Annotated in this window: 166 protein-coding genes, 4 tRNA genes and 2 pseudogenes (1 of these 172 cut by a window edge); 91 read left to right on the top strand and 81 right to left on the bottom strand. The window is 68.0% G+C overall.

Annotated elements, in window-relative coordinates:
- Nucleotides 1-1131, top strand: a 1131-nt coding sequence (locus tag SBI67_RS05415) for a mannosyltransferase YkcB-related protein (protein WP_489685548.1), incomplete at its 5' end; no start/stop codon positions are given.
- 194 nt (nucleotides 1132-1325) lie between these two features.
- Here SBI67_RS05415 and SBI67_RS05410 read toward each other — a convergent pair.
- On the bottom strand, nucleotides 1326-2936 hold the full coding sequence (locus SBI67_RS05410; protein ID WP_318979523.1) for a cysteine peptidase family C39 domain-containing protein: 1611 nt from the start codon (nucleotides 2934-2936) through the stop codon (nucleotides 1326-1328).
- On the opposite strand from SBI67_RS05410, the gene SBI67_RS05405 reads away from it, so the two are divergent.
- Entirely contained in the window at nucleotides 2926-3528 is a 603-nt protein-coding gene (locus SBI67_RS05405) for a hypothetical protein (RefSeq protein WP_318979522.1), read from the top strand. The genes SBI67_RS05410 and SBI67_RS05405 overlap by 11 nt on opposite strands.
- A gap of 503 nt (nucleotides 3529-4031) precedes the next feature.
- On the opposite strand, the gene SBI67_RS05400 is transcribed toward SBI67_RS05405, so the two are convergent.
- The 4 genes from SBI67_RS05400 to SBI67_RS05385 all read right to left on the bottom strand — a co-directional run bounded on the left by SBI67_RS05400 (nucleotide 4032) and on the right by SBI67_RS05385 (nucleotide 6503).
- Complete coding sequence (locus SBI67_RS05400; protein WP_318979521.1) at nucleotides 4032-4355, bottom strand: SDR family oxidoreductase; 324 nt, start codon at nucleotides 4353-4355, stop codon at nucleotides 4032-4034.
- A gap of 81 nt (nucleotides 4356-4436) precedes the next feature.
- Nucleotides 4437-5249: an ABC transporter permease gene (locus SBI67_RS05395; RefSeq protein ID WP_318979520.1), complete on the bottom strand. Its 813-nt coding sequence runs from the start codon at nucleotides 5247-5249 to the stop codon at nucleotides 4437-4439.
- Nucleotides 5239-6051 (bottom strand): ATP-binding cassette domain-containing protein, encoded by an 813-nt coding sequence (locus SBI67_RS05390; RefSeq protein WP_318979519.1) that lies wholly within the window; start codon nucleotides 6049-6051, stop codon nucleotides 5239-5241. Before SBI67_RS05390 ends, SBI67_RS05395 begins: the two co-directional genes overlap by 11 nt.
- Entirely contained in the window at nucleotides 6048-6503 is a 456-nt protein-coding gene (locus SBI67_RS05385) for a MarR family winged helix-turn-helix transcriptional regulator (RefSeq protein WP_318979518.1), read from the bottom strand. Before SBI67_RS05385 ends, SBI67_RS05390 begins: the two co-directional genes overlap by 4 nt.
- Before the next feature lie 65 nt (nucleotides 6504-6568).
- Here SBI67_RS05385 and SBI67_RS05380 point away from each other — a divergent pair, with 65 nt between their 5' ends.
- Nucleotides 6569-7420, top strand: a complete 852-nt coding sequence (locus SBI67_RS05380; RefSeq protein WP_318979517.1) for an enoyl-CoA hydratase/isomerase family protein — start codon at nucleotides 6569-6571, stop codon at nucleotides 7418-7420.
- A gap of 115 nt (nucleotides 7421-7535) precedes the next feature.
- On the opposite strand, the gene SBI67_RS05375 is transcribed toward SBI67_RS05380, so the two are convergent.
- The 5 genes from SBI67_RS05375 to SBI67_RS05355 are packed head-to-tail and all read right to left on the bottom strand — an operon-like array spanning nucleotide 7536 to nucleotide 11780.
- Nucleotides 7536-8084 (bottom strand): isochorismatase family protein, encoded by a 549-nt coding sequence (locus SBI67_RS05375; protein ID WP_318979516.1) that lies wholly within the window; start codon nucleotides 8082-8084, stop codon nucleotides 7536-7538.
- Nucleotides 8085-8093: 9 nt separating this feature from the next.
- A complete protein-coding gene (locus SBI67_RS05370) occupies nucleotides 8094-9368 on the bottom strand; it encodes a hypothetical protein (RefSeq protein WP_318979515.1) in 1275 nt (424 codons plus the stop codon).
- Nucleotides 9365-9778 (bottom strand): hypothetical protein, encoded by a 414-nt coding sequence (locus SBI67_RS05365; RefSeq protein ID WP_318979514.1) that lies wholly within the window; start codon nucleotides 9776-9778, stop codon nucleotides 9365-9367. The genes SBI67_RS05370 and SBI67_RS05365 overlap by 4 nt, the downstream gene beginning before the upstream one ends.
- The gene (locus SBI67_RS05360; protein ID WP_318979513.1) at nucleotides 9775-9945 is read right to left on the bottom strand and encodes a hypothetical protein; all 171 of its coding nucleotides are present in this window, start codon (nucleotides 9943-9945) and stop codon (nucleotides 9775-9777) included. Before SBI67_RS05360 ends, SBI67_RS05365 begins: the two co-directional genes overlap by 4 nt.
- Entirely contained in the window at nucleotides 9942-11780 is a 1839-nt protein-coding gene (locus SBI67_RS05355) for a hypothetical protein (RefSeq protein ID WP_318979512.1), read from the bottom strand. The genes SBI67_RS05360 and SBI67_RS05355 overlap by 4 nt, the downstream gene beginning before the upstream one ends.
- A 147-nt stretch (nucleotides 11781-11927) precedes the next feature.
- Between SBI67_RS05355 and SBI67_RS05350 the strand changes: the two genes are divergently transcribed.
- The 4 genes from SBI67_RS05350 (at nucleotide 11928) to mmpH (ending at nucleotide 15543) form a co-directional block, all read left to right on the top strand.
- Nucleotides 11928-12464 carry a hypothetical protein gene (locus SBI67_RS05350; protein WP_318979511.1) on the top strand — a complete coding sequence of 179 codons (537 nt, stop codon included), beginning with the start codon at nucleotides 11928-11930 and terminating at the stop codon, nucleotides 12462-12464.
- A gap of 67 nt (nucleotides 12465-12531) precedes the next feature.
- Nucleotides 12532-13764 (top strand): MMP alpha-(1->4)-mannosyltransferase, encoded by a 1233-nt coding sequence (gene manT / locus SBI67_RS05345; RefSeq protein WP_318979510.1) that lies wholly within the window; start codon nucleotides 12532-12534, stop codon nucleotides 13762-13764.
- The gene (locus tag SBI67_RS05340) at nucleotides 13758-14471 is read left to right on the top strand and encodes a class I SAM-dependent methyltransferase (protein WP_318979509.1); all 714 of its coding nucleotides are present in this window, start codon (nucleotides 13758-13760) and stop codon (nucleotides 14469-14471) included. Before manT ends, SBI67_RS05340 begins: the two co-directional genes overlap by 7 nt.
- A 1-nt stretch (nucleotide 14472) precedes the next feature.
- Nucleotides 14473-15543, top strand: coding sequence for an MMP endo-(1,4)-3-O-methyl-alpha-D-mannosidase (mmpH, locus tag SBI67_RS05335; RefSeq protein ID WP_318979508.1), 1071 nt, complete (start codon nucleotides 14473-14475; stop codon nucleotides 15541-15543).
- On the opposite strand, the gene SBI67_RS05330 is transcribed toward mmpH, so the two are convergent.
- The gene (locus SBI67_RS05330; protein ID WP_318979507.1) at nucleotides 15540-16184 is read right to left on the bottom strand and encodes a class I SAM-dependent methyltransferase; all 645 of its coding nucleotides are present in this window, start codon (nucleotides 16182-16184) and stop codon (nucleotides 15540-15542) included. The genes mmpH and SBI67_RS05330 overlap by 4 nt on opposite strands.
- Before the next feature lie 53 nt (nucleotides 16185-16237).
- Here SBI67_RS05330 and SBI67_RS05325 point away from each other — a divergent pair, with 53 nt between their 5' ends.
- The gene (locus tag SBI67_RS05325; RefSeq protein WP_318979506.1) at nucleotides 16238-16807 is read left to right on the top strand and encodes a TetR/AcrR family transcriptional regulator; all 570 of its coding nucleotides are present in this window, start codon (nucleotides 16238-16240) and stop codon (nucleotides 16805-16807) included.
- Here the strand turns inward: SBI67_RS05325 and SBI67_RS05320 are convergent.
- Complete coding sequence (locus SBI67_RS05320) at nucleotides 16784-17389, bottom strand: TetR/AcrR family transcriptional regulator (protein ID WP_318979505.1); 606 nt, start codon at nucleotides 17387-17389, stop codon at nucleotides 16784-16786. The two genes, SBI67_RS05325 and SBI67_RS05320, sit on opposite strands and share 24 nt — an antisense overlap.
- A gap of 132 nt (nucleotides 17390-17521) precedes the next feature.
- Between SBI67_RS05320 and SBI67_RS05315 the strand changes: the two genes are divergently transcribed.
- Nucleotides 17522-18847, top strand: a complete 1326-nt coding sequence (locus tag SBI67_RS05315; RefSeq protein ID WP_318979587.1) for a cytochrome P450 — start codon at nucleotides 17522-17524, stop codon at nucleotides 18845-18847.
- Here the strand turns inward: SBI67_RS05315 and msrA are convergent.
- A complete protein-coding gene (gene msrA / locus SBI67_RS05310) occupies nucleotides 18837-19352 on the bottom strand; it encodes a peptide-methionine (S)-S-oxide reductase MsrA (protein ID WP_318979504.1) in 516 nt (171 codons plus the stop codon). The genes SBI67_RS05315 and msrA overlap by 11 nt on opposite strands.
- Complete coding sequence (gene msrB, locus SBI67_RS05305; RefSeq protein ID WP_036397872.1) at nucleotides 19349-19801, bottom strand: peptide-methionine (R)-S-oxide reductase MsrB; 453 nt, start codon at nucleotides 19799-19801, stop codon at nucleotides 19349-19351. The genes msrA and msrB overlap by 4 nt, the downstream gene beginning before the upstream one ends.
- 115 nt (nucleotides 19802-19916) lie before the next feature.
- Between msrB and SBI67_RS05300 the strand changes: the two genes are divergently transcribed.
- Nucleotides 19917-21311 (top strand): sensor histidine kinase, encoded by a 1395-nt coding sequence (locus tag SBI67_RS05300; RefSeq protein WP_318979503.1) that lies wholly within the window; start codon nucleotides 19917-19919, stop codon nucleotides 21309-21311.
- Here SBI67_RS05300 and SBI67_RS05295 read toward each other — a convergent pair.
- Nucleotides 21295-21723, bottom strand: coding sequence for a VOC family protein (locus SBI67_RS05295; RefSeq protein WP_318979502.1), 429 nt, complete (start codon nucleotides 21721-21723; stop codon nucleotides 21295-21297). The genes SBI67_RS05300 and SBI67_RS05295 overlap by 17 nt on opposite strands.
- Nucleotides 21724-21837: 114 nt before the next feature.
- On the opposite strand from SBI67_RS05295, the gene SBI67_RS05290 reads away from it, so the two are divergent.
- The 5 genes from SBI67_RS05290 (at nucleotide 21838) to SBI67_RS05270 (ending at nucleotide 26109) form a co-directional block, all read left to right on the top strand.
- Nucleotides 21838-22650 (top strand): DUF4349 domain-containing protein, encoded by an 813-nt coding sequence (locus tag SBI67_RS05290; RefSeq protein ID WP_413232406.1) that lies wholly within the window; start codon nucleotides 21838-21840, stop codon nucleotides 22648-22650.
- A 42-nt stretch (nucleotides 22651-22692) separates the two neighbouring features.
- Entirely contained in the window at nucleotides 22693-23202 is a 510-nt protein-coding gene (locus SBI67_RS05285; RefSeq protein WP_318979500.1) for a nuclear transport factor 2 family protein, read from the top strand.
- Between the two features lies 1 nt (nucleotide 23203).
- Entirely contained in the window at nucleotides 23204-24220 is a 1017-nt protein-coding gene (locus tag SBI67_RS05280) for an NAD-dependent epimerase/dehydratase family protein (protein ID WP_318979499.1), read from the top strand.
- A 108-nt stretch (nucleotides 24221-24328) separates the two neighbouring features.
- Nucleotides 24329-25207: a class I SAM-dependent methyltransferase gene (locus SBI67_RS05275; RefSeq protein ID WP_318979586.1), complete on the top strand. Its 879-nt coding sequence runs from the start codon at nucleotides 24329-24331 to the stop codon at nucleotides 25205-25207.
- Between the two features lie 179 nt (nucleotides 25208-25386).
- Complete coding sequence (locus SBI67_RS05270) at nucleotides 25387-26109, top strand: glycosyltransferase (protein WP_318979498.1); 723 nt, start codon at nucleotides 25387-25389, stop codon at nucleotides 26107-26109.
- Nucleotides 26110-26116: 7 nt separating this feature from the next.
- Here the strand turns inward: SBI67_RS05270 and SBI67_RS05265 are convergent, their stop codons facing one another.
- Nucleotides 26117-26593, bottom strand: coding sequence for an SRPBCC family protein (locus SBI67_RS05265; RefSeq protein ID WP_318979497.1), 477 nt, complete (start codon nucleotides 26591-26593; stop codon nucleotides 26117-26119).
- Between the two features lie 65 nt (nucleotides 26594-26658).
- Between SBI67_RS05265 and SBI67_RS05260 the strand changes: the two genes are divergently transcribed.
- Both SBI67_RS05260 and SBI67_RS05255 read left to right on the top strand, forming a co-directional pair.
- Nucleotides 26659-27018, top strand: coding sequence for a DUF427 domain-containing protein (locus SBI67_RS05260; RefSeq protein WP_318979496.1), 360 nt, complete (start codon nucleotides 26659-26661; stop codon nucleotides 27016-27018).
- Nucleotides 27019-27043: 25 nt separating this feature from the next.
- Nucleotides 27044-27928, top strand: coding sequence for a DNA-3-methyladenine glycosylase family protein (locus tag SBI67_RS05255; RefSeq protein WP_318979495.1), 885 nt, complete (start codon nucleotides 27044-27046; stop codon nucleotides 27926-27928).
- On the opposite strand, the gene aqpZ is transcribed toward SBI67_RS05255, so the two are convergent.
- Both aqpZ and SBI67_RS05245 read right to left on the bottom strand, forming a co-directional pair.
- Nucleotides 27929-28699: an aquaporin Z gene (aqpZ, locus tag SBI67_RS05250; RefSeq protein WP_318979494.1), complete on the bottom strand. Its 771-nt coding sequence runs from the start codon at nucleotides 28697-28699 to the stop codon at nucleotides 27929-27931.
- Between the two features lie 224 nt (nucleotides 28700-28923).
- A complete protein-coding gene (locus SBI67_RS05245; protein WP_318979493.1) occupies nucleotides 28924-29736 on the bottom strand; it encodes a PaaI family thioesterase in 813 nt (270 codons plus the stop codon).
- A gap of 581 nt (nucleotides 29737-30317) precedes the next feature.
- On the opposite strand from SBI67_RS05245, the gene gltB reads away from it, so the two are divergent.
- The 6 genes from gltB (at nucleotide 30318) to SBI67_RS05215 (ending at nucleotide 39771) form a co-directional block, all read left to right on the top strand.
- Nucleotides 30318-34940, top strand: a complete 4623-nt coding sequence (gene gltB, locus SBI67_RS05240) for a glutamate synthase large subunit (protein WP_318979492.1) — start codon at nucleotides 30318-30320, stop codon at nucleotides 34938-34940.
- Nucleotides 34933-36399 carry a glutamate synthase subunit beta gene (locus SBI67_RS05235; protein WP_318979491.1) on the top strand — a complete coding sequence of 489 codons (1467 nt, stop codon included), beginning with the start codon at nucleotides 34933-34935 and terminating at the stop codon, nucleotides 36397-36399. Before gltB ends, SBI67_RS05235 begins: the two co-directional genes overlap by 8 nt.
- Nucleotides 36400-37075: 676 nt before the next feature.
- On the top strand, nucleotides 37076-37549 hold the full coding sequence (locus SBI67_RS05230; RefSeq protein WP_266047214.1) for a MaoC family dehydratase: 474 nt from the start codon (nucleotides 37076-37078) through the stop codon (nucleotides 37547-37549).
- 35 nt (nucleotides 37550-37584) lie between these two features.
- Entirely contained in the window at nucleotides 37585-38301 is a 717-nt protein-coding gene (locus tag SBI67_RS05225; RefSeq protein WP_318979490.1) for an alpha/beta hydrolase, read from the top strand.
- On the top strand, nucleotides 38301-38969 hold the full coding sequence (locus tag SBI67_RS05220) for a flavin reductase family protein (RefSeq protein ID WP_318979489.1): 669 nt from the start codon (nucleotides 38301-38303) through the stop codon (nucleotides 38967-38969). Before SBI67_RS05225 ends, SBI67_RS05220 begins: the two co-directional genes overlap by 1 nt.
- The gene (locus SBI67_RS05215; RefSeq protein ID WP_318979488.1) at nucleotides 38947-39771 is read left to right on the top strand and encodes an alpha/beta fold hydrolase; all 825 of its coding nucleotides are present in this window, start codon (nucleotides 38947-38949) and stop codon (nucleotides 39769-39771) included. Before SBI67_RS05220 ends, SBI67_RS05215 begins: the two co-directional genes overlap by 23 nt.
- 210 nt (nucleotides 39772-39981) lie before the next feature.
- Here the strand turns inward: SBI67_RS05215 and SBI67_RS05210 are convergent, their stop codons facing one another.
- Both SBI67_RS05210 and SBI67_RS29195 read right to left on the bottom strand, forming a co-directional pair.
- Nucleotides 39982-40824: an LLM class F420-dependent oxidoreductase gene (locus SBI67_RS05210; protein ID WP_266047210.1), complete on the bottom strand. Its 843-nt coding sequence runs from the start codon at nucleotides 40822-40824 to the stop codon at nucleotides 39982-39984.
- Nucleotides 40825-40902: 78 nt separating this feature from the next.
- Nucleotides 40903-41142, bottom strand: coding sequence for a 9-bladed beta-propeller domain-containing protein (locus tag SBI67_RS29195; protein ID WP_489685547.1), 240 nt, complete (start codon nucleotides 41140-41142; stop codon nucleotides 40903-40905).
- A 131-nt stretch (nucleotides 41143-41273) separates the two neighbouring features.
- On the opposite strand from SBI67_RS29195, the gene SBI67_RS05205 reads away from it, so the two are divergent.
- The gene (locus SBI67_RS05205; RefSeq protein ID WP_318979487.1) at nucleotides 41274-42278 is read left to right on the top strand and encodes a PHP domain-containing protein; all 1005 of its coding nucleotides are present in this window, start codon (nucleotides 41274-41276) and stop codon (nucleotides 42276-42278) included.
- Between the two features lie 22 nt (nucleotides 42279-42300).
- Nucleotides 42301-42720 (top strand): hypothetical protein, encoded by a 420-nt coding sequence (locus tag SBI67_RS05200; protein ID WP_318979585.1) that lies wholly within the window; start codon nucleotides 42301-42303, stop codon nucleotides 42718-42720.
- Here SBI67_RS05200 and dinB read toward each other — a convergent pair.
- Both dinB and SBI67_RS05190 read right to left on the bottom strand, forming a co-directional pair.
- Entirely contained in the window at nucleotides 42717-43919 is a 1203-nt protein-coding gene (gene dinB / locus SBI67_RS05195; RefSeq protein WP_318979486.1) for a DNA polymerase IV, read from the bottom strand. The two genes, SBI67_RS05200 and dinB, sit on opposite strands and share 4 nt — an antisense overlap.
- 36 nt (nucleotides 43920-43955) lie before the next feature.
- Nucleotides 43956-44597, bottom strand: coding sequence for a TetR/AcrR family transcriptional regulator (locus SBI67_RS05190; RefSeq protein ID WP_318979485.1), 642 nt, complete (start codon nucleotides 44595-44597; stop codon nucleotides 43956-43958).
- A 77-nt stretch (nucleotides 44598-44674) separates the two neighbouring features.
- Between SBI67_RS05190 and SBI67_RS05185 the strand changes: the two genes are divergently transcribed.
- On the top strand, nucleotides 44675-46144 hold the full coding sequence (locus SBI67_RS05185) for a flavin-containing monooxygenase (protein WP_318979484.1): 1470 nt from the start codon (nucleotides 44675-44677) through the stop codon (nucleotides 46142-46144).
- Between the two features lie 37 nt (nucleotides 46145-46181).
- Here SBI67_RS05185 and rraA read toward each other — a convergent pair whose 3' ends face one another.
- The 7 genes from rraA to SBI67_RS05150 form a co-directional block, all read right to left on the bottom strand.
- A complete protein-coding gene (gene rraA, locus SBI67_RS05180; protein WP_318979483.1) occupies nucleotides 46182-46664 on the bottom strand; it encodes a ribonuclease E activity regulator RraA in 483 nt (160 codons plus the stop codon).
- 23 nt (nucleotides 46665-46687) lie between these two features.
- Nucleotides 46688-47101 carry a hypothetical protein gene (locus SBI67_RS05175; RefSeq protein WP_318979482.1) on the bottom strand — a complete coding sequence of 138 codons (414 nt, stop codon included), beginning with the start codon at nucleotides 47099-47101 and terminating at the stop codon, nucleotides 46688-46690.
- Between the two features lie 61 nt (nucleotides 47102-47162).
- Nucleotides 47163-48074 (bottom strand): CopD family protein, encoded by a 912-nt coding sequence (locus SBI67_RS05170; protein ID WP_318979481.1) that lies wholly within the window; start codon nucleotides 48072-48074, stop codon nucleotides 47163-47165.
- Nucleotides 48071-48574, bottom strand: a complete 504-nt coding sequence (locus SBI67_RS05165; RefSeq protein WP_318979480.1) for a copper resistance CopC family protein — start codon at nucleotides 48572-48574, stop codon at nucleotides 48071-48073. Before SBI67_RS05165 ends, SBI67_RS05170 begins: the two co-directional genes overlap by 4 nt.
- Nucleotides 48571-49242, bottom strand: coding sequence for a YcnI family copper-binding membrane protein (locus SBI67_RS05160; RefSeq protein WP_318979479.1), 672 nt, complete (start codon nucleotides 49240-49242; stop codon nucleotides 48571-48573). The genes SBI67_RS05165 and SBI67_RS05160 overlap by 4 nt, the downstream gene beginning before the upstream one ends.
- A 40-nt stretch (nucleotides 49243-49282) precedes the next feature.
- The gene (locus tag SBI67_RS05155; protein WP_318979478.1) at nucleotides 49283-49792 is read right to left on the bottom strand and encodes a hypothetical protein; all 510 of its coding nucleotides are present in this window, start codon (nucleotides 49790-49792) and stop codon (nucleotides 49283-49285) included.
- Between the two features lie 11 nt (nucleotides 49793-49803).
- Complete coding sequence (locus SBI67_RS05150) at nucleotides 49804-50472, bottom strand: DUF6474 family protein (RefSeq protein WP_318979477.1); 669 nt, start codon at nucleotides 50470-50472, stop codon at nucleotides 49804-49806.
- Between the two features lie 208 nt (nucleotides 50473-50680).
- On the opposite strand from SBI67_RS05150, the gene SBI67_RS05145 reads away from it, so the two are divergent.
- From SBI67_RS05145 to SBI67_RS05135, 3 genes are all read left to right on the top strand, one after another.
- Nucleotides 50681-51724: a hypothetical protein gene (locus SBI67_RS05145; RefSeq protein WP_318979476.1), complete on the top strand. Its 1044-nt coding sequence runs from the start codon at nucleotides 50681-50683 to the stop codon at nucleotides 51722-51724.
- A gap of 62 nt (nucleotides 51725-51786) precedes the next feature.
- Nucleotides 51787-52278 (top strand): ImmA/IrrE family metallo-endopeptidase, encoded by a 492-nt coding sequence (locus SBI67_RS05140; protein WP_318979475.1) that lies wholly within the window; start codon nucleotides 51787-51789, stop codon nucleotides 52276-52278.
- A complete protein-coding gene (locus tag SBI67_RS05135) occupies nucleotides 52275-53483 on the top strand; it encodes a hypothetical protein (protein WP_318979474.1) in 1209 nt (402 codons plus the stop codon). The genes SBI67_RS05140 and SBI67_RS05135 overlap by 4 nt, the downstream gene beginning before the upstream one ends.
- Nucleotides 53484-53524: 41 nt before the next feature.
- Here the strand turns inward: SBI67_RS05135 and SBI67_RS05130 are convergent, their stop codons facing one another.
- The 5 genes from SBI67_RS05130 to SBI67_RS05110 form a co-directional block, all read right to left on the bottom strand.
- Nucleotides 53525-53923 carry a helix-turn-helix domain-containing protein gene (locus SBI67_RS05130; protein ID WP_024455859.1) on the bottom strand — a complete coding sequence of 133 codons (399 nt, stop codon included), beginning with the start codon at nucleotides 53921-53923 and terminating at the stop codon, nucleotides 53525-53527.
- 437 nt (nucleotides 53924-54360) lie between these two features.
- Complete coding sequence (locus SBI67_RS05125; RefSeq protein ID WP_318979473.1) at nucleotides 54361-55074, bottom strand: TMEM165/GDT1 family protein; 714 nt, start codon at nucleotides 55072-55074, stop codon at nucleotides 54361-54363.
- 270 nt (nucleotides 55075-55344) lie between these two features.
- On the bottom strand, nucleotides 55345-55878 hold the full coding sequence (locus SBI67_RS05120; RefSeq protein ID WP_318979472.1) for a peptidase: 534 nt from the start codon (nucleotides 55876-55878) through the stop codon (nucleotides 55345-55347).
- Nucleotides 55879-56049: 171 nt separating this feature from the next.
- Complete coding sequence (locus SBI67_RS05115) at nucleotides 56050-56673, bottom strand: superoxide dismutase (protein WP_318979471.1); 624 nt, start codon at nucleotides 56671-56673, stop codon at nucleotides 56050-56052.
- A gap of 187 nt (nucleotides 56674-56860) precedes the next feature.
- Nucleotides 56861-57016, bottom strand: coding sequence for a hypothetical protein (locus tag SBI67_RS05110; protein WP_318979470.1), 156 nt, complete (start codon nucleotides 57014-57016; stop codon nucleotides 56861-56863).
- 485 nt (nucleotides 57017-57501) lie between these two features.
- Here SBI67_RS05110 and SBI67_RS05105 point away from each other — a divergent pair, with 485 nt between their 5' ends.
- Genes SBI67_RS05105 through SBI67_RS05095 form a run of 3 tightly spaced genes read left to right on the top strand, consistent with a single transcriptional unit; the run spans nucleotide 57502 to nucleotide 59799 of the window.
- The gene (locus SBI67_RS05105; RefSeq protein WP_266047186.1) at nucleotides 57502-57843 is read left to right on the top strand and encodes a rhodanese-like domain-containing protein; all 342 of its coding nucleotides are present in this window, start codon (nucleotides 57502-57504) and stop codon (nucleotides 57841-57843) included.
- 20 nt (nucleotides 57844-57863) lie between these two features.
- Complete coding sequence (locus SBI67_RS05100; RefSeq protein WP_318979469.1) at nucleotides 57864-58928, top strand: DUF4328 domain-containing protein; 1065 nt, start codon at nucleotides 57864-57866, stop codon at nucleotides 58926-58928.
- Nucleotides 58929-58932: 4 nt separating this feature from the next.
- The gene (locus SBI67_RS05095; RefSeq protein WP_318979468.1) at nucleotides 58933-59799 is read left to right on the top strand and encodes a glycerophosphodiester phosphodiesterase; all 867 of its coding nucleotides are present in this window, start codon (nucleotides 58933-58935) and stop codon (nucleotides 59797-59799) included.
- On the opposite strand, the gene SBI67_RS05090 is transcribed toward SBI67_RS05095, so the two are convergent.
- From SBI67_RS05090 to SBI67_RS05075, 4 genes are all read right to left on the bottom strand, one after another.
- Nucleotides 59796-60341 carry a ferritin gene (locus tag SBI67_RS05090; protein WP_318979467.1) on the bottom strand — a complete coding sequence of 182 codons (546 nt, stop codon included), beginning with the start codon at nucleotides 60339-60341 and terminating at the stop codon, nucleotides 59796-59798. The two genes, SBI67_RS05095 and SBI67_RS05090, sit on opposite strands and share 4 nt — an antisense overlap.
- Nucleotides 60342-60467: 126 nt before the next feature.
- Complete coding sequence (locus SBI67_RS05085) at nucleotides 60468-61694, bottom strand: LCP family protein (RefSeq protein WP_318979466.1); 1227 nt, start codon at nucleotides 61692-61694, stop codon at nucleotides 60468-60470.
- A 31-nt stretch (nucleotides 61695-61725) separates the two neighbouring features.
- Complete coding sequence (locus SBI67_RS05080; protein WP_318979465.1) at nucleotides 61726-62481, bottom strand: CPBP family intramembrane glutamic endopeptidase; 756 nt, start codon at nucleotides 62479-62481, stop codon at nucleotides 61726-61728.
- A 32-nt stretch (nucleotides 62482-62513) separates the two neighbouring features.
- Nucleotides 62514-63305, bottom strand: a complete 792-nt coding sequence (locus SBI67_RS05075; RefSeq protein ID WP_318979464.1) for a DUF2470 domain-containing protein — start codon at nucleotides 63303-63305, stop codon at nucleotides 62514-62516.
- Between the two features lie 115 nt (nucleotides 63306-63420).
- Between SBI67_RS05075 and pheA the strand changes: the two genes are divergently transcribed.
- Together pheA and SBI67_RS05065 are read left to right on the top strand one after the other, a co-directional pair.
- On the top strand, nucleotides 63421-64362 hold the full coding sequence (gene pheA / locus SBI67_RS05070; RefSeq protein ID WP_318979463.1) for a prephenate dehydratase: 942 nt from the start codon (nucleotides 63421-63423) through the stop codon (nucleotides 64360-64362).
- The gene (locus SBI67_RS05065; protein WP_318979462.1) at nucleotides 64359-65030 is read left to right on the top strand and encodes a histidine phosphatase family protein; all 672 of its coding nucleotides are present in this window, start codon (nucleotides 64359-64361) and stop codon (nucleotides 65028-65030) included. The genes pheA and SBI67_RS05065 overlap by 4 nt, the downstream gene beginning before the upstream one ends.
- Here SBI67_RS05065 and SBI67_RS05060 read toward each other — a convergent pair.
- The 3 genes from SBI67_RS05060 to SBI67_RS05050 all read right to left on the bottom strand — a co-directional run bounded on the left by SBI67_RS05060 (nucleotide 64982) and on the right by SBI67_RS05050 (nucleotide 67139).
- Nucleotides 64982-65221 (bottom strand): hypothetical protein, encoded by a 240-nt coding sequence (locus tag SBI67_RS05060; protein WP_318979461.1) that lies wholly within the window; start codon nucleotides 65219-65221, stop codon nucleotides 64982-64984. The two genes, SBI67_RS05065 and SBI67_RS05060, sit on opposite strands and share 49 nt — an antisense overlap.
- A gap of 119 nt (nucleotides 65222-65340) precedes the next feature.
- The gene (locus tag SBI67_RS05055) at nucleotides 65341-65691 is read right to left on the bottom strand and encodes a metallopeptidase family protein (RefSeq protein ID WP_318979584.1); all 351 of its coding nucleotides are present in this window, start codon (nucleotides 65689-65691) and stop codon (nucleotides 65341-65343) included.
- 8 nt (nucleotides 65692-65699) lie between these two features.
- A complete protein-coding gene (locus SBI67_RS05050) occupies nucleotides 65700-67139 on the bottom strand; it encodes a septum formation family protein (RefSeq protein WP_318979460.1) in 1440 nt (479 codons plus the stop codon).
- A 114-nt stretch (nucleotides 67140-67253) separates the two neighbouring features.
- Here SBI67_RS05050 and serS point away from each other — a divergent pair, with 114 nt between their 5' ends.
- The 5 genes from serS to SBI67_RS05025 all read left to right on the top strand — a co-directional run bounded on the left by serS (nucleotide 67254) and on the right by SBI67_RS05025 (nucleotide 71300).
- Nucleotides 67254-68507 carry a serine--tRNA ligase gene (gene serS / locus SBI67_RS05045; RefSeq protein ID WP_318979459.1) on the top strand — a complete coding sequence of 418 codons (1254 nt, stop codon included), beginning with the start codon at nucleotides 67254-67256 and terminating at the stop codon, nucleotides 68505-68507.
- Complete coding sequence (locus SBI67_RS05040) at nucleotides 68504-69304, top strand: DUF5718 family protein (RefSeq protein ID WP_318979458.1); 801 nt, start codon at nucleotides 68504-68506, stop codon at nucleotides 69302-69304. The genes serS and SBI67_RS05040 overlap by 4 nt, the downstream gene beginning before the upstream one ends.
- A gap of 108 nt (nucleotides 69305-69412) precedes the next feature.
- Nucleotides 69413-70252 (top strand): SH3-like domain-containing protein, encoded by an 840-nt coding sequence (locus SBI67_RS05035; RefSeq protein ID WP_318979457.1) that lies wholly within the window; start codon nucleotides 69413-69415, stop codon nucleotides 70250-70252.
- Nucleotides 70252-70959: a thiocyanate hydrolase subunit gamma gene (gene scnC / locus SBI67_RS05030; RefSeq protein WP_318979456.1), complete on the top strand. Its 708-nt coding sequence runs from the start codon at nucleotides 70252-70254 to the stop codon at nucleotides 70957-70959. The genes SBI67_RS05035 and scnC overlap by 1 nt, the downstream gene beginning before the upstream one ends.
- Nucleotides 70956-71300, top strand: coding sequence for a thiocyanate hydrolase (locus SBI67_RS05025; protein ID WP_318979455.1), 345 nt, complete (start codon nucleotides 70956-70958; stop codon nucleotides 71298-71300). Before scnC ends, SBI67_RS05025 begins: the two co-directional genes overlap by 4 nt.
- A gap of 3 nt (nucleotides 71301-71303) precedes the next feature.
- Here SBI67_RS05025 and SBI67_RS05020 read toward each other — a convergent pair whose 3' ends face one another.
- A complete protein-coding gene (locus SBI67_RS05020) occupies nucleotides 71304-71642 on the bottom strand; it encodes a hypothetical protein (protein ID WP_318979454.1) in 339 nt (112 codons plus the stop codon).
- On the bottom strand, nucleotides 71639-73198 hold the full coding sequence (locus SBI67_RS05015) for a Rieske 2Fe-2S domain-containing protein (RefSeq protein WP_318979453.1): 1560 nt from the start codon (nucleotides 73196-73198) through the stop codon (nucleotides 71639-71641). Before SBI67_RS05015 ends, SBI67_RS05020 begins: the two co-directional genes overlap by 4 nt.
- Before the next feature lie 85 nt (nucleotides 73199-73283).
- Between SBI67_RS05015 and SBI67_RS05010 the strand changes: the two genes are divergently transcribed.
- From SBI67_RS05010 to SBI67_RS05000, 3 genes are read left to right on the top strand one after another with little or no spacing between them, the layout of a single operon-like run.
- On the top strand, nucleotides 73284-74054 hold the full coding sequence (locus SBI67_RS05010; protein WP_266047168.1) for a lysophospholipid acyltransferase family protein: 771 nt from the start codon (nucleotides 73284-73286) through the stop codon (nucleotides 74052-74054).
- 5 nt (nucleotides 74055-74059) lie between these two features.
- Nucleotides 74060-74806, top strand: coding sequence for a lysophospholipid acyltransferase family protein (locus tag SBI67_RS05005; RefSeq protein ID WP_318979452.1), 747 nt, complete (start codon nucleotides 74060-74062; stop codon nucleotides 74804-74806).
- A 17-nt stretch (nucleotides 74807-74823) separates the two neighbouring features.
- On the top strand, nucleotides 74824-75636 hold the full coding sequence (locus SBI67_RS05000; protein ID WP_318979451.1) for an HAD family hydrolase: 813 nt from the start codon (nucleotides 74824-74826) through the stop codon (nucleotides 75634-75636).
- Nucleotides 75637-75660: 24 nt separating this feature from the next.
- Here the strand turns inward: SBI67_RS05000 and SBI67_RS04995 are convergent, their stop codons facing one another.
- Both SBI67_RS04995 and SBI67_RS04990 read right to left on the bottom strand, forming a co-directional pair.
- Complete coding sequence (locus SBI67_RS04995; RefSeq protein WP_318979450.1) at nucleotides 75661-77253, bottom strand: N-acetylmuramoyl-L-alanine amidase; 1593 nt, start codon at nucleotides 77251-77253, stop codon at nucleotides 75661-75663.
- 151 nt (nucleotides 77254-77404) lie between these two features.
- Nucleotides 77405-78394, bottom strand: coding sequence for a hypothetical protein (locus SBI67_RS04990; RefSeq protein WP_318979449.1), 990 nt, complete (start codon nucleotides 78392-78394; stop codon nucleotides 77405-77407).
- Nucleotides 78395-78629: 235 nt separating this feature from the next.
- Between SBI67_RS04990 and glf the strand changes: the two genes are divergently transcribed.
- The 20 genes and pseudogenes from glf (at nucleotide 78630) to SBI67_RS04890 (ending at nucleotide 106591) form a co-directional block, all read left to right on the top strand.
- The gene (gene glf / locus SBI67_RS04985) at nucleotides 78630-79868 is read left to right on the top strand and encodes a UDP-galactopyranose mutase (RefSeq protein ID WP_318979448.1); all 1239 of its coding nucleotides are present in this window, start codon (nucleotides 78630-78632) and stop codon (nucleotides 79866-79868) included.
- The gene (locus SBI67_RS04980; protein ID WP_318979447.1) at nucleotides 79865-81802 is read left to right on the top strand and encodes a glycosyltransferase; all 1938 of its coding nucleotides are present in this window, start codon (nucleotides 79865-79867) and stop codon (nucleotides 81800-81802) included. Before glf ends, SBI67_RS04980 begins: the two co-directional genes overlap by 4 nt.
- Nucleotide 81803: 1 nt before the next feature.
- Nucleotides 81804-82325, top strand: a complete 522-nt coding sequence (locus SBI67_RS04975) for a phosphatase PAP2 family protein (protein WP_318979446.1) — start codon at nucleotides 81804-81806, stop codon at nucleotides 82323-82325.
- Entirely contained in the window at nucleotides 82325-83242 is a 918-nt protein-coding gene (locus tag SBI67_RS04970) for a decaprenyl-phosphate phosphoribosyltransferase (RefSeq protein ID WP_318979445.1), read from the top strand. The genes SBI67_RS04975 and SBI67_RS04970 overlap by 1 nt, the downstream gene beginning before the upstream one ends.
- Before the next feature lie 16 nt (nucleotides 83243-83258).
- Nucleotides 83259-85211, top strand: a complete 1953-nt coding sequence (gene aftB / locus SBI67_RS04965) for a terminal beta-(1->2)-arabinofuranosyltransferase (protein ID WP_318979444.1) — start codon at nucleotides 83259-83261, stop codon at nucleotides 85209-85211.
- A gap of 237 nt (nucleotides 85212-85448) precedes the next feature.
- Entirely contained in the window at nucleotides 85449-86396 is a 948-nt protein-coding gene (locus SBI67_RS04960) for an esterase family protein (protein WP_318979583.1), read from the top strand.
- Between the two features lie 121 nt (nucleotides 86397-86517).
- A complete protein-coding gene (locus SBI67_RS04955; protein WP_024452570.1) occupies nucleotides 86518-87522 on the top strand; it encodes an esterase family protein in 1005 nt (334 codons plus the stop codon).
- A gap of 162 nt (nucleotides 87523-87684) precedes the next feature.
- Nucleotides 87685-88620, top strand: a complete 936-nt coding sequence (locus tag SBI67_RS04950; RefSeq protein WP_318979443.1) for an alpha/beta hydrolase-fold protein — start codon at nucleotides 87685-87687, stop codon at nucleotides 88618-88620.
- Nucleotides 88621-88669: 49 nt separating this feature from the next.
- Nucleotides 88670-89167 carry a DUF732 domain-containing protein gene (locus SBI67_RS04945; protein ID WP_318979442.1) on the top strand — a complete coding sequence of 166 codons (498 nt, stop codon included), beginning with the start codon at nucleotides 88670-88672 and terminating at the stop codon, nucleotides 89165-89167.
- 66 nt (nucleotides 89168-89233) lie between these two features.
- Nucleotides 89234-90247 carry a carboxylesterase Culp6 gene (gene culp6, locus SBI67_RS04940; protein WP_318979441.1) on the top strand — a complete coding sequence of 338 codons (1014 nt, stop codon included), beginning with the start codon at nucleotides 89234-89236 and terminating at the stop codon, nucleotides 90245-90247.
- 171 nt (nucleotides 90248-90418) lie between these two features.
- A complete protein-coding gene (gene fadD32, locus SBI67_RS04935; protein ID WP_318979440.1) occupies nucleotides 90419-92311 on the top strand; it encodes a long-chain-fatty-acid--AMP ligase FadD32 in 1893 nt (630 codons plus the stop codon).
- A gap of 56 nt (nucleotides 92312-92367) precedes the next feature.
- A complete protein-coding gene (gene pks13, locus SBI67_RS04930; RefSeq protein ID WP_413232398.1) occupies nucleotides 92368-97716 on the top strand; it encodes a polyketide synthase Pks13 in 5349 nt (1782 codons plus the stop codon).
- A complete protein-coding gene (locus SBI67_RS04925; RefSeq protein WP_266047153.1) occupies nucleotides 97713-99287 on the top strand; it encodes an acyl-CoA carboxylase subunit beta in 1575 nt (524 codons plus the stop codon). Before pks13 ends, SBI67_RS04925 begins: the two co-directional genes overlap by 4 nt.
- A 2-nt stretch (nucleotides 99288-99289) precedes the next feature.
- The gene (locus tag SBI67_RS04920) at nucleotides 99290-100705 is read left to right on the top strand and encodes a phytoene desaturase family protein (protein WP_318979438.1); all 1416 of its coding nucleotides are present in this window, start codon (nucleotides 99290-99292) and stop codon (nucleotides 100703-100705) included.
- Between the two features lie 84 nt (nucleotides 100706-100789).
- Nucleotides 100790-102157, top strand: a complete 1368-nt coding sequence (locus tag SBI67_RS04915; RefSeq protein ID WP_318979437.1) for a serine/threonine-protein kinase — start codon at nucleotides 100790-100792, stop codon at nucleotides 102155-102157.
- On the top strand, nucleotides 102157-102594 hold the full coding sequence (locus SBI67_RS04910) for a hypothetical protein (RefSeq protein WP_318979436.1): 438 nt from the start codon (nucleotides 102157-102159) through the stop codon (nucleotides 102592-102594). Before SBI67_RS04915 ends, SBI67_RS04910 begins: the two co-directional genes overlap by 1 nt.
- Entirely contained in the window at nucleotides 102587-103012 is a 426-nt protein-coding gene (locus SBI67_RS04905; RefSeq protein WP_318979435.1) for an RDD family protein, read from the top strand. The genes SBI67_RS04910 and SBI67_RS04905 overlap by 8 nt, the downstream gene beginning before the upstream one ends.
- Before the next feature lie 44 nt (nucleotides 103013-103056).
- Nucleotides 103057-104057: pseudogene (locus SBI67_RS04900) on the top strand (DUF4331 family protein).
- Nucleotides 104058-104130: 73 nt separating this feature from the next.
- Complete coding sequence (locus SBI67_RS04895) at nucleotides 104131-104409, top strand: DUF1490 family protein (RefSeq protein WP_318979434.1); 279 nt, start codon at nucleotides 104131-104133, stop codon at nucleotides 104407-104409.
- 10 nt (nucleotides 104410-104419) lie between these two features.
- Nucleotides 104420-106591, top strand: coding sequence for a heavy metal translocating P-type ATPase (locus tag SBI67_RS04890; protein WP_318979433.1), 2172 nt, complete (start codon nucleotides 104420-104422; stop codon nucleotides 106589-106591).
- Here SBI67_RS04890 and SBI67_RS04885 read toward each other — a convergent pair.
- The gene (locus tag SBI67_RS04885; RefSeq protein WP_318979582.1) at nucleotides 106554-107381 is read right to left on the bottom strand and encodes an MBL fold metallo-hydrolase; all 828 of its coding nucleotides are present in this window, start codon (nucleotides 107379-107381) and stop codon (nucleotides 106554-106556) included. The genes SBI67_RS04890 and SBI67_RS04885 overlap by 38 nt on opposite strands.
- Nucleotides 107382-107682: 301 nt before the next feature.
- On the opposite strand from SBI67_RS04885, the gene SBI67_RS04880 reads away from it, so the two are divergent.
- Nucleotides 107683-108885: an ankyrin repeat domain-containing protein gene (locus tag SBI67_RS04880; protein ID WP_318979432.1), complete on the top strand. Its 1203-nt coding sequence runs from the start codon at nucleotides 107683-107685 to the stop codon at nucleotides 108883-108885.
- A 75-nt stretch (nucleotides 108886-108960) separates the two neighbouring features.
- On the opposite strand, the gene SBI67_RS04875 is transcribed toward SBI67_RS04880, so the two are convergent.
- The 3 genes from SBI67_RS04875 to SBI67_RS04865 all read right to left on the bottom strand — a co-directional run bounded on the left by SBI67_RS04875 (nucleotide 108961) and on the right by SBI67_RS04865 (nucleotide 116650).
- Nucleotides 108961-112146 carry an arabinosyltransferase domain-containing protein gene (locus tag SBI67_RS04875; protein ID WP_318979431.1) on the bottom strand — a complete coding sequence of 1062 codons (3186 nt, stop codon included), beginning with the start codon at nucleotides 112144-112146 and terminating at the stop codon, nucleotides 108961-108963.
- A gap of 8 nt (nucleotides 112147-112154) precedes the next feature.
- Entirely contained in the window at nucleotides 112155-115397 is a 3243-nt protein-coding gene (locus tag SBI67_RS04870; RefSeq protein ID WP_318979430.1) for an arabinosyltransferase domain-containing protein, read from the bottom strand.
- An 89-nt stretch (nucleotides 115398-115486) separates the two neighbouring features.
- Nucleotides 115487-116650 (bottom strand): alkane 1-monooxygenase, encoded by a 1164-nt coding sequence (locus tag SBI67_RS04865; RefSeq protein ID WP_318979429.1) that lies wholly within the window; start codon nucleotides 116648-116650, stop codon nucleotides 115487-115489.
- Between the two features lie 118 nt (nucleotides 116651-116768).
- On the opposite strand from SBI67_RS04865, the gene SBI67_RS04860 reads away from it, so the two are divergent.
- Nucleotides 116769-118382, top strand: coding sequence for a GMC oxidoreductase (locus SBI67_RS04860; RefSeq protein ID WP_318979428.1), 1614 nt, complete (start codon nucleotides 116769-116771; stop codon nucleotides 118380-118382).
- Here the strand turns inward: SBI67_RS04860 and SBI67_RS04855 are convergent.
- From SBI67_RS04855 to SBI67_RS04830, 6 genes are all read right to left on the bottom strand, one after another.
- Complete coding sequence (locus SBI67_RS04855) at nucleotides 118379-120007, bottom strand: DUF7159 family protein (RefSeq protein WP_489685549.1); 1629 nt, start codon at nucleotides 120005-120007, stop codon at nucleotides 118379-118381. The two genes, SBI67_RS04860 and SBI67_RS04855, sit on opposite strands and share 4 nt — an antisense overlap.
- Nucleotides 120008-120180: 173 nt before the next feature.
- Nucleotides 120181-123399 (bottom strand): arabinosyltransferase domain-containing protein, encoded by a 3219-nt coding sequence (locus SBI67_RS04850; protein ID WP_318979581.1) that lies wholly within the window; start codon nucleotides 123397-123399, stop codon nucleotides 120181-120183.
- Nucleotides 123399-125261, bottom strand: coding sequence for a galactan 5-O-arabinofuranosyltransferase (locus SBI67_RS04845; protein ID WP_318979426.1), 1863 nt, complete (start codon nucleotides 125259-125261; stop codon nucleotides 123399-123401). The genes SBI67_RS04850 and SBI67_RS04845 overlap by 1 nt, the downstream gene beginning before the upstream one ends.
- A 34-nt stretch (nucleotides 125262-125295) precedes the next feature.
- Nucleotides 125296-126075, bottom strand: coding sequence for a decaprenylphospho-beta-D-erythro-pentofuranosid-2-ulose 2-reductase (gene dprE2, locus SBI67_RS04840; protein WP_266047137.1), 780 nt, complete (start codon nucleotides 126073-126075; stop codon nucleotides 125296-125298).
- A 19-nt stretch (nucleotides 126076-126094) separates the two neighbouring features.
- Complete coding sequence (dprE1, locus tag SBI67_RS04835; RefSeq protein WP_318979425.1) at nucleotides 126095-127495, bottom strand: decaprenylphosphoryl-beta-D-ribose oxidase; 1401 nt, start codon at nucleotides 127493-127495, stop codon at nucleotides 126095-126097.
- A 40-nt stretch (nucleotides 127496-127535) separates the two neighbouring features.
- A complete protein-coding gene (locus tag SBI67_RS04830; RefSeq protein ID WP_266047135.1) occupies nucleotides 127536-127937 on the bottom strand; it encodes a GtrA family protein in 402 nt (133 codons plus the stop codon).
- 43 nt (nucleotides 127938-127980) lie between these two features.
- On the opposite strand from SBI67_RS04830, the gene SBI67_RS04825 reads away from it, so the two are divergent.
- A complete protein-coding gene (locus SBI67_RS04825; RefSeq protein WP_318979424.1) occupies nucleotides 127981-128622 on the top strand; it encodes an HD domain-containing protein in 642 nt (213 codons plus the stop codon).
- Here the strand turns inward: SBI67_RS04825 and pdxR are convergent.
- On the bottom strand, nucleotides 128612-130018 hold the full coding sequence (gene pdxR / locus SBI67_RS04820; RefSeq protein ID WP_413232397.1) for a MocR-like pyridoxine biosynthesis transcription factor PdxR: 1407 nt from the start codon (nucleotides 130016-130018) through the stop codon (nucleotides 128612-128614). The two genes, SBI67_RS04825 and pdxR, sit on opposite strands and share 11 nt — an antisense overlap.
- 46 nt (nucleotides 130019-130064) lie before the next feature.
- Here pdxR and SBI67_RS04815 point away from each other — a divergent pair, with 46 nt between their 5' ends.
- Nucleotides 130065-130535, top strand: coding sequence for a carboxymuconolactone decarboxylase family protein (locus tag SBI67_RS04815; protein ID WP_318979423.1), 471 nt, complete (start codon nucleotides 130065-130067; stop codon nucleotides 130533-130535).
- A gap of 78 nt (nucleotides 130536-130613) precedes the next feature.
- On the opposite strand, the gene SBI67_RS04810 is transcribed toward SBI67_RS04815, so the two are convergent.
- The 6 genes from SBI67_RS04810 to SBI67_RS04785 form a co-directional block, all read right to left on the bottom strand.
- A complete protein-coding gene (locus SBI67_RS04810; protein WP_318979422.1) occupies nucleotides 130614-131219 on the bottom strand; it encodes a hypothetical protein in 606 nt (201 codons plus the stop codon).
- 95 nt (nucleotides 131220-131314) lie between these two features.
- On the bottom strand, nucleotides 131315-132145 hold the full coding sequence (wzm, locus tag SBI67_RS04805; RefSeq protein WP_318979421.1) for a galactan export ABC transporter permease subunit Wzm/RfbD: 831 nt from the start codon (nucleotides 132143-132145) through the stop codon (nucleotides 131315-131317).
- Nucleotides 132142-133104 (bottom strand): galactofuranosyltransferase GlfT1, encoded by a 963-nt coding sequence (gene glfT1 / locus SBI67_RS04800; RefSeq protein WP_318979420.1) that lies wholly within the window; start codon nucleotides 133102-133104, stop codon nucleotides 132142-132144. Before glfT1 ends, wzm begins: the two co-directional genes overlap by 4 nt.
- Entirely contained in the window at nucleotides 133097-133906 is an 810-nt protein-coding gene (gene wzt / locus SBI67_RS04795; RefSeq protein WP_318979419.1) for a galactan export ABC transporter ATP-binding subunit Wzt/RfbE, read from the bottom strand. Before wzt ends, glfT1 begins: the two co-directional genes overlap by 8 nt.
- Before the next feature lie 9 nt (nucleotides 133907-133915).
- The gene (locus SBI67_RS04790) at nucleotides 133916-134410 is read right to left on the bottom strand and encodes a bacterial proteasome activator family protein (protein ID WP_266047128.1); all 495 of its coding nucleotides are present in this window, start codon (nucleotides 134408-134410) and stop codon (nucleotides 133916-133918) included.
- A 21-nt stretch (nucleotides 134411-134431) separates the two neighbouring features.
- Nucleotides 134432-136399, bottom strand: a complete 1968-nt coding sequence (locus SBI67_RS04785; protein WP_318979418.1) for a DUF6541 family protein — start codon at nucleotides 136397-136399, stop codon at nucleotides 134432-134434.
- A 111-nt stretch (nucleotides 136400-136510) separates the two neighbouring features.
- On the opposite strand from SBI67_RS04785, the gene SBI67_RS04780 reads away from it, so the two are divergent.
- A complete protein-coding gene (locus tag SBI67_RS04780; RefSeq protein ID WP_318979417.1) occupies nucleotides 136511-137707 on the top strand; it encodes a cysteine desulfurase-like protein in 1197 nt (398 codons plus the stop codon).
- Between the two features lie 3 nt (nucleotides 137708-137710).
- Here SBI67_RS04780 and SBI67_RS04775 read toward each other — a convergent pair whose 3' ends face one another.
- Entirely contained in the window at nucleotides 137711-138682 is a 972-nt protein-coding gene (locus tag SBI67_RS04775) for an NAD(P)H-quinone oxidoreductase (protein WP_318979416.1), read from the bottom strand.
- A gap of 41 nt (nucleotides 138683-138723) precedes the next feature.
- Between SBI67_RS04775 and SBI67_RS04770 the strand changes: the two genes are divergently transcribed.
- Nucleotides 138724-139236 (top strand): MarR family winged helix-turn-helix transcriptional regulator, encoded by a 513-nt coding sequence (locus SBI67_RS04770; RefSeq protein ID WP_318979415.1) that lies wholly within the window; start codon nucleotides 138724-138726, stop codon nucleotides 139234-139236.
- A 19-nt stretch (nucleotides 139237-139255) separates the two neighbouring features.
- Nucleotides 139256-139345, top strand: a tRNA-Ser gene (locus tag SBI67_RS04765).
- Nucleotides 139346-139464: 119 nt separating this feature from the next.
- Here the strand turns inward: SBI67_RS04765 and SBI67_RS04760 are convergent.
- A complete protein-coding gene (locus SBI67_RS04760; RefSeq protein WP_318979414.1) occupies nucleotides 139465-140130 on the bottom strand; it encodes a class II aldolase/adducin family protein in 666 nt (221 codons plus the stop codon).
- 103 nt (nucleotides 140131-140233) lie between these two features.
- Between SBI67_RS04760 and SBI67_RS04755 the strand changes: the two genes are divergently transcribed.
- A complete protein-coding gene (locus SBI67_RS04755) occupies nucleotides 140234-140608 on the top strand; it encodes a MerR family transcriptional regulator (RefSeq protein ID WP_318979413.1) in 375 nt (124 codons plus the stop codon).
- Between the two features lie 84 nt (nucleotides 140609-140692).
- Here the strand turns inward: SBI67_RS04755 and SBI67_RS04750 are convergent, their stop codons facing one another.
- Nucleotides 140693-141061 carry a VOC family protein gene (locus tag SBI67_RS04750; RefSeq protein WP_318979412.1) on the bottom strand — a complete coding sequence of 123 codons (369 nt, stop codon included), beginning with the start codon at nucleotides 141059-141061 and terminating at the stop codon, nucleotides 140693-140695.
- Between the two features lie 59 nt (nucleotides 141062-141120).
- Here SBI67_RS04750 and SBI67_RS04745 point away from each other — a divergent pair, with 59 nt between their 5' ends.
- Nucleotides 141121-141573, top strand: coding sequence for a MarR family winged helix-turn-helix transcriptional regulator (locus SBI67_RS04745; protein ID WP_318979411.1), 453 nt, complete (start codon nucleotides 141121-141123; stop codon nucleotides 141571-141573).
- A gap of 279 nt (nucleotides 141574-141852) precedes the next feature.
- Nucleotides 141853-143760 carry a potassium transporter Kup gene (locus tag SBI67_RS04740; protein ID WP_318979410.1) on the top strand — a complete coding sequence of 636 codons (1908 nt, stop codon included), beginning with the start codon at nucleotides 141853-141855 and terminating at the stop codon, nucleotides 143758-143760.
- 7 nt (nucleotides 143761-143767) lie between these two features.
- Here the strand turns inward: SBI67_RS04740 and SBI67_RS04735 are convergent, their stop codons facing one another.
- From SBI67_RS04735 to hisC, 5 genes are all read right to left on the bottom strand, one after another.
- On the bottom strand, nucleotides 143768-145153 hold the full coding sequence (locus SBI67_RS04735) for a glycoside hydrolase family 183 protein (RefSeq protein WP_318979409.1): 1386 nt from the start codon (nucleotides 145151-145153) through the stop codon (nucleotides 143768-143770).
- 152 nt (nucleotides 145154-145305) lie between these two features.
- Nucleotides 145306-146115 (bottom strand): crotonase/enoyl-CoA hydratase family protein, encoded by an 810-nt coding sequence (locus tag SBI67_RS04730; RefSeq protein ID WP_318979408.1) that lies wholly within the window; start codon nucleotides 146113-146115, stop codon nucleotides 145306-145308.
- 18 nt (nucleotides 146116-146133) lie between these two features.
- Nucleotides 146134-146544 (bottom strand): hypothetical protein, encoded by a 411-nt coding sequence (locus SBI67_RS04725; RefSeq protein ID WP_318979407.1) that lies wholly within the window; start codon nucleotides 146542-146544, stop codon nucleotides 146134-146136.
- Between the two features lie 2 nt (nucleotides 146545-146546).
- Nucleotides 146547-147005, bottom strand: coding sequence for a DUF4334 domain-containing protein (locus SBI67_RS04720; protein ID WP_318979406.1), 459 nt, complete (start codon nucleotides 147003-147005; stop codon nucleotides 146547-146549).
- Nucleotides 147002-148069 carry a histidinol-phosphate transaminase gene (hisC, locus tag SBI67_RS04715; protein WP_318979405.1) on the bottom strand — a complete coding sequence of 356 codons (1068 nt, stop codon included), beginning with the start codon at nucleotides 148067-148069 and terminating at the stop codon, nucleotides 147002-147004. Before hisC ends, SBI67_RS04720 begins: the two co-directional genes overlap by 4 nt.
- Nucleotides 148070-148187: 118 nt before the next feature.
- On the opposite strand from hisC, the gene SBI67_RS04710 reads away from it, so the two are divergent.
- From SBI67_RS04710 to SBI67_RS04700, 3 genes are all read left to right on the top strand, one after another.
- Nucleotides 148188-148276: transfer RNA gene (locus tag SBI67_RS04710), tRNA-Ser, on the top strand.
- Nucleotides 148277-148313: 37 nt separating this feature from the next.
- A tRNA-Arg gene (locus SBI67_RS04705) sits at nucleotides 148314-148386 on the top strand.
- A 37-nt stretch (nucleotides 148387-148423) separates the two neighbouring features.
- The gene (locus SBI67_RS04700) at nucleotides 148424-148915 is read left to right on the top strand and encodes a metallophosphoesterase family protein (protein WP_318979404.1); all 492 of its coding nucleotides are present in this window, start codon (nucleotides 148424-148426) and stop codon (nucleotides 148913-148915) included.
- 3 nt (nucleotides 148916-148918) lie between these two features.
- Here SBI67_RS04700 and SBI67_RS04695 read toward each other — a convergent pair whose 3' ends face one another.
- Complete coding sequence (locus SBI67_RS04695; protein WP_318979403.1) at nucleotides 148919-149254, bottom strand: winged helix-turn-helix transcriptional regulator; 336 nt, start codon at nucleotides 149252-149254, stop codon at nucleotides 148919-148921.
- A 196-nt stretch (nucleotides 149255-149450) separates the two neighbouring features.
- Between SBI67_RS04695 and SBI67_RS04690 the strand changes: the two genes are divergently transcribed.
- Entirely contained in the window at nucleotides 149451-149945 is a 495-nt protein-coding gene (locus SBI67_RS04690; RefSeq protein ID WP_318979402.1) for an imine reductase family protein, read from the top strand.
- Between the two features lie 41 nt (nucleotides 149946-149986).
- Complete coding sequence (locus tag SBI67_RS04685) at nucleotides 149987-151894, top strand: alkyl/aryl-sulfatase (protein ID WP_318979401.1); 1908 nt, start codon at nucleotides 149987-149989, stop codon at nucleotides 151892-151894.
- On the opposite strand, the gene SBI67_RS04680 is transcribed toward SBI67_RS04685, so the two are convergent.
- Nucleotides 151895-152653, bottom strand: a complete 759-nt coding sequence (locus SBI67_RS04680) for an SDR family NAD(P)-dependent oxidoreductase (protein WP_318979400.1) — start codon at nucleotides 152651-152653, stop codon at nucleotides 151895-151897.
- Between the two features lie 38 nt (nucleotides 152654-152691).
- On the opposite strand from SBI67_RS04680, the gene SBI67_RS04675 reads away from it, so the two are divergent.
- Complete coding sequence (locus SBI67_RS04675) at nucleotides 152692-153300, top strand: histidine phosphatase family protein (protein ID WP_318979399.1); 609 nt, start codon at nucleotides 152692-152694, stop codon at nucleotides 153298-153300.
- A gap of 9 nt (nucleotides 153301-153309) precedes the next feature.
- On the top strand, nucleotides 153310-154320 hold the full coding sequence (locus tag SBI67_RS04670) for a phosphotransferase family protein (RefSeq protein WP_318979398.1): 1011 nt from the start codon (nucleotides 153310-153312) through the stop codon (nucleotides 154318-154320).
- A gap of 10 nt (nucleotides 154321-154330) precedes the next feature.
- Here the strand turns inward: SBI67_RS04670 and SBI67_RS04665 are convergent, their stop codons facing one another.
- Nucleotides 154331-154678, bottom strand: a complete 348-nt coding sequence (locus tag SBI67_RS04665) for a LapA family protein (RefSeq protein WP_318979397.1) — start codon at nucleotides 154676-154678, stop codon at nucleotides 154331-154333.
- 132 nt (nucleotides 154679-154810) lie between these two features.
- On the opposite strand from SBI67_RS04665, the gene SBI67_RS04660 reads away from it, so the two are divergent.
- The 5 genes from SBI67_RS04660 to SBI67_RS04640 are packed head-to-tail and all read left to right on the top strand — an operon-like array spanning nucleotide 154811 to nucleotide 158915.
- Nucleotides 154811-155761: an ABC transporter substrate-binding protein gene (locus SBI67_RS04660; protein WP_266047111.1), complete on the top strand. Its 951-nt coding sequence runs from the start codon at nucleotides 154811-154813 to the stop codon at nucleotides 155759-155761.
- Nucleotides 155762-155768: 7 nt separating this feature from the next.
- Nucleotides 155769-156878, top strand: a complete 1110-nt coding sequence (locus SBI67_RS04655; protein ID WP_318979396.1) for an ABC transporter ATP-binding protein — start codon at nucleotides 155769-155771, stop codon at nucleotides 156876-156878.
- On the top strand, nucleotides 156878-157525 hold the full coding sequence (locus SBI67_RS04650; protein WP_318979395.1) for an ABC transporter permease: 648 nt from the start codon (nucleotides 156878-156880) through the stop codon (nucleotides 157523-157525). Before SBI67_RS04655 ends, SBI67_RS04650 begins: the two co-directional genes overlap by 1 nt.
- Entirely contained in the window at nucleotides 157522-158307 is a 786-nt protein-coding gene (locus tag SBI67_RS04645; protein ID WP_318979394.1) for an ABC transporter permease, read from the top strand. Before SBI67_RS04650 ends, SBI67_RS04645 begins: the two co-directional genes overlap by 4 nt.
- On the top strand, nucleotides 158304-158915 hold the full coding sequence (locus SBI67_RS04640; RefSeq protein WP_318979393.1) for a putative glycolipid-binding domain-containing protein: 612 nt from the start codon (nucleotides 158304-158306) through the stop codon (nucleotides 158913-158915). Before SBI67_RS04645 ends, SBI67_RS04640 begins: the two co-directional genes overlap by 4 nt.
- Here SBI67_RS04640 and SBI67_RS04635 read toward each other — a convergent pair.
- Nucleotides 158878-159822 (bottom strand): prephenate dehydrogenase, encoded by a 945-nt coding sequence (locus SBI67_RS04635; RefSeq protein ID WP_318979579.1) that lies wholly within the window; start codon nucleotides 159820-159822, stop codon nucleotides 158878-158880. The two genes, SBI67_RS04640 and SBI67_RS04635, sit on opposite strands and share 38 nt — an antisense overlap.
- Nucleotides 159823-159915: 93 nt before the next feature.
- On the opposite strand from SBI67_RS04635, the gene SBI67_RS04630 reads away from it, so the two are divergent.
- The 3 genes from SBI67_RS04630 (at nucleotide 159916) to SBI67_RS04620 (ending at nucleotide 161076) form a co-directional block, all read left to right on the top strand.
- A complete protein-coding gene (locus SBI67_RS04630; protein WP_318979392.1) occupies nucleotides 159916-160434 on the top strand; it encodes a tRNA adenosine deaminase-associated protein in 519 nt (172 codons plus the stop codon).
- Complete coding sequence (locus SBI67_RS04625) at nucleotides 160431-160880, top strand: nucleoside deaminase (RefSeq protein ID WP_318979391.1); 450 nt, start codon at nucleotides 160431-160433, stop codon at nucleotides 160878-160880. The genes SBI67_RS04630 and SBI67_RS04625 overlap by 4 nt, the downstream gene beginning before the upstream one ends.
- A gap of 105 nt (nucleotides 160881-160985) precedes the next feature.
- A tRNA-Ser gene (locus tag SBI67_RS04620) sits at nucleotides 160986-161076 on the top strand.
- Nucleotides 161077-161122: 46 nt separating this feature from the next.
- Here the strand turns inward: SBI67_RS04620 and SBI67_RS04615 are convergent.
- Together SBI67_RS04615 and SBI67_RS04610 are read right to left on the bottom strand one after the other, a co-directional pair.
- Nucleotides 161123-161527, bottom strand: a pseudogene (locus SBI67_RS04615) (RDD family protein); the annotation flags it as partial.
- 136 nt (nucleotides 161528-161663) lie between these two features.
- Nucleotides 161664-163208: an alpha/beta hydrolase family protein gene (locus SBI67_RS04610; protein WP_318979390.1), complete on the bottom strand. Its 1545-nt coding sequence runs from the start codon at nucleotides 163206-163208 to the stop codon at nucleotides 161664-161666.
- A gap of 310 nt (nucleotides 163209-163518) precedes the next feature.
- Here SBI67_RS04610 and SBI67_RS04605 point away from each other — a divergent pair, with 310 nt between their 5' ends.
- Both SBI67_RS04605 and SBI67_RS04600 read left to right on the top strand, forming a co-directional pair.
- On the top strand, nucleotides 163519-163662 hold the full coding sequence (locus SBI67_RS04605; protein WP_318979389.1) for a hypothetical protein: 144 nt from the start codon (nucleotides 163519-163521) through the stop codon (nucleotides 163660-163662).
- Between the two features lie 58 nt (nucleotides 163663-163720).
- Nucleotides 163721-164062 carry a DUF732 domain-containing protein gene (locus SBI67_RS04600; RefSeq protein ID WP_318979578.1) on the top strand — a complete coding sequence of 114 codons (342 nt, stop codon included), beginning with the start codon at nucleotides 163721-163723 and terminating at the stop codon, nucleotides 164060-164062.
- 65 nt (nucleotides 164063-164127) lie between these two features.
- Here SBI67_RS04600 and SBI67_RS04595 read toward each other — a convergent pair whose 3' ends face one another.
- On the bottom strand, nucleotides 164128-164640 hold the full coding sequence (locus SBI67_RS04595) for a lipoprotein LpqH (RefSeq protein WP_318979388.1): 513 nt from the start codon (nucleotides 164638-164640) through the stop codon (nucleotides 164128-164130).
- Between the two features lie 135 nt (nucleotides 164641-164775).
- Nucleotides 164776-165219 carry a lipoprotein LpqH gene (locus tag SBI67_RS04590; RefSeq protein ID WP_318979387.1) on the bottom strand — a complete coding sequence of 148 codons (444 nt, stop codon included), beginning with the start codon at nucleotides 165217-165219 and terminating at the stop codon, nucleotides 164776-164778.
- A gap of 62 nt (nucleotides 165220-165281) precedes the next feature.
- Here SBI67_RS04590 and tgt point away from each other — a divergent pair, with 62 nt between their 5' ends.
- Nucleotides 165282-166532, top strand: coding sequence for a tRNA guanosine(34) transglycosylase Tgt (gene tgt, locus SBI67_RS04585; RefSeq protein WP_318979386.1), 1251 nt, complete (start codon nucleotides 165282-165284; stop codon nucleotides 166530-166532).
- Nucleotides 166533-166551: 19 nt separating this feature from the next.
- Entirely contained in the window at nucleotides 166552-167781 is a 1230-nt protein-coding gene (locus SBI67_RS04580; RefSeq protein ID WP_318979385.1) for a cytochrome P450, read from the top strand.
- Here the strand turns inward: SBI67_RS04580 and SBI67_RS04575 are convergent.
- The 3 genes from SBI67_RS04575 to SBI67_RS04565 all read right to left on the bottom strand — a co-directional run.
- Nucleotides 167778-168014, bottom strand: coding sequence for a hypothetical protein (locus SBI67_RS04575; RefSeq protein WP_318979384.1), 237 nt, complete (start codon nucleotides 168012-168014; stop codon nucleotides 167778-167780). The genes SBI67_RS04580 and SBI67_RS04575 overlap by 4 nt on opposite strands.
- Nucleotides 168015-168131: 117 nt before the next feature.
- Entirely contained in the window at nucleotides 168132-168404 is a 273-nt protein-coding gene (locus tag SBI67_RS04570) for a WhiB family transcriptional regulator (protein WP_318979383.1), read from the bottom strand.
- A 182-nt stretch (nucleotides 168405-168586) separates the two neighbouring features.
- Nucleotides 168587-168987: the 3' portion of an amino acid ABC transporter ATP-binding protein gene (locus SBI67_RS04565; RefSeq protein WP_413232405.1), read on the bottom strand. 355 nt of this gene lie beyond the right edge of the window; 401 of the gene's 756 nt are visible here — the last part of the coding sequence; its start codon lies off the right edge, out of view; it ends in the stop codon at nucleotides 168587-168589.

The following is a 168987-nucleotide window of genomic DNA, read 5'->3' as shown; positions in this document are numbered from 1 at the left end:
GTGGTGCTGACGTTGGTGTGGCCGGCCTCGTCGCGGCCGTATCTGGCCGGTTCCACCGACAACAACTTCATGAACCTGGTCCTGGGCTACAACGGAATTGCCCGAATCCTGGGCCGGCACAACACCACGACGTTCGGGTCGATGAGTGGCCTAGGCGGTGACCTCGGCGGTTGGGGCGGGCAATCGCAGGGTCTGACCCGATTGTTCAACGGTGAGTTCGGCTACGAGATCGGCTGGCTGCTGCCCGGAGCGTTGCTGGCCATCGTGCTCGTCCTGGTGGAACGCGGCCGGGCTCCGCGCACCGACCGGGTGCGGGCGGCCACCATCCTGTTCGGCGGCTGGGTGGTGGTCGACGGTGTGGTGCTCAGCCTGATGCACGGCACCGTGCACGCTTACTATTGCCTGTCCCTGGCACCCGCCGTCGCCGCCATGTACGCCATCGGTGTCGGTGAGATGTGGGTGCGCCGCGACGGCTGGTTCGGGCGCTTGGGCTTCACGGCGCTGCTGGCCGGAACCGCGGGCTGGGGGTGGTGGCTGCTGCACCGAAACCCGCACTGGGAGCAGTGGATCCGAGTGACGGTCGGGGTTCTTGCGGTGGCGGTTCTGGCATGCTGGATCGGCCGGCCCGTCGCCGTGCGGGTGGCGCTGGTGCTCGGTGTGTGCGCGGCCCTGCTCGGTCCGGCGGCCTACGCGGTGGCCACCGCCGCCAGCGCACATCAAGGTGGTGGGCCGACGGTGGGCCCGCACCGGGCCGGGAAGGACGCCGGCGGCGGGTGGGGCCGCGAGGCGGACACCCCGGCGCTGGATGCGTTGTTGTCGGCCAGCCACGCCCGGTGGTCGGCGGCCGTCGAACGATCCAACACCGCAGCGGGTTTGGAGCTGTCCAGCCACACCGCGGTGATGGCGATCGGTGGGTTCTCCGGCACCGATCCCGCGCCGACCCTTGGCCAGTTCCAGGACGACGTGGCTCGCCACCAGATCGGCTACTACCTGGTGGAAAAGGCGTCTGGGCACGGGCCGTCACTGAACACCCGCGCCCACGGGGATATCACGCAGTGGGTGGCCGCCCATTTCCCGGCCACGGTGATCGGGTCGACGACGGTGTACGACCTGGCGTCCCCGTCACGCTGACATCGGCAGCACTCACCGAAGGACCTGTCAGCGGTTCGCGAATCCATGACCGAGAACAACTTCGACCTCGCCGCCGGCGCGGCGCAGCGGCAGATGCACTGGTGGACAACAGGTTCCGATGGCCACGCGGCGCCGGCAGTGATAGCCGCGGTGGGATGCCGAGTTGACCATCCCACCGCGAGCGTCGTCGCGTCTCAGCCCAGTGGACGCTCGGCCGTCACCGTCGCGAATCCGCCTGTCTTCCAGGCCTTCATGAACTCGTCAATGGGTACGGCCAGTCCCTGTCCGTGCGGCGGTGCGCTGTCGTTCAGGTAGACCACTCCCTTGGTCAGGTTGACGCTGAGTACGACGACCGCGTGATTGAGTTGTGGATTGGCATCTTCGGGGTACCAGGTTTGCTCCTGACCGAAGTACTGGCGGGTGTACGCGTTGTAGACCACGGCGTTGTTCACGCCGACGATGACGCCCTGCTGCTGGTTGAGCGCCGCGATGAGGTTCGCCTTGGCCAATTCGTCTTCACCCTTGAGATAGGTGGTGTAGTCGGCGTTCAACCCGTTCATGTTCAACAGGCCGACAACGTCTTCCAGCGCAGTGCCACCCTTACCGTCGACGTACATGGCCCCTTGCTTGACACCGCTGGCGGTCGACTCGGCCATGTCGATGATCTGCTGGCCGAGCGCCACCATATCGGCAGGGTCGGGATTGGTGAACTGACCGATGACCGCCGCGGTGGCCATCAGGGCGCAGGTGCCGTAATTGCCTTGGTAGACCCAATACGGGAGGTTGGCGCTGTAATTGCCGTACTCGAGGTCACCGGGCGACGGCGCGGCGATCACGTGCGAATCGGCGACACCCAATGTGCGCGCCACATCGAAGCCCAGGGTCGACAGGTTGTCCTGGGCGCCGTCGATCTGGTGCACGACCGCTTGAGCGAGCGCGGTTGCGGCGTGTTGCAGCGCCTGGCCGATCCTGTCCGGCGCGGGCAACGACCACGCCAACCTGGTCGTACCGGGCGTCGGCGGCGGTGTCAGCGGCGCGCTCGCCAGCTGCGTCGTCACCAGTTGGTACCGCTGCTTACCCCAGGCATCCATGAAGTCGTCGACACTCATCGTGAGGCCTTGGCCGTCGGACCTGGTGGGATCGTTGAGTGTGACGGTGCCGTTGACATTGTCCACGCCGATCACGGTGGCCGTCTTCAAGCCGGTGCCCTGGTAGCCGGTGACCGGACCGGTGATGGTCACGATCATGGCCTTGCTCGCATCCTGCAGACCGTTGGCGAGATCGTTGAAGGCCTTGCCGCCCTGGTAGATCCCGTAGCTACGCGAGATGATGCGGACACCCTTGTCCTGCAACAGCTCATAGCTGTCCGAAGGGGTGACGAACTGTGTGGAACCGGGCCCGAGGTAGATCTTGTGGTTGGTATAGAAGAGGCTGTCGACGGTCTGGGCGCGGTCGATGAAATCCTGGAGGTCGGGCGTGGTGCCGGTCAATTGCCCGTACGCCATCGCCACGGTCGCCAGCGCCGACGAGAAATAGTCCTGCGCGCGGACGAAATACTGCGAGTTCAACGCGGGGTTGCCGTACGGCAGCGCCTTTGTGATGACGTTGCGGGTGATGCCCAGGACATTGCCCAGGTCGTCGCGCAGGGTCTCCAGGTTGCGCCGGACCCCGTAGATCTGGTTCGTCACCGTCAGATAGACGTTGCGGCCGAAGTCCTGCAGTCCCTTCAGAAGCTTGTTCGGGATAGGCAGGGCAATCGGCGACCGTGCCGTCGCGGCCGTCGACACCGTCGGGTTGGCGGTCACCGCGGCGACCGCCGCCGTCGTGGCGGACGCCGAGGCGGTGGGTGTGGCCGCAGCGGTCGCACGCGGCTGGGCTGTGGCCGCGGACGCACCGTCCACCCCGGTGCCGGACTCGGCGGCAGAGTTGTTCTTGAGTGTCGTGACCGGCTTGGTCGTCGACGCGGTCTTGGCACCCCTCTTGTGCCCCTTCGTCGCTGCCGACGAGGTACTCGTCGCGGGAGCCGTTTCAGCGGACTGGGATTCCGAACCAGCCGACTCGGAACCTGCGGCAGGTTCGGATACGTTCGTGGTGGTCGATGAGGCGCTGTCGGTCGAAGACGTGGCCGGTGTGGGGCGAGGTTTGGTCGGTGTGGCGGACTTCGTGGCGTTGACCGCACCCCTGTTTTTCTTCTTCGGTGCGCCCGTGGAGGTGGTGCCGTGCGCAGGGGCCGACGAGCTTGCGGCGGAATCACCGGCGCCGGCACTGGTCGAGGATCCGTCGCCTGCTCCGGTATCGGCCGCTGCGACGCCGGCGGCACCGACCATGGCGGCGCCCACACCCAGAGTCATGGCCCCGGCCCCCAGCCACTTCCGCGCATGGTGCGCTCGCCGATGATCGACTCCGTCCGATCGCGGACGCCCGTTGTCTTGGCTCATCCCCACCTGCCTCCCTTTAATTGACGCCTCCGCAAACAATGACGAATCGGATGCTAGCGGGTGGTCGGCGAAGGGACGGGGCGAATCGGTGACATGCCAACGATGTTGTCTCAGCGGGTAATCGGCGCCGGCGGAGCCGAAGGCGCGCACACCGTCGCATCATTCTTCGCTGAGAATGCAGCACGGCGTAATGTTTCGGGTATCGGCCGACCCGCACGCCGGATGGTCCGGCGGCGTTATCGCCCAGCTCTGCGTACGCATCCCGGCGCAAGAGTGCGCAGATCCCCTGCGGTGACTCGGCCAACGGATCACGACCGGCCACCGGACTCCGGGAAGGGGCTTCCGACAGGTATCGGTGAGGCGGTCATCTGCTCCAGCGCCGTTGCCTGCCGAGGCCGCGCTGTGGAACGGAAAAGGGTTCTTTTGGTTCAAGGAGTTTCAAGAAGCGAGGCCTCTCGAAGCTCACGCGCTGAGCGGAACATGGCTTGCTCGACGACATACGGCGTCGGGTTGTGCAGCAGAGACCAGCCCGGTTCGCGGCCACGCTGACATCGGTAGCGCGGCGGAGCCGAATCGCGTTGTCGCCCGCTCCAACACGCGGTTCCACTGGTCAGGATCGGTGGTATCGGCGGCCAGCAGCAACAGCCGGTCGGCGTCGGAATCGGGCAACAGCCGCACCAGCGCGGTGGCGTGCCGGTCGGTGGCCACGACGCGATGCCCGGCGGCCAGTAGCGCGCGCACGGCGCGGTACCCGTCGGTTGTGCCGGCGTTCGGCACGATGACCACGAATTCTGTTCTACTCCTGTCGGTTTCCATGCCTCGAGTCAACGCCGGCAAGCTGGGTGCCCGATATGGCGAGGATATGTCTTAGCGCACCAGGCGGCGCAGCAGCGCCGACGCGCTGGCGACGCCGAGCACCGCCGCGGCGACCAGTACCGCGATATCGACCCAGCCGTTGACGGGTGTCCCGATCAGCAGGCCGCGCAGCGCGTTCACCTCGTAACTCAGCGGATTCACCGCCGAGAGCCAGCGCAACCAGTGCGGCATCACGTCAACCGGGTAGAGCGCGTTGGAGGCGAAGAACAGCGGCATGGTGATGGCCTGACCGATACCCATCAGGCGATCCCGATGCTGCACCAGACCGGCCAACGTCATGGACAGGCAGGCGAAGAATGCCGACCCGAGCACCACCACGACCATGGCGCCGAGGATGCGCAGCGGATTGACGGTCATGTGTACGCCCAGCAGGTAGGCCAGGGCCACCACGCCGATGACTTGGACCACCGAGCGCACACCGGCGGCGAACGCCTTACCGGTCACCAAGGCCGAGGCGGGCGCCGGGGTGACCATCAGTTTGGCCAGGATGCCGGCGTCCCGGTCCCAGATGATCTGGATGCCGTAGAAGATCGAGATGAACAGCGCCGACTGGGCGATGATGCCAGGGGCCAGGAAGGCCAGGTAGTCGACGTGGCCGGTGTCGATGACGTGCAGCCGACTGAACGTCTGGCCGAAGATGAGCAGCCACAGTGCCGGCTGGACCATGCGGGTGAACAACTCGGTGCGGTCGTGCCGCAGCTTCTGCAGTTCGACGAGGGCGAAGGCGCCGATGCGCACGGCCAGCCCGCGCACCCGCCGCCAGCCACGCGGAGCGCGAACCAGGGTGAGGGATTCAGCCGACACGGCGGGCCGTCCTCCTGGCCGCCTGCACCTCGCGCAGACCCGACTGGCTGGGCTCCTCGAGATCCGAACCCGCGTAGTGCCGGAAGACGTCCTCCAAGGTGGCGGTGTCGCCGACGGTGGCCTTCAGCTCGGCCGGAGTGCCGACGGCCTGCAGCCGACCGTGGTGCATCAGTGCCACCCGGTCGCAGAGCGCATCCGCCTCACCCATGTAGTGCGTGGTGAGCAGCACGGTCATGCCGAAGTCGGCTTTCATCCGGCTCACCTGTTCCCACACGCTGTCCCGCGCGATGGGATCAAGCCCCACCGTCGGTTCGTCCAGCAACAGCAGCGACGGCCGATTCACCAGCGCCTGCGCGAGTTCCAGCCGGCGCACCATACCGCCGGAATAGGTCCCGGCCACGTTGTCGGCGACATCGGAGAGCTGCATGGCGGCCAGTGCGTCGGCAACGCGCTCGGTCCGTTCACGGCGGGGCACATCGTAGAGCCGAGCGAACAGCTCGACGTTTTGTCGGCCGGTCAGTGCCGCTTCGATGGAAAGCTGTTGCGGCACATAGCCGATATTGAACCGAATGTCCATGGTGTCGCGGCGGGAGTCCATGCCGAAGATCTCGACCGTGCCGTCCTGTACCGGGGTGAGGGTGGTGAGAACCCGGATGACGGTGGTCTTGCCTGCGCCGTTGGGGCCGAGCAGCCCCATGGTCTCGCCGGTGCGCACCTGCAGATCCAGGTTGTCCACGGCGGTGAACTGGCCGTAACGGTGGGTGAGCCGACGGCATACGACGGCCGGGGGTGGCGAAGTCATGGCTGTCTCTCCTGCAGTATCCGGGTGAGTTCGGCGATGGCCCGCAAACCTTTTGCCAGGTCGTCGATTTGAGCGGGTGCGAGTTCGTCGAGCGCGCCGGCCAGCGCGGCGCGCCGGGCCTGCCGGGATTCGTCGGCGATGCGCTGCGCGGATGCCGCCAATCGCAGTCGCCCGACCCGGCGATCGGTATCGTCCACCCGCCGGATGAGCAGGCCGTCGGCGGCCAGCTTGGACACCAGGGTGGAGGCGGTGTTGGGGGCCAGGCTCAGTTCGGCAGCGGCCTCCCGCACCGAGATGTCGGGGTTGCGGCCGACCAGGCGCAACAGTTCGGCCTGGGATTGGCTGAGCCCGGTGCGGTCGAAGCCGCGGCCCCCGGTTGAACGGCGGAGCTGGCGGCGCAACCGGCCCACCACGCCGAACAGTTCGGTGACCAGGTCGGTGTGCACATCCACCCCGCCATATTACCTCTGTTACAGAGGTATTTGAATGCGGTGCGGAACCGGTACCTCATGATGAGGTGGTGGACCCGTACCGCACCCTGCTGTTCGACGTCGACGGCGGCGTCGCCGTCATCACCCTCAACCGGCCCGAGCGCCGCAATGCCATCGGTGACGGCATGCGCGACGAGCTGGCCGACGCCTACCGCCGCTGCGCCGCCGATGACGACATCCGGGCGGTGGTGCTCACCGGGACTCCGCCGGCGTTCTGCGCGGGCGCCGACCTGAGCGCCGGGGAGCGCACCTTCACCGAACCGGGCGCGGGGTTCAGCGCCGCCGGGATCGAGGTACCGGCCTGGACGCTCGACAAGCCGGTGATCGCCGCGGTGAACGGGCCCGCCATCGGCCTCGGGCTGACCTTGGCGCTGCAGTGCGATATCCGGATCTTCGCCGCGGACGCACGCTGCGGCGTGGTGCAGGTGCGTCGCGGTGTGGTCGGGGACGCGTACTCGCACTGGGTGCTACCGCGCTTGGTGGGGCTGTCGGTGGCCGCTGAAATCCTGCTGACAGGAAGGACTTTCGACGGCCGGCGGGCGGTCGAGCTGGGACTGGGCAGCCAAGCGCTGGACACGGCGCAGGTGCTGCCCGCCGCACTCGAGATCGCCCGCGATATCGCGGAGAACACCGCGCCGATGTCGGTGGCCGCCAGCAAGCGGCTGTTATGGGATTCGTTCGGGCTGACCCGGGAGCAGGTCGGTGCCCGCGAGACCGAAATCCACCTGCAGCTGATGGCCCACGACGATGCCCGCGAGGGGGTGCGTGCCCACCTGGACCGGCGTCCGCCGCGGTGGACCGGGCGGCCGGTGGATCCGACGCGGGAGCGCGAATCACCTCAGCGCGAATCACCTCAGAAGGGTGGGGGTTCGGCGTAGCCGTCGTGGTTGAGGCGGCGGATGGCGACGAAGCGCGCGGTGCGGGTTTCTTCGACCGTTGTCGATGAAAAGTCGCTCAGAGGCGGGCAATCACCACCGCACCACCACCCTCCGGCTAGACGACCTCCACGCCGGCCGAACGCAAGGTGTCGACCGCCTCGGCCGTACTCGTCGGCGCCACGCCTGCCGTGAGATCGAGGAGCACACGGGTGCGGAAACCCTCGGCCGCCGCGTCGGCTGCCGTCGCTTTCACGCAGTAATCGGTGGCGATGCCCACCACGTCCACCTCGTCCACCCCGCGTGAGCGCAGCCACGCCGCCAACGTGGTGCCCGCTGCGTCGGCGCCCTCGAATCCGCTGTAGGCGGCCGCGTACTCACCCTTGGTGAACACCGCCTCGACGGCCGACGGGTCGAAGTCCGGATGGAACTGCGCCCCGGGTGTGCCCGCCACGCAGTGGCGCGGCCACGACGCCTGGTAATCCGGTTCGTCGGAGAAATGCGAACCGGGGTCGATGTGGTGATCCATGGTGGCCACCACATGGTCGTAGTCGTGCGAGCCCAGCAGTCCGGTCAGCGCGCGGGCAACCTCGGCGCCACCGGCGACGGCCAGTGAGCCACCCTCGCAGAAGTCGCGTTGTACGTCGACGACGATCAAGGCTCGCATGCCCAAAGCCTAGCCGCCGAACAGCAGGTACAGCCCGGTGAAGGTGTAGCCGACCATCACCAGCATCATGGCCAGCTGCCCGGTCAGCTGATGTCGTCTGGGCAGCACCCGTAACGCGCAGTCGTGTGCGGCGATCACTCCGGCGATGTGCCCGAGCACCACGAACAGCACTTTCGAGGTGGCCAGCACCGACGGATGCAGGGACAGCACGTAATACACCTGAGCGTCGTGCATGCCCAGCAGTGCGTACACCGTCTGCTGCCCCTTCTCGACGAGGTAGGTCAGATAGTGTGCGAAGACGTAACCGATGACGATCGGGATCAGCGAGTGCGCCATCAGTCCGGGCAGCCGTCGGCGTAGGTCCCGGTCGACCCCGCCGGTCGCCCGGGCGGCCGCGCTGAACGTCAGTGCCACCGTCGCCACGAAGACCACCAACCCGACCGTCTTGAAAGCCGTTGCCTGCCAGGCACTGGAGGTGTGCGCGTCGACGAATCCGCGCCAGGCCGGTGTGGCGGAGAAACTGTCGAAAGCAGTGGATCCGAGCAGTACCGCCAGCACGATCACCGACGCCGGCCGAATCGGCAGGGTGGGCAGATGGTTGAACGGATTGCCCAGGGCGATCCGGCCGTCGGGGTTACGGCGCACCGGCGCGCACCGCGAGGCCACCACGCTGTACACCTCGAACGGGTCGGCATGCGAGCACCAGCGTGTACCGAACGCAACCACCCCGCCCAGGGTGACACCGAGGTAGACGACCAGCCAGATCTTCACGGCGGCAAGCGAACCGGGGTCGGGGCTGGCCAGCTCGAGCCAGACGAAGGCGAACAGGCCCCATGCCGCGGGCCAGTAACCCAGCCGCTCGGGATAGGAGTTCGCCCGGATCCTGAACAGCCGGGCCACCGTACGCACCGGGGACAGTGCTCGCCACACCGGACCGAAAAGCACTGAGAGCGCCACGGTTCCGACCCACAGCAGCACGTAGAACACGCCAGGAAGTGCGTTCGCCGAAGTCTGCGGCCCCAGCACGGCAGCCGCCGCCACCCACACCGCGAACCCCAGTCCCAGCAGACCGACGGCCCATCTGGTGATCGGCGAGTCCACCGATGCGGTCACCCAACCCGGCAGCGGCCGTCCCGGCGCCGCGGGATCGAACCGCGGCTTGCGCCACGCCAGGGCCACCACCGCGAAGGTGAAGGTCAGCGCCCACGCCGCGCCGATCAACGCGTAGGTCAGCGGGATCGGCAGATCGGTCGAACCACCGAGCCCGTGCGCCAGTACGGTCACTGCACCGTCAGGGTCGCGACCGTCTTGTCCAGGTGGTGCAGTTCGACGTCCACTTTGCCGGGCACGTCCACGGTGAACTGGAACGCCTGCCCGTTCTCCGGCTTGATGTCGAAGGTGTGCTCCGGGTTGGAGTGCACGTGCAGTTGATCGGCGGCGTCACTGTTGACCCGCACGATGATCGGCTCTTTGACCTTCGCCTGGACCTGCTGATTGGTCGGGGTGACGTTGCCCCCGGCGATGGTGACGTCGATGACCACCCGCTCCGGCGGCGACTGCTGGTCGGTCATCCCCGGGGCCGCCGAGCCGGTGCCGGGGGAGGTGTCGGTCTTCTCCGATGACTGCCCACCGCCGCAGCCGGCGACCAGCAGGGCGACCGCTCCCACGGCGGTCAGTGTCTTCACGAGTTTCACGCTGAGTCATCCTTTCCGGTCGAACCTGGGTTCTCGCTGTCAGGCGCATCATCGGGGCCGGCGCGGCGGTCGCGCATGGCCACCCAGGCGACCACGCCGGCAACCACGACGGCCGGTGCGAATGCCGGCAGCGCCAGCCAGAGTGAGTGGTCGGCGAGAACCGTCACGACTGTCCGACGGGTTCCCGGGCCTCCGTGGTGCTGTGCTGCTCTCGCGAATTGATCCGTCCCGCACCCCAACTCAGCAAGGCCACCAGGATCAGCGAGCACACCAGGACCACCAGCGAGGCGGCGCTGTACAGCCAGGACGGCACGTCGAGATTGCGCTCGCGTTGCAACACCTTGATCTCCTCGGTGAAGTCGCGCGTCGTCGAGGCCAGGGCCGGGGTCTCCTCGGCGCCGATTCCGGGGTCGGCGGGGAGGAAGACCGGCACGGCCGCCATGGTCCGGCCGTCCTGTACCCGCAGCACCGTCTTCCACGTGCCCCAGACCGGGATGGGCCGCGTCGAACGGTAGTGACCGGGGCCCACCTTCTCCAGGTGATCGACGACCAACCCGCGTTCGTGGTCGAGTTTGCCCTGCCACGCCAGGATCGACACCCACTCCGGGTCGTCCCCGATCAGATTCGCCGGGGTGATCCGGACGTCGGCGTTGGCCAGCCGCTGGCCGTCGGGGCTGGGTGCGTCGGTGAGCGTGATCTGCGCGCTGGCGTTCTCGGGCACGGTGACATGCAGCCCGTTGGCGACGGCGCCGCCGATGACCAACACCGTGGCCACCACGATGCCGATCCCGACGGGCCGGCGCGGCAGCCGCTGTCCGGTCAGCACGATGGCCAGCAGGGCGCCGCACATGCCCATCCCGATGGCGACGGGCACCGACATCGCCAGCGCCTCACCCCACATGCTCTGCGGCCACGGGTTGCGGAAGACGGCGTCGATCCAGAACGACTCCAGCCACATCCCGACGGATCCGATGCCCAGACCCGCGACGGCACCGAACAACAGCGGGCGGTTGACCAGCGGGGTCAGCGCGAGCAATTCCACCACGACGGCTGAACCGAGATAGAGCGCGAACCAGCTGGACGGCCCACCGAGCACCCCGCTGACCGCGAAGGCCACCACACCGCGGATGAGGAGCGCGAAAGCGATCGCGCCGAACGTCGCGAACCGGCCGAGCAGGAGCCGGGTGGTGACCAGTGCCATGGCGGCCGCGGCCGCGATCAGCATGGGATGCAGCACCAGCCGGAACTGCTCGACGCCGAAGTCGTACTCGACGGGGAACACCGACAGGCCGATGACCAGGCCGCCGCAGGCCAGATACGCCAGGATGCTGCGCCGCTGCTCGGGTGCGTCGGCGCCCATCGCGATATCGCCCTCCCGCGTCAGCAGCAGCGTGGCCACCAGCGACAGTCCCGCGCCGCCGATGAGCATCAGGTGGGTCGGCCCCCAGAGCGTGACGTCCTGACCGAAGATCCGGTGCCAGATGTCGTCGAGCGGAAAACCGATCAGGGCATACAGGCCGCAACCGGCCATCAGGATGCCGCCCACCGGCGCATACCAGGTCCGGGTGATCTTCACGGCGGCCGGTCCCGGCTTGTCGTAGGGCAGGATGATCGCCAGCGACCCCGCGATGAAGAGCAGGAACAGGCCGATCAGGATGAAGTAGTGGGCCGGGTTCGCCAGCGGGCCGGCGTCGCGACCCTTACCGATGTGCAGGCTGACATCCCAGATGAAGCCGAACATCGCGCAGATGATGGTCGAGGTGAACAGCAGCGCGGGCAGCGCCACCCAGGGCGGCCGGTTCATCTTGCGGCCGACCTTCTCGGCCAGGTTCTGCAGCCAGGTGATGCGCCGCTGCCGGTGCAGATAGCCGATCCAGAGCAGCCCTGCGGTGATGATGGCGGTGGCCACCGACATGCCGATCACCTGGTCGAGCGCGGCACCCCCGCCCTCGGTTCCGGCTGCCGCCGAAATCGAGACACCGTCTGCGATGTGCTGCGTCATTTCCCACCCCGCTACGTCGAAGAGCCGTACTTACTCGTCGGTAATATTGACAGAAAGCTGTACTCGAAACCAGGGGTACCGGTTGTTTGGCTGAGCCTAGGCACTTTGCTGGCGCCTGGGTAGCCCTTCCCCACTAGCCTGGATGCGATGAACCTTGCCGGGTTGCGCCAGCGCGACGGCGTCACCTGCGGCCCCACCGTGGCGGTGGTGGCCGGCGCGGTGCTGGACCCGGCCTACCGCGCGATGCTGCAGGAGCCGCACTTCCACGACGAGCAGGCCCGGGTACACCGGCTGGTCAACCGGCTCTGGCCACGGCCCCTGGGCGCGACACCGGCGGGTGTGGCCCGGGCCATCACGGTGCACAGCCCGGTCCGGTACCGGTGGCGGTTGTTCCGCGGGTTGCTGCCCGGCGGCCGCGACGAACTTGCCGATGTGCTGGCGGCGCTCGGGTGTGGGCGGCCGGTGGCGATGCTCATCGGCCGGTTCGTCCCGCGGCATTGGGTGCTCGTCGTCGACGCCGGAGACGGCCGGCTGCACTGCTATGAGCCGAGTTCCGGACAGGTGCGTGCCGTCGCGATCGATACCGTCCGGCGGGGCGGATTGACCGGCCTTGGCTTCCCCACCCCGTTCGCCTTCGTGCTGCCGCGCCCCGGAGGAGCCTGCCGCGCGCGTTGCGTCTGCTAGCTCGTCAAACTATAGTCTGGACACATGTCCAGTGTGGCCCCGCCGCGGTTCAGCGGATCGAGCTGACGTGCGCATCGCCCTTCTCTCCTACCGGAGCAAGACGCATTGCGGCGGCCAGGGTGTGTACGTGCGGCACCTGTCCCGTGGGCTGGTCGAGCTCGGCCACCAGGTAGAGGTGTTCTCCGGTCAGCCCTATCCGGAAGGTCTCGACCCGCGCGTCACGCTGACCAAGGTGCCCAGCCTGGACCTCTACCGCGAACCCGATCCGTTCCGCGTGCCGCAGCTCAGCGAGATCCGCGACCACATCGACGTGCTGGAGCTGGCGACCATGTGGTCGGCCGGCTTCCCCGAGCCGCGCACCTTCTGCATGCGGGCCGCGCGCATCCTCGCCGCGCGGCGTGCCGACTTCGACGTGGTGCACGACAACCAGAGCCTGGGCGCGGCACTGCTGGGCGTCGCCGAGGACATCCCACTGGTCGCCACCGTGCATCACCCCATCACGCGGGACCGGGTACTCGAGGTGGCCGCCGCGCCGTGGTGGCGCAAGCCATTGGTGCGTCGCTGGTACGGATTCGCCGAGATGCAGAAGCGGGTGGCCCGCCGCATCCCGGAACTGTTGACCGTCTCCAGCACGTCGGCCGCCGATATCGCCGAGGACTTCGGAGTGTCCGACGACCAGCTGCACGTGGTGCCGCTGGGGGTGGACACCGACCTGTTCCGGCCGGCCGAGCACCGCGTGCCCGGGCGCATCATCGCGATCGCCAGCGCCGACGTGCCCCTCAAGGGAGTCAGCAATCTGCTGCACGCCGTCGCCCGGCTACGCGCCCGGCACAACCTGGACGTGCAGCTGGTGTCCAAGCTCGAACCCAACGGCCCCACCGAGAAGCTGATCGCCGAGCTCGGAATCTCCGATATCGTGCACGCCTCCAGCGGGCTGCCGGACGACGAACTGGCCGGACTGTTGGCTTCAGCCGAGATCGCTTGCATCCCTTCGCTTTACGAGGGCTTCTCGCTGCCTGCGGTGGAGGCGATGGCCAGCGGTACCCCCATCGTGGCCAGCCGGGCCGGGGCCCTGCCGGAGGTGCTTGGCGCCGAGGGGGAGTGTGCGCGACTGGTGCCGCCCGGCGATATCGACCGGCTCACCACGGTGCTCGGCGAACTGCTGGACTCGCCGGCGCAGCGTCGCACGCTGGGTGCGGCCGGCCGCCGGCGGGCATTGGCCGTTTTCAGTTGGGAATCCGTCGCCGCCCAGACGGTTGCGGTGTACGAGAAGGCGATCGAGAGGATGACGTCGTGCTGACCGTCGACTATGACCGGCTGGGTATCGGCCCCGGTACCTCGGTGATCGACGTCGGTTGCGGTGCCGGCCGGCACTCGTTCGAGGCCTACCGGCGCGGCGCCGATGTGATCGCCTTCGACCAGAGCGTCGAGGACCTCAACGATGTGGACGCCATCCTGACCGCGATGAGGGAGCAGGGCGAGGCCCCGGCCGGGGCGCGTGCGGAGGCGGTCAAGGGTGACGCCCTGGACCTGCCCTACGCCGACGGCACCTTCGACGTGGTGATCGCCTCGGAGATCCTGGAGCACGTACCCGCCGACGATCGGGCGATCGCCGAACTGGTCCGGGTGCTCAAACCCGGTGGCACATTGGCGGTGACGGTGCCGCGCTGGCTGCCGGAGAAGGTGTGTTGGCTGCTGTCCGACGAATACCACGCCAACGAAGGTGGTCACATCCGGATCTATCACGCCGACGAACTGCGCGACAAGATCACCTCGCGCGGCGTGACGTTCGCCCATGCCCACCATGCGCACGCGCTGCACGCACCGTTTTGGTGGCTGAAATGCGCTGTGGGGGTTGACAAGCCGAAACACCCGGCGGTCACGACCTACCACAAACTGCTGGTCTGGGACATGATGAGCCGGCCGTGGCTGACCCGCACCGCAGAGGACCTGCTCAATCCGCTGATCGGCAAGAGCGTGGCGCTGTACTTCACCAAACCGGCCTGATATGCCGCACCACGAGATTCCCGGTGTGCCAGGTGTGTTGACGCCTCGCCAGTGTCGGCAGACGGCCGAGTCGATCGCTGCCACCCAGGAGTCCGATGGTGCCGTGCCGTGGTCGGTGGGCGGACACACCGACCCATGGGATCACGTGGAAAATCTGATGGCGCTCACGGCCGCCGGGCTCTTGGAGCCGGCCCGTGCCGGCTTCGAGTGGTGTCGCAAGACCCAGCGGGCCGACGGCTCCTGGCCGATCCAGCTGCGCAACGGCGTGGTCGAGGACGGCAACACCGACAGCAACTTCTGCGCCTATATCGCCACCGGGGTGTGGCATCACGTGCTGGTCACCGGGGATCGGCGCTTTGCCGTACACATGTGGCCCACGGTCAGCCGGGCCATCGACCTCGTGTTGAGCATGCAGCTGCCGGGCGGGCAGATCAGTTGGGCCAGAAGCGAAGCCGGCATGATGGACGAGGCGCTGCTGACCGGGTGTGCCAGCATCTACCACAGCATCCGGTGTGCGCTGGCGCTGGCCAACTATCTCGGTGAAGCGCAGCCGGAATGGGAGGTGGCCGTCGGTGCGCTCGGCCATGCCATTGCCGATCATCCAGAGGCTTTTGCCGCCAAGGATTCTCACGCGATGGAGTGGTACTACCCGGTGCTGGGCGGAGCGGTGCGCGGTGCCGCGGCGCATGCCAGGATCGCCGGACGTTGGAACGACTTCGTGGTCGACGGCCTCGGGATCCGGTGCGTGGATCACCGGCCATGGGTCACCGGTGCCGAGACCTGCGAATTGGTGATGGCGTTGGATGCGCTCGGTGCCCGCGTCAAGGCGCGCGAGCAATTTGCCGCCATGCAGCATCTGCGCGAAGAGGACGGCTCGTACTGGACCGGGCTGGTGTTCGCCGACGGGAAGCGCTGGCCCGAGGAACGCACCACCTGGACCGGTGCGGCGATGATCCTGGCCGCCGACGCCCTGTCCTGCAGCACACCGGCCAGCGGTATCTTCCGCGGAGCCGGGCTCCCCCGCGGACTCGAAGGCGAATTCGACTGCGCCTGCGCGGCTTCCGGCCGTTAGCCGACCCGTTCCAACAGCCGAAGTGAGCGCGTGACCGACACCTCGCGGAACTCCCCGGAGTCGATGGCCCGGCGGTAGATGTGGTACGGCGCCTGGCCACCGTCGTCCGGGTCGGGGAACACGTCGTGAATCACCAACGCGCCGCCCGGCGTCACCCAGCGGGCCCAGCCGTCGTAATCGCGCTGGGCGTGCTCTTCGGTATGGCCGCCGTCGATGAACAAGAACTGCAACGGCATTCCCCACACCCGCGCCACCACCGGGGACCTGCCGACGATCGGTACCACCTGATCCTCCAGGCCGGCCAGGTCCAGGGTGCGCCGCAGCGACGGCAACGTGTCGAAGCGGCCGGTCACCGGGTCGACCAGCGAGGTGTCGTGATACTCCCAGCCGGGCTGGTGTTCCTCGGAACCGTGATGGTGGTCGACGGTGTAGATGGTGCCGCCGACCTGACGGGCCGCCGCCCCGAGCAGGACCGTGGACTTGCCGCAGTAGGTCCCGATCTCGACGCCGACGCCGCCGGCCAGATACTGCACGGCCGCGTCGTAGAGCGCGCGGCCCTCGTCGGCGGGCATGAAACCGGTGACCGTCTCGGCGAACTCGAAGAGCCGCGCGGCGTCGGGCGGCAGGGCGGTTGCAGTCATGGCTGTCAACCTACCGTTGCTGGTCCCGGGTTGTTGTAGTAGCGTCCAGACACGTGTCCGACGCGGCTGTGGAGTCGACTCGGCGTCGCCTGAGCGCCAAACAGGCCGATACCGTCGAGCGACTCGGCAATGCCGCAATCGACCTGCTCAATCGTGAGGGCTTCGGTGCGCTGACCGTGCGCCGGGTGGCCGCCGACGCCGGCGTCGGCGCGGCCACCGCGTATACCTACTTCTCCTCCAAGGAACACCTTGTCGCCGAGGTGTTCTGGCGTCGGCTGGCGGCCTCGCCGCCCACCGAACACGGCGACGGCGACGCAGTGGGCCGGGCCAGCGAGGTGTTGCGGCACATCGCGCTGTTGGTGGCCGACGAACCGGAATTCGCCGGCGCGGTGACCAGCGCCCTGTTGGCCCGCGATCCCGACGTCGAAGTCTTGCGCCAGCGCATCGGCCGCGATATCCGTGAGCGGCTGCTGACCGCGCTCGGTCCGGACACGGATATGGACGTCATCGAATCGCTGGAACTGCTGTATTCCGGCGCGCTGGTTCGGGCCGGCATGGGGTATGTGTCCTACGCCGATATCGCGCCCCGGCTGGAGCGGTCAGCCCGGCTGATCCTGGGCTGAGGCCTGCACCCCCAGCACGGCGACAGAGGCGGTGATCGCCGGCTCCAGGATGTCCTGCACCGGTCGGCCGTCCTCGACGGTGAGGGCGGTGAGTTCGCGCAGCCCGCCGAGCAGGATGACCGCCAGTGACCGGGACACCGGTGCCAGCCCGGCCCGGCGGAACCCGTCGCCGGCGGACAGATCGACGAGCATCTCGGTCAGTGCGCTCATCGCCGAGCGCTGGATGGTGCGCACCGAGGAGCCGAGCGCCGGCAGTTCGCGGATCCAGCTGAGGGTGATCTCGGGTCGCGCCGCGATGTGCTCGACATAGGAGTGGGCGGCCTGGTGGATCTGCTCGCGCCAGGGGGCCTGCGCATCGACGGCAGCCCGGATGCCCGCGATGAGTTCGTCGTTGTTGGCGCGCAACAGCTCGACGAAGCACTGCTCTTTGTCGGTGAACTCGCCGTAGAAGGTGCGCTTGGATGTCCGGGCGTGCCGCACGATATCGGCGACCGTGGTGGCGCGATACCCGCGTTCGGCGATGGATGCGGCCAGGCCGTCGAGTAGGCGGGTGCGAAACGTCGGAGCAGTGGGTGCGGCCATGTCCTACTCCAGACTCTTGCGCCGGTTCGGTACCAGGGAGTACCGTAGCGCACACGCCTGTGGTACAGGGTAGTACCACCGTAGGGGTCTGGAGCGTGCATGACTGAGACAGCCAGCCGAACGAGCACCGAGATGAGCGCCGAGGCGCCTGCCCTGCAGCCCGCTGTCGGCCGGGCCGGGCACCTACCGCCCGGTCCGCGGGTCGCCCGCCCGCTGCAGGGATTCGCCTTCGCACTGTTCCGCAGGCAGATGACCGACCACCTGGTGCGCCGCTACGGGCCGGCGGTCACGGTCGATCTGCCGGTGTACGGGCCGACCGTCGTCATCGCCGATCCGCAGTTGGCCAAGCAGTTGTTCGCGGCCAACACCGACGACGTCGGCAACATCCAGCCGAACCTGTCCCGGGTGCTTGGTCCGGGCTCGGTGTTCGCGCTGGACCGCGCCGAGCACCGCCGCAGGCGTAAGTTGCTGACGCCGCCGTTCCACGGCAAGAGCATCAAGAACTACGAGCGCATCTTCGAAGAGGAGACGCTGCGCGAAGCGGCGAATTGGCCTGTCGGTCAAGAGTTTCCGACACTGGAACCGATGATGCGGATCACCTTGAACGCGATCCTGCGGGCGGTGTTCGGCGCCGATGGCGCGCATCTGGACGACTTGCGCCGCATCATCCCGCCCTGGGTGACGCTGGGTTCGCGGGTGGCCACCCTGCCCGCCCCGCGACGCAACCTCGGCCGCTGGACCCCGTGGGGGCGGCTGGCCGAATATCGGCGGCAGTACGACACGGTGGTCGGCCGGTTGATCGACGACGTGCGCGCCGACCCGGGGTTGGCCGAGCGCGACGATGTGCTGGCGCTCTTGTTGCGCACCAGCTACGAGGACGGCACGGCCATGTCGCGTCAGGACATCGCCGACGAACTGCTGACCCTGCTCGCGGCCGGGCACGAGACGACGGCCTCCACCCTGGCCTGGGTGTTCGAGAGGGTCAGCAGGCATCCGCAGGTGTTGGCCCGGCTCGTCGAGGAGGCCGACACGGGCACCGACAACGAGTACCGTCAGGCGGTCATCCTGGAAACCCAACGGGTGCGTACCGTCATCGACTTCGCCGGGCGGCACGTCTACGCGCCGAGCTTCCAGCTGGGTGAATGGGTTGTGCCGCAGAGGCATTCGATCATGGTGAGCCTGGCCCAGCTGCACAAGCTGGAGTTCGCCGACGCGGCCCGGTTCGACCCGGAGCGGTTCGTCGGCACGCGCCCGCCGCTGGCCTGGGTGCCCTACGGCGGCGGCACCCGGCGTTGCGTGGGCGCGGTGTTCGCCAACGTCGAGATGGATGTCGTGTTGCGAACTGTCTTGCGGCACTTCACCGTTGCCACCACCACCGCGCCCGGTGAGGCGGTGCACTCCAGGGGAGTGGCCTACACACCGAAGCGCGGTGGCCGGGTGACGCTGGCTAGGCGCTAGCGTCGGCCCGCTTGGGCAGCTTCCAGCCGGGCCGCGGGAAGTGGCAGGTGTAGCCCGACGGGTAGCGCACCAGGTAATCCTGATGCTCGGGCTCGGCCTCCCAGAAGTCGACCTCGGGCACCACCTCGGTTACCACCTTGCCGGGCCACAGACCGGACGCGTCCACGTCGGCGATGGTGTCCAGCGCGACGCGCTTCTGATCGTCGTCGACGTAGAAGATCGCCGAACGGTAGCTGCTGCCGACGTCGTTGCCCTGCCGGTCCTTGGTGGACGGGTCGTGGATCTGGAAGAAGAACTCCAGCAGGGCGCGGTAGTCGGTCTGCGCCGGGTCATAGATGATCTCCACCGCCTCGGCGTGGCCGGGATGGTTGCGGTAGGTCGGGTGGTCGTTGCGTCCGCCGGTGTAGCCGACCCGGGTCGACACGACACCGGGCTGCTTGCGGATCAGGTCCTGCATGCCCCAGAAGCACCCGCCGGCCAGAACCGCCTTCTGGTAGTCGCTCACTTGTCCTCCTTGGTCGTGAAAAGCGTCCGGTACTCGCCGTAGCCCTGCTCCTCGAGATCGTCGAGGTGGATGAATCTCAGCGAAGCCGAGTTGATGCAGTAGCGCAAGCCGCCCCGGTCGCGGGGTCCGTCGGTGAACAGATGGCCAAGGTGGCTGTCGGCACCGGCCGAACGCACCTCGGTTCTGATCATCAGGTGCGAGAAGTCGCGCTTCTCCACCACGTTGGTCTTCTCGATCGGCTTGGTGAAGCTGGGCCACCCGCTGCCGCTGTCGAACTTGTCGACGGAGGCGAACAACGGCTCACCCGACACCACGTCGACGTAGATACCCGGTTCGTGGTTGTCCCAATACTCACCGGTGAAAGGCCGTTCGGTGCCGTCGCGCTGGGTCACCCGGTACTGCTCGGGGGTCAGCGCCTGCACCGCCGCCGGGTTCTTGTTGTACGTCATATCTAGATAACCGCGCTGACGTGGGGTTAGTTCCCTTCGCCCTCGGCGAGAACGGCGAGCGGTCTCGGCCGGATCCACATGCGATCACCCGAAGTCACCGTTAATCTCGGCGGTGATGGTCGAACAATGCCGGCCCGACGAACTGCGGACCTTGTTCCTCTTCGAGCACCTGTCGCAGGCGCAACTGGAGGTGCTCTGCGCCGACGGCCACATCGAGACGTTCCCGGCCGGGCAGCTGTTGCGCGAGGGCGAACCCGCGCGCTTCTTCTACGTGATGATCGAGGGTGAGCTGGTCATGTCGGGCCGAATGGGCGGTGTCGACGTCCAGACGCGCCGGACCACCCAACGCGGCGCCTACTGCGGGGCGTGGGTGGCCTATGTTCCCAGTGCCGCGCAGGTGTACGACGTCTCCATCCGGCTCGTCCGCCCGTCGCGCTTCTTCGTCCTCGACGCCGAGCGGTTCGCCGACTTCATGCACACCCAGTTCCCGATGGCGGTCCACCTGCTGGCCGGTCACACCTTGGGGACCCTGCGTCAGCAGCAGCTGCTGGGCCAGCGTGCCCGGTTGGTCGCGCTCGGCACCATCACGGCGGGGCTGACCCATCACCTGAACAATCCGGCCGCCGCGATCGCGCGCGCCGCCACCGACCTGGGTGCCGTCCTGCGCCGGCTGCAGCTGCGAGTCGCCAAGGAGTTCGGCGGGTCGCCGCTGCCCGAGCTGCTGGGGGCGCCGGCCGGTACCGGAGGACTGGAACTGTCCGACCGGGAGGAGCGGATCGGCGAGTGGCTCGAGCGGCACGGTGTCGCAGGCAGCTGGGACTACGCCCCGACCTTCGCCGAGGCCGGACTCGATGTCGCCTGGCTGGACCGGATGAGTGGCGCGGACGGGAAACCGGTGAGTCCGCAGGTGTTACAGACCGCTGTCGAAGGGTTGGCGGACTCCATGGAAGGAGAGCTACGCCTGCGCGACATCCGCGACGCAAACAAGCGGATGTCGGCGCTGCTGGAGGCGGCCAAGCACTATTCGCAGATGGACCGCGGTGATTTCCAGCAGGTCGACCTCCATGAGCTGCTGGACAGCACGCTGTCGATGTTCGACGGCCGCGTCGGACCGGGCAGCGATATCGAGCTGATCACCCAGTGGGATCCTTCTGTGCCCGAAATAGGTTGTCATGCAGGCGATCTCAACCAGGTGTGGACCAACCTCATCGAAAATGCGCTGGAGGCGATGGGCGGCCGGGGCACGCTGACCGTTCGGACCACCAGGGAGAGCGACGCCATAGTGTGCGTCGAGGTCTGCGACGACGGACCGGGTATCGACCCGGACATCATCGATCACATCTTCACGGCCTTCTTCACCACCAAGCCGACGGGGGAGGGTAGCGGGCTCGGGCTTGATCTGGCATGGCGGATCGCCGAGCGGCACGGAGGTCACCTCTCGGTATCCTCGGTGCCCGGCAACACGTGTTTCGCCGTGCGCCTGCCGGTCGATGTCACTCCATCGCAATGAGTTCCAGCTGGATGTTGTCCGGATCGCGGAACACCACCGTCGAGTAGGTGAGCGGTTCGGTCTCGTCCACGATGCCGGTGTGTTCCACGCCGAGTTCGTCAAGCCAGCCGGTCCAGGCCTCGAGCTCCGCCCGTCCGGCCACCCCGAAGGACACGTGGTCGAGTCCGGTCCTGGCCTCGTCGAACGGTTGACCGTCGTTGCCGGTGTTGGTGTGCAGCCCGAAGATCAACCCGCTGCGAGGTTCCGGGAGCAGTACGGCGTATCCCGTCGACTCCCGGCCGTAGTGCGGAATCGTGAGGTCGAGGCGTTGCGTCCGGAACACCCGCTGGTACCACGCGATGCTGGCCTCGAGGTCGGTGACGGTCAACGACACATGGTGGACGCCCTGGATGGCAGGCTCGCCGGAAGTCATAGGGTGATTCTGCGGCATGTGCGCGCACGACGTAGCCGACATCTGCAAAGGAAGTTCACAGCTGGTCGGTACATTCGGTGCATGGCAAAGGCCCTGGCCCTGGTTCTTGTCCTGCTGGCACTGACCGCCTGTGCCGGTGGCTCGCCGGCGCTGGATCGGGCCGCGCCCGCCGCCCCGGCCCCGCAGGCTCCGGAGTCCAAACTCGCCGGGTCCGGCGGCGGCCCGCCGCTGGCACCACCACAGGTGCCGGACGCCAAGCGCGACATCGTCAAGACCGCGATGGTGACCATCACCGCCGCCGACCCGCCCGGCACCGCCGACCGAGCCGCCGAGATCGCGACGACGGCGGGCGGCCGGGTGGACAACCGGTCCGAGGACGCCGGCTCGGGCACCGGCCGCGCGCACGTCTCGTTGACGCTGCGGGTGCCCGCCGCGAAACTCGATGCCGCACTGGCCGATCTCAAGAAGCTGGGCACCGTGGAGAGTGTGCAGATCACCTCCGACGATGTGACCGCGCAGCGCGTGGACCTCGACGCGCGCATCACCGCGCTGCAGACATCGGTGGACCGGCTGTTGGCCATCATGCGCGACGCCAAGGACCCCGAGGCGCTGATCAAGGCCGAGGAGGCGCTGTCGCAGCGGCAGTCGGACCTGGACAGTCTGCGAGCACAGCGCGCGGCGCTGGGCGCTCAGATCGACTACAGCACCCTGAACGTGGAGATCAACGCCGAGCGGGTGGGCGGACCTGCGCCCGAGCGCTACCACGGTTTCTTCGGACAGGTGGAGCGTGGCTGGGACTTACTGGTGTCGGCGGTGTCGAACGTGGTGCTGGCGTTCGGGCTGCTGCTGCCGTGGCTGGCCGCGGTGGCCCTCGCCGGCGGCCTCGGTTACCTGATCGTGCGACTGGTGCGGTCACGCCGTTCGTGAAAATCTCGACAACAGCCGCTAGAACATGTTCTAGTTTGTGGTGTGACGAGCAGGTTGTTCACCCGCGATGAGCTGACCGAGGCGTTCGCGATCTTCGAGCACACCGTGGACCGCGCCGCGCAGACCCGCAACTGGGATCCCTGGGTCGACCAATACACCGAGGACGTCGAATACGTCGAGCATGCCGCCGGCACCATGCGCGGCCGTGAGCAGGTGCGCCCGTGGATCTGGAAGACCATGGAGTCTTTTCCCGGCAACCACATGACGGCCTTCCCGTCCCTGTGGACGGTGATCGACGAGGCCGCCGGCCGGGTGATCTGCGAATTGGACAACCCGATGCGCGATCCCGGCGACGGCACCATCATCAGCGCCACCAACATCTCGATCGTCACCTACGCCGGTGACGGCCTGTGGCGCCGCCAGGAGGACATCTACAACCCGCTGCGGTTTGTGTCGGCCGCCATGAAGTGGTGCAACAAGGCAAAGGAACTGGGCACGTTGCCCGACGAGGCGGCGGCCTGGATGCAGCAGATGGGCAGAGGGGGCAGATGACATGACGTCCTTGGTGATCGGCGGTAACGGGTACCTGGGTTCCCATGTGGTGCGCTGTCTGGTCGAAGACGGCGAAGACGTCCGGGTGACGGTGCGCCAGGGCGCCAACACCGTGGGCATCGACGATCTGCAGGTGCAGCGTTTCGTCGGCGATATCTGGGACGACGACGTGCTCCGCGCGGCGATGACCGGAGTCGACGTCGTTTACTACTGCGTCGTCGACACCCGCGGGTGGTTGCGCGATCCGTCCCCGTTGTTCCGTACCAACGTCGACGGCACGCGCAACGTCCTGGACATCGCCATGGAACCCGAAATCGCTTCGCGCTTGCAGAAATTCGTGTTCACCAGCAGTTACGCCACGGTGGGTCGGCGGCGTGGCCGGGTGGCCACCGAGGACGATGTCATCTCGGAACGGGGCGTGACGCCGTACGTGCGCTCACGCGTGCAAGCCGAGAATCTGGTGCTGCAGTACGCGCGTGAGCGCGGGCTGCCCGCGGTGGCCATGTGCGTATCCACCACCTACGGCGGCAAGGACTGGGGCCGCACCCCACACGGTGAGATCATCGCCGGCGCCGCCTTCGGCAAATTGCCCTTCGTGATGAGCGGAATCGAGTTGGAGGCGGTCGGCGTCAACGATGCCGCCCGCGCCCTGATCAAGGCTGCCGCGTTGGGCCGGGTCGGGGAGCGCTACCTGATCTCGGACAAGATGATCAGCAATGCCGAGGTGGCACGGATCGCCGCCGAGGCCGCCGGTGTGCCCGCGCCGGCGAAGTCGATCCCGCTGCCGCTGACCTATCTGCTGGCGGCGATCGGCACCCTCAAAGGCAAGCTGAAGGGTACCGACGAAAAGCTGTCGTTGGCCTCGGTGCGCCTCATGCGCGCCGAAGCCCCGGTGGACTGCACCAAGGCCAGGCGCGAACTCGGTTGGGAGCCAACGCCGGTGGAGAACGCCATCCGCGAAGCGGCCCGGTTCTGGGTGGGTCTGCGGCAGGCGCGGCGCACGAGCAAGACCGGCTGAACACCACGCCGGCGGGTGTTCAGCGCGGCCGATGTGCGGTCCCGGCGGCGTTAGCCTCGGCTGGTGACCGACAATGTCAAGGTCGACCTGCGCGGTGCGCCGCAGACCATGCTCGCCACCTTCTACGCCAAAGCGATCGACGCCGACCTGCCGAATTCGATCCTGCACGATCGCTGGGCCAGGCAGATCGTCGATCGCATCGACTACGACTGGACCCGCACGACGATGACCGCCGGCCGGTCACCGGCCGTGACGACCCGCTCTGCTCACTTCGACGACTGGACCCGCCAGTTTCTGGCCGTCCACCCCGAGGCGGTCGTGCTGCACCTGGGTTGCGGGTTGGACAGCCGGTTCTTCCGGGTGAGCCCGGGACCGGGGGTGTGGTGGTACGACATCGACTATCCCGAGGTCGTCGCCCTGCGTGAGCGGCTCTACTCAAGTGAACCCGGGGCGAGCGCAGCGACGGGGGAAAGGCCCGGGGCGAGCGCAGCGACGGGGGAAAGGCCAGGGGCGAGCGCAGCGACGGGGGAAATTCCAGGGGCGAGCGCAGCGCGGTATCGGGTGATCCCGGCTTCGGTCACCGATCCGGCTTGGCTGGCCGACATTCCGACGGATCGCCCGGTCCTGATGCTCGGGGAGGGACTGACCATGTACCTCACCGAGGCCGACGGTACGGCGCTGCTCCGGCGCATCGTCGCCCGGTTCCCCTCCGGAGAACTGCAATTCGATGCCTTCAGCCGATTCGGTATCAAGGCGCAGTGGACCAACGCGGTGGTGCGCAACGCCGGGGCGACGCTGTACTGGGGGATCGACAGACCCCAGGAGATCATCGCGGCAGTCCCCGGAGTGCGACTGCTGGCCTGGCAATCCCCCTTCGAGACGGCCAGTTTCCGGCAGGTGTCCCTGCCGCTGCGACTGATGGCCCGGGTGATGTCGGCTCTGCCGGCCACCAAGTACATGGCGCAGTATCACCGCTACGCGTTCTAGACTTTGCCACGGTCTCGGGCAGTCGGCGTTCCGGGATGGAAGCCGCACCGAAAAATGTTGCGATAGCTAATGATCTGGGTCACATGCCGATGGCATGCGTGACTCACAGTCCGGTTCCCGCTTTGCCACAGCCAATCGGCAGCAATTCCCTGTTTGATCGGTGCCGACAGGGAGGAGGCGTGGTGATCTCGTTCGTCATACCGACGCTGAATGAAGAGAAGACGCTGGAGCGGACGCTACGCAACGTGACCTCGTTCTCCGGGGAGCACGAGGTCATCGTGTCCGACGGCAACAGCGCCGATGCCACCATCGCGATCGGTCAGCGGTACGCCGACCGGGTCGTGGTGCACGACCTGCCGGCCCGTCAGACCATCGGGCAGGCCAGAAACATGGGCGCCGCGGCGGCCCGGGGTGACTTCTACGTGTTCCTCGATGCCGACGTGGTGATCCCCGATATCGACGAGTTCTTCGGGATGGCGCTGGAGCAGTTCAAGCGGCGCTCGAAGCTCGTGGCGTTGACCGTCAAGTACCGCGTGCTGCCCGAGGCCAGTACGTGGTTCGACCGGTGGGTTTTCACGATGCTCGGGCTGCAATTCCGATTCCAGAACAACATCCTGGGTGTCGGCGGGTCCGGCGGGGAGTTCCAGATGATCACCGCGGAGGCCTTCCACGCCGTCGACGGCTTCGACGAATCACTGGTCGCCGCCGAGGACATGGATCTGTTCCGCCGGCTGTCCCGGATCGGGCGGACCCGCTTCGACGGTCGGCTGGCCGTGTTCCACACCGGGCGGCGGGCCCACGAGATCGGGTGGCCCAGCCTGCTGTGGCAATGGTTCACCAACTCGTTCACGGTGTTCTTCTTCCAGCGTTCGGTCAGCCGGGAGTGGGAAGTGGTCCGTTGAGTCGGCCCTAACCGGTGGACTCGGCCCTGGCCTTCAGCCGCGCCAGGGTGGCCACGATGTGCTCGGCGTTGGCCGTATCCCGATCCGAGACACCGGTGGCCAACCCGGCCAGCGGTTTGAACCAGCCGGGCCTGCGATCCCAGGTTCGCTCGGTCACGGTGCACCCGCCGCCGTCGGCGGCCGTGATGTCGTAACGCCAGTGCGCGATCGGCATACCGGTGGACTTGACGTCGAAGGCGAAGGTCCGGCCCGGCTCGGCCGCGGTGACCGTGCACTTGGTGGTCCACTTCTTGGCGCCATTGCGGTTGTGCCCCTTGAACACCGCCCCGGCGGTCACCGCGTGGCCGCTGACCCACTCCATCGCGTGCGTCTCCTCGGCCAGTTCGGCCAGCGTGGGCAGGTCGGTGATCAGGGCGTAGACCGCCTCGGGGGAGGCGGCGATACTGACCTCGGCGCCTGCGGTGGCCGGTCCGGTGGTAACCATGGCGATGATGCTAAACCCGGCCGGTGGCGGGAATCACACACCCGAGGCGATGCGTTGTTGACCCTATGAGTGAACGTCCCGTGCTGCAGCCCGGTCCGCAACACCCCATCACCATCACACCCACCGGCCTGCGCGTCACGGTCCGGGTGGACGGCGTCGTCGTCGCCGATACCCGCAACGCCGTGACCTTGCAGGAGGCGAGTTATCCGGCGGTTCAGTACCTGCCCATGGCTGACGTCGACGCCACCGTGCTGACCCGCAGCGACACCGCGACCTACTGTCCCTACAAGGGCGAGGCCGCCTATTACGACGTGGCCGGAGTGCCCGACGCGCTCTGGGTCTACGAGGACCCGTATCCGGCGGTGGCCGCGATCGCCGGTCGGGTCGCGTTCTACCCGGACAAGGCCGACATCGTCGTGGGCTGACCGGCCACACCCGTAATCTGGTGCGGTGCCCACCGGCAGTGTGGCCTTCCCAGGACCCGTCAGCCCCCTGCTGACGTTGTCGCCGCTGCGTCGTGGCTACGGGGACCCGTGCTTCCGCGTCGTGGACGGCGTCATCTGGCGGACCAGCCTGATGCGCAGCGGACCCGTGACGGCCCGGATCAGCAGCAGCCGCACCGTCGCCGAATGCGAGGCATGGGGGCCCGGCGCCGACGAGTTCCTCGACGGGTTGCCCGCGCTGCTCGGCGCCGACGACGATGCCTCGGATTTCCACCCCGTCGAGCCGACGATCGCCAAGGCCCACGAGCGGGTGCCGCACCTCCGGCTGGGTCGCACCGGCCGGGTACTGGAGGCGCTGATCCCGGCGATCATCGAGCAGCGGGTGGCCGGTAAGGATGCGTTCCGCGGCTGGCGCCTGCTGGTGACGAAGTACGGTGCGCCCGCGCCGGGGCCGGCGCCGGCCGGCATGCGGGTTCCGCCTGCGGCCGAGGCATGGCGGCGTATCCCGTCCTGGGAGTTCCACCGTGCCAACATCGATCCGGGCCGGGCCCGCACCATCGTCGGCTGTGCGCAGCGGGCCGACGCCCTGGAGCGGTGCCGCACCGCGGCGGGCTTCCGGTCGATGCCAGGGGTGGGCGAGTGGACCGCGGCCGAGACCATGCAGCGCGCGTTCGGGGACGCCGACGTCATCTCGGTGGGGGACTATCACCTGTCCAACATGGTGGGAATGACGTTATTGGGCTATCGGATCGACGATGCCGCCATGGTCGCGCTGCTGGAACCCCTGCGCCCGCACCGCCAGCGTGCGATCCGGCTACTCGAGGCCAGCGGCCTGGCGCGCAACCCGAGATTCGGTGCACGCCAGGCCATTCCGGACCTGAAGGCCTTGTAACTAGCGGGCCTGCTCCAGGGCGTCGTCGCGGTCCGGTCGGTCGGCGAGCTGTTCGGCCACACCGAACAGGAACGGATAGGCCACGCCGGCAATCGCCGCCCCGACCAGTGGAGCCACCCAGAACGCCCACAGCTGGGCCGGCGCACCGTCGCCGTTGAAGAACGCCACCGCCGTCGATCGCGCCGGGTTCACCGACGTGTTCGAGATGGGGATGGAGATCAGGTGGATGAGGGTGAGCGTGAGGCCGATGGAAAGGCCGGCAAAGCCCTTGGGCGCCCGGTCGTCGGTGGACCCGAGAATCACCAACAGGAAGACCGCCGTCAAGACGATCTCGGTGACGAGCACGGCCACCAACGAGAACCCGCCGGGCGAGTGTGCGCCGTAACCGTTGGCGGCCATGTTGCCCGTGGCGCTCCAGCCGCTCTGGCCGCTGGCCACGAAGTAGATGACACCTCCGGCCACCAGGCCGCCGAGCACCTGAGCCACCCAATACAGCGGCAGTGCCGACCATTCCACCCGCCGGGCCAGTGCCGCCCCCAGCGTCACGGCCGGGTTGAAATGGCCTCCGGAGATGGTGCCGAAAGCGTACACGCCGGTGAGTACCGTGAGACCGAATGCCAAGGCGACTCCGAGGAATCCGATGCCCAAGGAGGTTCCGTCGCCGGCGATGAATTTGGCGGCGAACACCGCACTTCCGCAGCCACCGAGGACCAGCCAGAACGTGCCGATGAATTCCGCAGCCAGCCTGTGTTGCATGGTCGGTCTTGACATGACGAGCTCCTTTGCTGGATATGCCGTACCGCGAGAGTCGCACGCCCAGTGGCGCGCTGGACCCAGCAAGGAACAATGTGTCCGAAACTTGGCTGATTAGAGACGGTTTCTAGACTCGGGGCCGCTGCCGCGATCGAAACGCTGCGCCGCATAGGGAGTCTGGCTCATCAGAAGATACGCCATGCCGATGGTGATCATCGCCATGGGGAGCACCGGGCAAGCCGTCACAGATACGCGGTGACCCTGCCTACCAACGCCGGCCGGCCATCGGTGTCGAACGCCTGGGCGTCGGCCACGCCGCTGCTGCGTCCGCTGTGCAACGCCGTCGCCGTGTAATGCGCGCGGCCACCGGACACGAGCGGGCGCAGATAGTTCACCCGCAGCGACGCGGTGTGCAGCGGACGGTCGGCCCGGTCGGCGTTGAGCGCGGCGGCGGCCACCAGTTCCAGCCCGGCGGCGGCCACGCCGCCGTGCACCGCGCCCAAGCTGTTGTTCACCGCCGGCTCGGCGTGCTGGACCAGCAGCGGGCCGGGGCCGCCGGCCTCGCCCACCTCGACGGCCATCAACTCGTCGAGGGCGGTGGGGACCGCCGCCGGCGCGCCGGGGCGGTCGTCGTCCGGCAGTGCTGACGCCGAGGTGGTGATGTAGAACGTCCGGACCGTTCCCACCCCGATGGCGATGCCGCGGTGGCTGAGGTCGCAGATCGACAACGAGGTGGCCGCCGCGGCGCCGACGGCCCGGCTCTCGGCCAGCACCGGGGTGGTCGGGTCGGCGGCCAGGACGGCGTGCGCGTCGGGGGTGAACTCCACGGTCAGCTCGCTGGACACCGTCCAGTGCCCGTCCGGGCGGCGCAGATGGTTGGCGAAGCCGGCGATGTGGTCCACGAGCACCGCCAGCGCTGCCACACTCGCGGCGCCGGTGAACGGATTACGCATCCCGGCCACGGGCATGGTCGCAGCGCAGCGCTGCGCGGTGGCGGCCAGGTTGACGATGCCGAACCGGCCCGGGGCGGTGTGCGGCGGGAACGGGCCCGTCATGGGGCTAGCTGCTGAACCAGACGCTGAACGAGACATTGCCGTCAGCTTGGCACGGCGCGTGGGCAGGCGCTCGAGGCGGGCGGAGCGGGCGCGAACCAGTGTGCCTGGTGTTGCGGGTGGGGTCAGTGATCGGCGCGGGTGTACCGATGCCTAAGAATCTGAACAGTCTTTGAGCAAATGAACCAGCAATTGTTCGCGCTGCTTGGTGGCATGGATGGCAGATATTAGCAAACAGCGATGCGGGTCGACGGCCAGTCGCCGTGTCCCTGAGGGTATCCCTCAGGGGGGTGAAAGGGTAAGGGCCACAAGAGCTTACGGGCCCGCGCCGGTGGCGGCGCATCCCCGGGCGTGAGGTTACCGACCAGCTTAGTTAGGTCTGACTAAGTTGGCATGTCAGGCGGTGCTTGTCATATCGTTTTCCCAACTCAAGGCGAGCGGGACTGGCCGTCGTTCAATGCTGCACGAAAGGCACCGCGATCGCCTGGCCGGAACGCCGGCGGATGCCGCTGGTCACAGCAGGCAGCAACACACCCGGCTTCACGCAAGCCGGGTAAGAGAGTAAAGGGTCAGGTGGTATCCGGATGGGACCAGTGCCCGGGAGTTTTCAGGGCTCCTCACGTCCTCGGGGTATGTACAACCCCGCTTACGAGCACGATTCATGCGGTGTGGCCATGGTCGCCGACATGCATGGCCGACGCAGCCGCGACATCGTCGACAAGGCCATCACGGCCCTGCTGAACCTGGAACACCGCGGTGCCGCCGGGGCCGAACCCAACACCGGCGACGGTGCGGGCATCCTGCTGCAGGTGCCCGACGCGTTCCTGCGGGCCGTCCTGAAAGAGCAAGGGGACTTCGAGCTGCCCGAGGAGGGCAGCTACGTCACCGGCATCGCCTTCCTGCCGCAGTCCGCCCGTGACGCCAAACTGGCCTGCGAGGCCGTCGAGAAGATCGTCGAGGCCGAGGGCCTGACGATGCTCGGCTGGCGCGATGTCCCCACCGACGATTCCTCGCTGGGCGCGTTGGCCCGCGACGCCATGCCGACGCTGCGTCAGGTCTTCATCGGCGGGGCCTCCGGGATGGACCTGGAGCGCCGCGCCTACGTGATCCGCAAGCGCTCCGAGCACGAGCTGGGCACCAAGGGCCCCGGCCAGGATGGTCCGGGTCGCGAAACCGTCTACTTCCCAAGTCTTTCCGGGCAGACCCTGGTCTACAAGGGCATGCTCACCACTCCGCAGCTGCGGGCGTTCTACCTGGATCTGCAGGACGAGCGGCTGACCAGCGCGTTGGGCATCGTGCACTCGCGGTTCTCCACGAACACGTTCCCGTCCTGGCCGTTGGCCCATCCGTTCCGCCGGGTGGCGCACAACGGTGAGATCAACACCGTCACCGGTAACGAGAACTGGATGCGGGCGCGCGAAGCCCTGATCCACACCGACGTGTTCGGGTACCACAACGACCTGAACAAGATCTTCCCGGTCTGTACCCCGGGGGCCTCGGACACCGCGCGCTTCGACGAGGTCCTGGAGCTGCTGCACCTGGGCGGGCGCAGCATCGCGCACGCGGTGCTGATGATGATTCCCGAGGCGTGGGAGCGCAACCAGGACATGGACCCGGCCCGCCGGGCGTTCTACCGCTACCACGGCTCGCTGATGGAGCCGTGGGACGGTCCGGCCTCGGTGTGCTTCACCGACGGCACCGTCGTCGGCGCGGTGCTGGACCGCAACGGTCTGCGGCCGTCGCGGATCTGGGTCACCAAGGACGGCTTGGTCGTGATGGCGTCGGAGGCCGGCGTGCTCGACCTGGACCCGTCGACGGTGGTGCAGCGGCTGCGTCTACAGCCCGGCCGGATGTTCTTGGTGGACACCGCGCAGGGCCGCATCGTCTCCGACGAGGAGATCAAGGCCGAGCTGGCCGCCGAGCATCCGTACCAGGAGTGGCTGGATGCCGGACAGTTCCACCTCGACGATCTGCCGCCCGGCGACTACGTCAAGATGCCGCACCATCGCGTCGTGCTGCGTCAGCAGGCCTTCGGCTACACCTACGAGGAGCTCAACCTGCTGGTGGCGCCCATGGCGCGGACCGGCGCCGAGGCGCTGGGCTCGATGGGCACCGACACCCCCATCGCCGTGCTCTCGCAGCGTCCCCGGATGCTCTACGACTACTTCCAGCAGCTCTTCGCCCAGGTCACCAACCCGCCGCTGGATGCCATCCGTGAAGAGGTGGTCACCAGCCTGGAAGGCGTCATCGGGCCCGAGGGCGACCTGCTGAACCCCGATGAGAACTCGTGCCGCCAGATCGTGCTGCCGCAGCCGATCCTGCGCAACGCCGAGCTGTCCAAGCTGATCCACGTCGACCCCGACCACGAGATCCGCGGCCGCAAGCACGGTATGCGGGCCGCGGTGGTGGGCTGCCTGTATCCGGTCGCCGATGGTGGCCCCGGTTTGCGGCGCGCCCTGGAAGAGGTCCGCGCGAAGGTATCGCAGGCCATCCGTAACGGGGCGCGCATCATCGTGCTCTCCGACCGGGAGTCCAACGAGTGGCTGGCGCCCATCCCGTCGCTGCTGGCGGTCGCCGCGGTGCATCACCACCTGGTCCGGGAGCGCACCCGCACCCAGGTGGGCCTGGTCGTCGAGTCCGGTGACGCCCGCGAGGTGCACCACATGGCCATGCTGTGTGGGTTCGGTGCGGCCGCGATCAACCCGTACATGGCCTTCGAGTCCATCGAGGACATGGTCGACCGCGGCATCATCACGGGTCTGACCAGTGATCAGGCCAAGGCGAACTACGTCAAGGCGGCCGGTAAGGGTGTGCTGAAGGTGATGTCCAAGATGGGCATCTCCACCCTGGCGTCCTACACCGGTGCCCAGTTGTTCCAGGCCGTCGGCATCAGCCAGCGCGTGCTGGACGAGTACTTCACCGGATTGCACTGCCCCACCGGCGGGATCGACCTGGACGATATCGCCGCCGATGTGGCCACCCGGCACGAGCTGGCCTACCTGGACCGGCCGGACGAGTGGGCGCACCGCGAGCTCGAGGTCGGTGGCGAATACCAGTGGCGTCGCGAGGGCGAATACCACCTGTTCAACCCGGACACGGTGTTCAAACTCCAGCATTCCACCCGCACCGGGCAGTACTCGGTGTTCAAGGAATACACCAAGCTGGTCGACGACCAGAGCGAGCGGATGGCGTCGCTGCGCGGCCTGCTGAAGTTCAAAGAAGGCGTCCGCGAACCTGTTCCGCTGGACGAGGTGGAGCCGGCGAGTGACATCGTCAAGCGCTTCTCCACCGGCGCGATGAGCTATGGATCGATCTCGGCCGAGGCGCACGAGACGCTGGCCATCGCGATGAACCGGTTGGGTGGTCGGTCCAACTCCGGTGAGGGCGGCGAGAACGTCGAGCGCTTCGAGCGCGACGCCAATGGCGACTGGCGCCGCAGCGCCATCAAGCAGGTGGCCTCGGCCCGCTTCGGTGTCACCAGCCATTACCTGACCAACTGCACCGATATCCAGATCAAGATGGCCCAGGGCGCCAAACCCGGTGAGGGCGGCCAGCTTCCGGGGCACAAGGTGTATCCGTGGGTGGCCGAGGTGCGGCATTCGACGCCCGGCGTGGGCCTGATCTCGCCGCCGCCGCACCACGACATCTATTCGATCGAGGATCTGGCGCAGCTGATCCACGACCTGAAGAACGCCAACCCGTCCGCGCGGATTCACGTGAAACTGGTGTCCGAGAACGGCGTGGGTACGGTTGCGGCCGGTGTCTCCAAGGCGCACGCCGACGTGGTGCTCATCTCCGGTCATGACGGTGGCACCGGTGCCACCCCGCTGACCTCCCAGAAGCATGCCGGCGCCCCGTGGGAGCTGGGCCTGGCCGAGACACAGCAGACGCTGCTGCTCAACGGCCTGCGCGACCGCATCGTGGTGCAGGTCGACGGTCAGCTCAAGACCGGCCGCGACGTCGTGGTCGCTGCGCTGCTCGGCGCCGAGGAGTTCGGTTTCGCCACCGCGCCGCTGGTGGTCTCGGGCTGCATCATGATGCGGGTCTGCCACCTCGACACCTGCCCGGTGGGCGTGGCCACCCAGAATCCGGTGCTGCGGCAGCGGTTCAACGGCAAGCCGGAATTCGTGGAGAACTTCTTCCTGTTCATCGCCGAGGAGGTGCGCGAGCTGATGGCCAAGCTCGGCTTCCGCACCGTCAACGAGATGGTCGGTCAGGTGGGCGCGCTGGACACCCAGCGTGCCGCTGAGCACTGGAAGGCGCACAAGCTCGACCTGAGTCCGGTGTTGCACGAGCCCGAGTCGGCGTTCATGAACCAGGACCTGTACTGCACGTCCACCCAGGACCATGCGCTGGACAAGGCCCTGGACCAGCAGCTGATCGCGCAGTGCCGGGAGGCCATCGACAACGGCACCTCGGTGAGCTTCACCACCAAGATCGCCAACGTGAACCGAACGGTCGGCACCATGCTCGGCCACGAGGTCACGAAAGTCTATGGCGGCGAGGGGCTTCCGGACGGCACCATCGACATCACGTTCGACGGTTCGGCCGGCAACAGCTTCGGCGCGTTCGTACCGCGGGGTATCACCCTGCGGGTCCGCGGCGACGCCAACGACTATGTGGGCAAGGGTCTTTCGGGCGGCCGCCTGGTGGTACGACCGTCGGCCAGTGCTCCGGCGGACTATGTCGCCGAGGACAACATCATCGGCGGCAACGTGATCCTGTTCGGCGCCACCAGTGGGCAGGCGTTCCTGCGCGGAGTGGTGGGCGAGCGGTTCGCCGTCCGTAACTCCGGTGCCCACGCCGTCGTCGAGGGTGTCGGTGACCACGGCTGCGAGTACATGACCGGCGGCAAGGTGGTCATCCTCGGGCGTACCGGACGTAACTTCGCCGCCGGTATGTCCGGCGGTGTCGCCTACGTGTACGACCCGGACAAATCCTTGCCCAACAACGTGAATGGGGAGATGGTCGATCTTGACGCACTGGACGACGCTGATCTCGAATGGTTGCACGGGATGATCAGCGCTCATGTGGATGCCACCGATTCCGCTGTCGGACATCGGATTCTGGCCGACTGGCCGGCGCATCAGTCGAAGTTCGTGAAGGTGATGCCGCGTGATTTCAAGCGCGTGCTGACGGCGATCGCGGAGGCCGAATCGGCCGGGGCCGACGTCGACGAGGCGATCATGGCGGCGGCTCGTGGCTGATCCCAACGGTTTCCTCAAGCACACCCAGCGCGAGACGCCCGCTCGTCGTCCGGTGGACCTGCGGCTGCAGGACTGGAAAGAGGTCTACCAGGACTTCTCCAAGGACACCCTGCAGGTGCAGGCGTCACGCTGCATGGACTGCGGTATCCCGTTCTGCCACAACGGTTGTCCGCTGGGCAACCTGATCCCGGAGTGGAACGACCTGGTGTTCCGCGGCCGCTGGCGCGACGGGATCGAGCGCCTGCACGCCACCAACAACTTCCCGGAGTTCACCGGACGGCTTTGCCCCGCCCCGTGCGAGGCGTCGTGCGTGCTGGGCATCAACCAGGATCCGGTGACCATCAAGCAGGTCGAGGTCGAGATCATCGACAACGCCTGGGAGCAGGGCTGGGTCAAGCCGCTGCCGCCGGACGTGCTGACCGGTAAGAAGGTCGCCGTTGTCGGTTCCGGGCCCGCGGGCCTGGCCGCCGCCCAGCAGCTGACCCGGGCCGGGCATGAGGTGACGGTGTTCGAGCGTGCCGACCGCATCGGTGGTCTGCTGCGCTACGGCATCCCCGAGTTCAAGATGGAGAAGCGCCACATCGACCGCCGTCTGGAGCAGATGGCGGCCGAGGGCACCCAGTTCCGCACCGGGGTGAACGTCGGCGTCGACCTGAGCGTCGAGCAGTTGCACGAGGACTTCGACGCGGTGGTGCTGGCGGGCGGGGCAACCGCCTGGCGCGACCTGCCGATTCCCGGCCGCGAGCTCGACGGCATCTACCAGGCCATGGAGTACCTGCCGTGGGCCAACCGGTTGCAGCAGGGCGATGATGTGGCCGGGCCGGACGGGCAGCCGCCGATCACCGCCAAGGACAAGAAGGTCGTCATCATCGGTGGCGGTGACACCGGGGCCGACTGCCTGGGCACCGCGCACCGCCAAGGCGCGGCCAGCGTGCATCAGTTCGAGATCATGCCGCGCCCGCCGGAGACCCGGGCCGACTCGACGCCGTGGCCGACCTACCCACTGATGTTCCGGGTGTCCTCGGCGCACGAAGAGGGCGGCGAGCGGGTGTTCTCGGTGAACACCGAGCAGTTCGTCGGCAGCGACGGCAAGGTGTCCTCGCTGAAGGTGCACGAGGTCGAGATGAAGGCCGGCAAGTTCGAGAAGGTGCCCGGCACCGATTTCGAGCTGGACGCCGACATCGTGTTCCTGGCGATGGGCTTCGTCGGTCCCGAGCGCGAGGGTCTGCTGACCGATCTGGGTGTGGAGTTCACCGAGCGCGGCAACGTGGCGCGTGACGGCGACTTCCAGACGACCGTGCCCGGTGTGTTCGTCGCCGGCGATATGGGCCGGGGGCAGTCGCTGATCGTGTGGGCGATCGCCGAGGGCCGGGCCGCGGCGGCCGCGGTGGACCGTTTCCTGATGGGGGAGTCGGCGCTGCCGGCACCGATCAAACCCACCGCCGCTCCGCAGCGATGAGCGCTCGCGCGAAGAGCCTCGGGTCGCGATGAGCGCTAGCGCGTGACCTGATTGCCGCGAGATTGTTGTTGTTGCGGTCTGCACCCGCAGAACACCGCGATGACGACAATTTCGCGGCACAGGCCGGTCTCGGAACGATCGCACGTCGCCACTCCAGCAACTCCAGTCACAGGAAAAACATCCGATTTATTGCCGGCGCGCCTCGCTGTGTTTGCTCTGTGAGCGGTATCTAATGAGTGGGCAGGGGTCGTGCGGTAAAGTGACCCCACGGTGCAGCGATACGCCCGACCGCAGGAGTTCCTACCGTGTACATCAACCCGTATTCACGGTCTCGTCTCAGTCGAATCGCCTGGTCATGGCTCCGCCATCCGGTGAAGAGCCGCGAGTTTCCAGCTAAGCACGAACGCCTGATCACCCAAGCCGAGTTACTGCGCTACGGCGTCTGATCCGGCTCGTTAAGCGGCCCGTCACTGACGGCCGCGCTATTTTGCCAGTTGTTATCCAACCGTTATCAGCGTGCTGCGCCGACGCGGCCGCTCGCCGGCCATCGGAAATCGCGATGGCGCCATGGACTTTTCCGATTGGACAACCCCGGCTGGGTTGGGCAGCGTGGACCACGTCATCGACAGCGGGTCAACGCAGACCGGCTTGAGGAGCCGTCCGAGGGAGTCACTGCGTGCCGCCATCCGAATTCTCGGCCGATAACTTCACGCTCGTCGCACCGAGGACATTCGATCAGCTCGAGGTCGGTGAGATCTTTCGCGCGCCGAGCAGGACCGTCACTGACGCGCATGCCTCGGCTTTTCAGGCCGTCTCGGCCGACAACCATCCGGTGCATTACGACGTCGAGTGGGCGCGGGCACACGGGCATGCCGCCCCGGTGGTGCACGGCTTGCAGGTGCTGGCGTGCACCGCACCCGGGGCCACCCTTTTTCCGCACGTCATCGGTGAGGTGTTCGTCAGCTTCGAAAGCGTGTCATGCCGGTTCCTGGGTGAAGTGCACGCCGGTGACACCCTCTACCCGCAGTTGGAGATCATTGCCTTGTCCGATGCCGGCGAACTCGGTCGCGTGACCACCGCCGCGACCGTGCACAACCAGCGCGCCGAACTGGTGCTCGACGGTCAGCACACCTACCTGCTGCGGCGCTGACGCCCGCCACTATCCCACCAAGGAGTGCAACACCCATGTCTCGGCCAACGGTCGTCCTTGTCCACGGCGCATTCGCAGACGCATCCACCTACGGCCCCGTGACCAAATTGCTGCTGGACGAGGGCATTGCGGTGCTGGCGCCCGCCGTTCCGAATCGCAGCCTGCTGGGCGACGCGCGCGAAATCCGATTCGCCGTGGAGCAGATCGAGGGCCCGGTGCTACTGGTGGGCCATTCCTATGGCGGTGCCGTCATCACGGTGGCCGGTGCCGCTGACAACGTCGTGGGCCTGGTGTACCTGGCCGGCTACGCTCTGGACGAGGGCGAGAGCCTGGGCGAACTGCAGGGCGGCTTCCCGGACTCGGAATTGCCGGCGGCGCTGGTGCAGACGCAGGTGCCCGCGTCGGTGGCCGGCGAGGATCGAGTCGATGTCACGGTGGTGCCGGACCGGTTCGGGCCGGTGATCGGTGCCGATATCGACGCCGATGTCATTGCGACACTGGCGGTTTCGCAGCGACCGTTGGCTGCCGCCGCATTCGTCGAGGCCGCACCGGTCGCCGCGTGGCGGACCAAACCTTCATGGGCCGTCGTCGCCGCCGACGACCACGCGATCAATCCCGAGGTGCAACGCTTCGGCTACCAACGAGCCGGAGCGACCACAACGGAGATCGATTCGTCGCACCTGGTGATGTTGTCGCACCCCGAAGAGATCGCGGCATTCATCGGTGTCGCGCTCGCAGCGGTCACCGTCTGATGGTCGTCGGGGACAGGCATTTCTACCGAACCGCCGACGGGCACGGGCTGGCGCACGATCCGTTCAACGCGATCGTCGGGCCACGCCCGATCGGCTGGATCTCCAGCCGCAGTGCCGACGGTGTCGCCAACCTGGCTCCGTACAGCTTCTTCAATGCCTTCAGCTACACCCCGCCGCTCATCGGATTCTCGTCGATCGGGTGGAAAGATACGGTGGCCAATATCGCGGCGACGGGTGAGTTCGTCTGGAACCTGGCGACGCGCCCGCTGGCCGAGGCGATGAATCTCACGTCGGCTTCGCTACCGGCCGCCGACGACGAATTTGCTTGCAGCCGTTTGACACCCGGGCCGAGCCGCCTCATCGGGGCTCCCCTGGTCGGCGAGAGCCCGGTGAACTTCGAATGCAAGCTCACCCAGCTGATCCGCCTCACCGACATCGAGGGGCAGGACTCGGCGAGCTGGCTGGTGGTCGGGCAGGTGGTCGCGGTCCACATCGAGCGTAGGCTCCTGGTGGACGGGGTCTATGACACCGCCGCCGCGGCACCGATCTTGCGCGCCGGTGGGCCGGCCGCCTACGCCGCCGTCACCCCCGAGGTGATGTTCAGCATGACCAGACCTGACGACCGACCCGACGAGAAAGGGCGCCATGCCGACGATCACCACCAATGACGGTGTCGAGATCTATTACAAGGATTGGGGTTCGGGACAACCCATCGTCTTCAGCCACGGCTGGCCACTGTCGGCCGACGACTGGGATGCCCAGTTGATGTTCTTCGTCAATCATGGCTACCGGGTGGTGGCCCATGACCGACGCGGACACGGCCGTTCGGCGCAGGTGCCCGACGGTCACGACATGGACCACTATGCCGACGACCTGGCGGCGGTGGTCGCCCACCTCGACCTGCGCGACGCGGTGCACGTCGGGCACTCCACCGGCGGCGGGGAAGTGGTCCGGTATCTGGCGAAGCACGGGGCAGACCGTGCTGCCAAAGCCGTGCTGATAGCCGCGGTGCCGCCCCTGATGGTGCAGACCGAAGCCAATCCCGGCGGCCTGCCCAAGTCGGTGTTCGACGACTTCCAGGTACAGGTCGCGACCCGTCGTTCCGAGTTCTACCGGGAGGTCGCGGCGGGCCCGTTCTACGGATTCAACCGTGAGGGAGCCCAGGTCTCCGAAGCCGTCGTCGCGAACTGGTGGCGCCAGGGCATGATGGGCGGGGCGAAGGCCCACTACGACGGAGTGGTGGCGTTTTCGCAGACCGACTTCACCGAAGACCTCAAGCGGATCCAGATCCCGGTCCTGGTGATGCACGGCGACGACGACCAGATCGTGCCCTACGCCGATGCGGGTCCGCTGTCGGCCGCGTTGCTGCCCAACGGAACCCTGAAGACGTATCCGGGCTTTCCGCACGGGATGCCCACGACGCACGCCGAGACGATCAACGCCGACCTGTTGGACTTCATCCGGTCCTGAGAGCCGCTCGGGGCTGTCCTCGTGCCGCGGCTGGGTCCGACCGATATTCGCCAGGTTTGTGGGTGCGTGCCGAAATCGGTAACCACCAAACTGGCGTTTCACCGCACACAATCGCCACCGAGTGCACAGGATGTATCCAGAGGGACCGGCGCCCTCGACCAACCGGCGGTTCCCGCAGGGTGACCTGCCCCCTGCGGGAACCGCCCCGGGTCAGAGCTTGGCGTCCCGGATTGCCTCGGCCAACGGTTCGAGAACCGCGGTGTCGTAGGGCGGCGGCAGATAGATGATGGCCAGATCCAGCCCCTCCTGGCCCAGCGCGGCGGCCTCGGCGACGACCTTGGCGTAATCGCGGTCCTCCCCGAGCCGCACGTGTGCGGACAGGGTGATCTCCTTGGGGTCGCGTCCGATATCGGCGCAGTGCGCCGCAAGCACGTCGCGTTTACGCGCGAACTCCTCCGGCGGACCGCCGACGAAGTTCCAGTGGTCGGCGTACTTGGCCGTGATGCGCAGGGTGCGCTTTTCACCGCTGCCGCCGATACAGAACGGCGGGTGCGGCTGCTGCGGGCCCTTGGGCTCATTGCGTGCGTCTTTGAGTTGGTAGAACTTGCCGTCGAAGGTGGTGGTCTCCTGGGTGAGCAGGCCCTTGAGCACCTCGCAGGCCTCCTCGAAGCGGTCGAAACGCTCCTTGATGCTGCCCAGTTCGATTCCGTACGCGCCGGATTCCTCCTCGTTCCAGCCGGCGCCGATGCCCAGTTCGAGGCGGCCGTTCGAGATGATGTCCAACGCGGCGGCCATGTTGGCCAGCACCGCTGGGTGGCGGTAGTGGATACCGGTGACCAGCACGCCGACGCGCAGCCGCTTGGTGGCCTGGGCCAGCGCGGTCAGGGTGGTCCAGCCCTCCAGGCAGGGGCCCGAGGAGTCGGAGAAGATCGGATAGAAGTGGTCGAAGGTCCAGCCGGATTCGAAGACGTCGATGTCGTCGGCAGCTTCCCAGATGGCCAGCATGTCGGCCCATGTCGTGTTCTGCGGGGATGTCTTGAAAGCGAATCTCACACGACCCAAAACTAGTCCTGTCGCGGGTTTCATTCCGGGTAGTTGTTGGCAAGTTGATGTGAATCGGTGGTCGGGGGACTACCCAGGCGCCACGAGAGACATCAATTCTGTTCCGTCGTCGGATAATTGGACGAGGGTGGTGTTGATGCGCCGCACGTGGCGGAACGATCCCGGCGGGGAGGTGATCGTCCACAGGGTGTTGCAGGCGGCAAGGTCCACTCCGCGGGTCTCCAAACCAACCGTGGCATTGCCGACCGCGCCTCGATCGCCAAGTGTGCAGCCGACAGAATTTTGGAGTCGGCAAGCTTGCCGGCCCACGAGCCCGCGTATTTCTCCGCGATCTGCCGGGGAACCTCCGTCAATCCCATACCCAGCCCGCCGAGGCCGTTGAGCACATCGCCGACTGGTCCGCGTGTGTTCGTGCACCTTTTCGCGGCACACTGGAATTCATGGACCCGGTAACCGCCCTGCGCGAGATCGCCTTCTACAAGGACCGGGCACGCGAGGAATCCCGGCGGGTGATGGCCTACCGCAAGGCGGCCGACGTGGTCGAGGCGCTGACCGATGAGCAGCGCGAGCGACTGGGCCAAACCAATGGCTGGCAGTCGCTGCCCGGTGTCGGCCCCAAGATCGCGAAGGTCATCGCGCAGGCCTGGGCCGGTCGCGAACCCGACACCCTGGCCGAATTGCGTGCTAAGGCAACAGATCTCGGTGGCGGCGACATCCGGTCGGCACTCAAGGGCGACCTGCACCTGCACTCGAACTGGTCCGACGGGTCGGCGCCGATCGCCGAGATGATGGCCACCGCCCAACGCCTCGGCCACGAGTACTGCGCGCTGACCGACCACTCGCCGCGGCTGACCATCGCCAACGGACTGTCGCCCGAGCGGCTGCGACACCAGCTCGATGTGATCGACGAACTGCGCGAGAGCTTCTCCTCGATGCGCATCTTGACCGGCATCGAGGTGGATATTCTCGACGACGGCAGTCTGGACCAGGAGCCCGAACTGCTGGAGCGCCTGGACATCGTGGTGGCCAGCGTGCACTCCAAACTGGCAATGGACGCCGACGCCATGACGCGCAGAATGGTCCGGGCCGTCTCCGGTGGACAGGCCAATGTCCTCGGGCATTGCACGGGCCGGCTGGTCGAGGGCAGCCGGGGCATCCGGCCGGAATCCAAGTTCGACGCCGAGGCCGTGTTCAGCGCCTGCCGTGACAACGGGGTAGCCGTCGAGATCAATTCGCGACCGGAACGCCGCGACCCGCCGGACCGACTGCTGGCACTGGCGATCGACATCGGATGCGTGTTCAGTGTCGACACCGACGCACACGCGCCCGGACAACTCGACTTCCTGGGATACGGCGCGCAGCGGGCGCTTGACGCGGGCTTACCGCAGGACCGGATCGTCAATACCTGGCCGGCCGAGCGGCTCGTGGCTTGGGCGGCTTCCTAGACTCGGGCCCGTGGGAGCGAATCTGGGCATCGATACCGTCGTCACGCTGCTGGCCACCGGCCTGATCTTCCTGACGGCACTGATCCTGGGGGCGTGGAAGTACCGGCAGATCGTCACCAGCCCGGATCATGCGGCCCACCCGTATGTCGACATCGCCCACCGCGCGGCCCTGCTGTACTCCTTCGCCGCGCTCGTGGTCGCCGTGTTCGTCGAACTCAGCGCCTGGCCCACCTGGCTGAACCTCACGGCCGCAATGGTTTTGGTGTTCTTCTTCGTGGCCGCCATCGCCAGCTACGTGCAGCACGGGATGCGTCGTGACACCACCAACCAGTTCGCCGAACCGGCCCCCGGTCTGCATGCGGGTATGGCCGCGTTGATGGTCGGCGAGATCGGTGGATTCGCCGTGCTGCTCGCCGGTTTCGTCGCGGCGCAGCTCGGTTAATCCGGCAGTATCGGCATCTCCAACCCCGGGTCGCGTCCGACCAGTACCCCACGGGTCAGCAGCGCGTTCCCGAATCGTTCGCGCACCCGGTCCACGGCGGCGTCGATCGCCACGGGGTCACCGCCCCCGCCGAACGGTAGTTCTAGCTGGGCCGCACCGTCGCGGTCGATATTCGACACCGCGAACCCGATGAGCGTCAGGCCGCGCTCGGCGATCACCGGCCCCGCCGCGCTGACCAGCTGCCGAGCCGCGGCCAGCACCACCTCTGTCGACGCGGTTGCCCTTGGCAGGGTGTGTGAGCGGGTGGCCCTGCCGAAGTCGTCGAAACGCAACCGCAGTACCACGGTGCGACCGGTGCGTCCGCCGGCTCGCATCCGGCGGGTGATCCGGTCGACCAAGTTGACGACCACCGCATCGATCTCGGTGTTCGACATGGCATTCCCGGCCCGTCCGAGGGCCCGCTGAGCGCCCACCGACCGGCGCCGTACCCCGGTGACCACGCGGCGTCGATCGATATTGCGGGACAGGCAGAACAATTGCCGCCCCATCGCGCCGCCGACCATCGCGGCCAGTGCCGTCTCGCTCAGTTCGGCCACATCGGCGACGGTGCGGATTCCGTGGATCTGCAGCTTCCCGGCCGTCTTGGCGCCCACGCCCCACAGGCTGCGCACCGGTAACGGGTGCAGGAACGCCAGCTCCCGATCGGGCGGAACCAGTAGTAGTCCATCGGGTTTGGCCTGCTGGCTGGCGACCTTGGCGAGAAACTTGGTCCGTGCGATACCGACCGTGATGGGCAGTCCCACCCGCTCCCTGACCTGATCGCGTAGCGCGGCCCCGATCTGCACCGGCGTCCCTGCCACCCGGCCGAGTCCCGACACATCGAGAAACGCCTCGTCCACCGACAGCGGTTCGACCACGGGTGTGGTGTCGTGAAAGACGTCGAATACGGCGCGGCTGGCTGCCGAGTACGCCGACATGCGCGGCGGCACCACGACGGCGTGGGGACAGAGCCGGCGGGCGAGGTGGCCGCCCATTGCGGTGCGCACCCCGTAGGCCTTCGCCTCGTAACTGGCCGCGAGCACCACGCCGGAGCCCACGATGACCGGGCGGCCACGCAGCGCGGGGTCGTCTCGTTGCTCCACCGAGGCGTAGAACGAGTCGAGGTCGGCGTGCAGAATGCTCGCGACCGGAACCGGCACTGACACGAACGTATGTTCGCATCGAGGTCCGACAGATCAGGCCTGGGTGCCGTAGATGCTGGTCAGCCAGATATGGGTGAGGGTGTCGACGACCTTGTCGTGCTCGACGGCCGGCTCCTCGCCGGCCAGTGTGGCCATCATGGTGCGCTCGTTCATCAGGTTCAACGACGTGGCGAGATCCAGCGCGGGAATGGTGTCCGGTGCCGCGCCGCGTTCGCGCTCGACCTTGATGAGCGCCGCCGTCATCGCGATCCACTTCTGCATCAGGCCCTGCCACATGGAGCGGAACTCTGGGCTGGTGGTCACGGCTTCGACACCGGCCCGCGCGGTGGCCGGATGCGACCCGAACGAACTGAAGAAGATCTCGATACCGCGCCGGATGGCCTGGCGCGGTTCGGTCGGCATGCTGTCCATCGCGTGGTCGAACCCGGTGTCGGCCAGGTTGATGAGGGGCTCGAGGAGCGTGAGAAGAACCGCTTCCTTCGAGGCGAAATAGAAGTAGAAGGTGGGCCGGGAGATGCCCGCGCCCTTGGCGAGATCGTCGACCGAGATGTCGGCGAACGCCCGACTTCCCAGCAGCCGGGTCGCGGTCGCGAGAATCGCCTGCTCGCGGTCGTCCCCGGAGGGTCGGGCGGAGCGGCGGCCGCGGGGGGCGCGGGCCTGGCTGGCGATGGTCACCCGGCTGACTTTACGCCATGTCGGAAATTTCGACACACTGTTGACCGACTCGACGCCGTGTTGATACCGTCGGTCCCATGAACGAACACTTCGATGTCGTGATCGTGGGTGCCGGCATCTCCGGCATCAGCACCGCCTGGCACCTGCAGCAGCGCTGCCCGTCCAAGAGCTACGTCATCCTGGAGCGTCGCGAGAACATCGGCGGCACCTGGGATCTGTTCAAATATCCCGGCATCCGGTCCGACTCGGACATGTTCACCCTCGGCTTCCGGTTCAAGCCGTGGACCTCGGCCCGCTCCATCGCCGACGGCCCGTCGATCTGGAACTACATCAACGAGGCCGCCGTCGAGAACGGCATCGACAAGCACATCCGCACCGGCCAGAAGGTGACCGCTGCCGACTGGTCCGACGCCGACAACCGATGGACCATCACCATCGAGAGCGACGGGCAGGAGAAGCAGGTCACCGCGTCCTTCCTGTCGGTGTGCAGCGGCTACTACAACTACGACCAGGGCTACTCGCCGACGTTCGTCGGGTCCGAGGACTTCAAGGGTCAGATCATCCACCCGCAGCACTGGCCCGAGGATCTCGACTACACCGGCAAGAAGATCGTCGTCATCGGTTCCGGTGCGACAGCGGTGACCCTGATCCCGTCACTGGTCGACGGCGGCGCCGGCCACGTCACCATGCTCCAGCGGTCGCCCACCTACATCGGGTCGCTGCCCCTGGAGGATCCGGTGGCGGTGCAGGCCAACAAATACCTGCCGAAGAATCTCGCGCACTGGGTCAATCGCTGGAAGGCCATCGCCTACAGCACCGGCCAGTACCAGCTCGCGCGGAAGTTCCCGGGTGTCTTCAAGAAGGCGCTGCGTGAAATGGCAACGCGCCGCCTGCCCGAAGGCTTCGACTACGACAAGCACTTCAGCCCGCGCTACAACCCGTGGGATGAGCGAGTCTGCTTGGCGCCCAACGGCGATCTCTTCAAGGCCATCCGCTCGGGTAAGGCCGATGTCGTCACCGACACCATCGACCGGTTCACCGAGACGGGTATCAAGCTCAACTCCGGTGAGGAGCTGGCGGCCGACATCATCATCACCGCAACGGGTTTGAACATGCAGCTGTTCGGCGGGGCGAAGGCGCTGCGCAATGGTGAGCCCATCGACCTGACCAAATCGATGACCTACAAGGGCCTGATGCTCTCCGGTGTGCCGAACATGGCCATCACCTTCGGGTACACCAACGCGTCCTGGACGCTGAAGGCGGACCTGGTGTCCGAGTTCATCTGCCGGGTGCTGAACTACATGGACGAGAACGGTTTCGACCGCGTCGAAGCGCAGCATCCCGGTGCGTCGGTGGGCGAAGAACCGTTCATGGACTTCACCCCCGGCTACTTCCGCCGCGCCATGGACACCCTGCCCAAGTCCGGCTCGAGGGCGCCGTGGCGGCTCAAGCAGAACTACTTCATCGACCTGCGCACCATCCGGTACGGCAAGGTCGACGAGGAGTCGCTGCACTTCACCAAACACCGCACACCCGCGAAGGTCTGACGGGTTTCGACAGACACCGACTCGGTGCGTGGTCGGCTCAGGAAGGCGAGACCACCACGATTCCGTCCTCGTCGCTGTAGGCGATATCGCCGGGGACGAACGTCACCCCGCCGAAGGTGACCTCGACATCACGCTCTCCCGCACCGGTTTTGGTGCCCTTGCGCGGATTGGTGCCCAAGGCCTTGATCCCGACGTCGATGGTGCGCAGCGTCGAGGCGTCACGCACCGCGCCGTGCACGATGATGCCTGCCCAGCCGTTGTCGCCGGCCAGGCCGGCGATGATATCGCCGACCAGTGCGGTGTGCAGCGAGCCGTCACCGTCGACGACGAGCACGCCGCCGTCGCCCGGCGTCGACAGGATGGACTTCAGCAGGGCGTTGTCCTGGAAGCAGCGCACGGTGGTGATCGGGCCGGCGAAAGCGGTGCGGGCGCCGTAGTTCTGCAGCTGCAGATCACAACTGCGGACGTCGGGATAGATCTCGTCGACCAGGTCGGCGGTCGCGCGGGGTTCGATGCTCACGCCGTCGATGCTAGCGAGGCAGCTCAGTCCTGTTCGGACCCGCGGCGGGCCAGGTAGACCACCAGCACGGCAAGCAGGGCGGCCGCCACGGCTGCCACCACCGGCAGACGGGACTGATCGGGAGCGGCTGTCGGTACGGCGGTCAAGGGGGAGGGCACCGAGGCAACAGTCGACTTCGCTTGCGCTGCCACCTCTTTGACCGGTGACGGCTGCTCGGGGGCGGGTGGCTCGGCCTTCTTCGCCGGAGCGGCCTTCTTGGCCGGAGCCGCCTTCTTCGCGGGTGCCGCTTTCTTGGCGGGTGCGGCCTTCTTGGCCGGTGTGGCCTTCTTCACGGGAGCCTTCTTCGCCGGCGTCTTCTTCGCGGGAACCTTCTTGGCGGGAGGGACCGGCGGCTGCTCGGTCGGTGTCTCGTCGGGCCGGTCCGGCTCGTCGGCCATGGGGGGCGCTCCTTCGCTGTTTCGCACAGGCAGTGGCTCCATCATGCCAGCCGGGCCATCCCTATCCGGAGACCGCCAGCGCCGCCGCCAGCGTCAACGTCACCATCATCAGGGCCAGCTCCGGGTAGGAGCGCCGGCTGGAACCTTCCGCCGTGACCCGATGTCCGCGCGCAGAGGGCAACCAGCCGGTCCGATTGCGCCAGGCCAACACCATCAGCGCAGCGGTGAGCAGCACCTTGGCCAAGAGCAGCCGACCGTAACCGGTGCTCCATAACTGCGCGGGTCCGTCGAGGGTCACCATCGCGCTGCCGACGCCGGCGACCAGCAGCACCACCACACACCACAGTGAGAGCACCGAGAACCGCGGCAGCATACGGGCCCACCGGCCCCGATGCCCCACGGTGAACACCAGTGCGGCCAGCAGGCCGCACCACACCGCGGCCGCCAACGCGTGCAGGGTGACCGCGACGCCGCCGAACGCGTTCTCGGAGAGGTGGCCGGCAAGCGTGCGTGCCGTGGTGCCGATCGCGGCGATGCCGGCGACCGCCACGCCCCCGGCCGGCGTGCGCACCGTGACGGCGAGCAGACCCACCAGCGCGGCGGCCAGCACGCAGATCAGATCGGCCCGCCCGGCCACCGTCGACATCGCATAGTCGACGGTGGTCCGGGCGCCGAGCGCATCAAGGGGGACCGCCGCGGTGGCGGCGGCCGCGGTGACCAATCTGATGAGCTCGGCGGTGAGCCAGACCGCGACCGCGACCACCAGGGCCGACGAACTGCGCCGGGCCAGCTCGTCGCGGTAGCGCGGTGTCTCCAATGCGGGCACCAGCGCCAATCCCAGCACCAGCACCGCACCGATATCGGCGGCGGCGCGGGTGACGGTCGCGGCGAGCGCCGGCTGCGGGTAGGTCAACGCCCACGCCAGGGCCAGACCCACCGCCAGGACGGCGGCGCCGGCAAGCGCCTTTCTCACGGTTGCCGGCGCCGACTCCACCACGCACCCGCTCCGATGATCGCCACGGCGAGGACGACGAACGGCCAGATCGGGAATTCGTCCGCACCGGAGCGAGGTGCGGCCACCGGCGGGCCGGGTGTCCCGGTGCCGGCGACCGTCAACCGGAACGACCACGACCCACTCACGACATGGCCGTCGGCGGAGGTCACCCGGTAGTTGGCGGTGTAGGTGCCGGCCGGGCCGAGCGGACGCAGATCGACCTCGACCGCCGGTCCCTGCACCCGCGCCTCGCCCGTCGACCACAGGTTGCCGTCCGGGCCGACCAGGGTCATCGAGGCGAACGCCGTCTGCAGTTGTTCGTTGAAGGTGGCCGTGATCCGGGTCGGCCCGGCGGTCAGCACCGCGTCGGGAGCGGGATCGCTGGACACCCGCACCGCATGCGCCGAGGCCACCCCGGCACCCAGCAGCGCCGCCACGGCCAGCACGGCGCCGATCAGCCCGAGGGCCCGCCACCTCATGCGCGCCGCCGTCCGATCAGCGCCACCGCCACGGCGACCGCGGCCAGCGCGAGCGCGCCACCGGCCAGCCAGCGGGCACCGTTGTCCGCTCGGCCCGCCGGCTCGACGGCAGGCTGGGCGGCCACCGTAGGTGCGGGCTGAGGGGCCGCAGAGTGCCCGGCCTCGGGTGTACCGGTCAGGGACAGCTCCGGCGCCGGGTACTCGGGCTCGCCGCCGCCCGGCAGCGGCGGCTGATCCCAATGAACGACGGTGCCGTCGGAGTAGGTCTGGGTGGCCGGGAAGGTGACGGTGTCCTGGTTCGGCAGGGTCACCGAAATTTTGAACGACCCGAATTGCTCGGGGGAGATACCGACCGGCGGGGTGGCCGTCCAGGTGACCGACCGCACGGTGCCCGCGGCATTGTCGCGGTCCAGTCGCGCGGTCCAGCCCGGCATCAATTCGGTGCGCGCGGAGGCGACATTCGGCAAGGTCACACTGAATTGTGTTGTCAACGCCCCCTTTTCGGATTCGCCGGGCACCCGGAAGGTCAGCACGGCGGTGTCGCCGGGGTGGGCGTCGTCGGCGTCGACGTGGACGTGTGCCGATGCCGGTGCAGCAGTGATAAGGGCGGCGCCGGCCGCGGCCAGCGTGAGGAGGGCGCGCGCGGGCGCCCGATGGGGATAACGCATTTCGGTTGTGGGCTTTCTGGGTCGAGGGTCGGTTGGGCGGTCAGGCCGCAACCGGTGGACCCCGATGCGATATGGATGCCCGAACCAGCAGGGCCGACTGCAGCGGTTGACCGGCGCTGCGATGGGCCGCCGCGGTGAACGGCACCCGCGGTGACCGCGGCCCGGTGATCACCGCAACGGTGCGCGATAGTGCCGCGCACAGCCGCTCCCCGACACCGACCAGCAGCGCACCGGCGCCGACGGCGATGATGTGCGCGACCAGCATGGCCGCCGGGTTCACCTGAAGATGGGAATGGCCGTCGATACCGAGCAGCTGATGGCCGGCGGCCTGGCCGGCCGCCAGCACCGCCGCCACGGTGACCACACCACCGCGGGCGACGGCGGCCACCGCCGCCACGGCGCCCGCCAACACCAGCAGTGCGGCAACGGCCGCACCCCCCGGGAAGACTCCCGCAGCGGTGCCGTGAGCGGCCAGTGCCAAGGCGGCCGTCAGCGCCCCGACGGCGACACCACGCAACAGCGCGGGCCGGCGGGGCGGTGCGGCGGTCATGATGGGCCGGCTCAGCCGATTCCGAGCCGGGCGAGCAGATCGGCGTCGATACCGTCGAGCTGCGCGCTGATCGCATCGTGGGCGGCGGCGCGACGCTGGGCGGGCATGTTCTCGGCGGCCGTGACCGCTGCCGACAGGTCGGTCAGCCGATCGGTGATAGCGGTGACGAACTGCTTCGTCTCTGCGTCCTTGGGTTTCTTGGCCGCCACCTGTTGCAGCGTCTGCTCGGCACCCGCGATCCGGGCGGCCAGCGCCGCCCCGTGCCCGGAGAACTGGCCGAGCTGGCTCAGCGGAACCCCGAGACGGTCGGCGCGGCGCTGATCGAGGAAACCGCGGGCGGCCACCGCGGCGCGGTAGGCCAGCGGCACCAGAATCGGTGCCAGCAGCCGCGATACGGTCAGGGTGCGGCGAATCCGAGTGGGGGAGAGCAGTTTGCCTTCACGCGCGGCCTTGAGCTGAGCCTCGGCAACCTTCAGTGCAGCCTGGTCGCTGTTGCGCTGCGCGCGCAGCTGGGCCTTGAGAGCCCGGGATTGATCCTTGCGGTCGGCCTTGTAGCGGCGGGCGTCGTTCTTGGCCGCGAGCTTGGCCTCCAACTTGGCTTTCTTCGTGGCGGCCGTCTTGATGGCGCGGGCCTCGGCCCGGCGGGTCGCCCGGCTCTTGCGTCGCGTGAACAGGCCCATCGGCGTTGCCTCCCGGTATGTCGTCGACTGCCGTGATCACCGGACGGCAGTGTGGCCAACACTATCGCCCGTACCACGCGTCGGCCCCCGGTGTCCTCCCGCACCACCGTGATCCCGTCTGCAGCAAACATTTTGGCCGCAATATGCGACAATCGGGTAAATTTCTGCCGCCGGCGCGTGCGTGGGGCAGGGAGGGGGTGACGACGTGATGTCGCGGATGCGAGTCGCGGCGGCAACCTGTCTGGTCGTGTCCGGCCTGTTCGTCGGTAGTGCCTGCGGTGCGGTCGCGTTTGCCGGCCCGGACGAAAGCAATGGTGCAGACGGTGCCGGTGGCACCGGTGACAGTGCGAGCGACACGTCTTCGGGCGCCACCGAACCCGACCCGGGCCGTACCGACGCCACCCATCCGCGTCGGCCGGGCGAGCACCCGCAGCCGCCCCGCGTGACCGTGGGCAACGGACGAGACAGCACACCGCCCAAGACGGGTCCGGGTGCCGCGGCGGACAATCCCAGCAAACAATCCGAGACGGCCGGGAGCGGTCCGTCCGGGACCCCGAGCCCGTCCGCCGGCGAACCGCAGACGTCCACGGACCCCGGAAGCCCCAGCGACATAGACGACCCCGACGACCCGGACAATCCCGCCGACTCGGACGATCCGGACGATCCCGACGATTGCGACCAGGAGGGCAAGCACTGCCTACCCTGGTGGTGGCCCAAGCCGGGGGCGACGAAGTCCGGCAACGGCAATGGGGGACTCGGCAGTGCCGCGCCGCGGCCACCGGCGGTCAAGCCGGTGCGCCCGCCGGTCATGCAGTTACCCACACCGGCCCCGAACGGGGTGCCGGCGTTGCCTGCGATCGTCCTCCCACCGCCTGCGTTGCCGGTGATCGAGCCGGCGGCGCCGCCCGCTGTGGCCGGTGGATCCGGTGGCACTTCGCCGTCGGTCCGGCCACCATCGGTCCTGCCGCCATCCGCCCTGCCGCCACCGGAACCGCCCGTCCGCGTTGCGTCCCCGCCACCGCCACCGCACCCACCGGTCCAGGCGGTTGACAGGGCCGTCGTGTCCGCGTCCTACCGCGCGGGGTATGGCGACTACCTGCGCACGGCCGACACCCCGCACGTGGTTGCCGTGGCGGTCCCGGGAGTCACCGGAATGATGTTGCTCACCGCGGCGGGTGGGATCATTGGCTACCGACAGGCGCGCTCGGCGCTCACCGTGAGTTCCCGACGGTCGGCCAGATTCACCAGTTGACCGGAATCGCTCGCCTGCGCCGCGTTGCGGCACCATAGTGGAAGCATCGGAAGGAGGTCGAAATGCCTGCTAGTCGCCGCGTGACCAAAGCTGTCAGCGCCGTTCTGGACCTTGCCCCGCGCAAGGGCGAGGTGTCCGTCCCGCGGTTGGTGGAGGCCGTCAGCGTCGACCGCGGCCGGCCGATCGAACTCAAGATGGCGGAGCTTCCGGCCGGGGTGTGCGGGCAATGGCGACAGTACGCTGACCACGACGTCTTCCTCATCCAGAAGGGATTGCCGGCGTGGGACCGCACGTTGGCCCACGAGCTCGGTCACCTGGTGTTGGGGCATGACGGCATCCCGGTGGTGGAGGCGGCCCTCGGAGCGACGGAATTGGCCGGGTCCGACCTCATCGGCTACATGCTCAACCAACGGACCGGCTGCATGGGCCCGGCCGGTGAGGATGCCGAGCAGGAGGCAGAGGATTTCGCCGCGTTGTTGATCTATCGACTCGGCCGACTGCCGTCGGATCGTTCGTCGATGGTGCAGGTGCGGCTCGGAGAGGCGTTTGGTTGATCGTCTGGGTGCTCGCCGGCCTGCTGGGACTGGCGACCGGCTTGCGCATCGGTTGGGCCCTGGTCAACAAGCAATCCCTGGTCAGCAGCGCGATGATCCTGGCGCTGGGCAGCCTCGGCACGGTCGCGGCGTTGAACTGGCAGCCCTTGACCCTGCTCATCGACACCGCACTGCACTGGCCCAACATCGCCGTGGCATTGAGCCAGGTGGCGCTCATCTCGTGTGCGGCGGGCAGCTGCGTCATGATCACCACGGTCGCCTCCGACCGTAAGCCGACGACCATCCGGCGCATCGCCATCGCCCAGTACGTGGTGGCCGCCGTCATCGCGGTCGTCACCATGGTGGCGTTCTTCGTCTCCGGCCAGGAACCCGAGATGGCTCCGGAGGAGTACCTGCGCCGCAATCTGGGATCCGCGGGCGGATGGTCGGCATGGCTGTTGCCCCTGCTGTACGTGCTGCTCGCGCTGACGCTGGTGGCCTGGGCCGGCATGCGTCATTCCAACCGGACCCGGCGCGGGCGGGCGTTGTTCGTGTTCAGCATCGGCATCGTGCTGATCGTGCTGGCCAGCGCGTTCTTCCTGTTACGGGCGGTGGGGACCACCGGGCTGCTGGGCGTCGGCTCGGCCGCGACACTGTTGGGCTGCGCCATGCTGGTAGTGGCGGGCGGCTCCCTGCTGCCCAGCGTCGAAGACTGGTTCGGCGCCCGCCGGGAACTGCGCACGGTGTCGCCGCTACTGGCGGAGCTGAGCCTGCGGCACCCCGATGTGGGCATCGGCGTGCGGCCCCGCGGGCCGCTGTTGTTCCGGGTGGCCGAACAGATGTCGCTCATCTCAGACTCGCTTTACCTGGAGGCCACCGCAGCCGAAGCAGTCCGCAGGCGGGTCGCGTCGAACGGATCCGCGGCATCCGACGACGCCGACGACACCGAAGACGTGGTGGACTTCGCCGATATCGCCGAGCTGGACGGTCCCCCCGTCCCGGCGGAGGAGCAGGCCAGGGGCATCGCCCAATGGATCTACGACGGTCGCGGTGCGGGCCGCGATGCGGCCAACGCCGAGTTCCCGGGGCTCAACTGGCTCAGGCAGCCGGCGACCTTCTCCGACCGGGAATGGATCCTGGCGATCGCCGAGCAGTATTGCGAACTCGAACGCAGCGCTTCAGAACACACCGGGCCGGAACGCACAAACGGTGCCACCGAGCGCTGAACGCGCGGTGACACCGTTTCCGGCGACCAGACGAGGTCTGGTCAGCTGTCGAGATTCTCCTTGCGGCGCAACTCGTCGGCCTTGAGCGCCAGGTCCTGCTGCGACTCGGGCGACAGTCCGACGGTGCGGGCGGCGATACGGCGCACGCCCTCGTCCCGCATGTTGGCCAGCCAGGTCAGTTCCTTGTCGAGCTTCTCGTAGTACTCGTCGTCGGTGAAGTACGCCGGCTTGATGCGGAAGAAGTTGGCCAGCGCGGCCATCGTGGCAACCGAAGGATTGGTGCGGTTACCCGACCGAAGCTGTGAGAGATACGGAGCAGACATCGTCACGCCCTCGGCCTTCAGCGCGCCGATGACCTCAGCAGATGTATGCGGGCCGCGCCCCGGCGGGTAAACCGTCTCGAACAACCGGTTCAGCCGGGCGGCGAACGTCTTGCTCATCTAACTTTCCTCCACATAACTCACGAGTGTTGCACGCCAGTCTCGTATTTGCTGATCATCGTAGCGAGTGATGTCGCCACAACCAAGTGCAAACCACTTAAAAGTCGGACCATGCAGATCGAGCATACGCCGCTAGGCCCCCCAGCAGCACGTCAGGTAGTTTCGGAAACCCAGGACCGCCGGTCCGGTTAACAAAAAAATGACGTATGCGTTGTTTTGCCCGAAGTGATGCCCTACGACACGTTGTCGCAGGGTGGTCGGGGCCCTCACTCGGTCGCGGGTACGGTCCGCAGCAAAGCGGAAAAGTCGATTTGCTGCTGGCACTGGCGAAATATGGGTCGTCACCGGCAGCAGATTCCGTCGCGCCACGTAGCGAAGAGGGCCAGGCGGTCGACAAGCTACTGTCATCCGATCGGATGACAGTAGCCAGGGGTGATTCAGCGATATTCCGGCGACGAATCCCGTGCCGACGAACCGCTCCCCGCGGACCCGCCCTTGGCGCGCCGATACCGAACCAGCGCGGTCCCCACCGCGGTGAGTGCGACCGTGCCCGTCACCACCACGGCCACCCAGGGCAGCCGCAGGGCGTTGTCGAAGAGGATCCACAGGCCGAACAGCGCGAACAGCACCGCGGCCATGCTGTGCAGGAAACGCTCCGGGAGGCGGCGGTGCAGCAGTGTCCCGGCGGCAATCGCCACCCCGTCGGCGGCCACCATGCCGATCGTCGCGCCGATCCAGACGCCCGCCCAATTGTGGTCGCTGGCAAGCGCGACCGTGGCCAGCATCGTCTTGTCCCCGAGTTCGGCCAGGACGAACGAGGAGACCACCGCGAACACGATGAACCGCGGTTCGGCCACCCGGACCTCGTCGGTGTCGTCACCGGTGGCGCGGCTGTCGCGCCAGGTCCACACCGCGAAGAGCAGGAAGGCGATGGCGGCGGCGAAGGCGATGGGGCGCTCGGGCAGTGACATGCCCAGGAAGTGGCCGATGGTGACGGACAGTCCGTGCACCAGGAAGGCGGCGATGCCGACCCCGGAGAGCACCACCCACCACCGATGCCGAAGGGCGTAGGTCATGGTGATCAGTTGGGATTTGTCGCCCAACTCGGCGACGAACACCACTCCGAGGCTGACGAGTGCGGCACTGAGCACGGGGACGACCTTTCGACGCGGCGCCGGCCGACCATGTGCTGATGGTCTGCAGGCGTTCGGTCGAAGGTCTCGCCCACCGCCCTCGGATGCAGGAGCGGTTCGCCGGCCGGGCCTGCGCACGTGGAGGTGCGCCGCCAGTATGTCGACACGACGATTGGGGGCTACTCCCCTTCGCTGATGTCACCGACCATAGCTGTTGTGCGGCAACGGCGCCATCTCAGGCGAAGGATTCGGATGCCCGTACTTTGTTGCGACGCAATGCGAAAAGCGTTATGCGGCAAGCAGCATTGCCAGGATGGCGGTATCCGGATGGCTGATGGGGTCCACGCCGACGCGGCTGACCATCGAGGTGATCGTCCCGTCGGACTCGGCTTCCACCCAGGCCGCCCGGTGTTCCAGGCCCAGATGCGGCAGGCCGGGTAGCAGCACGCAACCCGAAGCGGCGCCGGTGCATTCGGGCAACGACGGTGTCGTTTCCGAAGGTGGATGCAGCATCAGCAGGGCCGGCGGTTGGCGATCGGCGAAAAATCCTGGGGGAACAGCGGATTCACCCACCACAGTGCCTTCGGCCAGTACCAGGCCGACGGTGCCCGGGGCGGGTTGCTCGGGGAGTTCCTCGCGGACACCGAATATGGTTGTGGTGGAGAGCAACCCGGGCATCGAGGCGACGCGCACCGCCACCATCAGCAGTTGGGCCCACTCTTTGGTCGAGTCCGGCCAACGCCCGGAAACCACAAAGCCTTTCAAACAACCACGAGCATGGAATGGGGCGATCTCCACCGCCCCTTGGGGTCCGGTCTCCATCTGGCCTCCCGACAGTGCTGGAACGCTGACGACACTGCTGTGGGTCGATCCGCCAAGGATGAGGCAGGACCTGGCTAGCACGCAAGAGGACACGAGTGCCAAATGCGGCGGGCCCCGCACGCCGCCCGGTGAGGCGATGGCGTGCGGGGCCCGAATGGCGAGCCGGCAGGCTCAGCCGAAGATCAGACCGCCGGTCTTGGCGGTGGCCTTGGCGAACCGGTCCTGGACGTCGGCCCAGTTGACGACGTTCCAGAACGCGGTGACGTAGTCGGCCTTCACGTTCTTGTACTGCAGGTAGTAGGCGTGCTCCCACATGTCGACCTGCAGCAGCGGGATGATGCCCAGCGGCACGTTGGCCTGCTGGTCGTACAGCTGGAAGGTCAGCAGCCGGTCACCGAGGCTGTCGTAGCCCAGTACCGCCCAACCCGACCCCTGCAAGCCGTTGGCCGCGGCGGTGAACTGCGCGCGGAACTTGTCGAACGAACCGAACTGGTCGTCGATCGCCTGCGCCAGCTCACCGGTGGGCTTGTCACCGCCGTTGGGCGAGAGGTTCTTCCACCAGATGCTGTGGTTCACGTGCCCGCCGAGGTGGAACGCCAGGTTCTTCTCGTTCAGGAAGATGGCCGACTGGTCGTCCTTGGCGCGGGCTTCCTCGAGCTTGGCCAGCGCATCGTTCAGGCCTTTGACGTACGTGGCGTGATGCTTGCTGTGGTGGATCTCGTTGATCTGTCCGGAAATGTGGGGTTCCAGGGCGCTGTAGTCGTAATCAAGCTCCGGGAGGGTGTATTCAGCCACCGGCTTCCTTCCTAGTCATGTGATCCGCGGTCATGCGATCCGTGTCTGGTGGATCGCGGTGGAGTTCGGCGTCGGGAATCTCGACAACAAGCTCAACACCATCCTTGCTCGATCACGGCTGACACCGCAAGGACGTGTGCCATTACCGCACACGGGGAATAAAACTCGCCGTCGTCAGGTCGATGACTCAGGTCAACACGATGAGGGCGAGCACCGCGAGGAGGACCAGTGCGATCACGCCGGCGCGCAGACATGCCATGGCCTGGTTGCCGTAGAGCCGCGATGTCCCCTGCCAATCCGACGGCGGCACGGCGGATCCCCGGCCGATTGGGTGCGCTGCCATCACAAGCTCCTGACCTGCACGATTCGAAACATCCCCCAGTGAGATCTGTCACACATCTGTAGTGACGGTGATCATAAACCCTTAGCTGCCCCGCGGGAAATCCGGAGGCCTCACCGGGCCGACACGTTTGAAAACGGGCGGCGGTGGGAAGACCGAGTAGTTGGTGAATTTTTCGTGAAAGTTAGCTGAGCAACCTTTTTCGCTCAGCGCTGCCCCGACTTGTTGATGACAGTGCTGCTAGGGGCGCAGGTTATCCACAGCCGGACTGCGGAGTCGCGTGCGTGCGGCCGTGCTGTGGCACCCAGTGCCTGTGGATGAACCTGTGGAAACTGTGGATAGACGAATCATTGCTGTTACGTCAAGTTGACCCACTGCGACCGGCTGAAGCGGCGCTGAACCGGCCCAGCGGGCTCGACCCCATGCCAGCATGGAATCCATGACCCGACGCCTTGCCCCTCCAGCCGGACCGACCACAATGGGTGCCCATGTCTGACGGTGACGTGGCGCATGCCGACGTGAAGGACGTCCCCCTGCAGTTCGGCGACGCGGTGGTGCTGCTGGACGTCCGTGAGGACGACGAATGGCAGCGTGGCCACGCCGCCGGTGCCCAGCACATTCCGATGGGCGATGTGCCCGCGCGGATCGACGAGATCGATCGCGACGCGACGCTCTATGTCGTCTGCCATGCCGGCGGGCGGTCCCTGCGGGTGGCCCAATACTTGGCCAGGGAAGGGTTCGAACCCATCAACGTGACCGGCGGAATGCTGGCGTGGGCGCAGGCCGGACGGCCGGTGACCACCGACAGCGGTACCGCGGGCACGGTTTGAGCACGCCGTAGGCTGGACCGGTGATTCAGGTCTGCGCCCAGTGCGGGACGCGGTGGAACGTCCGCGATCGCCAGCGGGTCTGGTGCCCACGATGCCGGGGCACGCTGTTGGCTCCCGGTGTGGTGCCGCCTGTCCCGCCGCAGCCGGGTAACCCTGATCCGCGCTGGCGACCGCCGGCCGGCGCGCCGAGCCGTCCGTCCGGCCCGCGCCAGCCCGGACCACTGCCGCAGGGGTTCAAATGGATCGCGGTGCGCCCCGGCGCTGCGCCGCCACCCCGGCGTCAACGCCGCCCCTTGGGGCCCACGCCGCGCTACGCGAGCACCCCGCGCTGGAGCCTGTACGGGCCGACCGGTGACTACGCGCCCGCTGCGGCCGTCGATACCGTGGCGGCTCGCGGTCCGTCCGCGACCATGGTCCGGGCCACCCTGGTCACCACGATGGCACTGTTGGGGTTCGCCGCGGTGATGCACATTGCGCGCTATGCCCTGCTGCTGATCAATCGGTCGGTGCTGCTCAATCCAGTGCTCGCCGGGGTGGTCACCTGGGCCGGCGTGGTCGCCAGCGCACTGGCGCTGTTCGGCGTGATCGTGACCGCCGTGGTGCTGACAAACTGGCTGATCGCTCGTCGGGCCGGTGTGTTCGCGCACAACGGCGGTGCGGATCCGCGGTCGAAATGGCAGTTGTGGGCGGGCTGCCTGGTGCCACTGGTCAACTTGTTCTGGGCGCCGGTGTTTCTCATCGAGCTGGCCCGGGCGGAGGGCCGCACGGGGCTGCGGATCACGGCGTGGTGGATCACCTGGGTGTTCAGCACGGTCGTGTCAGTGATGTCCATCGCGACGAGCTTCGTCAGCGATGCCCAGGGCATCGCCAACAACACGGTGACCACCACCATCGCCTATCTGCTCGCGCTGGCCGCCGTGGTGTTGGTGCTACAGGTCTTCCAGGGCTTCGAGAGCAGGCCGGTCGACCGGCCCGTCAAGCGCTGGGTGATGGTGGCCACCGACCCGCACGACGAGCAATCCCCGGCGTCGGACGCTGATTCCGCGCCACCGGTTGAGACCGAAGACCAGAACCCGGCAGCATAGCCATATGACCGCGGGCGACGCCGGGGCCGCTGGGCCGGCCAGATCGGAACCGATACCGGGACCGGCGGCCGACCGCCATCCCTTCGTCGTCGCGCACCGCGGCGCGTCGGCCGAGCGTCCCGAGCACACGCTTGCCGCTTACGAGCTTGCCCTGCACGAGGGTGCCGACGGCGTCGAATGCGATGTCCGGCTGACCAGGGACGGCCACCTGGTGTGTGTGCACGATCGCCGTGTCGACCGCACCTCCAACGGCACCGGGTTGGTCAGTGAGATGACCTTGGCGCAGCTACGCGAACTCGACTTCGGGTCCTGGCATCCCGGCTGGCGCGAGAGCGGCGCCACCGGCGATACCGGACTGCTGACGCTGGACGCGTTGATCACGCTGGTGCTCGACTGGAAACGGCCCGTCAAACTCTTCATCGAGACCAAACACCCGGTGCGCTACGGCGCGTTGGTGGAGAGCAAGGTACTGGCGGTACTGCACCGGTACGGTATCGCCGCGCCCGCCTCGGCCGATCTGGCGAGGGCCGTGGTGATGTCGTTCTCCGCCGCGGCGGTATGGCGGATCCGGCGGGCGGCGCCGATGCTGCCCACCGTGCTGCTGGGCGAGACGTCGCGCTATCTCGGCGGCAGCGCGGCCACCACAGTGGGCGCCACCGCCGTCGGTCCGTCCATTGCCACCTTGCGTGAGCACCCCGAGCTCGTCGACCGGGCCGCCGCCCAGGGCCGGGCGCTGTATTGCTGGACCGTCGACCATTACGAGGACGTGCGGTATTGCCGGGACATCGGGGTCGGATGGGTCGCCACCAATCACCCCGGCCGAACCAAGGACTGGCTGCAGAACGGTCTGGCCGGGGCGGGCCGGGATTAGAGGTTGCCGCCGGCGGCCTTGGGTGCGCTGGGGTCGGCGGCGCCGCGCGTGAGCTCGCGGGCGACGAAGTCCTCCAGGTGGAACAGGTTGGCTCCGGCGCGCTCGGCGATCCGGACCAGCGATGACATGGTGGCCACCTCTTCGACCTGCTCCTTGAGGAACCACTGCATGAACTGTTCGCCGAGGTAGTCGCCCTCGTCCCTGGCGACGCTGGCCAGCCGGCTGATCTGCTCGGTGACCGTGCGCTCTTGGTCCAGCGCCAGCCGCAGCGCCTGCGCCGGGCTCTCGAACGAGTTGCGCACGGCGTCGATGCCGGGGATCTCGGCGTCAAGGTCACGATCGAGCAGGTACTGCACCAGCATCATGGCGTGATTGCGCTCCTCCACCGACTGGGCGTAGAAGTGCGCCGCCAGCTGCGGAAGATCGGATCCGTCGCAGTACACGGCGATGGCGATGTATTGCTGCGAGGCGGTGAACTCGGCCCGGATCTGCTCCCGCAGGAGGGTGTTGAACTTGGTGTCGAGAGCGCTCGCGTCGGTCATGATCATGACAATAGCGCAGGTCAGAGGCTATGTCAGTGAAGGTCAGCCTTACCGAGGTAAGCGTTTCCTAACTGTAGTGATTCCAGTTACCCTCCGCTAAGGGTGCACTCAAAAGTTTGCTGGCGGTCACGATCCGAGGTTGAGGACATCCTCGGGAACCGCGGTGTCGGCGGCGAGTGCGGCGAACAAGCGGCCCGCGGCCTCGGTGTCCCAGACGACCACCGCGCCGGAGTCGCTGCTGGTGAATTCGCCGATGGGCACCGTCGTGGTCACTGCGTCGCCGTGCAAGGCCCAGCCCAATCGGGCCAGGTCCCAGACGTGGCCGCCCTGATCGACCGTGAGGGCGGCGCCGACCGCATGGGTTATCGGGTACCACCGCAAGGGATTGAGCAGCACTTCCGGACTGGCGCTCCGGTGCAGCAGCGCCGACATGAACGCCCGCTGGTTGAGCATCCGGTCCAGGTCAGCGCGCGGTGTGGCGCGCGAGCGCACGAAGCCCAGCGCGTTGCGGCCGTCGAGTTCCTGGCAGCCGGCCGGCAGATCGATACCGGCCAGTGGATCGGTGATCGGCTCGGCCGGGCACATGGTGACACCCCCGACGGCGTCGACGAGTTCGGCAAAACCGTCGAAGCCGACCTCGGCGTAGTGGTCCAACCGCAGGCCGGTGGCCTGTTCCACGGTCTGCGCGAGCAGTGGCGCGCCGCCGATGGCGAAGGCGGCGTTGATCTTGTCCTTGCCGTGTCCCGGAATGTCGACGTAGGAGTCGCGCGGCAGCGACACCATCGTGGTCGGCACGCCGGAACCGAATCCGCCGATATGGACCAACAGGATGGTGTCGGTCCGGCCGTTACCCACATCCCCGCCGGTGGCCAGCTCGGTCTGTTGTTCGGGTGAGAGGTGCTGCCGGCTGTCCGAGCCGACCAGCAGCCACGTGACACCTTTGCCGGGCGCCGGTCGGCCCGGGTAGCCGGCCAGTGCAGGCACGCGCTGCAGGGTGGTGTCGAACCACACCGCACCGGCGACACCGGCCATCAGTGCAATCAGCATGAGCGCCGTGAGCAGGACGAGCCCGCGGCGTACGCGGCCCCGACGGCGCGGTTTGGCGGGCTTGACCGGCGGGGGAGCGGCCTGGCGCGGGGGAGCGGGCCGCGGCGGCGGTGCCCGGCGTACTGGTGGCGGTGGCGGTGGCTGGGGCTGGGCCGGTGGCGCCCGGTGCGGTGTCGGTGGATTGGGCGGCCACTGAGGTGCCGGTCGGTACCCGGGCGGGCGGCGGATGACCTGCGACGGCTCCCGTGGGGGCACCGGCCGCCGGTGATGCGGCGGCTCCTGGCCGGGCGGCCGCTGGTCGTTCACAGCTGCGAATGTACTGGCCGCGGCCGCAGCGTCAGGTCAACCAGGCCAGGTGGCCCGCGGCCAAGGAGTAGCCGACGAAGGCGACGGTGTCGATCAGGCCGTGCGCGATGATCAGCGGCCACAACCGGCCCGTGCGCATCCAGACGTACCCGAACACCAGCCCCATCACCACGTTGCCCAGGCCCGCGGAGTAGCCCTGGTACAGGTGGTAAGCCCCGCGCAGCACGGCCGAGATCGCCAACGCGGCCACCGGATTGAAGCGCAGCTGGCGCAGCCGCGTGATCAGGAACGCGACGACGATGATTTCCTCGGCCCAGCCGTTGGCGAAGGCCAGCGCCACCAGCACGGGGATGCGCCACCAGGTGTCGTAGAGCTGTGCCGGTTCCACGGCCGCGCTCAGGCCCAGTACCCGGGCCGCGACGTAGAGCCCCAGCCCGGGCAGGCCGATCAGTGCGGCCAGCCCGAGGCCGCCGGTCACGTCGGGATGCCAGCGGATGCGCCCGAGCCCGATGCGGCGGGGGCCGAACCCGCTGCGCCACAACAGGTACAGCCCCAGGGCTCCCCACGCCACCAGCTGCAGGACCGAGGCCATGTTGAGGCCGAAGTCGATGAGGTCGAACGGGGACCGGCGCTGATTGAGGGCCACCCGCCGGCCGGCCAGGCCCAGCAGGACGGCCTCGATGAGGTCCAGCAGCGCGGTGTAGGCGCTCAGCCCGAAGGTGACGGCGAGGACGACGAAGACCTCGATGCGCAGGGTGCGCCGGGGCAGCGGGTCCGGTTCGGTCACCGCAGCCACGCTAGTGGCCGCGCGGCGTGACCTCAGATCCGGCGCGCGCGTAGTCCGTTGAGGAAGGGGCAACCCATCAGCACCCGGATGGCCTGGCTCAGCCCGGCCACGTCATCGACCGGTTTTGCGAACGGCAGCCGGACGTCGTGGTCGCCGGTTTCGTCCTCGACCCGCAGTTGCACGCCGTAGCGATCCAGGCCCAACGGCCGCACCTGGCCACTGCGCAGCGTCATCGGCAACCGGGCCGACAGCCGTTCGATGACATCGCGATGCGCCGATTCCAGGTGGCGTAGCCAGCAGGACTCCAGGCCACAGAACGGGTCGGGCCGCGCCTCCAGCAGGGCGCCCACACCGACCGACTCGGCCCCGGTCGAGTCGGCGACCACCACGGATTCGATTTCCACGCGGACCAACGCGTACGGTGTCTCACCATCGGTGGGCGCGCCGTTGTTCACTTGCAGCAGAGCGGGATTCGGGTGTTCGGTGGCGATCAGGTCGAGTAGGCCGCCCACGTCGCCGGCGGGCACGGGCACCAGGCGGCCACGCATCCACACCAGGGCGCGCACCGGCTCGCGCAGCGGCAGCGGCGCATAGTCGGTCATCTCCAGCACGGCTTGCATACCGGCCGCGCCCGCCGACACCAGCGCGCCGGCCAGTGCGCCGTCGGCGGGAATGGTGATCGCGACCGAACCGTCGGCCAACAGATGGTGCACCGGGGTGGCGGTGGGGTCCAGGCCGTCGACCGCAACCATCGCTCCGCCGACCCGCGCGCAGGCGCTGCGGATCCGCTCGGCCGTCGTCGGTGCCGCCACCACAGTCGTCATCCGATACACCTTCCGTTAGTGAGGTAAGCCTTACTTAACTACATCGGCGGTGGGGTCGCAAGGTTTTCCTCTCGGCTCGGGCGGGGCCGTCCGCGCGAGCCACTAGGGTGAAGACGTGCCGCGCATCGCCTATCTCGGACCGGAGGGGACGTTCACCGAGGCGGCGTTGCTGCAGATGGTGGCCGGCGCGATGATCCCCCGCAACGATCCTTCCGACGCCGAGGTGACGCCCGTCGGCTATGACAGCCCCGCCGCCGCGCTGGATGCCGTGCGGTCGGGCGACGCCGAGTACGCGTGCGTGCCCATCGAGAATTCCATCGAGGGGTCGGTGCTGCCCACCCTGGACGGATTGGCCGCCGGGCCGGCCCTGCAGATCTTCGCCGAGCACACGCTCGACGTGGCGTTCAGCATCGTCACCCGGGCAGGCGCGACCGGCGCGGCCGCCCCGGACATCGCCACCGTGGCGGCCTTCCCGGTCGCCGCCGCGCAGGTGCGGCGCTGGCTGGCCGCCGAACTGCCGCGGGCCACGGTGATCCCCGCGCAGTCCAATGCCGCCGCCGCGGCCGATGTCGCGGCCGGCCGCGCCGACGCGGGGGTGAGCACGGCGCTGGCGGCCGAACGCTACGCGTTGCGCGTGCTGGCCGCGGGCGTCGTCGACGAACCCAACGCCCGCACCAGGTTCGTGCTCGTCGGGCGGCCGGCGCCGCCGCCCGGGCGCACCGGCGCCGACCGCACCTCGGTGGTGCTGAGGCTGGACAACGAGCCCGGCGCGCTGGTGGCCGCGATGACCGAGTTCGCGATGCGTGACATCGACCTCACCCGGATCGAATCCCGGCCCACCCGAACGGAATTGGGAACCTACAAGTTCTTCCTGGACTGTGTCGGGCATATCGACGACGGCGCTGTCGCGGAGGCGCTCACGGCGCTGCACCGGCGTTGTGCCGACGTTCGTTTCCTGGGGTCCTGGCCGACCGGTGCCGCGGTCGGGGCGCTACCACCGGCCTCGAGCGAGGCGACGCGGTGGCTGGCGGCACTGCGGCGAGGGGAGCGATTGTGAGCGGGCGGCTGGTACTAGTACGGCACGGGCAGTCGTTCGGCAACGTCGAGAAGCGCTTGGACACCCGGCCGCCCGGTGCCGAGCTGACCGAGCTGGGGCACGAACAGGCCAGGGTCTTCGCGCGGAACTGGAAGCAGCCGGTCGGCGTGGTCGCCCACTCGGTCGCCACCCGGGCGCGGCAGACCGCCGCCGGGATCGGCGGGCACCTTGAGGTGGCGCCGCGCGAGCTCGACGACATCTACGAGGTCCAGGTCGGCCACCTCGAGGACCGCGCCGACGAGGCCGCCGTCGAACAGTTCGAAGGCATCTACCGGCGCTGGCAGCTCGGCGACCTCGACGCGTCGATGCCGGGCGGGGAAAGCGGACAGCAGGTGCTCGATCGCATCGTGCCGGTGTTGACCAAACTGCGGATCCAGCACCTCGATGACCACGATTGGCGCGACGACATCGTCGTGGTCAGCCACGGCGCGGCCATCCGGCTGGTGGCCGCGGTATTGGCCGGCGTCGACGGCCGATTCGCGCTGGAACACCACCTGGCCAACACCGAGAGCGTGGTGCTCAGCCCGATCACCGACGGGCGGTGGAGTTGCGTGCAGTGGGGCGAGCTGGCCCCGCCGTTCTACGCGGACAAATCGCCCGAGGAGAGCGTGCCCGACCCGATGGGCTGATCCTCGGCACAACCGCACGCGACGGCCATGCAGTCGATGGTGTAGGTGTGCTCCAACTCGGGATCGCCGCAATCCTCGGTGCATTCGGCGCGCCGGCCGATGTGCAGGATCACCGTGCCGTGGCAGTGCGCGAGGCCGTCCGCGCACTCGCGGCAGTGCGCACCCGTGTGCAGCTGCTCGCTGGTCCTCATGGTTCGTTCTTAGCACCGCGCACCGACAAGCCGGAGTTCCCACGCGGAGTCTTCCCCCCGTCGCTTCGCTCGCCCGGGGTCTTCCCCCGTCGCTTCGCTCGCCCCGGGTTGATGAGTCCTCAGCCCCAACCCAATTCGTGCAGCCGATCGTCGTCGATGCCGAAGTGGTGGGCCAGTTCGTGCACGACGGTGATCGCCACCTCCTCGACCACCTGTTCCTCGGTGTCGCACATCTCCAGCAGGGCATCGCGGTAGATGGTGATGGTGTCGGGCAGGTATCCGCCATAGGACGAATCCCGCTCGGTGAGCGCGACGCCCTCGTAGAGGCCGAGCAGATCCGGCTCGTCGGGATGGCGGCCCTGCACCAGGAACACCACGTTGTCGGCCCTGGTGGCCAATTCCGGCGGGATCAGATCCAGGGCATCGGAGACCAACTCGTCGAACCGTTTCCGGCTCATCGGCACCGGCATCAGGTGCGTCACTGCACCGGTGGCAGCACCGGCTCCGCAGGACCGGGCGCAGGGCCGACCGGCGGCGCAGCGGGTGGGGGCGCGACGGGCGCATCCCCGGGCGGCGGCGGTCCGTCCAGCGGAGCGCCACCCGGAGCCTGCCCATCGGCCGGCGGCGCATCGCCGGGCGGGGGCGGTCCGTTGAGGAACGTGTTGCCAGGCGCGGGCGCCGGGGTCGACGACGGCTGGCTGCTCTGGGTGGCCGGCGTCTGGGTCGACTGACCGGGCAGATGCTGATTGGACTGGGTCTGCTGGGTCGACTGCGAGGACTGGCTGGAGTCGTACCCGCTCGAGGACTGGCTCTGCGACAGATCGATCGACGGCGGCGGGATGGCCGGCATGTTGAGGCGCTCGTCGGGGATGTCCGGCGGCGGCACCGGCGGCCGGCCGTTGATCATCAGCGCACCCTTGGCGCTGTTGAGCAGGGTGGACCAGCCACCGTTGCCCAGGGTGCTGCCGATGCTGCAGGACACCTGATGGCTGCCGGCCAGCCAGCTGGGCAGCGAGATGGTGCTGTACACCAGCGTCAGCGTGGTAGTCCGCAGCTTGAGCGGCGCCAAGTACTCCTCGGTGATCTTGGTGCAGGTGTCCTTGACGTAGGCGTCCTGCTCCTGTTCGGGCGGCACTCCGGCCGGATACTTCTCGGCGAGGTTGACCGCGCCGGTGACCTCGAGCGCGTGCGGGCTGGCGCAGTCGACCGGGATGTCGGTGGGCTGGTTGGTGGCCGGGTCGATACCCAGGCAGGTCCCTGCGGGCCACACCTTGGATTGGTCCACCGCGGCGACCTTGCCCTGGAAGGCCTGCTGCTGATTGTCCGCACCGGGCAACTGCAGGCCGCACAACATGCGGCGCTCGCCGTTCTGCCGCCAGGCCTTCTCCCCCGACCACAGCAGGCTCACCGCGAACCGGCCGTTGGGGTCGTACTTGTCGCCCAGGTAGCGCTGCACCGCGCTCTGGCACTGCTCCTGGCTGATCTGCTGGATGCGTGCCGGCGACGGCGGCGCGGCGTCGGCACCGTACTCGGTGCCCGGGAAGGTGCGCAGGTCGATGGCCTCGGCCACCTCGAACCGGTGCTCGGTGGTGCAGTCGACGATCTGGGCGGCATCGGGCACCCGGTCCGGCCAGTTCAGGCACGATCCGCTGCTGGCGTGGTCGAACGTGCTGTTGGACCGGGCCAACCCGCCGGTGCCCGAACTGAGGACGGCGAGCCGCCCACCGGCCGCGGTGTCCGGCAGCACGGTGATCACGCCGGCGATCATCAGTCCGCCGAGGGCGGTCAGCAGCAACGCGCGTCGAGTGGGGGTGAGCTGGGCGTCACGCAACCAGGCCAGCCGCCGTGACGCGGGCGGCGGGGGCCCCTCGTCAAGGAACGGCTGCGGGTGCTCTGGTGCGTCCAACATCGGCTCCATTGTGGCAGGCGTGTCACGGCTTGTGACAAGTGATGCGGTTGTAACGTTATGTGGTTGTGGCATGCGGCCCCCGGTCGGTGCTGCCGATTCGGGCGGCACAGTAGGGTTACCGCCGTGATCGACCTCAAGCTGCTGCGTGACGAACCGGACCGGGTGCGGGCCTCACAGCGCGCCCGCGGCGAGGACCCCGGCTTGGTGGATGCGCTGCTGGATGCGGACACCGCCCGCCGCGCCGCCATCTCGGCCGCCGACAATCTCCGTGCCGAACAGAAGACGGCCAGCAAATCGGTGGGCAAGGCCTCCCCCGACGAGCGGCCGGCCCTGCTCGAGCGCGCCAAGCAACTCGCCGAGGAGGTCAAGGCCGCCGAAGCGGCGCAGTCCGCGGCCGAGAGTGCCTTCGCCGCTGCGCATCTGGCCGTCGCCAACGTCATCGTGGACGGGGTGCCGGCCGGCGGCGAGGACAACTTCGTCGTGCTGGACACAGTCGGGGAGCCACCGGCCATCGAGTCGCCCAAGGATCATCTCGAGCTCGGCGAGGCGCTGGGCTTAATCGACATGGAGCGCGGCGCCAAGGTGTCGGGGTCGCGGTTCTACTTCCTGACCGGTCAGGGCGCGCTGCTGCAGCTGGGCCTGCTGCAGCTGGCGGTCCGGCTGGCCACCGCCAACGGGTTCACCCTGATGATCCCGCCGGTGCTGGTGCGGCCCGAGGTGATGGCCGGTACCGGCTTCCTCGGCGCGCACGCCGACGAGATCTACCACCTCGACGATGACGACCTGTACCTGGTCGGTACCTCTGAGGTGCCGCTGGCCGGCTACCACGCCGACGAGATTCTGGATCTGTCCGGCGGGCCGCTGCGCTACGCCGGCTGGTCGTCCTGCTTTCGGCGCGAGGCAGGCAGCTACGGGAAGGACACCCGCGGCATCATCCGCGTGCACCAGTTCGACAAGGTCGAGGCGTTCGTCTACTGCAAGCCCGAGGACGCCGAGGCCGAGCACGAGCGGCTGCTGGGTTGGCAGCGGGAGATGCTGGCGGCCATCGAGGTGCCGTACCGGGTGATCGACGTCGCCGCGGGCGATCTGGGTTCGTCGGCGGCGCGCAAGTACGACTGCGAGGCGTGGGTGCCCACCCAGGGCACCTACCGTGAGCTCACCTCGACGTCGAACTGCTCGACCTTCCAGGCCCGCAGGCTGTCCACCCGCTACCGCGACGACGACGGCAAACCGCAGATCGCCGCCACCCTGAACGGGACCTTGGCCACCACCCGGTGGCTGGTCGCGATCCTGGAGAACCACCAGCAGCCCGATGGCAGTGTCCGGGTGCCCGCCGCGCTGGTGCCCTATCTCGGTACGGAGGTGCTGACAGCGTGATCGAACTCGACGATGCGCAGCTGCGGAACTGGTTCGGTTTCGGGGTGGCGGGCAACTTCGCCGGCCATCTCGAACAGGCCGGGGAGGCAGTGGATTTCACGAACGTGGCAGCGGTCGGTAATGCTCCGAAAGGCATCTTCCCGTGGTATGCGCCGGGCAGTGACACCTTCCTCGGCGAGTTCCCGCTGTCGCACGACGAGATCGCCCTGCCAGTCAGTGACGAGCCGCTGAATCTTCAGATCGAACCCGAGGTCGGGCTGGCCTGCGAGGTGACGTGGCAGGGCGACACGGTGGTGTCGCTACGCCCGTTCGCCCTCGGCGCCTTCAACGACTGCTCCATCCGGCGGCCCGGCGCACCGAAGATCAGCCACAAGAAGAACTGGGGCCCGGCCTCCAAAGGTGTTGCGCGCCAGTTCTTCGAGGCGCACGACCTCACCCCGGACGGCCCGACGGCCACCATGCGGCTGTCGTGCCACCTGCACACCGCGGCCGGTGCTGAGCACGCGTACGGGGTGGACAGCCCGCTGCTGGGCTACTCGTACTACGGCGAGGTGCTGCTGGACTGGATCACCGAACGGCTGGCCAACCAGAAGGGCGCACCGGACACCCCGCTGGAGGATGTCGGCGCGCTGATGGTGGCCTCGGGACACCCCGAGCACGTGCTCATCGGGATCGGCGCCACCCGCTACACCCCGTTGGGTGAGTCGACCTATCTGTCGCCGGGCGACGAGGCGGTGGTGCGGGTGTACGACACCGCGTCCGACGCGTGCTCCGAATTGCGCCAAAAGGTCCGCTGAGCGCAGCGCCGGCCGGCCAATCCGAGCCGTTCCGCCCTCGCGGCGCCCCGATGTGCGCTGTACTTGACCCCGAAGCGATGGCTCTGCCGCTTGCCGAGGGGAGCACGCATGAGTACGGCCGCCGAACGCGCTGCACAACTGGATCTGGTGGGCCGGCTGAAATCGGCCTTTCCCGAGATCCCGGATGCGCCCTATCCCGATCTGATGGATCACGGGCGGATCGTCGCGCTGACCAAACCGGTGCACGATGTCGGCGGTGAACCCGATGCCCCGATGCGCTATGTCAACAAGGATTACGAGTACTGGGAGCACATGACCTATGTCATGTGTGAAGTGCTTGCCTGGCGCGGCATCTGGCTCTCCGAAGAGCGCCGCCGGATCGGCAACGTCGACGTGGGACGCGCCGTGTACCAAGGCTTCCCCTACTACGGCCGATGGCTGCTGTCGGTCGCGCGGGTGCTGATCGAGAAGCACCACATCGGGCTCACCGAGCTCACCGAGCGGATGATCGAGGTGCGCGACCGTTATGCCGACGGCCTGGCCGGCACACAGCTACGGGCCGAGCCGAAGGGCGCAGGCGACGGCGCGCAGGTCCAGCGCAACGAGCACCACATCCACGCGGTGGGCAAGGGTGACCCGCAGGTCTACGCCGGTCAGGCCGGTGCCCCCAAGTTCGCGGTCGGTGATCGCGTGGTGGTGCGCGACGAACTGCCGGTGCTGTTCTACACCCGGACCCCCGAATACTGCCGCGGCGCCGAAGGCGAGATCGCCGTCGTCGCCTATGAGAGTCCCGCCGCCGAGGACGAGACGTGGGCCCGCTCCGATGCCGAGCCGGAGTGGTTCTACGTGGTGCAGTTCAACCAGGCCGACCTGTGGGACGACTACACCGGGTCGCCGAACGACACCCTGCGAACCGAGATCCCCGAACACTGGTTGCGAGGCGCCTGATGCACGACCATCACGATCACGATCACGACCGCACGGTCAAGCCGATGGTCGACGAGATCACCGACTTCGAGGTGCTGGAGATCGCCCTGCGCGAACTGTGCATCGAGAAGGGCATCTTCACCGCCGAGGAGCACCGCCGGTTCACCGAATTCGCCGAGCAGATCGGGCCGACCCCGGCGGCGCGGCTGGTGGCGCGGGCCTGGCTGGATCCCGACTTCAAGGCGCTGGCGCTGGCCGAACCGATGACCGCGAGCAAGGAAGTAGGGGTCGACTGGCTGGAACCGACCGGATTCGGCACGCCCAGTGACTTCACCGCGTTCGAGATTCTCGCCGACACCCCGAGCGTGCACCACGTGATCGTGTGCGCGTTGTGTTCCTGCTATCCGAGGCCGATCCTGGGCAATTCGCCCGAGTGGTACCGCACCCCCAACTACCGGCGCCGGCTGGTGCGCTGGCCTCGGCAGGTGCTCTCCGAGTTCGGCCTCTACCTGGATGACGATATCGAAGTGCGGGTGCAGGATTCGAACCAGAAACATCGCTTCATGGTGATGCCGCTGCGGCCCGAGGGCACCGACGGCTGGACCGAGGACCAGCTGGCCGAGATCGTCACCCGCGACTGCCTGATCGGCGTCGCGCTGCCCAAGGCGGGGGTGACGACCAACGTCGTGGTGGCGACTCGGCCCGCGATCCACCCCAACGGCGCATGAGCACCCCACCCGAACCGCTGGCGGACATCGTCGAGCGCAATCAGGTGTGGTCGCGGATGGCCGCGAAATACGGTGTCGAGAACCCGGTCCCACCGTGGAAGACGAGCCTGGACGGGCTGTGCGACGCGCTCGACCGGGCCGAGTGCGAGGGAGCCGACCTCCCGGATTTCAAGGAGCGCCGCGACGAGGAGGACGCGCTCTCGGCGACGGTGTATGCCGACCTGCCGTACCCGGAGAACCAGCTGATGTCCCTGGCCCATTCGCTGCTGGTGCGCGGGGTGATCGGGCAGGCCGAGCTGGCGCAGCGGCTGGCGGCGGTGCGGGCCCGGCTGGAGGCCTGACCCTCACTGCCGGTGCAGCAGCTCGTCCAACACCGACACGAACTCGCTGACCCGCAGCGGGGTGAACGCCGGGCTGGGCCGGGTGCCCGGCACGTCGAGCACGATCAGGGTGGACTTGATCGGCCGCCACACGTCCAGCGGCAGCCAGCGGCGGGGGTCGTCCGACGGCCCCCAGATCCGGAACCGGTCGAAGAGCAGGCCCAGCGACTCCGTCTTGTAGCCCCGGATCGCTTGCAGCGGGATGATTTTCGATGTTCCGGACGGGAAATGGTAGCGCCGCAGCGTCAGGGCCTGGTGATCCAGCTGGATCAGCCCGTCGTCGTACGACGCCGCCCTGGTCATGACGTCCTGGCGCTCCTGAGCGGGTGGCCCTTGGCGGTCAGGCAGCGGCCGTTCTCCAGGTTCCACTGCCAGCCGTGCAGATTGCAGGTCAGTGTATTACCTTCCACCACACCGAATTTGGACAAGTCCGCCTTGAGGTGCGGACAGCGGCGCTGGATCTCCCAGCCGTCGAGCACGGTGGAGGCGCTGTCGTCGTGCGCCTCGGCGAACCAGCCGTCGGCGTAGGCGATCCGCTCGTCGGTGAGGCATTTGAAGAACGTGTACAGGTATTCGTTGTAGCCGCCGACGCGCCAGGCGCGGAACCGGGTGGACAAGAAGATGGTGTTCACCCAGTCGGGCTCGTTGTCGCGCACCACGGTGCGCACCAGCTGCGCCGGGATCTCGAAGCCGTACCGGAACTTCTCATCCGGAATCGGCTCGCGCACAGCCCGTTTGGGAAAGTCCAACACGACGGTCTCGGTGTGCGACGGCCCGGGCAGCCGCAGCTCTACGGGGTATCCGATCCCGTCGCAGATCTGGTCGGACTGGGCCATGATCGGCTCGAAGCGGGCCCGCAGCGGCTCCAAGAGGGCCTCGCCGTCGGCCGGTGCCCACGCCGCCTTCTCGGCGGCCAGCACCGGGGCCATCCGCTGCGCGTACTCCTCGATGTAGGCGGCCTTGCCGGTGGTGAAGATGGACTCCGGATCGTCGACCGGATGGGTCAGCGAATCCAGTTGCGAGCCGGTGAAATTCGCCGTCGATCCGGGAATCATCAGCAGCCCGCCGTGGTGACCGTGGGTGCGCAGCTGATCCAGGAACACCACCTGGTCGGGGAAGATGTTGGCCGGATCGCCGTGGTCGTCGTTCAGGTCGCGCAGCTCTGGGTCCAGGAAGCACGGTGGCCCGGCCGACGGCACCACCCAGGTGGCGCCGACCTGGGCGATGTACTGACGGCAGCGGTCCATCTGGCGCTGCCGCTTCTGGATGCCGAAGGCCTCCTTGGCCCGGGCGGGCATGTCGTAGACCATCGGATACCAGATGGCACCGGAGTACTGCAGCATGTGTACGTCGATGTGGCCGAACTCGCGGGCCAGCATGTCCAGGTCGATCGGTCGCGCGTCGTTCATGTTGAACGCGGTGGTGACGCGGTCGGAGACCACCAGCCCCGAATCACCGATCGGGCCGTCGGCGGGCGCCCGCAGCGCGATGATCATCACGTCCAGCTCACCCTTGGGTCCACTGACGGTGTGTTTCACCGAATCGGTCGTCTCGAGGAAGCGGTGGAACCCGAGGGCCTCCAGTTCGCGGCGCAGATCGGGCACCGGGAAGTCCGGCAGCAGCACCACGGCGTCCTTGTTGACGTGGTCGCGCAGCGTCGCCGGATCGAAGTGGTCTTTGTGCAGGTGGCTGACGTAGAGGTAGTCGCAGGTGCCCAAGGCGTCCCAGTCCAACGTGCTGTTGTCCGGGAAGGGGAACCAAGAGGCGAAGTACGCGGGATTGACCCAGGGGTCGCACAAGATGCTGCCGGCCGTCGTATCGATCCGGAAGCCTGCGTGCCCCACACTCGTGACCTGCACAAATACCCTTTCACGTGGTTACAGCCGTGCGGTATCAGGGTAACCGGAGCCGCCGGGTGACCGCTGCCGCACTACGCTGTGCACTGTGGAGCCGGTATACGGGACTGTCATCCAAGCCGCTCGCCTCGTGTGGCGGTTGCAGGGCTTGAAGTTCACCGTGACCGGGGTGGAGCACCTCCCGGTCACCGGGGGTGCCGTGATCGCGATCAACCACACCAGCTACTTCGACTTCACCTTCGCCGGGCTGCCCGCGTATCTGCAGCACCGGGGCCGCAAGGTCCGCTTCATGGCGAAGAAAGAGGTTTTCGACAGCAAGATCAGCGGCCCGATCATGCGCAGCCTGCGCCATATCGAGGTGGACCGTGACAGCGGCGCCGAGTCGTTCACCGCTGCCTGTCAGGCGCTCAAGGCCGGCGAGCTGGTGGGGGTGTATCCCGAGGCCACCATCAGCCGCAGCTTCGAGATCAAGGCATTCAAGTCAGGGGCAGCGCGGATGGCCATCGCCGCCGACGTGCCGATCGTCCCGCACATCGTCTGGGGCGCCCAGCGGGTCTGGACCAAGGGGCATCCGCGCAACATGTGGCGGCCGAAGGTGCCGATCACGGTCGCGGTGGGCGAGCCCATCTACCCCACCCTGCCGGCCGCCGAGCTGACCGCGCTGCTGCATTCGCGCATGCAACATCTGCTGGAGCAGGTCCAAGACGACTACGGACCTTATCCGGCGGGCGAGTACTGGGTGCCGCACCGGTTGGGTGGTGGGGCCCCGACGCTGGCCGAGGCCGATCGGATGGATGCCGAAGAGGCTGCGGAGAAGGCGGCCCGCCGGGCCCAGCGCGCCGGCGAGGCGCCGGAGTAGCGCGAATGGAGCCGGTTTTTCGTTCCCTCGAAATCGCGGGGAGAACGGCGATGCGCGTCACCGGCACCAGGTTGGACTTCCAGGGGTTGGAGTACCTTCCGCGGTCCGGCGGAGCGGTGGTCGCGATCAACCACACCAGCTATGTGGATTTCCTGCCCGCGGCACTGGCGGCGACGGCCCGCAAGCGCCGGATGCGGTTCATGATCAAGGCCGAGATGCAGGACGTGCGCGGGGTCCACTTCCTGATCAAACATGCCGGCACCATCCCGGTGGACCGCAGCGCCGGCGGTGCGGCCTACCCGATCGCCGTCGAGCGTCTGCGTGCCGGTGAGCTGGTCGGGGTGTATCCCGAGGCCACCATCAGCCGCAGCTTCGAGCTCAAGGAATTCAAGACCGGGGCGGCGCGGATGGCACTGGACGCACAGGTGCCGATCATTCCGCTCATCGTCTGGGGAGCGCACCGCGTCTGGACCAAGGATCATCCGAAGGCCTTGGGCCGCAATCACATCCCCATCACGGTGGCGCTGGGTCCGGCGCTGTCACCCGACGGCAGTGTCGACCAGATCATGGCCGGACTGCGCCACGCGATGCAGTCGCTGCTGCACGCTGTACAAGAGAATTACCCGCATCCTGCGGGTGCCCACTGGGTGCCGCGGCGGCTCGGCGGCGGCGCACCCACCCCCGAGGAAGCCGCCCGTCTCGACGAGGTCGAGCTCGCCGAGCGGGGTCGTAGACAACTCGGGAGACACTGAATCTTGGGAGGCACGCAATGTTGCCCGCACTGATCGCCACGGACGTCGACGGCACACTGCTCGACGAGGACGAGAACGTCACGCCGAGGACCCGCGCCGCCGTGCGTGCCGCCGTGGCCGCCGGAACGCATTTCGTGCTGGCCACCGGCCGTCCGCCGCGCTGGGTGCCGCCGGTGGTCGAGCAGCTCGGCTTCGCCCCGATGGCGGTCTGTGCCAACGGCGCGGTGATCTATGACGCCGCCAACGACCGGATCGTGTCGGCGCGCACCTTGTCGGCCGAGGTGCTCACCGCGCTGGCCGATATCGCCACCTCGGTGATCCCCGGTGCCGGGTTGGCGGTGGAACGGGTGGGCCGCAGCGCGCACGACGCCGCGACTCCGCAGTTCGTCAGTTCACCCGGTTACGAGCACGCCTGGCTCAACCCGGACAACACCGAGGTGTCCCTCGAGGACCTGCTCAGCGCCCCCGCGGTCAAGCTGCTGATCCGGAAGGCCGGGGCGCAGAGCGCCGATATGGCCGCGGCGCTGGCGCCCTACGTCGGCGTCCAGGGCGATCTGACCTACTCGACCAACAATGGTCTGATCGAGGTGACGCCACGCGGGGTCAGCAAGGCCTCGGGCATCGCAGAGGTGACCGGTCCGCTGGGGATCGCCGCCGAGGATGTGGTGACCTTCGGTGACATGCCCAACGACATCCCGATGTTGAGCTGGGCCGGGCACGGGGTGGCCATGGGCAACGCGCACCCCGACGCCGTCGCGGTTGCCGACGAGGTCACCACCACCAACGCCGACGACGGGGTGGCCCGGGTGCTCGAACGCTGGTGGATGTGACCGCAATCCGGCGGGGTCGACCGCTCAGCGCGCGTCGATCGGGGTGAACCGCTCCACCTGGATGGGGGAGTGATTCGGCGGTGGCAGTTTCAGCGGCACGCCATCGGTGACCCGGGTGACCGCACCGGTCTCCCTGTCGAAGTTCAGGGTGCCGTGCTGGAAGTTCTGCACGATCCACTGCGGCTCGCCGATCTCCCCGCTGGTCGGCAGGCCGAGTGCGCCGCGCTCGAAACCCAGTGCGCCCCAAGCGTCGTAGATGGCGCCGGTCACCGGTTGGGCACCGGTGACCGGTGACCAGTACATGGCGCCGCGGTCGAAGGTGACATAGCGGGCGGTGCCGTCGCCGGCGGCCTCCGGTGAGGTCGGCATACCCAGCGGGCCCTTGTCGGCGCCCATCGCCTGCCACTTGGCGAAGATGGCGCCGCCGCGCAGGGTGTCCACCAGATCGGCGGGCCCGGCCGGCCGGTTGAACCGGGCGGCGATATCCCGCAGCACCGGCATCAGGGCGTAGGCGGCGTTGCCAGGGCAGTCGGTGTTGCCCACGTCGCGGTGCGTGAAGATGGTGGGCAAGGTCTCCACGGCGCCCTGCGGGAACTTGGTGAAGTCACCGCCGGCCGAGGTCAGGGTGACGGTGCCCAACGGGTCGACGTGGTCGAGCCCCAGCCGCCAGCCGAGCAGCCGGCCGGTGGTGCGCAACTGGATCGGGGTGGGCGGCTCGGTGTCGAAGTCGCCGAGCATGGCCACACCCCAGGTGTCGGTGTTGAAGCCGCCGGTGTGGGCGCCCTGCACAGGGCGGTCCATGCCGCCCGCCCGGCCCTCGAACACCTGCCCGTACTTGTCCACCAGGGCGTTGTAGGCGATATCGCACCAGCCCAGGGTGCGGGCGTGGTACTCGTAGATCGAGCGGACGATCGCCGCGGAGTCCTCCGGCAGGTAGTCGTTGCTGCCTGCCGTGTGGTGCACGACCCCGGCCCGCACCCCTTGGTTGTAGATGGGGGCGCCACATTTCATCCCCTCGTCGGCACCCCACTGGGCGCGACTGATGATGTTCGGTGGCTGGCCGGGAATGGTCGTGGCGGCCGCGGGCGGGTTGAACTGCACGTCGATCGGCGCCTTGGGCGGACTGATAAGCACGGCGTTGACGTTCTGCGGCAGTGGCTGCTCGACATTGGCCGGGATGTAGCCCAGGTCGTGTTTCACCGGCGCGGGTGCCGGGGCCGCATGACGAACCGCGATCTGCACGGTCGTGGTGCGGCCGACGAACACCGGCTCGGTGCCGTGCGTCGCTTTGCCCTGCGGCCCGACCCCGTCCAGGGTCTCGGTCTCGTACCACGGGCCCCAGGAGCCGTCGGGCTGCTTGGCGCGGACCCGCGCGGTGGTGCCGTCCAGGTCGTCGGCGGTGATCGCCACCAAGGAAAACGGGGTGTCCTGGTGGACTTCCTTGATGGTCTCCCCGGCGGCGTCGGTGCCGCGCACGTCGTTCAACGGCTGCTGGCTGATGGCCACCGGGGGCTGCTTGTCGGTCTCGGGTACGCCGTTGATCGCCCACGGCAGGATGACGACCGTGCCGACGACTGCGGAGAGCAGCAGTGACGGTGCGGGGCGACGACGTAACACGCCCCGATGTTACGTATGGGACTTGTGTTACCAGAGTTTCGACACGATACGAAATTTCGGTCAGCACATAACGGCACCGCAGAGCCGGAATGGCTTCTGCGGTGCCGTTCGGTGACAGGCTTGAGATCAGGCGCCCGCGCCTGGGGTTTGACTAGGCGCCCGCGCCTGAAGCGACCTGGGCCACCGCCCCCGTCGCCGTGCTGGCCGCGGTGCTGGCGGCGTCGGCAACCGGTGCGGCGGCTGCCGCGGCCGGGGCCGCTGCGGGCGCCGCCTGCTTGATGGCCGACTGGATGGCCGGCATCACCATGCCCTTGAGCAGGTCGATGGCCTGTCCGGCGCCCAGCTGCTGAGCCGCGCTGTTCAGGTCGCCGAGCAGTCCGCCGCCCCCGCTGGTGGCCGCGGGTGCACCCAGACCCAGGCTCGGGTCGCCGCCGAGGATCGGGTAGGTGCCCGCCATCGGGTCCAGCCCGATCGGAGACGAGATCGGCACCTCGCCGAGGCCGGTGCCGCCCAGACCCGGTGTGCCCAAGCCCGGCGTGCCCAAGCCCGGTGTACCCAGACCTGGCGTGGTGCCCAGGCTGGCCGGGGTGGCCAGGCTCGGCGACAGCGGTGAGGTGAGTCCCGGGGTGGCGCCGGTCAGCGCCGGGTTGGTGTTCGACGGATCGGTCAGCGACGGGGTCGTCGAGTTGATCGGCGGCACGCTGAGTCCGGGCGCGGTGGTCCCCGAGCCCTGCAGACCCGGCGTGAGTCCGGTCGGCGAGGTCAGGCCGGGAGTGCTCAGCCCCGGTGTGCTCAGGCCGGGCGAGGTGAGGACCGGTGAGGTCAGCCCTGGGGAGGTCAGGCCGGTGGCGCCGAGACCCGGCGACGTCAGCACCGGGCTGGCCGCCGGCGAACCGGTGAGGATCCCCGTCGGCATCGGGGGCAGATTGACCCCGAACTGGGACAACCCCTGGGACAGGGCCGAGATCAACTCGCCGGGAAGGTCGGTGATCAGCGCCGCCTGCACGAACTGCCGGTGCTGGGGCTGTTCGTCCTTGGCGGGTAGTTCTGAGAGCGCGGCAATGGCAACTGGACTTGCGACGGCCAGGGCGGCGACTGCGCTCATGGCTGTCGAGAGCTTGCGTCGACGTCGGTTCGGCACGGAAGTCTCCTCAATACATGGACTACGTGTTTGCGGTTGTTGTGCGTGAAACACGTCGGCGACAACGGTTCTGTGCCTTGTAAAACCAGCGTCTGCCAACGTGAACGATGGTACTGCTGTGACTACTGGGTCTAGAGTGACGATATTGAATCGTGAGCGAATTGCGACCTGTCCAGGACGTGGCGCCGTCCCACGTTTCGGGGGCGTGGGGCGCGGTCGGATACCCTTGCTGCCGATGACCGATCAATCTGCCCGCGTTGCCGCGCGCCCTGCCACCGGTCGTTTCGACCTCCTCGTCGTGGGTTCGGGCTTCTTCGGCCTGACCATCGCCGAGCGCGCCGCCACCCAGCTGGGCAAGCGGGTCCTGGTGGTCGAACGCCGGCCGCATATCGGCGGCAATGCCTACTCCGAGCCCGAGCCGGAAACCGGGATCGAAATCCACAAGTACGGGGCCCACCTGTTCCACACCAGCAACAAGAGGGTGTGGGACTACGTGCGTCAGTTCACCGAGTTCACCGGCTACCAGCACCGGGTGTTCGCACTGCACAAGGGGCAGGCCTACCAGTTCCCGCTGGGCCTGGGTTTGGTCTCGCAGTTCTTCGGCCGGTACTTCAGCCCCGACGAGGCGCGGGCGTTGATCGCCGAGCAAGCGGCCGAGATCCACACCGCCGACGCACAGAACCTGGAAGAGAAGGCCATCTCGCTGATCGGCCGTCCGCTCTACGAGGCGTTCGTCAAGGGCTACACCGCCAAGCAGTGGCAGACCGATCCGGCCGAGCTGCCTGCCGCGATCATCAACCGGCTGCCGGTGCGCTACACCTTCGACAATCGCTACTTCAACGACACCTACGAAGGCCTGCCCGCCGACGGTTACACGGCCTGGCTGCAGAACATGGCCGCCGACGACCGGATCGAGGTCCGGTTGGACACCGACTGGTTCGACGTCCGCGACGAGTTGCGCGCGGAGTCCCCGGACGCGCCCGTCGTATACACCGGCCCGTTGGACCGGTACTTCGACTATGTCGACGGCCGGCTGGGCTGGCGCACGCTCGATTTCGAGACCGAGGTGCTGCCGACCGGCGATTTCCAGGGCACTCCGGTGATGAACTACAACGACATCGACGTCCCGTTCACCAGGATCCACGAGTTCCGGCACTTTCATCCCGAGCGGGACTACCCGGCCGACAAGACCGTGATCATGCGGGAGTTCTCCCGCTTCGCCGAGAACGACGACGAACCGTACTACCCCATCAACACCGAGGCTGACCGAGCCCTGCTGGCCGGCTACCGCGATCGGGCCCGAGCCGAAACGGCTAGCGCCGGAGTGCTTTTCGGTGGACGGTTGGGTACCTACCAGTACCTCGACATGCACATGGCGATCGCCAGCGCGCTCAACATGTACGACAACATCCTGGCCCCGCATCTGCGCGACGGCGCGCCGCTGCCGGCCCCAGACGAAAGCAGCAAAGCATGAGTGACATCCCCTCCGGTGCCCTCGACGGTGCCGAGTCCCGGGCGGTCAGCCTGCTGTCCCGGGTGATCCTGCCGCGGCCCGGTGAACCGCTGGACGTCCGCAAGCTCTATATCGAGGAGTCCGCCACCAACGCGCGGCGGGCGCACGCCCCCACCCGCACCACGCTGGAGATCGGCGCCGAATCCGAGGTGTCGTTCGCCACCTACTTCAACGCCTTCCCGGCGAGTTACTGGCGGCGCTGGTCCATCCTGGAATCGGTGGTGTTGCGGGTCGAGCTGACCGGCAGCGCCCGGGTCGACGTATACCGCTCCAAGGCGACCGGTGCCCGAATCACGGTGGGTGGCACCGAGATTGTCGAGTCGGGCGTCGCCGAATTCGAGATCGGGCTTGAGCCGTTCGAGGACGGCGGCTGGATCTGGTTCGACATCACCACCGACACTGCGGTGACGGTGCGCAGCGCGGGCTGGTTCGCGCCCATCCCGGCACCCGGCGTGGCCGATATCGCGCTCGGCATCCCGACGTTCAACCGGCCGGCCGACTGCGTCGGCGCGCTGGCCGCACTGACCTCGGACCCCTTGGTGGACGAGGTGATCAGCGCGGTGATCGTCTCCGATCAGGGCACCAAGAAGGCCAAGGACCACCCCGGATTCGCCGCGGCGGCGGCCCCGTTGGGCGACCGGCTGACCATCCACAACCAGCCCAACCTCGGTGGCTCCGGCGGCTACAGCAGGGTCATGTACGAGGCGCTGCGCGCCACCGACTGCCAGCAGATCCTGTTCATGGACGACGATATCCGCATCGAGCCGGATTCCATCCTGCGGGCGCTGGCGCTGAGCCGGTTCGCCAAGGTGCCCACCCTGGTCGGTGGGCAGATGCTCAACCTGCAGGAGCCCTCGCACCTGCACGTCATGGGCGAGATGGTCGACGCGGCCAACTTCATGTGGACCGGTGCGGTCAACACCGAGTACGACCACAACTTCGCCAAGTACCCGCTCAACGACGAAGAGCACTACCGCAGCCGAATCCTGCACCGCCGCATCGACGTCGACTACAACGGCTGGTGGATGTGCATGATCCCGCGGCAGGTGGCCGAGGAGCTCGGCCAGCCGCTGCCGCTGTTCATCAAGTGGGACGACTCCGAGTACGGCCTGCGCGCCGGTGAGCACGGCTATCCCACCGTGACGCTGCCGGGTGCGGCCATCTGGCACATGGCCTGGAGCGACAAGGACGACGCCATCGACTGGCAGGCCTACTTCCACCTGCGCAACCGGCTGGTGGTCGCGGCGCTGCACTGGGACGGCGACATCAAGGGCCTGCTGGCCAGCCACCTCAAGGCGACGTTGAAACATCTTCTCTGTCTTGAATATTCGACCGTCGCCATCCAGAACAAGGCGATGGACGACTTCCTGGCGGGTCCAGAGCACATCTTCTCCATCCTGGAATCGGCGCTGCCCGAGGTGCGGGCCATGCGCCAGGAATATCCCGACGCGGTGGTGCTGCCCAGCGCGACCGCGCTGCCGACACCCTCGGACAAGAAGTGGCGCAAGAAGGTGAAGATCCCCACCAGCCCGCTGTCCATCTCGCTGCGCCTGACCCGTGGTGTGGTGCACCAGCTCAAGCCGCACGATCCGGCACACCATGTGCGCCCGCAGATCAACGTCGCCACCCAGGACGCCCGGTGGTTCTCGCTGTGCAAGGTGGACGGGGTCACCGTCACCACCGCCGACGGCCGCGGCGTGGTGTACCGCCAGCGTGACCGGGCCAAGATGTTCGAGCTGCTGCGGGAATCGCTGAAGCGGCAAGCGCTGTTGGCCCGCAAGTTCAACCGGATGCGCAAGGTGTACCGCGCGGCACTGCCGGAGCTGACCAGTCCGCAGCGGTGGGAGGCAGTGCTCAACGCGCATGCCGACAGCACCTCCCTGGAAAAGGCCTGAGATGGCCGGTGATCTGACGCGCGAGGAGACCGCGCTGGTGGTGGTGCAGGCCACGCTGGCCGGCCGGCCGGGGGTACTTCCGGCCGCGCGCGCCCTTTCGCATTTCGGTGAGCACAGCGCCGGTTGGGTTGGCGTCGCCGCCCTCGGCGCGATGCTGCAGCCGCGGCACCGGCGCGCCTGGCTGGCCGCCGGTATCGGCGCCTTCGCCGCACACGCGGCGGCGGTGGTGATCAAACGCGTCGTCAAACGCGAACGCCCACACCACCCGGCGATCGCCGTCAACGTCGGTACCCCAAGCCGGCTGAGCTTCCCGTCCGCGCATGCCACCTCGACCACCGCGGCCGCCGTCTTGATCGGCCGGGCCACCGGCTCGCGCCTGCCATGGCTGCTGGTGCCCCCGATGGCGTTGTCGCGCTTGGTGCTCGGCGTGCACTACCCGACGGATGTGCTCACCGGCGCGGCGGTGGGACTTGCCACCGCCAAGGCGGTTCAGGTCATCGCTGACAAGAAGGCGGGCAACTGATGAGTGACGGAGCGCCGGAATCGACTCTGGGGCCGCCGAGGAACCTGGCGAGCGGCCTGGTCAAGGCGCTGCGTCCCCGTCAGTGGGTCAAGAACGTGTTGGTCCTGGCCGCGCCGCTGGCGGCGCTGGGCACCGACGTGCACTACGACTACGGTTTCCTGGCCTCCCGGGTCGCCGTGGCCTTCGTGGTGTTCTCGATGGCCGCGTCGTGCATCTACCTGATCAACGACGCTCGTGACGTCGAGGCCGACCGCCAGCATCCGACCAAACGATTCCGGCCGATCGCGGCCGGTGTGGTCCCGGAGTCACTGGCCTACGGCATTGCCGTCGTGCTCGGGGTGGCCGCGCTGGTCATCTCCTATGTCGTCAGTCCCAGCCTGGCCGTCGTCATCGCCGTCTACATCGGCATCCAACTGGCCTACTGCTTCGGGCTCAAACATCAAGCCGTGCTGGACATTTGCATCGTGTCGTCGGCTTACCTGATCCGGGCCATCGCCGGTGGTGCGGCGACCGACATCCAGCTGTCCCAGTGGTTCCTGCTGGTGATGGCGTTCGGTTCGCTGTTCATGGCCGCCGGCAAGCGGTACGCCGAACTGCAGCTGGCCGAACGCACCGGCGCGAAGATCCGCAAATCGTTGGAGAGCTACACCAGCTCCTATCTGCGTTTCGTGTGGACACTGTCGGCCACCGCCGTGGTGTTGTGTTACGGCCTGTTCGCCTTCGAGCGCGACGGCGGCTCGGCCTCCTGGTGGGCGGTGTCCATCATCCCGTTCACCGTCGCGATCCTGCGCTACGCCGTCGACATCGACGGCGGTGACGCGGGCGAACCCGAGGACATCGCCCTGCACGACCGCGTGCTGCAGTTGCTCGCCCTGGCGTTGATCGGAACCGTCGGTGCCGCTGTCTACTTCGGCTGACCGAGCCGGCCGCGCCGTGGCGACCCGGCTGGCGGGCTGGCCGTCGTTTCGGTACAGCGTGTCGGTGCGGATCAGCCTGTGGTTGTCGGTGCTGGTGGTCGCCGGGCTGTTCGGCTGGGGTGCCTGGCAGCGACGCTGGATCGCCGACGACGGCCTGATCGTCTTGCGCACCGTGCGCAATCTGTTGGCCGGCAACGGGCCCGTCTTCAATGCCGGAGAGCGGGTGGAGTCCAACACCTCCACCCTGTGGACGTACCTGATCTACATCGTCAGCTGGATCAGCGGCCCGGTGCGGCTGGAGTACGTCGCGCTGACGTTGGCGCTGGTGTTCTCGGTGGCCGGCGTGGTGTTGCTGATGCTCGGCACCGGCCGCCTCTACGCCCCAGGCCTGCAGGGTCGGGCGGCGGTGCTGTTGCCCGCGGGCGCGCTGGTCTACATCGCGGTGCCACCGGCCCGTGACTTCGCCACCTCGGGCCTGGAAAACGGTTTGGTGTTGGCCTATCTCGGCCTGTTGTGGTGGCTGATGGTGTGCTGGTCGCAGGCGCCCAGGCTGCCCGAGGGCCGGCGGCACGGCCCGGTATTCGTGGGATCGCTGGCCGGTGTCGCCGGCCTGAGTGTGTTGGTCCGCCCGGAACTGGCGCTCATCGGCGGGCTGGCGCTGGTGATGATGCTGGTGGCGGAGCCACGGTGGCGGCGGCGGGCCCTGATCGTGGTGGCCGGCGGCGCGCTTCCGGTGGGCTATCAGATCTTTCGGATGGGGTATTACGGCCTCGCGGTGCCCCAGACCGCCATCGCCAAGGATGCCTCGGGTTCGAAGTGGGGCCAGGGTTTCGAGTATCTGACCAATTTCAACCGGCCCTATCTGCTGTGGGTGCCGCTGCTGCTGGTGATCCTGCTGGCGGTGGTACTGGTGCGAGGCCGGTCGCATCCCTGGACCATCGGACCCGTGCGCTCCGGGTCCGCCGGGCGGTCGCTGGCCAGGATCGTGCAAAACCCCACGGCGGTGGTTGTTTTCATCGTCATAAGCGGCGTGCTGCAAGGTGTGTACTGGGTGCGCCAAGGCGGGGACTTCATGCACGGGCGGGTCCTGCTCACCGCCCTGTTCTGCGTGCTGGCGCCGGTCGCAGTGATCCCGGTGCGGGTGCCCGACGAGACCAAGGTCAGCCGCCGGACCGGCTATCTGCTGGCCGGGGCGACCAGTCTGTTGTGGCTGGGGATCGCGGGATGGTCACTGTGGGCGGCGAATTCGCCCGGAATGGGTGCTGACGCCACCCGGGTCACCTACTCCGGCATCGTCGACGAACGCCGTTTCTATGCGCAGGCCACCGGCCACGCCCATCCGCTGACCGCGGCCGACTACCTGGACTACCCGCGGATGCGGGCGGTGCTCACCGCCATCAACAACACCCCCGACGGTGCGCTGCTGCTGCCGTCCGGCGACTATGACCGCTGGGACGTGGTCCCGGCCATCCCGCCGCCACCGGACAAGCCCTACCGAAACGGCGAAACCGGGCCGCACACAGTGTTTTTCACCAATATGGGCATGCTGGGGATGAATGTCGGCCTCGACGTCCGGGTCATCGACCAGATCGGTCTGGTCAACACCCTGGCGGCGCACACCGCCCGGCTGGAGGACGCCCGCATCGGTCACGACAAGAACCTGTTCCCGGACTGGGCGGTCGCCGAAGGACCCTTCCTCAAGGAACGTCCGTACATCCCGGCCTATCTCGACGAGGACTGGATCGCCCAGGCCGAGGTGGCGCTGAAGTGTCCGGAGACCGAAGTGATCCTGAACTCGGTGCGAGGCAAGCTGACGCCCCGGCTGTTCCTCTCCAACCTCACCCATGCGTTGCAGTTCGGTAGTTACCGGATCGACCGGGTCCCGCTCTACGAGCTGTACCGGTGCGGCCTGCAAGCGCCGCCGCCGAAGAATCCGCCGTACACCGGGATGCCGGCCACCGGTCCGTAGCGCACGTGGTTTTGCGGGTGGCGTAACGCCGCGGCTATGTTGTGGCGATACAGGAAGCGTGGTGGCCCCGAACTCAATGGTGAGTTCACGGCGAGCGGCCCCCGCACCGGACTCCGGCCTCGACATGCGACGCATCGCATTGCCTGTGAAAACGGAATGGATTGACGACACATGGGTAGGACCGCTGCTGTGAGAACCATCACATGGTTGCGGACCGCCGTCGTGGCTCTGGCGGCCATGATCGCCCCGGCGGCCGTACTGTTGCCCGTCGCCCCGTCGGCGCACGCATTCTCCCGCGAAGGGCTGCCGGTCGAATATCTCGACGTGTTCTCGCCGTCGATGAACCGCAACATCCGCGTCGAGTTCCAGGGGGCCGGAGGCGCTGCGGCGCCGTCGTCGAGTGCAGCGCCTTCTCGCGCCGTCTACCTCTTGGACGGCATGCGCGCCCAGGACGACTACAACGGCTGGGATATCAACACCGCGGCCTTCGAATGGTTCTACGGCTCGGGCGTTTCGGTCGTCATGCCGGTCGGCGGACAGTCCAGTTTCTACAGCGACTGGTATTCGCCGTCGACGTTCAACAACCAGGGCTACACCTACAAGTGGGAGACGTTCCTGACCAGTGAGCTGCCGCAATGGCTGGCAGCGAACAAGCAGGTCTCGACCTCCCGCAACGGTGTCGTCGGACTGTCGATGGCCGGTGGGGCGAGCCTGATCCTGGCCGCCTACCACCCGCAGCAATTCAGCTATGCGGCATCGCTGTCCGGGTTTCTCAACCCCTCGACGGTCTTCATGAAACAGGCCATTCGCGTCGCCATGCTGGATGCGGGCGGTTACAACGTGGACAACATGTGGGGACCGCCCTGGGATCCGGCGTGGAAGCGCAACGACCCGGTGGAGCAGGTGGGCAAACTGGTCGCCAACGGCACCCGGCTGTGGATCTACTGTGCCCCTGGCGGTTCCACCCCGCTGGACGAGAACGCCGACCCCGGCCAGCAGTTCAACGCCGACAGCCTTGAGGGTCTCGCGATCGGCAGCAACAAGCGGTTCCAGGACCGCTACACCGCGGCCGGCGGCCGCAACGCGACCTTCCAGTTCCCGCCCGCCGGCAACCATTCCTGGGCGTACTGGGGCGCCCAATTGCAGGCCCTCAAACCCGATCTGATCGCCACCCTCAACGGGTGAGCGGGCGTTCATCGAAAGAGAGAACTTACACCGACTTGTGGTTGACTACACGGGCAATGCGGCCCGGACCGGCGCACACCGACCGGGTGCGGCACTCGACAGATGGGATAGGTAAGCAGTTATGAGTTTCGTTGGGAAAATTCGCGGCGCCACGCGCCGAGTGGTGGTCGCGGCAGCTGCTGCCGCGGTACTGCCCGGTTTGGTCGGCGTTGTCGGAGGCTCGGCGACTGCTGGTGCCTTCTCTCGGCCGGGCCTGCCGGTCGAATACCTGGACGTCCCGTCGGCCGGTATGGGCCGCGACATCCGGGTGCAGTTCCAGAGCGGCGGCGCGAACTCGCCGGCGGTCTACATGCTCGACGGCCTGCGTGCACAGGACGACTTCAACGGCTGGGACATCAACACCGCCGCCTTCGAGTGGTACAACGGCTCGGGCATCTCGATGGTGATGCCGGTCGGCGGTCAGTCCAGCTTCTACTCCGATTGGTACAAGCCCGCCTGCGGCAAGACCGGTTGCACCACCTACAAGTGGGAGACCTTCCTGACCCAGGAACTGCCGGCGTGGCTGCAGGCCAACCGTCAGGTCAAGCCCACCGGCGGCGCGGCCGTCGGCCTGTCGATGGCCGGTTCGGCCGCGCTGACGCTGGCCATCTACCACCCCCAGCAGTTCATCTACGCCGGCTCGATGTCGGGCTTCCTGAACCTGTCCGAGGGCTGGTGGCCCTTCCTGGTGAACATCTCCATGGGTGACGCCGGTGGCTACAAGGCCGACGACATGTGGGGCAAGACCGGCGACGCCGGCAACGCCTGGAAGCGCAACGATCCGTTCGTGAACATCAACCAGCTGATCGCCAACAACACCCGGCTGTGGGTGTACTGCGGTAACGGCACCCCGTCGGACCTCAGTGCCGGCGTCAGCGGCGGCAACCTGTTCAACGCGAAGTTCCTTGAGGGCTTGACCATCCGCACCAACAAGACCTTCCGGGACACCTACATCGCCAACGGCGGCACCAACGCCGTGTTCAACTTCCCGGAGAACGGTGTGCACGACTGGCCGTACTGGGGTCAGCAGCTGCAGGCCATGAAGCCGGATATGCAGCGTGTGCTGGGAGCCGTGCCGACCGCCTGATCCGCGGGCCTGACGGCAAACAACGAAACGCCGAGCGGCGGCGATCCTTCTGGGTCGCCGCCGTCGGCCGTTTCCGCCCCGTTTCGAAGCCGCCGCGCCGCAGTGGTGTGATTCACTACAACGCGGGTGGTGGGGGATCGGCTATCAAGATGAGGTGGGCACATGAGGCTGCGCGAGCGACGCGACGGGAACCACGCGCTGCATTCGGCCATCCGCAAGACCCTGCAGGCGGCCTGCGCGGTGTTGCTGGCGACGGGCCTGTGGTCGGCGTCGGGCGCAGTGGACACTCCTGCCAAGGCCGACGGTATCGAATACCTCATGGTGCCTTCGGCGGCCATGGGCCGCGACATCCCGGTGGCCTTTCAGGCCGGCGGTCCGCATGCGGTGTATCTGCTGGACGCCTTCAACGCCGGCCCCGACGTGAGCAATTGGGTCGGTGCCGGCGCCTTCAGCACCCTGGCCGGTAAGGGCATCTCGGTGGCCGCCCCGGCCGGCGGGGCGTTCAGCCTCTACACCAACTGGGAGATGGACGGCAGCAAGCAGTGGGAGACCTTCCTCACCGATGAGCTGCCCAACTGGCTGGCCGCAAACAAGGGGCTGGCGCCCAACGGGCACGGCATCGTCGGTGCCGCGCAGGGCGGTACTGCGGCCATCACGCTGGCCGAGTTCCACCCCGACCGGTTCCGTTACGCCGGCTCCATGTCGGGTTTCCTGACGCCGTCCAACACCTTCCTCAACGGTGCCATCACCGCGGGCATGGCGCAGTTCGGTGGGGTCAACACCCAGGCCATGTGGGGTGCGGCGCAGCTGGGCCGGTGGAAGTGGCATGACCCGGACGTGCATGCGCAGCTGTTGGTGGACAACAACACCCGGTTGTGGGTGTTCAGCCCGCAGACCCTGACCTGCAGCGACCCCGCCGCGATGATCGGCTACTGCGATCAGGCCCAGGGCAGTAACCGCACGTTCTATTCGCATTACCGCTCGCTCGGGGGCCGCAACGGGCACTTCGACTTCCCGACCGGTGGGCAGCACGACTGGGGCAACTGGGGCCCACAACTGGCGGCCCTGGCCGGCGATCTGTCGGCCGCGATCCGCTAACCGCCGCTGGTCCCCCTGGGCCGGTGCGCACAGCCGGTACCGTGGAGCCGTGCAGCGTAACCGGCGGTGGTCTGCGGGTCTGGCAAAGCGACCCGCGTTCGTGGTGACCCCGCTGATGCTCGCCTCGACGGCGGCGGCGGTGTGCGGCTGCTCGTTCAGCGACGACGTGATCACCACGATCGGTATGCCGTCCTCGCAGTCGGCCGGGCCTTCCGACGGGTTGGGCAACATCGCGCCGCCGGCGGCCAGCGCGGCGGGCGGCTATCGCGAACACATGCCGATGTCCCGTCAGCAGCAGTCCTACCTCGACGCGCTCGCGGCGGCCGGCGTGCATCCCTCCGAGGAAATGGTCGCGCTCACCATCGGGTCCTACGTGTGCCAGGCGCGTGCTGCCAAACAGACCGATCAGGCGGTCTGGGATTTCGTGCTGCCCCTGGTGCGCGCCGATGTCCGGGAAGCCCACATCAGTGCGGCGGCCCCGCCCGCGGGTGAGGTCAACGCCGTCACCTCCGACTACATTCGCATCGCGACCGACCAGCTCTGCTGACCCGCGTCCGGCGGTAGGACAGTAGTGCCTGAAGACATTCAGCCGAACCGAGGAGCGCTTCCGACTATGGCGACCAACAACCGCAAACGACACCGGATCCTGGCGGTGGCCGCGGCAGGGGCCGTCGCCGTCCTGGTGGCGGTCATCGTCGCCGCCTTGGTGGTGTGGTTGCGTCAGCCCGAGACCCCGCCGCTGGCCACCCCGCCCACCGCACCGCCGTCCGGCGTGCCCAGCACCGGTCCCTCGCCGAGCAAGCCGCGCCCGGAATCCCAGGACGCCAGCTGCCCGGACGTCTACGTGCTCGCCATCCCCGGCACCTGGGAGTCCTCACCGGCGCTCGATCCGAACAATCCGGTGCAGTTCCCGAACGCGCTGCTGCTCAACGTGACCAACCCGCTGCTGCAGCAGTTCGGCACCGACCGGGTGCAGGTGTACACCGTGCCCTACACCGCGCAGTTCCATAACCCGTTCTCCGCCGACGGCCAGATGTCCTACAACGACTCGCGCGCCGAGGGCACCAAGAAGGCCATCCAGGCGCTCACCGACATGAACAACAAATGCCCGCTCACCAGCTATGTGATCGTGGGCTTCTCGCAGGGCGCGGTGATCGGCGGCGATATCGCCTCCGATATCGGCAACGGCCGCGGGCCCGTCGACCAGGATCTGGTGCTGGGGGTGACGTTGATCGCCGACGGCCGCCGCCAGGACGGGGTGGGCCAGACGCTGCCGGCCAACCCGCCCGGCCAAGGTGCCGAGATCACCCTGCACGAGGTGCCGATGCTGGCGGCGCTCGGCCTGGCGATGACCGGCCCGCGCGACGGCGGCTTCGGGGCGCTCAACGACCGCGTCTACCAGATCTGCGGGAACGGCGATCTGATCTGCGCGGCGCCCGAGCAGGCGTTCTCGGTCGGGAACCTGCCCAAGACGCTGGAGACGCTGCTGGGCAGCACCGCCGGCCCGGTGCACGCGCTGTACAACACGCCGCAGTTCTGGAGCCTGGACGGGCAGACGGCCACCCAGTGGACCGAGCAGTGGGCGCACAACCTGGTGGAGAACGCACCGCATCCCAAACACGGATGAAATCTGGTTGCGACTCACGGGTAACCAGATTTGGCCTGCGACAATCGGTCACCTAACATTAAGAGAAAACTAAGAGCGACGAGCGGTCGTCGGAGGGGGGAATCGGGCGCCCCGGTACGATCGCCGGGGCTCGTGACGACCGCGTGCGACGTGCTGTGACAGGAGAGTTTGATGCCGTTCCATAACCCGTTCATCAAGGACGGTCAGATCAAGTTCCCTGACGGCGCCAGCATCGTCGGTCACGTCGAGCGCTGGGCCAAGGTACGCGGCGACAAGCTCGCCTACCGCTTCCTCGACTTCTCCACCGAGCGCGACGGTGTCGCCCGCGATATGACCTGGGCGCAGTTCAGCGCCCGCAACAAGGCTGTCGCGGCCCGGCTGCAGCAGGTCACCCAGCCCGGTGACCGGGTCGCCATCCTGTGCCCGCAGAACCTGGACTACCTGGTCGCATTCTTCGGTGCGCTCTACGGCGGTCGCATCGCGGTGCCGCTGTTCGACCCGTCCGAGCCCGGACACGTCGGCCGTCTGCACGCGGTCCTGGACAACTGCCACCCGTCGGCGATCCTGACCACCACCGACGCCGCCGAGGGCGTGCGGAAGTTCTTCCGCAGCCGGCCGGCCAATCAGCGGCCCCGCGTCATCGCCGTCGACGCGGTGCCCGACGACGTCGCCGCCACCTGGGTGCAGCCCGACGAGCCGGACGAGACCACCATCGCCTATCTGCAGTACACCTCCGGCTCGACCCGCATCCCGACCGGTGTGCAGATCACCCACCTGAACCTGGCCACCAACGTGCTCCAGGTCGTCGAGGCGCTGGAGGGCGAAGAGGGTGACCGCGGCCTGTCCTGGCTGCCGTTCTTCCACGATATGGGTCTGATCACCGCGCTGCTGGCGCCGATGATCGGCCACTACTTCACCTTCATGACGCCGGCGGCCTTCGTGCGCCGTCCCGAGCGGTGGATCCGCGAGCTGGCCCGCAAGGAGGGCGACACCGGCGGCACCATCTCGGTGGCCCCGAACTTCGCCTTCGACCACGCCGCCGCCCGTGGCGTGCCCAAGGAGGGCGCCGACGCGGTGGACCTGTCCAACGTCAAGGCCGTGCTCAACGGCAGCGAGCCGATCTCGGCGGCCACCGTGCGCCGGTTCAACGAGGCATTCGCTCCGTTCGGCTTCCCGCCCAAGGCCATCAAGCCGTCTTACGGCCTGGCCGAGGCGACGCTGTTCGTGTCGACCACCCCGTCGGCCGAAGAGCCCAAGATCATCACCGTCGACCGGGACGCCCTGAACACCGGCAGCATCGTCGAGGTGCCCGCCGATTCCGAGAAGGCGGTGGCCCAGGCCTCGGCGGGCAAGGTCGGCATCGGCGAATGGGCCGTCATCGTCGACGCCGACAGCGCCACCGAGCTGCCCGACGGCCAGATCGGCGAGATCTGGATCAGCGGCCAGAACATGGGCACCGGCTACTGGGGCAAGCCCGAAGAGTCCCGCGAGACCTTCCAGAACACCCTCAAGTCACGGGCCAACCCGTCGCACGCCGAGGGTGCGGCCGATGACGCCACCTGGGTGCGCACCGGCGACTACGGCGCCTTCTACGACGGTGATCTGTACATCACCGGCCGCGTCAAGGACCTCGTCATCATCGACGGCCGCAACCACTACCCGCAGGACCTGGAGTACTCCGCGCAGGAGGCCAGCAAGGCGCTGCGCACCGGTTTCGTCGCGGCCTTCTCGGTGCCGGCCAACCAGCTTCCGGCCGAAGTGTTCGAAAACGCCCACGCCGGACTGAAGTTCGATCCCGAGGACACCTCGGAGCAGTTGGTGATCGTCGCGGAGCGGGCGCCCGGATCGCACAAGCTGGAGATCGGTCCCATCGCCGACGACATCCGCGCCGCGATCGCCGTGCGCCACGGCGTCACGGTGCGTGACGTCCTGCTGACCGCCGCCGGTGCCATCCCGCGGACCTCCAGCGGCAAGATCGGGCGCCGGGCCTGCCGGGCCGCCTACCTCGACGGCAGCCTGCGCAGCGGCAAGATCGCCAACGCCTTCCCGGACGAAGCTGACTGACCCCCGCACACAACCGGCCCGTCATCAAGGCCGCACGGCGGCGAAAGTGAATGAGAATGACTGAAAACAGCGAGAATTCGCAGAACTCTGAAACTGGCCCGGTGCGCCCTGACCTGACGGTCAACGAGATGCGCGACTGGCTGCGCAACTGGATCGCCAACGCGACCGGCCAGCCGGCCGACAGCATCAACGACGCGGCGCCCATGGTCGAGCTCGGCTTGTCCTCCCGCGACGCGGTTGCGATGGCCAGCGATATCGAGGACTTCACCGGGGTCACCGTGACGGCCACCATGGCCTTCCGGCACCCCACCATCGAGGCGCTGGCGCAGGTCATCGTCGAGGGCGAACCCGAGCCGGCCACCGGTGACGACGAGGACTGGTCGCGCCCGGAAGGCGTGGAGGACATCGCCATCGTCGGTGTCGCCACCCGCTTCCCCGGCGATATGAACACTCCCGACGAGATGTGGGCGGCGCTGCTGGACGGCCGCGACGCCATCACCGACCTGCCCGAGGGGCGCTGGGAGGAGTTCCTCGGCGAGCCGCGGATCGCCGAGCGGGTGGCCACGGCCCGGACCAGGGGTGGCTACCTCTCCGATATCAAGGGCTTCGACGCCGAGTTCTTCGCGCTGTCGAAGATGGAGGCCGACAACATCGATCCGCAGCAGCGGATGGCCCTGGAGCTGACCTGGGAAGCGTTGGAGCACGCCAGGATTCCGGCGTCGAGCCTGCGCGGCGGCAATGTCGCGGTGTACATCGGCAGTTCCAACAACGACTACTCGTACCTGTCGCTTGCCGATCCGACGGTCACGCACCCGTATGCGATCACCGGTAACCAGACGGCGATCATCGCCAACCGGGTGTCCTACTTCTACGATTTCCGCGGTCCGTCGGTGTCGGTGGACACCGCCTGCTCCAGCTCGCTGGTCGCCGCGCACCAGGGCGTGCGGGCGCTGCGTTCGGGTGAGGCCGACGTCGCCGTGGTCGGCGGCGTGAACGCGCTGATCACCCCACTGGTGACCATCGGCTTCGACGAGGTCGGCGGTGTGCTGGCTCCGGACGGCCGGATCAAGTCGTTCTCCTCGGACGCCGACGGGTACGCCCGGTCCGAGGGTGGCGGCATGCTGGTGCTCAAGCGCGTTTCCGACGCCCGCCGCGACGGCGACCAGATCCTCGCGGTCATCGCGGGCAGCGCGGTCAACCACGACGGCCGGTCCAACGGCATGCTCGCGCCCAACCCCGACGCGCAGGAAGCCGTGCTGCGCAGGGCCTATAAGGACGCCGGTATCGACCCGCGCGTCGTCGACTATGTCGAGGCGCACGGCACCGGCACCATCCTCGGTGACCCGATCGAGGCCGACGCGCTGGGCCGGGTCATCGGCCGGGGTCGCGCCGCGGACAAGCCCGCGCTGCTGGGTGCGGTGAAATCCAATGTGGGGCACCTGGAGTCGGCTGCCGGTGCGGCCAGCTTGGCCAAGATGACGCTGGCGCTGCAGCACGACAAGCTGCCGCCGTCCATCAACTACGCGGGCCCCAACCCCTACATCGATTTCGACAAGGAACACCTCAAGGTCAACGACACCGTCTCGGACTGGCCGCGGTACAGCGGCCACGCCGTCGCCGGGGTCTCGGGCTTCGGCTTCGGCGGCGCCAACGCGCACCTGGTGCTGCGTGAGGTGCTGCCCTCGGATCTGGTCGAACCCGAGCCGGAACCCGGGGCGGCGGAGGAGAAGTCGTCCGAGGATGCTGCGGCCGAGTTCGTCGGCGGCATCCAGATGAACGAGTACGGCGAGTTCGAGCAGGAGTACCCGAGCTACCAGGAAGGCTCGTTCGAGCTGCCCGGCCTGACGGAGGAAGCCAAGCGCCTGATCGAGGCCGGCCGCCAGCAGCTGGAAAGTAAAGAGCCACCGAAACCGATTGTGCCGCTGGTCATCTCCGGCTTCCTCACGTCCCGCAAGAAGGCTGCCGCGGCCGAACTGGCCGACTGGATCGACAGCGAGGACGGCCGCGCCGCGTCGCTGGAGTCGATCGGGCGGTCGCTCTCGCGGCGCAACCACGGCCGGTCCCGCGCGGTGGTGCTCGCCCACGACCACGACGAAGCCGTCAAGGGATTGCGGGCGATCGCCGAGGGTAAGCAGAGCCCGCTGGTGATCTCCGCCGACGGGCCCGTCACCAACGGCCCGGTGTGGGTGCTGGCCGGTTTCGGTGCGCAGCACCGCAAGATGGGCAAGGACCTCTACCTGCGCAACGAGGTCTTCGCCGAGTGGATCAATAAGGTCGACGCGCACATCCAGGACGAGCGCGGCTACTCCGTCGTCGAGTTGATCCTCGACGACGCCATCGACTACACCAACGAGACCTGCGAATACCCCATCGAGATCGTCCAGACGGTGATCTTCGCCATCCAGATCGCCCTCGGTGAACTGCTCAAGCACCATGGCGCCCATCCCGGTGCGGTGGTGGGCCAGTCGCTCGGCGAGGCCGCCGCGGCGTACTTCTCCGGCGGTCTGTCGCTGGCCGACGCGACCCGCACCATCTGCTCGCGCGCCCACCTCATGGGTGAGGGCGAGGCCATGCTGTTCGGCGAGTACATCCGCCTGATGGCGCTGGTCGAGTACTCCGCCGACGAGATCAAGACCGTCTTCTCGGACTACCCCGGCCTGGAGGTGTGCGTGTACGCCGCCCCGACCCAGACCGTCATCGGCGGCCCGCCCGAGCAGATCGACGCGATCGTCGCCCGCGCCGAAGCCGAGGGCAAGTTCGCCCGCAAGCTGCAGACCAAGGGCGCCAGCCACACCCAGCAGATGGACCCGTTGCTGGGTGAGCTCTCGGCCGAGATCCAGGGGATCGAGCCGCATCCGCTGCAGACGGCGTACTTCTCGACGGTGCACGAGGGCAAGCTGATCCGTGCGGGCGCCGAGCCGATCCACGATGTCGAGTACTGGAAGAAGGGGCTGCGGCACAGCGTCTACTTCACCCACGGCATCCGCAACGCCGTCGACAACGGGCACACCACCTTCCTGGAGTTGGCCCCGAACCCGGTCGCGCTCATGCAGGTCGGCCTGACCACCGCCAGCGCGGGCTTGCACGACGCGCAGCTCATCGCGACGCTGGCGCGCAAGCAGGACGAGGTCGACTCGATGACCACGGCCATGGCTCACCTGTTCGTGCACGGCCACGATCTGGATCCGCGGACGCTGTTCGGGCCCGGCGAGTTCGCCGCCATCCCGCCCACCCGGTTCAAGCGCAAGCCGCACTGGCTGGATGCCCGGTTCTCGGGTGACAACTCGGTGCTGATGCCGGGCACCCACGTGGCCACCCCGGACGGCAGGCACGTCTGGGAGTACGCCCCCAACGGGGCCGCCGATCTGTCGGCGTTGGTGAAAGCCGCTGCCACCCAGGTGCTTCCGGACGCCGTGCTGACGGCATTCGAGCAACGCGCCGTGCCCGGTGACGACGCCCGGTTGGTGACCACCCTGTCCCGCCATCCCGGTGGCGCCACCGTGCAGGTGCACGCGCGTATCGGTGAGTCCTTCACCCTGGTGTACGACGCCGTGGTGACCCGCAACGGTGCCGGCGGCGCGCTGCCGGTCGCCACGGGTCTCGCGATCGCAGCCGAGCCGGTGACCGAGGCGGCACCGACCCCGGCCGCGGATGACGCTGCCATTCTCCAGGACAACCTGACCGCAGGCGCCGGCCTGGCCGCGCAGTTCGCCAAGTGGTCACCGGATTCCGGTGAGACGGTGGCCGACCGGCTCGGCGCCATCGTCGGCGGCGCCATGGGTTATGAGCCCGAGGACCTGCCGTGGGAGGTGCCGCTGATCGAGCTCGGTCTGGATTCGCTGATGGCGGTGCGGATCAAGAACCGCGTCGAATACGACTTCGACCTGCCGCCGATCCAGCTGACCGCGGTACGTGACGCCAACCTGTACAACGTCGAGGAACTGATCAAGTACGCGATCGAGCACCGCGACGAGGTGGACCAGATCGCCGAATCCCAAAAGGGGCAGACCGCCGAGGAGATCGCGTCCGCGCAGGCCGAACTGCTGGGCGGCGCGTCGACGGTGGCCGAGCTGGAGGCCAAGCTGGCCGAGGCCGGGCATCCGTTGGGGCAGAAGGAGGCCGACAGCTCGCCGGCCGCCGAGATCCCGGCCCCGCCGACCGATCCGTCCGGTCCTGGCAAAGCGAATGCCGTTGTGGCGCCGGCGATCCCGGCCCCGCCCACGGACCCTTCGGGTCCCAGCAAGGCGACCGCCGCGGCGGCCGCGGCCAAGGTGCTGACCCAGGAGGCCGTCACCGAGGCGCTCGGCGCCGACGTGCCGCCGCGCGACGCGGCCGAGCGGGTCACCTTCGCCACCTGGGCGATCGTCACCGGTAAATCGCCGGGTGGCATCTTCAACGAGCTGCCGGCGCTGGAGCATTCGGCCGCCGAGAAGATGGCCCAGCGGTTGTCCGAACGCGCCGAGGGCACCATCACCGTCGAGGATGTGGTGGGCGCCAAGACCATCGAGGAACTCGCGACCGTCGTGCGGAACCAGCTCGAAGACGGCATGGTGGACGGTTTCGTGCGCACGCTGCGGGCGCCGAAAGACGGGTCGAATGCGGTCCCCCTCTTCGTGTTCCACCCGGCCGGTGGGTCGACGGTGGTGTACGAGCCGCTCATCAAGCGGCTGCCCGCCGACACCCCGGTCTACGGCATCGAACGGGTCGAGGGCTCCATCGAGGAACGGGCCGCCGAGTACGTGCCCAAACTGCTGGAGCTGCACAAGGGTCCGTTCCTGCTCGCGGGATGGTCACTCGGTGGGGCGTTGGCCTACGCCTGCGCGATCGGCTTGAAAAACGCCGGCGCCGATGTGCGGTTCGTCGGCCTGATCGACTGTGTGCGCCCCGGCGTCCCGATCGATGAGTCCCAGGCGGGGATGCGGGCCCGGTGGGACCGCTACGCCCGGTTCGCCGAGCGCACCTTCAACGTCGAGATCCCCGAGATCCCGTACGAGGAGCTGGAGAAGCTCGACGACGAGGGTCAGGTGAAGTTCGTGCTGGACATCGTCGCGCAGAGCGGGGTGCAGATCCCGGGCGGCATCGTCGAGCACCAGCGCACGTCTTATCTTGATCAACGGGCGCTCGCCGTGGCCGAGGTCCAGCCCTACGACGGTCACGTCACGCTGTACATGGCCGACCGGTATCACGATGACGCGATCGTGTTCGAGCCCGCCTACGCCACCCGCCAGCCCGACGGCGGCTGGGGCGAAGCGGTCAAGGACCTCGAGGTGGTGCCGGTGGGCGGCGAGCACATCCAGGTCATAGACGAGCCCTATATCGCCAAGGTCGGCGCGCACATGAGCGAGGCCATCAACCGTATCGAGAGCCAAGCCGCCGCAACGGCAGACAAGGACGCGAAGAAGTGACGGAGACCCCGACGGTTCAGTCCGCGGCCACCACGGCCGAGAAGCTGGCGGAGCTACGCGAAAAGCTGACGCTGGCCCAGGATCCCGGCGACGAGAAGGCCAAGGCCCGCCGCGACAAGAAGGGCATCCCGTCGGCGCGGGCGCGCATCCACGCCCTGCTCGATCCGGGCAGCTTCCTGGAGATCGGCGCCCTGGCCCGCACACCGGGCGATCCGAACGCGTTCTACGGCGACGGTGTGGTCACCGGGCACGGCACCATCGACGGTCGTCCGGTCGGTGTGTTCAGCCACGACCAGACGGTGTTCCAGGGCTCGGTCGGGGAGATGTTCGGCCGCAAGGTGGCCAAGTTGATGGAGTGGGTGGCCATGGTCGGCTGCCCGATCATCGGTATCAACGACTCCGCCGGTGCGCGCATCCAGGACACCGCCACCTCGCTGGCCTGGTACGCCGAACTCGGCCGCCGCCACGAGATGCTGCGCGGCCTGGTCCCGGAGATCTCCCTGATCTTCGGCAAATGCGCTGGCGGCGCGGTGTATTCACCGATCCAGACCGACCTCATCGTCGCGGTGCGCGACCAGGGTTACATGTTCATCACCGGGCCGGACGTCATCAAGGACGTCACCGGTGAGGACGTCACCTTCGACGAGCTGGGCGGCGCCGACGTGCAGGCCGAGCGCGGCAACATCCACAAGGTGGTCGAGTCCGAGGCCGCGGCCTACCAGTACGTGCGTGACTACCTGAGCTTCCTGCCGCCCAACCACTTCGACGACGCGCCGATCGTCAACCCGGGCTTGGAGCCCGAGATCACGGCCAGCGACCTGGAACTCGACACCATCGTGCCGGACTCGGACAACCAGGCCTACGACATGCACGAGATCCTGCTGCGCATCTTCGACGACGGTGACGTCTTCGAGATCGCCGACCAGCGCAGCCCGTCCATGATCACCGCGTTCGCCAGGGTGGACGGCCGGCCGGTCGGCGTCATCGCCAACCAGCCGATGCACATGTCCGGTGCGGTGGGCAACGAGGCGTCGGACAAGGCCGCCGGATTCATCCGGTTCTGCGATTCGTTCAACCTGCCGCTGGTCTTCGTCGTCGACACCCCCGGTGCCATGCCGGGCGTGGAGGAGGAGAAGGGCGGCATCATCAAGCGTGGTGGCCGGTTCTTCAACGCCATCGTCGAGGCCGACGTGCCGAAGGTGACCATCATCGTGCGCAAGGCGTACGGCGGTGGTTACGCGGTGATGGGCTCCAAGCAGCTGTCGGCCGATCTGAACTACGCCTGGCCCACCGCGCGTATCGCGGTGATCGGTGCGGAGGGCGCGGCGCAGCTGCTGGTGAAGCGCTTCCCGGATCCCACCGCGCCGGAGGTGCAGAAGATCCGCGCCGACTTCATCGAGGGCTACAACCTCAACCTGGCCACCCCGTGGATCGCCGCCGAGCGCGGTTACATCGACGGTGTCATCGAGCCGCACCAGACCCGGCTGCTGCTGCGCAAATCCCTACACCTGTTGCGGGACAAGCAGAATCTGAAGAAGGTGCAGCGTAAGCACGGCCTGACGCCGCTGTAACGATGACGACAGCCGTGGTGGTGGGTGGCGGCCCCAATGGGCTGGCCGCCGCCATCACCCTGGCCCGGGCGGGTGTCCAGGTCACCGTGCTGGAGGCGGCCGATCGGGTCGGTGGCGGCGTCCGGTCCGGGGAAGCGATCATGCCCGGCTTGGTGCACGATCACTGCGCGGCCATTCACCCGATGGCCGTCGGCTCACCCTTCCTCGGCCGCCTGGACCTTACCCGGCACGGATTGCGTTGGCGCTGGCCCGATATCGACTGCGCGCATCCGCTCGACGACGGCGGCGCCGGCCTGCTGTACCGCAGCCTCGAGGACACCGCCGCGGCCCTCGGCGCCGACGGCGCCCGCTGGCGGGCCCTGTTCGCCGGGCCGGTCAGCCGGTACGACCTGCTGGAGCACGACATCCTGGGTCCGCTGCTGCACATCCCGAAACATCCACTGGCCCTTGCCCGTTTCGGTATGCCCACGCTACTGCCGGCCACCGTGCTGGCCCGGGTGTTTCGGACACCGGCCGCCGCCGCGCTGTTCGGTGGCGTGGCCGCACACACCTTCCGCCCGCTGCACCTGCCGATGACATCGGCGATCGGCCTCGGCATCGTCACCACCGGACACCGGCACGGCTGGGCCGTGGCCGAGGGCGGTTCGCAGGCGATCACCGATGCATTGGCCGCGGCGTTCGCCGATCTCGGCGGCATCGTCCAGACCGGGGTCCGGATCACCGCCGCGGCCCAGCTGCCGCACGCCGACGTGACGGTCTTCGACCTGGCACCCACCGCGGTCGCCGGCATCCTCGGGGACCGGCTGCCGCAGCGGGTCGGCCGGGCACTGCGACGGTTCCGTTACGGCCCAGGGGCTTTCAAGGTGGACTTCGCCGTGCACGGCGGGGTGCCCTGGACCAACCCAGGCGCCCGCCGTGCCGGCACCGTGCACCTGGGTGGCGAGTTGGCCGAGATCGCCGCCACCGAACGCGATATCCAGGCCGGGCGGATGCCGGCCCGTCCGTTCATCATCGTCGGCCAGCAGTACCTGGCCGATCCGGGCCGCTCGGTCGGCGATGTCCACCCGGTGTATGCCTACGCGCACGTGCCGCACGGGTACGCCGGCGACGCCACCGAGGCGATCATCGGACAGCTCGAACGCTTCGCGCCCGGTTTCCGCGATCGGGTGGTGGGCACGGCGGTCCGGTCGACCACCGAGATGTCGGTGTACAACCCCAACTACGTTGGCGGTGACATCAACACCGGCGCCAAGGACATCCGCCAGCTGGTGTTCGGGCCACGGCCCACGTTGCACCCCTACCGGCTCGGCATCCCCGGGATGTACCTGTGCTCGGCGGCCACCCCGCCAGGCCCCGGCGCCCACGGCATGTGCGGCGCCCACGCCGCCGCCGAGGCCTTGGCGTATCTGCGTCGCTGACAACTGGGACCGCGCTGACCTGGTGCGCATGGTTACCTGCGACGATGCGGCACACCAGCTCTGATCGGCCATTACACTTCGGCCATGCCGCTCGAGGAAGGCCAGGTGATCGCCGGGTACACCGTTGTCCGGTCACTGGGCGCCGGCGGCATGGGTGAGGTCTACCTGGCCCAGCACCCACGGCTGCCCCGCCGCGACGCGCTCAAGGTGCTCGGCGCCACCGTGTGCGCGGATTCCGAGTACCGGCGGCGCTTCGAACGGGAGGCCGATATCGCGGCCACCCTCTGGCACCCGCACATCGTCGAGGTGCACGACCGCGGTGACGTCGACGGGCAGCTGTGGATCGCCATGGACTACGTCGAGGGCACCGATGCCGGGGAGCTGCTCGCCGAGCGCTACCCCGACGGGATGCCCGCGGACGAGGTGGTGCGCATCGTCACCGCGGTCGCCGAGGCGTTGGATTACGCCCACCAGAAAGGGCTGCTGCACCGCGACGTCAAGCCGGCCAATATCCTGATCTCCAATCCCGGTGCACCCGATGAGCGAATCTTGTTGGCGGACTTCGGTATCGCGCGTCGAACCGGTGAGACCAGCAATCTGACCGGCACCAACATGACCGTCGGCACGGTGGCGTACGCGGCGCCCGAGCAGCTGACCGGAGCCGAGATCGACGGCCGGGCCGACCAGTACGCGCTGGCCGCCACGGCCTACCAGCTGCTCACCGGGGCCCCGCCGTTCCAGCACTCCAACCCGGCGGTGGTGATCAGCCAGCACCTGACTGCCAACCCGCCACCCATCGGAGGCCGGCGGCCCGAACTGTCCAGTCTGGGGCCGGTTTTCGACCGGGCACTGGCCAAGGACCCGGCACAGCGGTACGGCCGGTGCATGGACTTCGTCCGAGCCCTGGAACACCGCATCGGCACGCCGGGGTCCGATGCCACCATGCTCGCCGTGCCGGCGTCGGGGCCGCGACACGCCAAAGCGCACGCCATCCCCGCCAGATCGCGGTCCAAACTGCTCATCCCCGCCGTGGTGGTGCTCGTGGCGATCGTGGCCACCGCGGTGGCGTTCGCCTTCGGCGCGTTCAGCGGATCCGGCAGTGCGCCGGCCACTCAGCAGGCCAAACCCACCGCGATCCCGGCCCCGCCGCCCGGCCAGGCCCCATCGGTCCCGGTGGTCGTGATCGGCGCCGACTGCGCGACCTTGGGCGCGGCAGGCGTCGCCGAATCCGGGGCACCTGCCTACTGCGCCCAGCTGCCGAATTCTGGCAGCACCATCTGGTCGCTCAGCCAGCAGGTGACGCAGCCGTCTGCGCCGGCCGCCACGCCCAGCGAGGGGGAGCCGACCTATGCACCCGAAACCGAGGGGCCGGTGCGGGTCTGCGTGGACCAGACCCATCAGACCCGGCTGAAATGCCTCGAGGACATCATGCGCGGCAACGGCAGAGCCTGATGTCCGATGAGTCGCCACCGATAGTGACACTCGCCGCCGGAGTGGCCGCCGCCGCCGTGGGCGGGGTCGGCGCGGTGTACCGGGGCGCCGAGCGGGTACCGGTGCTCGGCCGGGTGTTGCACCAGACCCGCGCCGGCCTGACCGCCCGGGGGCAGCGGGTCATCGAACCGGTGACGACGGTGATCGTCGCCGTCGCCGTGCAGCTGGTCGAGCGGGTGCTCGACGAACTCGATCTCGACGAGCTGGTGCGGCGCAGGGTCGATCTGGTCGCACTGGCCAATGAGGTCGTCGAGGGCATCGACCTGCAGGCCATCATCCGGCAGTCCACCGAGTCCGTCACCGCCGAGGTCATGACCGATGTGCGCAGCCAGGGGGAACGAGCCGACGACCTGGTGGCCGGCTTCGTCGACCGGCTGTTGGGCCGCGGGCGTGCCTGATCCCCGCACCGCAGGTGTCGTCAGCCGCGGTATCGCCGCCGTCATCGACTTGGTGGTCGTCGGGATCGCGATGGCGGCGATCTATCTCGGCCTGCTGCTGACCCGGTTGATGTTTCATCCCGCCGCGTTCCGGGTCCCAACCGTCGGTGCGGTGTTCTCCACCGCGGTGCTGTTCGTCGTCGCCGTCTGTTACCTGGCCGCGTGCTGGGTGGTCTCGGGCTGCACGGTGGGGTCGGTGACCATGGGGTTGCGGGTAACTGGGCGCCGCGGGAACCGGCTGCCACCCGCGGTCGCGTTGTTGCGCGCCGTTGCCTGTGTGTTGCTGCCCGTCGGGTTGCTGTGGGTGGCCGTGGATCGGCGGCGAAGATCGTTGCAAGACATCGTGTTCGGCAGCCGGGTGGTTTACGTAAGGCCCTGACCCAAAGTCCTGCGGCCGCCGCCGATCCGGAGTTGGATGACGATATGTCGAACCACTTCACCGGTCTGTCCCTCGGCCCGCCACTCGGTGACCACGCCTGGATCTGTGCGATCTCTACGCGTTCCAGTCGCCGGCCAACCCCGCCAATACCGTGCTCATCCTCAACGCCAATCCCAACGCCGACGCCCTGCATCCCGGCGCCGTCTACCGGCTCGCCATCGACAACGACGGCGACCTGCGCAACGACATCGCCTTCAGCTACGTCTTCTCCGAGCCGGTGCAGGGCCACCAGACGGTGGATGTCTACCTCGCGGTGGGTGCGCAGGCCCGATCACCGGAAGCGGTGGGGAAGCAGATCTTCGGTGCCGTGCCGGTGTCGTTCGACGAGACGCCCGTCATCGCCCGCGATGGCGAGTACCTGTTCTTCGCGGGGGCGCGCAGCGATGCGTTCTTCTTCGACTTCGACGGGATCAAGAACCTGTTCGACATCACCGGCGGGCGGAACTTCACCGCGCCGCATCTTGGCGGCGAATCACCCTGGACGGGTGTCGATTCCAATATCGAGGCGAATGTGTGCTCGATGGTGCTGGAGCTGCCGACGGTGAAGCTGGGTGCGGCACCGGACATCAGGATCTGGGGCCGGTGCAGCGTACGCCGGGACGGTGAACTGGTGCACGTGGACCGGGCCGGGCACCCGTCGGTGAGCAGCTTCTTCAACACCGATGAGACCAAGGAGGAGTACAACGCCAGCGAACCCGTCCATGACCGGACGCGCTGGCTGGGGCAGTTCGTCCACCTGCTCGGGCACACCGGTGGCTACTCACACGACGAGGCGGTCGCCGCGATCGACGCCGAGGGCATCCTGCCCGACATGCTCACCTACAACCCGGCCAAACCCGCCAAGTACCCGAACGGCAGGGTGTTCACCGACGACTTCATCGACTACCGGTTGGCCTCGCTGACCAAGGGTGAATGCCCGCCGAGCGGGTTGCATCCGCACACCGACACCCTGGATGTCTTTCCGTACCTGGGGCCGCCGCACTAGGGGCAGCGTCGACAAAAGTCCGTCGGATCGGTACTGTCGCCCCAGATAATGAAAACCATTGTCGAGAGGGTTCATGGTGTGGCAGGGATTGGCGGCAAAGGCCGCGTCCACGGTGGTGACCGGTGCGGTGGGCGTGGCCGCGTACGAGGCGCTACGTAAGACCGCGGCCAAGCTGCCTGCGCGGGAAGCCACCGTGACGGTGACCGCCTGGGGTCTGCGTGGGGTGCGTAAGGCGGAAGAGAGCGCCGAGCGCGCCCGCCTGGCCGTCGGCGACGTGGTCGCCGAGGCGCGCGAACGCATCGGCGAGGAGGCGCCGCCACCCGCGGTCGCCGCGCACGACCACGAGCACTGAGGGTCCCGCCATGCCCACCGTCATATCGGCTGCGGCGGGCCGGATCCGGTTGCAGGCCGACGGCTTTCGTAACGAAATTCCGCGTGCGGTCCTGATCGAGGACACCGTGCTGCGTGTGCCGGGGGTGCGTGCGGTGCACGCCTATCCGCGGACCGGTGCGGTGGTCATCTGGTATTCGACGGCTCGTGCCGATGTCGGCACACTGCTGGCCGCGGTCGGCGAGGCGCTGGCTATGCCGACGTCCACGGTGTCGACCCGAGCCCCACATTCGGCGGATGTGCGCAACGGGGACATCATGCGGATGGGCTCGGGCGGCGCGGCTCTCGCGGTGTTGGGCGTCCGGCGATATGTGCTGGCGCGACCACCGATCCTCGGTCCGACCGCCAGGTTGTTCGCGACCGCGATCACCATCTTCACCGGATATCCGTTCCTGCGCGGGGCGCTGCGTGCCCTGCGGGGCGGCCGCGCCATGGGCACCGACGTGCTGGTGTCGGCGGCCACCGTCGCGAGCCTGGTGCTCCGCGAGAACGTGGTGGCGCTGACCGTGCTGTGGTTGCTGAATATCGGTGAGTACCTTCAGGATTTGACGCTGCGCCGGACCCGACGGGCCATCGCCGATCTGCTCACCGGCAACCAGGACACCGCCTGGGTCCGGCTGACCGACGGCACCGAGGTGCAGGTCGCCATCGACACCCTCGCCGTCGGTGACGAGGTCGTCGTGCACGAGCGGGTCGCGGTGCCGGTCGACGGAGAGATCGTCGACGGTGACGCCGTAGTCGACCAGTCGGCGATCACGGGCGAGACGCTGCCGGTGGCCAAACGCACCGGTGAGCCGGTGCACGCCGGATCCGTCGTGATGCAGGGGCGGATCGTGGTGCGTGCCGCCGCGGTGGGATCGCAGACCGCGATCGGCCGGATCATCGCCAGGGTCGAGGAGGCCCAGCACGACCGGGCGCCCATCCAGACCGTCGGCGAGACCTTCTCCCGGCGGTTCGTCCCGGCCTCGTTCCTGTTGGCCGGCGTGACCTTGGTGCTCAGCCGCGATGTCCGTCGAGCCATGACCATGCTGCTGGTGGCGTGCCCCTGCGCGGTGGGCCTGGCCACCCCGACGGCCATCAGCGCCGCCATCGGCAACGGTGCCCGGCGCGGCATCCTGGTCAAGGGTGGCTCGCACCTGGAACAGGCCGGCCAAGTCGACGCGGTGGTGTTCGACAAGACCGGAACCTTGACCGCGGGCCGGCCCGTGGTCACGAATGTCATTGCCTTCAGCAAGGATTGGCAGCCCGACGAGGTGCTCGCCTACGCGGCCAGTTCGGAGATCCACGCCAGGCATCCGCTCGCTGCGGCTGTCATCCGCTCGACCGAAGAGCGTCGTATCGTCATCCCGCCGCACGAGGAATGCGAGGTGCTGGTCGGATTGGGTATGCGGACCCGCGCCGATGGACGGACCCTGCTGCTGGGTAGCCCGGCACTGCTGCGGCAGGAGAAGGTGCGGGTCACCAAGAAGGCCACCGAATGGGTGACTCGGCTGCAGCGACAGGCCGAGACGCCGCTGCTGCTGGCCGTGGACGGTGTGCTGGTTGGATTGATCAGCCTGCGCGACGAGGTGCGCCCCGAGGCGACCGAGGTGTTGGCGGCGCTGCGCGCGGCGGGCGTGCGCCGGATTGTGATGCTCACCGGTGACCATCAGGAGACGGCCCGCGCCGTCGCCGAGGAGCTCGGTATCACCGAATGGCGGGCCGAGGTGCTGCCCGAGGACAAGCTTGAGGTGGTCCGCGAATTGCGTGCGGCGGGCCACGTGGTGGCCATGGTCGGTGACGGGGTCAACGATGCACCCGCGCTGGCGGCCGCCGATATCGGCGTGGCGATGGGTCTCGGGGGCACGGACGTGGCCGTCGAGACCGCGGACGTCGCGTTGGCCAGTGACGACCTGCGCCGACTACTGGACGTGCGCTCGCTGGGCGCCGCCGCGGTGACCGTCATCAGGCAGAACTACGCGATGTCCATCGCCGTCAACGCGCTCGGGCTGGTCATCGGTGCGGGTGGCGCGTTGTCGCCGGTGCTGGCCGCCGTGCTGCACAACGCGTCTTCGGTGGCGGTGGTGGCGAACAGTTCCCGGCTGATCCGGGCCGAACTCACCGCGGTCAGATCGGCTCCAGATCCAGCCAGTCATCGACCATGAAACCGTCCCCGCGGGCGACGATGGTCGCGCCGCCATGCCCGGGATAGTGCGCGGGCACCACCGCAGCCCGCCGGCGGGCCGCTTCGGTGAAGATTCGTCGCCGGGTGGCCGCGGCTGCCGGACCGTCCACGTCGAATGCGCACGCGTCGTCGGGCCGCGGGATCTGGATGGGGCAGTGGGTGAGATCCCCGACGAACACCGCCGGCTGGCCCGCGTCCAGCCAGAGCACCGAGGAGCCCGGGGTGTGCCCCGGCGCCGGCCGTAACCACACCGATTCGCTCAATTGATGATCGCCGCCGAACATTTCGACCTGCCCGGCGGCATGCACCGGCGCGATGCTGTCGTCGAACACCAGCGCGGTGGCCTCGTCGTAGCCGGCGCCACCCGGCTCGAAGAACCGGAAATCGGCCTCCGGGAACAGGTATCGGGCATTGGGGAAGAACGGCACCCAGGCGTCGTCCCGGCGCCAGGTGTTCCAGCCGACGTGGTCGCCGTGCAGATGCGTGTTGACCACCACGTCCACACTCTCCGGTGCGACACCCGCGCGGCCCAGCGCGGCCGGGAAATCGGTGTCCAGCCCATCCAGCACCGGGATGGTCCGGCGCCGGCCGTTGCCCACGCCGGTGTCCACCAGGATCCGTAGCCCGTCGACGTCGACCACCCAGGACTGCACCGACACCCGCCACTTCTGGGTGTCGGGCCGGTAGAACGTCGGCACCAGCAGTGCGGCGTTGTCGGTCCACGCCTGCGCCGGTGTGCCGCCGAAGACCGCGGCCGACGGTTCGAACATGGTCTCCACCACCCGGGTGAGCACGGCGGTCCCGAGGCGGACTTGCGCGCCGGCGGTGCCGGCAGTCGAATCACCGCCGGCGGTGCCGGCAATCGAATCACCGCCGGCGGTGCCGGCAATCGAATCACGGTCGGCCATGCCTTGACGGTACGGCGCAGTCGGGTAGGTTGCGGTGCAGGCGCGCAGGACCGCCCGACGTCCGCTCGAAGGGGCCCAGCCCCCCCTGCAGCAGTACCACCTTCAGGACCGACCTCTTCTCGGCCCGACTTCGCGGACGCCGGGCACTCGAGAGGAGGCCGTCATGGCCAGCACGCTGCCCGCCAATCCGTCACTCGTTCGGCTGCGCGCCGACGCCCGCGCCCTGCAACGGGCCGTGCGCGCCGGCGCCGCGGACGCCCGTACGACGGTGCGCAATCACCATCCCCGGCCCGAAACGGCGCTGGGCCGAGCGGCTTTCGCGCTGCACGACGCGCAGCTGACGGTCGCGCGGCAGTACGGCTTCACCGGGTGGCCGGCGCTGGTGGGCTACCTGCGCGCGGCCGCCGGCCTCAGCGTCGACCCCGGCGGTGTCGACGAAGATGCCCTGACGCCACAGGACCGGTTCTGCGCCCTGGCCGCGTTGCGCTACGACCACACCGACGCTCCGCCGCGCCGGCAGGCCGCCACCGAGCTGCTGGCCGCACAGCCGGATCTGGTGGGCAGACACATCTGGGCGGCTGCCGCGGCCGCCGACCCGGATGCCGTAAGGCAGCACCTGCGCACCGAATCGGCGGCAGCGCGCGGCGGCCCCTACCGGTGGTCACCGCTGCTCTACGTGGCGTACAGCCGGGTACCTGGCGATGCCTTGGCCACCGCCCGGGTCCTGCTCGATGCCGGCGCCGACCCCGACGACGGCTACCTGTGGTGTGGGATGTCCACCCCGTTCACCGTGTTGACCGGGGTGTTCGGTGAGGGCGAGCAGGGGCCGCGCCGGCAGCCCCGCCACCCGCACGCCGACGAACTGGCCGCCCTGCTGCTGCAGCGCGGGGCACACCCGGCCGATCAGCAGACGCTGTACAACCGGATGTTCGGTGCCGACGATTCACATCTGCGGCTGCTGTTCGCCCACGGCCTGGCCGACGCCGGACCCAGTCCGTGGGAGCGCCGCCTCGGTGCGGCGATGGAGACCCGCGAGCAGATGTGGCGACGTCAGGTGCACTGGGCCGCCGAACACGGCTTCGCCGAACGGCTGGCACTGCTGGCCCGGCACGGCATCGACACCTCCGGCGCGCAGTTGCGGCCGGTGACGTTTCCCGCCGACCCCAACCTGCGCGATGCCGAGGGCGCCACGCCGCTGCACCACGCGGCGTGGGCGGGCGACGTGGACCTGATCGGGCGACTGCTCGCGGCCGGCGCGGACCCCGACGTCACCGATCTGCGTTTCGGCGCCACCCCGCTGGGCTGGGCCGAGCATGCCTACCAAACCGAGGCCGCTGAGGTACTGCGGCGGGTGCGCCCCACCTGAACTCCGCGAGCGGCCCCAAACTGCCACACTTTGACGGCGTGTCGCGTGCAAACACGGCCGCTCGCGGAATGAAGGCTACGGCTTGATCCGGATCTGGCCGGGGGAGTACAGGCCCGAATGTGTCGCCGTGCCCAATTCGATATCGGCGGGCGGAGCCTCGACGATGGTGTCGAAGCGGCGCAGCGAACCCCAGTCCCGGCCCCAGTCCTTGTTCAGGTAGGTCGCCATCAGATGAGCCCGCAGCAACAGGTCACTGATGCCGAGCAGGCCGCCGTTGATGCCGTCCTGCCAGGTGTCGGTGTCCTTCATCTTGGCGTTGTAGTCCGGCGTGATCCGGTACTTGGGCACATCGGTGACGCCGTTGGCGTGCAGCATCGGCTGCTGGCACGGGAACGCCAACCCGACGGCCCAGTCCATCAGCACCGGCTGCTGTGACCCGACGTACTCCTGGATCGTCCTCAGCTGCGGCACCCGCGGCGGGGTGATCGCAACCCAGTCGCCCTGGGACAGCGACTTGTCCTCGGCGACAACACGAACGAACGTGGCATCGCCGGGGATCTGGCGCCGGTCGTAACGCAGGTTGCGCCAGGACGGCAGGGGGCCGATGTCGTAGGGCACCACCCGCCCGGCGGGCACCGGAGCGCCGTCGGGACCGGGTTTGCCGTATTCGAGTTCCACCGGCTGGCCCTGGGTCAGGCCGTTGAAGATGCTGTTGCCGGTGATGGTGCCCGCCGCGGTGACGACCACGAGCGGATGCGCGGCATCCGGCGGCGGCAGCTGGTACCACGCCGAAGCCAGCCGGGCCTCCTGCTGAGCCGGGCCGCTGGCGAAGCTGCCGGCCAACGGGACCCGGGTCGGGTCCAGACCGTAGGGCAGCGGCACAGTGGAACCGTTGATGCCGGGCGCGGTCAGCTTGACCGGGGCATCCCAGTCGTAATCGGTGCCCGGCATCGGCAGGCTCAGCCGAATGGCCTCGGCGACAATGTGATCGGGCACCCCGTTGGGGGTGAAGCCCACCGGCTTGACACCACCCAGCGGGCCCAACGGACCGTAGTCGCCGGGTAGCGCGGTCAGGAAGCCCTGGTTGGGATCGGGTTCGACCAGCACGTCGTCGGCCAGGCCGCAGCCACCGGCGAACGCTTTGATATTCGATTCCCCGTTGCTGTAGGTCCCGTGCTGGCGCACCACGCCGAACAGCATGGACGCCACGAACACCGTCACCATGAACCCCGCCGCCACCGGCACCGGCGCGGCGGTGAGCCGCCGGATGACCGCGCTCTCACCACCGTTGCGCGGCGCGAAGTGCAGCCAGTACGCCCACACCGCGGTGATGGCGAACAACGCGAAGAAGATGGCGCTGACCGTGATCCCGCCGATCGACGGTTTGTCGTTGTTGAACGGCACCCCGTAGCTGGACACGTACCACCAACCGTTGGTGGTGGCGAAGCAGAGGGCCATCACGAAGAACACGGCCGACGTGAACGCCATCCGGTTGCGGGCCGAGCGCAACACCACCGGTGAGGCCAGCACCGTCACCACGGCGGCCATCGCCGCACCCACGGCGGCGAACAGCCCGAAGTGGTGCACCCACTTGGTGGGGGTGAACATCAGACAGAACATCGTGGCGAAGATGATGCCCATCAACCGCCATACCGGTCCGCGGGCGACACCGGGAATTCGCTTGCGGCGCAGCATGATGAACATCGAGGCGAACAGGCTCAGCGCGGTGATCATGAAGCCGAACCGGCGCGACAGCGAGCCGTCCACCGTCGGCAGGATCAGGTAGTAGTAGCGCAGGTTCTCGGTGTACCACGCCTGGCTGGGGCCGATCGCGGTGCGAATCCTGGTGGCTTCCAGCACCGTTGCCAGGGTCTGGTCGGCGAACACCACCGTCAGGATCACCGTGCCGGCCGCCAGCAGCGGCAGGATCAGCGGCCACAACCCGACCCGACGCCTGCGCTGCACCAGGATGCGCAGGATCGGCCGGCCACCGGCCAGCAGGGCGGCCACGGCGATCAGCCCGGTGGGCTGGATACCGAGGGTGAACGCGGCGGAGACGATCGCCATGGCGGCCGGGGTGAGCCGGCCCGACGTGATGGCCCGCTCGATCAGCACGTAGGTGATCAGCGCGCCGGTAGCGATCTGCCCCTCGGGGCGCAGGCCGTTGTTGAACGGCATCCACGCTCCCATCAACACGAATCCCGCCGCCCACAACGCAGGCCGGCTCGCGATGACGGCGGGCCCCAGCCGGGGCAGCACCTCGCGGGAGAGCAACAGCCAGCACACCAACGCGCACACCAGATCCGGCAGCCGCATCCAGATGCTGGCGTCGCTGACATGGGTCATCAGGGCCAGCAGGTTGTAGAACCAGCCGAACGGATCCTCCGGGCTGCCGAACCACCGGAAGTAGTTCGACATGTAGCCGGCGTGATCGGCGACGCGGGCCATCTGCAGGATGTAACCGTCGTCAGAGGAGTTGGCGCCGACCACATGCCACAGCAGGAACCCGCCGACCACCACCCCGTCGACCGCGGTGACGGTGCGCCAACGGGTCGGGATCAGCCGCTGCATCCGCCGGCCGTCCAGCTGGTCCAGCCGCCACAACGCGAACAGGGCGACGATGGTGGCCACGATGCCCAGCAGGATGGCGGCCAGTTTGAGCGGGGTTGGTTTGGTGGTGAACCGGGTATCGATGGTCGCCGACAGCGACAATCCCTGCGGTGCAGGGCCCGTCAGCTCGGTGAACACCCCGACGATGGCGGGCCGCAGGTTCGGGTCGGGGAAGCCGGTGCGCTGGTCGCCGCCTGGCATCCCGACGAAGGTGGCGAACGTGCCCTGCTCCGACGAGGTGATCTCGATGCGCTGGCAGGCCGCGGCTTTCGCGCGCGGCACGCTGGCGATCACCACGTTGCGGTCGGTGATGTCCACCCGCGAGGTGCTGACGTTGACGAACAGCGCGTTGAGTGCGGCCTGTTTGCCGTTCTTCGGTGCGGTGCCCAGCACCAGCACGCCGGCCGGCGGCGCGGACCTGATCACCTCACACGGCACCGTTACCGTCATGTTGACCGGGGTTTGGGTGATCAGCGGTGCCGTCACGCTGCTCAGTTGCCCGGACATCCCCTGGCCGGCAGGCCAGTTCAGCGTTGCCGTCGTCTGCACCACCGGCAGCAGTGGCGTGGCCACCGCGCAGACGAAGCCGATGAGCCCGGCGATCATGGCGATCCATCGGGTGGTCTTCACGTTGTCTCTCACGTCGCTCATGACCCCGTTCACGGCAAGGCCCTGATCGGTCCGGGCCTACTCCAGCCGAACACCCGCTGGGTGCCCTGCTGGATGTCGGCCACCGGCGCCTGGGCCGGTGGCACCACGGGGTCGTACCGTTCCAGCGAGCCCCAGTCCCGGTACCAGTCGTCGCGCAGATACGTCGGGATGGTCGACGTGCGCAGCAACGCCTGGATGAACAGGAAGGGGCCACCCTTCTGGGCGGACTGCCACATGTTCGACGACACCACCACTTGTTTGACGTTGGGCAGGATGCGGTACTGCGGCAGCTCGGCTACCCCGAGATGCTCGGCGAACGGCCGCTGGCACGGGAAGTTCGCGGCGGTGGCGATGTCGAGCATCACCGGTGTCTGCGTGCCGAGGAACTGTTGTGCGGTCTGCAGCTGCGGCACCCGCGGCGGCGTGAAACCGAACCACTGGTCGTCGGACAGGTTCGGGTCGTCGGCCACCAGCCGGGCCACGTTGGCCTCCGGCGGCGCCCAGGCCAGTGGAAAACGCAAGTTGCGCCAAGCGTATTGGGCGAACACGTCGATCGGCTGCACCGAGTTGAGGGCCTGATAGGTGCCGTCGGGCCGGTGTACGCCCCACTGCAGTTTCAGCGACTGGCCGTAGTGGAAGTCGCCTTCCTCGTCGTAGTACCAGATGGCGCCCGCCGCGGCGACGGTCACCAGCGGCCGGTCCGGAGTGCGTGGCGGCAGCTGGTACCAGGCCGAGGTGGCCTTGGCGGCGGTGGAATTCTCCTTGTAACTGCCCATCACCGGGGTGCGCGCCGGGTCCAGTCCGAACGGCAGGAACACATTCGAGCCGTTCACCCCGGTGGGCCCGTAACCACCGCCGGTGCCCGCGGCGTAGGCGATACCGACATTGGGCTTGTTGGGCGAACCGTCGGAGTTCACCGTGCCCGGGTTGGCCACCACGGGTTTCGGCGGTTCCAGGGTGTCGCTGATCCCGTTGGGGGTGAAGCCGACCGGGTTCTCCCCGCCGAGCGGACCGTACTGGCCGTACGTCTGTCCCGGAACCGGTTGCAGCATCCCGGCGTTCGGGTCGGCTTCGACCAGGACGTCGTCGGCCATCGCGCAGCTGGTGTGCGACAGCCCGGAGCTCAGCGCCGACAGGTTGGCCTTGGCGGTGGTGTAGGCCGGGTAGCGCTGAACGAAACCCTTTGCCATGGAGCCGACTTCGAGCACCACCATGATGATGGCCACCACCAGCAGCGGGGTCGAGGCCAGCACCCGGTTGCGGCGGGTGTCGGCCACCTCGGTGTGCCCGGCATAGTCGATGCGGAAGTGCAGCCAGCCGGCCAGCACGCCGGTGACGATGGCCAGCACCAGGAACATGGTGGTGACGGGCTGACCGGCCAGCACCGGCTGCCGGTCGAACCACGGCACCCCGTAGTTCCCGACGTAGAACCAGCCGTTGATTCCCGAGGTCGCCCACGCCAGCACGAACAGCAGTGCGGTGACGTACAGCGCAAGGTTGCGGCGGCTGTGCAGGCCCACCCGCGCGAAGGTGAATGCGGTTACCGCGCCGAACAATCCGGCGATGCCGGCGAACGCGCCGAATTGCACGGCCCACTTGGTCGGCGTGAACGTCAGCAGCAGCAGGCCGCCCGCACAGATGCCGATGAGCCGCCAGGTCGGGCCGCCGGCCAGGCCGGGGATGCGGCCCTTGCGCAGCAGCACGGCGATCATGCCGAACAGGCACAGCAGCATCGTCAGCACCGCGAAACGCCGGGTCAGGGAGCTGTCCACGCTGTCTTCGACGGTGAGGAAGTAGTAGCGCAGGAACTCCTGGTACCAGGAGATGGTCGGTCCGACGGTGTACTTGATGCGCACCGCTTCGGCAACGGTGGCCAGCGTCTGGCGCCGGAACACGACGATCGCGATGAACGACGCCGCCGCGGCGAACACCGCCAGGGCGGGCAGCACCGCGCGGCGGTCGCGGATCACCAGCACCACGGCCCGGGCACCGACCAGCAGCGGGGCCAGTGCCAGCAGCCCCTGCGGCGCCAGCGTCACGGTGAAGACCGCGACCACGATGGCGGCCGCGGTGGGCCACAGTCGCCGGGCCGCGATGGTGTACTCCACCAGGGCCCACACCGCCAGCACGCCGAAGGCGATCAGGGGCTCGGGGCGCAAACCGTTGTTGAACGGGTACCAGGCGGCCAGGAACACTGCCGCAGCCGTCCACACGGCGATCCGATTGTTCGCCAGTGTGCGCCCGAGCCGGGGGATCAGCCAGCGCGACAGCAGGATCCAGGTGCCGATACCGGCCAGCAGCGCGGGCAGCCGCATCCACACCCCGGCGGTGCTGACGGTGGCCAGGTGTTGGAGCACCAGCTGGTACCAGTCGAAAGGCGCTTCCGAGGTGCCGAAGTAGCGGTAGTAGTTGGCCACGTAGCCGGCTTGGTCGGACACCCGCGCCATGGTCAGGTTGTAGCCGTCGTCAGACGAGATGGCGCCGATGACATGCCACACCAGCAGTCCGCCGATCACCGCCGCGTCGGCCAGCCAGGTTGCCCAGCCGACCTTCCAGAACCGAGCCCAGCCGTGCCGTACCCGGTGCCCGGCTGCGCGGTCCAGCAGGGCCAGCGCCACGATCGAGATCAGCACGCTGAGCAGGCCGATATCCATCACGATGGTCTTGAGTGCCGTCGGGGTGGAGATGAACCGGGTGTCGATGTCCACCCGGGCGCTCAAACCGGGCTGCGGTGCCACCTTGAGGTCGGTGAAGATCCCGGCCACCTGAGGTTTCTTCTCTCCGGCAGCGGTGCCGGCGGCGCCGGGGATGCCCGCGAAGTCGGCGCCGACGCCGCCGGCGTTGGCCCAGACGTGCAGTGTGCTGCAGCCCCCGGAGGTCACAGCGGCACGCGGCGCGACGGCGGTGACGGTATCGCGGAAGGCGACGAAGACGGTGTCGGAGGTGGCGCGCACGAACAGCCCGTTCCGGGTCGCGTCGATACCGCCGGGCGGGATGGTGGAGAAGACCAGGCCGCCGGAAGCCGGGAGCGACGCGATCGCCTGGCACGGGATGGAGACGTCGAGGGCCAGCGGGGCGCCGGAGACCAGCGGGGCGGTCACGTCGCCCACGAACCCGTCGGCGCTGCGGGCCTGCGGCCACGTGATGCTGGCCGTGGTCTGGTTGACGGGAAGCAGCGGCGTCAGCGCACACAGCAGCAGGCCGACGATGCCCGCGATGATGGCGACGAGTCGGGCAGTCCTGGCGGGCACGAGGCTCAAGAGTATGCGACGTAGCTTTGGGCCCGGCCGGGCGACCCGCGGCGGTGCGCGACTTTTCGGGTTCGACTTTCGCCGATGCGTTACCCGGCCGACGTCCGGGCCGGACGCAGGGCGGCCCGGCTGATGTCGCCGTCGTAGTGGGCGAGCACCCGCGGGTCCATCACCCGTCGCCAGATCGGTGTGCACCAGGCCAGCACCAGCATCGTGCCGTACCCGAACGGCAGCTGTGGCGCTTCGTCGGCATGGCGCAGCGTCTGGTACCGACGCTGCGGATTGCTGTGGTGATCCGAGTGCCGCTGCAGATGGAACAGGAACACGTTGGCGATCAGCGTGTTGCTGTTCCACGAGTGCTGCGGGCCGACCCGTTCGTAGCGGCCGCTGGCCAACCGCTGCCGGCGCAACCCGTAGTGCTCCAGATAGTTCACCGACTCCAGCAGGCACACCCCGATCACGGCCTGGCCGATTAGCCAGGGGGCGACGACGGTGCCGAACCACACATTGAGTCCGATGAATATCACAGCGGCCAACAACCAGGCGTTGAGCACCTCGTTGCGCAGCGTCCACGGCGACTTGCCTGCCCTGGCCAGCCGGTTGCGTTCCAGGCTCCAGGCCGACCGCAGGCCGCCCAGCACCGAGCGCGGGATGAAGTGGTAGACCGTCTCGCCGAGGCGCGCGCTGGCCGGGTCTTCGACGGTCGCCACCCGGACGTGGTGGCCGCGGTTGTGCTCGACGTAGAAGTGGCCGTAGCCGGTCTGTGCCAGCGCGAGCTTGCTGAGCCGGCGTTCGGCAGCGGCGCGCCGGTGACCGAGCTCATGGGCGGCGTTGATTGAGATTCCGCCCACAATTCCGACGGTGAGCATCAGCCCGACCTTGTCCAGCCAGGTCATGGTGATCCAACCGCCGCCGCTCCACAGCCAGCAGGCAAATGCCAGCGAGAGGTACTGGCTGGGCAGGTAGAGGTAGGTGACCCAGCGGTAGAAGGCGTCGTCTTCCAGCCACTCCAGGGTGCGCTCGGATTCCTCGGATGCGGCACTTCCGACCAGGTGGTCCAGGACGGGGACGATCATGAAGGCCATGGCCGGCCCCACCCACCAGAACACGTCCTGGCCGGTCAGCTGGACCAGTAGCCACGCCAACGGTACGAGGCCGGGGACAATGGCACTCAGCAGCCAGAGGTACCGCTTCGCGTCACGCCACTTCGGCGTGCGGAGCCCCTCTTGATCTGCCACGTTGGTTCCTTGCATTTGGATCGAACGATTAGCTGTGGTGACTATTTAACCTGGAATCCTGCGCTACGCAAAGGCGGGCGACGGTCCCGGGGCTATTTGCTGAGAGGTGTTTGTGACATTACCGCAAGTTAACTTGACAAGGCGTAAATTTCTCGGTGTCACCTCAGGAATCGTCCTCGGCGGCGCCGGTGCGGGGGCATACCTGCTGTCCCGATCGGAACATCCTCCGGACTCGCGCCAGCGTTACCGCGCGATCGTCATCGGCAGCGGTTACGGCGGCGGGGTGACTGCGCTGCGGTTGGCCCAGGCCGGGGTGCAGACCCTGGTGCTGGAGCGCGGCCGGCTGTGGGACACCCCCGACGCCGACGGCAAACGGTTCACCAAGATGCTGCCCGCCGACACCCGCGCGGGCTGGTTCGACGACGTCCCCCCCAGCATCGTGACGTCGTACCGGGGCGTGTCCATCTCAGCGGTTGCCGCCCACAATCCGTCCGCCCAGCCCAAGCAGGCCGGCATCTGCGAGAAGGTCACCCATGGTGCCCATCACGTGTTCCGCGGGACCGGTGTCGGCGGCGGTTCGATGGTCAATGCCGCGATCGCTGCCATCCCGACACCGGACCAGGTGCGGGCGGCCTTCCCCGATATCGACCCGGCGGAATTCCTGGGCACCTATGTCGAGCGGGCCAAGGCCGCGCTGCGGATCAGCTACCGCAATATGGACTGGTTCGAGCAGACGCCCTACTTCCAGTACGCCCGCGTCGGCCGTCAGTACGCCGACGCCGCCGGATACCAGGTGGACTACAACGGCAGCGCCTACAACTTCGACTACATGGTGCGTGAGGCCAACGGTGAGGTGCCGCTGTCGGCGCTGGACTGGGAGTGCCAGTTCGGCAACAACTACGGCCGCGACGGCAGCGTGGACCAAACCTACATCGCGGCGGCGGTGCAGACCGGCAAGGTGACGCTGCAGCCCCTGACCGAGGTCACCGGGATCCGCCGCGAGAAATCCGGTGAGTACGTGGTATCTACCCGGCGCATCGACCGGTGGGGCGCCGAACAGTCCCGTGACGAAATCGGTTGCGAGCAGCTGTACCTGGCCGCCGGTGTGTTGGGCACCAACGAACTGCTCCTGCGCGCCCGGGAGACAGGAACACTGCCTGACCTGTCCGACGAGATCGGCCGCGGCTACGGCAACAACGGTGACGTGATGGTGGCCCACAACACCAGCGCCGCCGACCCGGTGGGCACCAAACAGTCCCTGCTGGGCATGATCAACCTGGACGGCCGCAACGATCCCGACAATCCGGTGTACGCCAGCATGTTCTCGCTGCCGTTGCCGGTCGAGACCAACGCCCTCGGGTACTACGTCATGGTCAAGACCGATGACCGCTCCGAGATCACCTATGACAAGGCGTCCGACTCCATCCGTATCGACTGGCCGCAGAGCTACACCGATCATCTGATCGAACGGGCCAAGGTGGTCTTCGACAAGGTCACCCAGGCCAACGGCGTCGACTACCGCGACGACCTGTTCGACGGAAACGTCTTCGCCTCCAACACCGTTCACCCGCTGGGCGGTTGCGTCCGGGGTAAGGCCACCGATGCCTTCGGCCGGGTCAACGGCTACGACAACCTTTACGTCAACGACGCCTCACTGATTCCCGGCTATATCGGCTGCAATCCGTACATGTCGATCACCGCGCTGGCCGAGCGCAACATCGAAGCCATCCTGGCCGGCCGACACTAGGGTGCCGGCGGCGCCGGGGCCTCCGCGGGTAGCGGCGGGGGATCCGCCGGTGCCGGGGCGTCGGGAGGCGCTGCGCTCGCCGCTGGTTGATTCCCCGTCGCTACGCTTGTCGCTGGTTGATTCCCCGTCGCTGCGCTCGCCCCGGAAGGCTGGTAGTAGGGCGTGTCCGGTGTCGGCACATTCGGACCGAAGTGCGCGTCTTCGTTCTGGCGGTCCGGCCGGATGCCGTCGATGAGGTCGCGCAGTGGCGGCAGCGTGATGGGGCCGTTGGTCACCGGCGGCACGGCGGGCAGATCCACGGGCTGATTCGCCCGGTCGATCGCCGGCGGAACCACGTTCTGCGCCACCTGCAGCGCGGTGTTGTTCAGCGCCGGGTCGGCGACCGGTGGGATGTTGCCGTGCATGCCCTGATTCAGGGCCGCCAGTTGCGGCCCGGCCACGGCGGCCAGCAGCTGCAAGGGGTTGGGCGGGACGGCGGGCGCCGGCGGCGGCGTGGCGGTGACCGCGGCCGGGATCACCACGGGGACCGGCGCGGGAGCCTGCGCCGGCATGGGTGCCGGCGCGGCGGGCGGGGCGGCCGGTGGCGCTGCCGGCTCGGGGGCGGCTGCCGGCGGTGCCGGCTCGATGGCAGCGGCCGGGGCGACCTCTGCCGGACGGGATTTGGCCTGCGTGGTTTGTTCACCGGTATCGCGGATCTGGCTACCGACGTACATGGACAGCGCGGCGACGAAGGCGAGCACGCCGCCGCCGACGACGGCCTGCAGGGTCCGTACTTGCCGGGTGGTGTCCGGGGCGGTCGGCGTGGGCGGCTCGGCAACGTCGGTGAGTCCCGGGATGGCCATCAGTTTGGCGGTGCGCGGCACGAACACCGCGGGCGGCGCCGCGCCGCCGCCGGATGCGATCGCGGCCCGGGCGCCGACCACGTGGAGTCGTCGGTAGGCTCCGGCATTGGTCAGCGCCGCGCCGCGGGCAAAGGCCAGCGTCGCATCCTGCGGGATGATCACCTGCGTCGACAGAGTCGAATTCAGCTCTCCGGCAAGCAATCCCGTGAGTCCTGACGCGGAGCCGCCGGCGAACACCGCCACCCGATCGGCTTCCGCGATGCACTCCGCACAGGCACCGCGCACCCCGAGGGCCAACTGCCGATGATCGGCGGCGTCCACCACTCGACTGCGCATCCGCCGCACCCCGCCGGCAGCAGCGTGCAGCACGGCGATGTACGCCACCGGCGCCCGGCTGCCTTCGATCAGGCAGGCGGCCGCGCAGGTCTCACCGGCCGCCTCGGCCATCCGCTCGACGAACGTCTCGGCGGCGTCGCAGCCCGTCACGGCAACGACATTCGGCATCCCGACCTCGCCGAGTGCCTCCACCAGCAACCCGGCGTCCTCGGCGGCGTCGTCGGTCCAGGTCACGGCGATGCGCTCCACCGTGTGTCCGTTGGCGGCGGCCACGCCGTATGTGCCCAGCACCGCATTCACGACATGTTCTGTGACAGTGGCACTTTGGACACCGCCGGTACGGTCGATGTCAAAGGTGTCCTGGTCGATCAGGTTGCCGTCGGACTCGTCGACCAGCACCAATCGCACGCTGTCGACGGTCAGCGCTATCCCGAGCACGACGTCCATTCCCACGCCATCCCTGTCTTGTCTGTTCTCGATCGTGGTGCGTGACATCGTTGTCAGCAAACAATCACGACTCACCAGTTGTGCAGTCCTGGCTCCACGATAGCGGGCGTGCCGGAGTGCGGCCGTTTCCTTAATCCCCGCTTAGAGCGAGATCAGTGCACTGTCAAGGATTTTCAGGAAGGCCGAAGCGGTGCCGGGCTCCACCAGCCGCTGCGGGTGGCGGTGCCCAGGTCGATACGTGCCGGGACCGCGTTGGGATAGAACTGGCTCAGTTGCTGCAGCGATCCCCAATCACGGAACCAGTCGTCCTTCAGATAGGTCGGCACCGGTGTGGCACGCAGCAGCAACTCGGTGATTCCCAGCGGCCCGCCGCCCAGGTAATCCATCACCGGCGAGTTTGCCTCGGCGCCGAACCGGTCCGGCAGGATCCGCCACTTGGGTACCTCGGTGACGCCGTTCTGGTGGCCGAACGGACGCTGGCACGGGAAGGCCAGTCCGACCAGCCAGTCCAGTAGTACCGGATCCGTCGAACCGACGACCTCCTGCAGCGTGCGCAGGTGCGGGATCCGCGGCGGGGTGACCGCGATCCAGTGCTGGGGCGCCAGGTCGTCGTCGGTGGCCACCAGCCGGACCTGGGTGGCTTCCTCGGGGATCGCCGACATGGGGGCGCGCAGATTGCGCCATGCGGGCGCGGCGCCGACATCGGCGAACCCCAGCGCCCCGCCGGGGGTGTTCTTGGCGGCCTGCTCGTCGGTGGCCCATTGCACCACCACCTCACCGGCGTCGAACCGGCCGGCGGCGGCGACCACCAACAGCGGCCCGCGCTCGCCGCGCGGCGGCAGGCGATACCAGGCCGAGCGCAACGCGGCGGGCTGCTGGGCGCCGGGGCGCCAGCTGCCCATCACCGGGGTGCGGGCGGGGTTGAGGTTGTACGGCAGCCGGGCCTTGGACCCGTTGACGCCGGCAATGGCGGTGGTGCCGCCCTCGGTGCCGGGTTCGCTCGCGGTGACCGGGCCGTTGTCGTTATCGGCGAAGTTGGTGCCGCCCGGCTGTTCCATCACCGGGTCGGCCGACACGTCCGCGGGGATCCCGTTCGGGCCGAAGTTCTGGGCTGTGGTGCCGCCCAGCGCCGCACCGATCGGTTTGTCGACCGGCAGCAGCATGCCCCGGTTGGGGTCCTGTTCGACCATCACGTCGTCGGCCAGGCCGCAGGTCTTGCCGGCCAGCGCGTCCAGGTTGGACCGGCCGACCGACCACGCCGGGTACTGCTCGGTGACCCCGAGGGTCAGGGACAGCACCTCGAAGATCACCACCGCCCAGGCCGCCACCGCCAGCGGCGCTGTGGTGAACCGGGACCACGGCCTCGGACGGTTGGCGCGGTCCTGGCCGGAGAAGTGCAGCCACGCGGCCACCAACAAGGCCAGCACGGAAAGCCCCAACAGCATCGTGGTGAAGCCGAAATGCCATTCGGGGAACTGATTCGACCACGGCACACCGAAATTCGAGACGTACCACCACCCGTTCACAGTGGCGAACGACAACGCCATCATGAACAACACCGCAGCGGTGAAGACCGTGCGGTTGCGTTTGGAGTGCATGGCCGCCGCCGTCACCGCCACCGCGGCCAACGCACCGAGCGAGCCGGCCAGGCCGGCGAACACGCCGAAGTGGTGCGTCCACTTGGTCGGGGTGAACATCATCGCCAGGAACGAGATGACGGTGATGCCGATGATGCGCCGCGCCGGACCCGCCGCGGTGCCGGGGATCCGACCCTTGCGCAGCGACATCGCCACCGAAATGACAAGTGCCAGAATCAAAGTGAGTACGGCAAAGCGGCGGGCCACCGAGCCGTCCGGGCTGGCAGTGAAGAGCCGCTCGTAGCGGATGTGCTCGTCGAACCAGCTCAGGCTCGGCCCGACGGCCGACCTCAGCATGTTGCCTTGAAGCTCACCGGCCAGCGTCTGATCGCGGAAGATCAGGATGATCGTCACGGTCGCGGCCGCCGCGATCGGCGCCAGCAGGGCAAGTCGCCCGAAGCGCGAGGTGTGCGCGGCGACGATCGTGCGCAGCGGCCCGACGGCCACCAGCAGGGCACCCACCGCGGCGATCCCGGTGGGCCCGGAGAACAGTGTCAGCGCACCGATGATGGTGGCGATGGCGACCGGCAGCAGCCGGCTGGTGGCCACCCCGCGTTCCACCGAGCACCACGTCAGCAGGATGCCCAGGGCGATGATCGGCTCCGGGCGCAGGCCGTTGTTCAGCGGCAGCCAAAAGGCCAGGAACATGGCCGCCGCCGTCCACGCCGCCGCGCGGCTGCGTTTCACGGCCCGGCCCAGGCGGGGTATCACCTCCCGGCTGATCACCCACCAGCAGGCCAGCGCCATCACCAGGGTGGGCAGTCGGACCCAGACGCTGGCGGTGGACACGTGCGTCCACAGCGCCAGCAGGTCGTAGTACCAGCCGAACGGGGCCTCGGGGGTGCCGAACCAGCGGTAGTAATTGGCCATGTACCCGGCGTGCTCGGACACCCGGGCCATGGTGAGGATGTAGCCGTCGTCGGAGGTGTTGGCGCCGACGAAATGCCACCACACCAGGATCGCGGTGACCACGCCGTCCAGCGGTGTCATCGACCACCAGCGCGGCGGCAGGACGCGGCGGGTCCGCATGCCGTCGGCCACGTCGAGGCGGTGCAGGGCGATCAGCGAGATGGCGGTGGCGGCCACCCCGAGGATCATCGCCAGCATCTTGATCCAGGTCGGCGAGCTGCTGTAGCGCGAGTCGATGGTCGCCGAGAAGGTCAGGCCGGGCGGGGCGGGGCCGGACAGGTCGGTGTATACGCCGACGATCTGCGGGCGGAAGTCATAGCCACCGCGTTCACCGCGCAGCGGCGCCCCGGGATCGTCGCTGTCGGGGCCCTTCACCAGGCCGACGAACTCGCCGGTGACCTTGTCGGCATGGGCGGTGAAGGTGAGCTTCTGGCAGGCCGGGCTGAGCACCTGGCTCAACGGCGCGCTGACCACCGGGGTGTTGCGCACGATCACCAGCAGGTTGTCGCCCACCCGCTCGATGAGCAGCCCGCGGTCGACGGCCTTGGGGGCCTGCTTGGGCACGGTGGACAGCAAGATGTTGCGCGGCCCCGAGAGGCCCGCCGCGGCACTGCACGGGATCGAGATGTTCAGGTCGGTGGCGACGTAGCCGATCAGCGGGGCGTCGACGCTGGTGAGCGTCGCGTTCTGCGGCCAGTTGAGCTGCGCGGTGGTCTGGGTGACGGGCAGCAGCGGGGTTGCCACGGCCAGCACGGTGCCCAGCAGACCGGCGACGATGGCCACCAGCCGCGCAGTTCGGTGGTTGGTCACGGCTTGTGATGCTAACGGCAGGTCCACGGCGTCCATCACCGCCGGATCGCCAGCGTGAAGGGACCGGCCGTCGAGACGTCCCAGCGCGGGTCGTCGAAGATCGCGGCGTTGAGCTCCACCTGGTAGCGCTTGACGTTGGGCTGGTTGGGGTAGACGTCGGCCGCCAGGCGCAGCGTGTAGCTGTCCGGGCCACCCCGACGCATCAGGAACACCGTGGGCGGGGCCCACGGCAGCGTGTCCAGCGCGCCGATGAGTTGGTCGGGTTTGGTGAACAGCGCCCAGCTCTCGATGGCCGCCGAGCGCTCCTTGAACTGTGCCAGCGGATTGGCGTAGTGCGAGGTGAGGCCCTGGAAGCCGTAATACGGGTAGTAGGACAGGAAGCTGTAGTCGGCAGTCATCACGACGGTGTCGTGCCGGGGCCGGCCGGTGACCTGCTGGATGCGGGCGTCGATCTCCCGGTAGTACTGCTCGGACCCGGGTGGGCGGCGGTCGGCCCGCAGCCCGTATCCGTCGGTGTCGGTGTAGGCGACGGTGATATCCGAGCGCAGCACGTCGGGCACGTCCTGGGTGAAGGTGACGGCGCCGATCATGCCGATGGTCGCGGCGACGGCGACCAGGTGCCGGCCCGGGTGCTGGTAGCGCGCCGCGACGGCCTGGGTCACGGCGATGAAGCCGAAGGCTCCGGCGGCGGCGAGCAGCACGGTCAGCGTGGGCTGCAGCCGGAACGACAACAGGGTGGTGCCCACCAGGGTGGTGAGCATGGACAGCAGCGACCACAGGTAGACGGCCACCACGCCGACGGCCAGTGCGCCACCGCGGGTGGACGTCCGCGCGTACATCACCAGCCACACCGTGCCGAGCAGGCAGAGCGCCCCCAGCAGGGTGGCCTGGAACATCGGGAAGGTCAGCACCGCCGCGTCGTCGGGCAGGTAGTGCTGGGCGGTGCCGGTGTCGGCGGGGGTGCCCGTGGCGACGGCCAGCAGCCACGGTGCCCAGCCGATCAGTGCGATGGCGCCCGAGACCACACCGATGACCACCAGCCGCAGTAGCGGGTCCAGGCTGCGCCGCGCCGCCGTCAGCAGCAGGGCCATCACGGCGATGGTGAAGGCGGCGTATGCCAGCAGCAGTGTGTAGGTCAGCGCGGCGGCGCCCAAGAAGATCGCGGCCCCGAGCACCGCGCCCCAGCCGCCGTTCCTGGCTTTCCCGCCCAATCCCGACCAGGCCAGCACGAGCACCGGCGGCAGCAGCACAGTGATGACGGCGGCGTACGGCTCGGTGGAGGTGTAGGCCAGGGTGACGACGGCGGTGGCGGTGGTGACCACCAGAGCGGCCTCGAACCGGATCATCGCCTTCCACAACACGAAGGTGACGGCGCAGGCAGCGGTGATCGAGACGATGGCCCACGGCTTGTACATCTCCCAGGCCGGGGTGCCGGTCAGGGCGGCCAGCCGGCCGCCGATCCAGAACCAGCCGGGCGGGTAGTACGGCGGCAGGCCCTGGTAGGTCATGTCGTGCAGGGCGGGACTGTCGGCCAGCCGGGTCAGGTATTCGGTGCGGAACTGCTGGTCGACGGAGATGCCGAACAGGTAGAGCTTGGTGGCGCCCAACGGCATGGCCAGCGTGACCACCGACAGGGCGGACAACATGACCACCGCTGTGGCCCTGGCCAGTACCCGGCGGCCGTGCCGCCACAGCAGTCCGGCGGCGAAAATGCCGGCCAGGGCGGCGACCTGGCCGACGGTGGTCAGCGCGTGCAGTTGGTTCGACGAGTTGTACGCCGGCCACTCGACGCGGTCGATCGCGATCAGCGCCACGGCCGACACGGTGGCCGACAGGATGACCGCGACCACCATCTGGCTCACGACCCGCGCCGGGGCGGCCAGCAGAGTGTTCCTCATGTCCCGGGTCGCTCCGCTCCCGCCTCGGGCAACATCAGATGGGTAGCTTGCGGAAGACCGGACGCGGGATGTGCCGCAGCACCGACATCAGCACCCGCACCTGCCCGGGCGCCCAGACCAGATCCTTGCCCTTGGCCGCCGCGGTCACCGCCAGCTCGGCCACCTGCTCCTTGTCAACGGTGAACGGGGCTTCCTTGGCGCCGGTGGCCTTCCAGTGCTCGAGCGTGGTGGTGGTGCGGACCTGGCCGGGCCGGATCACCAGCACGTGAACCCCGAACTCGCGCAAGGCCTCTCCCAGGCCCAGGTAGAAACCGTCCAGACCGGCCTTGGTGGAGCCGTACACGAAATTGGAGCGGCGGACCCGCTCACCGGCCACCGACGACATGGCGATGATCTGTCCGAAGCCCTGGGCGCGCATCTTCTCGCCGACGAGCACCCCTACCGATACCGCCGCGACGTAGTTGATCTGGGCGGTCGCCACCGCCTTGGCCTGGTTCTGCCACAACTCCTCGGCGTCACCGAGGACGCCGAAGGCGACCACCGCGACGTCGACGTCACCGTCGGCCCAGGCGGCTTCGATCACCTTCGGGTGCGAGGCGGTGTCCAGGGCGTCGAAATCCAGGTACTGCACCGATTTCGCACCGGCGGATTCGAGCTGGGCGATGGCGGCCGCACGCTTGGGTGCGTTGGGCAGGTCGGCGAGGATGACCCGGGCCTTGGCGTTGCGCAGATACCGCTCGGCGATGGCCAGTGCGATCTCGGATGTCCCGCCCAGCAGAAGGATGGTCTGCGGGTTGCCGGTGGCGTCGATCATGGTTACGCGGGGTGCCTTTCTACAGCAGTTCTAGACGGCGAGCCATATCGGAGGCGAAGACGCCGTTCGGATCGGCCTTGCGACGCACGGCAATCCATTCGTCGATGCGCGGGTACATCCGGTGGAACTTCTCGGCACTGACCCGAGAGTCTTTCGCGGTGTACACGCGGCCACCGAATTCCATTGCGCGGTCGTCCAGTTCGTTGAGGAACTCGTTGACGCCGGGTTTGATCGGGAAATCCATGGCGACGTTCCAGCCGGCCATCGGGAAGCTCAGTGGCGCCTTGTTGCCGGGGCCGAACAGTTTGAAGACGTTGAGTGCCGAGTAATGCCCGCTGGTCTGGATCCACCGGATGATGTCCTTGAATTCGTCCAGTGCATCGGGTGGTACCAGGAACTGGTGCTGCGCGAAACCTGCTGGGCCGTAAGCATTGTTCCAGCCGCTGACCAGGTCGAGCATGTGGTAGAACTGCGACAGGTTCAAGATCTTGCCCTGATAGGTGCCGCCGAGCCGGTAATACACCTCGCCGATGGCGGTGAACGACAGCTTGTTCATGGCGCTGATCGGGAAGATGTTCGGCACCGTGAGAAGTTGTGGCGCATCGAATTTCAGGGGATCTTTGGCCAACTTCTTCGGCAGTTGGTCGAGCCTGGCCAGGCTGCCGCGGCTGACCGCGGCGCGGCCCAGTTTCGGGGGCGGGCTGATCAGGTCGAACCAGGCGCTGGAGTAGGTGTACTTGTCCTCGCTGCCGTCCAGGTGCACGGCGATGGTCTCGTCCAGGTCCGCCGTCGCGACACCGTCGGCGATGAAATACGCGGTTTCGGTTCGGGTCATGGCGATGCGGGCCCGGATCACGATGCCGGTCAAGCCGTTTCCGCCGATGGTGGCCCAGAACAACTCGCTGGTGGGCCCCTCGGGGGTCAGCGTGCGCACCTCACCGTCGGCCATCAGCAGGTCCAGTGAGAGCACGTGATTGCCGAAGCTGCCCGCGCTGTGGTGGTTCTTGCCGTGGATATCCGAGCCGATGGCGCCACCGACGGTCACCTGCCGGGTGCCGGGCAGCACCGGAACCCACAATCCGAACGGCAGCGCGGCCTTCATCAGCTGGTCCAGGCTCACCCCGGCGTCCACGTCGGCGACGGCCGTCTCGGCCGACAACGAATGGATGCGGTGCAGCGCCGTCATGTCGACGACGATGCCGCCGCCGTTGCAGGCATGGTCGCCGTAGGAGCGGCCGAGACCGCGGGCCACGATGCCGCGGCGCAGATAGGACGGACTGGCGGTGCCGGCGTCGGCCACCTGCCGGACGGCCGCCGCGATCACCTCGACATCGGGGGTGGACAGCACCTGCGCGACGCTGGGCGCGGTCCGGCCGAACCCGGTCAGGGATCGGGGCGTAAGGGGAAGGTCGGTAGACATATCAGTGCCAGACGATACCGGTCCGGCCACCCGGGCGGATTCAGCGCAACCGGAATATCACCGCGCGTTGCACCACGAAGTTGATGACGGTGGCAGTGCCCTGGGCGATCACGAAGGCCACCGGCACCTGCCAGGATTGACCGGCGAATTTGAGATAGAACACATAGTTGATGCCGACCTGCACCGCATAGGTCAGCGCGTACAGCGCGACCACCGCGACGAAGCGCGCCGTGCTGGGCGGCGCCTGGAAGGTCCACCGCCGGTTGATCAGGTAGGCGGTGGTGGTGCCGGCGATGAAGCTCAGTGTCTTGGCCACGTTGACCTGCAGCCCTACCGACAGAAACAGCACGTACAGCCCGAAGTCCACACAGGCGGACAGGCCACCGGTGACCAGGAAACGCCACGCCTGGGTGCGCAGGCTCAGAGGTGCTGACTCAGTCATCGCCGCGAAGCTTAACCGCGCCCGCTGCTGCGACAATGTGCGCGTGACCGATCTGCTCCAGGTGTGGCGGCGGTTGCTGACGCGGCACAGTGCGGCGCCGGCCATCGACGCCACGGGTGCTGCGCTGTTGGCCAGGTGGACCGAACCGCATCGCCGCTACCACGACCTCTCCCACCTGCGCGGCGTGCTGGAAGCGGTGGACCAGTTGGCCGAGGGTGCTGAGGCCGCTGACGTCGCCGACGACCTCGACGCCGTCCGGCTGGCCGCCTGGTATCACGACGCCGTATACGCGGGGGCACCCGACGACGAAGAGAACAGTGCCCGGCTGGCCGAGTCGGATCTCACCGCGCTCGGGCTGGATCCGGCGTTCGTCGCGGAGGTGGCCCGGCTGGTGCGGCTGACGGTCGAGCACGATCCGGCCGAGGACGACCGCAACGGACAGCTGCTCTCCGACGCCGACCTGGCCGTCCTGGGGCTCCCGCCGCAGCAGTACCAGACCAACACCGCCAGGGTGCGGGCCGAATACGGGCACGTCGCGGAGGCTGACTTCCGGGCGGGCCGGGCACGGGTCATCCGCGCGCTGCTGGCGGCTCCGTCGCTGTACCGCACCGAGCGGGGCAGGCGGTTGTGGGAGGACGCCGCCCGGACGAACCTGTCCGCCGAGCTGCGCTCGCTCACCGACTGATCCCGGCCAGCACGTCACACAACGCGTCCACGGCGGGGCCGAAGGCGTGCTCGGCCGGGGTGCCGAAGCTCACCACCACACCGTCGCGCGCGGGCGTGCCTGGCCCGGCGTCCGGGTGGCGCAGCATGGCCAAGCCGGACAAGGCGATACCGGCGTCCCCGGCCCGGCGTACCACCTCGGCCTCGGCGCCGTCGGGCAGGGTGAGCAGCAGGTGCAGCCCGGCGGACAGTCCGCTCACGCCGACGCCCAGCGGTGCCAGCGCGGCGACCAGGCGGTCGCGCCGGCGCCGATAGGCCAGGCGCATGCGCCGAATGTGCTTGTCATAACTGCCGTGCGCGATGAAGTCGGCCATTGTCAGGGCGGTGAGCCCGCTGACGTGGAACTGGTCACCGCCCATCGCCGCCAGCACCGCGTCGAGCAGATCGCCGGGTACCACCATCCAGCCCAGCCGAAGTACCGGCGACAAGCTCTTGCTGGCCGAGCCGCAGTACACCACCCGGTCCGGATCGAGGCCTTGCACCGCCCCGACGGGTTGGCGGTCGTAGCGGAACTCACCGTCGTAGTCGTCCTCGATGACATAGCCCCCGGTGCGGTGCGCCCATTCACACGCGGCGGTGCGCCGGGTCGGGTGCAGCGGCACTCCGTGCGGGAAGTGGTGTGCGGGGGTCAGCAGTGCGGCGCGGACGCCGTCGGAGAGTTCCCCGACGACGGCGCCGTGGTCGTCGACATCGACGGGTATGGTCGAGACACCTTGGGCGGCAAGGGCGTTGCGGAAGAGGAACAGGCCGTAGGCTTCCACCGCGAACGGTCCGCCCAGCGCCCGGCCGAGAATCTCGACGGCGTGCCGGGTGCCGGCACAGATGACGATCTGGTCGGGTGTGGCGCGGACCCCGCGCACCCGGGCCAGGTATTCGGCCAGCGCCGTACGCAATTCGATGCGTCCGCGCGGATCACCCATGCGCAGAGCCTCATTCGGTGCGGTGGTCAGCATACGCCGAGTGGATGCCAGCCAGGCCGAACGCGGGAACGCGGCGACGTCGGGGGAGCCGGGCATCAGGTTGTGTCGTGGGGCGCCCGGCGTGCCGCGGGGCCGGGCAGGCAGCGGCGGGGTGCCGGTGCTCACCACCCAGGTGCCCGCGCCTTGGCGCGATGCCAACCAGCCCTCGGCGACCAGCTCGGCGTAAGCGTCGGCGACGGTGTTGCGGGACAACCCGAGATCGGCGGCCAGGGTGCGTGACGGCGGGAGCATGGTGCCTGCCGACAGCCGCCCGGACCGCACCGCCTCCCGCAGGGCGTCCAGCAGCAGCTCCCTGGCGCCCCGGGCGCCGGGGGTGATGACCGCACGCAGGTCGAGATGCAGGTCCCGCGCACCCGAATTGGCCCACAAAGTCACCATCGAATTGAACCATGTAGATGGGCCTTTGGTGGCTAGCGTTGCAGGCATGACACAGACACTCGAGCACCCCACCGCCATCGACCGCGTGCAGATCTACAAGGTCTCACCCGAGCTCTACGACGCCATGATGAAGCTGTCCGGCGCCGCGGCCAAGGACGTCGACCCGACCCTCGGCGAGCTCATCAAGATCCGGGCCAGCCAGCTCAACCACTGCGCGTTCTGCCTGGACATGCATGTCGCCGATGCTCGCAAGCACGGCGAGACCGAGCAGCGGCTGGCCCTCGTCGCGGCCTGGGAGGAGGCCGGCAATCTGTTCACCGAACGTGAGCGCGCCGCCCTGGAGCTGACCGAGGCCATCACCGAACTGCATCACGGCCACGTCTCCGACGAGGTCTACGCCAAGGCCGCCGCCGTGTTCAGCGAGAAGGAGCTGGCGCAGGTGATCGCGATGGCTGTCACCATCAACACGTGGAACCGGTTCAACGTCGCGACCCGGGTGAAGGCGCCGCGCCGCTGATGTCCCGCGCCGAACGTGAACTCGTGTGCGATGAATCGGCGATCCGTCGTGCACGAGTTCACGCTCGCCGCGCCGGGATCAGGCGATCGCGTCCCGGATGCCCTGGCGGGCCGCCGACACCCGCGCCTGCACGGCGTCGAGGGCGGCCACCGCGGCGGCGTTGAGCTCGCTCCACTCCTGATCGATGGCGTCGCGCACGTCGCCGCCCGTGCCGGCGACGGTCGCGACGCCGAAGACGCCGTCCACGGCCGAGGCGGCCAGCGAACCGTGGGCCCGCACCAGCGAGGCCGCCACTTCGGCCGCACCGGTGACGACGGCGTTGGGCAGGGTGGCCTGTTGGCCGACGTACTCGCCGACGGCACGGCGCAGCCGCGTCCCGGCATCGCCGACGGCAGCCTGCACGGCGTCGCCGGTCTCACCGAACGCGGTCGGCAGGGTGGCGCCGTCGCGGATCGCGGCGATCACCTTCGCGGGTGCTTCCACCAAGGCGGCGGTGGTGTCGGTGGCCACGGTGACCAGTTCACCGGACAGGTTGTGCCCGGCCGCGAGCTGGCGGCCCAGCACCTCCCGCAGCGCCAACGCCGGGCGCTTCACCTCCGCCGCAGCGTCCAGCGGGATGAGTTCGGCGTCGATGACGTTTTCGGTTGCGGGTGTGGTGGTTTCGCCGTTGATGACATCGGTCATGGCTGCTCCTGGGAATCTGGGTGCTCAGAGGTGCGCTGTGCGCCATTCAACGCGCCGGAGCCGAATCTGCGGTGGCGCCCAGGTAAACGGCCGAACTACACCCAGTACGGCACCCGGGCGCGGTACTGGCGCATGGCCAGCGCCGCCATCAGCCAGCCCAGCACGGTGAACACCAGCACCACGATCCAGTGCCGCAGCTCCTGATCGGCACCGAGCAGCGGCGCCCGGACGATGTCGACGTAGTGCAGCAGCGGGTTGAACTCGATGACCTTGGCCCACCCGCCGGCGCCCTGGTTGCGCAGCGTCTGGTCGTTCCAGATGATCGGCGTCATGTAGAACAACAGCTGCACCAGGCTGAACAGCAGCGGGCTGATATCGCGGTACCGGGTGGCCAGGATGCCGAAACACAGTGCGACCCAGACACAATTGGCCACGATCAGGGCCAGCGCCGGGATGAACATCAGGTCGGTCCACTTCCACGGCTGCGGGAAGATGATCGCGATGATGACGAAGATGATGATGTTGTGCGCGAACAGCAGGACCTGGCGCCACACCAGCCGATAGACGTGCACGCTCAGCGGCGTGGGCAGTTGCTTGATCAGGCCCTCGTTGGCGATGAACACGTCGGCGCCCTCGATGATGGCCGCGTTGATCATGTTCCAGATGATCAGGCCCAGGGTGACATAGGGCAGATGCTCGGCCAGCTTGAGGTGGAACAACTGCGAGTACAGCCCGCCGAGCGCGACGGCCATGGTGCCGGTGGCGATGGTGATCCAGAACGGGCCGAGCACGCTGCGCCGGTACCGCTGTTTGATGTCCTGCCACCCCAGGTGCAGCCACAGTTCACGTTTGCCGAAACCGGAAACCAGGTCACCCCAGGCGCGGGTGAAGGTCTTGGATTGTGCTGCCGCGTCGGTGAACGTCACTGAATTATCCTCCCGTCGTTCGGATATTCGTTCCCGTCGCTTCGCACGCCCAGGACGCCGAGGCTCTCGTACCTCTCGAATCTCTCCTGCCGCCCCAGCTTCCGCAGCCGCACCCATTCCCGCAACCCGGCAACGTCACGGCGAGTGATCAGGAAGTACCAACCGAACCGCACCCATTCCTGCGGGATCAGCCGGCGCTGACCGCGCTGGGCTTGCACGTAGCCGCGGTTGCGGTAGGTGTAGTAGCGCTTGACGTCGTTGTCCGGGTACTGGGTGTGCATGCGCCCACCGAGGATGGGCTTGAACTCGTCGGACCCGTAGGGATGCAGATACGTCGCCTCCAGGCAGGTGCCGAAGGCCACTCCCGACAACACCAACCGGCGGTGCAGGTCCACCTCGTCACCGCGGATGAACAGCCGAAGATCGGGAACGCCAACGGCTTCCACCGCCGCCGCGGAGAACAACGCCCCGTTGAACAATGAGGCGATACCAGGTAACAGATCGCCGGGACCTTCACGCAACTCCGACACTCGCCGGCGCCACACCAACCCGCGGCGCAGCGGGAATGCCAGCCGTTCCGGCTGATCCATATCGCATACCATCGGCGACACCTCGGCCAGCGAATGCTTTGCGGCACAAGCCAACAACGTTCCGAGTACCGATGCATCGGCCGGTCTGCCGTCGTCGTCGGCCAGCCAGACCCAGTCCGCGCCGAGCGCCAGGGCATGCAACATCCCGAGCGCGAAACCGCCTGCGCCACCCAGATTTCGGTGCGAACCCAGATAGGTGGACGGCACCGCCTGGCCTTCGACCAGGGTGCGTACCCGGTCGTCGGCGTCGTTGTCGACGACGATCAGGTGGTCGGGGGCGCGTTGCTGGCCGCACACCGCGGCCAGCGAGTCGGCCAGGGTGTCGACGCGGCGGTGCGTGACGACGACCGCGACCACGGTGTCAGCCATTGGCCGAATCTGACCGGGCGTTCTCGTCGAGCACCTCGCGCACATGCCGGGCGGCGTCGGGACCCTCATAGGCGCCGACGACCTCCTCGATGCCGCCGGTCATCTTGATGGTGCCGTGGTCCACCCACATCGCGGTGTTGCACAGCTGGGCCAGGAATTCGTTGGAATGGCTTGCGAACACCAGGATTCCGGAGCGCGCCACCAGGTCCTGCAGCCGCTTGCGGGCCTTGTGCATGAACTCGGCGTCGACGGCACCGATGCCCTCGTCCAGCAGCAGGATCTCGGGGTCGATGCTGGTGACCACCCCCATCGCCAGCCGCACCCGCATGCCGGTGGAGTAGGTGCGCAGCGGCATCGACAGGTAATCGCCCAACTCGGTGAACTCGGCGATCTCGTCGACCTTGGCCAGCATCTGCTTGCGCGTCTGCCCCAGGAACAACCCGCGGATGATGATGTTCTCGAATCCCGAGATCTCCGGGTCCATGCCGACGCCGAGATCGAACACCGGGGCCACCCGTCCGCGCACCGTCGCCGAACCACGCGTCGGTTCGTAGATCCCCGACAGCAGCCGCAGCAGCGTCGACTTCCCGGCCCCGTTGTGCCCGACCAGGCCCACCCGGTCACCCATCTCCAGTGACAGGGTGATGTCGCGCAGCGCCTCGATCACCACCACGTTGGACTCGTTGCGCCCGATCGCGCCGCCGGCCTTACCGAGGAAAGCCTTCTTCAGCGAACGCGACTTGGCGTCGAAGATCGGGAACTCGACCCACGCGTTGCGGGTCTCGATGTGCGGTTTACTCATGCAAATCGGCTACAGGTACTGCCCGGTGCCGGGGTGGCCGGGACCACGCTGCTGGACCATGCCCGGCGGAAGCTGGCGCATCTGCTCCAGCTGGGCGCGCGCCGCCATCTGCTGGGCGAACAGCGCGGTCTGGATGCCGTGGAACAGGCCCTCCAGCCAACCGACCAGCTGGGCCTGCGCGATGCGCAGTTCGGCGTCGGTGGGTACCGCGTCCTCGGTGAACGGAAGCGTGAGCCGCTCCAGCTCTTCGCGGAGTTCCGGTGCCAGGCCGTCCTCGAGTTCGCTGATACTGCTGCGGTGTATCTGCAGCAGCTTGCTGCGGCTCGCGTCGTCCAGCGGTGCGGCGCGCACCTCTTCGAGCAGTTGCTTGATCATGGTGCCGATCCGCATGACCTTGGCCGGCTGCTCGATCAGGTCGGTCAGCGACTTGTCGTCCTCGCCGCTGGGTGTGCCCGGCTCGCCCGCCAGGATCTCGATGTTCTCGTCGTCGGGATTGATCGTCATGGCCTTCCTCGTACCCCGTCCTCAGCCGTTCGTCGGTGTCGACGAAGCATCACCGCGCCATTCGTAGATGCGCGTCTCTCCGTTGTCGTAGATCTTCGCCCACGACTTCGACTTGTCCAGTGACACTAGTCCGTCCGGCATCACGAACCCGCGCACCACCGGGGTGCTGGTCAGCACGTAGCGGATGTTGAGCGCGTGCACGGCCTCGGCCACCCGGGGATCATGGTCGGCGTCGTCGGCGTAGGCCCAGAAGATGAACCGGTGGTAGCCGGGCCCCTGCTGCTGCGGATAGTCGTAATGCGTCCACAACGGATGCAGCCCGGACACCGCGTACATCCACGCGGTGCCGTCGGTGTTGGCGTCGCCGATCAGTGTGTCCCGCGCGCCGGGCAGGGTGGCCAGGTAGGCGAACGCCTCCAAGTCCTTGTTGTCGATCATCACCTGGTCGTACTTGTCGCCGATCAGGAAGCGGTGCCGCGGGAAGTAGTGCCAGGCGCTGGTCACGGCGACGGCCACCAGCACCGCGGCGGTCGCGGAGTACCACAGTCGTGGCGTACCGCGGTCGGCCAGCCGGCGCGCCCGGGACAAGGCCAGCGCCACCACGGTGTACAGCCCGATCCCGGCGGCGGCGGTCAGCACCATGGTCACCACCGCGGACAACCGGCGCGGATCGCTGTAGAACAGGTCGCTGAACCGGCCGGTGAGCGTGCCGATGATGCCGCCGAACGGTGCCGACGAATGCACGATCGACACCACCAGCAGCAGCCAGATCGCCAGCGGCCACCAAATCCGGCGGTACAGCAGCACCACGGCACCGGCGGCGGCGACCACGATCAGGAACCACTGGATCGGGAAGTCGTTGAGGTGGCGGGTGTGCTGGACCACCGCGTCGATCAGCCCGCGCTTCTTGCCCTCATGGGTGACGAAGGCGTGCCCGACGATGATCTCGGCCTGCTGCAGCACCCCGACGAACTGGGGCAGCAGCAGCACCAGGGTGGGCACCCCGACGATCAGCAGGGTGATGAAGTCCGCAAGCCGGCCGCGGACCGGCCGCCAGAGCCCGTCGAACAGCCACCATGCCGCGACGAACAACACCGTCACCACGCCTCCGGTGATGTGCACGGAGAACACCCCGACCACGGCGACCACCGCCAACGGGATCCGGTCCCGATGTCGTAGCGCCGAGATGGTCAACGCGGCGGCCGGCACCGCCAGCCCGTAGGCCGCCAGATTGGGCATCGACGCGGTGTCGAACTCGACGTACGGAACCGCGGTGAAACTCGCCGACAGCGCGGCCGCGGTGGCCGCACACCCCGCGGTGCGCCACTGGCTGGTCATTCTGCGCAGCATCAGCCAGGTCAGCACGGCGGCGCTGAGCGGAAACAGCCAGACGGCCGCGACAAGGGAGTTGACGGTGTACGCGGTGGTCGCCGCGGACCCGCTGACCTGGCTGAACACCGCCGCCAGGGCATGAAAGGTGGACGGGTAGTACAGCGCGTCGTGGGTTTCGACATTGCGCAGTTCGCCCATGTGGGTGGGCGAGGCCTGGCCGGTGTCGAGGATCCACCGGATGGTGTTGGCGTGCCACACGGAATCCCAGTTGCTGGGAATCGACTGCCAATTCGGTAGGCCCTTGACCGCGGCCAGCAAGATCAGCGCCGCGCCCAGGAGCACGCCGGCGGCCACCACCAGCGCAGGGCCACGGGCGGGCGCCAAGACCTCGGCCTCCCGGTCGCCGAACCGGGCGAGGGGTTTCCGCAAAACGAACGTGACGCCGGTCACAACAATCAATGTCACCAGCGCGGTCCACCCGTTCCACGGGACGGCGACGGCGCCGAACGGCACGATCGCCAGTGCCACAACGCCATACGTCACGGCCGGGCCGACCGCGACAGCGCTGGGCCAGGTCAGGCCCGCCGTCCGCGCGACGATTGCTCCCGGGCACACCAGCAACAGCAGGGCAATTAGCACCCCGAACGACAAGCCCACTGCACTAGTATGGCTGCCGAAGTGATCCGGGCCGGGACCGTGTGGCGCGGCTGGGCACTTACCTGAACTGTGTCCGTCTGGCCGAATCGCAGACGTTCTAAGGTGGCTTGCATGGCATATGACGTCGCCCGGGTGCGCGGATTGCACCCGTCACTTGGCGACGGTTGGGTGCACTTCGACGCCCCGAACGGGATGCTGCTGCCCGACTCCGTATCGACGACGGTGTCGACGGCCTTCCGCGGGTCCATGCCCACGGCGTCGGGGCCGCATCCCTCCGCCCGGCGCAGCGCCGCCGTCCTCGCCGCGGCGCGGCATGCCATCGCCGATCTGGTGGGGGCCCGCCCGGAGGGCGTGGTGCTGGGCGCCGACCGCGCCGTGCTGCTCACCTCGCTGTCGGATGCCGCCTCGTCCCGGGTGGGCCTCGGTTACGAGGTGGTGCTCACCCGCCTCGACGACGAGGCGAACATCCTGCCGTGGCTACGGGCGGCGAATCGATACGGCGCCAAGGTGAAATGGGCCGAGGTCGACGTCGAGACCGGCGAGTTGCCGGGCTGGCAGTGGGAGAGCCTGATCACCAAGCCGACTCGGCTGGTCGCCATCACCTCGGCGTCGTCGACGCTGGGCACCCTGACCGACCTGGAACCCGTGACCAAGCTGGTCCATGCCAACAGTGGGCTGGTGATCGTGGACCACTCGGCGGCGGCGCCGTACCGGCTGATCGACATCGACGATATCGACGCCGACATCGTGGCGCTCAACGCGGTGGCATGGGGTGGGCCGCCGATCGGTGCGCTGGTGTTCCGCGATCCGGCGGTCATCGACATGTTCGGCTCGGTCTCGCTGGATCCACACGCCACCGGGCCGGCGCGCCTCGAGATGGGCGCCCACCAGTACGGACTGCTCGCCGGCGTGGTGGCCAGCATCGAATACCTGGCCTCCCTGGACGAGTCGGCACAGGGTACGCGGCGCGAAAGACTCGGTGTCTCAATGGATTCCGCGGCCGCCTACATGGACCGGCTGTTCGCCTACCTGCTGGCATCGTTACGGTCGCTGCCGCTGGTGATGGTGCTGGGCAGCCCGGCCGAACGCATCCCGGTGCTCAGCTTCGCGGTGCAGGGGGTGCCTGCCGCGCGGGTGCTGCAGCGACTTGCCGACAACGGCATCCTGGCCAGCACCGACCCCACCTCACGGGTGCTCGACCTGATCGGGGTCAGCGATATCGGCGGTGCGGTGACCGTCGGCCTGGCCCCCTATACGACGACGGCCGAGGTCGATCAGTTGGTCCGCGCGCTGGCCTCGCTGGGCTGACGGCTAACTCACCCGCAGCAGCACCTTGCCGTGCACGTCGCCGGCGGCGAGCAGCGCGTGCGCCCGCGCCGCCTCTTCCAGTGGCAGTTCGGCGCCGACGATCGGCCTGACCTTGCCGGCCGCGATCAGTGGCCACACGTTGGCCACCACTTCCGCAACGATGGCGCCCTTACCGCCGGGACCGTCGACCGGGCGCGACCGCAGCGCTGTGGCGATGACGCCGGCCCGCTTGCCCAGCAATTTGGCGATGTTGAGTTCGGCCGTGATGCCGCCCTGCATCCCGATGATGACGAGCCGGCCACCGTCGGCGAGCGCGTCGATGTTCCGGTCGAGATACTTCGCGCCCATGATGTCGAGGATCACCTCGGCGCCGCCGGCGGCGCGCACCCGCTCGACGAAATCCTCTTCCCGATAGTTGATGGTGATGTCGGCGCCCAGGTCGGCACACACCGCGAGCTTTTCGGCGGAGCCGGCGGTGACGGCGACCTGGCTGCCCAGCGCGCGGGCCACCTGGATGGCGTGGCTGCCGATACCGCTGGCGCCGCCGTGCACCAGCAGCAGCCGGCCGGGATCCAGGTGCGCGGTCATCATCAGGTTGGACCAGACCGTGCACGCCACTTCCGGGAGGGCGGCGGCCTCGTGCAAGCCGACCCCGTCGGGAATCGGCATCACCTGTTCGGCGGGAACCGCTACGAATTCGGCGTAGCCGCCCCCGGCCAGCAAAGCGCACACGTTTTGGCCGACGGACCAACCGGTGACCTCGCTGCCCACTTCGACGATGGTGCCCGACACCTCGAGCCCGAGTATGTCGCTGGCTCCGGGCGGTGGCGGGTAGTTGCCGGCGGCTTGCAGCAAATCGGCGCGGTTGACGCCGGCGGCCGCTACGCGGATCACAACTTGACGGGTGTGAGCTGCGACGTCGGGAACTACTTGAATTGTCATACGTTCGGTTGACTCTGCAAGGATGGCGCGCATTCGGTGAACGTTACTCGGTGGTAGAGCCTTACGATGGCGCGATGGAAGGCACTATCGCCGGGCGCACCGCCAGCACGATGCCCGGTCTCGATATCGCCGAGCAGAGGTCCTGGCAAAACTTCTTGGACTCCGCGTTACGGCTTTATGCAACGCTGAACCGCTCACTGGTGGAAGCGCATCGGCTGACGCTCAATGATGTGCGTCTCCTCGACATCCTGGACCGTTCGATGACGGGGTCGGCCCGGATGGGCGACCTCGCGGACAACCTGATGTCGCTGCCCAGTCGGGTCACCCGGCAGATCCACCGCTTGGAGAAGCTCAACCTGGTCAAGCGGGTGGCCAGCCCGGAGGACGGCCGCGGTGTGCTGGCCACCATCACCGAGGACGGACGCGCGCTGCTCAAGGAGGCGCTGGAGACCTACGGGGACGGGGTGCGCACGCACTATCTGGGCCGGCTGTCGCGGCCGCAGATGGCGGCGGTGGGGGAGAACTGCCGCCGGATCAGCGCGGGCCTGATGGCCGATGCCCCGCCCGCGAGACTCGGTCGGGTGTAGACCGCTTACTCTTGACGGCGGTGGCGTGGCAGAGCGGCCTAATGCACTCGCCTTGAAAGCGAGAGACGGCTAACACCGTCCGGGGGTTCAAATCCCTCCGCCACCGCCAAAGGGTCGATGTCCGCGGCGCGGTCGGCGAATGAGCAGGCGTTGCAGGCGAGTCCGATGGTCGCCCAAGCCGATCCGTGATGCGATCGAGGAATCGGCTGTCGGTGTTCTCAGGCTCGGTCACGATGCCGCCCGCGCCATGGACGTCCGCACGGCCTCCAGCGCGGCGGCCGGAAAGTCGACCGCACCGCCGAGTACGCGTGCGGCGAGTTCGGCCTCCGCGCTTTCCTCGATGGCGATCAGCAGATCGGCGGCTTGCCGGGGGTCGGGTCCGAACACCAACAGACCGTGATTGGCCAGCAGCACCGCCGAGGTGGTCGGGCGCTGCTCGAGGAGGTCGGCGATCCCCCGTACCGACACCTCCGAGCCACGCGGACCCCAGGGGGCCACGGGCACCTCCTCGGCCTGCCCGAATCGCAGCATCGGCTCGGTGCGGCACGGCAGCGGCCGATGTGCGACGGCGAAAGCGGTCGCGGCGGGTGAATGGGTGTGCAGTACCGCTCTGACGTCTGGGCGCAGCCGATAGACAACGCCGTGCATGTTCACGATCTCGGTGCTCGCCGATTCCATCCGCCCGCCGACTGCCCGCCCATCGACGCCGACCACGGCGACCTGATCGGCACGTAGGCCCCTGACGAAACCCGGGGTCAGCAGGAAGTGTTCGTCGCTCAGGCGGGCACTCAGGTTGGCATGCCCCGAATGTGACATCACTCCCGCAGCGAAAAGTCGCTCGGCGATCTCCACCAACGCTTCGGCGGACACTTGCTCGGTCGTCTCGATGGTCATGTCGATCCTCCAATCGTGGTTGCTCGGCGCCAACCGTCCACCCTGAACTAGGGTTTAAGTCAAGTGCTGTTGCTCGCGCCGCAGCCGGTGTAGGGAGAACTCGATGCTCATGACAATCGGCACGCTCGCTGAGCGCACAGGAGTCCCTGCTTCCGCTATCCGGTACTGGGAACGTCACGGCTTGCTTCCGCAGCCCGAGCGCCAGAGCGGTCAGCGCCGCTATCCGCCCGAAGCCGTCGAGCGAATCATCCTGCTCCGCAAATGCCAGTATGCCGGACTCACCCTTGCCGACCTTGCCGAACTACAACAGGACCGCCCGCGCCGTACAGCCATGATCACGGCCAAAATTGCCGAAACACACCAACGCTCGCTTGACTTGGAATACGCCAGACAGTTTCTGGAGCATGCCATCCAATGCAGCCACTTGGACATCCTCGCCTGCCCGAAATTCCGGGCCCAGATGACAACCTGGCGTTAGCGTGCGTGCACGCAAAGGGCTTCTGTCCAAGACAGTTTCGGAATCGCGTCGCGTCGGGTGAACTCAAAGGCTGCAGCCGGCAGCTCAGGCGCGGTCGTGCAGGGTGACGTGGTAGCCGTCCGGATCCGCGAAAGTGAACGTCCGCCCGAACGGCCCGTCGACCGGCGCGGTGACGATGGTGTGCCCGTCGGCGGCCAGTGCATCGTGAATTTCCTGGACGTCGTTGGCGTGCAACCAGATCGCGGCACCGATGCCCGGTCGGGGTGCCGAGTCGAGGTCGGTACCGGCGATGACATCGCGGAGTGCGAAGGCGATCGGTTTGGTCTCGAAGACGACGGCGTGCGGCGGCCCGGCCGGCGAACGGACCAGGCCGAGGTAGCGCTCGTAGAACTCCTGTGAAGCCGGCAGGTTGCGGGCTTGCAGTGAGATGAAGTCGGGGCCGGTGGCGGGCATGACGCTCCTTCGTGTCGTGTCAGTTATCTGACACCATCAGCATATGTCAGAATACTGACATGGAACAAGACCGGGTGGACCTTCAGACGTCGCTGGGATACCTGCTGAAGGAGGCTTCGAGCGTGCTGCGCGCAGCCATGGAGGAGGTGCTGCGGCCGCTCGGCATGAGCGTCACTCACTACTCCTGCCTCGAACTGCTGGCGCAACGTCCCGGTCTGTCCAACTCCGAGCTTGCGCGCGGCGCATTCGTCACCCGACAGTCGATGAACGTGCTGCTCCAAACCCTGGAACGCGACGGTTACGTCACCAGGCCGGCGGAGGCGCCGGTCGGCAAGGCGCTGCCCACGCGGCTCACCCCGCGCGGCCGGCGCAGCCTGGAAAAAGCGAGTGCGGCCGTCCGGTCCGTCGAGGTCAAGATGCTCGCCGGTCTGACCGACAGCCAGCAGGCCAGCGCTTTCCGGATCCTGCAGAGCATGATCCATTCCCTGCGCGAGGGCGACGACACCGCATAACCCGAGAGATCACCGCGACGTTCGGCGGCCAAACCTGTGCGTCGTCGAACCCGGTGCGCAGTTGGGGCATTCGACCACGAACGACCAACGCGAATTCAGGATCAGCGGCGTCCATGAGGCCTGCTCGGGGTCACCATCCGGCGGCGCTGTGCGCAAGCACCGCGCGCAGTGGGTGTCGATCGACGAACGTGGCACACCGCAAGTCTAAAACCCACTCCGAGCCGACGAGGGTGCCGGACTGCGGCCACTGCAACCTCCCTGCAGGGCACAATACGTTCCGTGCACCCTCCTGCGCAGTCCCTGCGGCCACCGCTGGTCATTGCCGCGCTCGGCGTGGTCTTCGGTGATATCGGCACCAGCCCCATTTACACCATTCAGACGGTGTTCGATCCCGGCGATCCGCATCCGGTGCCGATCAGTGCCCCGCACGTCTACGGCGTGGTGTCGCTGATCTTCTGGTCGGTGATGCTCATCGTCACCCTCACCTACGTCACGTTGGTGATGCGCGCCGACAACGACGGCGAGGGCGGGGTCATGGCGCTCATCACGCTGGTGCGCCGGTGTTGCCCGGCGGGTCACGAACGGACCGCCGCCGTGCTGTCGGGCCTCGGGCTGTTCGGTGCCGCATTGTTTTTCGGCGACAGCATGATCACCCCGGCGATCTCGGTGCTGTCCTCGGTCGAGGGGCTGAAGGTGGTCGAGCCCGGACTGGACCGGTGGGTCATCCCGCTGACGGTGGTCATCATCGTGGCGCTGTTCTCGGTGCAGCGGCGCGGCACCGCCACCATCGGCCGGTTCTTCGGACCGGTGATGATCGCCTGGTTCCTCGCGATCGGCGCCTGCGGGATCTCCGGGATCGTCGCGCACCCCGATATCCTGCGGGCGCTGTCGCCGACCTACGCGCTGGGTTTCATGGCCGGTCATCTGCACATCGCGTTCTTCGCGCTGGCGGCCGTGGTGCTGTCCGTCACGGGCGCCGAGGCGCTGTATGCCGATATGGGCCACTTCGGCAGACCGGCCATTGTCACGGCGTGGCTGGGGCTGGTGCTGCCGGCCTGCGTGCTCAGCTACCTCGGGCAGGGCGCGCTGCTGTTGGGAGACGAAAGCACCGTCAGCGCACCATTTTTCATCCTCACCCCGGAGTGGGCGCGGATCCCGATGGTGGTGCTCGCCACCGCGGCGACGGTGATCGCGTCTCAAGCGGTCATCACCGGCGCGTTCTCGGTGGCCGCCCAGGCCGCTCAGCTCGGCTATCTGCCCCGGCTGCGGATCGCCCACACCTCGGAGTCGTCCATCGGCCAGATCTACGTGCCGTGGATCAACGGCGTGCTGATGGTGGCGGTGCTGACGCTGGTGTTCGCCTTCCGCAGCTCGGCGGCCCTGGCGTATGCCTTCGGGATGGCAGTGACCGGCACCATCACCATCACCACACTGTTGTTCCTCTATCAGGCCCGGGCCCGGTGGCACACCCCGCTGTGGTTGCTGATCGGCGGCGGCGGCGCACTGCTGGTGGTCGATCTGATGTTCTTCGCGGCCAACCTCACCAAACTGGTGCACGGGGCGTGGCTGCCGCTGCTCATCGCCATCACCGCGTTCACCGTGATGCTCACCTGGCAGCGCGGCCGCGAAGTGGTGACCGCGGCGCGGGAAAAGGCCGAAGGACCGCTGCAGGCGTTCGTCGACAAGCTGGCGACCGACCGCAGCACCCCGATCCGCATTCCGGGCACCGCGGTGTTCCTCAACCGCGGCGGCGAGACGGCGCCCCTGGCCATGCGTTCCAACGTGGAACACAACCACGTGCTGCACGAGCAGGCAATCATCATGTCGCTGGATGTGCAGCCGGTGCCGCGGATCTCCGACGAGGACCGGATCACCATCGACAATCTCGGCTACACCGACGACGGCATCATTTTCGTCAACGCGAAGTACGGCTATATGGATCAGCCGGATGTGCCTGCCGCGCTGCGGCTGCTGGGCCCGCTTCCGTTCGGCGATCGGCCGCTGTCCGCGGACGACGCGACCTACTACCTGTCCAAACTCGAACTGACCCCCGGCCCGGCCGACACGATGGCACCTTGGCGGAAAAGGCTTTTCATCGCCACGTCGCATATCACCGCCGACGCTGCGGAGCATTTCGCGCTGCCGCTGGACCGCACCGTCATCATCGGGTCGCGCATCGAGGTGTGATCGTCGGTTACGGCAACACCGTGCGCATCAGCATTACGTTGTAGTCCGACCACAGGGAAAGGTTGTAGTACAACACCTTTCCGGTCGACCACGGGTGCAGGAACGGAGCGTAGATGCCGCCGGGGAACTCCGAGTGTGAGACCAACATGGCCTCCGGCCCCCACGGTCCCTGCGGGGCCGGCGCGGTGCGCATCACCACATCGTTGAGTCCGTTGCAGTACAACGCCACGTACTGCTTGAGGTAGGTGTTGTACTGCGCCGACATTTCGCCGAGCGGTCCGGGGATGACCGCGGTGGCCGCACCCGGATTGCCCGGCACCCAGGCGTTGTTGTCGGCGTTCCAGTATTCGTACTTGCTCAGGTCAGGAAGGAAGGCCGGTTGCACCCGCGCCACATACGCCGAACCGCCCCGGCCGGGCGGGGTGCCGAAGGAGTACACATAGTTGTCGCCGGGGCCCGGTTTCATGAAGGCGCCCATCTGGAAGTTCTCGTTGCCCGGTGTGTATCCGACGCGGTCGATGCTGTCCGGGGACGGTGTGCGTACGGTGTTCGGGTAGACACCCCAGTGCTCGCCGTTGTCCGGTGAGACGGCCAGGGCCGAGAAGTTGGTCGACCAGCGGCCGTCGGCATCCCAGTTCTTGATGGACATGAAGTTCACATACTGGTTGCCGCCCACCGAGATCCCGGCGGTCGGGATGATGCCCTTCTCGACGGGGGCCCAGCCGATGCTGTTGATGATCTGCTTGGCCAGACCGGGTCGCCAGGACGGCGCGCTGGAGGCCGCGACGGAGTTGGCCAGGGCGGTGTCCTGGCTGCGCATCAAAACGTTGTAGCGCCACTGCTTTTGCGGGGTGCTGCAGTACCCGTAGGTGTCCCCGAAGGCCATCAGCACCTGGTGGTTTCCGGGATTGCCGTTGTCCCACATGATTCCGAGGTCGGTGCCGGTGATGGAGTATTTGGCGATGGTGTTGTTCGAGCTCTCCGGGCCGGTGACCCAGCCGATCAACGCGGTACCCGGAGCCGGCATCGGAGCCGCCGCGGGCGCCGGCGGCGGGGCGGGGGCCGCCGTCTTGGTCGGTTTCGGGGCGGGCGCCACCGCCGCCTGCTGCTGAACCTGCTGGGGGGTCAGTGCGCTGATGAGCGACCGGGTCAGCTGCCCGAGCCGCGGCAGGGGAGCGTTGTCGTTGGCCCCGGATGGCTTGTGGCCCAACGGCGGACCACCGTTGACGGGCGCTTCCGGGATGGCCCCGGTGCCCGCCGGCGGTTGAGCGGCAGCCGCGGCACCGGTGCACGGCTCGGCCAGCGCCGTCGGTGTACCGCCGATCGCCGCGCACAGTCCGGCGGTGGTCACCACGACCACCGGCAGCGGGGCAATTCGACGACGCCGCGACATGTCACACCTTTCAGGGGCGGACGCCGGAACGACGCCTGCACATATACAGCTGTGACGCTAGTGTCCGATGAGGCCGATGTGGCTAGCGGTGCATCGATGGATATCCATCCGTGACCATGTCGCGACTCACGCCGATGTAATTTGTGGAACGCTTATTCGCCGGTGAACTGGGGTGGCCGCTTCTGGAACATGGCGGTCACCGCCTCGGCCAAGTCCTTCGACGGCAGGAACGCCGAATTCCAGGCCGCCACATAGCGAAGACTCTCCGACACCCGCGCGATGCGCTGCTGATCGAGTACGTCCTTCACCCCGGCCACCGTCAGCGGGGGATTGGCCGCGATCTCGGCAGCGGTGGCGTGCGCGGCGGCCAATGCGGCCTCGGGATCGGGGTAGACATCGTTGACCAGACCGATCTTCTCGGCGCGCGCGGCGTCGATGTCCTTGCCGGTCAGCACCAGTTCCCGCAGGTGGCCTTCGGACAGGATGAGCGGCAACCGGGCCAGCGAGCCCACGTCGGCGACGATCGCCAATTTGGTCTCCCGCACCGAGAACTTGGCATCCGCGCTGGCATACCGGATATCGGCGGCGCTGATCAGGTCGACGCCGCCGCCGATGCACCAGCCGTGGATCGAGGCGACAGTCGGGGTGCGGGCGTCGGCGACCGCGGAGATGGCCGCCTGCATCCGCTGCAACTTGGTGTGGAACTCGGTGCGGACCTTGGCGCCGGCGTCCAGACCCGGCAGCATTGCGCCCATCGCGGGCAGGTCCAGCCCGTAGCTGAAGTTCTTGCCGGACCCGGTCAGCACGATCGCCCGGACCTCCGGGTCGGCGTCCAGCGTGCCGAACACGTCGGGCATCTCGTCCCAGAATGCCGGGCCCATGGCATTGCCCTTGCCCGGCCCGATCAGCGTGACCCGAGCGACATGGTCGGCGATGTCGACGGTGACGGATTCGTAAGCCATGTCGTGAAGGCTAACGCGCTATGGAACCGGTCCCCCGAGCAGCACCTCGCTGACCGTGCTGTCGGCCAGGAACTGGCACACCGCGTCGGCCAGCGTCTTGGCGACGTCGATGTTGTCCGGGGTCAGGATCGACTGCTGCTGTTCCAGGATCGCGTTGACGACGGCCTTCTGGGAGGCCTCGTCGAGCTGCGTGTAGTCCGAGCATTTCATCGTCAGGGCATTCGGCGGCGCGGGCACATCGGGCACCGTCGACCCACCCGGCGCGCGGCGGGTGGTGGTCGGTGCCGACGATGTGGCCGGCGTGGACGGTCGGGTGGTCAGGGCGGGACCCGGTTCGGTGGTCATCGCCACCGACCCCTCGGTGGTGCGCGCACAACCGGCCAGCAGTGCGACCGTCACCAGGCCCGTTGCCGCCAGTGCCCGCCGCACGGTTACACGCGTTCCAGATAGAAGTAGAGATACTTCCCGTCCACCACCGCGCCCTTGCCGTTCATGATGCCCAGCACGGCGTTGTCGTCGATCACCTTGAAGTGGTCGTGCACGGGCTTGCCGTCGTACACCATGGTGGCCGTCGGCTCACCGCGGAACTCCTCGAGCCACAGGCTGGCCTCGCCGTTCATCGCCTCGGTGTTGGAGAACTTGTTGCCGTCGGCATCCAGGCACACCAGTGGTTTGGCGTCGTTGGCAGAGTTGAACGTCTTACCGAACCAGTTGAGCCGCTTCATGAATCCGTTGGCCTTGTGGCCGGTCTGGAATTCGCCGCCCTTCCACTCGCCGAGCATGAATTCGATACCGGCCGGCGGCAGCGTCGCCCAGAACTCGTCGAGTTCGGCGTCGGGGATCTGGCCGGCACGCCGCTTGAGGTCTTCGAAGACGTTGCGGGCACTCATTTCTGTCCTCCTGGTGCGGCGATCCACGTCCGGGCGAAGGCCAGGAACGCATCATTCTCGTGCGGAGCGGCGACGGTGACCCGCACGCCGTCCTGGCCGTACGGGCGCACCACGATGCGACTTTCGGCGGCGGCGTTGACGAAATCGTCGGTGCGGCCGGGCAGCGGCAGCCAGACGAAATTGGCCTGGGATTCCGGCAACTCGTAGCCGGCTTCGCGCAGTGCGGTGCTGACCCGGCTGCGTTCGGCGACCACCTTGTCGGTGCGGGCCAGCAACTCGTCGGCGGCATCCAGGCTGGCGATGGCGGCGGCCTGCGACACCGTCGTAGCGGTGAACGGGACGTAGACCTTGCCGAGCGCGGTGACGATCCCCGGATCGGCGACGGCGTACCCGACACGCAGCCCCGCCAATCCGTACGCCTTGGAGAAGGTCCGCAGCACAACGACGTTCGGGTGGTTGCGCGCCAGTGCCAGGCTGTCGGGCAGCAGACCGTCGCGGATGTACTCGACGTACGCCTCGTCGATGACGACCAGGATGTCCGACGGCACCGCGGCGACGAAGGCCGCCAGCTTGGCCGGATCCACCACGGTGGAGGTCGGGTTGTTCGGATTGCACACGAAGATCAGCCGGGTGCGGTCGGTGATCGCGGCCAGCATGGCGTCCAGGTCGTGGGTGTGGTCGACCAACGGCACCGGCACCGGGGTGGCACCCGCCGTGCGCACCTGCAGCGGGTAGATCTCGAAACTGCGCCAGCCGAACATCACCTCGTCGCCGACCGACGCGGTGATCTGGATGAGCTGCTGGCACAGGCTGACGGAGCCGGCGCCCACCGAGATGTGCTCGGGGGCGAAGTCGACGTGCTTGGCCAGCCGCTCGCGCAGGTCCTGGTAGCCGTTGTCCGGGTACCGGTTGATGGTGTCCATGGCGGCGGCGACGGCCGCGCGCACGCTGGGCAGCGGTCCGTCCACCGTCTCGTTGCTGGCGATCTTGATGGCGCCGGGCACCGTGCGACCCGGCGTGTACGCCGGGAGGTCGGCCATCTCGGGGCGCAGGCGGGCGGTCACCCGGCCATTCTAGGGGTGCCGTTGTGGCCGTCCGAGGTCGCGCTTTGCCTTCCGCCGTCCGGCCTGTGTAATCTGTGCGCTCGGCGGTTCCGGGGGTCCGGTACCCTCAGATCGTTCAGGAGGCGTGCCAGAGCGGCCGAATGGGACTCACTGCTAATGAGTTGTCCCCCTTACAGGGGACCGGAGGTTCAAATCCTCTCGCCTCCGCCGGATAATTGAATAGTTCGACTGGAGTTTTTCCTAGGCGCCCGTAGCTCAACGGATAGAGCATCTGACTACGGATCAGAAGGTTAGGGGTTCGAATCCCTTCGGGCGCACTCATCTCGCATTCCGGCACCGCGTTACGGTGGTGCCGTGCGCCTGCTCCTCATCGCGGACACCCACGTCCCCAAACGGGCGCGGGATCTGCCCGCCGCGGTCTGGGCGGCCGTCGACACCGCCGATGTGGTGATCCACGCCGGTGACTGGGTGTCCCCGGACCTACTCGATCAACTGGAGGCGCGCTCGCGCCGGCTGCTGGCGTGCTGGGGTAACAACGACGGGGATGAACTGCGGGCCCGGCTGCCCGAACGCGCCGAGGCGACGCTGCACGGCCTGCGCTTCACCGTCGTGCACGAGACCGGGGCGGCGGCCGGTCGCGACGAGCGGATGGCGCGGCTGTACCCGGAGACCGACGTGCTGGTGTTCGGGCACAGTCACATCCCGTGGGATGCGACTGCGTCCACCGGTCTGCGCTTGCTGAACCCGGGCTCGCCGACCGACCGGCGGCGCCAGCCGCACTGCACGTACCTGACCGCGACGCTGGCCGACGGCGCGCTCGCCGACGTCACGTTGCACCGGTTGTGAGCCTCAGCCCGCCTCGGCCGCGCAGATCAGGTCGATGTGCTTGGTGGCCCAATCGCTGAGCGGTTCGAGCGAGTCGAGCAGTTCCGCGCCGGCCGGGGTCATCGAGTACTCCACCCGCGGCGGCACCTCGTGGTAGCTCTCCCGGTGCACCACCCCGTGCCGCTGCAACTCCTTGAGGCGCTGGGTCAGCATCTTCTGCGACACCCCGGGCAGGCTGCGGTGCAGGGCGTTGAACCGTTTCGGACCGGCCTGCAACTCCCACAGGATCAGCTTCCACTTCCCGTCCACCACCGCGAACGCCGCATCCAGGCCGCAGGTGAACTTGCCCAGCTGAGTCATCGATCGTCCCTTCGCAGGTCAATGCGAGTGGTTACGTTTTGGTGAGTACCGCACTTTCTAGTGGGTACTTGTCGAATCTTCCGCGTGCCGCCAACGATGGTCGCATGACCAATACATCGCAACGGATCAGCTTCCTCGGGCTCGGTGAGATGGGTACGGCACTGGCCTCGGCGGCGAGTATCTCGACGGGGCCATCATGACGCCCACCGCGACCATCGGAACCCCGGCCGCCAGCATCCTTTTCGCCGGACCGCGGGACCGCTATGACGCCGGCGTGCAGGTGTTCAGAGTCTTGGGCACTCCCACCTGGCTGGGGCCCCAGCACGACCGCGCCGCCACGTTCGACATGGCGTTGCTGGACCTGTTCTGGACCTCGGTGGCAGGGTTCCTGCATGCCATCGGTATCGCGAAGGCGCACGGCATCGGCCCCACCGCACTGTTGCCGCACGCCACCGACATCGTGGACATCCTGACCTCGGTCTTCACCGAGATCGCCGAGCGTGCCGACGCCGGCCACCACGACGACGCCAGCGCGTCGGTGTCGTCGGCGGCCGCGTCGCTGCACCACCTGATCGCCACCTCGCGGGCGGCGGGGATGGATGATGCCGCGCTGCAGGCGTTTGCGGGCGTCGTCGAGAAGGCCATCGCCGACGGGAACGGCGCCAAGGAAATCAGCGTGCTGGCGCCGTAATCCGGCGCGCGGAAACGCTTTACGTGGCATCGTTCGTGTCCATGGAGCAGAAGCCGCCCACCGCCACCATCGCCGCCGCCAACCGCGGACACCGCACCGGCCTGCCGTTCGACGACACCCGCGACTTCACCGACGCCGACCGCGGGTTCATCGGGGCGATGGACCCGTGCGTGGTGACCGGTGCCGGTGGAAAAGTGTTGTGGGACAACGACTCCTATGCCTTCCTGGCGGGCGAAGCGCCGGATTCGGTGCACCCGAGCCTCTGGCGGCAGTCCCAGCTGTGCATCAAGCAGGGGCTGTACGAGGTCACCAGGGCCAGCGGAGCGACGGGCGACGACGCACCAGGGATCTACCAGGTACGCGGCCTGGACCTGTCGAATATCAGCTTCATCGAGGGCGACACCGGCATCATCGTCATCGACCCGCTGGTCAGCACCGAGACCGCGGCCGCGGCGCTGGCGCTGTATCGCGAGCATCGCGGGGATCGGCCCGTCACGGCCGTGATCTACACCCACAGCCACGTCGACCATTTCGGTGGGGTGCTGGGTGTGACCTCGCAGGCCGACGTGGACGCCGGAAAGGTCGCCGTCATCGCGCCGGAAGGGTTCACCGACCACGCCGTGCAGGAGAACGTCTACGCCGGCACCGCGATGACCCGCCGCGCCGCCTACATGTACGGAGCGGTGCTGGCCCGCGGACCGCAAGGCCAGGTCGGGTGCGGGCTCGGGCAGGCCCCGTCGCTGGGCGAGGTGGCGCTCATCGTCCCCACCATCGACATCCACGACACCGGCGAGACGCACACCATCGACGGCGTCGAGATCGAGTTCCAGATGGCGCCCGGCACCGAGGCGCCGGCCGAGATGCACTTCTACTTCCCACAATTCAAGGCGCTGTGCATGGCCGAGAACGCCACCCACAACCTGCACAATCTGCTGACCCTGCGCGGTGCGCTGGTGCGGGACCCGCACGGCTGGGCCGGTTACCTCACCGAGGCCATCGACACCTTCGCCGACCGCACCGATGTCGTATTCGCCTCGCACCACTGGCCCACCTGGGGCCGGGACAACATCGTCGAGTACCTGTCACTGCAACGCGACCTCTACGCCTACCTGCACGACCAGACCTTGCGGCAGCTCAACCAGGGGTTCACCGGTATCGAGATCGCCGAGAACTTCGCGCTGCCACCGGCGTTGGAAAAGGCTTGGCACACCCACGGCTACTACGGCTCGGTCAGCCACAACGTCAAGGCCGTGTACCAGCGCTATATGGGCTGGTTCGACGGCAATCCCGGCCGGCTCTGGCAGCATCCGCCGGAGGCCATCGGGCCCCGGTATGTGCAGGCCATCGGTGGTCTGGACCGCGTCGTCGAGTTGGCGCGACAGGCCTTCGACGACGGCGATTTCCGTTGGGCGGCAACGCTGCTGGATCACGCTATCTTCACCGACGAGAATCATGCCGGCGCCCGCGAACTGTACGCCGACACCTTGGAACAACTGGCGTACGGCGCCGAGAATGCGGTGTGGCGCAACTTCTTCCTGTCCGGGGCGACCGAGTTGCGTGACGGCAACTTCGGTACCCCCACCCAGACCACGTCACCGACGGTGCTCGCCCAGTTGACCCCCGAGCAGATGTTCGACACCTTCGCCATCAACATCAACGGTCCGCGAGCCTGGGATCTGGACCTGACCATCGACGTGACGTTCGTCGATCTGGGTGCCGACTATCGGCTGACGCTGCGCAACGGGGTGCTGGTACACCGCAAGACCCCGGCAGACCCGGCGACGGCGACGGCCACCGTCACGTTCGCCACCAAGGGGCGACTGTTGGCATTCGCAGCGGGTGACACCGACTCGCCCGGCGTCGAATTCACCGGTGCTGCCGATGCCCTGGCGCAGCTGTTGGGCGCCATGGACCGGCCCGACCCGGGCTTCGCCATCATCACGCCCTGATCAGGGCAGCCCACCGTCTGCACGCAGGATCGACCCGGTGGTGAAACTGGCCGCATCCGACATGAGAAACATTGCGGCGCCGACGATCTCAGCCGGATCACCGGCGCGTCGCAATGCCAGATGCGCGAAGCTCTCCGGGTCCTCGGACGGCCAGGCCTTGCTGACATCGGTGAGGAACGGACCGGCCATCAGGGTGTTCACCCGCACCGTCGGTCCGAACGCCTTCGCGAAACCCTCGGTCAACACGTTCAGGCCGGCCTTGGCCGCCGCGTAGGGCAGCATCGACGCGTCCGGTCGCAGCGATCCCGACGAGCTCACGTTCATGATCGACCCGCCACCGGCGGCCACCATCCGCTCGCCGATCAGCGCGGTCAACCGGAACGGCCCCTTGAAGTTCAGGTTCACCACCGAGTCGAACAACTTCTCGGTCACCGAGCCCAGCGAGTCGTACAGCGGCGACATGCCGGCATTGTTGACCAGCACGTCCACCTTGCCGAACCGGCCGTAGGCGGCATCGGCCAACGGCTCCAACTCATCCCACCGCCCGACATGCACCCGGTGCGCCAGCGCGGCCCGGCCGGTCTCGGCGGTGATCGCTGCGGCCGTCGCTTCACACGACTCCAGGTTGCGGCTGGCGATCACCACATCGGCCCCGCAACGAGCGGCCGCAAACGCCATCTCTCGGCCCAGCCCGCGGCTGCCCCCGGTGATCAACACGACCCGGTCGGTGAGATCGAACAGCTCGTCGGCATAACCCATCTCCGGACCTCCTCGGTATGCGGCCCTATGGTGGCACGATGCAACTGCTTCTGGTCCGACATGCGCTCCCGCTGCGCAGCGAGCCCGGCCAGGGCTCCGATCCCGAGCTGTCCGAGCAGGGCATCGCGCAGGCGGCGCGCCTGCCCGATGCACTGTCGCGCTTCCCGGTCGGCCGGCTGGTCAGCAGCCCGCAGCGGCGGGCCGTGCAGACCGCGGGCCCGCTCGCCGACAAGCTGGGGCTGACTGTCGACATCGACGAACGGCTCGCCGAATACGACCGGGACATGTCGCATTACGTGCCCATCGAGCAGATCGCGCAGGAGAACCCCGAGGAACTGGCGCGGCTGGCCACCGGGCAGTTGCCCTCCGGTGTCGACGAGACGGCGTTCCTGGCCCGGGTGGTGGCCGCCGTCGAGGATCTGATCGCCGAGACCGGCCACGATGACACCGTGGTGCTGTTCAGCCACGGCGGCGTCATCAACGTCCTGCTGCATCACATCCTGGGCACCGAGCGGCTGCTGTCGTTCCACGTCGACTACGCCTCGGTGACCCGGCTGCTGGTCTCCCGCAGCGGCAAGCTGTCCGTGGCCGCGGTCAACGGCACCGAACACGTATGGGATCTGCTGCCGCGAAATGTGCGGTGGTAAACAGTTCCGGTGACCTCTCTGGATGGACTCGACCTCAATGCCCTGGACCGTCATCTGCGCGCCGAAGGGATTCCCCGCTCCGGCGAGCTGCGCGCCGAACTGATCTCCGGTGGCCGGTCCAACCTGACCTTCCGGGTGTTCGACGACGCGTCGGCGTGGGTGCTGCGCCGGCCCCCGCTGCACGGGCTGACCCCGTCGGCGCACGATATGGCCCGCGAATACAAGGTGGTGGCCGCCCTGGCCGGCACCCCGGTACCGGTGGCCCGCGCGGTGACGATGCGCAACGACGATTCCGTGCTGGGCGCGCCGTTCCAGATGGTCGAGAATGTCGAGGGCCAGGTGGTGCGCAGCGCCGACGAACTGCAGGCCCTTGGCGATGCGACGGTCATCGAGGGCTGTGTCGACGCCCTGATCAAGGTGCTGGCCGATCTGCACGCCGTCGATCCGCAGGCCGTCGGGCTGGGCGACTTCGGCAAGGCGCAGGGCTACCTGGAGCGCCAGGTGCGGCGCTGGGGATCGCAGTGGGATCTGGTCCGGCTGCCCGACGACCCCCGCGACGACGACGTGAATCGCCTGCATTCTGCTTTGGCGCAAGCTATTCCGGCCAGCTCGCGGGCCTCGATCGTGCACGGGGACTACCGCATCGACAACACCATCCTGGATGGCTCGGACCCGACCATCGTGCGTGCGGTGCTGGACTGGGAACTGTCCACCCTCGGTGACCCGCTGTCCGACGCGGCCCTGATGTGCGTGTACCGCAACCCGAACTTCGACGATGTGCTGGGTATGCAGGCGGCCTGGACGTCACCGCTGCTGCCGTCGGCCGACGGTCTGGCCCAGCGGTATGCGGTGGCCAGCGGCCAGGAACTGAGCCACTGGGACTTCTACATGGCCCTGGCCTACTTCAAGCTGGCCATCATCGCGGCAGGTATCGACTTCCGGGCCAGGGAGGGCGGCCAGGAATCCGCCGTCGGCGCGACCGTGGCACCGTTGATCGCCGAGGGCCTGCGGCTGGTCTAGCGGCGCTGGATTACCCGGCTCGCCGGGCGGCCTTGAGATTCTTGCGGGCCGCGATGCGCAGCTGCACGATCCGGGCCGCGCCGACGAGCACCGCCAGCAACCCGCCGCACACCGCGGCCAGCAGCAGCGCCACCCCGAGCGGCAGCGACCAATTCCAGCCAAGGAAGTGGAAGGTGCCGGGATCGGTGTTCTGCGCGATGAAGATCAGCAGCACGATCAGGATGAGGAAGCCGACGATCAGCGATGACCACAGCGCGGCCGCCCTGGTGAACTTCACCGCGTCCTCCGGTGGAGCCGCCGGGGGCAGGTCGGCCGGCGGTTCCGGGACCGGGTCCGGCGCGATCGGATCGTTGCTCATGCCCCCATCCTTGCCCCTTCAGCGCCCGAAGCAAACTACTTCACGGTGAATCAAAGCTCGGCATGTCGCGCCGTGGCCCGTTACTGTCGGGGAATTGCCAGGGATCACAGTCGGCATGGCCGAGGGGACGGTATGCGCTGCAGACGGGGAACGACAGCGGTCTGGCTCGTCATCGCGACGTTGCTCGCCGTGCTGAGCGCGGGGTGTGGTAGCGCCGACCCGCTCGGCGGCGGCACCGTCTCCGGTGACCTGAAAGCGATCACCGTCGGCTCGGCCGATTTCACCGAGTCGAAGATCATCGCCGAGATCTACGCCCAGGCGCTGGAGGCCAACGGTTTCACCATCAAACGGCAGTTCGGTATCGGCAGCCGCGAAACCTACATCCCCGCCGTGCAGGATCACTCCATCGACCTGATTCCGGAGTACACCGGAAACCTGTTGCAGTACTTCGATGCCGCCAGCACGGCCACCACATCGGACGCCGTGCTGCTGGCACTGCTCAAGGCGCTGCCGGGGGACCTGTCGATCACCTACCCGTCCCCGGCCGAGGACAAGGACACCCTGGCTGTTTCGGCGGCGACCGCGCAGCGTTGGAAGCTGAAGTCCATCGCCGACCTGGCCGCCCACTCGGCCGAGGTGAAAGTCGGCGGCCCGTCGGAGTTTCAGACCCGGCGGACCGGGCTGGTGGGCCTCAAGGACCAGTACGGGTTGACCATATCCCCGGCCAACTTCGTGGCGATCAGTGACGGCGGCGGGCCGGCCACCGTGCAGGCCCTCACCAGCGGCGCCATCACCGCCGCCAACGTCTTCAGCACCTCACCGGCCATCGTGCGGGACAAGCTGGTGGTGCTGGAGGACCCCAAGAGTGTGTTTCTCGCCGCGAACGTGGTGCCCCTGGTGGCCTCACAGAAGTTGTCCACCGACCTGAAGTCCGTGCTCGACGCCGTCAGCGCGAAACTGTCCACCGCGGCGCTGATCGACCTGAACACCTCCGTCGAGGGCAACAAGGGTGTCGACCCCGACGAGGCGGCCGGAAAGTGGATCGCGGACAACGGTTTCGACAAACCCCTTCCCGGCAAGTGAGTGTGCGATGATCACCTTCACCAACGTCACCAAGACCTACCCGGACGGCACCGTCGCGGTCGACGATCTCACCCTCGACATCCCGGAGGGCACGCTCGCGGCGTTCGTCGGACCGTCGGGCTGCGGCAAGACGACCTCGATGCGGATGATCAACCGGATGATCGAACCGACCTCGGGCACGCTCACGGTCGACGGCAACGACGTGACCGAGGTGGATCCCGTCAAGCTGCGCCTGGGCATCGGTTACGTCATCCAGAGCGCCGGGCTGATGCCGCATCAGCGGGTCGTCGACAATGTCGCCACCGTACCGGTGCTCAAAGGCGAAACACGCCGCGCCGCACGCAAAGCCGCGCTGGAAGTCTTGGAGCGGGTCGGCTTGGACCCCAAACTCGCCAACCGCTATCCGGCCCAACTGTCCGGTGGCCAGCAGCAGCGCGTCGGAGTGGCCAGGGCGCTCGCGGCCGACCCGCCCATCCTGTTGATGGACGAACCGTTCAGCGCCGTCGACCCGGTGGTGCGCGAGGAACTGCAGACCGAGATCCTCCGGCTGCAAAGCGAATTGCGCAAGACCATCGTGTTCGTCACGCATGACATCGACGAGGCGGTCAAACTCGGCGACAAGGTGGCGGTGTTCGGCCGCGGCGGGGTGCTGCAGCAGTACGCCGAGCCGGCGTTCGTGTTGTCCAATCCGGCCAACGAACTGGTCTCCGGTTTCGTCGGTGCCGACCGCGGCTACCGCGGGCTGCAGTTCTTCGAGGGTAACGGGCTGCCGTTGCACGACATCCCACAGGTGGCCGAGTCCGAGATCGACGCCCAGCAGCTCGATCCCGGGGAATGGTTGCTGGTGATCCGTGCCGACGGCAAGCCGTTCGCCTGGATCAACGCCGAGGGCGTCGATGTGCACCGCAAGGGAAGTGCCTTGTACGACAGCACGATCGGCGGCGGCTCCTTCTTCCCGCCGGGCGGCTCACTGCGTCAGGCGCTGGACGCCGCGCTGTCCTCGCCATCGGGGCTGGGGGTGGCCGTCGACGACGACGGGCGGCTGCTGGGCGGTATCCGGGCCGACGATGTGCTCGCGGCCCTGCAACGACAACGCCGGGTGCCGAAGGTCGGGTAGTGACGTATCTGCTGACCCATCTGGACAAGGCCTGGGCGCTGACGCTGATCCACCTGCGGCTGTCGCTGGTGCCGATCGTGATCGGGCTGCTCATCGCGGTACCGCTGGGTGCGGCCGTGCAGCGCACCACCGTGCCGCGTCGCACCATCACGGTGATCGCGAGCATCGTCTTCACCATCCCGTCGCTGGCGTTGTTCGTGGCGCTGCCGCTGATCATCCCGACCCGCATCCTCGACGAGACCAACGTCATCGTCGCGCTGACCCTCTACACCACCGCGCTCTTGGTGCGCGCCGTGCCCGAGGCGCTGGATGCGGTACCCGCCGATGTGCTCGACGCCGCCACCGCCGTCGGCTACCGCCCCTTCACCCGCATCGTCAAAGTCGAACTGCCCCTGGCTGTTCCGGTGCTCATCGCCAGCCTGCGGGTGGTCGCGGTGACCAACATCTCGATGGTGTCGGTGGGGTCGGTGATCGGGATCGGCGGTCTGGGTACCTGGTTCACCGAGGGCTATCAGGCCAACAAGAGCGGCCAGATCATCGCCGGCATCATCGCGATCTTCGTGCTGGCCGTGGTGATCGACGCGTTGATCCTGTTGGCCGGCAAGGTGATCACCCCCTGGACCCGAGCCGCTGCGGGGGCGCGATGAACTTCCTGCAGCAGGCCCTGGCCTACATCTTCACCGCGGAGCACTGGTCCGGCCCGGCCGGCTTGGGTATCCGGATCGTCGAACACCTGCAGTACACCGCGATCGCGGTGCTGTTCTCGGCGCTGGTCGCCATCCCGGTCGGCCTGCTCATCGGGCACACCGGCCGCGGCACCTTCCTGGTGGTCAGCGGCGTCAACGCGCTACGTGCCCTGCCCACGCTGGGTGTGCTGCTGCTCGGGGTGCTGCTGTGGGGGCTGGGTCTGATACCGCCCACCGTCGCGCTGATGCTGTTGGGTATCCCGCCGTTGCTGGCCGGGACGTATGCCGGCATCGCCAACGTCGACGCCGCCGTCGTCGACGCGGCGCGGTCCATGGGCATGACCGAACGCCAGGTACTGGCTCGCGTCGAGGTGCCCAACGCGCTGCCGCTGATCCTGGGCGGGCTGCGCACCGCCACCCTGCAGATCGTGGCCACCGCCACCGTCGCCGCCTACGCCAGCCTCGGCGGGCTGGGCCGCTACCTGATCGACGGCATCAAGATCAGGCAGTTCCACATCGCCCTGGTGGGTGCGCTGATGGTGACCGCGCTGGCGCTGATCCTGGACGCCGCGTGCGCGTTCGCGGTGTGGCTGTCCCAGCCCGGGGTGGATCGCTGGCGGCGGTTCCCGCAGCCGTTGATCGACGACGAGGTCGCGCTCGAATCACGATCCGGGGCCGCGCACGGGCGGAGTTCGGAACGCGGCTACGAAGCCGGGGGCGCGTCGCCTACGGTAGAGAGGTGACTGACGCAGCCCCTCAATCAGGCACTGAAGCCGACGGCGCCTGGCCGGCAATCCTCACCTGGCGCGCCCATGAGTTGCCCAGGATGGAGTCGGTACGGGTCCAGCTGTCCGGCAATCGGATCAAGGCCTACGGCCGCATCGTGGCGGCCGCCACCGAGTCACATCCCGCCTTCAGCGCCTCCTACGATCTGGTCACCGACGAGGCCGGTGCCACCAAGCGGCTGTCGCTGACCATGACGCTGGCCGAGCGGGAACGCCAGCTGTCCATCGCCCGCGACGAAGAGAACATGTGGCTGGTGCAGGACCACCAGAACCAGACCAGGCGGGCCGCCTACGAGGGCGCGCTCGACGTCGACGTGGTGTTCAGCCCGTTCTTCAACGCGCTGCCCATCCGGCGCACCGGCCTGCACCAGCGGACCGACGCGCTGAGCCTGCCGGTGGTGTACGTGCGGCTGCCCGAACTCACCGTCGAGCTGGAGACCATCAGCTACAGCAGCACCGGCGAGGGTGCCGGCATCAGCCTCAAATCGCCGATCGCCGAAACCACCATCACCGTCGACTCCGACGGCTTCATCCTCGACTATCCAGGACTGGCAGAGCGGATCTGATCACCCCGCCGGCCCGGCCGGCGGCGGCCAGTTCGTCGCGCCAGTTCTGCGCGCCGATCGTCACGTGCAGAATGTCGGGCCGGCTGAAGCTGTCGTAGCGGACGCGGGCGGCATGCCCGGCGTCCACCAGGTCGGCCACCGAGGTCTGCGCGGCCAGGTGCTCCCTGGCCTGGGTGAGCAGCTCGAGGGTGCGGTCCAGCTGGGCCAGCAGCTCCGCGGAGTTGGCCTCACACATGGCCCGCACCAGGTCAGGGGCGGTCGCCGCAACCCGGGTGCCGTCCCGGAACGACCCCGCGGCCAGCGCGAACGCCAGCGGCACATCGCCGGCGGTGACGGCCAGCGCCTCGGCCAGCAGATGCGGCAGGTGCGAGATCGCGGCCGCGGCGGCGTCGTGCTCGTCGGAGCGGGCCGGCACCACGAACGCCCGGCAGTCCAGCGCCAGGTTCATCACCGCCGCCCACACCTGCGGATCGACGTGATCGTCGACGCCGACCACCCACGGGGTACCGGCGAACAAGTCGTTGTTGCCGGCGGCCCAGCCGGAGTGCGCGGTGCCCGTCATCGGGTGCCCGCCCACGAACCGGGACAGCAGCCCGTGCTCGCGCACCTCGCGCAGGACCGCGCCCTTCACGCTGGTCACGTCGGTCAGCGCGCAGTCCGGGGCGATGCGGCCGATGTGGTCGAGCATCCCCGAGAGCGCGGGCATCGGGACGGAGAGCACGATCAGCGCATCGGTTTCGGCAGCGCGGGCCAGCGCCTGGTCCAGTGCCGCGGTCGCGTCGAAACCGTCGAGGCGGGCGGCCGCGACGCCGTCGACGGATCGGTTGTAGCCGAAGACGTGACGGCCCGCCTCCGCGGCGGCGCGCATCAGGGAGCCACCGATCAGTCCCAGCCCCAGCACGCACACCGGTGTGTCGGTCACCGTTCAAGGTTGGCATACGGTCCGGGCGCCGGTCATTAGGTGGTCAAAGCCCGTGGTCTGCGACTAGCGTTAGCGACCATGGGAGCACAGCGTGCGCCGGCGCAGGAAGCTGCCGACCAGCCGGAGGGTTTCGGTGTCGCCGTCGTCCGCGAGGACGGCAAGTGGCGGTGCTCGCAGATGCGTCGGGCGGTGCTGACCAGCCTGACCGCCGCCGAGACCGAGTTGCGTGAGTTGCGCAGCGCCGGCGCTGTTTTCGGACTGATCGACGTCGATGACGAGTTCTTCCTGATCGTGCGGCCCGCCCCGGCAGGGACCCGGCTGCTGCTGTCGGATGCCACCGCGGCGCTGGACTACGACATTGCCGCCGAGGTACTGGACAAGCTGGATGCCGACCTCGACGACGAGGACCTCGAGGAGGCGGACCCGTTCGAAGAGGGCGACCTCGGCGTGCTCTCGGACATCGGGTTGCCCGAGGGGGTGCTCGGGGTCATCGTCTCCGATATCGACATGGAGATCGAGGAGCAGATCACCGCGATCGCGCAGCGGATGGGTTTCGAGTCCGAGCTCTCCGCGGTGCTCGACAAGATCGGTCGGTGACCGAGGAACAGCTGATCCGGCAGGCGCTGGACGCCGCCCGGCTGGCCGGTCCGCGGGATGTGCCGATCGGTGCGGTGGTGTTCGGCCCGGACGGCACCGAGTTGGCCCGCGCCGCCAACGCACGCGAGGAACTCGGTGACCCGACCGCGCACGCCGAGATCCTGGCGATGCGGGCGGCCGCGGCCCGGCTGGGTGACGGTTGGCGACTGGAGGGCTGCACGCTGGCGGTCACCGTCGAGCCCTGCACCATGTGCGCCGGGGCCATCGTGATGGCGCGGGTGGGCCTGCTGGTGTTCGGGGCGTGGGAGCCCAAGACGGGCGCGGTCGGATCGTTGTGGGACGTGGTGCGCGATCGCCGGCTGACCTACCGACCGCAGGTGCGCGGCGGGGTGCTGGCCGCCGAGTGCGCGGCGCCGCTGGAGGAGTTCTTCGCCCGCCAGCGCTGACGCGCCGCTTTCTTCGGCAGGGCCGTGATCGGCCGTCGGGCACGGCCCTGGCGCGGAAAACGGCGCGATTAGGGCCATCCGCACTCGCCCGGTAAGCTGCCTCCCGGTGGCGTGTCCGAGCGGCCTAAGGAGCACGCCTCGAAAGCGTGTGACGGGTAACCCCCGTCCGAGGGTTCAAATCCCTCCGCCACCGCCATAGCAGAAACCCCCGCCGAACCGAGTTCGGCGGGGGTTTCTCGTATTCAGGACACCGGCACGCAGACGGTCTTGATGACCTTGTCGGCGATGGTCTGCCGCTTGGCGTCGATCAGCGGGAGCAGGAAGCCGAGGTAGCAGACGAGGCCATCGAGGACGTGTGCCAGCTGGCGCACCACGGACATGCCGAATCCGATGGGCTGGCCGGTCGCTTCGCTGACCACCTTGAACTTCATGATCGACTTGCCGATGCTGGACCCGGTGGTGCCCTGCTTGTAGCCGTAGTTCCACACCAGGTAGGCCACCCCGATCGCCGCCGAGATCATGAATACCGCCGCGCCGATCGTGGCGTTCCCCGTCGCCTCGCCGGCGTAGCCGACCCCCAGGACGATCGCGTACGGGATGTAGTCGATCAGGAACGCCAGCACGCGCGTCAGCCATGGTGTGTACGCGGCGGCATTGGCGGTCGCTGTCCCCTGCGGCAGTGGTTGTTCGGTCATCGGTGGATACCTTCCTCATGAAGCGGTGTGCGATGCGATCACGAGGAAGCTAGGGATCCGCGGTTGGAAGATCCTTGGAAGACGGGACTCAGGCCGCCGTCGTCGCGGCGGCGGGTGTCAGGGCCGCCGGCGCCGTGCCGATCACCCGGCCGTGCGCCGTGCCCTTCGGGGTCGGGATGTCGATGATGGTGCCGGGCACCAAATCGTCGCCCTTGGCGGTGTCGCCGGCGAACCAGTCGGTGAGCCATGACACCGCGAGATCGGTGAGCGCGGGCGGATTCTGTGGCTGCGGGACTCCGGCCAGCAGCTGAGCCACGAACTGGACCAACGAGTTGCCGCCCTTCATCGAGTCCATGTGCACGCCGCCGGCGAGCACCACCCCGTTGAACCGATCGGGGCGTGCCGCCGACAGGGTCTGGTTGACCGTGCTGATGAAGTTGAACGCGTTGGGTGGGGCCCCGATCTCGCGAACCGGGATGTACTGACCGCCACGGCCCTGGTAGGCGTCCAGCTGGGCCAGGGCGTCCTTGAGGGTGTTGCCGGTGGGTACCGCGTCGAGCAGGATGACACCCACCAGATCGGCCGCGTCGTCACTCGCGGCAAGCGATCCCGCCGCCCCGGACACCAAGCCGCCACCGGCGGAATGCCCTGCCAGCGCGAACTTCCTGGGCAGCGCCGCGGTCGCCGGATCCAGGCCGTACCGGGTGGCGTACCCGGCGGCCACCGCGCTCTCGGTCAACGCTGCGCGATCCCCGCGGAACAGGTCGGCGATGTTGACGGCCATGCCGGCGCCGCCCAGCCACCGGTCGTCGGCGGCGAAGAAATTCGACGACAGGGTCGGGGTGACGACGACACTGTTGGTGCGCTCGGCCAGGTTCGCCGCCGTGAAGCTGTACATCGGTCCCAGCGCGAAGAATCCGTGCTGCAACAGGATCATCTTCTCCGGTGGCGCGCCGGCCTCCGAGGGTTTGGGGAAGTACCAATTGGCTTGCACACGTTGGCCGTTGCCGAGCAGGATCGTCGACGAGCCGACCGTGACCGTGCTCTTGGCGGGCAGCACCGGAGGGCCGGTGACGAACTTCTCCAGCGCCTGCAGCGCGTTGATGGCCGCGGATCCGACATTGGTGATCAGATTGGTGACGGCCGTGGCCAGCACCTTGATCGGATTCGGCGGCGTGGCTACCGCTTTGGGTGTGACCGGGTCCTGGGCCAACCGTGATGTCGTGGGCTTGACCGTGACGGCCGCGACGGCCGGCCCGGAATCCGGCCCAGAATTTGGCACGGACTTCAGCGCGCCGCCCGGCTCAGAATGAGGCACGGACTTGGGCTCGGCCTTGGATTCGGGCTTGGGCGCGGCGGACCCGGAGCTGTCGGTGTCCGATCCTGACGTCGGGCGGCCCTCGGACGAGGTACCCGGCTTCTTCTTCTTTTTCTTCTTGGGCGGTGTGGACTCGACGGGTTTGGTGTCCGACGCCTGCGTCCCGCTCGCGCCGGCGGCCGGTCCTGACGAGGGTTCCGACGAAGCTGCGGACGACGGCGAGTCGGTGGCCGGGGCGCCGGTATCCGCCGTGGCGAGGCCTGCCCCGCCCAGCAGCGCGGCGGACAATCCCACGGTGAGCAGACCGGCACTCACCCACCTCGAGAAGTGCTGCACAACGGACCCTTTCTGGCACGACCCCGCACCCGATCTTGACATGTGTCGGCGGTTGCGGGGCTGGAATGGGTCAGGTGAGAGCTGCTGAGGCGTCGCCGGCGCGGCGCCACCTGAACCGCAGGTTACTGCCCGGTGACGTTGCTGTGTGGTTTTCGACACATCCGCGCCACGCCGCGGTGTATGCGCCGTCGGCGTCCGTTCACCATCGTGTCGTGTTCGTGGTGAGATTGATCAAAGATCCGGCGCGGCAGAAGAATTGGTGCCCGACCTGTGTCACAGTGGAGTCATCATGACGAACCCCAGTAAGAGGCCGGCGATGTGGCGTGACCCGTTGTCGTTGTCCTTCGAGGTGCACCGGCGCGTGTTGCTGGCACGTTTGCGGCGGCATCAGCGCCGCCACCCCACGCCGGCGCCGATCTTCGGCCGTCCCTGATCGGACTCCGCGCCGGTGCCGCCGGCGCTAGAGTGCTGCCATGCGCGTACTTCGAGCAATGGTGCTGGCCGGCGCAGTCGCTGCCGGATTGGTCGGGACCGCAACCCTGCCCGCCCCGGCCGCGCACGCCGACGTCGTCGCCTATCTGGTGAACGTCACGGTGCGGCCGGGCTACAACTTCGCCGGTCCGGACGCGGCCATTGCCTACGGCCAGACCATCTGTGACCGGGTCTCCGCACAGATGCCCTACGGCCAGCTCGTCGAGCAGGTCAAAGCGGACTTCAACACCGCGGATTATTACCAGGGCGCCTATCTGATCAACCAGGCGGTCAACGAGCTGTGCCCGGCGCAGATCTGGCAGCTGCGCCAGTCGGCCGGCGGCTACACCGTCCCGGCCTGAGTACCGACGACAACGGCGACGCCCCGGGTGGGGACGTCGCCGTCGGTGCTGGCAGGGAAATGCCGTCAGGGGCAGGTGACCTCGATCGTGAACGGTTTGTTCACCGGGGTCATGGGGTTGGCCATGTCGATACCGGTCGCGGTGCCACTGATCTTGTAGGTCTTGCCGTCTTTCTCGGCCTTGGCCTCGCCCTGGCCGGCGCCGGCCTGGTAGCCGAGGGTGACGCCGTTGACGTTGCCCAGGCCGACGGACGTCACGGTCGGGGAATCGCCCTCGCTGAGGACGGCGGCGATACCGGTGGCGGCCTCGCCGATCGCGATGTTGACGTTGCCGCCCATGGTGGCGCACACGACCGAGCCGTTGACGGTCTGGTCGGCGCCGTCGATGGTGACCTTGGTGGCGCCCGAACCGGAGGTTGCGGTGGGCGAGCCCGTCGCGGTCGCGGTGGCGGCCGCCGAGGTGGTGGTCTTCTCCGAGCTCGAGGAGCTGGAGGACTTCTTGTCATCCGAGGAACAGCCGGCCAGTCCGGCGATGACTATGGCCGCACCGCCCACGGCGACCACGAGTTCACGTTTCACCACTGATCTCCTTAAGTTGTGCGATCCGTTTCACGATCGCCTGATGATCCGAGAGCAGTATGGTGCTCAGCTGACTCATAGATACCGTTATGAGCGAAATACTCGACTGCGGGTCACCGACGGGTAATGGCCCGTTCAGCAGGCAACCTTCACGGTGAACCGGCTTTGGGCGCTGAAGCTGGCGTTGTCGGTCCGGAAGCCCGTGGCGGTGCCGGAGATGTCGTAGGTGCGTCCGGTCATGGTGACCGTGGCGGCGGGTTCACCGAGGCCGGCGTTGTAGCTGCCGGTGAATCCACCCACGTCGCGGAAGCTCACCGACTCCGCGGCCAGCTCGTCCTCGTTGGACACCATTGCGCTGATCCCGGACGTGTCGTCGCCGGTGCTGATGGTGGTGAGGAACCCGGCGGGGGAGCAGCGGACCGCATGGGTGGTGCCGGCGTCGCGGCCGTCGATGGTGATCTGGGCGGTCCCAGGGCTCAGGGCACCCGGCGGGGTGGTGGCCTGCGGCGGGGACGACGAGCATGCGGCGGCCGTCACGGCGGCCAGTATTGCGGTGCCAATCACCGTTCGCGTCCTCATGTGGTGAATCTACGACCGACAGGGGCCGAACACGCGGACTTCGCTGTTGATTGAATGTCCGGGTGAGCGAGCAGTATTTCGAGGTGCGGGCGCAGCTGCCCGGGCGCCAGGGCCGCGCCGGGGTCATCCACACCCCGCATGGCGATATCCAGACGCCGGCGTTCATCGCCGTCGGCACCCAAGCCACCGTCAAGGCCGTGCTGCCCGAGACGATGAAAGAGATTGGTGCGCAGGCTGTTCTGGCCAACGCCTATCACCTCTACCTGCAGCCCGGGCCCGATATCGTGGACGAGGCCGGTGGGTTGGGTGCCTTCATGAACTGGCCAGGGCCGACCTTCACCGACAGCGGTGGCTTCCAGGTGCTCTCGTTGGGGGTCGGTTTCAAGAAGGTGCTCGCCATGGACGCGACACGGCTGCAGAGCGACGACATCATCGCCGCGGGCAAGGAGCGGCTGGCCCACGTCGACGAGGACGGCGTCACCTTCCGGTCCCATATCGACGGCTCATCACATCGCTTCACCCCCGAGGTGTCGATCGGGATCCAGCATCAGCTCGGAGCCGACATCATCTTCGCGTTCGACGAGCTGACCACCCTGGTGAACACCCGCGGTTATCAGGAGCAGTCGGTGCGCCGCACGCATGATTGGGCGGTGCGCTGCCTGGTCGAACATCACAAGCTCACCGCAGCCAGGCCGGACAAGCCGCGCCAGGCGTTGTTCGGGGTGGTGCAGGGCGCGCAGTACGAGGATCTGCGCCGGCAGGCGACGCGCGGCCTGGTCGGGATCGGAGACGGTCCAGGTCCTGCGGAAGGCCTGAGCTTCGACGGGTACGGCATCGGGGGTGCACTGGAGAAACAGAACCTGGCCACCATCGTCGGCTGGGTCACCAGTGAGCTACCTGCTGACAAACCTCGGCATCTGCTGGGCATCAGCGAACCCGATGATCTGTTCGCCGCCGTCGCCGCGGGCGCGGACACCTTCGACTGTGTGTCGCCGTCCCGGGTGGCCCGTAACGCCGCCGTGTATTCGGTGCGCGGCCGGTACAACATCACCGGCGCCCGCTACCGCAGGGACTTCACCCCGATCGACGCCGAATGCGACTGCTACACCTGCGCCCACTACACCCGCGCCTATATCCATCACCTGTTCAAGGCCAAGGAGATGCTGGCGTCCACGTTGTGCACGATCCACAACGAGCGCTTCACCATCAGGCTGGTCGACCAGATCCGCGCCGCCATCCTCGCCGGGGAGTTCGACGAACTGCGTGAGCACGTGCTCGGGCGGTATTACGGGGCGGACCAGCGTTCTTCTTAGACGCATGCACAATAAGTGCATGACGACAGGCGCGCAGACCGCGGAAGCGCAGGCGCTGTTGGTCCAGATGCTCGACCCGGCGATCCGGGCCGATCCTTACCCGCTGTTCGGGCGCATCCGGCAGCGCGGGCCGATCGTGCTGCCGGAGATGAACATGGTGGTGTTCTCAGGTTTCGCGCACTGCGACGCGGTGTTGCGACACCCGGCGTCGTGCAGTGACGGGCTGAAATCCGCGGTGGTGCAACGCCAGATCGCCGAGGGCATCATCCCGCAGCGCAGCGCACCGCCGGGGTTTCTGTTCCTGGATCCGCCTGACCACACCCGGCTGCGTAACCTCGCCCAACAAGCCTTCTCGCCCAAGGTGGTTCGGGCGCTGGAGCCCGAGATCGGCGCGCTGGTCGGCGAACTGCTCGACAGGGCGCCGCGATCGGGTGTACTCGACGTGGTGGCCGATCTGGCCTACCCGCTGCCGGTGGCGGTGATTTGCCGCCTGCTGGGCGTACCCCTCGAGGACGAACCGCAGTTCAGCCGGGCGGCCGCGCTGTTGGCGCAGGGCCTGGATCCGATCATGACGTTGACCGGACACGCCTCCGAGGACGCCGACGAACGGCTGCAAGCCGGCGAGTGGATGCGTGACTATCTCGTCGATCTCGTCGAGCGCCGCCGGAGCGCGCCGCGCGAGGACATGATTTCCGCGCTCATCGCTGCCGAGGAAGGCGGTGATCAGCTCAACGCCGACGAGATCGTCGCCACTTGCAATCTGCTGCTCATCGCCGGGCACGAGACGACGGTCAACCTGATCGGCAATGCGGTGCAGGCGATGCTGCGTGAACCGGAGCACTGGCGCGCACTCGCCGACGATGCGGAACGGGCCAACGCGATCATCGAGGAGACGTTGCGGTACGACCCGCCCGTGCAGCTGGTGATGCGGATCGCCGGCGCGGACATGTCGATTGGTGACGTGCCGGTGCCCCAGGGCGACACCATGCTGTTGCTGCTGGCCGCCGCCCATCGCGACCCGAATACCTTCGGCCGGCCGGACGTCTTCGATCCAGATCGGGAAGACTTGCGGCACTTGGCATTCGGAAAAGGTCCCCATTTCTGCCTTGGTGCGCCGCTGGCCCGACTGGAGGCGCGTATCGCGCTGGCGGAGCTGGCCCGGCGGTGGCCGGACGCTCACCTGCGCGGCGAGCCGGTGTACAAGCCGAACGTGACCCTGCGCGGGCCGGCGTCGCTGCCGTTGGGCTAAGGATGGTGCACCATGCCCACCCAACCGTTGAACTGAGGAGCCTGTGGAGCCGTGATCGTCGGGGTGGCACTGATCAGGATGTGACCGGCGGTCTGGCAGATGGTGGCGCCGGCGCCGACGGGTTCACAGGGCGGGCCCGATGGTGCGGCCCCGGCCGGCGCGGCAAGAGCGATCACGGCTGCCGTTGTCGCGGCGGCCAATCCGGCGGTGACGAGGGGCGGGACGGTGCGCATGGGACTGTCCTTTCAGGAGGGATGAACTCAGCCTGGCTGTTTCGTCCTCCCGGGACAGCGGTGCTGACCCGCCATCTTTACGGGGGTTATCCCCATGCGCCCTTGGCGTCGATCAAGTTACCGGCGCATCGTGCGGTCCTGCAGATACCGCTTCCGGTCGTCCTCGGACAACCCGCCCCAGGTGCCGAACGCCTCCTGGAACGAGATCGAGTACTCGCCGCATTCGCGCGCCACCGGGCAGGCCGCGCAGATCGCCCTGGCCCGCTGCTGCCGGTTCTTGCGGGCCCACCCTCGCTCGCCGTCGGGATGGAAGAACAGGCTGGGGTCCTCATAGCGGCACCGGGCATGTAATTGCCATTCCCGTTCCTGACGTCGCCGTACCGATGGCATCTCAGGTGCTGTGACTGCGCCCATTGTTGCGATTCCTACCTGTTGCCGTGCCTGTCGAAAAGTGACCGTGGTCACCGTCCGGGCATGACGGTAACGGCACCTCCCGACTATGTCTAGACAAACAAACATATGGGTATGTCAGCGATTGGCGACATACCGTTCGGTTTGTCGCCACCTCGGAATCACAAGGGGTTCAGGATCCGGTCGAGGAACTGTTTGGTGCGGTCCTCGCGTGGGTTGTCGATCACCTCGGCCGGCGGCCCTTGCTCCAGGATGACACCCCGGTCGGTGAACAGCACCTGGTCGGAAACCTGCTTGGCGAACTGGATTTCGTGGGTGACGATCACCAATGTCCAGCCCTCGACGGCCAACCCCTTGATCACCGAGAGCACCTCGCCGACCAATTCGGGGTCCAGCGCGGAGGTGGGTTCGTCGAACAACACCACCTTGGGCTTGAGCGCCAGCGCCCTGGCGATCCCCACCCGCTGTTGTTGGCCACCGGACAGTTGGAACGGATATTGGTCGCGTTTGTCGGCTAACCCGACCTTGTCGAGCAACGCGAGCGCTTCGGCCTGGGCCTCGT

Source organism: Mycolicibacterium chengduense (assembly GCF_033741155.1).
Lineage (GTDB): Bacteria > Actinomycetota > Actinomycetes > Mycobacteriales > Mycobacteriaceae > Mycobacterium.
The sequence above is the reverse complement of the archived record's forward strand: the minus strand, read 5'-3'. Positions and strand labels throughout refer to the sequence as shown.

Bases quoted from the DNA above. Each gene is read 5' to 3' on its own strand.
- SBI67_RS05390 (WP_318979519.1), bottom strand. From the start codon at position 6,051: ATGACTTCGCCACCCCCGGCCGTCGTATGCCGTCGGCTCACCCACCGT.
- SBI67_RS05375 (WP_318979516.1), bottom strand. From the start codon at position 8,084: ATGCGAGCCTTGATCGTCGTCGACGTACAACGCGACTTCTGCGAGGGT.
- SBI67_RS05355 (WP_318979512.1), bottom strand. From the start codon at position 11,780: ATGACGCAGCACATCGCAGACGGTGTCTCGATTTCGGCGGCAGCCGGA.
- SBI67_RS05350 (WP_318979511.1), top strand. From the start codon at position 11,928: ATGAACCTTGCCGGGTTGCGCCAGCGCGACGGCGTCACCTGCGGCCCC.
- mmpH (WP_318979508.1), top strand. From the start codon at position 14,473: ATGCCGCACCACGAGATTCCCGGTGTGCCAGGTGTGTTGACGCCTCGC.
- SBI67_RS05330 (WP_318979507.1), bottom strand. From the start codon at position 16,184: ATGACTGCAACCGCCCTGCCGCCCGACGCCGCGCGGCTCTTCGAGTTC.
- SBI67_RS05320 (WP_318979505.1), bottom strand. From the start codon at position 17,389: ATGGCCGCACCCACTGCTCCGACGTTTCGCACCCGCCTACTCGACGGC.
- SBI67_RS05315 (WP_318979587.1), top strand. From the start codon at position 17,522: ATGAGCGCCGAGGCGCCTGCCCTGCAGCCCGCTGTCGGCCGGGCCGGG.
- msrB (WP_036397872.1), bottom strand. From the start codon at position 19,801: ATGACGTACAACAAGAACCCGGCGGCGGTGCAGGCGCTGACCCCCGAG.
- SBI67_RS05300 (WP_318979503.1), top strand. From the start codon at position 19,917: ATGGTCGAACAATGCCGGCCCGACGAACTGCGGACCTTGTTCCTCTTC.
- SBI67_RS05295 (WP_318979502.1), bottom strand. From the start codon at position 21,723: ATGACTTCCGGCGAGCCTGCCATCCAGGGCGTCCACCATGTGTCGTTG.
- SBI67_RS05280 (WP_318979499.1), top strand. From the start codon at position 23,204: ATGACGTCCTTGGTGATCGGCGGTAACGGGTACCTGGGTTCCCATGTG.
- SBI67_RS05275 (WP_318979586.1), top strand. From the start codon at position 24,329: ATGCTCGCCACCTTCTACGCCAAAGCGATCGACGCCGACCTGCCGAAT.
- SBI67_RS05265 (WP_318979497.1), bottom strand. From the start codon at position 26,593: ATGGTTACCACCGGACCGGCCACCGCAGGCGCCGAGGTCAGTATCGCC.
- SBI67_RS05260 (WP_318979496.1), top strand. From the start codon at position 26,659: ATGAGTGAACGTCCCGTGCTGCAGCCCGGTCCGCAACACCCCATCACC.
- aqpZ (WP_318979494.1), bottom strand. From the start codon at position 28,699: ATGTCAAGACCGACCATGCAACACAGGCTGGCTGCGGAATTCATCGGC.
- SBI67_RS05245 (WP_318979493.1), bottom strand. From the start codon at position 29,736: ATGACGGGCCCGTTCCCGCCGCACACCGCCCCGGGCCGGTTCGGCATC.
- gltB (WP_318979492.1), top strand. From the start codon at position 30,318: ATGGGACCAGTGCCCGGGAGTTTTCAGGGCTCCTCACGTCCTCGGGGT.
- SBI67_RS05225 (WP_318979490.1), top strand. From the start codon at position 37,585: ATGTCTCGGCCAACGGTCGTCCTTGTCCACGGCGCATTCGCAGACGCA.
- SBI67_RS05220 (WP_318979489.1), top strand. From the start codon at position 38,301: ATGGTCGTCGGGGACAGGCATTTCTACCGAACCGCCGACGGGCACGGG.
- SBI67_RS05215 (WP_318979488.1), top strand. From the start codon at position 38,947: ATGCCGACGATCACCACCAATGACGGTGTCGAGATCTATTACAAGGAT.
- SBI67_RS05205 (WP_318979487.1), top strand. From the start codon at position 41,274: ATGGACCCGGTAACCGCCCTGCGCGAGATCGCCTTCTACAAGGACCGG.
- SBI67_RS05185 (WP_318979484.1), top strand. From the start codon at position 44,675: ATGAACGAACACTTCGATGTCGTGATCGTGGGTGCCGGCATCTCCGGC.
- SBI67_RS05175 (WP_318979482.1), bottom strand. From the start codon at position 47,101: ATGGCCGACGAGCCGGACCGGCCCGACGAGACACCGACCGAGCAGCCG.
- SBI67_RS05165 (WP_318979480.1), bottom strand. From the start codon at position 48,574: ATGAGGTGGCGGGCCCTCGGGCTGATCGGCGCCGTGCTGGCCGTGGCG.
- SBI67_RS05160 (WP_318979479.1), bottom strand. From the start codon at position 49,242: ATGCGTTATCCCCATCGGGCGCCCGCGCGCGCCCTCCTCACGCTGGCC.
- SBI67_RS05155 (WP_318979478.1), bottom strand. From the start codon at position 49,792: ATGACCGCCGCACCGCCCCGCCGGCCCGCGCTGTTGCGTGGTGTCGCC.
- SBI67_RS05150 (WP_318979477.1), bottom strand. From the start codon at position 50,472: ATGGGCCTGTTCACGCGACGCAAGAGCCGGGCGACCCGCCGGGCCGAG.
- SBI67_RS05145 (WP_318979476.1), top strand. From the start codon at position 50,681: ATGTCGCGGATGCGAGTCGCGGCGGCAACCTGTCTGGTCGTGTCCGGC.
- SBI67_RS05140 (WP_318979475.1), top strand. From the start codon at position 51,787: ATGCCTGCTAGTCGCCGCGTGACCAAAGCTGTCAGCGCCGTTCTGGAC.
- SBI67_RS05130 (WP_024455859.1), bottom strand. From the start codon at position 53,923: ATGAGCAAGACGTTCGCCGCCCGGCTGAACCGGTTGTTCGAGACGGTT.
- SBI67_RS05120 (WP_318979472.1), bottom strand. From the start codon at position 55,878: ATGGAGACCGGACCCCAAGGGGCGGTGGAGATCGCCCCATTCCATGCT.
- SBI67_RS05110 (WP_318979470.1), bottom strand. From the start codon at position 57,016: ATGGCAGCGCACCCAATCGGCCGGGGATCCGCCGTGCCGCCGTCGGAT.
- SBI67_RS05105 (WP_266047186.1), top strand. From the start codon at position 57,502: ATGTCTGACGGTGACGTGGCGCATGCCGACGTGAAGGACGTCCCCCTG.
- SBI67_RS05095 (WP_318979468.1), top strand. From the start codon at position 58,933: ATGACCGCGGGCGACGCCGGGGCCGCTGGGCCGGCCAGATCGGAACCG.
- SBI67_RS05090 (WP_318979467.1), bottom strand. From the start codon at position 60,341: ATGACCGACGCGAGCGCTCTCGACACCAAGTTCAACACCCTCCTGCGG.
- SBI67_RS05075 (WP_318979464.1), bottom strand. From the start codon at position 63,305: ATGACGACTGTGGTGGCGGCACCGACGACGGCCGAGCGGATCCGCAGC.
- SBI67_RS05060 (WP_318979461.1), bottom strand. From the start codon at position 65,221: ATGAGGACCAGCGAGCAGCTGCACACGGGTGCGCACTGCCGCGAGTGC.
- SBI67_RS05055 (WP_318979584.1), bottom strand. From the start codon at position 65,691: ATGCCGGTGCCGATGAGCCGGAAACGGTTCGACGAGTTGGTCTCCGAT.
- SBI67_RS05050 (WP_318979460.1), bottom strand. From the start codon at position 67,139: ATGGAGCCGATGTTGGACGCACCAGAGCACCCGCAGCCGTTCCTTGAC.
- SBI67_RS05035 (WP_318979457.1), top strand. From the start codon at position 69,413: ATGAGTACGGCCGCCGAACGCGCTGCACAACTGGATCTGGTGGGCCGG.
- scnC (WP_318979456.1), top strand. From the start codon at position 70,252: ATGCACGACCATCACGATCACGATCACGACCGCACGGTCAAGCCGATG.
- SBI67_RS05025 (WP_318979455.1), top strand. From the start codon at position 70,956: ATGAGCACCCCACCCGAACCGCTGGCGGACATCGTCGAGCGCAATCAG.
- SBI67_RS05020 (WP_318979454.1), bottom strand. From the start codon at position 71,642: ATGACCAGGGCGGCGTCGTACGACGACGGGCTGATCCAGCTGGATCAC.
- SBI67_RS05005 (WP_318979452.1), top strand. From the start codon at position 74,060: ATGGAGCCGGTTTTTCGTTCCCTCGAAATCGCGGGGAGAACGGCGATG.
- SBI67_RS05000 (WP_318979451.1), top strand. From the start codon at position 74,824: ATGTTGCCCGCACTGATCGCCACGGACGTCGACGGCACACTGCTCGAC.
- glf (WP_318979448.1), top strand. From the start codon at position 78,630: ATGACCGATCAATCTGCCCGCGTTGCCGCGCGCCCTGCCACCGGTCGT.
- SBI67_RS04980 (WP_318979447.1), top strand. From the start codon at position 79,865: ATGAGTGACATCCCCTCCGGTGCCCTCGACGGTGCCGAGTCCCGGGCG.
- SBI67_RS04975 (WP_318979446.1), top strand. From the start codon at position 81,804: ATGGCCGGTGATCTGACGCGCGAGGAGACCGCGCTGGTGGTGGTGCAG.
- SBI67_RS04970 (WP_318979445.1), top strand. From the start codon at position 82,325: ATGAGTGACGGAGCGCCGGAATCGACTCTGGGGCCGCCGAGGAACCTG.
- SBI67_RS04960 (WP_318979583.1), top strand. From the start codon at position 85,449: ATGATCGCCCCGGCGGCCGTACTGTTGCCCGTCGCCCCGTCGGCGCAC.
- SBI67_RS04955 (WP_024452570.1), top strand. From the start codon at position 86,518: ATGAGTTTCGTTGGGAAAATTCGCGGCGCCACGCGCCGAGTGGTGGTC.
- SBI67_RS04950 (WP_318979443.1), top strand. From the start codon at position 87,685: ATGAGGCTGCGCGAGCGACGCGACGGGAACCACGCGCTGCATTCGGCC.
- culp6 (WP_318979441.1), top strand. From the start codon at position 89,234: ATGGCGACCAACAACCGCAAACGACACCGGATCCTGGCGGTGGCCGCG.
- fadD32 (WP_318979440.1), top strand. From the start codon at position 90,419: ATGCCGTTCCATAACCCGTTCATCAAGGACGGTCAGATCAAGTTCCCT.
- pks13 (WP_413232398.1), top strand. From the start codon at position 92,368: ATGACTGAAAACAGCGAGAATTCGCAGAACTCTGAAACTGGCCCGGTG.
- SBI67_RS04920 (WP_318979438.1), top strand. From the start codon at position 99,290: ATGACGACAGCCGTGGTGGTGGGTGGCGGCCCCAATGGGCTGGCCGCC.
- SBI67_RS04915 (WP_318979437.1), top strand. From the start codon at position 100,790: ATGCCGCTCGAGGAAGGCCAGGTGATCGCCGGGTACACCGTTGTCCGG.
- SBI67_RS04910 (WP_318979436.1), top strand. From the start codon at position 102,157: ATGTCCGATGAGTCGCCACCGATAGTGACACTCGCCGCCGGAGTGGCC.
- SBI67_RS04895 (WP_318979434.1), top strand. From the start codon at position 104,131: ATGGTGTGGCAGGGATTGGCGGCAAAGGCCGCGTCCACGGTGGTGACC.
- SBI67_RS04890 (WP_318979433.1), top strand. From the start codon at position 104,420: ATGCCCACCGTCATATCGGCTGCGGCGGGCCGGATCCGGTTGCAGGCC.
- SBI67_RS04885 (WP_318979582.1), bottom strand. From the start codon at position 107,381: ATGTTCGAACCGTCGGCCGCGGTCTTCGGCGGCACACCGGCGCAGGCG.
- SBI67_RS04880 (WP_318979432.1), top strand. From the start codon at position 107,683: ATGGCCAGCACGCTGCCCGCCAATCCGTCACTCGTTCGGCTGCGCGCC.
- SBI67_RS04875 (WP_318979431.1), bottom strand. From the start codon at position 112,146: ATGAGCGACGTGAGAGACAACGTGAAGACCACCCGATGGATCGCCATG.
- SBI67_RS04865 (WP_318979429.1), bottom strand. From the start codon at position 116,650: ATGCAAGGAACCAACGTGGCAGATCAAGAGGGGCTCCGCACGCCGAAG.
- SBI67_RS04855 (WP_489685549.1), bottom strand. From the start codon at position 120,007: ATGGACGTCGTGCTCGGGATAGCGCTGACCGTCGACAGCGTGCGATTG.
- SBI67_RS04850 (WP_318979581.1), bottom strand. From the start codon at position 123,399: ATGGACGCCGTGGACCTGCCGTTAGCATCACAAGCCGTGACCAACCAC.
- SBI67_RS04845 (WP_318979426.1), bottom strand. From the start codon at position 125,261: ATGAGGAACACTCTGCTGGCCGCCCCGGCGCGGGTCGTGAGCCAGATG.
- dprE2 (WP_266047137.1), bottom strand. From the start codon at position 126,075: ATGATCGACGCCACCGGCAACCCGCAGACCATCCTTCTGCTGGGCGGG.
- dprE1 (WP_318979425.1), bottom strand. From the start codon at position 127,495: ATGTCTACCGACCTTCCCCTTACGCCCCGATCCCTGACCGGGTTCGGC.
- SBI67_RS04830 (WP_266047135.1), bottom strand. From the start codon at position 127,937: ATGACTGAGTCAGCACCTCTGAGCCTGCGCACCCAGGCGTGGCGTTTC.
- pdxR (WP_413232397.1), bottom strand. From the start codon at position 130,018: ATGGTGACTTTGTGGGCCAATTCGGGTGCGCGGGACCTGCATCTCGAC.
- SBI67_RS04815 (WP_318979423.1), top strand. From the start codon at position 130,065: ATGACACAGACACTCGAGCACCCCACCGCCATCGACCGCGTGCAGATC.
- SBI67_RS04810 (WP_318979422.1), bottom strand. From the start codon at position 131,219: ATGACCGATGTCATCAACGGCGAAACCACCACACCCGCAACCGAAAAC.
- glfT1 (WP_318979420.1), bottom strand. From the start codon at position 133,104: ATGGCTGACACCGTGGTCGCGGTCGTCGTCACGCACCGCCGCGTCGAC.
- wzt (WP_318979419.1), bottom strand. From the start codon at position 133,906: ATGAGTAAACCGCACATCGAGACCCGCAACGCGTGGGTCGAGTTCCCG.
- SBI67_RS04790 (WP_266047128.1), bottom strand. From the start codon at position 134,410: ATGACGATCAATCCCGACGACGAGAACATCGAGATCCTGGCGGGCGAG.
- SBI67_RS04780 (WP_318979417.1), top strand. From the start codon at position 136,511: ATGGCATATGACGTCGCCCGGGTGCGCGGATTGCACCCGTCACTTGGC.
- SBI67_RS04775 (WP_318979416.1), bottom strand. From the start codon at position 138,682: ATGCGCGCCATCCTTGCAGAGTCAACCGAACGTATGACAATTCAAGTA.
- SBI67_RS04770 (WP_318979415.1), top strand. From the start codon at position 138,724: ATGGAAGGCACTATCGCCGGGCGCACCGCCAGCACGATGCCCGGTCTC.
- SBI67_RS04760 (WP_318979414.1), bottom strand. From the start codon at position 140,130: ATGACCATCGAGACGACCGAGCAAGTGTCCGCCGAAGCGTTGGTGGAG.
- SBI67_RS04755 (WP_318979413.1), top strand. From the start codon at position 140,234: ATGCTCATGACAATCGGCACGCTCGCTGAGCGCACAGGAGTCCCTGCT.
- SBI67_RS04750 (WP_318979412.1), bottom strand. From the start codon at position 141,061: ATGCCCGCCACCGGCCCCGACTTCATCTCACTGCAAGCCCGCAACCTG.
- SBI67_RS04745 (WP_318979411.1), top strand. From the start codon at position 141,121: ATGGAACAAGACCGGGTGGACCTTCAGACGTCGCTGGGATACCTGCTG.
- SBI67_RS04735 (WP_318979409.1), bottom strand. From the start codon at position 145,153: ATGTCGCGGCGTCGTCGAATTGCCCCGCTGCCGGTGGTCGTGGTGACC.
- SBI67_RS04730 (WP_318979408.1), bottom strand. From the start codon at position 146,115: ATGGCTTACGAATCCGTCACCGTCGACATCGCCGACCATGTCGCTCGG.
- SBI67_RS04720 (WP_318979406.1), bottom strand. From the start codon at position 147,005: ATGAGTGCCCGCAACGTCTTCGAAGACCTCAAGCGGCGTGCCGGCCAG.
- SBI67_RS04695 (WP_318979403.1), bottom strand. From the start codon at position 149,254: ATGACTCAGCTGGGCAAGTTCACCTGCGGCCTGGATGCGGCGTTCGCG.
- SBI67_RS04690 (WP_318979402.1), top strand. From the start codon at position 149,451: ATGACGCCCACCGCGACCATCGGAACCCCGGCCGCCAGCATCCTTTTC.
- SBI67_RS04685 (WP_318979401.1), top strand. From the start codon at position 149,987: ATGGAGCAGAAGCCGCCCACCGCCACCATCGCCGCCGCCAACCGCGGA.
- SBI67_RS04680 (WP_318979400.1), bottom strand. From the start codon at position 152,653: ATGGGTTATGCCGACGAGCTGTTCGATCTCACCGACCGGGTCGTGTTG.
- SBI67_RS04675 (WP_318979399.1), top strand. From the start codon at position 152,692: ATGCAACTGCTTCTGGTCCGACATGCGCTCCCGCTGCGCAGCGAGCCC.
- SBI67_RS04665 (WP_318979397.1), bottom strand. From the start codon at position 154,678: ATGAGCAACGATCCGATCGCGCCGGACCCGGTCCCGGAACCGCCGGCC.
- SBI67_RS04660 (WP_266047111.1), top strand. From the start codon at position 154,811: ATGCGCTGCAGACGGGGAACGACAGCGGTCTGGCTCGTCATCGCGACG.
- SBI67_RS04655 (WP_318979396.1), top strand. From the start codon at position 155,769: ATGATCACCTTCACCAACGTCACCAAGACCTACCCGGACGGCACCGTC.
- SBI67_RS04645 (WP_318979394.1), top strand. From the start codon at position 157,522: ATGAACTTCCTGCAGCAGGCCCTGGCCTACATCTTCACCGCGGAGCAC.
- SBI67_RS04630 (WP_318979392.1), top strand. From the start codon at position 159,916: ATGGGAGCACAGCGTGCGCCGGCGCAGGAAGCTGCCGACCAGCCGGAG.
- SBI67_RS04605 (WP_318979389.1), top strand. From the start codon at position 163,519: ATGACGAACCCCAGTAAGAGGCCGGCGATGTGGCGTGACCCGTTGTCG.
- SBI67_RS04600 (WP_318979578.1), top strand. From the start codon at position 163,721: ATGGTGCTGGCCGGCGCAGTCGCTGCCGGATTGGTCGGGACCGCAACC.
- SBI67_RS04590 (WP_318979387.1), bottom strand. From the start codon at position 165,219: ATGAGGACGCGAACGGTGATTGGCACCGCAATACTGGCCGCCGTGACG.
- SBI67_RS04580 (WP_318979385.1), top strand. From the start codon at position 166,552: ATGACGACAGGCGCGCAGACCGCGGAAGCGCAGGCGCTGTTGGTCCAG.
- SBI67_RS04575 (WP_318979384.1), bottom strand. From the start codon at position 168,014: ATGCGCACCGTCCCGCCCCTCGTCACCGCCGGATTGGCCGCCGCGACA.
- SBI67_RS04570 (WP_318979383.1), bottom strand. From the start codon at position 168,404: ATGCCATCGGTACGGCGACGTCAGGAACGGGAATGGCAATTACATGCC.